187 protein-coding genes, 3 tRNA genes and 2 riboswitches (2 of these 192 running past the window's edge) are annotated in these 230,686 nt (G+C 41.2%); of the genes, 108 read left to right on the top strand and 82 right to left on the bottom strand.

Going from position 1 to position 230,686, the window contains the following annotated elements; translation table 11 throughout:
- The 3 genes in view from G509_RS0105950 to G509_RS0105935 are tightly spaced (each overlapping or abutting the next) and all read right to left on the bottom strand, a layout consistent with a single transcriptional unit that may run on beyond the window.
- Positions 1–1,174, bottom strand: partial view of an AAA family ATPase gene (locus tag G509_RS0105950; protein WP_081663243.1) — the 5' portion only. It extends 359 nt beyond the left edge of the window; 1,174 of the gene's 1,533 nt are visible here — the first part of the coding sequence; its start codon is at positions 1,172–1,174; the stop codon falls past the left edge of the window.
- Positions 1,171–2,910 (bottom strand): restriction endonuclease subunit S, encoded by a 1,740-nt coding sequence (locus tag G509_RS22760; protein ID WP_051199967.1) that lies wholly within the window; start codon positions 2,908–2,910, stop codon positions 1,171–1,173. Before G509_RS22760 ends, G509_RS0105950 begins: the two co-directional genes overlap by 4 nt.
- Positions 2,903–4,303 carry a class I SAM-dependent DNA methyltransferase gene (locus G509_RS0105935; protein ID WP_026990680.1) on the bottom strand — a complete coding sequence of 467 codons (1,401 nt, stop codon included), beginning with the start codon at positions 4,301–4,303 and terminating at the stop codon, positions 2,903–2,905. Before G509_RS0105935 ends, G509_RS22760 begins: the two co-directional genes overlap by 8 nt.
- A gap of 285 nt (positions 4,304–4,588) precedes the next feature.
- On the opposite strand from G509_RS0105935, the gene G509_RS0105930 reads away from it, so the two are divergent.
- Positions 4,589–7,828: a sacsin N-terminal ATP-binding-like domain-containing protein gene (locus G509_RS0105930; RefSeq protein WP_026990679.1), complete on the top strand. Its 3,240-nt coding sequence runs from the start codon at positions 4,589–4,591 to the stop codon at positions 7,826–7,828.
- Positions 7,829–8,746: 918 nt separating this feature from the next.
- Here G509_RS0105930 and G509_RS22755 read toward each other — a convergent pair.
- From G509_RS22755 to G509_RS0105895, 7 genes are all read right to left on the bottom strand, one after another.
- Positions 8,747–9,796 (bottom strand): matrixin family metalloprotease, encoded by a 1,050-nt coding sequence (locus G509_RS22755; protein ID WP_117590914.1) that lies wholly within the window; start codon positions 9,794–9,796, stop codon positions 8,747–8,749.
- Positions 9,797–9,815: 19 nt separating this feature from the next.
- Positions 9,816–11,096, bottom strand: a complete 1,281-nt coding sequence (locus tag G509_RS0105920) for a hypothetical protein (protein WP_131450783.1) — start codon at positions 11,094–11,096, stop codon at positions 9,816–9,818.
- 432 nt (positions 11,097–11,528) lie between these two features.
- Positions 11,529–12,293: a GTPase gene (locus G509_RS21525; RefSeq protein WP_035738518.1), complete on the bottom strand. Its 765-nt coding sequence runs from the start codon at positions 12,291–12,293 to the stop codon at positions 11,529–11,531.
- Between the two features lie 11 nt (positions 12,294–12,304).
- Positions 12,305–13,024 carry a hypothetical protein gene (locus G509_RS0105910; RefSeq protein ID WP_131450782.1) on the bottom strand — a complete coding sequence of 240 codons (720 nt, stop codon included), beginning with the start codon at positions 13,022–13,024 and terminating at the stop codon, positions 12,305–12,307.
- 14 nt (positions 13,025–13,038) lie between these two features.
- A complete protein-coding gene (locus G509_RS0105905) occupies positions 13,039–15,027 on the bottom strand; it encodes a dynamin family protein (protein WP_026990676.1) in 1,989 nt (662 codons plus the stop codon).
- Positions 15,020–16,777, bottom strand: coding sequence for a dynamin family protein (locus G509_RS0105900; RefSeq protein ID WP_026990675.1), 1,758 nt, complete (start codon positions 16,775–16,777; stop codon positions 15,020–15,022). The genes G509_RS0105905 and G509_RS0105900 overlap by 8 nt, the downstream gene beginning before the upstream one ends.
- A gap of 7 nt (positions 16,778–16,784) precedes the next feature.
- Positions 16,785–18,545, bottom strand: a complete 1,761-nt coding sequence (locus tag G509_RS0105895) for a dynamin family protein (RefSeq protein WP_026990674.1) — start codon at positions 18,543–18,545, stop codon at positions 16,785–16,787.
- A 1,094-nt stretch (positions 18,546–19,639) separates the two neighbouring features.
- Here G509_RS0105895 and G509_RS21520 point away from each other — a divergent pair.
- Genes G509_RS21520 through qatD form a run of 4 tightly spaced genes read left to right on the top strand, consistent with a single transcriptional unit; the run spans position 19,640 to position 24,385 of the window.
- Positions 19,640–21,475 (top strand): KAP family P-loop NTPase fold protein, encoded by a 1,836-nt coding sequence (locus G509_RS21520; protein ID WP_035738516.1) that lies wholly within the window; start codon positions 19,640–19,642, stop codon positions 21,473–21,475.
- Between the two features lie 3 nt (positions 21,476–21,478).
- Positions 21,479–22,321: a Qat anti-phage system associated protein QatB gene (gene qatB / locus G509_RS0105880; RefSeq protein ID WP_026990673.1), complete on the top strand. Its 843-nt coding sequence runs from the start codon at positions 21,479–21,481 to the stop codon at positions 22,319–22,321.
- Positions 22,318–23,655 carry a Qat anti-phage system QueC-like protein QatC gene (qatC, locus tag G509_RS0105875; RefSeq protein ID WP_026990672.1) on the top strand — a complete coding sequence of 446 codons (1,338 nt, stop codon included), beginning with the start codon at positions 22,318–22,320 and terminating at the stop codon, positions 23,653–23,655. The genes qatB and qatC overlap by 4 nt, the downstream gene beginning before the upstream one ends.
- A 1-nt stretch (position 23,656) precedes the next feature.
- Positions 23,657–24,385: a Qat anti-phage system TatD family nuclease QatD gene (gene qatD, locus G509_RS0105870; protein WP_035738514.1), complete on the top strand. Its 729-nt coding sequence runs from the start codon at positions 23,657–23,659 to the stop codon at positions 24,383–24,385.
- 161 nt (positions 24,386–24,546) lie between these two features.
- Here qatD and G509_RS0105865 read toward each other — a convergent pair whose 3' ends face one another.
- Positions 24,547–27,780, bottom strand: coding sequence for an SNF2-related protein (locus G509_RS0105865; RefSeq protein ID WP_131450781.1), 3,234 nt, complete (start codon positions 27,778–27,780; stop codon positions 24,547–24,549).
- Positions 27,781–28,345: 565 nt separating this feature from the next.
- Between G509_RS0105865 and G509_RS0105855 the strand changes: the two genes are divergently transcribed.
- Positions 28,346–28,579 (top strand): hypothetical protein, encoded by a 234-nt coding sequence (locus tag G509_RS0105855; RefSeq protein ID WP_131450780.1) that lies wholly within the window; start codon positions 28,346–28,348, stop codon positions 28,577–28,579.
- A gap of 75 nt (positions 28,580–28,654) precedes the next feature.
- On the opposite strand, the gene G509_RS0105850 is transcribed toward G509_RS0105855, so the two are convergent.
- The 5 genes from G509_RS0105850 to G509_RS0105825 form a co-directional block, all read right to left on the bottom strand.
- Positions 28,655–29,521, bottom strand: coding sequence for a T9SS type A sorting domain-containing protein (locus G509_RS0105850; protein WP_026990668.1), 867 nt, complete (start codon positions 29,519–29,521; stop codon positions 28,655–28,657).
- Between the two features lie 197 nt (positions 29,522–29,718).
- The gene (locus tag G509_RS0105845; protein ID WP_026990667.1) at positions 29,719–30,681 is read right to left on the bottom strand and encodes a T9SS type A sorting domain-containing protein; all 963 of its coding nucleotides are present in this window, start codon (positions 30,679–30,681) and stop codon (positions 29,719–29,721) included.
- 6 nt (positions 30,682–30,687) lie between these two features.
- Positions 30,688–31,650 (bottom strand): T9SS type A sorting domain-containing protein, encoded by a 963-nt coding sequence (locus G509_RS0105840; protein WP_026990666.1) that lies wholly within the window; start codon positions 31,648–31,650, stop codon positions 30,688–30,690.
- Between the two features lie 238 nt (positions 31,651–31,888).
- Entirely contained in the window at positions 31,889–32,725 is an 837-nt protein-coding gene (locus tag G509_RS0105830) for a ferritin-like domain-containing protein (protein WP_026990665.1), read from the bottom strand.
- A 26-nt stretch (positions 32,726–32,751) separates the two neighbouring features.
- Positions 32,752–33,504, bottom strand: coding sequence for a ferritin-like domain-containing protein (locus G509_RS0105825; RefSeq protein ID WP_026990664.1), 753 nt, complete (start codon positions 33,502–33,504; stop codon positions 32,752–32,754).
- A gap of 439 nt (positions 33,505–33,943) precedes the next feature.
- Here G509_RS0105825 and G509_RS0105820 point away from each other — a divergent pair, with 439 nt between their 5' ends.
- Positions 33,944–34,975 (top strand): LacI family DNA-binding transcriptional regulator, encoded by a 1,032-nt coding sequence (locus G509_RS0105820; protein ID WP_026990663.1) that lies wholly within the window; start codon positions 33,944–33,946, stop codon positions 34,973–34,975.
- 79 nt (positions 34,976–35,054) lie between these two features.
- Here the strand turns inward: G509_RS0105820 and G509_RS0105815 are convergent, their stop codons facing one another.
- From G509_RS0105815 to polA, 3 genes are all read right to left on the bottom strand, one after another.
- The gene (locus G509_RS0105815) at positions 35,055–36,326 is read right to left on the bottom strand and encodes an NAD(P)/FAD-dependent oxidoreductase (RefSeq protein ID WP_035738597.1); all 1,272 of its coding nucleotides are present in this window, start codon (positions 36,324–36,326) and stop codon (positions 35,055–35,057) included.
- A gap of 160 nt (positions 36,327–36,486) precedes the next feature.
- Positions 36,487–37,809 carry a serine hydrolase domain-containing protein gene (locus G509_RS0105810; protein WP_026990661.1) on the bottom strand — a complete coding sequence of 441 codons (1,323 nt, stop codon included), beginning with the start codon at positions 37,807–37,809 and terminating at the stop codon, positions 36,487–36,489.
- Between the two features lie 305 nt (positions 37,810–38,114).
- Positions 38,115–40,949, bottom strand: a complete 2,835-nt coding sequence (gene polA, locus G509_RS0105800; protein WP_026990660.1) for a DNA polymerase I — start codon at positions 40,947–40,949, stop codon at positions 38,115–38,117.
- A gap of 316 nt (positions 40,950–41,265) precedes the next feature.
- Between polA and G509_RS0105790 the strand changes: the two genes are divergently transcribed.
- The 3 genes from G509_RS0105790 (at position 41,266) to G509_RS0105780 (ending at position 43,299) form a co-directional block, all read left to right on the top strand.
- Entirely contained in the window at positions 41,266–41,628 is a 363-nt protein-coding gene (locus G509_RS0105790; protein WP_026990659.1) for a winged helix-turn-helix transcriptional regulator, read from the top strand.
- 66 nt (positions 41,629–41,694) lie between these two features.
- Positions 41,695–42,915 carry a metallophosphoesterase gene (locus G509_RS0105785; RefSeq protein WP_035738513.1) on the top strand — a complete coding sequence of 407 codons (1,221 nt, stop codon included), beginning with the start codon at positions 41,695–41,697 and terminating at the stop codon, positions 42,913–42,915.
- A gap of 87 nt (positions 42,916–43,002) precedes the next feature.
- Entirely contained in the window at positions 43,003–43,299 is a 297-nt protein-coding gene (locus tag G509_RS0105780; protein ID WP_026990657.1) for a thioredoxin family protein, read from the top strand.
- On the opposite strand, the gene G509_RS0105775 is transcribed toward G509_RS0105780, so the two are convergent.
- From G509_RS0105775 to G509_RS0105765, 3 genes are all read right to left on the bottom strand, one after another.
- Positions 43,296–43,934, bottom strand: coding sequence for a polysaccharide deacetylase family protein (locus tag G509_RS0105775; RefSeq protein ID WP_026990656.1), 639 nt, complete (start codon positions 43,932–43,934; stop codon positions 43,296–43,298). The genes G509_RS0105780 and G509_RS0105775 overlap by 4 nt on opposite strands.
- A 75-nt stretch (positions 43,935–44,009) precedes the next feature.
- Complete coding sequence (locus G509_RS0105770) at positions 44,010–47,291, bottom strand: DUF2723 domain-containing protein (RefSeq protein ID WP_026990655.1); 3,282 nt, start codon at positions 47,289–47,291, stop codon at positions 44,010–44,012.
- 166 nt (positions 47,292–47,457) lie between these two features.
- Positions 47,458–50,742 carry a glycosyltransferase family 117 protein gene (locus tag G509_RS0105765; RefSeq protein WP_026990654.1) on the bottom strand — a complete coding sequence of 1,095 codons (3,285 nt, stop codon included), beginning with the start codon at positions 50,740–50,742 and terminating at the stop codon, positions 47,458–47,460.
- A 492-nt stretch (positions 50,743–51,234) separates the two neighbouring features.
- On the opposite strand from G509_RS0105765, the gene G509_RS0105760 reads away from it, so the two are divergent.
- Positions 51,235–51,305 (top strand) — tRNA-Gln (locus G509_RS0105760).
- 480 nt (positions 51,306–51,785) lie between these two features.
- Here G509_RS0105760 and rpmA read toward each other — a convergent pair.
- The gene (gene rpmA, locus G509_RS0105745) at positions 51,786–52,046 is read right to left on the bottom strand and encodes a 50S ribosomal protein L27 (RefSeq protein ID WP_026990653.1); all 261 of its coding nucleotides are present in this window, start codon (positions 52,044–52,046) and stop codon (positions 51,786–51,788) included.
- A 26-nt stretch (positions 52,047–52,072) separates the two neighbouring features.
- A complete protein-coding gene (rplU, locus tag G509_RS0105740) occupies positions 52,073–52,438 on the bottom strand; it encodes a 50S ribosomal protein L21 (protein ID WP_026990652.1) in 366 nt (121 codons plus the stop codon).
- Between the two features lie 292 nt (positions 52,439–52,730).
- On the opposite strand from rplU, the gene G509_RS0105735 reads away from it, so the two are divergent.
- A complete protein-coding gene (locus G509_RS0105735) occupies positions 52,731–54,056 on the top strand; it encodes a M16 family metallopeptidase (RefSeq protein ID WP_026990651.1) in 1,326 nt (441 codons plus the stop codon).
- A 15-nt stretch (positions 54,057–54,071) separates the two neighbouring features.
- Complete coding sequence (locus G509_RS0105730) at positions 54,072–56,120, top strand: M16 family metallopeptidase (RefSeq protein ID WP_026990650.1); 2,049 nt, start codon at positions 54,072–54,074, stop codon at positions 56,118–56,120.
- Between the two features lie 128 nt (positions 56,121–56,248).
- Here the strand turns inward: G509_RS0105730 and G509_RS0105720 are convergent, their stop codons facing one another.
- Entirely contained in the window at positions 56,249–56,638 is a 390-nt protein-coding gene (locus tag G509_RS0105720; protein WP_026990649.1) for an SPOR domain-containing protein, read from the bottom strand.
- A gap of 214 nt (positions 56,639–56,852) precedes the next feature.
- On the opposite strand from G509_RS0105720, the gene G509_RS0105715 reads away from it, so the two are divergent.
- From G509_RS0105715 to G509_RS0105680, 8 genes are read left to right on the top strand one after another with little or no spacing between them, the layout of a single operon-like run.
- On the top strand, positions 56,853–58,202 hold the full coding sequence (locus G509_RS0105715; protein WP_026990648.1) for a c-type cytochrome: 1,350 nt from the start codon (positions 56,853–56,855) through the stop codon (positions 58,200–58,202).
- 33 nt (positions 58,203–58,235) lie between these two features.
- On the top strand, positions 58,236–61,310 hold the full coding sequence (locus G509_RS0105710; protein ID WP_026990647.1) for a TAT-variant-translocated molybdopterin oxidoreductase: 3,075 nt from the start codon (positions 58,236–58,238) through the stop codon (positions 61,308–61,310).
- 38 nt (positions 61,311–61,348) lie between these two features.
- Entirely contained in the window at positions 61,349–62,767 is a 1,419-nt protein-coding gene (gene nrfD, locus G509_RS0105705; RefSeq protein ID WP_026990646.1) for an NrfD/PsrC family molybdoenzyme membrane anchor subunit, read from the top strand.
- 5 nt (positions 62,768–62,772) lie between these two features.
- Positions 62,773–63,297, top strand: a complete 525-nt coding sequence (locus G509_RS0105700; protein WP_026990645.1) for a DUF3341 domain-containing protein — start codon at positions 62,773–62,775, stop codon at positions 63,295–63,297.
- A gap of 8 nt (positions 63,298–63,305) precedes the next feature.
- Entirely contained in the window at positions 63,306–63,851 is a 546-nt protein-coding gene (locus G509_RS0105695; RefSeq protein ID WP_026990644.1) for a c-type cytochrome, read from the top strand.
- A gap of 25 nt (positions 63,852–63,876) precedes the next feature.
- Positions 63,877–65,451: a hypothetical protein gene (locus tag G509_RS0105690; protein WP_026990643.1), complete on the top strand. Its 1,575-nt coding sequence runs from the start codon at positions 63,877–63,879 to the stop codon at positions 65,449–65,451.
- Positions 65,452–65,470: 19 nt separating this feature from the next.
- Positions 65,471–66,661, top strand: coding sequence for a cytochrome c oxidase subunit II (locus G509_RS0105685; protein WP_026990642.1), 1,191 nt, complete (start codon positions 65,471–65,473; stop codon positions 66,659–66,661).
- Between the two features lie 32 nt (positions 66,662–66,693).
- Positions 66,694–68,505: a cytochrome c oxidase subunit I gene (locus G509_RS0105680; RefSeq protein WP_026990641.1), complete on the top strand. Its 1,812-nt coding sequence runs from the start codon at positions 66,694–66,696 to the stop codon at positions 68,503–68,505.
- A 513-nt stretch (positions 68,506–69,018) separates the two neighbouring features.
- On the opposite strand, the gene G509_RS0105675 is transcribed toward G509_RS0105680, so the two are convergent.
- Entirely contained in the window at positions 69,019–70,440 is a 1,422-nt protein-coding gene (locus tag G509_RS0105675) for an APC family permease (RefSeq protein ID WP_026990640.1), read from the bottom strand.
- 315 nt (positions 70,441–70,755) lie between these two features.
- Between G509_RS0105675 and G509_RS0105665 the strand changes: the two genes are divergently transcribed.
- The 3 genes from G509_RS0105665 to queG all read left to right on the top strand — a co-directional run bounded on the left by G509_RS0105665 (position 70,756) and on the right by queG (position 73,182).
- Positions 70,756–71,049 carry a GNAT family N-acetyltransferase gene (locus tag G509_RS0105665; RefSeq protein WP_026990639.1) on the top strand — a complete coding sequence of 98 codons (294 nt, stop codon included), beginning with the start codon at positions 70,756–70,758 and terminating at the stop codon, positions 71,047–71,049.
- Positions 71,050–71,081: 32 nt separating this feature from the next.
- Positions 71,082–72,104, top strand: a complete 1,023-nt coding sequence (gene ruvB / locus G509_RS0105660) for a Holliday junction branch migration DNA helicase RuvB (protein ID WP_026990638.1) — start codon at positions 71,082–71,084, stop codon at positions 72,102–72,104.
- A 148-nt stretch (positions 72,105–72,252) separates the two neighbouring features.
- Positions 72,253–73,182 carry a tRNA epoxyqueuosine(34) reductase QueG gene (gene queG, locus G509_RS0105655; RefSeq protein ID WP_026990637.1) on the top strand — a complete coding sequence of 310 codons (930 nt, stop codon included), beginning with the start codon at positions 72,253–72,255 and terminating at the stop codon, positions 73,180–73,182.
- A 7-nt stretch (positions 73,183–73,189) separates the two neighbouring features.
- Here the strand turns inward: queG and G509_RS0105650 are convergent, their stop codons facing one another.
- Positions 73,190–73,786 (bottom strand): hypothetical protein, encoded by a 597-nt coding sequence (locus tag G509_RS0105650; protein ID WP_026990636.1) that lies wholly within the window; start codon positions 73,784–73,786, stop codon positions 73,190–73,192.
- A gap of 135 nt (positions 73,787–73,921) precedes the next feature.
- On the opposite strand from G509_RS0105650, the gene G509_RS0105645 reads away from it, so the two are divergent.
- The 15 genes from G509_RS0105645 to G509_RS0105575 all read left to right on the top strand — a co-directional run bounded on the left by G509_RS0105645 (position 73,922) and on the right by G509_RS0105575 (position 92,746).
- Positions 73,922–75,373 (top strand): sensor histidine kinase, encoded by a 1,452-nt coding sequence (locus G509_RS0105645; protein ID WP_131450702.1) that lies wholly within the window; start codon positions 73,922–73,924, stop codon positions 75,371–75,373.
- The gene (locus tag G509_RS0105640) at positions 75,370–76,053 is read left to right on the top strand and encodes a response regulator transcription factor (RefSeq protein WP_026990634.1); all 684 of its coding nucleotides are present in this window, start codon (positions 75,370–75,372) and stop codon (positions 76,051–76,053) included. The genes G509_RS0105645 and G509_RS0105640 overlap by 4 nt, the downstream gene beginning before the upstream one ends.
- A gap of 88 nt (positions 76,054–76,141) precedes the next feature.
- Positions 76,142–78,433: an NADP-dependent malic enzyme gene (locus tag G509_RS0105635; protein ID WP_026990633.1), complete on the top strand. Its 2,292-nt coding sequence runs from the start codon at positions 76,142–76,144 to the stop codon at positions 78,431–78,433.
- A gap of 49 nt (positions 78,434–78,482) precedes the next feature.
- On the top strand, positions 78,483–79,064 hold the full coding sequence (ruvA, locus tag G509_RS0105630) for a Holliday junction branch migration protein RuvA (RefSeq protein WP_026990632.1): 582 nt from the start codon (positions 78,483–78,485) through the stop codon (positions 79,062–79,064).
- 3 nt (positions 79,065–79,067) lie between these two features.
- A complete protein-coding gene (gene sov / locus G509_RS0105625; RefSeq protein ID WP_051199963.1) occupies positions 79,068–86,489 on the top strand; it encodes a T9SS outer membrane translocon Sov/SprA in 7,422 nt (2,473 codons plus the stop codon).
- Between the two features lie 58 nt (positions 86,490–86,547).
- A complete protein-coding gene (gene gcvH / locus G509_RS0105620; protein ID WP_026990630.1) occupies positions 86,548–86,928 on the top strand; it encodes a glycine cleavage system protein GcvH in 381 nt (126 codons plus the stop codon).
- Between the two features lie 61 nt (positions 86,929–86,989).
- Entirely contained in the window at positions 86,990–87,292 is a 303-nt protein-coding gene (locus G509_RS21515; protein ID WP_051199961.1) for a VanZ family protein, read from the top strand.
- Between the two features lie 346 nt (positions 87,293–87,638).
- Entirely contained in the window at positions 87,639–88,541 is a 903-nt protein-coding gene (cyoE, locus tag G509_RS0105610) for a heme o synthase (RefSeq protein ID WP_026990629.1), read from the top strand.
- Between the two features lie 2 nt (positions 88,542–88,543).
- Entirely contained in the window at positions 88,544–89,143 is a 600-nt protein-coding gene (locus G509_RS0105605) for a cytochrome c oxidase subunit 3 (RefSeq protein WP_051199959.1), read from the top strand.
- Positions 89,144–89,189: 46 nt separating this feature from the next.
- Positions 89,190–90,167 (top strand): cytochrome c oxidase subunit 3, encoded by a 978-nt coding sequence (locus tag G509_RS0105600; RefSeq protein WP_026990627.1) that lies wholly within the window; start codon positions 89,190–89,192, stop codon positions 90,165–90,167.
- Between the two features lie 19 nt (positions 90,168–90,186).
- Complete coding sequence (locus tag G509_RS0105595) at positions 90,187–90,549, top strand: cytochrome C oxidase subunit IV family protein (protein ID WP_026990626.1); 363 nt, start codon at positions 90,187–90,189, stop codon at positions 90,547–90,549.
- 75 nt (positions 90,550–90,624) lie between these two features.
- The gene (locus tag G509_RS0105590) at positions 90,625–91,287 is read left to right on the top strand and encodes a hypothetical protein (RefSeq protein WP_026990625.1); all 663 of its coding nucleotides are present in this window, start codon (positions 90,625–90,627) and stop codon (positions 91,285–91,287) included.
- A gap of 4 nt (positions 91,288–91,291) precedes the next feature.
- The gene (locus G509_RS0105585) at positions 91,292–91,918 is read left to right on the top strand and encodes an SCO family protein (RefSeq protein WP_026990624.1); all 627 of its coding nucleotides are present in this window, start codon (positions 91,292–91,294) and stop codon (positions 91,916–91,918) included.
- Positions 91,918–92,508, top strand: a complete 591-nt coding sequence (locus G509_RS0105580; RefSeq protein ID WP_026990623.1) for a DUF420 domain-containing protein — start codon at positions 91,918–91,920, stop codon at positions 92,506–92,508. Before G509_RS0105585 ends, G509_RS0105580 begins: the two co-directional genes overlap by 1 nt.
- 1 nt (position 92,509) lies before the next feature.
- Positions 92,510–92,746, top strand: coding sequence for a membrane protein (locus tag G509_RS0105575; protein ID WP_026990622.1), 237 nt, complete (start codon positions 92,510–92,512; stop codon positions 92,744–92,746).
- A 1-nt stretch (position 92,747) separates the two neighbouring features.
- On the opposite strand, the gene G509_RS0105570 is transcribed toward G509_RS0105575, so the two are convergent.
- Positions 92,748–94,139: a DUF4403 family protein gene (locus tag G509_RS0105570; protein ID WP_026990621.1), complete on the bottom strand. Its 1,392-nt coding sequence runs from the start codon at positions 94,137–94,139 to the stop codon at positions 92,748–92,750.
- A 143-nt stretch (positions 94,140–94,282) separates the two neighbouring features.
- Between G509_RS0105570 and G509_RS0105565 the strand changes: the two genes are divergently transcribed.
- From G509_RS0105565 to tsaB, 3 genes are read left to right on the top strand one after another with little or no spacing between them, the layout of a single operon-like run.
- Positions 94,283–95,728: a TolC family protein gene (locus tag G509_RS0105565; RefSeq protein WP_026990620.1), complete on the top strand. Its 1,446-nt coding sequence runs from the start codon at positions 94,283–94,285 to the stop codon at positions 95,726–95,728.
- Positions 95,729–95,730: 2 nt separating this feature from the next.
- The gene (locus G509_RS0105560) at positions 95,731–97,020 is read left to right on the top strand and encodes an efflux RND transporter periplasmic adaptor subunit (protein ID WP_026990619.1); all 1,290 of its coding nucleotides are present in this window, start codon (positions 95,731–95,733) and stop codon (positions 97,018–97,020) included.
- A 6-nt stretch (positions 97,021–97,026) separates the two neighbouring features.
- Positions 97,027–97,686, top strand: a complete 660-nt coding sequence (tsaB, locus tag G509_RS0105555) for a tRNA (adenosine(37)-N6)-threonylcarbamoyltransferase complex dimerization subunit type 1 TsaB (protein ID WP_026990618.1) — start codon at positions 97,027–97,029, stop codon at positions 97,684–97,686.
- Here tsaB and G509_RS0105550 read toward each other — a convergent pair whose 3' ends face one another.
- The 3 genes from G509_RS0105550 to G509_RS0105540 form a co-directional block, all read right to left on the bottom strand.
- Complete coding sequence (locus G509_RS0105550; protein ID WP_026990617.1) at positions 97,687–98,370, bottom strand: hypothetical protein; 684 nt, start codon at positions 98,368–98,370, stop codon at positions 97,687–97,689.
- Between the two features lie 153 nt (positions 98,371–98,523).
- Entirely contained in the window at positions 98,524–99,381 is an 858-nt protein-coding gene (locus G509_RS21510; RefSeq protein ID WP_051199957.1) for a mechanosensitive ion channel family protein, read from the bottom strand.
- A 3-nt stretch (positions 99,382–99,384) separates the two neighbouring features.
- Positions 99,385–101,403, bottom strand: coding sequence for a thioredoxin domain-containing protein (locus G509_RS0105540; RefSeq protein ID WP_026990616.1), 2,019 nt, complete (start codon positions 101,401–101,403; stop codon positions 99,385–99,387).
- A gap of 222 nt (positions 101,404–101,625) precedes the next feature.
- Between G509_RS0105540 and G509_RS0105535 the strand changes: the two genes are divergently transcribed.
- The 4 genes from G509_RS0105535 to G509_RS0105520 all read left to right on the top strand — a co-directional run bounded on the left by G509_RS0105535 (position 101,626) and on the right by G509_RS0105520 (position 105,963).
- Positions 101,626–102,756 (top strand): glycosyltransferase, encoded by a 1,131-nt coding sequence (locus G509_RS0105535; protein ID WP_051199977.1) that lies wholly within the window; start codon positions 101,626–101,628, stop codon positions 102,754–102,756.
- Positions 102,753–103,901, top strand: coding sequence for a UDP-galactopyranose mutase (glf, locus tag G509_RS21505; RefSeq protein ID WP_035738511.1), 1,149 nt, complete (start codon positions 102,753–102,755; stop codon positions 103,899–103,901). Before G509_RS0105535 ends, glf begins: the two co-directional genes overlap by 4 nt.
- A complete protein-coding gene (locus G509_RS21500) occupies positions 103,898–105,094 on the top strand; it encodes a hypothetical protein (protein WP_207382696.1) in 1,197 nt (398 codons plus the stop codon). Before glf ends, G509_RS21500 begins: the two co-directional genes overlap by 4 nt.
- Before the next feature lie 80 nt (positions 105,095–105,174).
- A complete protein-coding gene (locus G509_RS0105520) occupies positions 105,175–105,963 on the top strand; it encodes a bestrophin-like domain (RefSeq protein ID WP_161627166.1) in 789 nt (262 codons plus the stop codon).
- A 50-nt stretch (positions 105,964–106,013) separates the two neighbouring features.
- Here the strand turns inward: G509_RS0105520 and G509_RS0105515 are convergent, their stop codons facing one another.
- The gene (locus G509_RS0105515) at positions 106,014–106,463 is read right to left on the bottom strand and encodes a hypothetical protein (protein WP_026990613.1); all 450 of its coding nucleotides are present in this window, start codon (positions 106,461–106,463) and stop codon (positions 106,014–106,016) included.
- 136 nt (positions 106,464–106,599) lie between these two features.
- Here G509_RS0105515 and G509_RS0105505 point away from each other — a divergent pair, with 136 nt between their 5' ends.
- The 6 genes from G509_RS0105505 to G509_RS0105490 all read left to right on the top strand — a co-directional run bounded on the left by G509_RS0105505 (position 106,600) and on the right by G509_RS0105490 (position 114,141).
- Positions 106,600–106,923 carry a DUF6660 family protein gene (locus G509_RS0105505; protein ID WP_035738509.1) on the top strand — a complete coding sequence of 108 codons (324 nt, stop codon included), beginning with the start codon at positions 106,600–106,602 and terminating at the stop codon, positions 106,921–106,923.
- 84 nt (positions 106,924–107,007) lie between these two features.
- Positions 107,008–110,118: an efflux RND transporter permease subunit gene (locus G509_RS21495; RefSeq protein ID WP_035738507.1), complete on the top strand. Its 3,111-nt coding sequence runs from the start codon at positions 107,008–107,010 to the stop codon at positions 110,116–110,118.
- Positions 110,119–110,215: 97 nt separating this feature from the next.
- A complete protein-coding gene (locus G509_RS21490; RefSeq protein ID WP_035738505.1) occupies positions 110,216–110,581 on the top strand; it encodes a four helix bundle protein in 366 nt (121 codons plus the stop codon).
- A gap of 328 nt (positions 110,582–110,909) precedes the next feature.
- On the top strand, positions 110,910–112,022 hold the full coding sequence (locus G509_RS21485; RefSeq protein WP_242604853.1) for a TolC family protein: 1,113 nt from the start codon (positions 110,910–110,912) through the stop codon (positions 112,020–112,022).
- A gap of 6 nt (positions 112,023–112,028) precedes the next feature.
- A complete protein-coding gene (locus tag G509_RS0105495) occupies positions 112,029–113,273 on the top strand; it encodes an efflux RND transporter periplasmic adaptor subunit (RefSeq protein ID WP_026990611.1) in 1,245 nt (414 codons plus the stop codon).
- A gap of 91 nt (positions 113,274–113,364) precedes the next feature.
- Positions 113,365–114,141: an SDR family NAD(P)-dependent oxidoreductase gene (locus G509_RS0105490; RefSeq protein ID WP_026990610.1), complete on the top strand. Its 777-nt coding sequence runs from the start codon at positions 113,365–113,367 to the stop codon at positions 114,139–114,141.
- Between the two features lie 88 nt (positions 114,142–114,229).
- On the opposite strand, the gene G509_RS0105485 is transcribed toward G509_RS0105490, so the two are convergent.
- The gene (locus G509_RS0105485) at positions 114,230–114,676 is read right to left on the bottom strand and encodes a KTSC domain-containing protein (protein ID WP_026990609.1); all 447 of its coding nucleotides are present in this window, start codon (positions 114,674–114,676) and stop codon (positions 114,230–114,232) included.
- A gap of 296 nt (positions 114,677–114,972) precedes the next feature.
- Between G509_RS0105485 and G509_RS0105480 the strand changes: the two genes are divergently transcribed.
- Positions 114,973–115,935: a T9SS type A sorting domain-containing protein gene (locus G509_RS0105480; RefSeq protein ID WP_026990608.1), complete on the top strand. Its 963-nt coding sequence runs from the start codon at positions 114,973–114,975 to the stop codon at positions 115,933–115,935.
- Positions 115,936–116,000: 65 nt separating this feature from the next.
- Here G509_RS0105480 and G509_RS0105475 read toward each other — a convergent pair.
- Positions 116,001–116,073: transfer RNA gene (locus tag G509_RS0105475), tRNA-Phe, on the bottom strand.
- Between the two features lie 96 nt (positions 116,074–116,169).
- Positions 116,170–116,242, bottom strand: a tRNA-Phe gene (locus G509_RS0105470).
- A gap of 105 nt (positions 116,243–116,347) precedes the next feature.
- On the opposite strand from G509_RS0105470, the gene G509_RS0105465 reads away from it, so the two are divergent.
- The 7 genes from G509_RS0105465 to G509_RS0105435 all read left to right on the top strand — a co-directional run bounded on the left by G509_RS0105465 (position 116,348) and on the right by G509_RS0105435 (position 123,973).
- The gene (locus G509_RS0105465; protein WP_026990607.1) at positions 116,348–117,079 is read left to right on the top strand and encodes a type III pantothenate kinase; all 732 of its coding nucleotides are present in this window, start codon (positions 116,348–116,350) and stop codon (positions 117,077–117,079) included.
- On the top strand, positions 117,076–118,347 hold the full coding sequence (gene bamG / locus G509_RS0105460; protein ID WP_026990606.1) for a BamG family beta-barrel-assembly machinery protein: 1,272 nt from the start codon (positions 117,076–117,078) through the stop codon (positions 118,345–118,347). Before G509_RS0105465 ends, bamG (G509_RS0105460) begins: the two co-directional genes overlap by 4 nt.
- 20 nt (positions 118,348–118,367) lie before the next feature.
- Positions 118,368–119,735 carry a hypothetical protein gene (locus tag G509_RS0105455; protein ID WP_026990605.1) on the top strand — a complete coding sequence of 456 codons (1,368 nt, stop codon included), beginning with the start codon at positions 118,368–118,370 and terminating at the stop codon, positions 119,733–119,735.
- Positions 119,735–120,286 (top strand): LPS export ABC transporter periplasmic protein LptC, encoded by a 552-nt coding sequence (gene lptC / locus G509_RS0105450; protein ID WP_026990604.1) that lies wholly within the window; start codon positions 119,735–119,737, stop codon positions 120,284–120,286. The genes G509_RS0105455 and lptC overlap by 1 nt, the downstream gene beginning before the upstream one ends.
- 10 nt (positions 120,287–120,296) lie before the next feature.
- On the top strand, positions 120,297–120,497 hold the full coding sequence (locus G509_RS0105445) for a hypothetical protein (protein ID WP_026990603.1): 201 nt from the start codon (positions 120,297–120,299) through the stop codon (positions 120,495–120,497).
- A 5-nt stretch (positions 120,498–120,502) separates the two neighbouring features.
- Positions 120,503–121,768 carry a hemolysin family protein gene (locus G509_RS0105440; protein ID WP_026990602.1) on the top strand — a complete coding sequence of 422 codons (1,266 nt, stop codon included), beginning with the start codon at positions 120,503–120,505 and terminating at the stop codon, positions 121,766–121,768.
- Between the two features lie 99 nt (positions 121,769–121,867).
- Complete coding sequence (locus G509_RS0105435) at positions 121,868–123,973, top strand: peptidylprolyl isomerase (protein WP_026990601.1); 2,106 nt, start codon at positions 121,868–121,870, stop codon at positions 123,971–123,973.
- 101 nt (positions 123,974–124,074) lie between these two features.
- Here G509_RS0105435 and G509_RS0105430 read toward each other — a convergent pair whose 3' ends face one another.
- Together G509_RS0105430 and G509_RS0105425 are read right to left on the bottom strand one after the other, a co-directional pair.
- Complete coding sequence (locus tag G509_RS0105430; protein ID WP_026990600.1) at positions 124,075–124,986, bottom strand: GYDIA family GHMP kinase; 912 nt, start codon at positions 124,984–124,986, stop codon at positions 124,075–124,077.
- Complete coding sequence (locus G509_RS0105425) at positions 124,964–126,316, bottom strand: hydroxymethylglutaryl-CoA reductase, degradative (protein WP_026990599.1); 1,353 nt, start codon at positions 126,314–126,316, stop codon at positions 124,964–124,966. The genes G509_RS0105430 and G509_RS0105425 overlap by 23 nt, the downstream gene beginning before the upstream one ends.
- 164 nt (positions 126,317–126,480) lie before the next feature.
- On the opposite strand from G509_RS0105425, the gene G509_RS0105420 reads away from it, so the two are divergent.
- The 4 genes from G509_RS0105420 to G509_RS0105405 are packed head-to-tail and all read left to right on the top strand — an operon-like array spanning position 126,481 to position 132,590.
- The gene (locus G509_RS0105420) at positions 126,481–128,655 is read left to right on the top strand and encodes a S9 family peptidase (RefSeq protein WP_026990598.1); all 2,175 of its coding nucleotides are present in this window, start codon (positions 126,481–126,483) and stop codon (positions 128,653–128,655) included.
- A complete protein-coding gene (locus G509_RS0105415) occupies positions 128,655–130,283 on the top strand; it encodes a peptide MFS transporter (protein ID WP_026990597.1) in 1,629 nt (542 codons plus the stop codon). The genes G509_RS0105420 and G509_RS0105415 overlap by 1 nt, the downstream gene beginning before the upstream one ends.
- 26 nt (positions 130,284–130,309) lie before the next feature.
- Positions 130,310–132,079, top strand: a complete 1,770-nt coding sequence (locus tag G509_RS0105410; protein WP_026990596.1) for a peptide MFS transporter — start codon at positions 130,310–130,312, stop codon at positions 132,077–132,079.
- Positions 132,080–132,125: 46 nt separating this feature from the next.
- Complete coding sequence (locus G509_RS0105405) at positions 132,126–132,590, top strand: thioredoxin family protein (RefSeq protein ID WP_026990595.1); 465 nt, start codon at positions 132,126–132,128, stop codon at positions 132,588–132,590.
- Between the two features lie 4 nt (positions 132,591–132,594).
- Here G509_RS0105405 and G509_RS21480 read toward each other — a convergent pair whose 3' ends face one another.
- The 5 genes from G509_RS21480 to surE form a co-directional block, all read right to left on the bottom strand.
- A complete protein-coding gene (locus tag G509_RS21480; protein ID WP_051199955.1) occupies positions 132,595–134,616 on the bottom strand; it encodes a ComEC/Rec2 family competence protein in 2,022 nt (673 codons plus the stop codon).
- A gap of 30 nt (positions 134,617–134,646) precedes the next feature.
- Positions 134,647–135,399, bottom strand: coding sequence for a C40 family peptidase (locus tag G509_RS22750; protein WP_131450703.1), 753 nt, complete (start codon positions 135,397–135,399; stop codon positions 134,647–134,649).
- A 75-nt stretch (positions 135,400–135,474) separates the two neighbouring features.
- The gene (gene lpxB / locus G509_RS0105390) at positions 135,475–136,587 is read right to left on the bottom strand and encodes a lipid-A-disaccharide synthase (protein WP_026990594.1); all 1,113 of its coding nucleotides are present in this window, start codon (positions 136,585–136,587) and stop codon (positions 135,475–135,477) included.
- A 38-nt stretch (positions 136,588–136,625) separates the two neighbouring features.
- The gene (locus G509_RS0105385; RefSeq protein ID WP_026990593.1) at positions 136,626–137,156 is read right to left on the bottom strand and encodes a GNAT family N-acetyltransferase; all 531 of its coding nucleotides are present in this window, start codon (positions 137,154–137,156) and stop codon (positions 136,626–136,628) included.
- Positions 137,157–137,936: a 5'/3'-nucleotidase SurE gene (gene surE, locus G509_RS0105380; protein WP_026990592.1), complete on the bottom strand. Its 780-nt coding sequence runs from the start codon at positions 137,934–137,936 to the stop codon at positions 137,157–137,159.
- 135 nt (positions 137,937–138,071) lie between these two features.
- On the opposite strand from surE, the gene G509_RS0105375 reads away from it, so the two are divergent.
- The 4 genes from G509_RS0105375 to G509_RS0105360 are packed head-to-tail and all read left to right on the top strand — an operon-like array spanning position 138,072 to position 142,184.
- On the top strand, positions 138,072–140,321 hold the full coding sequence (locus G509_RS0105375) for a carboxy terminal-processing peptidase (RefSeq protein ID WP_026990591.1): 2,250 nt from the start codon (positions 138,072–138,074) through the stop codon (positions 140,319–140,321).
- A 7-nt stretch (positions 140,322–140,328) separates the two neighbouring features.
- Entirely contained in the window at positions 140,329–141,438 is a 1,110-nt protein-coding gene (locus tag G509_RS0105370; RefSeq protein ID WP_026990590.1) for an ABC transporter permease, read from the top strand.
- A 30-nt stretch (positions 141,439–141,468) separates the two neighbouring features.
- Complete coding sequence (locus tag G509_RS0105365) at positions 141,469–141,789, top strand: DUF6572 domain-containing protein (protein WP_026990589.1); 321 nt, start codon at positions 141,469–141,471, stop codon at positions 141,787–141,789.
- Positions 141,790–141,833: 44 nt separating this feature from the next.
- Positions 141,834–142,184: a hypothetical protein gene (locus G509_RS0105360; protein WP_026990588.1), complete on the top strand. Its 351-nt coding sequence runs from the start codon at positions 141,834–141,836 to the stop codon at positions 142,182–142,184.
- A gap of 237 nt (positions 142,185–142,421) precedes the next feature.
- Here G509_RS0105360 and rodA read toward each other — a convergent pair whose 3' ends face one another.
- From rodA to purH, 6 genes are all read right to left on the bottom strand, one after another.
- Positions 142,422–143,678, bottom strand: coding sequence for a rod shape-determining protein RodA (gene rodA, locus G509_RS0105355; protein WP_026990587.1), 1,257 nt, complete (start codon positions 143,676–143,678; stop codon positions 142,422–142,424).
- Positions 143,679–143,680: 2 nt separating this feature from the next.
- Positions 143,681–145,537 carry a penicillin-binding protein 2 gene (gene mrdA, locus G509_RS0105350; protein ID WP_026990586.1) on the bottom strand — a complete coding sequence of 619 codons (1,857 nt, stop codon included), beginning with the start codon at positions 145,535–145,537 and terminating at the stop codon, positions 143,681–143,683.
- Positions 145,534–146,043: a hypothetical protein gene (locus G509_RS0105345; protein WP_026990585.1), complete on the bottom strand. Its 510-nt coding sequence runs from the start codon at positions 146,041–146,043 to the stop codon at positions 145,534–145,536. The genes mrdA and G509_RS0105345 overlap by 4 nt, the downstream gene beginning before the upstream one ends.
- Positions 146,036–146,860 carry a rod shape-determining protein MreC gene (gene mreC / locus G509_RS0105340; RefSeq protein ID WP_026990584.1) on the bottom strand — a complete coding sequence of 275 codons (825 nt, stop codon included), beginning with the start codon at positions 146,858–146,860 and terminating at the stop codon, positions 146,036–146,038. The genes G509_RS0105345 and mreC overlap by 8 nt, the downstream gene beginning before the upstream one ends.
- A gap of 11 nt (positions 146,861–146,871) precedes the next feature.
- Entirely contained in the window at positions 146,872–147,900 is a 1,029-nt protein-coding gene (locus tag G509_RS0105335) for a rod shape-determining protein (protein ID WP_026990583.1), read from the bottom strand.
- Positions 147,901–147,962: 62 nt separating this feature from the next.
- Positions 147,963–149,489, bottom strand: a complete 1,527-nt coding sequence (gene purH / locus G509_RS0105330) for a bifunctional phosphoribosylaminoimidazolecarboxamide formyltransferase/IMP cyclohydrolase (protein ID WP_026990582.1) — start codon at positions 149,487–149,489, stop codon at positions 147,963–147,965.
- Positions 149,490–149,646: 157 nt separating this feature from the next.
- On the opposite strand from purH, the gene G509_RS0105325 reads away from it, so the two are divergent.
- Both G509_RS0105325 and G509_RS0105320 read left to right on the top strand, forming a co-directional pair.
- Entirely contained in the window at positions 149,647–150,900 is a 1,254-nt protein-coding gene (locus G509_RS0105325) for an ABC transporter permease (protein ID WP_026990581.1), read from the top strand.
- Between the two features lie 173 nt (positions 150,901–151,073).
- The gene (locus G509_RS0105320; protein WP_026990580.1) at positions 151,074–151,511 is read left to right on the top strand and encodes a hypothetical protein; all 438 of its coding nucleotides are present in this window, start codon (positions 151,074–151,076) and stop codon (positions 151,509–151,511) included.
- A 147-nt stretch (positions 151,512–151,658) separates the two neighbouring features.
- Here the strand turns inward: G509_RS0105320 and accD are convergent, their stop codons facing one another.
- The 3 genes from accD to tamL all read right to left on the bottom strand — a co-directional run bounded on the left by accD (position 151,659) and on the right by tamL (position 156,260).
- Positions 151,659–152,513 (bottom strand): acetyl-CoA carboxylase, carboxyltransferase subunit beta, encoded by an 855-nt coding sequence (gene accD / locus G509_RS0105315; protein ID WP_026990579.1) that lies wholly within the window; start codon positions 152,511–152,513, stop codon positions 151,659–151,661.
- A 72-nt stretch (positions 152,514–152,585) separates the two neighbouring features.
- On the bottom strand, positions 152,586–153,653 hold the full coding sequence (gene fbaA, locus G509_RS0105310) for a class II fructose-bisphosphate aldolase (RefSeq protein ID WP_026990578.1): 1,068 nt from the start codon (positions 153,651–153,653) through the stop codon (positions 152,586–152,588).
- Between the two features lie 45 nt (positions 153,654–153,698).
- Entirely contained in the window at positions 153,699–156,260 is a 2,562-nt protein-coding gene (gene tamL / locus G509_RS0105305; RefSeq protein WP_026990577.1) for a translocation and assembly module lipoprotein TamL, read from the bottom strand.
- A gap of 39 nt (positions 156,261–156,299) precedes the next feature.
- Between tamL and G509_RS0105300 the strand changes: the two genes are divergently transcribed.
- A complete protein-coding gene (locus G509_RS0105300; RefSeq protein WP_026990576.1) occupies positions 156,300–157,031 on the top strand; it encodes a TrmH family RNA methyltransferase in 732 nt (243 codons plus the stop codon).
- On the opposite strand, the gene porT is transcribed toward G509_RS0105300, so the two are convergent.
- The 12 genes from porT to G509_RS0105240 all read right to left on the bottom strand — a co-directional run bounded on the left by porT (position 157,028) and on the right by G509_RS0105240 (position 165,422).
- Positions 157,028–157,744: a type IX secretion/gliding motility protein PorT/SprT gene (gene porT, locus G509_RS0105295; RefSeq protein WP_026990575.1), complete on the bottom strand. Its 717-nt coding sequence runs from the start codon at positions 157,742–157,744 to the stop codon at positions 157,028–157,030. The genes G509_RS0105300 and porT overlap by 4 nt on opposite strands.
- 1 nt (position 157,745) lies before the next feature.
- Positions 157,746–158,474, bottom strand: a complete 729-nt coding sequence (gene ubiE / locus G509_RS0105290; protein WP_026990574.1) for a bifunctional demethylmenaquinone methyltransferase/2-methoxy-6-polyprenyl-1,4-benzoquinol methylase UbiE — start codon at positions 158,472–158,474, stop codon at positions 157,746–157,748.
- Positions 158,475–158,523: 49 nt separating this feature from the next.
- Positions 158,524–158,982, bottom strand: a complete 459-nt coding sequence (locus G509_RS0105285; RefSeq protein WP_026990573.1) for a PIN domain-containing protein — start codon at positions 158,980–158,982, stop codon at positions 158,524–158,526.
- On the bottom strand, positions 158,975–159,202 hold the full coding sequence (locus tag G509_RS0105280) for a UPF0175 family protein (protein ID WP_026990572.1): 228 nt from the start codon (positions 159,200–159,202) through the stop codon (positions 158,975–158,977). The genes G509_RS0105285 and G509_RS0105280 overlap by 8 nt, the downstream gene beginning before the upstream one ends.
- A gap of 67 nt (positions 159,203–159,269) precedes the next feature.
- Positions 159,270–159,758 carry a dihydrofolate reductase gene (locus tag G509_RS0105275; RefSeq protein WP_026990571.1) on the bottom strand — a complete coding sequence of 163 codons (489 nt, stop codon included), beginning with the start codon at positions 159,756–159,758 and terminating at the stop codon, positions 159,270–159,272.
- 3 nt (positions 159,759–159,761) lie between these two features.
- Positions 159,762–160,100 (bottom strand): 2TM domain-containing protein, encoded by a 339-nt coding sequence (locus G509_RS0105270; RefSeq protein WP_026990570.1) that lies wholly within the window; start codon positions 160,098–160,100, stop codon positions 159,762–159,764.
- A 55-nt stretch (positions 160,101–160,155) separates the two neighbouring features.
- Positions 160,156–160,956, bottom strand: a complete 801-nt coding sequence (locus G509_RS0105265; protein WP_026990569.1) for a hypothetical protein — start codon at positions 160,954–160,956, stop codon at positions 160,156–160,158.
- 9 nt (positions 160,957–160,965) lie between these two features.
- Positions 160,966–161,790, bottom strand: coding sequence for a thymidylate synthase (locus G509_RS0105260; protein ID WP_026990568.1), 825 nt, complete (start codon positions 161,788–161,790; stop codon positions 160,966–160,968).
- Between the two features lie 188 nt (positions 161,791–161,978).
- Complete coding sequence (locus G509_RS0105255; RefSeq protein WP_026990567.1) at positions 161,979–162,605, bottom strand: bifunctional nuclease family protein; 627 nt, start codon at positions 162,603–162,605, stop codon at positions 161,979–161,981.
- Between the two features lie 95 nt (positions 162,606–162,700).
- Positions 162,701–163,669 (bottom strand): electron transfer flavoprotein subunit alpha/FixB family protein, encoded by a 969-nt coding sequence (locus tag G509_RS0105250; protein WP_026990566.1) that lies wholly within the window; start codon positions 163,667–163,669, stop codon positions 162,701–162,703.
- Between the two features lie 109 nt (positions 163,670–163,778).
- Positions 163,779–164,525: an electron transfer flavoprotein subunit beta/FixA family protein gene (locus G509_RS0105245; RefSeq protein WP_026990565.1), complete on the bottom strand. Its 747-nt coding sequence runs from the start codon at positions 164,523–164,525 to the stop codon at positions 163,779–163,781.
- A gap of 222 nt (positions 164,526–164,747) precedes the next feature.
- A complete protein-coding gene (locus tag G509_RS0105240) occupies positions 164,748–165,422 on the bottom strand; it encodes a hypothetical protein (protein WP_026990564.1) in 675 nt (224 codons plus the stop codon).
- 263 nt (positions 165,423–165,685) lie between these two features.
- On the opposite strand from G509_RS0105240, the gene G509_RS0105235 reads away from it, so the two are divergent.
- From G509_RS0105235 to G509_RS0105200, 6 genes are all read left to right on the top strand, one after another.
- Entirely contained in the window at positions 165,686–166,666 is a 981-nt protein-coding gene (locus G509_RS0105235; protein WP_026990563.1) for a pyruvate dehydrogenase complex E1 component subunit beta, read from the top strand.
- A 109-nt stretch (positions 166,667–166,775) separates the two neighbouring features.
- Positions 166,776–169,268 carry a DUF5686 and carboxypeptidase-like regulatory domain-containing protein gene (locus G509_RS0105230; RefSeq protein ID WP_026990562.1) on the top strand — a complete coding sequence of 831 codons (2,493 nt, stop codon included), beginning with the start codon at positions 166,776–166,778 and terminating at the stop codon, positions 169,266–169,268.
- A 169-nt stretch (positions 169,269–169,437) separates the two neighbouring features.
- On the top strand, positions 169,438–169,935 hold the full coding sequence (locus tag G509_RS0105220; RefSeq protein ID WP_026990561.1) for a hypothetical protein: 498 nt from the start codon (positions 169,438–169,440) through the stop codon (positions 169,933–169,935).
- A gap of 69 nt (positions 169,936–170,004) precedes the next feature.
- Entirely contained in the window at positions 170,005–170,547 is a 543-nt protein-coding gene (locus G509_RS0105215) for a hypothetical protein (protein WP_026990560.1), read from the top strand.
- 186 nt (positions 170,548–170,733) lie between these two features.
- Entirely contained in the window at positions 170,734–171,264 is a 531-nt protein-coding gene (locus G509_RS0105205; protein ID WP_026990559.1) for an inorganic diphosphatase, read from the top strand.
- 137 nt (positions 171,265–171,401) lie between these two features.
- Complete coding sequence (locus tag G509_RS0105200) at positions 171,402–173,873, top strand: sodium-translocating pyrophosphatase (RefSeq protein WP_026990558.1); 2,472 nt, start codon at positions 171,402–171,404, stop codon at positions 173,871–173,873.
- A 151-nt stretch (positions 173,874–174,024) separates the two neighbouring features.
- Here the strand turns inward: G509_RS0105200 and G509_RS0105195 are convergent, their stop codons facing one another.
- From G509_RS0105195 to G509_RS0105155, 9 genes are all read right to left on the bottom strand, one after another.
- Positions 174,025–174,924 carry an oxidoreductase gene (locus tag G509_RS0105195; RefSeq protein ID WP_026990557.1) on the bottom strand — a complete coding sequence of 300 codons (900 nt, stop codon included), beginning with the start codon at positions 174,922–174,924 and terminating at the stop codon, positions 174,025–174,027.
- A gap of 80 nt (positions 174,925–175,004) precedes the next feature.
- On the bottom strand, positions 175,005–175,910 hold the full coding sequence (locus G509_RS0105190) for a helix-turn-helix domain-containing protein (RefSeq protein ID WP_026990556.1): 906 nt from the start codon (positions 175,908–175,910) through the stop codon (positions 175,005–175,007).
- Positions 175,911–175,957: 47 nt separating this feature from the next.
- Positions 175,958–176,572: a deoxynucleoside kinase gene (locus tag G509_RS0105185; RefSeq protein ID WP_026990555.1), complete on the bottom strand. Its 615-nt coding sequence runs from the start codon at positions 176,570–176,572 to the stop codon at positions 175,958–175,960.
- Positions 176,572–177,372 carry a hypothetical protein gene (locus G509_RS0105180; protein ID WP_026990554.1) on the bottom strand — a complete coding sequence of 267 codons (801 nt, stop codon included), beginning with the start codon at positions 177,370–177,372 and terminating at the stop codon, positions 176,572–176,574. Before G509_RS0105180 ends, G509_RS0105185 begins: the two co-directional genes overlap by 1 nt.
- A gap of 221 nt (positions 177,373–177,593) precedes the next feature.
- The gene (locus tag G509_RS0105175; protein ID WP_026990553.1) at positions 177,594–178,313 is read right to left on the bottom strand and encodes a LytR/AlgR family response regulator transcription factor; all 720 of its coding nucleotides are present in this window, start codon (positions 178,311–178,313) and stop codon (positions 177,594–177,596) included.
- Positions 178,303–179,385: a sensor histidine kinase gene (locus tag G509_RS0105170; protein ID WP_026990552.1), complete on the bottom strand. Its 1,083-nt coding sequence runs from the start codon at positions 179,383–179,385 to the stop codon at positions 178,303–178,305. Before G509_RS0105170 ends, G509_RS0105175 begins: the two co-directional genes overlap by 11 nt.
- Complete coding sequence (locus G509_RS0105165; RefSeq protein WP_026990551.1) at positions 179,379–179,717, bottom strand: DUF4907 domain-containing protein; 339 nt, start codon at positions 179,715–179,717, stop codon at positions 179,379–179,381. The genes G509_RS0105170 and G509_RS0105165 overlap by 7 nt, the downstream gene beginning before the upstream one ends.
- The gene (locus G509_RS0105160; RefSeq protein ID WP_026990550.1) at positions 179,701–180,690 is read right to left on the bottom strand and encodes a Kelch repeat-containing protein; all 990 of its coding nucleotides are present in this window, start codon (positions 180,688–180,690) and stop codon (positions 179,701–179,703) included. The genes G509_RS0105165 and G509_RS0105160 overlap by 17 nt, the downstream gene beginning before the upstream one ends.
- A gap of 6 nt (positions 180,691–180,696) precedes the next feature.
- A complete protein-coding gene (locus G509_RS0105155) occupies positions 180,697–181,560 on the bottom strand; it encodes a DUF6268 family outer membrane beta-barrel protein (protein WP_026990549.1) in 864 nt (287 codons plus the stop codon).
- Positions 181,561–181,784: 224 nt separating this feature from the next.
- Between G509_RS0105155 and G509_RS0105150 the strand changes: the two genes are divergently transcribed.
- From G509_RS0105150 to G509_RS0105125, 6 genes are all read left to right on the top strand, one after another.
- On the top strand, positions 181,785–183,101 hold the full coding sequence (locus G509_RS0105150; RefSeq protein ID WP_026990548.1) for a DUF4270 family protein: 1,317 nt from the start codon (positions 181,785–181,787) through the stop codon (positions 183,099–183,101).
- Positions 183,082–184,335: a BamG family beta-barrel-assembly machinery protein gene (gene bamG, locus G509_RS0105145; protein WP_026990547.1), complete on the top strand. Its 1,254-nt coding sequence runs from the start codon at positions 183,082–183,084 to the stop codon at positions 184,333–184,335. Before G509_RS0105150 ends, bamG (G509_RS0105145) begins: the two co-directional genes overlap by 20 nt.
- Before the next feature lie 313 nt (positions 184,336–184,648).
- Entirely contained in the window at positions 184,649–185,545 is an 897-nt protein-coding gene (locus tag G509_RS0105140) for a GLPGLI family protein (protein ID WP_026990546.1), read from the top strand.
- 43 nt (positions 185,546–185,588) lie between these two features.
- Positions 185,589–188,342 (top strand): TonB-dependent receptor, encoded by a 2,754-nt coding sequence (locus tag G509_RS0105135; protein WP_026990545.1) that lies wholly within the window; start codon positions 185,589–185,591, stop codon positions 188,340–188,342.
- A gap of 124 nt (positions 188,343–188,466) precedes the next feature.
- Entirely contained in the window at positions 188,467–188,685 is a 219-nt protein-coding gene (locus tag G509_RS0105130; protein ID WP_026990544.1) for a hypothetical protein, read from the top strand.
- A gap of 174 nt (positions 188,686–188,859) precedes the next feature.
- Entirely contained in the window at positions 188,860–189,087 is a 228-nt protein-coding gene (locus G509_RS0105125) for a hypothetical protein (RefSeq protein WP_026990543.1), read from the top strand.
- Between the two features lie 132 nt (positions 189,088–189,219).
- Here G509_RS0105125 and metK read toward each other — a convergent pair whose 3' ends face one another.
- The gene (gene metK, locus G509_RS0105120) at positions 189,220–190,470 is read right to left on the bottom strand and encodes a methionine adenosyltransferase (RefSeq protein ID WP_026990542.1); all 1,251 of its coding nucleotides are present in this window, start codon (positions 190,468–190,470) and stop codon (positions 189,220–189,222) included.
- A 673-nt stretch (positions 190,471–191,143) separates the two neighbouring features.
- Between metK and G509_RS0105115 the strand changes: the two genes are divergently transcribed.
- Both G509_RS0105115 and G509_RS22745 read left to right on the top strand, forming a co-directional pair.
- Positions 191,144–191,581, top strand: a complete 438-nt coding sequence (locus G509_RS0105115) for an OsmC family protein (RefSeq protein WP_026990541.1) — start codon at positions 191,144–191,146, stop codon at positions 191,579–191,581.
- A gap of 111 nt (positions 191,582–191,692) precedes the next feature.
- On the top strand, positions 191,693–192,214 hold the full coding sequence (locus tag G509_RS22745) for a hypothetical protein (RefSeq protein ID WP_131450704.1): 522 nt from the start codon (positions 191,693–191,695) through the stop codon (positions 192,212–192,214).
- A gap of 5 nt (positions 192,215–192,219) precedes the next feature.
- Here G509_RS22745 and G509_RS0105105 read toward each other — a convergent pair whose 3' ends face one another.
- Positions 192,220–192,675 (bottom strand): DUF6367 family protein, encoded by a 456-nt coding sequence (locus G509_RS0105105; RefSeq protein ID WP_026990539.1) that lies wholly within the window; start codon positions 192,673–192,675, stop codon positions 192,220–192,222.
- A gap of 161 nt (positions 192,676–192,836) precedes the next feature.
- A riboswitch (SAM riboswitch) is annotated at positions 192,837–192,944 on the top strand.
- A 185-nt stretch (positions 192,945–193,129) separates the two neighbouring features.
- Between G509_RS0105105 and G509_RS0105100 the strand changes: the two genes are divergently transcribed.
- The 6 genes from G509_RS0105100 (at position 193,130) to G509_RS0105070 (ending at position 200,556) form a co-directional block, all read left to right on the top strand.
- Positions 193,130–194,131, top strand: a complete 1,002-nt coding sequence (locus tag G509_RS0105100; protein WP_026990538.1) for a homocysteine S-methyltransferase family protein — start codon at positions 193,130–193,132, stop codon at positions 194,129–194,131.
- A 43-nt stretch (positions 194,132–194,174) separates the two neighbouring features.
- A complete protein-coding gene (locus G509_RS0105095) occupies positions 194,175–194,528 on the top strand; it encodes a four helix bundle protein (protein WP_026990537.1) in 354 nt (117 codons plus the stop codon).
- A 3-nt stretch (positions 194,529–194,531) separates the two neighbouring features.
- Positions 194,532–197,276, top strand: a complete 2,745-nt coding sequence (gene metH / locus G509_RS0105090; protein ID WP_026990536.1) for a methionine synthase — start codon at positions 194,532–194,534, stop codon at positions 197,274–197,276.
- A 92-nt stretch (positions 197,277–197,368) separates the two neighbouring features.
- The gene (gene metF / locus G509_RS0105085; RefSeq protein ID WP_026990535.1) at positions 197,369–198,325 is read left to right on the top strand and encodes a methylenetetrahydrofolate reductase [NAD(P)H]; all 957 of its coding nucleotides are present in this window, start codon (positions 197,369–197,371) and stop codon (positions 198,323–198,325) included.
- Positions 198,326–198,704: 379 nt separating this feature from the next.
- A complete protein-coding gene (locus tag G509_RS0105075) occupies positions 198,705–199,805 on the top strand; it encodes an acyloxyacyl hydrolase (protein ID WP_026990534.1) in 1,101 nt (366 codons plus the stop codon).
- A 4-nt stretch (positions 199,806–199,809) separates the two neighbouring features.
- Entirely contained in the window at positions 199,810–200,556 is a 747-nt protein-coding gene (locus G509_RS0105070; RefSeq protein WP_026990533.1) for a head GIN domain-containing protein, read from the top strand.
- A gap of 287 nt (positions 200,557–200,843) precedes the next feature.
- On the opposite strand, the gene gldA is transcribed toward G509_RS0105070, so the two are convergent.
- Positions 200,844–201,749 (bottom strand): gliding motility-associated ABC transporter ATP-binding subunit GldA, encoded by a 906-nt coding sequence (gene gldA, locus G509_RS0105060; protein ID WP_026990532.1) that lies wholly within the window; start codon positions 201,747–201,749, stop codon positions 200,844–200,846.
- A 308-nt stretch (positions 201,750–202,057) separates the two neighbouring features.
- Here gldA and G509_RS0105055 point away from each other — a divergent pair, with 308 nt between their 5' ends.
- The 15 genes from G509_RS0105055 (at position 202,058) to kynU (ending at position 221,621) form a co-directional block, all read left to right on the top strand.
- Positions 202,058–202,885 (top strand): prephenate dehydratase, encoded by an 828-nt coding sequence (locus G509_RS0105055; RefSeq protein ID WP_026990531.1) that lies wholly within the window; start codon positions 202,058–202,060, stop codon positions 202,883–202,885.
- Complete coding sequence (locus G509_RS0105050) at positions 202,885–204,030, top strand: pyridoxal phosphate-dependent aminotransferase (protein WP_026990530.1); 1,146 nt, start codon at positions 202,885–202,887, stop codon at positions 204,028–204,030. The genes G509_RS0105055 and G509_RS0105050 overlap by 1 nt, the downstream gene beginning before the upstream one ends.
- 126 nt (positions 204,031–204,156) lie before the next feature.
- Positions 204,157–205,005, top strand: a complete 849-nt coding sequence (locus G509_RS0105045) for a prephenate dehydrogenase (RefSeq protein ID WP_026990529.1) — start codon at positions 204,157–204,159, stop codon at positions 205,003–205,005.
- Positions 205,006–205,016: 11 nt separating this feature from the next.
- A complete protein-coding gene (locus G509_RS0105040; protein ID WP_026990528.1) occupies positions 205,017–206,102 on the top strand; it encodes a bifunctional 3-deoxy-7-phosphoheptulonate synthase/chorismate mutase type II in 1,086 nt (361 codons plus the stop codon).
- A 47-nt stretch (positions 206,103–206,149) separates the two neighbouring features.
- A complete protein-coding gene (gene rsgA / locus G509_RS0105035) occupies positions 206,150–207,121 on the top strand; it encodes a ribosome small subunit-dependent GTPase A (protein ID WP_026990527.1) in 972 nt (323 codons plus the stop codon).
- On the top strand, positions 207,121–207,573 hold the full coding sequence (dtd, locus tag G509_RS0105030; RefSeq protein ID WP_026990526.1) for a D-aminoacyl-tRNA deacylase: 453 nt from the start codon (positions 207,121–207,123) through the stop codon (positions 207,571–207,573). Before rsgA ends, dtd begins: the two co-directional genes overlap by 1 nt.
- A 53-nt stretch (positions 207,574–207,626) precedes the next feature.
- Positions 207,627–209,528 (top strand): DUF3857 domain-containing protein, encoded by a 1,902-nt coding sequence (locus G509_RS0105025; protein ID WP_026990525.1) that lies wholly within the window; start codon positions 207,627–207,629, stop codon positions 209,526–209,528.
- A gap of 1 nt (position 209,529) precedes the next feature.
- The gene (locus G509_RS0105020; protein WP_051199948.1) at positions 209,530–211,473 is read left to right on the top strand and encodes a DUF3857 domain-containing protein; all 1,944 of its coding nucleotides are present in this window, start codon (positions 209,530–209,532) and stop codon (positions 211,471–211,473) included.
- A 21-nt stretch (positions 211,474–211,494) separates the two neighbouring features.
- Positions 211,495–213,435, top strand: a complete 1,941-nt coding sequence (locus G509_RS0105015; RefSeq protein WP_026990523.1) for a DUF3857 domain-containing protein — start codon at positions 211,495–211,497, stop codon at positions 213,433–213,435.
- Positions 213,436–213,468: 33 nt separating this feature from the next.
- A complete protein-coding gene (locus G509_RS0105010) occupies positions 213,469–215,472 on the top strand; it encodes a transglutaminase family protein (RefSeq protein ID WP_026990522.1) in 2,004 nt (667 codons plus the stop codon).
- Between the two features lie 6 nt (positions 215,473–215,478).
- Positions 215,479–217,407 carry a DUF3857 domain-containing protein gene (locus tag G509_RS0105005; protein WP_026990521.1) on the top strand — a complete coding sequence of 643 codons (1,929 nt, stop codon included), beginning with the start codon at positions 215,479–215,481 and terminating at the stop codon, positions 217,405–217,407.
- 1 nt (position 217,408) lies between these two features.
- Positions 217,409–217,735 (top strand): nucleotide pyrophosphohydrolase, encoded by a 327-nt coding sequence (locus G509_RS0105000; protein WP_026990520.1) that lies wholly within the window; start codon positions 217,409–217,411, stop codon positions 217,733–217,735.
- 86 nt (positions 217,736–217,821) lie between these two features.
- Entirely contained in the window at positions 217,822–219,051 is a 1,230-nt protein-coding gene (locus G509_RS0104995; RefSeq protein ID WP_026990519.1) for a 3-phosphoshikimate 1-carboxyvinyltransferase, read from the top strand.
- Between the two features lie 95 nt (positions 219,052–219,146).
- Complete coding sequence (queA, locus tag G509_RS0104990) at positions 219,147–220,196, top strand: tRNA preQ1(34) S-adenosylmethionine ribosyltransferase-isomerase QueA (protein ID WP_026990518.1); 1,050 nt, start codon at positions 219,147–219,149, stop codon at positions 220,194–220,196.
- 141 nt (positions 220,197–220,337) lie between these two features.
- Positions 220,338–221,621, top strand: a complete 1,284-nt coding sequence (gene kynU / locus G509_RS0104985; protein WP_026990517.1) for a kynureninase — start codon at positions 220,338–220,340, stop codon at positions 221,619–221,621.
- 75 nt (positions 221,622–221,696) lie between these two features.
- Here the strand turns inward: kynU and G509_RS0104980 are convergent, their stop codons facing one another.
- On the bottom strand, positions 221,697–225,392 hold the full coding sequence (locus tag G509_RS0104980; RefSeq protein ID WP_026990516.1) for a T9SS type A sorting domain-containing protein: 3,696 nt from the start codon (positions 225,390–225,392) through the stop codon (positions 221,697–221,699).
- 231 nt (positions 225,393–225,623) lie between these two features.
- On the opposite strand from G509_RS0104980, the gene G509_RS0104975 reads away from it, so the two are divergent.
- On the top strand, positions 225,624–226,031 hold the full coding sequence (locus G509_RS0104975; RefSeq protein WP_026990515.1) for a hypothetical protein: 408 nt from the start codon (positions 225,624–225,626) through the stop codon (positions 226,029–226,031).
- Here the strand turns inward: G509_RS0104975 and G509_RS0104970 are convergent, their stop codons facing one another.
- The 6 genes from G509_RS0104970 to G509_RS22740 all read right to left on the bottom strand — a co-directional run bounded on the left by G509_RS0104970 (position 226,032) and on the right by G509_RS22740 (position 229,244).
- Positions 226,032–226,535: a DinB family protein gene (locus G509_RS0104970; protein ID WP_026990514.1), complete on the bottom strand. Its 504-nt coding sequence runs from the start codon at positions 226,533–226,535 to the stop codon at positions 226,032–226,034.
- 159 nt (positions 226,536–226,694) lie between these two features.
- A complete protein-coding gene (locus tag G509_RS0104965; protein WP_026990513.1) occupies positions 226,695–227,075 on the bottom strand; it encodes a VOC family protein in 381 nt (126 codons plus the stop codon).
- 54 nt (positions 227,076–227,129) lie between these two features.
- Entirely contained in the window at positions 227,130–227,585 is a 456-nt protein-coding gene (locus G509_RS0104960) for a VOC family protein (RefSeq protein ID WP_026990512.1), read from the bottom strand.
- A 160-nt stretch (positions 227,586–227,745) separates the two neighbouring features.
- Positions 227,746–228,273 (bottom strand): SRPBCC family protein, encoded by a 528-nt coding sequence (locus tag G509_RS0104955; protein ID WP_026990511.1) that lies wholly within the window; start codon positions 228,271–228,273, stop codon positions 227,746–227,748.
- Between the two features lie 24 nt (positions 228,274–228,297).
- A complete protein-coding gene (locus G509_RS0104950) occupies positions 228,298–228,861 on the bottom strand; it encodes a dihydrofolate reductase family protein (protein WP_026990510.1) in 564 nt (187 codons plus the stop codon).
- A complete protein-coding gene (locus tag G509_RS22740) occupies positions 228,858–229,244 on the bottom strand; it encodes a DoxX family protein (RefSeq protein WP_051199946.1) in 387 nt (128 codons plus the stop codon). The genes G509_RS0104950 and G509_RS22740 overlap by 4 nt, the downstream gene beginning before the upstream one ends.
- Before the next feature lie 160 nt (positions 229,245–229,404).
- On the opposite strand from G509_RS22740, the gene G509_RS0104935 reads away from it, so the two are divergent.
- Positions 229,405–230,370, top strand: coding sequence for a GlxA family transcriptional regulator (locus G509_RS0104935; protein WP_026990509.1), 966 nt, complete (start codon positions 229,405–229,407; stop codon positions 230,368–230,370).
- A 146-nt stretch (positions 230,371–230,516) separates the two neighbouring features.
- A riboswitch (cobalamin riboswitch) is annotated at positions 230,517–230,686 on the top strand; it runs 17 nt beyond the window's last position.

Raw genomic sequence — 230,686 nt, 5'->3', positions numbered from 1 at the left:
TTATTTTTCCTGCCTCAGAACGCGATAAAACCTTAATTTCTTCCTTCAGTAATCCAGCAACCAATAAGGGATCGTGAGTGGCAATTATTGTATGGCTGTCTTTGTTAATACCTCCAATAATTCGTAATCGCTCTAGATAATCTAATCCCCATGCAGGATTTAAATGAGTATCTGGCTCATCCAAGATATATAATGATCCTGCATCTTGTGTAAACCGCATAAGACCTAAAACAGTTAGCAATTGCTGTTCACCTTCACTAAGTTGTCGGGTATGTATTGCAGAATTGGCACCCTTTACCTTCACTCTTACCTTAAAGTCTTCTAGCAAATCGCTAAGCCTCATAGTGTCCAAAGCTTGAAAAAATGCACGTGGATCACTGCCATATTCTGCAGAAAGGTCATGCAAGGAACTAAGATCTGGAAGGTGCAAAAATGTTAATTCCCGCCTTTCACGGCGTCTAAAATCAGTATTGACAGTAACTGTCCTAGTAAATGGAGCCATGCTATGTTTAAGAATACTATTAAGCAAGTCTCCTACAGGTCCTTTTGCACCCCAAAAATCATCAGCTGTTGAACCTTTTTTTGCCCATGTCGGTTTTTTAATTGTAATAAGTGCTGAGTCAAATCCCTCAATCCTTGGGTAGCTTTCCAAAAAACTTACTATCTCTTTGTCATGAGAAAGATAGAATGAAAGCAGAGCAAACAGCCCGTGCACAGGTCTAGCTAAAATAAAAGTTCTAAAAGAAAGTTTCTCGCCTGGCTTAATTGGATGCAAGGTACTTTTTAATGCATTTTTGTCATGAATTTGAAAGAGTTCATCAAATCTATCTGATGCACCCGAATAGTATCCAACTATATATCTTGGGACCCAAGAAGCTTTTAACTCCAAAAAAGAAACTGTAACGCCATCGACTTTAGCCTTTGCTTGTTTTCCCTTTTCCGTCTCGATATTCACTTTGCATCCATTGATCGTATAAGTCATGGAGTATGCAAATGGTGACGGGTATCTAAGGTCAATGTCTCTAAATATCTTTATTATCGTTTCAAGCAAATTGCTTTTTGCAGATCCATTCTTACCTAACAATACAGCGATATCATTACTAGAATTGAATGTAACGCTAAAGCCGTCTAAATTTTTCCAGGGACTCTTAATATGCAGTTCAATAATTCTCATACAATAATTGTTTTAATAACCCCGGTATGTCCGATCGGGACCGTTATTGCATTTTGATCTCTAGCTTCTTTTAATAAGTCATAGAATAAGTCAATATCCTCTTCCAACGATGTCGCGATTAAAAGTGCTTCAGGATAAGCCTCACCGCCTAAATTTTCCAGCCGCTCGACTAATTCATTATATGTTTCAACGGGTTTACTTTTGATCATCTTGTTAGCTTCATTATTGATAATAGCTTCAGTAGCTTCGTGTTTTATATTTATTTCATTTACTACGACTTCTGTAATTTCAATCTTATTTGCGTTTTGGTCGGCCACATCTAAAAATCTTTGCTTGAGCATTGTATTATTTGTGATTTTTTTTTGTCTGTAATTGATAGAAAATTGCTTTGCTTCTTCAATTAATTGTTTTGCATCATTATGTACATCAATTTTTTCGGAAAATACACCATTAAATGCTTTTTCTAATATCATTCTTTCAGTCCGATCAATTAAATCGCAAAATCTTCTATGCTTTTCTGTAATTATATTGATTTGCTCAAGTAAGTTATTAACTTTTTTACAGATGTAATTTTGTTCATATATAGGAGGAATGGGAATAGGTATATTTGATAAGGCGGTTAAATTGATAGAAGCGAGATTTACTGTTTGGTTAGCGTTTGAAAAAAAATATTCTTTGGCAGTATCTGACTTGGTGTATATACCTATAAATTCTGGGTTGATGTAGCTCGGATTTGTACGCGCCCTAAATATATGGTTTTGATGAATGCAGTCTTCTATTTCATTATTCCATATAGTTCCACGACCTAATTTATCTCTGTCACCTCCTTCAGTAAATAGTATGTCACCCTTTTCTAACCTAAATTTTTCCAGATCACTTGTTAATGTCTCTATATATTTAATTTCCGATAAATCTAAGTATCCATCTTGAACATTAGCAACACGTAAATACGGAAGAACTATAGTTTCCCTATCCTTTAGCTTACGACCTTTAGTAACTCCTCCAATTACGTCGGCGATGTTTAATAATCGTGTCCAAACCCAAGCATCCGGCAATTTCTCTGTCGTTAAATCTAGTACGGCTTTCTCGTTCAATTTAGTTTTGGGGTTACCATCAATTCTAACTTGTTTTAATTCTTCTATTAATTCGTACCCAGTTTGCAAAGTATCCGAATTGTTTCTGCATACCTTCGATAGATCTCCCTTTACTGCGTCGTTGATAACTTTTTTTCGTATTTTCTTAACAAGCAATGGTACCAACTCTCGAATAGATTTATATGAATTGATCTTTTTTAAAGCATTAGTTACCGTATTAACTATCTGACCCTGTTCTGCAATTGATGGAATAGGAATTGTGAGATGTTTTAAATTTTGAATTGTAATCTGCGGTTGCGCTGAACCTGTGATAATATTGCTTTTATCGGCGGAATTTATAGCGAACTGTAAGTACTCATTAGTAATTTCTCTGACTAAAGACTCAATTATAATTGAATTTGCGGTCACATAAGATTTTGGAGCAGTTATATGTGTAACTCCACTCATTGATCCTCGACAAGAAATAAGTAATTTAGGTTGATCGAACATGTAATGCGAATATGCTCCAATAACGCCGTTAGCCCCATAAACGGGATAACCAGTGTCTATAAAATCCTTACTCAATAAACCTTTGCCATAAAAAATATTGCAGAAATCACCAATTTCAACTAATTCCCAGCCTTCTGGTAAAATTTTACTCATTATTATTTTCTAACATGTTAGATAACTCTTTGAGACTTTCAATTATTGCTTCGAGTTCTATTATAGCCTCGCTTGTAATGTCTTCTATTTCAAAATATTCATTTTCCAGATTTTGATTATCCGATATCCAGTTAATGTCCAAATTATAATTTCTTTTTGCTATTTGGTCAACTGTAAACTTACGAAATCTCTGTTCAGAATCCGATTCAGTCCGTTTAGCGGTTCCGTTTGGTTCATCGCCATAACTTTTAATAAAATTTTTAAAGTGATCGTGCGTTAGCGGACGCCCTTTCTTGGTTATGCTTTCTACGTTACTTCGCGCATCGTAAATCCAAATATTTTTGGTAGGGACACCTTTTTGTATAAAAATGACTACTGCTTTCACATTTGCATAAGGCAAAAATGTGCCATTGGGAAGTTTGAGAATGGTGTGGACATTACATTCAGGCATTATTACCTTCCATAACTCAACTGCTTTCTCATCCGACAAAACATTATCTGGTAGCACAATTGCAGTACGGCCCTTAAGTACTAGGCTACTTATAACATGTTGTATAAAATTCAGTTGTTTATTGCTGGTTTTGATAGAAAAATCTTTTCGTTCCGGTATTTGGTTAGATCCTTTGTTGCCAAAAGGGGGATTTGTTAAAATACAATTATATAAAACATTGTCAAAAGGCTCGTAAATGGTGTCGCCAAGTTTAATGTTAGGACTGATACCATGTAAAAAAAGATTCATTTGTGCCATTCTACGTGGTCTCGTCACAAGTTCCTGCCCAAAATAAGTGTCATTGTATAGTTTGGATAGCTTTTGTTCGGATAGCGCCTTAACTGAATTTTTCTTCTTAATCCATTCATAGCTTGAAATTATGAACCCTGCGGTACCACATGCGACATCTGACATTTTAAATATTGGAGATTCAAATGGATCAGGCCTCATAACGGTTACAATTGAATCAATTAGAGGTCTTGGAGTAAAATATTGCCCTGCCCCTTTTTTACTTTCGTTAGCCGCCTTTTCTAGTAAACCTTCAAACATAGAACCTAATACGTCTTCATCATAGGAAGACCAGTTAACTTCATCGATAAGGGTCAATAGTCGTTTTAAACTTTTGGAACTTCGTATTTTAGCCATTGGTTGGCTAAAAATATTACCAAGTATACTTTTCTCCATACTAAGCTCATTCAGAACCTTATTATATTTAATCAATAAGTCTTCCTTGTCGTGCACAATTAGATCATTCCATGAGCAACCTTCAGGGATAGCAATTCCACGTTCCTCTGCTATCTTTAAAAAGATTAAATATGTGAGTTCTTCTATGTAGTCACTGTAGTCAACGCCCTCATGACGAAGAGTGTGGCAAAAATTCCAAAATTTGTTAACTAGATCCATTGCAATGTTTATAGAATGCTAAGATACATAGTAAAATCTTATTGCTGACTTAACGCTATCAATTCGCTATCAATTTTCTTTAAATTGATTGATTATAGCAACAATTAAAATTGGTGATAGTTAATGGCTTTTATTTATATTTGCTTAGATCAAAGAACATAATTAACGTCCAAATTTAAACTCCATCAGCTAGGCAAAAATACTACTTTTTGCTGACTATTATTGGAGAGACGGCAGTAGACGATTTGTTTCACCTGTGTATAAATCTACCCAACAATTGTGAATATGAGTGAAAATTTGCAAAAAAGCGCTGTCGATATTGCATTAGATGAAGACAGAAAAAAAAGTGAGATAAAAGCTATTTTACAGGACCTTGAAAGATTAAAAACCGTGCCATTAGATCGAAGGAGACGATGGGTTTGGGAACTTCTGCAGAATGCGAAGGATTGCGCCCACAAAGAAGGGACTGTTCAAAATAGAACTGTGAATGTAAGCATCACGTTGTTTGACAATCAGATAACTTTTTCACATGATGGTGTCTCATTTACTTTAAATGACCTCTTAGCCTTAGTGAGACGGACAAGTACAAAGTCTTTTGACAATAGTGACGGCAAGACTGGCAAGTTTGGCACTGGCTTTGTTACCACGCATGCGTTGAATCACTTAGTAACAGTTTCAGGTTTATTGCAGGGTAAAAATGGTTTAGTAAATTTCACTATTCCAGTAGACCGTAGATCAGATAATTTTAACGATCTTGAAGTAGCATTAAATGAAGTATTTAATTTGATAAATTCTTTTTTTGAAGCCAATGCTGAAGATTTCACTGAAAGCATATTTACAATTTATAGTTATGAACTTGATTTAGATTCCCTTGCTTTAGCACAGACAAGTTTAAATGATTTTACTAGAAATCTACCTTTTGTACTTTTAATTAATTCTACAACCGAAAGATCTGGGATAGGTTCGTTAGCGGTAAAAACAGAACTAAACACTAGAACATATTCTTTGTCACCAGCTGAAGAAATTTATTCCGGTATTTTATTTTCAGAGTTGAAGGAAAGTTCAATTGAAGTTGAAGGTTACAGAGAGGGATTAATTCATTACAGTAATAATAACTTAACTATAGCAGTCCCGGCAAAATACAAAGATGGAAGCTGGGTGGTACAAAGGATTGAGAAGGAAATCAAATTATATAAAGAATTTCCATTAGTAGGTACCGAAACGTGGAATATTCCTTTTATGCTTCATTCAAGTGAATTTCTTCCATCTGAGCCACGGGATGGAATAAGGACCTATAAGGATAATGAAAACCGCATTGATACAACCGCTGATGCTAACAGAGACGTATTTATCTGTTATCGTGATTCTGTAATAAAATTCTTTAGTATTCTTCAAAGCGCACCTATAGGAGGTTTATATTTACTTAGTGAATGTGGACTGCCACTAGAGAAAATCGAATATACCTCTGATACATGGTACACAGAAAATATTCAAAAGCCGTTAAGAGATTTTTTTACCACACACCATTTGCTAGTTTCTGCTGCTGGACTGGCAATATCACTTCCTAAGGCAAAAATTCCAAGAATATTTGAGAAGATGGAAGATAATCTGGAATTTTATCAGCTTGCCGCAAAATATTTTCATAACCAGTTTCCTGAGGAAGCTACTTTCATAGATTGGCAGAGAATCTATTTCCAAGACTCCGAAAATTGGGAAATAAACATTTCGGTTAATGAGGAAGACTTACTTAAACATATTATTATGCCCGGTGCATTAGAAACTCTTAAGTTGAGCGAAAATGAAACTAAAACTCAATGGCTAAACCAACTTATTAACTTTCTGCATCGTATTGGCAGACATGATCTTGCTGATAGTTATCCTATCTACCCAAACACGAAAGGAGAAATTAATAAAAAAGAAGCGGTGCGTAAAGACAATATTCTCAGTAGCAGAATGAAGGACATTGGGGACACACTTGGCCAAAAGGTATATGATATTTTGGTACACCCAGATATAGAACAATTAGAAGGCATCGATGTATTGGATAGGAAAGCATATTTTACCGGAATAAATACATACGTTGGTTCGTTAACACCTTCGGCTGATAATCTTGAAAAATATAAAGCAGTTTTTACTTTGGTAAGCATGTTCCCAAATGACCTTTCCAAAGAGAGAAACAAATGGTATCTACAACTGAGACAGTTACTCCCAGAAATAGTTCCTGAAAAACAGATGGTTGACGACATGGAAGACTTCAGTTTTGGGTCTGCCGAAACTGCTTCTATTAAATACGTGTGCTGGCTGATAGAAAATGAAAAGACATTTAAGACTTTCTGCAACACTTATTTTCAAGATGATAATAGTTCGGCATATACATGGTTGAACACCATGATCGAAATTTTGTACAGGACTGCGGATTATCAAGCCCTGCTAACTACCAATGCAATAATTCCTATGCAAAATGGAAATTTTAGAAAGTTTGAGTCGACTATCTTTAGAGAAGATAAGAAAGCTAAATTCGATGATCTCCTCAAAATACTTTATACCACCTATCTAGGTAAAGGTGACGCCAAATTTTTGCTGATTGACAATGAAATTACTGTCGAGTCCCTGCCATGGACAACTGCAGATATATTAACCAAACCACTTGATGAATTGTTCATTGCCCATGATATACAAGAGAAAGTTGAAGCTGGGGCAGAACTTAACCCTCTATTTCATAGTCTCAATGATTGGTTCGGAGAAAACGAAGAAGAAAGAGGAAAACTTTTCCCCCATTTTAAAAAGGAAAGACCAATATTATATGTAAAGGCATTTGGCCCAGAAGTTAGTAAAATGGTAATAGCTCTTTCTAAGATTGATAAGACAGCAGAGGAAATTCAAGCATTAGCTGAACTAGATATGTCTGCAAAGGAAATCAATTTATTGATTAATGCATCTAAGATGGCTGGAGGAACGGCAAAACTTCTAATAGTTGCTCACGAAATAAGGCAGGCAGCGGAAGATGCAGAATGGCGAAAAGCAGTAGGAGATGCCGCAGAAAATGCCTTTAAAGCAGCAATTTCAGAAATACAGACTTTGGATATTAAAAATCCTGATGTTGGGTATGATTTTGAAATTCTTCATCCCCGAAATCAACCCTTTTATCTGGAAATTAAAAGCACTGTTGCACATAATGAAACTGTCAAGATGTCACGCACACAAGGAAAAGCGGCAAAAGATTATAAAAGTAGATATGCCTTATGTGTTTTGTTAAGAGAGCAACATGATACATTAGTGGACAAGGATTACTTTATCGCTAATGCTCGTTTTGTATTGAATATTGGCGACGTTGTAGAACAAAAAGTTTTAGCAATGGAACAGGGATTAAAAACAATTGGTACTTATAATGAAGGTACCGTCCAAACCAGGCTTGACAATGATACCTATAGTGTTAATGTCAGCCGAAGCACATGGCGAGAGTATCTTTCTTTCTCAGAGTTCATCTTATACTTAAGTCAGCAGTATTTCAATATTAGTCTATAAAGATAACACGCACTATTTGCGAAACGAGCGACCAGTTTCGCTGAAACACATATTATATATTGCCCCTGACTTCACCTATGGCATAATCATGACATTACTTTTTAAAGCCTGAAAATAGCTTTAAAGTCACGTTTTTCAAGAAGGTTTTAACCCCTCTATAGAGTTTTTTTTTAGTCAATTTTGCCTTATAATCGTCTCACTGGTTTTTATAGGTTTAATCTGCTAAAATATCACATAACAGTTTCAAATCTTCCAGCAAATGGTTCGAGTTTTGTACTATAGGGTGCACAATAAAGACAAGTGACGCCATTAGCTGCCTAATGGCGTCACTCTATTTTAAATCAATACTCTTCTACGGATTATATATTCTATTATTAGTAAATCTCTTTATTAATCTAAAATTGGTATTGGTGAGGGTGGACTACTTAATTATGTTGACCCCCTCTCCTCCAAATTCATTAAGATGATATTTAATTATAGGTCAATATAAACAGTGGTCAGTTTTAATCGGAAAAGGAGTCAATTGTGTTCGGTTTATGTACGCTAAACAATTGAATTTCTTTTAATTTCTAAGATTCTTGTGCCTAGTTTAACTCTTTTAATGAAATTAAAATATAGTTTATTAATTGACTGTGATTATTCTAATTGCAATGCTGTGTAAATTAATCTGATTGTTACCTAACAATGCGGTAGTTATAGAATTACGTTTACTATTTATCGAAAGTGAACCAAATAATAATTCATAGTTTTTTCGGCATCAAGGACTCCAAGACTTTATTATTTACTGCATTTATAAAGTCTACAGAAATAAATAATAAAATTGTTTAGGTCGGCACTTTCGAATCCCTTCTTCTCCACAAGTAAAAGGCAAAGCAGAAGAATCTGCTTTGCCTTTTTTACGTTTATTTAGTTGATAATTTAAAAGGGATATACGAGTAAAGCGCCCTTTTTGTCAAAGTCTGTTAAAAGCAATTGTGTATTGTTTACATTCAACCCACAAGGATAGTGCATTACCGAGTAGGGATCATATAATGTTTTAGCTTCGGCTCCCAATGCATCTTCAATTATTTGTTCTCCGGGGCAAGAGCCATCTTGCAGCCAGATATGTTCATGCCTGAACCCTAAGACATGTCCGATTTCATGCCTTAGAATGCCGACCCTGCTTATGGTAGTTGTGAAAAAACCTGAATCCAGCAAAAGCATTCGGTTATATTTCGGATAATGCGGGAAAAATGCCTGCGCCAAAAATTCTCCTTGAGAATTTACCTCGCGTACCATAAATAGTGCATTTTCGGGATATGCTTCCAAATCAACATATCGGTTATCTAACTGAGGCAGGTATTGGAATTTTATATTACAGACCTTAGCCCATTCTTTGGTTGCAATTTGCATAGAACGCACAGCTTCATCATATTTAGCTTTGGTACTGAATGAGCTGCGGCTTACAAAATATTTCAAAACAGTTCCAGGTTGCCAGATGGCAGCTTGCCCGGTAATTGTCGTGGCCACAGTTAATTTATCGCTTTTATTACGTTCCTGCAATTGTTCTTGTTTTGAACTTAATCTTTTATAACAATATAAAAGCAATTCATAATCATCTACTCTAATATCACCTTCAATAATATAATAGGTGCGGGTCACTTCATCTTCGCCTTTCCCAGTCTTTAAATCTATTTTTGGCAGTATTCTCATAAGTTCTCTTTGCAGTTGGCGCGCCTTATAATTTCTTTGGCTGTTTAGATTTGCATAAGAAATGGTGTCAAGCTTATAATCTGTATTTGTCTCTATATAATTTTTCATGGCTGACTCAACCATGGCCTGGCCCACACTATCAGGAGCCACAACTTCTATGTTGCTGGCTGAATCAATGACAATTGCTTCATCGTCAGCACCAATCTTGCGGTCATTACATGCTGTAAGCATACATCCCAATAAGGTGATGCTGAAAATTTTTATTAGTGAATTCATAATGTACTATTGTTTATTATTATTTTTTCTTGGTAAGGTTTAAGCCGGCAAACGAAATGGTAAAGAAGAAGCCCGGTTTTTCTTCATACTGAATAAGGTCATCAAGGTTTGATATATTAGCCGGTAGCAGGTCACCTGTCTTAACACCGCCTTTAAGGTCATCACGTGGAACCTTTGAAAATCCAAACCCAACGCCTACACGCAGAAAATTTTTATAGCTGAAAAGTGCAGACAGGTATAAATTTTCAAAATCATTTTCTTCAGCACTAAACTTGTATCCTGGCCCGATGCCTACAGCCATCTCTTTTGCAACGCCGAACCTCGCAATATTCACGTTAAGTATAATTCCTGTGTTAAACATTGTTTTGCTTCGCTCGCGTGATCTTACAACATTGTTTTCAAGATAAAACTCATTATAATAATTAGAATGTGTTATGCTTGCAACCGGCACCAACTCAAGGGTCGCCCTTTTAAAATAAGGTTCAATGAGAGCAACATTAAGTATATAGGGTGCAGCACCGTTTCCGTCACGTACAAGTGACGTATTATTTTTGTCAATCTTTTCAATTTCAATTGAAATTTGAGTAGTCTTTTCAGTTACTTTAAAAGTTTCTGTCCATACTGTTAGCGTAGTAGCAGGATTGGCTTGTTTTTTAATTTCGTTTATTTTCTCGACAAGGCTGTTATTCAAAAGCCTGAATGCTTCTTTCTCCAGAGTTCCTACTCCCGATAAATCGCTTAAAGCATTGAGATCGTTCAGGAGATTAGGATTGTTAAATTTATATTGTCCGTTAGGCATTGTACCGATGTCTCTTACGGCTTTTCGAAAACCCACATTACTATCATAAGCTTGCGCTTGAATTATAGACTCGGCAACATCCGAGTCTTTTATGTGTTTTTTCGCCAGATCTACTGCGTCTGATAATTCTTTAATTATAACGTGGTATTTTTGAAGCGGTGTCAGTGCTAGGAATGCGGCAACAGCACTATTCCCAACACGGCTACCTAAAATTGTACTGAAGGTAGACAATAAATCTGTAATTTCTTTTTCTTCTGCTTTAACTTCAATATCAGCTGTTTTTAATTTGTAACTGTACAAAGCCGGATTGGGGTTGAGTACAGTAATTGTAAAAGTCTGTCCTTCTTCCAGCCTGACGGATGGATTAACGACACTATGGTTTTGCGCATCAAAAACCTGGGTTGTACCTCCTGATCCATGATACACCAATAGATGATTTTGGCTCATAGCCACTAATGACATGAGACATGTCGCTGTGATAAATATGATTTTTAGTTTCATAAGCATGGGGTTTTTGTGAATATAAAATTATTAAAAAAATGTTAACAACAAAATAATTTATTAACTAAGTTTCTGAAAATTAGCAATTAACGGGTCGAATCCCATTGGAATTATCACAAAGCCTAGGGTTAAAACCTCAACATCTGTAACAAATCAGTTTTTTTACTATTATGATAATAGTCTGAATGAAATTTTTTTTATTGCGACAGGTCTTTCGGTATGACTGCTCGTTCGTGCAAAGATTTCATCAACCAATAAATATATTATATAACCTTCAGAGCTTATTATCAAACCAAAGTATACGAACGGAAAATCTCTGGATAATAATCTTTGAAATAATGGATTATATTATAAACACTATTGACTATTTCAAACTTCAAGCAAAAAATCTACACAAAGATTTCAAGATGCAGACTCCCTGTTGTTGGCAATTTAGGCGGTTTTCAGTACGAATTTATCTGGCTTTTCTACCTTTAGACGGGAAGCGGTAGCCATGATAAACGGTAAAGCTGCATTGGCCGAAATCCGTTCAATGATCGTTGTATATAACTCACCCAGCCATTCTTGACCGTCAGGATTGGTAATGATGGCATTATCGATCGCCACGGAAGGAATGGCCGGGGCAAGGGTTATGCTACAATGCTTACCAATTTCGTTTTGTATAGCTTCTGTTCTGCTTTCTAATTTCTTGGCAAAGTCTGCAGGTGGAAAAAAGGAATTCGAAAAGGTCAGCACGAGCACTGTTTTGTCCCAGGCAGCTTTGCCAAAAGCTTTGTGCAGCATTTTGATGGCCCTCATCTCGTCCGCCGAAACGCGCGTGTCTGCAAAAAAAGCCACAAACCACATCAAGTCAAAAGACTTCACATTTTCGATGATCTGATTCAGATAAGCTTCGTCATGACCAGCAACGGCAAAATCATCGCAAAGCCCCGGCGTATCAATGATGTCGTATTTAATATCATTGGTTTGCCCCGGATATTTGGTCACCTTCATCGTTTCCGGCTTTGAATCATTGACCTTGGCGACTTCTTTACCTAACAAGGTATCGATGCTGCTGGACTTGCCCACGCCTGTGCGCCCGACTAATAAAAGGGTAAATTTATTATTGCCCTTTTTGTTCAGATCCGCCAGGGTTTCATCCGCCATCTTTTTTCGCTGACCGGATTTGTCGTGATTTTCGAATGCTTGGTTTTCCATGGTATTGAGTGTTAACTTTTAATTTCGAGTAAATCCCAGTATTGACCGTTTTCCTGCCAGAAAACAGCGTATGATTTTTTAGCATCCACCCGGTAAGCACGCCCCGGTCGCTGACCGGTCATGACCCGTAAATATCCCGTCACCTGGCGATTGGTAAAAAACACCTCGACCGACTTTCTTGCGCGAATAATGCCAGGTATCCAATTCGCCATATCCCGGCTAACCTGGTAAACTACATCGAATGCATAATCATTTTTTACATAGAAAAGCAATTCGCGCAAAATGGCAGCTGACTGTACATATTTGGGATCTTGAAAGACGACTTCCTGGTTATCGATCGCTACATAACCCATTGGTTGGGTTGCTTGACGGTTGATCACATCCGCTAAAACCACTTTCCCATATTTTTCGAACAAGAATTTGGCGAGGTTTACAATCACTGCACCGCCACTGAAAATCGCATTGGCGGTCATTTTGAGCCCGAACTCCGTTAGGTCTGAAACGATGGCCCGGACGTATTTGTCACGATCCGGCGTAAGAGGCATCAAAAAGAAATTGCCCACATCACCATTATCAAATTTGAGGGAGAACTGACGGACCAAACCCTGGTCGTCATACCATAATTCACCGGGAAAAAACTTTAAGAATTCGGAAACTTGCCCAGTGCCATACCTGACGTTATTGAAAATAACCGTTTCCGTATTGCACCTGAGGTAAATAAGATTATTCATGGCCATCACTAGAGTTACTCAATTTTATCGGCAATCTGTTTTTTGATATTTTCGAAGATTTTTTCCAACCGGGACAGGTTCTTTTTAAACTCGTCCAATTCGGTTGCATAGGTTTTCGCCAATTCACTTTTGGAGGAAAAATTGGTTTGTAACTCTGCCAGACCTGCACTAAAAGATTCGAAATAAGCCGTGATCTCTCCTTCGAGCTGGCTGGAAAAATCATCAACCTTTTCGTGCACTTTTTCCCGTAGGGTGCTTGAAAATTCTTTTGAAACCTGTTCAAAAAGATCTGTCGCCAATTCCAATAGATTATTCCGGGTTTCTTCGCGATTGATAAAAAACCAGTAAGCACGCACTCTGGCGGCTTCCAATTGTTTTTTGATATCGGTAAAGGTCGTCAATGCGCCCTGGAGCATTTTGGTAATCGGTAAAACAGGTGTCACCAAATAGTCTTGCTTACGCCGGAATACTTCTTTGGTCTCCAAAACCAATTCCTCCTTGATTTTTTTCTGTTCCTCTTCCAGCTTCTTGAATGATTTCATGACCTCGGCCTCGCGAACGGCATTCCGCAATCGCACATACAAAATATGTTTAAATTCGTGCGCGCTGAGTTTAATCGCCTTATTTACGCCGACCTCGGTTACCCAGATCGCATATTCGGCGGCCGCATCCCGGACAACATCTTCATGCAGAGCCATGAGTTCAGCGTCGATATCTTCAAATAACTTTTCCTTCTGTTTTTCGAATCCTGCTAAAAGTTCGTCAACATTTGTTTTCACCGCTTCGATCCGCTTAATACGGGCGTTCAAGCCGTCTATACCTAATTCAGCATCATTAATCTGCGCTTCTTTTTGGGTGATCAGGATCCGCTCGCCTTCCAGTTTTGCGTTACCGATGGCCAGAATTTTAGCGGCTGCGTCACCCAACACGGCACTGCCTTTTTCGTTCATGATGTTTGTGCCGATCGCAGTAATGAATTCATCGATATAGCCCCTGGCTGCAATTAGTTCAGGTTGTATTTTCTTTTTGAAGAATCGCTCATCCTCAGTGAGCTCCATACCGTTATCGGTTTTGTCTTTAATCAATGCGGCCAGCGCCGAAAATGGATGGACCTTTTGCCCGTCCAATAAATGACGTTCCTGAAATTCGGGGTCATTTTTCATATTCAGTTCGATATGCGCTGCAATGTCTTTTGGATCTTTGACCAAATCACACTTGGACGCCGAAAAAACCAGCCGTGTGGCGGGTATATCAGATAAGTACTTGTCGATAAAGTCGTAGTCCGTCCGGTGCATGGGCGAAGTGGAGTGGAAAAGATAAAGTACGGCAGAAGATTGATTGATAAAGTCAGTCGCGACCCGCGAGCGGAGTTGGTTATTATCATTGATACCGGGTGTATCAACGATCACGACATTTCTTAAGGCCGCATTGTTCGTAAACAGTTCGATACTACTAACGAAAGGGGTGAAGACGCCTTCACCTGATACATAGCTATCCAGTGAATCCAATTTATCGGTAGTGTCAGTTCGTCCCTTTTCTGTGATATATTCGCGTGCATGAACGCCTTTTAAGGCCGACTTTTCTAGTTGCGGCCCGAGATAGGTATCATAATAATTCATCTTTTTGCCCGCTTCGTCGGTTACAGCCATTTCTTTGAGCGCCTCCCATTCCGATTTGGAAAAATAATGAATGACTGCCCCGGGTTGATCGCGGTATGTAATCTGTGTGAGTTTGGCCGTCCAGGGTGTCGGTGCAGCCGGGAGCACCGGGCGGCCCTCAAATAGCAGGTAATTCAAAAAGCTGCTTTTACCAGCTTTGATCTGACCACAGACGTTGACAATAAACTTTTGTTGTAGCAAATTCGACTTGAAACCCTGTAAGCTTTGCTCATCGTAATTGTTTTTACCTGAAGTACAAGGGACAAAACCCTGTTCTCCTAACAGGTCAAAAAATTGCAAAAGCAACTCTTGCTGTTCGCTATAATTTTGATTGATCTTATTCATCCAATAATTCGTTTATTTTTGCTTCAAATTGTGCCAGCTCCTCGTAAAAAGTAACATGTTGGTTTTTCAGTTTGATAATCACATCTCCGGCTATATAATTCAAAAATGCTATAGTAAAATCATGCATATAAGTATAAGACATGATCAGTTCCAGCTTTTCATGATAGATATTCCTGGTTTCAGCCGGGCTTATGCCAAGATGATAATCTATGGTAAGTAAAAAGTTGCCGATCACACCATAGTAAGAGGAATGTGCAAAGCGCTCTTTCAGGTGTTTTGAAAAAACTAGCCACTCGTTATCCTTCACATCCACCCCGCGCTCTTCAAGACACTCGATATAATCATCGACCAACTGATTGTAAAAAGAATCAAAGGCATTGTTAATGATATCGATTACTGCCTGTCGGCGGGATTCTGTGTTCGGTTTTTTGCGAAGCCAATACTGTTCGCTTTCCAAAAAACCACCACTTTTATAGTCAATAGTATAAAGTTCATTGAAAACAGGGTTGAGAATTTCTTCAACTAAGTCCTCGTAATATACCTCGGCTCGTTCACTGACTAATTCTTTAACAGCTTCATAGGTTGCATCGAGATGCTCCAATTCTTCCGTTTGCTCATCCATTTTCTCTCTAGCATAATAGAGCATTTCTGTCCAAAAACCATTTTCCTGGGCGGCCCATAGTGCTAATTCATCCGCAAATTGATCGGATTTGATCTGCGTTACTTCGGTACGTATCTCTTTTAACACTTCCATCAATGAATCGTAATAGACTAAGGCTTCATCTTCTTCATCGATGTCCCGGAGTGGCTCCCGGTAAATGACCTGGTCCTGTTCTTTTAAACTGATAAACCCATCACCACAATTCATACTCAAGTCTTTCCCTGCATCTAAAAAATCACTCATTTTTTTGAGCGCCTTTTTCTTGACACCAGCGTTGTAGGTGAGATCCTGTTGGTAAGTCAATACATTTAATGCGGAATAGGGAAAGACCAGGTAAAACGAAAAGTCGCCGCTAATTTTTGAAATAACTTGCGCCCGCTGGCTGGGTGCCAGGTCATCGATGCGGTTGATCACTGCAATTACCCGTTTATTTTTGATATTCCGGAGCAGGCCAAGCTCGATATCATTTACGGCGCCCTTACCAGCATCAAATGTCCAAAGCAACAAATCGGCTTGATCCAAATAATCACGCGTAATTTCATCATCCCGAGTCGACATGGATGAAAAACCGGGCGTATCAACGATCTGGAAATCCTTAATAAAAGGACAAGGATATTGGACTTCAAAATGACTGACATTGTCATCGCTTTCGCCCGCTAATGCACCCTTGTGCTGATGAGCGCCCGTCTGGATATATGCTTCATAATTGATCTCTAGGATGGTGCCATCTTTATCATGTTGAAAGATTCGGAACGTATTCCCGTCCTTGTAGGTAAGGATCGTGATCTTTCGTGTGGCACTCTTATCGGCCATGATCAGGAATTCCGAGCCGATCAAACTATTGATCAGGGACGATTTCCCGGTATTAAAACTTCCAACGATCCCAATGACCAATGGCAAATCGTTGGTCGATATTTTTATGAAATTTTGCTGAAGTTTCGCTTGCACGGCTGAGAATTGATCATATTCGGTTTGAGCGTCGTAGGCGCTGCCATCGCGGTAACCGATGCGTTCCAGAATATTCATATATTCGAAACGCAGACGCTTAAAATATTCCAGCTGCAGAAAATAGTTGGTTAGATTTTCCATAATCGGCTCAGGTGTTCTTTTTTAAATAGTCAAGGTCTGCTGCCAATAATTCCGCAGATTCACTGATGGTTTGTCGTTTTTGGCGTACCGCTTTTTCCACCCCTGCTAATAATTCTTCTTTGGCTTTAAGCGGGTCGAGAAATTGCGATTGCAGTTCTTTATTTAACTCATGGCCGATCAGATCAAAAATATGACTCACGGCGCTGCTCACTTTCCCGGTCAATGCTTTGGACAATTTAGGATTCAATAGTTGGGGTAATACCGCAGATTTTACCTTTTCCAACGGGTTAAGTTCTTTGACCATCTTTCCTACAGAGCCAGCGATTCGGCCAAATGTTTTTAGGAAACCTTTGTTAACCAGATTTTTATCGCTGTTGAATACCTGGTCAGCTTCCTGGGCGAGCAACACGCTTGTTCCAGCGATTGCTTCCCCGGTGTTGATGAAAGCTGAGGAGCCTGGAACCACCCAAGCTGTTAACGCAAAAGTAGTTGCATTGGTAACCAGGTCTGCGATCTCGCGTATGCCTGAAGTTTCTCTTTCAATCAGCGTTCTAAGAATAGAATCCATGTTAACCGAATGACCGCCCATACCCTGAAAGGTGATCGTTTTAAGATCAGCCATGCCGAGCTCTATATTTTGCCGAACCTCGTCCGTCATTCCTGAAACCAAGTCGTCGTAAGGTTCATGACGGGCCAAGCAAAAACCGATTAACCCGGTAAATTCTGTGACAATACTTCCGACTTTGCTGGTCGTATCCTGTTTGATTCGCTTAAAGCTTTTTTGAAAGTCTTCGATTTGTCTCTCCAGTAAACCAATCTCTGTTTTGTGTTGGGTAATGGTTGTATGTAGTTCTTCTTGGCTCCAGTCTAAAGCTGCCTGACGCGCTTCCAACAAACTAATCAAATGTTTTCGTTCCACATCAAGCAATGTAGCCAATCGTTTTCTTTCGATATTTTGTAAATAAAGCGGTAGCTTCTTGTCCAGGATATTCCGAAGTTCTGCGATACCGGAAGCGGCATATTGTTCTTCGTTCAATGTGTCGCCACCATGGATTGCAGCTAACGCTTCTTTGGCAGATACGGAAAGCACTTTAGGGGTTGTTATAAAGGATTGAAGCGAAACTGTAACTCTTTCCTTTACTTCTTGCAAGGCCTTACCTGGCAACTGATCGGCCCTGGAGATTACAAAATAGATCTTATCCAGTAAGTCCTGTGGAAATTGACTCAGGAAATTGATTAGCGTACGGGGAAGATCACCTGAATTGGGGTTAATCACGACAAAAGCGATATCCACTTGTGGTAAATAACCATAAGTGATATCGTCATGCGTTTCATTGATAGAGGCAATCCCAGGTGTATCAATTAGTAAGAGGTTAGGCGTGGTAAACGATAAGTCCTTTAAGCCGACAAAGACTTTCTTATTCATGTCAGTGTCTGTGATATGATCGGCCAGCGCTGCAAAACTGATCGGTGACCGACTTTCTTGGCCATTTTCACTTGTACTAATCACGAAAGCTTGGTCTTTATCCGCTTGTGCGATCTCAGTGACCAAAGCTGTTGTAGGTACGTCAAATGCCGGTAGCAATTGACGTTGTAATACGGCGTTGATGATGGTCGTTTTCCCGGCGTTGAATTCGCCCAAGAAAGCGGCGCGGATCGGGTATTGACCGCTATGTAGTTCAAGCAGCCCTTTCTCCAGTTCTGTTAGTTCGTATTTGCGGACGATCTTCAGGAGACTGTTCAGGAGTTCCTCATTTTCGATAACCATGATGTGCGAATAAGATTTAGTTTCTTTTGTGATTCCGTTAACAAGATAAGTATATACTATATCATCAGAATATTATCTATTTATGATTTTTATTGCAAAATGGATTTAGTAACTATATTTAATTAATCAGGAAGATTGTGCTTTGTTTGATAGTTTTATTTGTTATTGTCAAATTCATAAGTTGTAAAAAGGGAGCGAGCACTTGAAAGCGGCTACTACTAATACAAAACCACAAACGATAAATACTTATCAGGTTTATATGTTTGACTATGAGGCTAATATATTTTTTTTTTGTTTAACATAAAATACCTATTAATAGGTATTTTTTAGATTATTTACACTACTTGAATAAATTTGTATCTCCAAATATAATACTAGTTGTGAATAGAGGTAAATGTTGACTATTGCGGGTGAAAACCACTGGTAAGTCTTAAGAAGCGAACGTCCATTTGTTCAAATTTAAATGCAAAATATATGTCCCTTTATGATGTTAAAGTTTGGTTACACAAAACAAAAGTTGAGTAAAATGCCATTTTGCTTTGCCCATCAAATGAATCACCATTGCTTAGTAAATCTCGTCCTGAAATATTAATGCGATTAAATCGTCATTATTGATCAAGCGCAATCAAGAAAACTATTCAAAGTTTTTAAATAACAGAATGTGTAACTTTATTCCGCATATACCACCAAGATATATAGTAATAGAAGATAGTAATCGATAGTTTGAAATTTAGCTGGGAAGTTGCAAATTTGTTTCCAAATCCTCCTCAAAATAGTTCGACATTTGTTCGGGCAATGCTACCAATCTTTTCAATGACTTAGCTCAAAGTAATTAAATTATATTACAGTGTCAATCTGCATAAACATTTTGTATATAAATAATTACTTTATGCTTCGAAGTAAGTGAAGTTAAATAATTTACGGTTTTCCGTAAAATTTAATACTTTAATTATTATATGTTTATCATCTAAAATAAAATATGATAAACTTTTAAATAAGGCTTGTGTTAACATATTTTGTAATATTGTAATACACACTATATGTATTTTTCTTTTAGGAATATTTTAAGTATTAACAATCTATAAATTTAAGCTATGTGGAGTGATAATGAATCATTAGCAGATTATATTGACTATAGTCATTTAATTAAAGCAGTAACAGGTATTATCGATAATGATGATTTATTACCATGCAGCATTGGGATATATGGAGATTGGGGAAGCGGCAAGTCAAGCCTTATGCGTATGACTGAAGCGAAGTATGAAGGACAGGATGATATTTTAGTTATAAAATTTAACGGATGGTTGTTTGAGGGTTATGAAGATGCCAAAACTGTCTTGATGGGTCGAATTGTTGACGAAATAATTGCCAAAAGAAAATTTACCGATAAAGCCCTCAAATATGCTGCTAAATTATTGAAACGAATCGATTGGATTAAAGTGGCAGGATCAACTGCAAAATATGGTTTAAGCTATTTGACTTTAGGGCCTCTCGGAGCAGCCGGAGTTTCAGTTACAGATGCGCTAACGAAACTAAAGGAGTCAGATTATGAAAAATATATAAATGAAAGACAAGAAAAGCCAGAACAAGATGAGGATGAAACTTTACGAAGTAATATTCAGGAATTCCATAAAAATTTTGAAAATCTGATTGACGAAACAAAAATCAATAAGATAATAGTGTTCATTGATGATTTAGATCGATGCTCTCCTGATACGGTAATTGGTACTCTTGAGGCAATAAAGCTTTTTTTGTTTACCAAAAAAACTGCTTTTGTAATTGGTGCTGACGAGCGTTTAATAAAGTACTCTGTGAGACGTCGTTTTCCTGAAGTCCCAGGAGATAACATGGAAGTTGGAAGAGACTATCTTGAAAAGCTAATCCAATATCCAATCAGAATCCCACCTCTAAATACTGTTGAACTCACAACTTACATTAACTTGCTTTTCTCGAAATTGTATTGCCCATCGGGAAGTTTTGAGCCAGCACGACAAGGTATTATTAATGCAAAAAGAACAAAAGGCTTCGATTTCGTCTTTGATCAAAGTAATATAGGGGATTTTTTTGCAAATACAGGGGAGGAATTTAATGACGCAATTGCCCTTTGTTCTCAGATCGTCCCTGTTTTAAGCGTTGGATTAAATGGAAATCCGAGACAAGCTAAACGATTTCTTAATACGATGCTAATTCGTATCAGTATGGCGGATGCAAAAGGAATTCAATTAAAAAAGAGAATTCTTGCCAAATTAATGTTATTGGAGTATTTTAAACCTGAAACTTTTGCTCGATTTCATGATCTGCAAGCACATAATAATGGCAAACTTGATTTGTTGAAGATATTAGAGCATTCAGGTGATATTCAAAAAAACACAGAGACTGCCAATCTTTCACCTGATCAAAAGTTGTTAAGTGAAGATTCATGGATTGTTGACTGGATTAATAGTTCGCCAAAAATTTCAAGTGAAAATTTACAACCTTATTTTTATTTTTCGCGAGAAAAATTAGCATCAACAACTTTAAATCTTCAAAGGATGACGCCCGCAGCTCAGGAAGTTCTGCAAAAGCTTCTCGGAGAATCAAAATCCCTAAGATTGAGTGCAATTAAGACGGTGAAAAACCTCTCTTTAGGAGAAGTGACGTCATTGTTTGAAGTGCTCGTACAGAAAGTCAGACAAGAAGAAGATTTATCATCAGAAAATTCGCCACTAAAATTGATTTTTGACATAAGTAGAGAACAGCCAGAATTAAAATCTCAATTAATTACTTTTCTAAATGCATTTCCAGAAAGCAAATTACCGATGACTACTGCGACACTCGCTGACAGCGTCTTAAAAGATTCACATAGTGAAGCATTATCAGATTTATTAAAGAAATGGACTTTGTCTGGTAGTAAAGCATTAAAAACTGCAGCAAAACAAAAACTCAAATAATGTATGGGAACCTCTGCATCAAATGGTGGACCTCGTGGTTCTTCACCACTTTTACCCGACTGGTTTTCTTCTACTGCCCCAGCGGGAGATAATAATCCTCCTGCTGAGAACCCAATGCCAAGTAATAACCCAGTACAAGATACAGCCAATAGTCCTATAGTATTACCAGATAAATCTTCAAACTGGGGTCAGGCAAAAGGTGCATTAACAAGGCTAACGAATGGTACTGGTGGTTCGTCACGCCAAAAAGCATCCCGTAATTATGTTAAAAGTCTTGGAGGCGCGCGAGGTGCCACTAAGGCTTCAGCGCAAGGCGTACGTACAGGAGTGTTGTATAGTGGCTTTTTGGGTTCTCTAGCCTCTTCAGGTGCAACCAATACCTTTTCCAGTTACGGCCTTCAAAATTTGATAGGTAAAAGTGCAGAAGAAGTTTGCGCAGGTATTGTTAATGCAATCGCTCCAAACGGGTCAACAAATGATGAAGCAATAGCGCGTGAGGCCCTAATTGAAACTTTAGATTCGTTATACACGAAGCTATTGGAAAATGGGGATGTGAACAATACTCTTGATAACCTCACTTCTGAACTAATAAAAGAAACATTAATTGAATATGTAGGGAATTTTATCTTCACCAAATGGATGTATGAATTAGGCAGTGCAATTGAAAAAGGAAATATATCTGAGCGAGAAGCAATCAAATTAGAAAAAGAAGTAAGGGAATTTATTATAAACGAAACCGTGGAAAAATATAAGGATGTGTCTATTACAGAAAGTGTTGATAATCAAAGTACAGAAACTATAATAGAAGAAATATTTCAAACCGCATATTCAATACTAGAGTTATGAGTAAAAGACATATAATTGTAAAGCATAACAATGCAGATACGTTCCAAATAGTTCCTGGTAATAATGAAAGTGTAACAACACTATCACTTGACCCTTTAGATCTGAACAAAATGCTCAAATCCCACATTTATGATGATTTAAGGACGTTAGGTTTTACGCCTGAAAATACGGCATATGATCTTTTACATATTGCACTGGCAATTTACACTGCTGATCAAACGGTTTCAAGGCAAACTAATGGATTTCAAGGGTGGAGCAGATACCTGACTGTTTATTTTCCTGTGAACGATAAAGCTTTGTGGGATAGCGTTAAGGAGATGCTTGAGAACTATATCGGTTTTCTCAGTGGGGATAAATGGGCCTTCGAATTTAGGCAAAACGAAACTATCCGAACATTTCAGCACCAGTTGGTCCGGAATCCGGAAAATTACACAAAAGTCTCACTGTTGTCAGGGGGACTAGACTCTTTCATTGGGGCTGTTGACCTTTTAAGCGACAACGAAAAACCCTACTTTATCAGTCATTATAAAACTGGTACTGAAAGTAGCACGCAAGTAAAGATTTATAATGCTTTGGAAACAAAATTTGGAAAAGGATCATTTAAGGGGCATAAGTTTTATGTTCAACCGAATCAGCAAAACATTTTGGCTGAGAAAGAAAATTCTTCCCGAGCCCGTTCCTTACTTTTCATATGTTTAGGCTTAACTTGTGCAAATTGTTTAGGTGATACAATTGAAATGATCCTTCCCGAAAATGGTTTAATTTCTTTAAACATACCTCTAACAAAAACTCGTTTAAGTAGCCACAGTACCCGTACTACTCACCCGTATTTTGTGGATGGGTTAAATAAAATTATCAGTACACTAGGAATTCGCAACAAAATCACTAACCCTTATCGTTTTAAAACGAAAGGAGAAATGATGGTAGAGTGTAAAGATGTAGCTTTTTTGATGACACATGACCATGAAACTATATCATGCTCCCATCCTGAAAACAGTCGCTATGCCGGTATGCCTCCAGGTCTTAATTGTGGATACTGTGTGCCCTGCATAATCAGACAGGCTGCTGAAAACAGGGCAGGAAATATTAAAACCACTTATGCTATTGGTGATATTAGGCGCACACCGCCTTCACAACGAAACCGTAAAGGTTCTGACTATCGTGCTTTCAAGTTGGCTTTACAGAATTTAACAACAATTACAAAACCACATTCATTAGCTTTGCAAATAAATCGATCCGGTCAAATCCCGTATAATTCAGAAGCTGAATTATTAGAATATGTTTCTGTTTATAAACGCGGAATGGATGAAGTTAAACTTTTTTTAGATAGTTAAAATGTTATTTGACACCCATTTTCATTTAGACCTTACAGCAATGCCTGACCAAACTGCCAGGGCAATTGAAAACGAAAAAATTTATACGATTGCAGTAACCAATTTACCGCAATTGTTTCTGAATACAGAAAAGCTTTGTAAGGGTTATAAGTATATACGCCCTGCTTTGGGCTATCATCCTGAACTTGCAGCAAAATATAATAATCAACTTGCATTATTTGTTGACCTGATTGACAGAACCAGATATATTGGAGAAATCGGATTAGACAATCAAAAGAAAGGCCTTGAAGATTTTAAGCAACAAGCCAAAATTTTTGAAAAGATAATTAACGTTTGTGCCGACAATAAAAATAAAATTTTGACACTTCACTCCAGAAAGGCTGAAGAACAAGTTATATCAACAATTGGTAATAATTATCCGGGAAAAGTAATAATGCATTGGTATTCTGGGTCGCTCAAAGAGCTGGAAAGGGCACTTTCTTATGGTTTTTATTTCTCAGTGAATTATAATATGACAAAATCAGCAAACGGAAAAAAAATCATACAGAAAATCCCTATAGAAAGAATTTTGCTGGAAACGGATGGGCCTTTTACATCATTCAATAACCAACCATTTTCTCCAGCCATGTTACCATTAATTAGAGATGCTGTATGCAATATAAAAGATGTTTCTTTTACAACTTGTAACAACTTTCTTCACACTAATATAAAAAAATTACTTGGCGAATAGTATTGTTATAATATTATAAACAACATGAAGTATTAGGGTAATCTCCCATCTGGTATTGATTTAACATCTAATTGAATGATAATCGACAACTTAAATTTCCCATTGTAATTTTAATATTCTTAACCGACACATTTTGAATACATTGCTGTTTTATTAATGTTTTAAAGCATATTTGGTACGCCAATTATGCACGAAGCGACACGGTTCCACATATTAATAATCAGCGGAGCCTCATCAAGTATCTTTTGAAGTTGTATGTCAGTCAGCTCAATGGATTTGTCGCTTTTCAGATCCTGAAGGGATAACACTTTTTTGTCTTTTTTCTTTTGCTGCCGCTTTTTTTCAGCCAAAATCGGAGTAAAAATGTCTAGCCACTGCTGTGAAAAATGATAATAATCGATGTTATACTCTTCGTTAACAATTCGAGGTTCAAACATTTCCAGCACTTGCCTGATTAGTTTCCGACGGGGCAGGTTCTTATCAGCTAGTTTCAATTGTTTGCCTAAAATGACCTTAGCGACCTCGATTGCTCTTTTACGTTTGCTGGGCAGCATATTGATTTCATTATCCAGGAGTAATTTGATATAACGATTAAGTTCTTGCTGTACGGTATCCGACCAATTCATTTCCCAATGTTCGGTGCTGGTCATGTGATGCCTCAATTGTGAACACACCTCGCCGAGTTCAACAGAGATTTTTTCATCAGCATCAATAAAATACCACCGCGGTGATATAACTTTGGTTCCCTTCACCGCCAAAAAGATCCATGGACTTTGTGAACGGGCAATACTTAGTTTTACTTTTACGCTGGCATCTACATTTTTCCAGGTTTCATAGGTTTTAAGGTCAATTAGAGTGTCATCTCCTTCATAAAGTTTATGGACACTAGTAAAAGCGTCCTGAACTCCCGCCCATAAGTATTCTTGATCTTTATTTTCCTTTATCGCCTGGATCATTTCTTCTGGACGAATGACCTCGTCCAGGTGTTGTCCCATGATCTCATCGGGTATGGTGAAGTTCGATCCAATCAGACTTTCAGTATCAAAAGAAGTCTTAATGAGACGCTTGTCGGAACGCAGTGCAAATTCGGCGCTGTCCAGCGGCCAGTAAACTTTGACCTTGGCGTGCGGACTGTCAAGCCGATCAATGCGACCGATACGTTGTTCAGCAATCCGCAAAACGCTCGGCATATCAAGGAACATTAAAGCCGAGGCTTGCTGGAGGTTCACACCTTCAGCCATAGAGTCCGAACACAACGCAAGGATATTTTCACTTGAAGAACCCAAATCAAACTTTTTAAGGATACTTGTCACTGTTGTTTTAGTGGAGGCACCAGTAACCACGTAATGGTCGATGCCGTTATTAGGATAGTGAGTGCGAATCAGTTTTCCCAAAAAGTCGAGTGTTAGTACTGTGCTATCAAACGCAAGTACTAAAGCATGCTGTTTAAATAGTTTAAGGAGTTCACCGACTTTTTTTAATTCCCTTGAAAGGCTTAGCTTAATTGATAATTGCGCGATCTCCTCATATATTGCAGCCTCCTCGCGGCAAGCGCGCTGGTAGGAATCCATGTCAGTTAGCCATTCTGGACAGACCTGTTGCAGCTGGTTTTTCGGCAATGATTTGCTAATCTTGGCGATGGTGGCAATGACGTTACCCGACTTATCTTTGCCCGACTTGAATTTGTATTCTTCCAGTGCGGCATCGGTACCCTTTAGATGTTCAAGCAAAGCGGCTTTGGAAGAGCGCATTTTCGCCTGGATATTATATTTAGATAAAGCTTTGGCAGCTCGTAACCGCAAATCTATATGGTATTGCTCGTCTTGGGTTTCTAAGTCATCAGGCTTCATGATTCTTTGCAAATATATCAATCCCTTCAATTCTCCTGCAAGCCTGTTAATCCCTTGGGCTATGCGCTGATCCTCTATTGTTTCGCCTGTCTTATAGGTCTGAGGGACATTTTCAGGATAACGGCAGCGATTACCTCTCCGGTTGACGTAAAGTTCAGGCTCACGGTCTATAAGTTTATTAAGCTGTGTTTTAGTACGGCGGACAATGAATTTTTCGATATAAGCCTTAAGTGCAGCAAATTGCGGAGAATTACTATTAATGTGGCGCTGTCGTTTAAGCGCTTTAAAGTCGTCCAGTTCCTGGTCGCCCAAATTATCTACACCCAGCAGTTCAATAAGTCTCATTAAATCTTTCGGCTTTTTATTAATCGGGGTGGCAGTGGCCAAGATAATATTGTCAGAAGTATGTTCCGCTACACTCATACTCCGAAAGGAGTTCAAGTTTAGAAAATTGTGCGCTTCATCGACTACAAGAATGTTGGCATTGCGGATTTCCTTTAAATGTGTCCCATGGCTAATCCCTTTCGTATAACTTAATGCTCCCATAGATATCTGTCCGCTTTGCGAAAATTCTATATCTACAAATTCTTTATGCCAACTATCCTTGACCAAGGGCGGACAAATGGTAACTGCATAAGATTTATTACGCCGACCTGTTTCCCAAAGCCAGTGATAAAGTACTAATTGAAGTGTACTTATCATTTTTGTTTTACCCGAGCCTGTCGGATCAGCGATTAGTACACAACCCTGTGTTTGCAAAATATACATAGCCTGTCCAAGACCTAAGCGCTGGGAAGGCCATAATTTCAGGCTGTTAAGTTTATTATAAAGTTCCGGGATGTCATTCAGCCATGGTTTGTCTACAATTTCCGAAATCGCTCGTGCCAGCGCCTCTTGCCAAGTTACTAGTTTTAGTAAGTTTGTCAATAACTCAACAATGGTATCACTGTAAGGTTTGCCGAGCTGGTAATAATTTTCCGCAATTTGTTTTATATGTTGATATTGCTCATGTTCTAATTGTAACATTGGATTGTTCGCCAGTCTAATGTTAGCTTCATTTTGGAAGGTTAAACCGTTTTTGCTAAAATTAGAGGACCCTAAAATTGCATGTAGATCACCTATATAAATTTTGGCATGGAGTCCATCCGACAAACGAAAACATATCCGCTGAGCTTTGATTAGTTCAATTACCTTGATTACAACTCCGCCGTTTAACAAAGAATAATGCTGACCCGCCCAATACTCCTTAACGTCCTTATCCAGTTCCGCACTCTTCCATAACTTGCGCTCACGCAGTTCGGGCTCAAAACCTAATATGATCCGTACATCCTGCAAGCTGTCGAAATTAACCTTACCACCAAACAATTCAATAATATGTGCTAGCGAGGTAAATCCAGTTACCACCAAATAACGATTACTCACTGCGATATCTTCTAACACTACTTGCAGTACCGTTCGCTTTTCTGCCGAATCTTTTAGATTTAAAGGAAATAAATTGTTATCCGGCCAAACAAACAAAGGTTGTGGCGGATTATCGAAATCCATTATCTGCTGACTTATTGGAATACTGATCTTATGTCGAGGCACTTTATCAAGTTATGAATCATGAAGATAGTAATATTAATTAATTTAGATTGGTACTTGAATAAAATATTAAGTAAGTGCTAAAAGTGGAGATAAAGTTTTTTTTTACATAATTAGGGGCGATTGCCCTCTTTCGTTAACTTTGATATTAACAAGTGGTACTATTGTCTCACGATGGCTTTATTCGTTTGAATTATCTTTGTCGTTTAATCAATGAACTTACTTAATACGGCTGATGAAGAATATGTTTATGTAGCTGAAATATCGCTAATTAGCTTTAAATCTTCTAGCAAATGGTTCGAGTTTTGTACTATAAGGTGCACAGCAAAAGCCTCTGAGAAATCAGGGGCTTTTTGTGTTTTGTAAATTAATACATTAGCGCAATATATAATTAGCAGTATGTTTGGAATAAATAAAGCAAAACGAAGGGGCCTTGTTGTTAGTGAGAGCCAAAATTTTGTAAAGATTCTTACAGATTTAGAGCAATTGTTGGCTAAAAATAATAAAATAGCTCAAAGCTGAGATTGTGCAACAATCTCTTGAATTGCTTTTATCTGAAGATATTGACGCTTTTATCAAATCGATAAACGGAATTAATTATTGGGGCGGGTCTGGTGCTATTTGGGATGTTGTACTGATGGATGTATCTGTAAATTATACTTTTAAGATGCAGATTGTTAGGCTGATAACACTCATGCAAAAAACTAAGATTGATAATGGGAAGGTTAAAAGTATTAAGAAATTTTTACTGTCATCTTAGCGGATAACGTTAAAACCAAAAACCCCTAATTTCTCAGGGGTTTTTACATATTTGGGGCTTTCAGCTGGCTTAATGCTATAACTTTTCTATTTTGGTGTACTGCACCTTATTATCATTGCCGTTTAATTGCACAATGTACAGCCCGGTAGGTAATGGCGCTAAAGAAATGCCAGACTTTGATGCTGCTTGCTGTAACAGTTGCCTGCCATTCACATCGTAAACGGTTACATCGCCTTCAAATCCTGGGAAGTGAACTACATCTGTAGTGGGGTTAGGGTAGGCTTTAAAGCTGTCTTTAAGTGCATCAGGACTACTTAACGAGGGCTGTGTTAAATGCAGCTTATCTACAGTAAATAAAGAAGTTACATTGCCGGTAGAATACACAGCCTCATCTGGGTAGCGCCTTAGTAACGAGGGATCCAGGATTACCTTTACTGTGTCCGGAATTTCGTTGCTTGTATAGGTTACAGCTACAGTAAATTCAGTATATTCCAAGCTCTGGTCAAGCTCTAAGACCCCTGTGCCAATAGTGTCCTGTTGTGCGGTAACAGTATTATACTTAATTAGGTATATGCTAACCTGTGCCGTGTCGGGTATAGTGTCGTTGTCTTTAATAATCGTATTATCGGTGTACTTATAATGCCCTTTTAACGATGCTGGCCTGTAGTTTATGGGCACCGTTTGCGTAGCCAGGTCTTTGGTGTAATCGTACCAAATACTTAAGCGCAGGGCATAGTTGTTGCTATAGGCATCGGTAGCGGGAAGGTGATAAAGATTGGCATCAGGATTTGGTATTGCACCCGGCTGTAAGGCAGTCCACCCGGTAGGGCGGTTAACAAAAGAGTCCATTGGGTTAACCCATTGCTCAAAATCGGCGTTTATAAGTTGTGCGCTGCCCATTGCAGGCAAGGCAAGTAGTGCTAAGAGTAGTAACTTTTTCATATTGTATGTTTTATGTGTTAGAGAGTACAGCAAAGCTATACTTTGAATATTAAAAACAACTTATTAAAAACCCGCTTAGACTTATGGATTTCAGGGTATTGTGTGTTAATATAGTAACATGCCTACTTGAATTTTTAAACAAAAAGCTCCAGTAAAACTGAAGCTTTAAATGTCTTTGTATTATTAACGGAGCTTGTTTATTCTATAACTATCTTTTTTGTCTGGATGTTTTTGCCAAAAGTAATTTGTAGCAGGTAAATACCTTTTTCGAGTCCTGAAACTGAGATGCCCTCGGCAGTAACGACTTTATGGTCCCTTACCACCCTGCCCGAAACATCGAATAGCATAGCACCATCAACTACGGCTGTATTTTGTGTGTTAATGTATACAATATCCGACGCCGGATTAGGATATACAGAGATTGCGCTATTTTGATCAAAATCAGCATTGCTCAAAACACAGTTTTCAGAAAAATTAACTGTAGTGCCTAAGTCAATAATATCCCACTCAGAGTAAGGAAATTGGTTATTTTGTGCCAGCTCCTCATTATCTACCTGAACACATACCGTGTTGTAAATTACATCTGGCCCGGTAGGCTCATCAAAATAAAACCCCACATATAGCTTCATATTACTGTTGTTATTACCATTTTTAAGGTTGATCTTAGTAAGTTCCCCGATATTTGAAGCTTCAAGTATATGGATATTTGGATTGTTACTAACATCAATCTCTACAATTTCATTAATATATCCAAGATCTGAATAGTTACCACAACGTAGCTCTTCTAATAACGGGTTTTGAGATACATCAATACTTGTAAGCATGTTACCGCTACATTCTAATTTCTTTAGTTCGCTACATTGGCTAATATTGATCGAGGATAATTCTGTTTGATTTATAGTAAGTTCTTGCAGGTTGCTAAATCCTTCTAAACCGCTGAGGTTATAAATAGCAGGAGTATTTCCAAGCCAAAAATCAAGATCCAATTCTGTCACGTTTTCTAAATCGCTGGTTAAAACCTGACCGTTTACAATCCCGTCGCTATCAATATTAAGAGTTATCAATGCAGATTCAAAACCGGGATCAGGTACGGCTGTTGTTTGGGCCGCGCCTTTATAGCTTATTGCTATAAGTAATAGGGTAAATAGTGTTTTTTTCATAGTATGTTATTCTATCACAATCTTTTTTGTCTGGATGTTTTTACCAACAGTAATTTGTAGCAGGTAAATACCTTTTTGGAGGCCGGAAACTGAGATGCCCTCGGCAGTAACGACTTTATATTCCCTTACCACCCTGCCTGAAATGTCAAACAGCACAGCGCCATTAACTACGGCTGCATTTTGTGAGTTAATGTACACAATATCCGACGCCGGATTAGGATATACAGATATTGCGCTATGTTTCTCAACATCAACATTGCTCAAAACACAGTTTTCAGAAAAATTAACTGTAGTGCCTAAGTTATCTACCTCCCATTCAGAATAGGGGAATTGGTAGTTCTGAGCTAACTCCTCATTATCTACCTGAATGCACACAGTGTTATAAATTATATCTGGTCCGGTAGGCTCATCAAAGTCAAATCCCACATATAGCTTCATGTCACTGTTGTTATTACCGTTTTTAAGGTTTATTCTATCTATCGTGTTCATCGTTGAGGCATCAAGTATGCGAATATTAGGGTTATTACTAAGGTCTATATCCACAATTTCATTACTATATCCAAGATCTGAATAGTTACCACAACGTAGCTCTTCTAATAACGGGTTTTGAGATACATCAATACTTGTAAGCATGTTACCACTACATTCTAATTTCTGCAGTTGGCTACATTGGCTGATATTAATTGAGGATAATTCTGTTTGATTTATCGTAAGTTCTTGGAGATTACTAAATCCTTCTAAACCGCTGAGGTTATAAATAGCAGGAGTATTTCCAAGCCAAAAATCAAGATCCAATTCTGTTACGGTTTCTAAATCGCTGGTTAAAACCTGACCATTTACAATCCCATCGCTATCAATATTGAGATTTATTAATGCAGATTCAAAACCGGGATCAGGTATGGCTGTTGTTTGGGCCGCGCCTTTATAGCTTATTGCTATAAGTAATAGGGTAAATAGTGTTTTTTTCATGGATTTAAAATTTCATGAAATTAGATACGCAAATCTATTCAGGCAAAATATAAATGGTAAACGTAATTTTAAATTCATAATAGTAAGGTTTTAAGTTGATTGCGACTAAGCTACAAAATAAACTTGCTATTCTTACAAAGTGCTTAATTAAATACATGTTCGTTTAAATTGGGCACAAAAAAACTGCCCGCAGAAAATACATCCTGCGGGCAGCCAATAATCAACTTAATTTTTATTGTTAAGGCACAATAAACAGGCTTGCAATGGTAACAGCCTGATCGCCTGTAATAGGTTCGTCGAAAGACTCCGAACCTGCGCCTGCAGGTATAGATGGAGTTGCCGATACAGCCGATGTATTAAAGCCAGCTTGGGTAAAGTTCTCTTCGCCATCATAAACCGGTTGTGCAGCAGCCGGAAGCCCACCGCGGTCGCTGCCCACAATCCAGCCTTTCTGGCCTCTCATACGGCGTATTTGCGATGCGTGGCGTGCTTCTACCGAGTGTATTTGCAGAGCGGTAGTTAGTAATGCTTTGTCTGATATTAGGTTGCCTGCCTGGCCTTTGTAGGCGCGAACGCCGGTATCTTCAAACGCCTGGGCTAATGCAAAAAAGGTATCAAGGTCGCCAAATGGGTCAAATGGCCCGCCACCGTTTACGCTTTTAGCGCCTGTAAAGTCAAAAGTTGGTTTAGCCGGTGCATTAGCACCAAGTGCGCCTGCTAAAAGGGTAACGTGGTCAGATTCGTGCTGGCTTATCTGTGCAATAACATCTCTGTCGGTACCTGTTAATAAACCATTGGCATCCAGTGCCATTTGGTAAAATTCGTCTTCAAGGTACTCTAATGTAAGCGCAAGCTGCAATGCAGAAAGTGGGGTATCTGCAGCAGTATTTAAAAATGTAGTGGTAGCAGCGTTTGCTTTTTGTGTAAACAGCATAGAAAACGGTATTGCTGCCATGGCGGCTGTTGCGCCTACTTTACCAAACTGGTTAAAGCTGTCTCTTCTTGATCCTTTACTTTGCAGGCTTTGTATAACGCCCTCGTTAGTAAACGATTCTATAAATTTGATGATGTTCATAATTTCGTGTTTTAATTGTTAGTAGGTTACTCCAGGTAAGTGGCTGTAAACGGCGTTTGAATAAAATCTAATGCACTTACAGCAGTAATAATCTGCGAAGGTTTTTTAGCTGCGTCAAGACCTGTTGTGGCATCAACTACATCATTACCTGCAAAAGCCGCTGTATTAGGGTTTAAAAGGTCTCTAATGGCAGAGGCATGCCTTGCTTCTACAGATACAATTTTACCTGCTAACAATAAATAATCTGCACTTGTAATATACTGTCCGGCACCGTTATAAGCGGCAACCCCGGTATCTTCAAGAGCTTTGGCAGTGTTAAGTACACTTGCCCTGTTGCTAAAGTTTACGCTATCGTATTTAAACTCCAGGCTTGGCAGTACAGTACCCGCTGTGTTTGCTAAAGCACCTGTAAGGGCGGCTTTAAAAAACTCACGGTGTATAACCTCGTGCCTGTAAAGGTCTACCAATATAGCCTGTTCGTCGGTATTAAAAGTGCCACCAAAGTTGTTGGCATTTACTACCCTTGTGTAAAAATCGGCCTCAAGCTGCTCTAATGCATAAGCATAGGTAAGTATACCTGCATCTCCTGCGCCAAGGTCAAAAACGCCATCTACAACGCCCGGCAACATGTTTGGGGTAGATGGGGTATTGTTGTCGTCATCATTGCTACAACCCGCAAGAAGTAGTCCTGTACCTGCGAGCGTAAGGCCGCTGATTTTAAGAAAGCTGCGTCTGCTGGCTGTGCCAACTTGTTTGACGTCTACTTTAGTCTGTTTCATAATGTAACATTTAAGGTTAAATAATTATAGGTGGTGTGGTTGCATTCTTATTGTTAGATTTTCAAAGTTAATTTTACATACGACAGATAATTGTTAACGGTTTTTAAGAAATCGACTTATTTTTGCAGGTTTAACAAACTTTTAATAAAATATTAAAACTTATAATAAAGCTATTACGTTTGATGATTAACGAGTTACCATAATGTAAAATAATTGGCCTTAACATTTGTTTATCCACAAACTTTATTGAATAATTAACTTTTTAAAATTCAGTGTAATACGGGTTTTATCTAAATTCGTACTAATTAACTCACACGTTTGCGTTTAGTGTATTATATGGAATGATGCTTAATAGTTAAAAAAATCGCATTTCATCAAAAACTACTATAAGAATTTCGTAAAATTTTCGTTTCTTTACCATACAAAACATAATTAGGATATGAGACCAAAAGCTACCTTAAAACAAATCGCTAAAGAGCTTAATGTTTCCGTTTCAACGGTATCCAAAGCATTAAGCAACAGTCCTGAAATTAGTGAACCCACTAAGATAAAAGTGCAGGAATTTGCCAAGCTTAAAAACTATAAGCCCAACAATATTGCGGTAAACCTTAAAAGCAAACGGTCTAAAACTATTGGGGTTATAATACCTAATATTCTTAATCCGTTTTTTGCCAAAGTATTTAGCGGTATAGAAAAAACAGCTAACGAGCGTGGCTACAATGTAATTACGTGTATAACCAACGAGTCGCTTAAAAAAGAGATCCATACTATGGATATGCTTAGCAACGGCACTATAGATGGTTTTATACTTTCCATATCTCAGGAAACGCAAAAAGAACACGAAATAAAGCACTTTAAAGAGGCTATTGCCGATGATATACCTATTGTAATGTTCGACAGGATATCTACAGATGTTAACTGCGATAAAGTTATTGTAGATGATTTTGACAGCGCCGTGCATGCCGTTACCCACCTTGTTAAAACAGGCTGCAAACGCATAGCACTGGTTTCTAACATAGATAACCTTAGCGTGGGCGAATTGCGTGCAGAAGGATATCTTAAGGCGTTGGAAGACAATAATATTAAGATAGACGAATCGCTTATTTTACGTGTAAACAGCGATGAGGAATTTGACGAAAAATTCCCTGGGTTTTTTGATGTAAAAGGTAAAAAGATAGACGGTGTTTTTGCCTTAGAAGAGCATGCCTCTGTAACGGCTATGAAAGCAGTTTTAAAAGGCGGCTTTAAAATACCCGAAGACATACAGCTTATTGGCTTTGCCGATGGTGTTTGGTCGCGCAGGCTTACGCCGAGCCTTAGTACCGTTAGCCAGCACGGACCCGAAATTGGAGAGGCTGCTGCCGAATTGCTTATAGACAGGCTGGAAGACAAAAGCGAGGATGGCCCGGAATACCAGACCCGTATTATTAAAACCGAATTGCGCCAGCGCGAATCTACCAGGAAACTGTAGGTTAAATAGATATACAATAAGAAAGCCGTTTACATTAGTAAACGGCTTTTGTTTTTTATGGGGAGTAGATTGTGGGTAATCAGCTTTTATCCTGCACTACCGTTGGCCTTACAATGGTACGCATAGACTGGTCTTTAGTAAACAGGGTAACCATCCAGTTAAAAAATGTCTGCATTTTATTACGGAAGTTTATAAGCGAGAACAGGTGTACAAACAGCCACATCATCCAGGCTATAAAGCCTTTAAATTTAAGCTTGGGGCTTGGTATTTCGGCAACAGCCTTACTACGGCCAATTATTGCCATGCTGCCTTTATCAAAATACTTAAACGGTTCTAACGGCTTGCCTGTCACCATAGCCTTAAAGTTATCGGCAAGGTTTTTACCCTGCTGTATGGCTACCTGAGCCAGTTGCGGGTGGCCTTCGGCAAAGTTTTTATCGGTGGTTTGTATGCAGGTATCGCCAATGGCATACACATTTGTGGTGCTGTCTACCTTATTAAAGGCATCAACTTTTAGCCTCTTTCCACGGCCATAGATATCTTCCGGCAGGCCATCAAAAACACGCCCGGCAACACCGGCGGTCCAGATAAGCATCTTGGTTTCAATTTCCGACCCATCGGCAAAAATCACTTTATTGTCTACATAATCTTTAACCTGTTTGTTAAGCAGCACCTTAACATCAAGGTCTACAAGCGTTTTATGGGTGTACTCCTGCGATTGTTTGCTCATGGGTGCCAGTACGGTAGGCAGGGCATCAACCAGATAGATCTCGCCTTTTTGGTTGGCCAGCTCCGGATATTCTTTCCTAAAGATGTTCTTCTTCATTTCGGCAATGGTACCTGCAAGCTCTACGCCTGTAGGGCCGCCACCGGCAATTACCATAGTGGTTAACTTCTTAATCTCATCAGGATCGTTAAGGCGGGTAGCCTCTTCAATTTTTTGGAGAATGTAGTTCTTAATATTTACGGCATCGTCTATGGTTTTCATGGGCAGGCCGTGTTTGCGTATGTTCTCTATACCAAAATAGTTACTCTCGGTACCTGTGGCTAAAACAAGATAGTCATAGCTTAATTCTCCGTTAGATAAAATAGCCTTGTTGTTAACCGTATCGATACGCTGTAGCGATGCCATACGGAAACGGATATTCTTTTTACCGGCAAACAGTTTCCTGAAAGGGTAGGTTATATTGGCTACATCTAAAAAGCCGGTAGCCACCTGATAAAGCAGTGGCGGAAAGTAGTTGTAATTATTAAGGTCTACCAGTGTAACATTTACACCATTAGCATCGGCAAGTTTTTTGGCAAGGTTAACCCCGGCAAAGCCACCGCCAATTATTACGATTTGTTTCATGACAATAAATTTAAAAGCCTCCCTGATCTGCATCAAAAAGTAAGTATTTGCTATCAAATTTACGCCGCCAAATCTTAAAACACGGTTAACTTAATTAACTATGTTCTGAGTTTAACAACTATTTAGCAGTTGCTATAATACTGTTACGTTATAGTATGCGCTATTGTTTTTTGGTGAAAACCGTTTGGGTGCCGCTTTGTTTCAAGATAAAGCCTTTTGGGGTAAACTCCATAACCACACCGGCAGCATCGTGGGTAAAGGTGGTGTTGCTTATTGCAGTTACATAAAAAGTACCCTGCTCATCGGCATGAATGCGTAGTTTGCCATCTACCACTTTAACATCTATTTTAAACGGCAGTGTTGGGGTGGCATAAACGCCTTCGTAGCTTTTAAGTACGCTATCGGGCACTGCGGCCATGCTAAAGTTAGGAAAGCGGTACGGAAGCTTGTAATAGCAGCTTAGTATGCCCAGCACCATATCGTTAAAATTGTAATTCTCGCCGTTTAAAATTAAAGAAAACGCCATATTATCTTTAGCGTAGTACCCAACTACAGATGAAAACCCTTCGATATCGCCGTTGTGGCCTACAAATTTACGCTCGGCAAACGAGAAGTTAAAAAGGCCACGGCCGTAGCCTAAATCCATCTTATTCATTTCGGCTAACGATTCCGGTTTTATGATCTTACCGTTAAAAAGGGCGGTAGCAAATTTAGTAAGGTCGGTTGGGGTGCTTTGCAAACCTCCCGCAGCCCCGGCTATGGTCTCGTGCCATTCTTCGCGCAATGCCCATTGGCTATCTTTAAAAGAGTAGGAGTAGGCCTCTTTTTTCTTTGGGTTTATTTTACCGTAGTAATAAGTATTTTTAAGCCCTATTTTATTGATGATGCGCGTAGTAACGTTCTCTTTATAGGTTTTTTTAGTAATATCCTGAATAATATAGCCTAACAGCAAATAGTTTGAGTTGCTGTAGGCTGCTGTAGTACGTGGCTCAAAAGCAGGCTCATGTTTATAAATCAGGTCGGTCATGTCTTTGCGGGTGCGCAGCTTAACCGGATCGGACATAAAAACAGAGTCGCTTGTGTAATTATAGATACCGCTGTGGTGGTCCATCATATCAGCAATGGTAATTTTATCAGCATTTTTAATCTTAGGAAAAAACTCCGACAGCTTAGTATCCAGCGCTAGTTTTTTTTCTTCAATAAGCTGAAAAACAATGGCTGCCGTAAACATTTTGGTAATCGACCCAATTTTATATTTGGTTTCGGGTGTGGCAGCTACCTTGTTTTGAAGGTCGGCAAAACCGTATGCCTTCTCAAAAACAACCTTATCTTTTTCGCGTATGCTAAGCGACCCCATAAACTTATTATTTACAGATAAATAAGTCAGCAGGCTGTCTATCTTTTCAAATTTTGCCCCTTCGTGCTGCGCCATAAGCGGCAGGGTAAGGATAAAAGTAAGTAACGATAAAAATGCTTTTTTCATGTATGAAAACCAATTACGTTGAACTATATAGTAACGGATATTGTTTTGAGATATTACAGGCAGTCGATCAGATGTCGCAAATTACTGCTTGGCTTTCCCCTCCTTTGGAGGGGTGGCTGAAAGCCGGGGTGGTTTTTTTGTGATATTATAACCACCCCACCCTACGGGCACCCCTCCAAAGGAGGGGAATGCCACGATGCTACAAACTCAATATCAATAGAGATTCTTCGACTCCGCTGCGCCTGCCTGCCGGCAGGCGGGCTGTGCTCAGAATGACAGACTGTGCGTAAAACAAGCAACTAAAATTAATGCGCCTCCAGCCAATTCAAACCTTCGCCCAGATCCACCTCTAACGGAACCTCTAAGGTAAAGGCATTTTCCATTTCTTCTTTAATCATGGGTTTGATGCGCTCCAACTCAGAGTTATGCACATCAAACACAAGCTCATCGTGTACCTGCAGCAGCATTTTGCTTTTCCAGTTTTCGTTAATAAGCCTTTTATAAATATTTATCATGGCAATTTTAATAATATCTGCCGCACTGCCCTGTATAGGTGCGTTAACAGCATTACGTTCGGCACCGCCACGAACCACCTGGTTTTGCGAGTTAATGTCTTTTAAATACCTCCTGCGGCCTGATATGGTTTGCACATACCCCTGCTCGCGGGCTATTTCTACCTGCTCGCCAATATATTGCTTAAGCCTTGGGTAGGTTTTGTAATAGGCATCTATAAGGTCTTTAGATTCGCCACGGCTAAGCGATGTCTGGTTGCTTAACCCAAATGCCGAAACCCCGTACACAATACCAAAATTTACCGTTTTGGCATGGCTACGCTGCTCTCTTGTAACCTCTTCTAACGGCACATTAAATACTTTAGATGCTGTCGAGGCGTGAATATCCTCGCCGTTTTTAAACGAACGGATCATCTCCGGGTCACCGCTAAGCGCAGCAATAATGCGCAGTTCTATTTGCGAGTAATCCGCAGATACTATGGTGTAATTTTCGTCGCGCGCTACAAATGCCTTACGAATTTGCCTTCCCCTTGCAGTACGTATAGGTATGTTTTGCAGGTTGGGGTTGTTAGAACTAAGGCGGCCGGTTGCGGCTACGGTTTGCATATAATCAGTATGTACACGGCCTGTTTTGGGCTTAACCTGTAACGGCAATGCATCTACATAGGTGTTTTGCAGTTTTATTAACTGCCTCCACTCTAATATATCCTGCACTATAGGGTTTTCTAAAGCCAGGTACGATAGTACCTCTTCGCCGGTGGCATATTGGCCCGTTTTGGTTTTCTTTTGCTTGTTGCCGCCAATTTTTAGCTTGTCAAATAAAATCTCGCCCAACTGCTTGGGCGACCCAAGGTTAAAGCTTCCGCCTGCGGCTTCGTATATGCGCAGCTCCAACGCTTTAATATCGGTACCCAGTTCGCCCGAAAGCTCTTTAAGGTAGCCGGTGTCAAGGTTAATGCCTTCCTGCTCCATATAGGCCAGTACAGGCATTAGCGGAATTTCTATCTCGTCGAACAACTTGCGTGTTCCGGTGCGTTCTAATTCAGGTGCAAATACCTCTTTAAGCTGAAGCGTAACATCGGCATCTTCTACCGCATACTCCTTAACCAATTCCAGTTCTACATCGCGCATGGTTTTCTGTCCCTTGCCCTTCTTGCCAATCAGAGCCTCAATAGGCATAGGCGAATAACGCAGGTAGGTTTCGGCCAGTATATCCATACCGTGGCGCATGTCGGGGTTAATAAGGTAGTGGGCAATCATGGTGTCAAAAAATTTACCCTTAACGGTAATGCCGTAATTGCCTAATATCTCCAGGTCGTATTTAAGATTCTGACCTATCTTTTCTATAGCCTCATCTTCAAAAAACGGAATAAATTTATTTACCAGTTCCTGCGCTTCCTCACGGTCGGCCGGTACGGGTACGTAAAAGCCTTTGCCTTTTTCCCAGGAGAAAGAAAGGCCTACCAAGTCGGCTGTAAGGGCACAAATATCGGTAGTCTCGGTATCAAAGCTAACACTGGTTTGCTTCAGCAGGTCGCGCAATAAGAGGCTAACCGCCATATTGCCCTGTACGGTTTGGTAATGATGATCGGTATTTTCCAGCGTTTTATAAAAGCCCGGAGTGTCAGATGCTGTTTCGGCATCGGCAGCGCCATCATTAAACAAGTCAAATTGCTGGGTAGGCTTAAGGATGGTCTGGGTAGGCGAGTAGCCCTGCGTGGCAATGGTATCAAACTCCTCGCCATGCGAGAACAGTTTATGAAATTGCTCTGCCATACGGCGAAACTCCAGTTCATTAAACAGCTCCTCTACCTTTGGGGTGTCGGGCTTGGTTAACTCGTAATCATCTTCGTTAAAAGTAACATTACAGTCGGTTATAATGGTAGCCAGCTTTTTAGACATAATGCCTTTTTCTTTATTGGCTTCAATATTTTCGCGCAGCTTGCCTTTAAGCTCATGGGTATGGGCCAAAAGGTTCTCCATAGTGCCATAATCTTTCAGAAATTTCTTGGCCGTTTTTTCGCCCACGCCCGGCAACCCGGGAATGTTATCTACCGCATCGCCCATCATCCCCAAATAATCAATAACCTGCTCAGGGCGCTCAATCTCAAAACGGGCCAGTACCTCGGGCACACCCCAAATCTCTATGCCGTTGCCCATACGGGCAGGGCGGTACATAAACACATTCTCGCTAACCAGCTGTGCAAAATCTTTATCGGGTGTAACCATAAAAACCTGGTAGCCCTGCTTTTCGGCCTGTTTTGCAATGGTGCCAATAAGGTCGTCTGCCTCGCACCCGGCCGATTCTATTACCGGTATGTGCATGGCTTTAAGCAATGCCTGTATGTAGGGTATGGATATTTTTATGGCTTCGGGCGTTTCATCGCGATTGGCTTTATATGCCGTGTACATTTCGGTACGCACGGTGCTGCCTTCTTTATCAAAAGCTACAGCAAGGTGGTCTGGGCGTTCGCGCTTAATAACATCTAAAAGCGAGTTCATAAAACCCATAATGGCGCTGGTGTCCATTCCTTTAGAATTTATGCGCGGATTTTTTATAAACGCATAGTAGCCACGAAAAATAAGGGCATAAGCATCGAGAAGGAAAAGTCGTTTTTGTTGAGACATGAAAAAATTATTTGCTGTAAAAATAAACAAACCGTACCACAATAAGAAGCTCCGCCATGCTTTTTATAAAAGTGCAGCGCCCTGCCGTTTTTATTAAAAACCGCAGGGCGCTGTGTATATAGAGTTACGTATTTTAAAGTTTGTGCCTTTTGTGTTTATCAAAATTAGGCATCAAAATCTAAAATATATGCTAACAATATGGTAGGGATTTGCTAAATGTTACTGCCCTATTTTTAGTTTGCAATACAAAAGTAAGTATCTTTGCTATATAAAAGTAAGTACTGTACGGGTGTATAGTGCTATCATAAACTATAGTATGAAAGATATAACACACTTAGAGCATGGCCAATGCTTAGGAATGATACGGCCTGTTACCGATGCGCTTGATGTTTTAAGCGGAAAATGGAAACTGCCTATAATAATATCGCTTACATTTGGCAGCAAACGCTTTAGCGAAATGGCACGCGAAATACCCAAAATAACCGACCGTATGCTCTCTAAAGAGCTGCGCGACCTGGAAATGAATGGCCTGGTGCAGCGCGTTGTGCACGACTCTATTCCGGTAGTGGTAGAGTATAGCATGACAGAGTATGCCCACACCTTAGATAACGTAATACAAACGCTTAGAGAGTGGGGCATTAATCACCGCAAACGGTATACCGAGGCTGACAAGGTGTAATAAATTTCTGCCAATGGTTTTGTGGCATGTTTTATGATGCCTCTATGTTTCTTAATACTACACTTAATGCGTCGTTTTTTAATATTCCTGCTTATTGCGGCCCTTTTAGCCGAAGTTTACACTTTTCAGGCCGTAAAAGCTGCCACTAAAACCAAATGGGTGCACTGGGTGTACCTGGCGGTTTCCATCTTAGTAATTATTTATATTATTTATGCCTTTACTCAGTTTGACAGGAGCAAAGGGCAGAACAAGCAGTCGCTCTTTACTATGGGGCTACTACTAATTACCGTTATACCCAAGCTTATTATTGCTTTTGTAATGCTTGGCGAAGATATTATACGGGTGTTTGGCGGTTTTATACGGATGTTTATGGGCGATAGCAAACAGCCGTTTTTGCCCGAACGTCGCCGCTTTGTTAGCCTTACTGCACTTGGGTTGGCATCTATACCCTTTTTGTCGTTGCTGTATGGTATGACGAAGGGCAAGTACAACTTTAAGGTTATTAGGCAAACGGTTATGTTTCCTGACCTGCCCGATAATTTCGACGGGCTTACCATTACCCAGATATCCGACATACATAGCGGCAGCTTTGATAATAAGGAGCGCATAGAATATGCAATTGACCTTATTAACCAGCAAAAAAGCGATATCATTCTGTTTACAGGCGATATTGTAAATACCCACGCTACCGAAATGCACCCGTGGATAGAAACGTTTAAACGCATTGAGACGCCGGCGTTAGGTAAATATTCGGTATTAGGTAACCATGATTATGGCGAATACATAGAATGGCCGACCCAAAAAGAAAAAAACGACAACTTTGCTGCCATTAAAGACCTGCACCGTCAGATAGATTTTAAACTGATGCTTAACGAGCACATTAAAATTAAAAAAGGCGACCAGGAAATTGCACTCGTTGGTTTAGAGAATTGGGGCCATAATTTTAAACAGGCGGGCGATTTAGCAAAAGCATCAGTTGGCTTAACGCCGAAGGATTTTAAGATACTTATGAGCCACGACCCATCACACTGGGAGTATGAGGTTAAAAAACACCCGGGCAATTACCAGCTAACCCTTAGCGGGCATACCCACGGCCTTCAGTTTGGTATAGAGATACCAGGCTTAATTAAGTGGAGCCCTGTGCAATACGTTTACAAACAATGGGCCGGCTTGTACGAAAATCTGGGGCGTTATGTGTACGTAAACCGCGGTTTTGGGTTTCATGCGTATCCGGGCAGGGTGGGTATATGGCCAGAAATTACAGTTCTCGAACTAAAAAAAGGTTAAATACTATGCTGATTTAGTAAAAATGCTATATTTGTGTAATAATTTACCAAAATAAAGGATTTTAAGTAAGTTAAAACTACCAACTTTATGTCAAAATTCGGAGAACTTATTAGCTCCCAGGTTCCGGTACTGATCGATTTTTATACAGAATGGAACGAGCCTTCGGTATCTATGCATCCTGTAATACGCGATGTTGCAGCTGCGCTTGGAGATAAGGCCAAAGTTATAAAAATTGATGTAGATAAAAACCAGGAACTGGCCGAAGCGCTAAGGATAAAAGGTTTGCCTACATTAATGATCTATAAAGACGGGCAAATGGTTTGGAGGCAATCTGGCGAGCTGGATGCCAATACTATTATTGGCCTTGTGCAGGAACAGATCTAAGCTACCACCCCAAAACTGTACTTATTTTCTTTTAAATATTCTATGGCTTTAGGCAGGGCGTAACGCAGGTTAGCCGATGCCTTTACACTGTCGTGAAATATTATGATGCTGCCACCGGTTACTGTACTTGTAACATTGTGCAGGCATTGCTGCGGCGTAATACTCTGGTCGAAGTCGGCGCTTAAAACATCCCACATTATAATTTTATAGCCCTGTTGCCTTACCCAGGCACTCTGTGCGCGCTTTATCTTGCCGTACGGCGGCCTAAAAAGCTTTGCCAAAGGAGTAGTCCTTTTTAGGATGGAAGCCTCGCATTGGGCAAAATTGGCAGTGTAGGCTTCGTTTTGGGTATTCCAGCCGTTAAGGTGGTTAAAGGTATGGTTGCCTATGCTGTGGCCATCGGCAATAACCTGTTCAAAAACATCGGGATGCTTTTCTATATTATCGCCTATGCAAAAAAAGGTAGCCTTAATGTTGTGCTCTTTTAACGTTGCCAGTACCCAGGGTGTAACATCGGGGTGGGGGCCATCATCAAAAGTAAGGTATACGGTTTTTTGTGCAGAAGGTATATCCCACACAAAGTTAGAAAAGAGCTTTTTTATAAGCCGCCCCGTTTTTACCCAATACCATTTCATACGTTACCAATTGTATTAAATAAAAGATGCAGCGTAGTGCTGCATCTCAAAGTTAAGAATATATAGGTGTATTGCCTACTGATTTTCGCGTTTATAGTTGCCCATTTTATGGTTATAGGCATTAAACTCTTTACGTGCTTTGTTGTAAGCATCGGTATCGCCGTTCTCTTCCATAATAAGCAACAGGCTCCTGTAACGCTCAATATTGGTGGCAATATCTATTTTAAGAGACGATTTATCAGACTGCGACATACCACTAAAGAAAGTTAGCTCTTCCTGGTATTTTTTAATCAGCTTGCCCAGTAACTGCCTTGCTTTTTCTTTTTCGCCAAGCTCGTAATATCCGGCAGCAAAAGGCTCCAGCAGGGTGTAGTATTCAAAGTACTCAACCGGCATTTTAGCCATGGCAAGGTCTATTACTTTTTTAGCCTTATCGCGTTTACCCTCGTTTATAAGTGCCTCCATAAGGCGGGCAAGGTTGGTGCGGTAAGTAATGCTGTTTTTACGGGTTTCAGGATCGTGATAGATGTTAGGGCTTTCGCTGTTGCCCCAATCCCATGCCATGATAATGTTGTACATTTTCTCTGTGTCGATATGGCCCATATCCAGCGGGCTGCCGTCTTTAGGTATCGCCGTTTTAACCGGAACCAGTTTGTATACCATACCATCCAGCTGAAGGTAATCTTTCATCCACAGGTAATCATCATCGCCAAAGCTGCCACCGGTAAAGTAAATAGGCCTTTTCCAGTTGTTGTTATAAAACAGGTCGAGCATCATAAGGCGGTTTTTGTAGAGCGCGTCGCCTTTAATATCAATATCGATATACGGAACGATAGAATCGTACAATGCCGGAGACACCACTTTGTTTTTAATGATCTCTGCCTTATTAATTGGCACCCTTACCTTGTTGGTAGGGTAAAAGTTTACAAAATGGCCGTTGTTAAGCTCTTTTTTAGCCCTTGGGTCTTCAGATCCTATAAATTTAAGCAGGTCGCCAAGATCCCAACGGGCCTCAGTACCCTGAACGTACAGCATATAATCGCGTGTGCCTTGTTGGTACTGCTCGTGGGTAAAGCTTATCGGCATAGGTTCAGATGTGTAAGCTTTGGCTTTCATCTGGTCAATATACCAGTCGGTCATAAACAGGCTGGTGTTAACAATACGCACATCGGTACGGTAGCCCTCAACCTCCTGTGCATACCACAGCGGGAAGGTGTCATTGTCTCCAATAGTGAATAATATAGCATTTTGCTCGCACGACGAAAGGTACGCCTTAGCCATAGCAAGTGCTGTGTAACGGCCGCTACGGTCGTGATCGTCCCAGTTTTGAGACGCCATAAGCACCGGGGCAGCAAACATGGTAACTGCAATAACCACCGGCCCTGATATTTTATGGGCAAGGTAAGTTTTAAGTCCGTCGTAAATGGCATACACCCCAAGGGCTATCCAGATGGCAAACACGTAGAACGAACCTACAAGGGCATAATCGCGCTCACGCGGTTCAAAAGGCCTTTCGTTAAGGTATATTTTAAGGGCAAGGCCTGTAAACAGGAACAATGCCAGCACAACATAAAAGCTTTTAAGGTCTTTTTTAGCATGAAAAAGCAAGCCAACAACACCCAGTATAAACGGAAGGAAGAAGTATAAATTTCGGCCTTTGTTGTTTTCCTGGTCAGACGGCAGGTTGTCCTGAGAGCCCAGCCTTATCTGGTCTATTGGTTTAATACCGCTTATCCAGTTACCGTCAAGGTTATCATAACGGCCCTGAATGTCGTTCTGGCGGCCGGTAAAATTCCACATTAGGTAACGCCAGTACATGTAGCCAAACTGAAACTCTGCCATAAACTGCATGTTCGATGCAAATGATGGTTTTTCGATAATCAGGTAGCGGCTGTTCTGGTTCAGGAATTTGTTATAGTCGTCCATATCAACCTGGCCGCTACGGGCAGCACCCCTAAACTCGTTAACCTGTTTTTCGACATTATTCCTTACTTCGGCCATAGCCATACCAACTTCTTCCTCGCTCATTTTATCAACGGGAAAACCCATACGGTAAAGGTCTTCTACATAATCGTACGTAGGGTCAAATTTAAAGTCAAGGGGCTTGGTAAAGCTCATGTAATTAGCCGCATGGTCAGGGCTCCACATTCTTGGCATAAAGCCTTTGTGGCTGTCATCGGTATTTTGCTTGGCGTTTTTGTAATTGTTTACAATTACATATTTTCCGGTTTTATAATCACGCTGATAGTTAGGTTTTTCGTCTTCGTACGGGCGCGTTTTATCCAGACCGCTATAGGTGTCAGAAAACATTGGGCCGTAAAATAACTTTTGCTCGCCGTACTGCTCCCTGTTGTAATAGGCCAGTACTTCGGCAGCATCACTCGGGCGGTTTTCGTTAATAACCACGTTGGCGTTAGCACGTATAGGCAGCATCATCCAGGTAGAAAAACCTATTAAGATGAATAATGTACAAAGCAAAATAGTGTTGTATAATGGCAGGCCTTTCTTTTTAGTGTACTGCAAACCAAAGTAAAAGAAAGCAATAATAAGCAACATTATAAATATAGTGCCCGAGTTAAATGGCATGCCCATACTGTTAACCATAAATATTTCGGTCTTGCCGAAAAGCGCCATGGTGTAGGGTAATAAGAATTTAAAGATGAAAAGCAGAACCGCTACAATTACTATGTTGGCGATTATGAAGTTTTTAACCGTAACATCTTTATAATTTTTAAAGAAGTAAATAAACCCGATAGAAGGTATGGCAAGCAATGCCATAAAGTGTACCCCGAAAGATAAACCAATAACCAACGATATGATAAGCAGCCATTTGTTGCCGCGAGGGGTGTGCATTTCTTCTTCCCAACGTAGGCCTAACCAAAGCAGCAAGGCTATAAATAGCGATGCCATGGCGTATACCTCGGCTTCTACAGCGTTGAACCAGAAACTATCTGAAAAGGTAAAGGCCAAACTGCCTACTGCAGCGCTGCCCAAAATAGCAATAAGGTTATCTTTATTAAGCTCTGAAAATTTAGCTACTAAGTTTTTTAGTATGATGGTGGTAGACCAGAACATAAACAAAATGGTAAAGGCACTGGAAAATACCGATAGCATGTTTACCATTAGCGCAACTTTATCTGGGCTTGGGGCAAACATGGCAAAAAAGGCACCCATCATCTGGAAAAGCGGGGCTCCCGGCGGGTGGCCAACTTCTAATTTTGCAGCGGTGGGTATGTATTCGCCGCAATCCCAAAAGCTAAGGGTAGGCTCTACAGTTAGTGAGTAAACAAGGAGTGCAATGGCAAAAACGGACCACCCGAGGATGGTATTCCATTTTTTGAAATTGAATGTTATCATGTATGGTGAATTGTTCCGGGATTAATTCTTAATGCAAAGAAACTATTTTTTTGCCAAAGGAAAAGTGTAATATCATTTTTTTACTAATTACAACAATGCAAAAGCGGCAATGTTTACAATACATTGCCGCTTTTGTTAATTTATCTTTAAAAAATGATGTCTGCCTCTATTTTTCGGCCTCAAGGCCAAATTGCCTAAAGCGTTGCACATAGGTGTTAAACTGTTTTTTGTTAGAGTTGTAAAACCCGGCATCGTTATTTTCCTGCATTACAATAAGCAGGCTGCGGTACTGTTCTATATCGCGAACAATATCGCGGGCATTAATGTTTTGCATGCTTATAGGCTGCGATGCATAATAATTAAGGCTGCCTTTGTATTTGCCTATAAGCTGTGTTAATAGTTTGCGTGCGGCAGCTTTATCGCCCACTTTGTAATAGCCACCGGCAAAAGGCTCTGATATAAAATAGAAACCATAGTTGTCTACCGGCATGTTGGTAAGTGCCATATCTATTACTTTGCGTGCTTTTTGAGGCTCGTTGGCATCAATAAGTGCCTGCATAAGCCTTGCAAGCGTCATGCGGAAGGATATACTGTTTCTTCGCGATTGCGGATCAACATAAATATCCGGGCTGCCGCTGTTGCCCCAATCCCATTTAGAAACTTTGTTAAACATATCGTTGGGCTCTATATAGCCCATGTCTAAAGCCGTAGCATCTTTAGGTTGTTGTGTTTTAATGGGTACCAGCTTTAGGACCAGGCCATCCTGTTGCAGGTAGTTGTTCATCCAGGCAATTTCTGAATCATCGCTATTACCACCCGAAAAATAAATAGGTCGTTTCCAGTTGTTGTTCCTTATGATATCGAGCATCATAAGGGCATTTTTATAGATAGCGCTTTTTGGCAGGTCGATATCAATGCTTTTAACAATAGAATCATAACGCTGTGGCGAAACCACTTTGTTTTGTATAATGGCATTCCTGTCTACCGGGAAGCTTATTTTGTTAGACGGGTAAATGTTGGTTTTTTGCCCGTTATTCAATTCTATTTTAGCCCTCTCATCGTTGGTAGAAATAAACTTCATAAAATCGTTAACGCTAATGCGATCTTCGGTTCGTGGCACATACAGCATATAGTTGCGGGTACCGTCTACATACTGGTCGTGTGTAAACGATATGGGCATAGGGTCAGATTCATGCGCCTTGCGTTTCATCGAATCAATGTACCAGTCCTGGGCAAACAGGGTAGTACACACTACGCGCACATCGGTACGGTAGCCTTCTACTTCCTGGGCATACCATAGTGGGAAGGTATCATTATCGCCAATGGTAAAGAGTATGGCATTAGGATCGCACGAATCTAAATACGCCTTGGCCATAGAAAGGGCAGTATAACGGCCACTACGGTCGTGGTCATCCCAGTTTTGGGCTGCCATAAGCAACGGAGCGCCAATCATGGTGGCGGCAAGCACAACTGGTACGGCTATTTTGGGCTTTAAATAGTTTTTAAGGCCATCAAACAGCGCGTAGACCCCAAAGGCTATCCAGAGGGCAAAAACGTAAAAAGAGCCCACTAATGCATAATCACGCTCGCGGGGTTCAAAAGGCCTTTCGTTAAGGAATATCTTAAGTGCAATACCGGTAAATAAAAACAGGGCAAGCAGCACATAAAAACTCTTGGCATCTTTACGGGCGTGGTATATCATACCCACAACGCCTAAGATAAACGGAATAAAAAAGTAAGTGTTACGGGCTTTGTTGTTGCGCATATCATCTGATATATGCTCCTGCGGACCCAGATGCGCATCATCAATAAAGCCAATTCCGCTTATCCAGTTGCCGTCCTGGTAGCCATAGCGGCCCTGCTCGTCGTTCTGGCGGCCGGTAAAATTCCACATCAGGTAACGCCAGTACATATAGCCAAACTGGTATTCGAACATAAACGACATGTTTTGCCCAAAGCTCGGTTTTTCTATAAGCAGGTAATCTTTATAGCTGTTTAAAAACTTGTCGTACTCGGTATTGCCAATTTCGCCACGGGCATAAGCATTTTTAAATTCGCCTATAACCTGCTCCAGCTGGCCGCGCGCCTGAGATATGGCCATGCCGGCCTGCTCATCGCTTAGCGTTTCAAGGTCAATGCCCGATTGCATTAAGTCCTGAGAGAAATCGTAATCAGGGTCGATCTTAAATTTTGGAGGGCCAACAAAGTTCATGTAGTTGGCACCTTTATCTGTAGCACCCATGCGGGGCAAGAAACCGCTGTGCCTTTCGTCAGGGTTTTGTTCGGCGTTCTTGTAATTGTTTACAATTTCGTATTTGCCGGTTTTAAGGTTGGCTTCGTAGTTGGGTTTGCTGTCTGTGTAAGGTTTGTCTTTGTCCAGTCCGGCGTAGCCCTCGGTGTACATAGGGCCGTAAAAAGTACGCTGCTGCGGATATTGCTCACGGTTGTAATACGCCAGTACATCGGCCGCGTTGGCAGGGTTGTTCTCGTTTATAACCACATTGGCGTTAGCGCGAATGGGCAGCATAAGCCAGGTGCTAAAGCCTATAAGTATAAACAACAAGCACAGCAGTATGGTATTGTATAGTGGAAGTTCTTTTTTTTGAGTGTAGCGCAACCCAAAGTAAAAAAAGGCAGCAATAAGTAAAAAGACAAATATAGTACCCGAGTTAAATGGCAGCCCAAGGCTGTTAACCATAAAGATTTCGGTTTTCCCGAAAAGGGCAAGGGTGTAGGGTAAAAGGAACCCGAAAACAAAAAACAGTACCGCCACCATTACAATATTGGCTATGATGAAGTTTTTAACCGTAACGGTCTTGTAGTTTTTAAAGTAATAAATAAACCCGATAGACGGTATGGTAAGCAGTGCCATAAAGTGCACCCCGAATGATAACCCAATAAGCAGCGAAATTATAAGCAGCCATTTGTTGCCGCGCGGCGTATGCATTTCTTCGCCCCATTTAAGGCCGGTCCATAGCAATATGGCTATAAACAACGATGCCATGGCATACACCTCGGCCTCGGTAGCGTTAAACCAAAAGCTATCCGAAAATAAAAAAGCCAAAGAGCCTACGGCAGACGCCCCAAGAACCATTGTGGCATTATCTCTCGTAAAATCGGTAAAAGTGGCTGTAAGGCTCTTTAAAAGCAGTGTAAGCGACCAAAACATAAACAGTATTGTAAATGCGCTCGATAGTACCGATACCATATTAACCATTAGCGCTACTTTACTGGGGCTGGTAGCAAACATGGCAACTACGGCACCTGCCATCTGGAAGAGGGGCGCACCGGGTGGGTGGCCTACTTCCAGCTTTGCAGAGGTAGAAATATATTCGCCGCAATCCCAAAAACTAAGGGTTGGTTCTACAGTTAGCGTGTACACCACAAGGGCAATGGCAAAAAGAGTCCAGCCCAATAGGGTATTCCATTTTTTAAAAGAAAGGTTGTTCATGTTGATTAGCAAGGGTATATTGTCTTACAAAGAAACTATTTTATCCGGTTGCCACAACGTCCAAAAATATTTTTTAATTTTTTTTATTTTCCAGATTAAATGTATTTAACTACAAATCAAATCCTTAACTGTTGAGTAAAAAAATACTATGCTTTTATTGGCTTAAGTAGCTACCGGGCAACTTGAATGGCAAAAATCGTATGGAGGCACTGGTGCCGAAGAATTGGGCTACTTACTTGAGGTTGCCGGAGGGCGATTTGTTTTAGATAACACATGTATTAAAACCAGGATAATTGTCAAATAATTAATTAAATCAATATGCTTGCCGGTCTTTATGTTTTTTATTGTTTTATTGGGTTGTTTGTAAATATTTGATAATGATTTTGTTGTGATTTTACAGGAAATTTTGGGTGATTTTTTTTAAAATTTTTTATTTGAAAGTTTGCATTATTTAAAATATGTGTTACATTTGCACTCGCAATGAAGCACTATTGGTCTATGGTGTAATGGTAACACTACTGTTTTTGGTGCAGTCGTTCAAGGTTCGAGTCCTTGTGGACCAACGGAAAACCTCCCATTTATGGGAGGTTTTTTCATTTATATGCGTTTCTAATTTTCAAAATCTTGGATTTTTACTAACTTTATAACCGGCAGGTTTACAAAACATAAAATCAGTTTTATGTGTATTTTCTTTCAGGATTGAAAGCTTTGTCAATCTCGAAAATTTTCCACTGTTCTAAAACATCCCCTGATTAAAATCCTCTAAATTTTAAATTTCGTTCCCGGGCTTAAAATTTTCTTACATTTTTTGGCGTCAAAAACCTCAAAAAAAGGCTTAATATTTCACTTTCGGACTTTGAGATTCGCTACAAACCATCTTTCAATAAAATTATTTCGGCAAGGGTATTTTTTTGTGGTCTGTAAAAATCGGGTAGGAGCCTTTCTCTGTAAAAAACCATGCAAAAAAATAAAGGCACAAAAAAAGCACCAGGGTTACTGGTGCTTTATATTTTGTGTAACCCGCAAGGGGTTAACTGAAAGTCTTAAGCTTCAAACGGTACTATTGAAACATAGGATTTGTTGTCTCTTTTCTTCTGAAATTTAACAACACCGTCTACTTTAGCATGTAAAGTATGGTCTTTGCCCATGTAAACATTTTCACCCGGATTGTGCTTAGAACCCCTTTGTCTGATAATAATGTTACCAGCATTGGCGGCCTGGCCACCAAAAATCTTAACGCCTAAACGTTTCGACTCTGATTCCCTACCATTCTTGGAACTACCGACACCTTTCTTGTGAGCCATGATGTTTTGTTTTTAATTGTTAGTAATTATTCTGCTGCAGTTTCAGCTTCAGCTTTTTTAGTGGCTTTCTTCTTAGTACCACCAAAGTTGATTACAGAGATCTGGATCTGAGTTAAAGACTGGCGGTGACCATTCTTTTTCTTGTATCCTTTTCTTCTTTTCTTTTTGAAAACAATTACTTTGTCTCCTTTTAAGTGCTGCAGCACTTTGGCTTCGATCGAAGCACCTTCTATAGCCGGGGCGCCTAAAGTAACGGTTCCGTTGTCGTCAAGTAAAAGAACTTTCGCAAATGTAACTGCGTCGCCCTCTTTACCTTCCAAACGGTGTACGTACACTTTTTGGTCTTTGCTAACTTTAAATTGCTGCCCTGCTATCTCTACGATTGCGTACATAACAATATGGTTTAAATTAATTTTTAAGGTTGCAAATATACAATTTATTATTTATCAGTCAACATGTTGCATTAAAATATTACCGCTAATTGCTATTATGTATATTATTAAGGTTTGCTGTGCTGTTTTGGCTGTTAAGCTGCCTATGGTTTATACAAGCCGGTTTTATTTACACCTTATATATATAGGAGTGGCTGCAAAACTTCAAATTCAGAAAAAAAGATAGAATTATTGTAACAAATTACCGAAATTGCAGACCAATTAGCTAAATCAAAAATAATTATTAATTTTTATGAAAAAATCTATAATGGCTTTGGGTTCACTCCTGATGCTCGGTGCAACGGCTTCGGCCCAGAAAGTAGCATTTGAGGAATACACATTAGATAATGGCCTGCATGTAATCCTTCATCAGGATAAATCGGCCCCGGTTATTGTTACTTCTGTTATGTACCATGTAGGTGCTAAAGACGAGGCTCCGGACAGGACCGGCTTTGCACACTTTTTTGAGCACTTGTTGTTTGAAGGTACACAAAACATTAAAAGAGGCGAGTGGTTTAAAATTGTAACGGCCAACGGCGGTAACAATAACGCCAACACTACTGATGACAGAACGTACTACTACGAAGTGTTCCCATCAAACAACCTTGAGTTGGGCCTTTGGATGGAAAGCGAAAGGATGATGCACCCGGTTATTAACCAAATTGGTGTAGATACCCAAAACGAAGTTGTTAAAGAAGAAAAAAGGCTTAGGTACGACAATCAGCCGTATGGCGCAATGTTGGCCCAGGTTAAAAAAAATATGTTTAAGGTACACCCGTACCGCTGGACTACCATTGGAGACATGGCACACCTTGATGCTGCTACCCTTGCAGAGTTCCAGGCATTCAACAAAAAATTCTACATTCCTAACAATGCAGTACTTGTAGTTGCAGGAGATCTTGATGTAGACCAGACTAAAAAATGGGTTAAGCAATATTTTGGTGCTATACCAAAAGGCACGCCGGTTACCCGCCAAAAATTTGAAGAGGCTCCAATAACAAAACAGTTTACTGCTACTTATGAGGATCCTAACATTCAGCTGCCAATGGTGGTTACGGCTTACCGTACACCGGCAATGAGCACTAAAGATGCCCGTACGTTAGATATGGTTTCGTCGTTACTTAGCGATGGTAAAAGCTCAAGAATGTACAAAAAAATTGTAGACGAAAAGAAAATGGCACTGCAAATTGGCGCGTTTAACTACAGCCAGGAAGATTACGGTGTGTACTTTGTTTATGCTATACCAATGCAGCCGTTTACGGCAGAGCAGGTACTTAAAGAAGCCGATGCCGAAATTGTAAGGTTACAAACAGAGCTTATATCTGAAAAAGAGTTTACTAAACTTCAAAACCAGATAGAAAACCGTTATGTAAACAACAATTCGCGTGTGGAAGATGTTGCAGATAACCTTGCTACCTACTACCTGTTGTATGGCGATGTTAACCTTATTAATACCGAGATTGATATTTACCGTAGTATTACAAGGGAAGATATTAGAGAAGCGGCTAAAAAATACCTTAGCACTAACCAACGATTGGTATTAGATTACGTACCAGCTAAAGACAAAGCACAAAACTAAGCATTAAAACAAATCATGAAAAAAGTTATATATTTATTAGCAGGCTTGTTTTTATCTACTACAGCTATGCATGCACAAGACAGACCTATGCCCAAGCCGGGGCCATCGCCAACGGTAAACGTGGGCAAACCAGAGGCTTTTACACTTAAAAACGGCCTTAAAGTTATTGTGGTAGAAAACCACAAGCTGCCAAGGGTAACGTTTAACCTTAGCTTAGACAATGCTCCTTACACAGAGGGAGACAAAAAAGGTGTGGCCGATATGGTTAGCGCACTTATGGGCTCTGGTACTAAAAAAATGTCTAAAAACGCTTTTAATGAAGAGGTAGATTACCTTGGGGCCGATATCAGGTTTTGGGATAGCGGCGCTGCTGCCAGCGGATTATCTAAATATTCAGGCAGGATATTAGAGCTAATGGCCGATGGTGCCCTTAACCCTGTATTTACTCAGGAAGAGTTTGATAAACAAAAAGCGCAAATTCTTGAAGGTTTAAAATCTGAAGAAAAAGACGTTAAAAGTGTTGCCCGCAGGGTTACAGATGTACTTACTTACGGTAAAAACCACCCTGGTGGCGAATTTGTAAGCGAGGCTACTTTAAACAATGTTACCCTTGCCGATGTGGTGCAAAACTACGATACGTATTTTGTTCCGGGTAAAGCATACCTTGTTATAGTAGGCGATGTTAAACTAAAAGACGTTAAAAAACAGGTTACTAAATTATTTGGCGCCTGGGAGCCAGGTACTGCCCCAACGGTTGCTTACAGCGATCCTCAGGATGTACAGTACACGCAGGTAAACTTTATTGATATGCCAAACGCAGTACAGTCAGAAATTTCTGTAATCAACGTGGTTAACCTTAAAATGACGGATAAAGAATATTTTGCTACGCTTCTTGCTAACCAGATTCTTGGTGGTGGTGGCGAAGGAAGGCTTTTCCTTAACCTGCGTGAAGCTCATGGCTGGACGTATGGTGCCTACTCATCTATTGCCGGTAACAAGCATGTAGGTGCATTTACATCATCTACATCGGTTAGAAATGCAGTAACAGACAGTTCGGTTGTAGAGATACTTAACGAGCTTAAAAAAATGCGTGCTGACCTGGTTAGTGCCGAAGACCTTAAAAATGCTAAAGCAAAATACGTTGGTAACTTTGTTATGCAGATAGAAAAACCGGCTACCGTAGCCCGTTATGCATTGCTTACACAAACACAAAGCCTGCCCGAAGATTTTTACGAAAACTACATTAAAAACATTAATGCAGTAACTCCGGAAGATGTTAAGGCTGCTGCTAACAAATTCTTTTTAGCAGATAAATCAAGGATAGTAATTGTAGGTAAAGCTGCAGATGTGTTACCGGGTCTTGAAAAAAGCAAAATACCGGTTAACTACTTTGATAAATTTGGCAAGCCTACAGAAAAACCAACGGTTAACAAACCGGTTCCTGCTGGTGTAACGGCTAAAACTGTTTTAGATGGTTACATTAAGGCAGTTGGTGGAGAAAAAGCGCTTAAAGCGGTTAAAACCATCTACACTAAATCTACAGGTACTGTACAGGGCACACCACTTGAGCTTACTACAAAAGTATCTGTTGAGAACAAACAGCTTGTAGAAATGAAAGCTATGGGTATGAGCATGATGAAACAGGTAGTTAACGAAAAAGGAGGCTATATGGTACAACAAGGCCAAAAAGTTGAGCTTGAAGGCGAAGACCTTGCCGAAATGAAAGCAAGCGCTGTACCTTTCGAAGAGTTAACCCTTGCGTCTAAAAAAGACGTTAAATTGTCAGGTATAGAGTCAATTAACGGTACCGATGCTTATGCTGTTAAAAACGGAACCACTACTTTTTACTATGATGTAAAAACAGGTTACAAAATTGCCGAAGCTCACGAGGCTGAAGGCCCGGACGGTAAAAAAGCTACCCAAACTACTTACTATAGCGATTATAAAGATGTAAAAGGCATTAAAGTGCCGCACAAAGTAAGCATGAATGTTGGTATAGAGTTAGATCTTACCGTGGTTGAAGCTAAGATAAACGAAGGTGTTACACCGGCTGATTTTCAATAATAGTTAATAAGACTATAACATACAGTAAAGGCTGCCTTAACGGGTAGCCTTTCGTTTTTATTGCTGCAAAAATAATATACATAAAAAAAGTCCCGCAATTGCGGGACTTTTTGTGTTATAAAGCGCTCTTATTTGTTGGGTTTAACCAACAGGGCGTTAGGATATTTTTTTCTAACTTCAGATAGTTTACGCTCGGCATCCATGCGCGAGCTAAAGCTGCCAACCCATACTTTATAGGTAGGGCTTTCAAATACAATAGTGCCGTCCAGGTCTTTAAAATCGCGTTTAAAATCCTGCAAAGCCTTGCGCGCTTTATCGTTTGCACCATAAAAAATCTGTAGTTTATAACGGTCATTTACCGTTATAGACGAGTTAATTTTGCGCTTTTCGTTTAAAAGCTCTTCAAATTTGGCATCCTGAGATACCGTAACCGTGTTAGTTTGTGCCATGGCGCTACCACCCATAACAGTACAGAAAAGTACTGCAAAATGTAGCGGCGTGATTCTTAAAATTCTCATTATTAAGTAAGTTTAATACAAATGTACAACTATTTATTTTACGTGTAATAACGCGATTTATTTAGAATTGTTATAAATTATGGTTTAAGATTTAATTAAGGTTTGAGAATAATTCTTAAGTCGTATTTTTGTGGAAGTTTTTAAAAAAGTATAGTATTTACATAGTATACTCCAATAAAAATCATACCAAAATATGTCGATAATCATTTTTAATATGAAAAAAGTGGGTAACCATACTTCGATTTCAAGAATCTTATTGTTTTGCGTGGCGCTCTCGCTATGCTTTTCTGTTTCTACATTTGCCCAGGAAGCTGCGGCTCCGGCAGCAGCAGCTGCCCCTGCAGCAGACGCAGCAGCGGCCCCGGCCGGTGCAGGCGATCCTGTAAAGGGTAAAGAATTATTTAATGCCAATTGTGCTTCTTGTCACAAGCTTGATGCTAAATCTACGGGCCCTGCCTTAAGGGGTGTGGCAGATAAGCATGACAAAGCATGGCTTTACAGGTGGATTCATAATAGTAGCGAGATGATCAAATCGGGCGATGCTGAGGCTGTAAAGCTTTTTGCAGACAACGGTGGGGTTACCATGACTGCGTTCCCTCAGCTTGCTGAAGCGGATATTGATAACATCATGGCGTATACGTCGCAGCCTAAAGAGGTTGCTGCTGCTCCTGCTGGAGGTGGAACTACTGCTCAGGCGGGTGGCGAAGGTAATGGTGGTTCTTCAAACACTTTAATATTGGGTGCGCTTGTATTGGTGCTTGTAGTATTAATTGTAATGCTTGTTTTGGTAAACAAAACACTTAGAAGGGTTGCTGCTGCAAACGGTGTTGTAGTTGTAGAAAACGAACCTACATTACCATTATGGAAAGCGTATGCTAAAAACCAGTTCCTTGTATTGGTAACGGTTATATTGCTAATGCTGTCTGGGGCTTACTTCCTTTATGGTTATACCATGCAAATAGGTGTAGATCAAAACTACCAGCCGGTACAGCCAATTCACTTCTCGCACAAAATTCACGCCGGCGATAACGGTATTGATTGTAAATACTGTCACTCTGCTGCAAGGGTAAGTAAAAATTCGGGTATTCCATCACTTAATGTGTGTATGAACTGCCATAAGAATATTGCTGAATTTGCAGGCGATAAAGATTCATTATACGTAGATCATTCTAAAGAATTCTACACTGGCGAAATACAAAAACTGTATGACGCTGTAGGGTGGGATAAAGCTGCGCAAAAATATACCGGAAAACAAAAACCTGTTAAATGGGTTAGGATACACAACCTTCCGGACTTCGTTTACTTTAACCACTCTCAACACGTATCTGTTGCAGGTGTAGAATGCCAGACTTGCCACGGCCCTGTTGAAACTTTCGAGGTTATGAAGCAAAATGCACCACTTACAATGGGCTGGTGTATTAACTGCCACCGCGAGACTGATGTTAAAGTAGAAGGCAATGACTACTACAAGAAAATCCACGACGAACTTGCCAAGAAATATGGAGTTCAAAAACTTACTGCTGCCAATATGGGTGGTACTGAGTGTGGTAAATGTCACTATTAATCAATTTATAAGAAGCTAATATTTATATACAACATGGCATCAAACAAAAAATACTGGCAAAGTGTTGAAGAGCTAAATGAAAACAGCTCTATTGTTGAGACGCTGAGAAACAATGAGTTTGTTGAAGAAATTCCAACTGAGGACTTTCTTGGCGACAAAGAAGCTTTGTCATCATCATCTACAAGCCGTCGTGACTTTTTAAAATATGTAGGGTTTAGTACTGCTGCTGCATCTTTGGCAGCCTGCGAAGGCCCGGTTATTAAATCAATACCTTATGTGGTACAACCGGAAGAAATAATCCCGGGTGTTGCTGATTACTATGCTACTACAATGGCAGATGGTTTTGATTTTGCCAACATACTTATTAAAACCCGTGAGGGGCGCCCCATAAAAGTTGAAAATAATACCCTTGCAGGCTCTAAAGTGGCTGCAAACGGTAGGGTTCATGCATCGGTACTTTCTTTATACGACAGCATGCGCTTAAAACAGCCTTTGGTATCTGGCAAACCTGCTTCTTGGCAGGAGGTAGATGCTAAAGTTGCGGCAGGCCTTTCTCAGGCTGCTGCAGGTGCAGGTTCGGTTGTTGTACTTACAGGTACACTTGCCAGCCCGTCTACAGATAAAATTATAGCCGAGTTTGGTGCTAAATACCCGGGCTTTAAGCATGTAGTTTACGATTCTGTTTCTTCATCAGAGGCTTTGGATGCTTTCCAACAGGTCTATGGCGAAAGAGCACTTGCTGATTACGATTTCTTAAAAGCAGACGTTATTGTTTCTGTTGGCGCTGATTTTCTTGGCGACTGGCAGGGTGGTGGCTACGATTCTGGTTACACCCAGGGCCGTATACCTAATAAAAACGGTAAAATGTCTAAGCACATCCAGATAGAGTCTAACATGTCTCTTACAGGTGCTAATGCTGATAAGCGTATTCCTTTGACTGTTACTGAGCAAAAATATGCTCTTGTAAAAATATATAACATTGTTACAGGCTCTTCTGTAGCGGTGCCCGATGTAAACAAAACGTATGCAAAAGCGGTGGAGCAGGCTGCAAGCCAGCTTAAAGCTGCCGGATCTAAAGGTGTATTTGTTACAGGTTTGGATGATGTTAATGCACAGCTTCTTGCTATTGCAATTAACAATGCCCTTGCTTCTGCAGCATTTAACCCTGCCGGTGCACGTTATGTTAGAAAAGGCGATGCTAAAGCAGTTGCACAGTTAGTGAAAGATATGAAAGCCGGTACGGTACATACGCTTATCATGAACAATGTTAACCCTGTATACACCCTGCCAAACAGTGCAGATTTTGTTGAAGGGCTTAAAAAAGTAAAACTATCGGTTTCTTTCTCTCTTAAAGAAGATGAAACTGCTTCTAAAACAACTGTAGCTGCTGCTGCCCCTCATTACCTTGAGTCTTGGGGAGATGTAAGCATTGCTAAAGGATATTATGCTGTTACGCAGCCAACTATCCGTCCGTTGTTTAATACAAAACAATTCCAGGATGCGTTACTTGCATGGTCTGGAAACCCACAAGCCTATTACGATTACCTTAAAACAGTTGCTCCGGCTTATACAGGTGGCAAAACCTGGAACCAGTTGGTTCATGATGGTGTTGCTTTAACCGGTGTTGCTACAACAACAACTGCTGCATTGGGTGCTAACTACAGCGGTGCCGCATCGGCCCTTGCTGCTGCCAAGCCTGCTGCGGGTATGTTAGAGCTTGTGCTTTATACTAAAACAGGTCTTGGAGATGGCCAACAGGCTAACAACCCTTGGTTACAAGAGTTTCCGGATCCTATTACAAGAACATCTTGGGATAACTATGTTACTGTTGCCAAAGCCGATGCCGATGCATTAGGCCTTGAAAATTGGAATGTGGCTAACGGTGGCCTTAACGGTAGCTTGGTTACTGTAGAGGTTAACGGTGTAAAACTTCAAAATGTTCCGGTAATAATCCAGCCGGGCCAGGCAAAAGGTACTGTAGGTATCGCACTTGGTTACGGTCGCGAAGCGGCAATGAAAAAAGAGATGATAGTGGGTGTAAATGCATACACGCTTTACAGCAACTTTAACTCTTTCCAAAATGCCAAGCTTACAAAAACGGATGGCGAGCATGAATTTGCCTGCGTTCAGCTTCAAAAAACATTAATGGGTAGGGGAGATATCGTAAAAGAAGCTACCTTAGCCGACTTTAATAATAAACCGGTTGAAGAGTGGAACATCATGCCGGTAGTATCTTACGATCATAAAGAAGTACCAGCTGCGTCTATCGACCTTTGGGAATCTTTTGACAGGACTACAGGACACCACTTTAACCTATCGATAGACCTTAACGCCTGTACAGGTTGCGGTGCTTGTGTAATTGCATGCCACGCAGAAAATAACGTACCGGTTGTTGGTAAATCTGAAATAAGGAGAAGCCGCGATATGCACTGGTTGCGTATTGACAGGTATTACTCATCTCAGGATACTTTTGCAGGCGATGTAGAGCTTAAAGAAGGTACTACAGGCCTAATGAATACTATTGAAACATTTGGTAACATGGAAGACCCTGCGGATAACCCTCAGGTAGTATTCCAGCCGGTAATGTGCCAGCACTGTAACCACGCTCCTTGCGAAACTGTTTGCCCTGTGGCAGCAACATCGCACGGTCGTCAGGGCCAGAACCACATGGCTTACAACCGTTGTGTGGGTACCCGTTACTGCGCTAACAACTGTCCGTATAAAGTACGTCGTTTCAACTGGTTCCTGTACAACAAAAACAACGACTTCGATTATCATATGAATGACGATCTTGGCCGTATGGTACTTAACCCGGATGTAAACGTTCGTTCAAGGGGTGTTATGGAAAAATGTTCTTTCTGTATACAGTCTACACAAGCGGTTATCCTTAAGGCTAAACGCGAAGGGAGAGTAGTTGCCAAAGGCGAGTTTAACGATGCTTGTGCATGTTCTGCAGCATGTAGTACCGGAGCTATGGTATTTGGCGATGTTAACGAGAAGGAAGATCCTATCGTAAGACTAAAAGAAGATGAAAGGGCTTACCACCTGCTTAGCCACATTGGCACGCAGCCTAATGTATTCTACCACGTTAAAGTAAGGAATACATAGTAGTATAAAATAAATTAATAGAAACAAATAAAAGGAATATGTCGTCTCATTACGAAGCACCCATTAGAAAACCTTTAATTATAGGTGACAAAAATTATCACGATGTAACAGTTGATGTTGCACGTCCGGTAGAAGGCAGAGCCAATAAACAATGGTGGATAGCCTTTGCTATTGCACTTGCTGCATTTCTATGGGGCGTAGCGTGTGTAGCCTATACGGTAGGTACAGGTATTGGTACATGGGGATCAAACAAAACAGTAGGCTGGGCCTGGGATATTACCAACTTTGTTTGGTGGGTAGGTATTGGCCACGCTGGTACGCTTATCTCTGCGGTGCTACTATTGTTCCGCCAAAAATGGAGAATGGCCATTAACCGCTCTGCGGAAGCAATGACCATCTTCTCGGTAATACAGGCAGCAATGTTCCCTGTATTCCACATGGGCCGCCCTTGGTTAGCCTATTGGGTTATGCCTATACCCAACCAATTTGGTTCGTTATGGGTTAACTTTAACTCGCCGCTACTTTGGGACGTATTTGCAATTTCAACCTACCTTTCGGTATCACTGGTTTTCTGGTGGACAGGTTTGCTCCCCGATTTTGCAATGCTTCGAGACAGGGCAATTACACCTTTTACAAAACAGGTTTACGGAATATTAAGCTTTGGATGGAGCGGCCGTGCTAAAGACTGGCAGCGTTTTGAGGAAGTATCTTTGGTACTTGCAGGTCTTGCAACCCCTCTTGTACTTTCGGTACACACCATCGTATCTTTTGACTTTGCTACCTCGGTTATACCGGGATGGCACACAACTATCCTTCCGCCATACTTCGTAGCGGGAGCAATTTTCTCCGGATTTGCAATGGTTAACACCCTTCTTATCATCATGAGAAAATTATCAAACCTGGAAGCTTACATTACAGTACAGCACATCGAGCTAATGAACATTGTAATCATGATTACAGGATCTATAGTAGGTGTGGCTTATATTACTGAGTTGTTTATTGCATGGTACTCTGGAGTAGAGTATGAGCAGTATGCATTTATCAACAGGGCTACAGGACCTTACTGGTGGTCGTACTGGTTGATGATGACATGTAACGTTATCTCTCCGCAGGTAATGTGGTTTAAAAAGATCAGAACCAGCATCATGGTATCTTTTATCATCTCAATTGTGGTAAACATAGGTATGTGGTTTGAGCGTTTTGTAATTATCGTTACATCACTACACAGAGATTACCTTCCATCATCATGGACCATGTTCCAGCCTACATTTGTAGATGCCGGATTCTATATAGGTACAATTGGTTTCTTCTTCGTGTTATTCCTTCTTTACTCAAGGAGTTTCCCTGTAATTGCACAGGCAGAGGTTAAATCGATCATGAAAACATCCAGCGAAAAATACAAAAAGCTGCATGAAGCACACGACAATCATTCACATTCAGAACATAATCATCACTAAGAATCATGAGCAATAAAGTTTTACATGTATTGTACAATGACGATGATATCCTAATGGATGCAGTAAGGAAAACCCGCGCTGCACATCATCACATTGAAGAAGTTTTTACACCTTTCCCGGTGCACGGCCTTGATAAAGCTATGGGTCTTGCCCCAACAAGGTTAGCTATTGCCTCGTTCTTATATGGTTTGGTGGGATTATCTGTTGCTACGGCAATGATGCGTTTTATTATGATTGCCGACTGGCCACAGGATATTGGTGGTAAACCAAGTTTTAGCTACATCCAGAACATGCCTGCCTTTGTGCCGGTTATGTTTGAGTTAACCGTGTTTTTTGCGGCTCACTTAATGGTAATTACATTTTACATGAGGAGTAGGCTATGGCCTTTTAAACAGGCAGAAAACCCTGATGTAAGAACAACGGATGACCACTTTTTGATGGAAATTGTTGTTAATGGAAACGAGAACGAATTGATTGCATTTTTTCAGGAAACCGGAGCTGTAGAAGTAAAAGTAATTGAAAAGCATTAATAAGAAGTATGAAAGCATTATATAAAATAGCATTATTGGTAACTGCATTTGCAGGGCTCACTTCGTGCCATGATAATTCGGCGCCAAACTACCAGTATTTCCCAAATATGTACGAGTCTGTTGGTTACGAAACTTATTCGGAGTCGGCTTCTTTTGCTAATGGCAAAGAAGGCCAGTTACCGGCTAAGGGTTCTATACCAAGAGGATTCACTCCTTACGAATACGAAAACTCTACCGCAGGATATGATCTTGCCAAGGCTAACCTAAAATCGCCGCTTGCTCCAGAGGAAGTAGACGAGGCTAAAGGGCAGCAGTTGTTTACAATATACTGCGCTATTTGCCACGGCGATAAAGGAGACGGTAAAGGTAACCTTTCTAAAAGAGAAAAATTTGCCGGTGTACCTAACTATAAAGACAGGGTTATTACCGAAGGTAGTATTTTTCACGTAGTAACCTACGGCCTTAACATGATGGGCTCTCACGCCAACCAGCTTTCTCAGGAAGAGCGCTGGCAGGTTGCCCACTATGTAATGAAACTTAAGAGTGAATTATAATTGTAGAACACTGAAAGCATAAAATATGTATACATTTTCTAGTAGATTAAAAACTTTTGCCTTCATACTGATGGTGTTAGGCGCCCTTGGGGTTGGCTATAGTTTTTTTACTGCACCCTCAACTGTTGAAGAAGCAGAGGCTATTGTAGCTGCACAGCACCATGGTGGCCACGGCGAAGCCGCACACCACGAAGCTGCTGCCGAAGGACACGAGCATAGTACTGAAGAAGCTCATGCACACGCTGAGCCTGCTACCGATTCTGTAGTGGTAGAACACACAGAAAGCGAAGTAGCACATACAGCTCCAGACAGCGTATCTCCGGTTGCTATTGAAGAGCACCAGGATACTATTGCTGTTACTGCTGAGGCAGAGCACGATAAAGCTTCTCCTACAGGAGATGCCGCCGAAGCTGGCCACGAAGGTCATGAAGCACACTCTGAAGTTGCTGCCGCCCATGAGGGCCATGATGCTCATGCCGATCATGATGCGCACAAAGAGCACGCAGAGCATGTTTTCCACCAATTGCAAAACAAGCCTTGGGCTGCTGTATATGTTGCTGCATTATTCTTTATGCTAATTTCGCTTGGTGCCCTTGCTTTTTACGGTATCCAGAATGCTGCACAGGCAGGTTGGTCTCCGGTATTGTTCAGGGTTATGGAAGGTATTACAAGCTACCTTATCCCGGGCTGTATAATTGTATTTATATTACTTGTTGCAGGTGTATTGCATTTTCACCACTTATTTATATGGTTAGATCCTGCAGTAGTTGCCGAAGATCACCTTATCCAGGGTAAATCAGGTTACCTAAACGGTCCGTTCTTCCTTATAAGAGCTGCAATATTTATGGCTGGCTGGATTTTTTACCGTCAGTATTCAAGAAAAAATTCATTACTACAAGACGAAGCTACAGACAATTCTTACTACAAGAAAAACTTTAAAGCTGCTGCTGCATTCCTTGTATTCTTTATAGTTACAGAATCGATTATGTCTTGGGACTGGATCATGTCGGTAGACCCGCACTGGTACAGCACCCTGTTTGGATGGTATGTATTTGCCAGCTTCTTTGTAAGCGGTATTACTACTATCGCGCTTATTACCCTTTACCTAAAATCAAGAGGTTACCTGGAATATGTTAACACAAGCCACATCCATGACCTTGCTAAATTTATGTTTGGTATTAGCGTTTTCTGGACGTATCTTTGGTTCTCGCAATTTATGCTTATGTGGTATGCAGATATACCAGAAGAGGTTGTTTATTTTAAAATGCGTATAGAAAATTATAACCTGCCGTTCTTTGGTATGGTGGTTATGAACTTTGTGCTGCCAATACTGATACTTATTAATACCGACTTTAAACGTCTTTCGTGGATTGTTGTTTTAGCCGGAACTATCATACTTTGCGGACACTATGTAGATTTCTATAACATGATCATGCCTGCTACCGTAGGAGACCAATGGTTTATAGGTGCTGGCGAAATAGGTGCTGTATTGTTCTTCTTAGGTTTGTTTATACTGGTAGTATTTACCACGTTAACCAAACAGCCGCTACTTGCTAAACGCAACCCGCTGATTGAAGAAAGTAAGCATTTTCAATATTAATATTTAAAGAAATAAACAAATGACAAGTTTATTGGTAATTGCAGTTTTAGTTTTATTAGGCATTGCGATATGGCAGTTAACTAAAATATTCCACCTTACCCAAATAGGGGCGGCTACTTACAATGAAAATTCTGAGGTTGCTACCGACAGGGATAATAGTGTTAATGGTTACCTGATGTTTGGCTTCTTAGGCTTCATCTACGTTTTTACTATTTATGCTTTAATAGAATGGGGTCATTTTGCACTGGGCACTCCGGCTTCGGCTCACGGTCCTCAGTACGATAGCCTTATGGCTACATCTATGTGGCTTATATTTATTACTCAGACAATAACCCAGTTTTTGCTTCACTATTTTGCTTTTAAATACAGAGGTAAAAAAGGTAAAGTTGCATTTTACTATGCAGATAACGATAAACTTGAGTTTATCTGGACTATTATACCGGTTATAGTTCTTGCGGGCCTTATCCTTTACGGATTGTATGCCTGGACTAACATTATGTTTATAGACGAAGAAGCTAAAGAAGATGCTATTTATGTAGAAGTATACGCCAAGCAGTTTAGCTGGGAGGTTCGTTATGCCGGTAAAGATGGCAAGCTTGGTAAAGCTAACGTACGTTATATAGAAGGTGTTAACACTATGGGTGTTGATATGGGCGATGCCAATGCTCAGGATGATATCCCGGCTGGCGAGCTACACTTACCAAAAGGTAAACAAATTATCTTTAAATTCCGTTCTCAGGATGTATTGCACTCTGCTTACATGCCACACTTTAGGGCTCAGATGAATGTCGTGCCGGGTATGGTTACGCAATTTGGCTTTGTACCAACGGTTACTACCGATGATATGCGCCAGGATGCTGCCATCATGAAAAAAGTAGCAAACATCAACGAGATCAGGTCTAAGAAAAGTGCCGAGCTTGTAGCTAAAGGCGAAAGCCCGCTTGAGCCTTACACATTTGACTACCTGTTACTATGTAATAAAATTTGTGGTGCTTCTCACTACAACATGCAAATGAAAATTGTTGTTGAAGATGAGGCTACATTTAATAAATGGTTAAGCGAAAAGAAAACACTTGCTGCTACAGTTAAGGAGTCTAAAGAAAAACCTGCTGCTCCTGCAGAAGGCGAAGCTGCTCCAGCTGCCAAGCCAGCTGATTCAGCCGCAGTAAAAACCGATTCTACCATGGTAGCACAGGTAATTAAAAAATAATTCTTTTAAAAATTATATCAAATTAAAGAGATATGTCAGCAGTAGGACACGAAGTACACGCCCACGACGAACACGGACATGATGCCCACGATCATCACCATAAGCAGACTTTTATTGAAAAGTACATTTTTAGCTTAGACCACAAGATGATTGCCAAGCAGTACCTGCTTACAGGTACCTTAATGGGTATTATTGGTATCATTATGTCTTTGTTATTCCGTATGCAGATTGCATGGCCGGAAGAGTCGTTTACTATCTTTAAAGTACTTTTAGGCGATAAATTTGCACCGGATGGTGTAATGAAAAATGATATTTACCTTGCCCTGGTTACCATTCACGGTACCATCATGGTATTCTTTGTACTTACCGCAGGTTTAAGTGGTACGTTTAGTAACTTACTTATTCCGTTACAAATTGGTGCAAGGGATATGGCCTCAGGATTCATGAACATGGTATCTTACTGGTTATTCTTCCTTTCTTCAGTAATAATGGTTTGTTCTCTTTTTGTTGAAGCTGGCCCTGCATCTGCCGGTTGGACGATATATCCACCCCTAAGTGCATTGCCTCAGGCAATACCGGGTTCTGGTACGGGTATGACGCTTTGGTTGGTTGCAATGGCAATCTTCATCGCATCGTCGCTAATGGGATCGCTTAATTACGTGGTTACCGTTATCAACCTTAGAACAAAAGGTATGTCGATGACAAGGCTTCCACTAACAATCTGGGCATTATTTATTACTGCTGTTATTGGTATCCTTTCATTCCCTGTACTACTTTCTGCAGCGTTATTACTTATCATGGACAGGAGTTTTGGTACTTCATTCTTCCTTTCTGATATCTTTATTGCCGGCGACGTGCTACACTACCAGGGAGGTTCTCCGGTATTGTTCGAACACTTGTTCTGGTTCTTAGGCCACCCGGAGGTTTACATCGTAATCCTTCCTGCAATGGGTCTTGTTTCTGAAATTATGACATCTAACTCTCGTAAGCCAATCTTTGGTTACAGGGCGATGATCGCATCTATACTTGCTATTGCATTCCTTTCAACAATTGTTTGGGGTCACCACATGTTTATCTCGGGTATGAACCCGTTCCTTGGATCTGTGTTTACCTTTACAACGTTGCTAATTGCAATACCATCGGCAGTAAAAGCGTTCAACTGGATTACAACTCTTTGGAGGGGTAACCTGCAAATGAACCCTGCAATGCTATTCTCTATCGGTTTTGTATCTACATTCATTACAGGTGGCCTTACAGGTATCATCTTAGGTGATAGTACGCTGGATATTAACGTTCACGATACGTATTTTGTAATTGCCCACTTCCACTTAGTAATGGGTATATCTGCACTATATGGTATGTTTGCAGGTATCTACCACTGGTACCCTAAAATGTACGGTAGGATGTTAAACAAAAACCTTGGTTACATTCACTTCTGGGTAACAGCAGTATGTGCTTACGGTGTGTTCTTCCCAATGCACTTTATAGGTATGGCCGGTTTACCAAGGCGTTACTACACTAACTCAGCTTTCCCATTATTTGATGAGCTTGCCGATGTTAACGTAATCATTACAATATTTGCTATTGTAGGTGCAGCGTTCCAGTTAGTATTCCTTTGGAACTTCTTCTACAGCATGTTTAAAGGCAAAAGAGCGGTTCAGAACCCATGGAGGTCTAACACTCTTGAGTGGACTACCCCAGTTGAGCATATTCACGGTAACTGGCCGGGCGAAATACCTGAAGTTTACAGGTGGCCGTACGATTACAGCAAACCGGGTCATGATGACGACTTTGTTCCTCAAACCGTTCCGATGAAGGAAGGCGAAGAAGAACTACATCACTAAGATCTTTTAAAATACATACAAAGAGGCTATCCAAACGGGTAGCCTCTTTTGTTATATGATATTTTCAATGGCATCTGTATGACTTTTTTAAATACAATATATTGAATCAAGGCAATCGTGTCATTCTGAGCGAAGAGCAACAGAGTCGAAGAATCTCACGTAAAAAATTATGCTATCCTATGACCAATGCTCGTATTATCCTGAACGAAGTGAAATTGAGTCGAAGTATCTTTTCAATATTGTATTTGATATCATTATTTACTAAGTGTAGTGTAGTTGAAGGATCGCGTATTACATCTTTATATGCTGTAATTTACATATGCTGTTATTCTGAGCTAAGTGCAACGGAGTCGAAGAATCTCACATAAAAGTTTTATTGTCCGATAAGCAACACCCATGTCTTACAGAACGTAGCGCGGTCGAAGAATCTCGCTAACAATGTCTCCCATCATATAAGACAACAAAAAAAGACAGGCGTAAACCTGTCTTTCCATATCATATTTAGTATCATGCTTATTCTGTCTGTGTTTTTTTCTTGCTTAAATAATAAACCGGTATTCCGGCCAGCATAATCAGTACACCCCAACCGCACGTACTTGCCCTGTCTTTAAGTAAGGCAAAGCAAAAGGCCGATGCCAGGATAATATAAATTAATGGCAGCACAGGGTAGCCAAATGCTTTGTAGGGCCTCTCGGCATTGGGCATTTTCTTTCTTAATATAAAGATGCCATAAATGGTAAGTATGTAAAATATTACCACAATAATCATAACATAATCCAACAGGTCGCCATATTTACCGGTAAGGCATAATGCCGATGCCCAAAAGCACTGGAACCATAAACCCCAACCCGGTACACTGGCCTTGTTCAGGCTACCCGCTTTTTTAAAGAAAAGCCCATCCTTTGCCATTGTATAATACACGCGGGCACCGGCTAATATTAGTCCGTTATTACATCCGAAAGTCGAAATCATAATCATAACGGCAATAATATAGGTGCCTGTTGTGCCAAAAATGTATTGCGAAGCCTCTACCGCTACACGTTCAGATGGGGCGTAGGCAATAGCGTCAAGCGGCATTACGGCCACGTACATAAGGTTGGCCGATATGTAAATGACGGTAACTATTAACGTGCCAAAAAACAGGCTTAGCCCCACATTGCGTTGCGGGTTCTTGATTTCGCCCGATATAAACGTAACCCCATTCCAGGCGTCGCTCGAAAACAACGACCCTACCATAGAGGCTGCCACTGCCGAAAACAAGATACTGCCACCTATTGCCACCCATGTATCGCTCTCTTTAACGTACTGCTTGGCACCCCAAGCATCGGCCCAGTTGGCGTTCCAAATATCTGCCTTGGCAGCCAGTATAAAACCAAATACAATAAGCCCGAAAAGCGATGCTATCTTGGCAACCGTAAAAATAGTCTGTATATATTTAGCGTTTTTAACCCCGCGGCTATTAATATAGGTAAGTATTATAATGGTTACGATCGATAATAATTGTGCCGCATTGAGCTTGAAGGAACCAATCTCATACAAAATATTCTGGTCGCTAACAGGTGGGTACAGGTAGGCGGTAAACTTGGCAAAAGCCACACCCACGGCGGCAATGGTGCCGGTTTGTATTACGGCAAAAAAGCTCCATCCGTATAAAAAGCCTACCAGTTCGTTATAAGCTTCTTTAAGGTAAACGTACTGCCCGCCCGCCTTAGGGAACATAGCACTCAATTCGCCGTAGCTAACGGCAGCAATCATGGTCATAAGCCCGGATATAACCCAGATAAGTGTAAGCCATCCGGCGCTGCCCACCTGCTGCATAATACCGGCACTTACTATAAAAATACCCGATCCTATCATAGATCCTACTACCAGCATGGTGCCGTCCAGCAGGCCCAGTTCGCGCTTTAAGTGTTTGTCTTCGTGTTGTTCTTGCATAATTGGTTTGGTTAATTTTGCTAAAGATATTTAAAAAAGCGATTAGTTGCGGCGCGTCTCTAAATTTGGGGTTGTTATGCTGTAAACGGGTTATAAAAAAAAACCTTTTGAAGCGAAGGGCATGCGTACATTAGCCAGCGTATTTCCTGCTATCGCCTTTATCTGCCTCCCGCTGGTCGGCAGGATACCGGCTCTATCAGGGCTAATAAGGTTTTGTATTGCATCCTGGCTGATAAAAGAAAATCTGCACATTCAATACGTGTCATCATTGTTGCATTAAAATAATTTGCAATACCTTTATAAAAACATCACACTATGGAAAAAACAACCTTTAAAGTAAACGAAGACGAAAAACAATTCGAACTTCACACAAAAAGCGGTATCTCGTTTTTGGAATTTCATCGCGAAGGCGAAAAAATATACCTAACCCATACCGAAACTCCCCACGAACTTCGGGGCAAAGGCTACGCTGCCGAACTGGTAAAGCAAACCCTGCAATGCGCTAAAGATAATGGCTTAACAGTGGTGCCGTCGTGCTCGTATGTGGCGCATTATGTTAATGAGCACCCGGAGTGGAACGACATACTTTCTGCGGGTTATCAAATGTAATAAGCTAACCGAAATTCAGTTATCTTTGCGCCATGAATGAGAATTTAGACCCTACCAACAATAGTTACAACCCCGAAGAGCTCGACCTCGAAAAAAAGCTGCGGCCCTTATCCTTCGACGATTTTACCGGCCAGGAGCAGGTGCTCGAAAACCTGCAGATATTTGTGCAGGCAGCCAATATGCGTAACGAGGCGTTAGACCATACGCTGTTTCATGGCCCTCCGGGATTGGGTAAAACAACGCTTGCCAATATTTTGGCGAGTGAGTTGGGTGTGGGCATTAAAATAACATCGGGCCCGGTGCTGGATAAGCCCGGCGACCTTGCCGGATTGCTTACCAACCTGGAGGAGCGCGACATTTTGTTTATAGACGAAATTCACCGCCTTAGCCCCATAGTAGAAGAGTACCTGTATTCGGCTATGGAAGATTTTAAGATCGACATCATGATCGAGTCGGGTCCAAACGCCCGGTCGGTACAGATAGGGTTAAACCCCTTTACGCTGGTAGGCGCCACAACGCGTAGCGGTTTGCTAACGGCACCTATGCGTGCCCGTTTTGGTATTGCCAGCAGGCTTCAATACTATACAACCGAATTGTTAACTACTATTGTGCAGCGTAGCTCGGGCATTTTAAAAATGCCCATAACTATGGAGGCTGCCATAGAAATTGCCGGCCGTAGCCGCGGTACACCCCGTATTGCCAACGCGCTGTTGCGCCGTGTGCGCGACTTTGCACAAATTAAGGGTAACGGTAAGATTGATATTGAGATAGCCCGCTATTCGCTTAAGGCGCTGCATGTAGATGCACACGGTCTCGACGAAATGGACAATAAGATACTTACCACTATTATAGATAAGTTTAAAGGTGGCCCGGTAGGTTTGTCTACACTCGCTACCGCAGTATCTGAAAGTGGCGAAACGATAGAAGAGGTGTACGAACCTTTCCTAATACAGGAAGGCTTTATTATGCGTACCCCACGTGGCCGGGAGGTTACCGAAAAAGCATATAAGCACTTAGGGAAGATAAAACAGGGAATACAGGGAGGGCTTTTCTAAAGAAATTAAGATTTTAGAATTCAGATTGAGTTCTCCACACGGCTGTCATTGCGAGGGAGGTACGACCGCGGCAATCTTTATTATTTTATGAGATGCAGTGCTTCGTAAAAAATAGCTTGGCAGCGAGAACAGGAAGGTGTAGCAGGAGATGATCGATAACAAGCAAAAATACAGTGATTTCATCAAATCCGAAGCTAAACGTTTGGGCTTTATGTCGTGCGGAATATCTAAAGCGGGTTTTCTGGAAGAAGAAGCACCCCGCCTGGAGGCCTGGCTTAACCAGAACCGCCACGGCAAGATGCAGTACATGGAAAATCATTTTGATAAACGCCTGGACCCGACACTGCTTGTGGATGGCGCTAAAAGTGTTATCTCGTTATTGCTGAATTATTACCCCGAAGAAACCCAGACTGAGGGCAGTTACAAAATATCTAAATATGCCTACGGGCAGGATTACCACTTTGTAATTAAAGAAAAGCTTAAAGAGCTGCTACATTTTATACAAGAAAATATTGGCGAAGTAGGGGGCAGGGCGTTTGTAGATTCGGCACCTGTGCTCGACAAGGCGTGGGCTGCCAAAAGTGGCCTTGGCTGGATTGGCAAAAACAGTAACCTCTTGTCTAAAAAAACAGGCTCGTTCTTTTTTATTGCCGAACTGGTTGTCGATATCGATCTGGAATACGATTATGCGGTGACTGACCATTGCGGCTCCTGCACTGCCTGCCTGGATGCCTGCCCTACGCAGGCTATTATAGCACCCTATGTGGTAGACGGCAGCAAATGCATATCGTACTTTACCATAGAGCTTAAAGAAAACATACCTGCCGAAATGCGCGGCAGCTTTAACGACTGGGCTTTTGGCTGCGATGTATGCCAGGACGTTTGCCCCTGGAACCGCTTTAGCAAACCCCATCGTGAACCGCTTTTTAACCCGCACCCCGATTTACTTTCCCTCACAAAAAAGGATTGGGAAGAAATTACCGAAGACACTTTTAGGGCGGTGTTTAAAAATTCTGCTGTAAAGCGTACTAAGTATGATGGCTTAAAACGCAACATCAATTTTTTAAAGGAACTGTAATTACAGATTAGTCGAAAAACTGCATTTCGAACAAAATATAGTGTTCAAGGCCAAACTCAGTACCCCATTTTTCTATATCCTTGCCACTACTTTCTACAGCGCACCAGGAGCTGCTGCCATCCTTATTGCGTTGGGGTAATATATAGGCAAAGGCATAAAAAGACTTATAAGTTTCAATAGGTAGCTGGGTTCCAAAATCGCGAAGGCTGTAATCGTTATGCTTCGTGCTTTTATACTCGCGGGTTAAAGAAAATCTCCCAAAATCAAACTGTATTTTTAGTGTTTTTGCAGCCGACTTGGTTGCCGTTACTGTAAACTTTAAAGAATCGCCTTGGGTAGTGGGTATCGGTAAACTGGCCGACGTAAACACGGTATCGATATTCTTGATTTTGCCTTTCCATAGTTCTTTTGCAACTATATAGTAGTTTTTACCTTTTATGGCGGGGCCACTAAATTTTGTATGGTACATGTCTATATTCTCAAAGCGCAATAGTTGGTCAACTTCCCGGTTTTGGGGTAAGGTGGTTGTCATTTTAAGGGTGTTGTTTTGTGCAAAACACAGGCTGGCAGTAAGTAGTAGTAAAAGGTGCAAACATTTTATCATGATGTTATTATTTATGGTTATGGGGCAAATGTAACGGGCTTACAAAATGGTTTGGGTTAACCAGCCTTTATTAGGGTTAATTAGTGTTAACAAAATTAGTTGGGCTTACAGCAAACATTTATTTTTGACAGGTATATGAAAAAGAACCTGCTAATAGTGTTTGTATTAATGGCTGTTTGCGTTACCGGCGTAACGGCTTTGCAGCTGTATTTTAGCTACCGGACTTACCAGACTGAAGCAAAGGTTTTTGAACGCAACATAAACGAAGCGCTGGATGAAGCAGTAGATACGGCTTTTGAAAAACACAGGCTAAATGTTATACGCCAGCTTAAAGGCTGGCTTGCCGACACCACTATTATAGATATTAGCTGTAAATGGAATGCCGAACAAAAGCTAACTGTTTTTACTATAAAGGAAGTAGAAGCACCGGTTACCGACAGAACCACTATAAGCCTTAGCATAGAGCAGTTTCCGCAAAAACTGGAACATATAACACCACAGGCAAAAGCGGTGCTTATAAACCAAATGGCAGATATGGTTAATGCCGATCTTAAAAAGGGTTCTATCTATTTTTATACGCAAAGGCTTGGTGCACGCCTGGACAAAGCCTACGATAAAACCCCTATCGGCATAGCCGACCTGGAGCCTCTATACAAAGCAGCGTTGCAAAAAAGGAACATTAGCGAGCCATTTGCTTTTAATACAAAGAGCAAAAACAAGTATGTTTTTTATACCAAAAAAGTAAACATAGCCATTAGGCGGCCTTATAAAGAAAAATGGCTGCATGCATCATTTACAAATACGGGCATGTATTTGCTGAGTCAGCTTAAATGGGTACTGTTAGGGGCGTTACTACTGGTTATTGTTACTGTTGTGTGCTTTTGGTATACCGTAAGGGTGTTGCTTAGCCAGCAAAAGCTTAATGCTATAAAAGACGATTTTATAAGCAACATGACCCACGAAATAAATACACCACTAACCTCTATTACCATAACGGCCCAAGCCTTAAAACAATTTGGGCATGATGCCGATGCACAAGATAGTTACCTGGATATTATTTTGTACCAAAGCAATAAGCTATCGGCTCTTGCAGACGAAATTCTTACCGGGGCAAGGTTAGATAAAACAGGAATTGTGCTGTCTGACACTATCGATGTAAATACTTTTTTGGAAGGAATTGTACAATGCATCCCATCCGTAAATGCCAAAGTAAAGTATATTCCGCTCACAAAAAACATCATCATTAAAGGCAATAAAACACATTTAGAAAGAGCTATTAGCAACCTTGTAGATAATGCCATTAAGTACAATACCGGCAACAATGCTACAGTTGTGATAGAATGCCACGTTGTAAAAAATCAGCTTACTATTGCAGTAACAGACAATGGCCCCGGTATACGGGATGCCTTTAAAGAAAAGGTATTCGAGCAGTTTTACCGTATACCATCGGGCAATATTCATAATGTAAAAGGCTATGGATTGGGACTAAGTTATGTGCGCAAGGTTGTAGTAGCACACAGGGGCACTGTTACAATAAAAGATGTACAACCCAATGGCAGCAGCTTTTTAATAACCTTACCATTATGAGCACTTACAAAATACTTTTAGCCGAAGACGAACCCTTTTTAGGCAAGGTGGTAAAAGAAAGCCTTGAGAAAAAAGGCTACGCAGTAACCCTTGCGCAGGATGGCAGGCAGGCATGGCAGGAGTATAATGCCACTGCTTTTGATTTGTGTGTGCTTGATGTTATGATGCCTTATAAGGATGGATTTACCCTTGCGGCACAAATAAGGGAGGCGAACCCTAAAATCCCGATGATGTTTCTTACTGCTAAGGCTGATATTAAAGATGTGACTGCCGGATACGCCAGTGGTGGTAACGATTATCTTAAAAAACCCTTTAGCCTCGATGAGCTTTTTTTAAGGGTGGCCGAATTGCTAAAACGCAGCCAGTTTGAAAGCCAGAATACAGAAGAGTTAGCTATAGGCAGCTATACCTTTTCGCCTAAAAGGCAGGAAATAAAGTCGGCAGACGCTACGGTGGTAAAGCTATCTCATAAGGAAAGCCAGCTTTTGCTAATGCTCCTTCAAAACAAAAATGTAGTGTTAGACCGTAAAACTGCGCTCTTAAAATTGTGGGGAGACGATAACTTTTTCAACACACGTACTATGGATGTCTACATTACCAAACTTCGTAAAAAACTGCACAAAGATTCAACGGTAGAAATCGTTAATATCCGTGGTTTTGGATACAAGCTCATCTGCTGATTTTTACCCCAAAAAGAATAGTGTTAAATATTTCCCATTTCAAACCATAGCTTTACCTTTGCGAGTTCTATAACAATAGCGCAAACGAATGACTCAATACAGCAAAAGAAGGGAAGCACTGCTATATCACGCAAAGCCCCACCCCGGAAAAATACAGGTAGTACCCACTAAACCTTATGCCACCCAAAGAGACCTTTCTCTGGCCTATTCGCCGGGTGTTGCAGAGCCCTGCCTGGAAATTGCAAAAGATGTAAATAAAGTATACAAATACACCGCAAAAGGTAATTTAGTGGCCGTAATATCTAACGGTACTGCCGTGTTAGGCCTTGGTGATATTGGCCCGGAGGCTTCTAAACCGGTAATGGAAGGCAAAGGTCTTTTATTTAAGATATTTGCCGATATTGATGTTTTTGATATTGAAGTGGATACCAAAGATGTTGAAAAATTTATTGAGACCGTAAAAAATATAGCTCCCACTTTTGGGGGTATTAACCTTGAAGATATTAAAGCACCGGAGTCGTTCGAAATAGAAAGACGTTTGGTAGAAGAGCTTAATATCCCGGTAATGCACGACGACCAGCATGGTACCGCCATTATCTCATCGGCGGCGCTTATTAATGCAGTCGATCTTGCCGGTAAAAAACTGGAAGACCTTAAAATTGTAGTTTCTGGTGCGGGTTCTGCCGCTTTGGCCTGTGCTGCATTGTACCTTTTGTTAGGTGTTAAGGCAGAGAATATCACTATGTTTGATATTGACGGCATGATTGTTAAAAGCAGGCAAAACCTTTTGCCAATGCATTTAAAATATGCCCAGGATAAAGAGCCGGTTAGCTTAGCCGAAGCTGTTAAAGGCGCAGATATGTTCCTTGGGCTATCGGTTGGTAATGTGCTTTCGCCCGAAATGCTGCTTACCATGGCTAACGACCCTATTGTGTTTGCTATGGCCAACCCAATTCCGGAGATAGATTACAACGTTGCCATTGCAACCCGACCTGATGTTATTATGGCAACCGGAAGGAGTGACCATCCTAACCAGGTAAATAATGTGTTGGGCTTTCCGTACATTTTTAGGGGTGCGTTAGATGTTAGGGCTACTAAAATAAACGAGGCCATGAAAATGGCGGCTGTAACTGCCCTGGCCGAACTTGCAAAAGCCAGCGTGCCGGAACAGGTTAATATTGCCTATGGCGAAACTAAACTTAATTTTGGCCGCGATTATATTATACCAAAACCTTTCGACCCGAGGCTTATTGCTGTTGTAGCACCTGCCGTAGCCCGTGCGGCCATGGAAAGCGGCGTGGCACAACACCCTATAACCGACTGGGATAAGTATACCGAAGGCCTTTTAGACCGTTTGGGTAACGATAATAAAATGGTGCGCCTGTTAACCAACAGGGCTAAAAGCGATCCTAAGCGTATTGTATTTGCCGAGGCCGACCAGCTTGATGTGCTTAAGGCTGCGCAAATTGTTATGGAAGAGGGTATAGGTACACCGATACTTTTGGGTACCCGCGAAACCATTTTGGAGCTTAAAGAAGAAATAGGTTTTGATAACGATGTGCTTATTGTAGATCCTAAAACGGATGTAGAATTAGAAAGGCTGCAACGCTATGCCGATGTTTTTTGGAGCGGCCGACAACGTAGGGGGGTAAACTATCTTGATGCAGAAAAAATGATGCGCCAACGTAATTATTTTGCTGCCATGATGGTAAATACCGGCGATGCCGATGCTATGCTAACAGGCTATTCGCGTAACTATCCGTCATCGGTAAAGCCAATTTTACAGTTGATAGACAGGTCATCGGGTGTAAACCGTGTGGCTACCACCAACATGATGCTTACCAAGCGTGGCCCTATATTTTTATCAGATACTGCCATAAACCCTAACCCAACGGCCGAAGAACTGGCTAACATTGCTTTGATGACGGCACGTACAGCCCGTATATTTGGTATGGAGCCGGTTATTGCTATGGTGTCGTTCTCTAACTTTGGCTCATCGTCAGACCCAAGTGCTGTAAAAGTACGTCAGGCGGTAGCTATACTTCATAAAAATTACCCCGACCTTATTGTTGATGGCGAGCTTCAGGCCGATTTTGCCCTGAATGCCGAAATGCACGAGGCTAAATTTCCGTTCTCTAAACTTGTAGGTAAAAAAGTTAATGTGCTTATTTTTCCTAACTTAGAGTCGGCTAACATAACTTATAAACTTTTAAAAGAGTTAGATAAGGTGGTTTCTATTGGCCCAATTATGATGGGAATGGACAAACCCGTGCACATTGTACAGTTTGGCGCCAGTGTTGAAGAGATGGTAAATATGGCGGCTGTGGCTGTTGTAGACGCACAGGAAAAAGAAAAACGCCTTAAAATGGCAAAAAAATAAGAATAGCACAAATATTTTGCTATTTTTGGTAATTGCTTAACAAAGAAATATGATAGCACATCTTGAGGGAAGGCTGGTGGAAAAAACTCCCACCGACGTGGTAATAGATTGCCACGGTGTGGGTTACCATGTTAATATTTCGCTGCACACATTTTCGCTGCTGCCGGATTCTGAAAACATAAAATTATACACCTTTTTGCAAATTAAAGAAGATGCCCACACGCTCTTTGGTTTTGTAGAAAAGGCCGAACGCGAGCTTTTTAAACAGCTTATTACCGTATCGGGTGTTGGGGCGGGCATTGCCAGGACAATGCTGTCATCATTAGAGCCCCGCCAAATTATACAGGCCATTGGATCTGGCAACGTTGCGGTGGTACAATCTATTAAGGGTATTGGCACAAAAACGGCACAGCGCGTTATACTCGATCTAAAAGACAAAGTGTTAAAACTGTACGATTTGGAAGAAGTTTCGGGTGCAGGTTACAATACAAACAGAGATGAAGCGTTATCAGCCTTGGAGGTTTTAGGCTTTAACAAGAAATTGGCAGAAAAAGCCATCGAAAAAATTGTTAGGGAGAATCCTTCCGCCGGAGTTGAAACTATTATAAAACAAGCTTTAAAAAATTTATAGTCCTTGAAAACAAAGTACTCTAAAGACTTTTATACCCACATAAAATATACGTTTTCTGTAGTTTTTTTATTCTTCAGTGTTCTGGCGCAAGCCCAGGTTACCGAAGAAGAGGAAGATCCTATAAAGGAACAGGATACTGTAAAAGGATATAATACCGGTAATGTAGCATTAGATAATCCTAAGAGCATTGTGGGTGCTTATACATACGATCCGGTTACAAACCGCTATATTTATACCAATAAATTTGAGGGTTTTAACATAAACTATCCTATAATACTAACGCCAGAGCAGTACGAAGAACTTGTATTGCGCGAATCGATGCGTGAGTATTACAAGCAAAAATCTAAAACTATAGATGGTAAAGGCAGTGCCGAAGAGCAAAAAGACCTTTTGCCACGCTACTACGTAAACTCCAGCTTTTTCGAAACTATTTTTGGTAGTAATACCATAGATGTTAAACCGCAGGGATCTGTAGAGATGGACCTTGGTATACGGTATACCAAACAGGATAACCCATCGTTATCGCCCCGAAACCGTAAAACTTTTACTTTTGATTTCGACCAGCGTATAAGCATGAGCCTTCAGGGTAAGGTGGGTACAAGGCTTGGTGTTACAGCCAATTATGATACCGAGAGTACTTTTGCTTTCCAGAACCTTATAAAATTAGAATACACCCCAACCGAAGATGATATCATTCAGAAAATAGAGGTGGGTAACGTTAGTTTTCCATTGTCAAATTCGTTGGTAAGGGGTGCTCAAAGCCTTTTTGGTGTTAAGGCACAATTCCAGTTTGGTAAAACAACCATTACCGGTATATTTTCCGAACAAAAATCGCAAACCAAAACCGTAACAGCGCAAGGTGGCGGTACCGTTCAGGATTTCGAGATCTTTGGACTTGATTACGATGCCGACAGGCACTTCTTCCTTTCTCAATATTTCAGGAACCGTTATGATGCGGCTTTAAAATCGTACCCGCTTATAGACAGCCGTGTGCAAATTACCCGTGTAGAGGTTTGGGTTACTAACAGGCAAAACCGTGTTAGTACAACCGATAACAGTGTAAGAAATATTGTGGCACTACAGGATTTAGGTGAATCTAAGCTTACAAAAAGAAATACAATTACCGGTGCTAATGCCGGCGATATTACTACGCAGGCTGTAGGTTTTTATGCAGCTACTAATAACGATAACTTTTTTAACAACACCCAGTTTAACCTTTACCCGGATAACTCCAATAATAAACTCGACCCGGAAACTATTGGCACAACAGGGTGGCTTAACTCATCGATCAGGGAAATTGTAACTACATCTTCTTCGAGTTTTTCTAATGTTTCAGCATCTGAAGGAAGAGATTATTCTAAACTAGAAAATGCCCGTAAACTAACCAGTAGCGAGTATACCTTTCATACGCAGTTAGGGTATATATCGTTAAACCAAAAACTTAATAACGACGAGGTTCTTGCCGTTGCCTACCAATATACTGTTGGTGGCGATGTATACCAGGTTGGAGAGTTTGGTACCGATGGTGTAGATGCTACCATTGTGGGCAGTACTACCAATTCTTCAGGTACAGATCAAACCACGGTTTCTACCCAGAGCCTTGTGTTAAAAATGCTAAAAAGTAACCTGGTAAATACTGCTCAGCCGGTTTGGGATTTGATGATGAAAAACATCTACCAAATACCAAGTGCCTACCAGATTACCCAGGAAGACTTTAAGATGAACGTAATGTACACCGATCCGTCTCCGCTTAACTACATTACACCTGCGGGTACTGTTACGCCACTGCCTAATGTAGCCGATTATTCGGATACTCCGGTGGCCGACACCCCATTATTGCGAGTGTTTAATGTAGACAGGTTAAATTACACCAACGACCCTCAGGACGGGGGAGATGGTTTTTTTGACTTTGTAGACGGTTTAACTGTAGATGCACAAAACGGTAGGGTAATATTTACCACCGTTGAGCCTTTTGGAGAATACCTTTTTGATAAACTGGGGCAAAATACACAGCCTAATGTTGATTACCATACAGGGGTAGAGTCAACGTTTAACGAAAACCAAAAGAAATATGTATTCAGGAGGATGTATAAAAGCACCCAGGCCGATGCATTACAGGAGGCGCAAAAAAACAAGTTCCAGTTAAAAGGGCGCTACAAATCTACCGGCAGCGATGGTATTTCGCTTGGCGCGTTTAACGTTCCGCAAGGATCTGTAGTGGTTACAGCCGGGGGCCGCACACTTGTAGAAGGCCAGGATTATACCGTAAACTACCAGGCAGGCCGCGTGCAGATATTAGATACATCATTATCTAACACGCCTATAGAAGTGTCTATAGAAAACAACTCTACCTTTGGCCAGCAAACAAGGCGTTTTTCGGGTGTAAACGTAGAGCACAAATTCAGCGATAAATTTTTAATTGGCGGTACATTGCTAAACATGTCCGAGAGGCCGTTTACCAACAAGACCAATTACGGCCAGGAATCGGTAAACAATACCATTTATGGCTTAAATACAACTTTTTCTACAGAGGTGCCTTTCTTTACCCGTATGGTAAACAAATTGCCTAACCTTGATACTGATGTGGCTTCTAACTTCTCATTTAGAGGAGAGATTGCTTATCTTAAACCGGGCGCTTCTAAAGCCGACCAGTTTAATGGCGAGGCTACCACTTATGTAGACGATTTTGAGGGTTCTCAAACCACTATAGATATGCGTGGTGCAAGTGGCTGGTACCTGTCGAGCGTGCCGCAACGAATTGTTAGCAGTGCCGGCGATGTAGAGCTAAACCCGCTACAAGACGATTTGAGTGCGGGCTTCCGCAGGGCAAAAATGGCATGGTATAGTATAGACCCTACATTTTATACATCGAGCCAAAGGCCGGATGGTATATCAGACGATGATGTATCCACCAACAAAACAAGGCGTATTTATTATGAAGAGTTATATCCGGTAACCGACGTTGTGCCCGGACAAACTACTGTTGTAAGCACGTTAGACCTTAGTTACTTTCCGCAGGAAAGGGGCCCGTACAACTTTAGCCCTGATGGCGTAAGCGGAACCTTTACAGAAACACGCGCTGCAGAAAACTGGGCCGGTATAATGCGCCCTATTACCTCTACCAACTTTGAGCAGACAAATGTAGAGTACATACAGTTCTGGATGATGGACCCGTATTATGGCACCCTTGCGGGAGACCAGTTGGATAGCGATAACACAGGTACTGTTGAGATTAACCTTGGAGAGATATCTGAAGACATCTTAAAAGATAACAGAAAACAATATGAGAACGGTTTGCCGGGTACAGATAATGTTGCCACAACGTTTACAACCGTTTGGGGAGATTTACCGGTGTCGCAATCGCTTATTTATGCTTTTGATACCGATGGAGGTAACCGTGCGCTGCAGGATGTAGGTTTTGATGGTCTTACCGATGCCGAAGAGGCAGCTAAATTTCCAACATTCTCCGGACTACAGGATCCATCTGCAGATAACTACCAGTTTTTTTTAAGTGCAACCGGAGATATAATTAACAGGTATAAAAATTACAATGGTACTGATGGTAACTCGCCTGTAGATGTTGGCGATACCAACAGGGGTAATACAACCCTGCCGGATACTGAAGATATTAATAGGGATAACACCATGAATACTATAGATGCTTACTACAGGTATACTGTGCCGGTAGGGCCAAATGCTATAGTAGGTACAGGTTATCTTGTAGACGAAAGAACATCTACCATAACTTTGGCAAACGGAGACGAAACATCGGCAAGATGGTTATTGTACAAAGTGCCTATTACTGCTGCAACAACCAGCACAGACCCTTCGGTTGTAGTGGGTGGTATTAGCAGCATTCGTTCTATACGTTTTATGAGGATGCTTGTTAGTGGCTTTAAAAGAGACGTTACATTGCGTTTTGGTGCTTTAGACCTTGTTAGGGGAGAGTGGAGAAGGTACACTACAGCTTTTGATGAATTAACAGATAATGATGACGACGATCTTGTAGACCAGACCGGTTTTGATGTAGTATCTCTTAACATACAGGAAAATGGACAAAGGCAGCCAATAGGCTACGTATCGCCGCCGGGTGTAAACCGCGAGCAGCTATACAGCAACAATGCGGTTATTAACCAAAATGAGCAGGCACTGTCTTTAAGGGTATTCTCCACAAGCGGATCTACATCTAACGATAGCGGACTGGAGCCGGGCGATTCGCGTGCGGTTTTCAAAAACGTAAATGTAGACATGCGCCAGTATAAAAAACTAAGGATGTTTTTACATGCCGAGGCGTTACCATCTGATGCAGACTCTGACCTGCCGGAAAATAATGCCCTTGTTAATGATGAGATAAAAGGTTTCCTTCGTTTTGGTAACGACTTTACCGATAACTTTTACCAGATAGAAAAAAGGTTACAGGTATCTGCATTTAACTCCAGTACCGAAGAGCAGGTGTGGCCGGAGGATAATGAGATACTGGTTTCATTGGCGGCGCTTACCAAACTTAAATTAATGGTAATAAACGGCACTGTGCCGGTAGAGCCAGATGCTAACGGGGTATATTTTGTAAATGCACACGATGTATTAGATTCGACTTTAAGCGAAGATATGGTTATTGGTATAAAAGGTAACCCTAACTTTGGATATGTGCGCACGCTAATGGTGGGTGTTAAAAACGGCACCGGCGAGGCTGGGGCTCCTGCCGCAAGGCATATTAGGGGAGAGGTATGGTTTAACGAACTTCGCTTGTCTGATATGGATAATAAAGGTGGTATGGCGGCTGTTGCCAGTATGGACACTAACTTTGCCGATTTTGCAACACTATCTGCCGCCGGTAACTTTAGCACTATAGGTTTTGGTACCATAGAGCAAAGCCCTAACGAACGTAGTAGAGAAGATACCCAGCAATACAGTATTGTTACCAATGTAAGCCTTGGTAAACTATTACCTAAAGACTGGCATATTAACCTGCCGTTTAACTACAGCGTGGGCGAAACAACTATTACACCGGAGTACGACCCATTCTATCAGGATGTAACGTTAGACCAAGTTATAGCTGAGGCTACAACCCAACAAGAAAAAGACAATGTTAAAAACAGAGCTATAGATTATACCAAGACAAAGAGTATCAACTTTATCGGGGTTAAAAAAGACAGGGCTCCTGAGCAAAAACAACACGTTTACGATCCGGAAAACATAACGCTTTCCTATTCATACAACCAGACAGATCACCACGATTACGAGATAGAAAGCCTGCTCGACCAACAGGTTAGGGTTGCTGCCGATTATAACTATGTTTTCCAGAGCAAGCCAATAGAGCCATTTAAAACTACTGCCTTTATGAAAAAAAGCCAGTACTGGAAAATGCTTAGCGATTTTAACTTTAACTACCTGCCGTCTAACGTATCGTTTAGTACCAATATAGTTAGGCAGTTTAACAGGCAGCAGTATCGTAATGTAGATGTAGAGGGTATACCTATTAACCCGCTATACCGTCGTAATTATTTCTTTAACTACCAGTACGGTTTTAACTATAATATTACTAAGTCACTTAAGTTTAACTATTCGGTTGCAACAAGTAATATCGTAAGAAATTACCTTAACGATCCTGATGCTACAGACGACACCGTATGGCAGGATTTTTGGAGCACGGGCGAGGCTAACACCCACACCCAGCAGTTTGTAATAAACTACGATTTGCCAATTAACAAGTTGCCAATGTTTAGCTTTGTAAAATCTACGTATAGCTATACCGGTAATTATAACTGGCTGCGTTCTACCGATGCATTGTCTCAGGCAACTGTTACAGATGATGATGGTAATGTTACGGGTATATACAATTTGGGTAATACCATACAAAATGCCAACTCGCATAAGCTTAATACATCACTTAACATGGACCTGTTCTATAAATATATAGGACTTGGCCCTAAAAAGAAACCAACCGCTAAAAACGCACCGCCGGCAGCTCCGCCTAAACCGGGTGAAAAAGTTACCGCTGCGCCTAAGGTTCAGGAAACGGGTAACCCGTTTGTTAATAGTCTTGTTGGAGTACTAACCAGTGTTAAGAATATCCAGATAAATTATACCGAGACTAACGGTACGGTATTACCGGGCTTCTTACCATCGGTAGGGTTCTTGGGTACATCTAAACCATCTGTAGGCTTTATATTTGGTAGCCAGGCCGATGTTAGGTACGAGGCCGCTAAGGCAGGTTATCTTACAAATTACGATCAGTACAACCAGAACTTTACACAGGTAAACACCAAGCAGTTAAACCTTACTGCCTCGATGGATCTTTTACCTGATTTTAAAATAGACCTTACGGCCGACAGAACATCGTCTGACAATTTCTCTGAGCAGTATGATGTTAGTGCAGATGGTACTTACAATCCGCGTTCGCCTTACAGCTATGGTAACTTCCAGATATCAACCATCCTTATAAAAACATCATTTAGCCAGAGTGATGTTAACGGGTCGGAGGCTTTTGACCAGATGCGTGAAAACAGGCTTGTAATAGCCAACAGGCTTGCAGAGCAATATTATGGTGTGCCGGCTGCATCACTGCCAAGGTATACGGCCGATTCTGATGCAAGTTCTTTTGCCAGTGCAAATGCAGGATATCCTATAGGCTTTGGTAAAAACAGCCAGTCAGTATTATTGCCATCGTTCCTTGCCGCTTATTCCGGCCAGGATGCATCAAGTGCTAAAACAAGCGCCTTTAGAGATGTGCCATTGCCAAACTGGGTAATTAAATACACCGGGTTAATGCGCCTTAAATTCTTTAAAGACAGGTTTAAGCGTTTCTCTTTACAGCACGGTTACAGGTCGTCATACAACATCAATTCTTACAGGTCTAACCTGGAGTACGATGCCGATGTTGCACAGCAGGATAATAACGGTGTGGGTAACTTTTACACCAAAAATATCATATCTAACGTAAACCTTACAGAGCAGTTTAATCCGCTTATGCGAATTGATTTTGAGATGAAAAACTCAATTAAAATTCTTGCCGAGGTACGTAAAGACCGTACGCTTAACATGAGTTTTGACAACAACCTGCTTACAGAGGTTAAGGGTAACGATTATGTATTGGGCCTTGGTTACCGTATTAAAGATGTTATTATCAACTCGAGCCTTGCAGATAACGTTAGTAATATTATTAAGAGTGATATTAACCTTAAGGCTGATTTTACACTTAGAAAGAACGAAACGATAGTGCGTTACCTGGATTATGATAACAACCAATTGGGTGGCGGACAGAACATCTGGTCGCTTAAATTTACTGCCGATTATTCGTTTAGTAAAAACCTGACTGCCATTTTCTATTACGACCATTCGTTCTCTAAAGCGGTTATATCTACGGCATATCCGTTAACTACAATTAGGTCGGGCTTTACGCTTAGGTATAATTTTGGTAATTAATTAAAAAACATTTTATAGTTATTTTTATAAAACATACATTTGCGAAAAACAAACTAACATGAATATACCTGCAGAATTAAAGTATACTAAAGACCACGAGTGGGTTAAAATTGAAGGCGACACAGCTACAGTTGGCATTACCGATTTTGCCCAGAAAGAACTTGGCGATATTGTTTATGTAGAGGTTGAAACATTAGACCAGACACTTGCTAAAGATGAAGTTTTTGGAACAGTAGAGGCTGTTAAAACAGTATCTGACTTATTTTTGCCCCTATCTGGCGAGATTGTAGCATTTAACGATGCGCTTGAGTCGAGCCCTGAAACTGTAAATTCTGATCCTTACGGAGCAGGTTGGATGGTTAAGGTTAAGATTTCTGACGAGTCTGAAGTTGCCGATCTTTTAAGCAGCGAACAATATAAAGAGCTTATAGGTGCGTAACAAATACTTTTGGGCGGCACTTTGCTGGACCGCAGGAATTGCGGTAAGCTGCCTGATTAGTATGAAAAATTTTCAGGACGAAAATTTAGACCTTGAGCATAAAGATAAATTTATACACGGCTCGTTTTACTTTGGTTTTACGGTGTTGTGGTATCTTTCGGCAAGAGCCAAAAATATAAGTGGTTTTAAAGCACGCGCTCTTGTTTTTACAGCGGCAGTTACTTACGGTATTCTTATAGAGGTTTGCCAGGAGCTGTTTACAAAAGACAGAAGTGCCGATGTACAGGATGCAATAGCAAACAGTACGGGTAGTGCCTTTGCCATTTTAGTTATCTGGCTTTTTGAGAAGATAAGAAATAAATAAACTAAGAATCCCACGCCAGTCGTGGGATTTTTGTTTTATACGATTTTAGGGTGTAGGGTGTTGAATACAACATCTATAAAACAAAAAACCTTCCCTGTTGGGGGAAGGCTTCTTTTTCATAGCAAATTTCGTAAAGGGCTTTTCTTTTTCATAGCAATTAAAAAATAAAACGGCCTTTATTTAAGTATTATATATAATAGACGTATGAAACCCCAAAAGGTTGCGTAAGGAGTGTAAAAAAAATAAGAACATTTTTTAACTGGCTTTTTTTAAATACCAAATGCTTTTGATAGTAAGCTTTTTGGCCTATCTTTGCGCCAGTTTTTGAAAACCAATGAAGATTATTTTGAACGTTTCAGACAACGAGGTTTCCCTCCGCTCGCTTTTTGCCGATTTTGTAGCCATTACTAAAGCAAGGCTCGCAATAAGTGTTGTATTCTCTTCGGTAGCAGGCTATTTATTAGGTGTGTCAGACGATTACCTATTTAACTGGGCTACGCTAATTATGCTAACCATTGGCGGCTACTGCATGGTAGGCGCATCTAATGTGTTTAATCAAATTATAGAAAAAGACCTGGATGCCCTTATGGACAGGACAAAAAACCGCCCTGTGCCTACTGGCAAAATATCGGTTAGAAATGCCTTTATCCTTGGGTCGGTACTTACCATTGCCGGTATTGGTATACTATATAGTATCAATCCTAAAACGGCAATGTTTGGTGCTATCTCTATATTTTTATATACCAGTATTTACACGCCACTTAAAACAGTTACACCACTTGCTGTATTTGTGGGTGCATTTCCCGGAGCCATACCCTTTATGCTGGGCTGGGTAGCTGCCACTAACGATTTTGGTATAGAGGCAGGTACACTTTTCCTGGTGCAATTTTTCTGGCAATTTCCGCACTTTTGGGCTATTGGCTGGTTTTTGTTTGATGATTATAAAAAAGGAGGCTTTTTTATGCTGCCTACGGGTAAAAAAGATAAAAAGACTGCACTGCAAATTATACTGTATACATCATGGCTTATTCTGGCATCGCTATTGCCGGCTACCGGTTATACGGGCGAACTTAAGCTTAGTATAGTATCTGCGGTAATTGTATTCCTGTTAGGAATATGGATGCTGGTATATGCGGTTAAGCTTTATAAAAAAATGGATGCAGTTACTGCAAAAAAACTTATGCTGGTTAGCGTGTCTTACATTTCGCTATTACAGGTAATATATGTATTAGATAAATTTATCAGGTAATTATGAAGTTTGAACAAGTAGGGGTAAGGATGACTGCCGAAGAATATAGCGAAAGAAACGCAAAATCTAAAAAGATGCTGTTGTGGTTTGCCATGGCAAGTATGTTTATGATGTTTGCCGGTTTAACAAGTGCCTATGTGGTTAGTACCTCCAGGCCAGACTGGCTAAACGATTTTGTATTGCCGCAGGCTTTTATGATAAGCACTGCTGTAATAGTGTTGAGTAGTGTTACATTCCACATGGCCAAAAATGCTGCTAAAAATAACAACCATTCCGGCGCAACAATGTGGCTTATGGCTACCCTTGCATTGGGTATTGGCTTTGTTGCGGCGCAGTTTTACGGGTTCTCTCAGGTAGTGGCATCGGGCTATTATTTTACCGGCCCGGAGAGTACGGTTACCACATCGTTTCTGTACATTGTGTCGCTTGTGCACATTGCCCACCTATTTGCAGGGCTTATTGTGCTTTTGGTGGTAATTTATAATCATTTTAAACAAAAATACAATTCTTCTCAAACCCTTGGTATAGAGTTGGGTGCAATGTTTTGGCACTTTCTCGATATTTTATGGGTATATTTGTTTTTATTTTTCTATTTCTACTAATAGAAAAAAAATGTAAATTTGAAAACTTTTTAACCTAATAACGTTTATGGCAGCGACAGTTACTTCTACAGCCACTACAGGCAAAACATGGGACGGCGGAAACGAGCCTATGGGTGCGAGCTATGGCAAATTAATGATGTGGTTTTTCATCATGTCAGATGCTCTTACCTTTTCAGGATTTCTTGCCGCTTATGGCTTCTCAAGATTTAAATTCATAGGTACATGGCCTATTGCCGACGAGGTGTTTACTCACTTTCCGTTTATGCATGGTGTAGAGGCACCAATGTATTACGTGGCCTTAATGACATTTATCCTAATCTTTTCATCGGTTACTATGGTTCTTGCAGTAGATGCAGGTCATCACCTTAAAAAAACAAAAGTGGCCGTTTACATGGCGCTAACTATTGTTGGTGGTTTTATATTTGTTGGGTCTCAGGCCTGGGAATGGAAAAACTTTATTGGTGGTGAATTTGGTGCTGTAGAAACTAAAGGTGGTGCTATACTACAATTTGTTAACAAAGAAGGCGAAAGAGTTGCTGTAGCGGATTTTGCTGCACACCTGCCTACATCAAGAGTTGATAAAACAAGAGCTAACGGTATTTGGTTTGAAGATGCTCCGGCACTTCCGGAATTTACTGTGCAGGAAGTTGCAGAAGGCTTAAAAGCAAATCCTGATGTATTGATCAGGACTGAGCATATTAATGCTAAAAAACAGAAAATCGTACTTAGCAGAGAAGAGTCGTTAGAGGCTATTAAAGGTGGTGCTTTATATGTAAAAGGTGCAAATCTTGAGCACAATGAATATGGCCACAAACTATTTGCTGATTTCTTCTTCTTTATTACCGGTTTCCACGGTTTCCACGTATTCTCGGGTGTTATCATTAACATCATTATTTTCCTTAATGTAATTTACGGAACTTACGAGAAAAGAAAGAGCTACGAAATGGTAGAAAAAGTTGGACTTTACTGGCACTTTGTAGATTTAGTTTGGGTGTTTGTATTTACATTCTTCTACTTAGTTTAATCAATAAATTTAAAAAGACATGTCACACGATACTCACGGTCATCACGAATCAAATCTTAAAAGGATCTGGACGGTTTTCGGAATACTTTCAGTTATAACTATAGTAGAGGTTATCTTTGGTATAGTTAAGCCGGATGCGTTGTTTTTAAACAGCCTTTTCCGCTTAAACCTTTTAAACTGGTTATTTATTATCCTTACGGTAGTAAAAGCATATTATATTATGTGGGCGTTTATGCACATTGAAGGCGAAAAAAGCAGCCTAAAATGGTCGATAGTTGCTCCATTAGTGTTCTTAATTATCTATTTAGTGTTCATCTTACTTATAGAAGGTAATTATATTTTTGATGTGTTTCATGAATCCCAATATAAATGGATTTTCTAAAACATATATCATAAAAAAGGCGGTTATTTCAACCGCCTTTTTTAATTTTGTACCGGTACATTTTCACCACACAGTATGAAAAAAAAAATAGTTCTTCTTTGCCTTCTGGCGCTACCCTTAATGCTCTATATTTATTTTTCGCTGGTTAAGCATAACTCACTTTTTTTACCGGTAATTAATAAACAACTGGCAGAACTGCCCGAGGGTAAAACCCTGGATTCTTCTGCAGTTGTACTTAAAGGCAAAATAACCATTATTGGCTTTTTAGGCAATAATATAAAAGCCCGCGAAGAAAGCATCTTTAATATTAACCAAAAGGTTAATGCCAAATACAAAGACTTTAATGATTTCCAGATCGTGATGTTGGTGCCCGAGGGTACCGAAGATCAGGTAAAATCGGTAGCATTGGGACTTAAAACCATGGCCGATATTAGCAACTGGAAGTTTTTGTTTGCAAAACCTGCCGATATTAAAACATTTTATGCGTCTTTAAAAGCTACTGAGCCAATGGATGCCAGCGGCGGTAATTCAAGTATTTTTATTATAGATAAAGACGGTAACCTTAGAGGGCGCAACGGGCAATCTAAAACCGGTAAAGACGAATTTAAGAACAGCTACAATGCTTTCTCTGCATCAGAGCTTAGTAATGAGCTTACAGATGATGTAAAGATCGTTTTGAGGGAATACCGCCTTGCCCTCAGAAAAAACCTGCCTAAAGGCGTTAAAAGGGAAATTTAGTTACATGAAAAATAAATCATACATAGGTATATCTTTTATAGTATTGATATTTGGCATTTGGGCTGTGCCTAAAATTGTGGCCCGCTTTCAAAAATCTGATTTGGTAGAAATTGGCCCGGTTCCGCATTTTGAGCTGACCGACCAGGATGGCAAAAAAATATCAGATAAAGATTATTTGGGTAAAGTATATGTGGTGGAGTTTTTTTTTAGCACCTGCCCGTCTATTTGCCCGATCATGAACCAAAGCATGCTTAAACTTCAGGACGAATATTACGGTAACCCGCAATTCGGGTTGGCCTCTATTACTATAGACCCCGTGCACGATACGCCACAGGTTTTAAAAGCCCATGCAGAAGAATTAGGTGCTAAACATTATAACTGGCATTTTTTAACCGGAGATAAAGAATATACGTTTAACCTTGCACAAAAAGGGTTTAACCTTTATGCAGGAGAGAATAGTAAAGTGGCAGGTGGTTTTGAGCATTCGGGTCAGTTTGCACTTGTAGATAAAGATGGTAACATCCGTAGCCGTAAAGATGCTTATGGCAACCCAATTACCTATTACGACGGGTTGGAAGAAGCCGGTGTAAAAGCAATTAAAGAAGACATTAAAAAATTATTAGCAGAATAATGGACAATACAATTAATAACGCAGAAACCAAATATAACAAGTGGATAACTGCAGTATCTATAATTATACCTATTGCAGTGGCAGCACTATTTGGAGTTAATTTAAGAAAACTGGGTTTTAATGTGCAGCCACTCTCTTTTCTACCTCCTATTTATGCTACAATAAATGGCCTTACAGCTATAGTATTGTTTATGGCGGTCTCGGCTATTAAAAAGGGTAACCGTGTGTTACACGAGCGCCTTGTAAAGGTAGCGATAGCTTTTTCTATTAGCTTTTTGGTTATGTATGTGGCCTACCACATGACGGCTGATAGTACTGCCTTTGGAGATACTAATCATAACGGGGTAATAGACGAGGCTGAAAAAATTGCAGTTGGGCCTATAAGGTTCCTTTACTATTTTATACTGCTTACGCACATTGCATTATCAGTAATAATAATACCCTTTGTACTTATTACCTATGTACGGGGGCTTGCAGGTAATTTTGAGAGGCACAAAAAAATATCGCGTATTACCTACCCAATGTGGATGTATGTTGCTGTTACAGGTGTAATTGTTTATTTAATGATCTCTCCTTATTACAATCATTAATATGAAAGCCTCTCAAAAAATAATAGCAGTAATGGCACTGTTTGCTTTTTCGGCTACAGCCAATGCACAATGTGCCATGTGCCGTGCAGCCTTAGAGAGTAGCGACCAGGGCATTAAACCGGAGTCGGTTAACGATGGTATTGTGTACTTAATGATATTTCCGTACCTGTTGGCGGCCCTGTTGGGTTACGCTATTTACAGGTTACGGAAACAAAAAAAGCAGAAGCAGGCTGCATAGCCTACTTCATGCCATCTATCTTTAAGTCTATCTTGCCCGATCCTTTTATAAAGGCTATGATAGCGTTGTTGGTTAGTTCGAGCTTATCAAAAACAAAATCGTCTAAAGTGCCGTTTACAAATATTCCCGGCATAGGCGAATAGTTGTTTAAATACGGTTGTAGGTTTTTCTTGCCTTCTTCTAAATTTTCTTTTATTGAGTAACGGCAGCTTTCCTGTATCTTTTTTAGGATGATGCCTTCGGCAAGCCAGTTGGCGGTTTTTAGCAGTACACTTTTGGTGTTAAGCACATAATCCATCTGGTCAAAGTAAATTTCTTTGGTAACGGCATTATAGTTAGGATATCCAGAAAGGTAAATTGTTCCGTTAATACTGCCTGTCATATCCAGGGCAATAATCATTTTGCTGTCTTTGCTCCACATGTCTACTTTCTGAACGGTAACTTTTCGTTTTCCCGATCCAAATTCCTGACCCTGAAAGTTCTTGGTAACAATACGCGAAGCGCTCTCGTAAGTAGAGACTGCTGCCACAACCGCGCTTACTTTCTCCGGCATTTTACTTACCGCTTTAAGGGTAACATTCTCTTTCTTAAAGTTAGATTTTGGTTGCTGACCAACTGTGGTTTCCATGGTGCACTTAAGTCCCATTTCCATGGTAATTTGCTTTTTAGAAAGTACAGCATCGGTAACATATAATTCTACCGGAACCATTTTAAACCACGTTTCGTACTGCTCGCTGGTTAAAAATGGAGTACTTAATTTTTCTAAAGCATCCAAAACCTGTGGCTTAAAATCTACCGATTTAATAATGGCAGCATCCAGCTTATCTTCTATTTTAGATTTAAATAGTTTAACAGCAGGGTTTATCAGGTAAGTAATGGCAACTTTTTGCCCGGCTATAGTTACTGTAGGGCTTTCTTTCCACTCCAGTGACTGTAGTTGGGTATCGGTATTCATTTTCCAGTTGGTAAGGCCCACTTTACTTACAAAAGTAACAACGCCATCAAGGTTAAACTCGCGGGTATCGTGCAGGTCCATGCCCAGGGCAGATGTGCCGTAACGTACATTCGCGATAATTTTTATAGGCACTACAGATTGTAATTTACCATTTTGCTCGGTAAATTTAATAGGTGCCGTTTTAACAACCTTCATGGCAATATTATCGTCTTCCAATACTTTATCTTCGTAAATAACGCCGGTAAATAGCTTGTTAAGCTGGGTCTCAATATCAGCAAGGCCAATGGTAACGGGCAGGTTGATGAATGATGTAGACGACTGGTATACAACATCGGTAGTGTTGCCGGGCTCGGGCTTTAACGCATCAATACGTTTTGTGGCTGAGCAGCCGGTTAGCAAAAGTGCTAAAAATAGCGCAGATAGCAGTTGGGGTTTCATAAAGAGGTGATTGAAAATAATTTTGCAAAATTAACGTTTATTTGTAACAAAAACATCAGAGGGTAGTCTAATGAAATGATAATCTCCATGGGGGAGTTGTTATTATTTAATAAATTTGTCAACCTTTTGGGTAATCATAGCTTATGAATAACAAATTTTACGCTGCATTTATTATTGTTTTAATGCTTTTTAGCACCTCTATCCGTGCCCAGGACAAGAAAAAATGGACATTGGAGGAGTGTGTAGATTATGCAATTAAAAACAATATTTCTATAAAGCTGTCGGGCCTTGATGCACGCTTAGCTAACGTAAGCACTAAAGATGCCCGCGGTGCTTTTTTGCCTACGCTAAACGCACAGGGGTCGCACTCCTGGAATATTGGTCTTAACCAGAACATAACCACCGGTTTGCTCGAAAACCAGACTACTCAGTTTACCTCTATAGGATTAAATATGGGTATTGATATTTACAACGGCCTGCAGAATATTAACAGACTGAGCAGGGCAAGGCTGGCATCGGTATCGGCACAATACCAGTTGGTAAAAATGCAGGAAGATGTAGCGCTTAACGTAGCCAATGCGTATCTGCAAATACTTTTTAATAAAGAAAACCTAAAAGTGCAGCAACAACAGTTGGCTTACGATACCCAGCAAATGGACCGTACACAACAACTTGTAGATGCCGGTGTGGTACCACAGGGCGATTTGTTAGATGTTAAGGCTACCGTTGCTACCGATAATCAGAAATTTATTGCTGCCCAAAATGCGCTTTTATTATCTAAGCTTAGCCTGGCGCAGTTAATGCAACTGGAAAATTTTCAGGATTTTGATACCGACGATAAAGATTATCCGGCGGACGATAGCGGTGTTTTACTGCAACAGGCTGCTGATATTTACAAAAAAGCAAGGGAGCAGCGTACCGAATTAAAAGTAGCTAAAGCCAACGTGGCTGTAGCCGAAAAAGATGTTAAGATTGCTAAAGGCGTTTACCACCCAAGGCTACAGGGGTTCTACAGCTTTACAACACGTGCTGCGTACTCTGACAGGGTTATTGGGTCGCAGGTTAACGTTGCTAACCCTACATCGGTTATAGGATATATAGAGGGTAGCGACCAGTTGGTGGTTACTAATAACTACCAGCCTATTCTGGGCAGGAGGGCACCTATTTTCGACCAGTTTTCAGATAATAAAGGACACTCGTTCGGCTTGTCTTTAAACGTGCCCATACTTAACGGTTTTACGGCAAGAAATGGGGTAGAGCGTGCCAAGATAGAACTGGAACGGTCTAACTTTACGTTGCAGCAAACAGAGCTGGAACTGGAAACTAATGTATATACCGCTTATACCGACGCCCAGGGAGCTCTAAACTCTTACGAGGCCGCCAAAGTTACCATGCAGGCCCGCGAAGGCTCTTTTAATTATGCCAAAGAAAGGTATGAGGTGGGTTTAATAAATGTTTTCGACTTTAACCAGGCGCAAACTTTATTTGTTAACTCACAGTCTGAAGTTTTACGAACCAAATACGATTTTATATTCCGAATTAAAATTCTTGAATTTTATTTTGGAGTGCCAATATATAATAAACCATAACCATGTCTAAAAAAACTATTTACTATTTGTTAGGTGCTGTTGCGATTGTAATTGTGTTGCTTGTTGTGCTTAAACAAACGGGCTCTATTGGCAATAACGACAAAGGCAAAGAGGTAGAAACAGCTGTTGTAAAGCAAATAACATTAACCGAGACAGTGTCGGCTACGGGTAAGGTACAGCCCGAAATTGAGGTGAAAATATCATCGGAAGTTTCCGGCGAAATTATTGAGCTTCCTATAAAAGAAGGTCAGGCTATTAAAAAAGGCCAGTTACTGGTACGTGTAAACCCAGATCTTTACGAGAGTGGCTACAGCAGGAGTACAGCATCATTATCTACAGCCAAAGCAGGGTTAAGCCAGGCAGATGCACAACTTAAAGAAGCCAAAGCCAATTACGACCGTAATAAAAAACTATTGGATAAAGGTGTTATCTCAAAATCTGAATGGGATAAGATAGTATCTGCTTACGAAGTTGCCCAGGCAGGTAAGCAATCAGCCTATTATAACGTGCAGAGTGCCGGCGCTACGGTTACTGAAGCTCAGGATAACCTTAACCGTACAACCATTTACTCTCCGGTAGACGGTACTATTTCTAAACTGGATACCGAACTTGGCGAGCGTGTTTTGGGTACGCAGCAAAATATTGGTACAGAAATTCTTCGCGTTGCAAACCTTAATAACATGGAGGTTGAAGTAGATGTAAACGAAAATGATATTGTAAAGGTAGAGATAGGTGATGATGCCGAAATTGAAGTGGATGCTTATCTTAAACGTAAATTTAAAGGTACGGTTACCAGTATATCCAATTCGGCGAGCAGCGACCTTACGGCCGACCAGGTTACTAACTTTAAAGTAAAAGTGCGTATTCTTAAAGAGTCGTATGAAGATATGCTTAAGGGTAAACCGGTTAATTTTTCGCCGTTCAGGCCGGGAATGACGGCTACTGTAGATATTATTACAGAGCGTAAAGAAAATATTATTGCGGTGCCTATTAGTGCTGTGGTAGTTAAAAGTGATACTACTTCGGTTAAACGCGATGTGGTAAAAGAACTTGAAGAAAAAGAACAGGAAAAGAAAACAGGCGAAGCCGGTAAAAAATATGAATGCGTATTTGTAAAAGTAGGCGATAAGGCTGTGCTTAGGCCTATTACCACAGGTGTTCAGGATGATACGAATATAGAGGTAATAACCGGCCTTAAAAAGGGAGATGAGGTTATTATTGGTCCGTATACACTGGTTACCAAAGAGCTTAATGCCAATGATAAAGTTGTGGTTAAGCCCAAAACTCCATAATATAAAATGACTTATATTTTAAATATAGAAACGGCTACCAAAAACTGTTCTGTAGCGTTGGCTAAAGACGGTGCCGTAGTTGCTCTTAAAGAATTTGCAGGCGAGGGCTATGCGCATGCCGAAAAACTGCATGTTTTTATTGAAGATGTGCTTACTCAGGGTAATATTACCTTTAAAGACCTTAGTGCTATTGCTGTTAGTATGGGGCCTGGCTCTTATACCGGATTGCGTATAGGGGTTTCGGCGGCAAAGGGGCTGTGCTACGCCCTTAATATCCCCTTAATAGCAATAGATACCTTAGAGCTGCTTGCGCTTAAAATAAAGGTAAATGAGGGTGCTATTATACCCATGATAGATGCCCGCCGTATGGAGGCTTATACTGCCATTTTTGATAAAGACTACAACAAGGTTAGGGAAACCAAAGCCGAAATAATATCTGAAAACTTTTTTGATGCTATAGCCGGTATTATTCACCTTATTGGCGATGGTGCTGCTAAATATGCCCAGGTGCTGCCTGCTGGCAAATTTGTGTATCACGAAGATGTGCTGTATCCATCGGCTAACGAAATGGCACAACCGTCGTTTAACAAATACAAAATAAGCGACACCGTAGATGTCGCTTATTTTGAACCTTTTTATCTAAAAGATTTTATTGCCGGAAAGTAATTACAGTATTGTTTCTACGTAGTTAGAAAGTTTTACTAAGTCGCCTTCTTTTTCTAAATCAATGCTGTTTTTCTTAATAAATTCAAGAACTTCTTTGTTTTTGCCGGGTACTAATTTTGCAAACTCCTTTTTGTTAGAAAAGAATACAGGCTCTTTGCCTTCAAGCTTTATATAAAACTCGTCGTCTGCTTTTTTGTAGTTGGCAGGTTTGTAAACCTGGTAGCTGTTAGACGGGAAAAACTCCTGTGTCATGGTAACACGCTCTCTTTTGAATATAGACGCTTTAGGGCTCTCTTTAACCACTACAAGGTAGCCGTTTGATGATTTGCCATCTTCGGTAGTGTAATCTACCAATACGTATTTTTTATCTTCAGATACAAATGTAATGGTAGCATTAGGATCTTTAGGAACCGATTGTGCGGCACCACCATCTTTAGGGTTATTCATCTCGAAATAATCGCCATAAGCGTTATAACGTAGTAGTGTAGTTGTTTGAGATCCTGAAATTTTAGCAGGCATAAACTTGTCGTTAACAAACATAGAGCCTGTTGCAGCCTCACTCTTTTCTCTTGAGGTAGTTACAGACCTTCCATCAGAATTTCCGGGTCTTGAACTTACCTGTGCGCTTGCCGTTATGGTTGCAAATGCAGCAAATACTGTAAGGATAAAAGTTAATTTTTTCATTGTCATGGGGTGATAAACAGTAATAATAAATTTAAAAGGCCAAATATACTTTATATAATCGTTTAAGAAAAAAGTATCGAGTTACTAATTAGTAATTTTAACAAAAAACATGCCATTTAAACGGTATCAGTACGGTTATATTGTGCCAATAAATTATTTTTTATCCGGATTCTTTACCAAAATATCACGTTGGGGGTATGGTATCTCAATGCCTGCCTGGTCAAACGCTGATTTTATATTCTCGTAAAAATCAGATACCATAGCGCCATATTTTGGCCTTTCTGCCCATAAAAATACCACAAGGTCTACAGAGTTTTCGGCAAGGGCCTTAATTTCTATCCCCGGAGCCGGCTCTGTTAATATCTTCGAATCTGATTTTATAGTAGCCTTAATAACATCTTTAACCTGTTTAAGGTCGCTGCCGTAGCCCACGCTTAAAACCACTTCGGCACGGCGCAATTCTTCCTGGCTAAAGTTTTTAATAGTATTGTTAGATAGTGTACCGTTAGGCAAATACACCACCTGGTTGTTAGACGTTATAAGCTTGGTACTAAATATCTGGATACTGTTTACTGTGCCGCCCTGGCCCTGCGCCTCTATATAATCGCCTACCCTAAAAGGTTTAAACAATATAATAAGTAGCCCACCCGCAAAGTTGGATAACGAACCCTGTAACGATAAACCAATGGCAATACCGGCAGCACCTATAGCCGCAGCAAAAGTGGTGGTTTCTACACCCAGTGCACCAATAACAGCCACAAAAATAAAGGCACGCAATATCCAGGTGGCAACATCGAGCACAAATTTAAGCAGGGTAGGGTCGTGGTCTGCCGCTTTGGTCATAAGCCCGGTTATTACCCTCCTGAAAATTTTGATGATTATAATACCCGCAATTAAAATTAGTATAGCCTTTAATACATTGGGTATGTAGCTTATAATGGCATCTGTAAACTGGTGTATGTATTGCTGTACCTGGGTTTCTTCTGCTTTTACTTTTGTTTCCTGAAACATATATTATAACTTTAAATCGTTTAGTGTGGTATTTATATTGGTTGTTGGTGCATTGCATGCCCTGTTTTGGCAAACATAAAACATTAGGCTATTATTTACAAAACGGTTTTGTAAAAATGGCAGCGTAGAGTCTGCTGTGGCACCTGCAATGAGTACGTGCGGCAGGTAATGGCTGTTGATTTCTTTGATGGCTGTGGAGGCCTCTTCGCCGCATACTGCAAGCTCTTTATTATCGGTCGAGAGGTCTAACCACAAATTAAGCCAATTGGAATACGCCGAAGCGTAATCCATATTAGGGGTTACAAGATAAAGCATCTGTAAAGCTACTTTCTCATAATAGCCATTATCAAACAAAAGGCTCAGCTTATAGAGTACATTGGCTAAAACCGAATTGGATGCCGGTATTACGTTATCCTCAGTCTCATAATGCGGGGCAACCAACTGTTCTCCATCCGCCGATGCAAAGGTAAAGAATTGCTTTTCGGGGTCGTAAAAATGCTCCAGGCAATAATCCGTCAGTTGTTTGGCGTAGGTAAGCCATTTTTCTTCGAGCGTGGCCTGATAGAGTGCAATAAAAGCATCGGCGGTATGGGCGTAGTCTTCTAAAAAGCCATTTATTTTAGCAGTACCATTTTTATAGGTACGCCACAGGTGTCCATCGGGGTGCCATAAGGTATCTATAATAAAGGCGGCATTTCTTCTGGCGGCTGCCAGATATTGTTCATCGCCTAAGGCTTTATACGCATCGGCATAGCCTTTAAGCATAATCGCATTCCACGATGTTAGTATCTTATCATCAAGCCTTGGCTTGGCGCGAAGCTCGCGCACTGCATACAGTTGCTTCTCCCAATCCCATTTTTTTTGCTGTAGTGCTTCCGCAGAAATGCCTGCTTCGGTTGCGATAGCTTCCAGCGCCTGCCCTTGTATCAATACAAATTTGCCATCTTCCCAAAACCCGAATTCGTTAATATTAAAAATTTCCGAAAACAGGTCAAAGTCGGCGCCAAGTAAATCTTTAAGCTCCTGTTTTTCCCAGGCATAAAAAGCACCTTCTTCAAGATGGCCTACCGTGTTAAGGCTATCGGCATCAAGTGCGCTGTAAAAAGCACCGTTTTCATCGGTTAGTTCGGTCTCAATAAAAAAGTGCGTCTTTTCTATTACTTCTTTATAGAGCGGGTTTTTATCGCGCTTATACGCATCGGCATACAGGCTCATAAGCTGGCCGTTATCGTACAGCATTTTCTCAAAATGGGGCACATGCCACTCCATATCTACAGAGTAGCGCGAAAAACCACCACCCACGGTATCAAACAAACCGCCCCAGGCCATGCGCTTCAGGGTAAGATCGGTAAAATCCAGTAACTCCTGTGTTTTGGTCTGAAAGCCATAACGCTGTAAAAACAGGTAATTGTTGGGCAGCATAAACTTGGGTGCGCGTGCATAGCCGCCATAATCCCAGTCAAAGCTTTTAGCCCACTTTTCTACCAACGGCTTAATATTGGCAGGGTGCGGAATTTCGCCCTGTGTGGTTGGGGTAACCAAGCCAATGTGTTGTATGCCCTCCAATAATTTTTCAGCATAGTCTTCCATTTTAGCGGGTTCGGTAGCAAACAATTCCTGCAATTGGTTGAGGGCTTCCATCCATGCATTTTTCCTGAAATAGGTACCACCCCAAACCGGGCGTCCGTCCGGCAATAATATCACATTCATGGGCCAGCCTCCCTGTCCCGTCATAAGCTGTACAGCTTTCATATAAGTGGCATCTACATCGGGGCGTTCTTCACGATCTACTTTTATAGATATAAAATGGCTGTTCATAACTTCGGCCACCTCGTTGTCTTCAAAACTTTCGTGCTCCATAACGTGGCACCAATGGCACGCCGAATAGCCCACACTTACAATTATAAGTTTGTTTTCGGTTCGTGCCTGCGCAAGCGAATCCTGGTTCCAGGCTTTCCAGTGTATTGGGTTGCCGGCGTGTTGCAACAGGTAAGGGCTTGTTTCGAGGTGGAGTAAATTCATGGTTGTGTTTTAAAGCCTTAAAATTACTAAAACCATAAGGGGCGGCAAAGTTTTTAAGAAAACAAAAACGGCATGCCCTAATTAAATTAAACAAGTCATAAATGTTTCTTAATCAGCATGATTCCGTAATTCGGCTGTATAATTATATAAAACGTATGAGTGGTAAAGCGCGGATATTTGTTAGCTAATGTAAGATTATTAAGTAAAAAACAGAAAAAAACTATGCAAACCACAACCACCAAAAACAATGCCGTGACACCCAGACAACCTGTTGCTACTAATGCTACTAACCAATACGATCTGGTGGTTTTTTGCCACCTTCGTTGGGATTTTGTGTACCAAAGGCCGCAACACATTATCAGCCGTATGGCTAAAGATCAAAAAGTTTTATTGATAGAAGAACCCTGGTTCAGGGAGCACGAAGCCACAAGCAGGCTTACCGCCATAAACCCTAACCTGCATATTTTACAGCCCAACGTTAAGAGTATTGAAGATATAGCAGCCATACTGCCCAACTATGTGGGTAAAAATGTTGCCACGGGCTGGTTTTATTCGGCATCGTTTGTGCCGCTTTTAAGCTATTTTGAATTTGATACCATTATTTACGACTGTATGGACGAGCTGTCTTTATTTAAAGGCGCCCCCGAAAAGCTTATTGAGCAGGAACAGTTTTTAATGGCTAATGCCGATGTGATGTTTACGGGTGGAAAATCGTTATACGAATCTAAGATGATGCACCATGATAATGTACATTGCTTTCCAAGCTCTGTAGATTACGATCATTTTGCACAGGCACAAAACGGTATTGCGCTTCCGCAGGATATTGCCAATATAAAAGGGCCCATAGCCGGTTATTTTGGCGTGATAGACGAGCGTATTAATCTGGACATGCTTAACGATGTAGCCCTGCTTAAACCCGATGTAAGTTTTGTTATGATAGGCCCGCTTGCCAAAATTGGCGAGCACGATTTACCACGACAGGCCAACATACATTACCTGGGTATGAAAGATTATAAAGAGCTGCCGGGATACCTTAAAGCATTTTCAGTAGCGCTTATGCCCTTTGCCCTAAACGATGCCACCAAATACATAAGCCCAACCAAATCGTTAGAATATATGGCGGCAGGCAAGCCAATAATTTCTACTGCTATTAAAGATGTGGTGCGCGATTACAGCACCTGTATAATGATTGTAGAATCGGCTGATGAATTTGCCACGGCTATAGATGCTGCCTTTTCGGTAGCGCACAATGCTATAATTGAGCAGGAGTACAGCAACATTTTAAAGAAAACATCATGGAATGCCACAGTAGAAAAAATGAGAGCCTTAATTAAAACCGCAGCAAGATCATGATAAACGCTAACATAGTAATTATTGGGGCAGGCATATCGGGCGCGGTGCTGGCCGAACGTTATGCACGTTTAGGCAAGAAAGTGCTTATAATAGAAAAACGCGACCACATTGCAGGCAACTGCTACGATTATATAGACCATAACGGCATATTGGTTTCTAAATACGGGGCGCATCTTTTTCATACCAACGAAGAGGATGTGTGGCAATATGTAAACAAATTTACCCAATGGTACCCTTGGGAACACAAGGTAATTGCCGATGTAGAAGGTCAGTTGGTACCCATACCGGTAAACATTACTACGGTTAATACATTATTTGGCACCACCATTACCAACGAAACCGAGATGAAAGAGTGGCTCGATGTTAACCGCCTTGCCATACACGAACCTAAAGACGGCCGCGAGGCAGCTCTTAATAAAGTGGGCCCGGTGCTGTACGAAAAAATGTTTAGGCACTACACCAAAAAGCAATGGGATAAATATCCCGAAGAACTGGATGCATCGGTTTTGGACCGTATACCGGTACGTACTAATTATGACGATCGTTATTTTTCTGATAAATACCAGGCATTGCCTGTGGGCGGTTATACAAAATTGTTCAAGGGTATATTAGACCATCCTAATATTGAGGTACTTTTAAATACCGACTTTTTCGATATTAAAGATACCGTTACCGGATATGAGAAATTGTTTTACACCGGCCCGGTAGACCGCTACTTTGAGTTTAAGCACAGCCTTATAGACAAGCTGGAATACCGCTCTATAAACTTTGTAAGCGAAACTGTTGATGCCGAATATTTTCAGGAAAATTCGGTGGTTAACTATCCGGGCGAGGAAGTAGATTTTACGCGTATTATAGAGTACAAGCATTTTGGTAACCAGCAATCGGCTAAAACTACTATTGTAAAAGAATTTACTACCGATGAAGGTGATCCATACTACCCGGTGCCCAACGCTAAAAACCAGCTGATCTACGAGAAGTACAAGGCCGAAGCCGATGCCCTTACCGACGTGTATTTTGTAGGCAGGCTGGCCAATTACAAGTACTTCAACATGGATCAGGCATTTAAAAATGCACTTGAATTATTTAATGAATTAGAAGTAAATTCTTTGGAAGAGCAAAACTTAAACCAGGCGGCGGTATGAGTACCTTCAGCTCCTTTTTTATGGGAGGCTATGAGTGTGCCGACCATATAAACCGTTCCGGCGAGCGCATTAATTTATTGGAAGATACCCAACATGATACCCGCGCCGCACAGGATTATAAAGACCTTGTAAGTATTGGCATAACAGTAGCCCGCGAGGGTATTTGCTGGAGCGCGGTAGAAACAGCGCCGTATACGTTTGATTTTACTGAGGTTGAGAACCGTATTAAAGCTGCCGAGGCCGCAGGTGTACAGCTAATTTGGGATATGTGCCATTTTGGCTACCCCGATGGCATTTACCCCACACACCCACATTTTTGTAACAGGTTCGCAGCATTGTGCGGTGCCTTCGCTACCTTTTATAAATCGGTTACCAGCGGGCCGCTTTTTGTAGTGCCCATAAACGAGATAAGCTTTTTGTCGTGGCATTCCGGCGATGTGCGCGGTACTGTTCCCTTTGCCGTAAACTGTGGGTGGGATATTAAATACCACCTGTGCAGGGCGGCTATTATTGGCATACGGATGCTAAAGGAAGCCGACCCCGATTGCCGTATTGTGCTGGTGGAGCCACTGATAAAGATTCACCCACGGGAGGAAGATGATCTGGAGCATATCTTTAATCTTAACGAACACCAGTTCCAGGCAATGGATATTATTGCAGGGAGGATGTGTCCGGAACTTGGAGGTAGCGAAGACTACCTGGACATACTGGGCTTTAATTACTACTGGAACAGCCAGTGGGAAAACGGCGTTGGCACCCTGCCGTGGCCGGAGACAGAGCCGAGAAGGGCATCTGTAGCGGCGTTACTTCAAATGGCGCACAATCGTTACAACAGGCCGTTGTTTTTATCGGAAACCGGGCATTTTGGCTCGGGCCGCGCCCTATGGATAGAAGAAATTACCGATGAGTGCATTACCGCAATAAACAATGGCGTGCAATTGTTGGGCATGTGTATTTATCCGGTTATAGACCGCCCTGATTGGGATGATTTAACCGTGTATCACGACTGTGGTATCTGGGATATGGACGAATATAAAAACCGTATTCCGCACATCGATTCTATAGAAGCCATATTAGATTGCCAGAAGCAGATTACTACCTGCTTAAATAACTATGCTGATGCAGAAATATTGAGTTTAACTTCTGCGGAAGCACTCTATGATAACACACGCACCATTCAAATTATTGACTAAATATCTATTTTTTTTTGTCTGTGGCTAATAGCATTGTATTAAAAAACTGACTATATTAGTTGTGTAATAACATGCTGATTATGAATACATCTGTACTTTACCAAACCCCCACTTTTGTAATTGTAGCAATCCTTTTTGTTTTAATGCTGTTGTTTAACCGCATTGGCTTTAGTATTCATAAAAGGCAAATTGCTAAAAATCCGGAAAGCGCCTCTGATGGTTTGGGCCCGGTAGAAGGCTCGCTACTGGGGTTATTAGCCTTGCTACTGTCGTTTACCTTTGGCATGTCGGCCTCGCGATCTGATGCGCGCAGGCAGGCAATTGTACAGGAAGCAAATGATATTGGTACTGCTGTGCTGCGTGCCGACCTGTATCCGGATAGTATAAGAACAGCATTAAGGGCTGATTTTAAACAGTATGTCGAGGCGCGCATTGCGTATTATCAGTCGGGTACAGATGCGGATAAGAATCAGGAGGCTATTAAAAAGGCAGTAAAATATTCTGATAAAATATGGGTAGCCGTAGTGCAGCAGTCTCAGGATAAAGAAAACACACTCAGGTCGCAACAAATGATCCCTGCCCTTAACAGTATGATAGATATAGTAAGCACCGGCGATGCGACTAAAAATGCCACGGTGCCCGATTCCATCTTTTGGTTTTTATTTCTTTTAATAATTACTGCCAGCCTTATAGTGGGCTACAGCAACAACGGTAAAAAAATAAACCATTTTATAGTAAGCGGCTTTGCATTGATGACGGTGCTTACCGTTTTCCTGATAATGGACCTGGACAGGCCCCGCCGCGGTATTATTAATACCGATGCATCGGTCCAAAATATTATAAGCCTAAGGGATATGTTTAAAGAATAAAAAACAAACCCCGCCTGTAGGGCGGGTTAGTGTCTAATGGTTGCAGTAAATTATTTTTTCTTGCCAAATAATTTATCTAACTGTTTTTTTGTAATAAACTGTGTACGACCTGCTACCGATCCGCTTTTAGTAACATCGTGAGATATTTGTACATTAACAATACCTAAACTCTTTACTGTTTTAATGTAGATGGTGTTCATTTGTAATTCAACTTTAATTTCGCCCTCTTTTTTATCTTCAAAACTTTTAGCAATTAAAGCATAAAGATCTTCAAATTCAGTGTTAAGGATTATAAATGATTTATATTCATCAATGTTAGGGTAGTCCATATCGCGGTAAAGAAATAAGTAGTTATCCGGATACTGGCTAATTAAAATTTGTGTTTTACCCATAGGGGCTACTTTGCCGATTTCTACAGGGTCTTTAACTTCAGATGTTTTTAATTGTGCAGATGCTAAAGAGGTTACAAACAGTACTAATAGTAAAGTAAATTTTTTCATTTTATAGTGTCTTTAAATTGGTGCAGCAAATATAAACGAATAATTATATAATTTATAAAATAAAATTGGCGGTTTTCCGCTTGCATATTATAAAATTTATGCTACTGTTGTATGTTTTTTTGCTATTTTTACACCAATGAAAAAGGCAAAGCACATTATAACCGCATTACTATCAGTTTATTTACTGGTACTTATGGTTATGCCATGCAGCGATGCCCATACCCAAATGGGGAGAGACACCACTGCACACTTTTCTAAAGCAGATAGCCACCACGACCATACCGACCTTTGCACTCCTTTTTGTGTATGCTCAGGTTGTATTGCAGCCATAGTGCTTCAACCTGCCTTAGAATTCAGCCTACTGAATTTTGATGTACCTGCTAAAGAGCCGGTTAATTTTTACGAGTCGGTTGCTTCTTCCTTTTACGGCTCCATCTGGCAGCCGCCCCAAATAGTATAATGATGATCCCTGCCTGAGTGCGGGGTGTATTTACAATTAGTTTAGCCAGCCTGGCTAAGCAGCTATCATTATATATTATAATCCATGTTAGATAAGATTATTCATTTCAGCATCCATAATAAGTTTATTATAGGGCTGTTTACCCTGGCATTAATTGCCGTGGGCAGCTATTCGGCATACAACCTGCCCATAGATGCCCTGCCCGATATTACCAATAACCAGGTACAAATTATAACCAGTTCGCCCACACTTGCAACGCAGGAGGTAGAGCAGTTTATTACCTACCCCATAGAACAGGCTGTTAAGCCCATACCCAATGTAATAGAGCTGCGTTCCATCAGCCGCTTTGGGCTAAGCGTAGTTACTGTAGTTTTTAAAGAAGACGTAGATATTTACTGGGCGCGTGCTCAGATATCCGAACGTATTAAAGAAGCCGAAGAGGTAATGCCCAAAGGCCTGGGTACGCCCGAAATGGCACCTATAAGCACCGGCCTTGGCGAGATATACCAGTATGTGGTATTCCCCAAAAAAGGCTATGAAAGCAAATTTAACGCTACCGAACTGCGTACCATACAGGACTGGATAATCAAGCCGCAACTTATAGGTACACCCGGTGTTGCAGAGGTTAATACCCTTGGCGGCAATTTAAAGCAGTACGAAATTGCCGTGCAGCCCGACCGCCTAAAGAGCATGAATATTACCATTGCCGAGATATTTGCAGCCCTTGAGGCCAATAACGAAAATACCGGTGGTGCCTACATCGACAAAAAGCCATACGCTTATTTTATAAGAGGTATTGGTATGGTTAGCGGTATAGACGATATTAATAAGATAGTCATCAAAAACCAAAACGGCATCCCAATACTTGTGCGCGATGTTGCCAAAGTGCACATTGGCAGCGGCATTAGGTATGGCGCAGTTACTAAAGATGGTAAAGGCGAAGAGGTTAGCGGTATGGTTATGATGCTTAAGGGAGAGAACAGCGGCCAGGTAGTAACCCGCGTTAAAGAAAAAATGGAGCAGATTAAAAAATCGCTGCCCAAAGGTGTTACCATAGAGCCGTTTATGGACCGTAGCAAGCTGGTAAATAATGCCATTAGCACGGTGCAGACCAACCTTATAGAAGGTGCACTTATTGTGATTTTTATATTAGTGTTGCTATTGGGCAACTGGCGCGCCGGTTTGGTGGTAGCATCGGTAATTCCGTTGGCGTTGCTGTTTGCCATAAGCATGATGAAACTCTTTGGCGTAAGCGGTAACCTTATGAGCCTGGGAGCCATAGACTTTGGTATTATTGTAGATGGTGCCGTGATTATTGTAGAAGCCATCATCCACAGGCTACAGATACGAAAGGCCGGAGCCCTTACCACCCAGGAAATGAACGATGAGGTGTACGAGGCGTCGTCTAAAATACGTAGCAGTGCCGCCTTTGGCGAGATTATTATCTTAATAGTATACCTGCCTATTTTGGCGTTGGTAGGCATAGAAGGCAAAATGTTTGGGCCTATGGCACAAACGGTGTCCTTCGCGGTGCTGGGGGCGTTTATACTATCCCTTACCTATGTACCCATGATGAGCTCTCTGGTGCTTAAAAAAGAGGCCGGGCACAAACCCAATATAAGCGACCGTATTATTAACGCCATCTATAGAGTGTACCGCTCAATGCTTAATAAAGCGTTGGAAATCAAAGGTATTGTAGTGGGTGCGTCGGTTGCTTTGTTTATAGTGTCATTAATACTATTCAATTCCCTTGGCGGGGAATTTATCCCAACTTTAGATGAAGGCGACATTGCCACCCACCTTATTATAGCGTCGGGCAGTTCGCTTTCGCAGGAAATTGAGGCCACAACCAAGGCTGAGAAGATCCTTAAAGAGAAATTTCCCGAGGTTAAGATGGTGGTTACCAAGATAGGTAGCGCCGAAATACCTACCGACCCGATGCCTATTGAAGCCGGCGATATGATCATCCTCTTAAAAGACAAAAGCGAGTGGACATCGGCGTCGACAAAAGAAGAGCTGATGGAAAAAATGGAGGAAGCACTGGAAGATATTCCCGGTGCCAGTACAGAGTTTTCGCAGCCTATACAGATGCGTTTCAACGAGTTGATGACGGGTGTGCGCAGCGATGTGGCCATCAAGATATTTGGAGAGGATATAGATTTGTTAGTCAGCAAAGGCGATGAGGTTATGCAACTCATTAAAAATGTGGAGGGTGTAAGCGATGCCAAGGCTGAACGTGTTGCAGGCCTGCCACAAATTACCGTACGCTATAATAAAGACAAGCTGGCATTGTACGGATTGAATATTGGCGACCTTAACCGCGTGATACGCATGGGGTTTGCAGGTGCCTCAGCAGGAGTGATATACGAGGGCGAGAAACGCTTTGACCTCGTTGTACGCCTGGATGCCGACAGCCGTAACGATATTTCGAGCCTGACATCGTTATACGTAACCTTACCCTCTGGTAACCAGATACCTTTAGAGCAGGTAGCCACTATAAGGTATGAAGATGGGCCTATGCAAATTAGCCGCGAAGACGGTAAACGCCGTATAGTGGTGGGCTTTAATGTAAAAGGCAAAGACATACAGGGGGTAGTGGAGCAAATTCAGGAAAAACTGGATGCCAGCCTTAACCTGCCCGAAGGATATTACGTTACTTATGGAGGCCAGTTTGAGAATTTGATACAGGCCAACCAACGATTATTAATTGCCGTGCCAATTGCACTTGCGCTCATATTTATCCTCTTATATTTCACTTTTGGATCTCTAAAACAGTCGTTATTGATATTTACTGCGATACCCTTATCGGCCATCGGCGGAATTTTTGCTTTATGGTTCCGAGGGATGCCGTTTAGTATTTCGGCGGGGGTTGGTTTTATCGCACTGTTTGGGGTAGCCGTACTAAACGGCATTGTATTGATAGCTTATTTTAACCAGTTAAAAAAAGAAGGTATGGACAGCATTTACGAACGCATTAAAGAAGGCACCAAAGTAAGGTTGCGCCCGGTTATCTTAACGGCATCGGTAGCCTCATTAGGATTTTTACCTATGGCATTAAGCAGCACGGCAGGTGCCGAGGTTCAGAAACCACTGGCTACTGTAGTTATTGGAGGTTTAATTACAGCAACGCTATTAACATTAATTGTTCTTCCTATACTTTACTATTACTTCGAAAGAGGTTTTAAGAAAAAATAAGCAATAAGCAATTGACAATAAGCAATGAGTGACTATATGGAATTTAGCAATAAGCAATTGATAATTAGTAATTAATAAAATTTTTATACACTAAATAATGGGGGTTATAAATTTTAAAGAAACAACAATATATAAAAAAGCATTTTCATTAGCAATGGAAATTTTTGGGTTGAGTAAATCATTCCCTAAAGAAGAAAGATATGCTTTGATTGATCAGATGAGAAGAAGTTCAAGAAGCGTATGTGCTAATATGGCAGAGGCGTACAGGAAAAAGCAGTATCCGGCGCATTTTGTATCAAAGCTTTCTGATTGTGATCTGGAAAATTCAGAAACTTCAGTTTGGATTGATTTTGCTTTTGCATGTGGCTATATAAATGAATCTACTAAAGATTATTTATTATCTCAAAATGCAGAAATAGGAAGAATGTTACATCATATGATTAATAATCCTGAAAAGTATTAAAATGAAAAACATATCTAATAGTAACATTAACAGTCAATTAGCAATAAGTATAAGCAAAAGGCGAAAGGCAAGGTACAGTTCGCGATTTTTAATCAGGAATAAACAAAAACCTCATAGTAGCGTTCTACAGAGGTGGACTGCTCATTGCCCATTGCTCATTGCCCATTGCCAATTTGCAATAATGAGTTTTAAGCAACGTATAGTTTGCCAATTGCCCATTGTTTATTGCCTATTACTCCTAATCTTAACAAATAGTGCCCAAGCGCAGGCTCCTAAAGCTCTAACGCTTTCAAGTGCACTCCAAACAGGCCTCAAAAACAACCAGTCCATGCAATCGTCTCAATTAGATACCCAGATGCAGGGGCAGCTGTTGGGCACCGGTTACGATATTGCCAAAACACAGATAAACGGCACCTTTGGGCAAATAAACACCCGTGCGCAGGATAAGAACTTTAACGTGTCGCAAACCTTTAGCCCGTTTGTGTATGGAGCCACCCGTAAGCTGCTGAAAGAGAACGTGGCAGGCAGCCAGTTGCGTTTGCAAAGCACCAAACAGGATATTACCTATAGCATCCGCCAGTCGTGGAATGCCATTTTGTACTATGCCGAGCTGAATAAGATGCTGCAAAAGCAAAATGCCCTTATGGAACGTTTTGTGCGTTCGGCTACGCTTAAGTTTCAGACAGGCGAGTCCAACTCCCTCGAAAAAATAACAGCCGTATCCAAGCAACAGGAATTGGAACAGCAGATAAAACAAAACGAAGCCCTGCTAAGAGTAGAGAAATCGAAAATAAAGACGCTGCTGCACCTTGACGGCGATTTTGCTGTGGCTGATACCGCTTTTGTGGCACTGCCCGCCATAACCGTTGCCGATACCGCCCTTGTAAAGCAAAACGCTACCATTCAGCTGGCATCGCAGGATGTTAAGGTGGCCGAGGCCAACCGCAAAGTGGCATCGTCTACTTTGTGGCCCGATGTTACTGCCGGCTACTTTATACAGTCGTTTACCGGCAACCAGGAGGTTAACGGGCAAACCGTGTACTACGATGGTTCACCACGTTTTCAGGGGTTTAGTGTGGGCCTGTCGCTGCCCATTTTTGTAGGGAGTGCTTCAGCTAAAATAAAGGCGGCCAAAACCAATGTGGCCATCCAAAAAACCAATGCCGATTACCTAAAGCTGCAAATGCAGAGCCAGTTTCAGCAGGAAATGGAGCAGCTAACTACGTATGAGGAAGTGCTGAGGTACTACAAAACCACCGCACTGCCCAATGCCGAAACTATTGCTAAAAATGCCAGTAAAGCCTATCAAAACGGCGATATATCGTATGTAGAGTATGTACAGGTGTTGGAAACCGCGCTTGATATACGAACCAATTACATACAGGCATTAAATAACTATAACACCACGGTAATCAACCTGCAATACCTGGTTAATCAATAAAAAATCATGAAGAGATCTAATCTATATATCCTACTCGCCGTAGCCGCCCTTATTGGGGCTGTGCTATACTTTGCCCTGCGTAGCCCAAACAAAACGGCTGTAGCGGTAGCTAAACCCGTAACCGAAGATGCCCACGGGCACGTTGCCATTAAAGAAGTTGAGCTTAACGAGGCGCAGTACACGGCATCGGGCATTGCGCTGGGCGGTTTTACCATGAAAAACCTTAGCGATGTGGTTAACGCCAACGGCTATACCGAATTGCCGCCGCAAAACCAGGCCGATGTATCGGTACATTTACAGGGGGTGGTACAATCTATTAATGTTATCGAGGGTCAGTTGGTAAAAAAAGGGCAGCTGCTGGCAACCATCGAGAGCCCGGAGTTTGCCAAGCTTCAGGAAGCCTACCTTACGTCTAAAAGTAATTTAGAGTACCTGACTTTGGAATACGACCGACAAAAAACATTAAGCGACGAAAATGTAAACTCCAAAAAAGTGTACCAACGCACCAAATCAGATTTCGAGATCGAAAAGGCGCGTTTCAATTCGCTGCAAAAGCAATTGTCGCTGCTTAATATCAGCAAGGCGGGGGCAACATCTACCATGCCCATTATTTCTCCCATTGCAGGCTATATAACGCAGGTCAATATCAAAATAGGCAGCAATGCCGAGGTTGGCAAACCGCTGTTCAGTGTAATAGACAACTCCAAGCTGCATGTAGACCTACTGGTGTATGAAAAGGATTTGCAGAAGGTAAAACACGGGCAAAACATACGCTTTACGCTAACCAACCAGGATAATTTAGAAATTAACGGCAAAGTGTTTAACGTAAGCAAGGCTTTCGAGAACGAAACCAAATCGGTTGCCGTACATGCCGATATTGCCAACAACAACCAGGCACTAATACCTGGCATGTATGTAAATGCGCTTATAGATGTGGGTGTAAAACAAGTTGAGGCACTACCTGTAGACGCTGTAGTTAGGGCAGAGGGGCGCGAATTTATTTTTGTTTTGGAAGAAGGCCATGAAGAAGAAGAGGCAGGCCACGACCACGAAGCAGAAGAGCATGAGCACGAGGGTAAGATGTTCCATTTTCAACGCATAGAAGTAAAAACAGGCACTACTCAATTGGGCTATGTGCAGGTAACACTGCTTCAAAAAATAGATGCCGATGCGCAAATAGTGCTTAAGGGTGCTTATTACATACAAAGCCACCTTGTTAAGAGTGAAGGCGGCGGGGGTCACGAGCATTAAGCCTAAAATTGCATTAACGGTATGCTAATGTATGTTAAGTGGTTTTGCCCCTATGTTTAAACGCTTTAATTTAGGGGTAAAACAACGTATAATGAAAAAATTAGAAGGAAAAGTTGCCATAGTAACCGGATCTGATTCCGGTATTGGGGCCGCCATTGCTATAGAATTTGCAAAACAGGGAGCCAATGTTACGGTTACCTATCATACTGATGAAGAAGGTGCCCAAAAAACCGTGGCAGCTATAGAAGCCGAAGGCCAAAAAGCCATAATGCTTAAAATAGATGTTACGCTGGAGCCGCAAATTACCTACCTGTTCTCTAAAACCATAGAAACCTTTGGCACGGTAGACATACTGGTTAACAATGCCGGTATTAAAGGCGCCTCTAAACCTGTGGTAGAAATGACAACCGAAGAGTTTGATGCTACCATAAAATCTGACCTTTACGGGCCATTTTACACCTGCCGTAGTTTTGCACAATACCGCAAAGAGCAGGGGGGTAAGGGCAAGATTATCAACATAACGTCGATTCACGAAGATGTAATGGCTAAAAATACGGCCGACTATAATGCTGCCAAGGGTGGGTTAAAAAACTTTACGCGCACCCTTGCGCTGGAGCTTGCCGAATTGCAGATAAACGTAAACAACCTGGGGCCGGGCATGATAGTAACCCCTATGAACGAAGATATTTTGGAGGATAAGGAAGCACTTAAAGAAAAAGCCAGTAAAATTCCGTTTAAGCGTGCGGGTTACCCCGAAGACATTGCCAGGCTGGCCTTGTTTTTAGCGTCGGCCGACTCAGATTACGTTACCGGGTCTACTTATTTTATGGACGGCGGGCTTATGCAGCAAATGGGAGCAGAGGTGTAGCGTTCCATCAATTTACTATAAAAGCAAAACCCCATTAGCGTGCTAATGGGGTTTTTATGTTTTCGGCTACAGCCGTAAATTGCAATAGTTATTCGGCAGCTACAAGCTTAACGGCACTACGGTATAAAAATACACCATGAATGTTTCTGCGGGCAAAACGCGCAGACGACTCGGCATTTACCATTTTAATGTAAAGTGCTTTAGGCACGCCAAAATACTCATAACTGCTACCATCAACAAAGTTAATGTAAAGCACCATGTTGTCAAAATAAAAATCGGCAATGGCAACACTGCTGGTAGTTTTAGTATATTCTGCTTTGTTTTTTTCGGCAGTTTCTGGAGCCACGCTAACTAAAAAGTGGTACGCCTCAATAATGGCAGTACTTCTTTCTTCGGCAGCAAGCCTTTCAGCATCATCAGCAATAGTATCAGGGTGATGATCCTTCATACTGTTTCTGTAAATGGTTTTTAACTCTTTAAGTGTAGCAGCTTTGGTAACGTCGAGTAATTTTCTGTACTCAACAATTTTTTTCATATTCATAACTCTGTCTTTTCAATGGGGTAAAACCACTACTATTGGTGGCGTCAAAATGCGTGCAAAGGTAATACTATATGTTTAAAAATCAAATGATTTAATTTTTTGGTTGCAAAAAATAGCGATCGGGTAATATAAATTTAATTTAGAAGGTAGATTCTGGATTTAAGGGTGGTAATTTTAGTATGCACATCACTCATAAAATAGCCGGTAAAAATTAAAATACAAGTTGTAAAATTTGTAAGATTTATTGCAGATAAAAGTTGTAGTTTCGTAAGAGCCAAAACCTTACTCCTATGAAAAAATTACTACTCTTACTCTTTCTTATAACCATAGGTTACACCGCAACTGCACAGGTAACATTAATTCCGGATGCTATTTTTGAGGAGGGGTTAATAAATTTGAATATAGACACCGATGGTATAGTAAACGGGCAGGTTTTAACAAGTGATGTAGTAGCTGTAACAAATCTTGATCTTAATTGGGCAGGTATATCCACTTATATGATTCAGAGTCTTACAGGAATAGAAGATTTTGCCAGCTTAGAAATGCTCGCAATCAATTACTCAGAATTATCTTCACTTAATGTTAGCCAGAACAGCCAGTTAAAAGTATTGGAATGTTACGGCAACATGCTTACAAGTATTAACCTGTCACAAAACCCTTTGCTGGAAGAGCTTTACATTGGAAATGGTACAGATCTTGGGTTTATTAATGAAATTGCGGAGATTGACCTAAGTAATAATCCCAGCATCCGTATAATTGTAGCTACAAACATAGGGGAACTTAGTAAAGTAAATCTCAAAAACGGTAATAATAATGCAAATATTACGCTCTATTTAGGGTTTGATTTTGATAGTCCGCCGATTTCGAACGAAATTTTAAACACGGTATGTGTTCAGGTTGATGATGAAGAATTGGCACAAAATAATCAGTTCCCTTATTCAGAGTGGGAAATTTATGATTTTCTTACGCAAATCAACTTTTCTGAAAACTGTGTATTAGGTACCTCAAAATTTAATAAAGGCAACACCATTACAGTATATCCTAACCCAGCTTCAGATGTTTTACACATAAATAATAAAACAGGTGTGGCAATAGAAAAAGCGGTACTGTTTGATATTTCCGGAAGGGTGGTAAGGCAGTATGAGGGTGTTTCTGCCGAAAGGCTATCGGTAAACGGGCTCGAAAAAGGTATGTACCTGCTTACAATGTTTCAGGGTAAAACCACGCAGACCCAAAAAGTAATTATAGAATAATAACTTTAAAGTGTAAATGCTGCAAAATAAAAAAAGCCTGAAAAATTACTTTTCAGGCTTTTTTGTGGTACCTCCAGGAATCGAACCAGGGACACATGGATTTTCAGTCCATTGCTCTACCAACTGAGCTAAGGTACCGGTAATAGTGGCAATTGTTTATACATTATTGCAAAATGTAAGCTTGTTAAGGGCTCAAAAATAAAATCCCCGAATGAAAATCTTCAGGGATTTAAGTGGTACCTCCAGGAATCGAACCAGGGACACATGGATTTTCAGTCCATTGCTCTACCAACTGAGCTAAGGTACCATGCTCATTCGCATTGCGGGTGCAAATATAGAACCTTTTTTAACTTATCCAAAACAAAAATTAAAAAAAATCAATTGCTATCTTTGCCGCATCAAATAACAAGAAATGCTGCTAACGGTAGATATTGGCAATACAAAAATTAAAGCTGCTGTATTTGAGGGTACTGCCCTTTTAGAAAAGTTTGTTTTTAGCAGCGACGATGCCCTGGTAGAGGTTAAAAAAATAATGCAAAAATTTCCTGCCACACACCACAGTATTACGAGCGTGGTAGGGAAAGACGACCATAAACTGTTATTATGGCTTTCTGAAAACACACAGTTAACGGCTGTAAACCACAATTTGGGCTTTCCGTTTATAAACAAGTATGCCACACCGGCTACTTTGGGTATCGACAGGATGGTGCTTGCGGCGGGGGCGGTGCTGCAATATCCAAATAAGCACCGGTTGGTTATAGATGCCGGTACCTGCATAACGTACGATTTTACAGACAACAATAATAATTACCTTGGGGGCGCAATTTCGCCCGGATTACAGTTAAGGTATAACGCTATGCATAATTTTACGGCAAAACTTCCGTTGTTATATCCACAAATGCCGCAAAGTTACGTGGGTAACACCACAAAAGAGTCTATGCACTCGGGCGTTGTAAACGGCCTTTTGCACGAAGTAGATGGTTTTGTGCGCCAGTATGAGCAACAGTATCAGGATGTAACGGTAATATTGACGGGGGGAGATGCTGAATTTTTGGCTAAACGATTAAAAAACACCATATTTGCCAATTCAAATTTCCTGCTGGAAAGTTTGAACCTTTTATACCTATATACGAATCAAAAATGATTAAAAAAATTATTGCAGGCCTGTGCCTTCTTTTGTCAACAGTTGCTTTTGCACAGGAAAATAATGCCTCTCCCTATTCATTTTATGGTATTGGCGATGTAAAGTTTAGAGGTACTGCCGAAAACAGGTCTATGGGAGGTATTGGCGTACTGCCGGATAGTATTCACTTAAACCTGCAAAACCCCGCAACATACAGCTCGCTTAAGTTTACAACCTTTACGGTTGGTGCAACATCGGGCAGCACAAAGTTTAAAACCGAAACAGAGAATATGAAAGCCGGCCGTACTACAGTAGATTATATTGCTGTGGCCCTGCCTTTTAATAAATTTGGCGTTGCTTTTGGCCTAATGCCGTACACTGCGGTTGGCTACAGGATTAAAAACACCGTTACAGGAACGGATGGTTTAACGCTGGACAGGCAGTTTGACGGTAGCGGCGGTATTAACCGTGTGTTTGGGGGTATGTCGTACCAAATTACACCAAAATTTAGCATCGGTGCCGATTTTCAATACTTTTTTGGCGATATAGAAACTACATCATTAACCGGCCTGCCATTAGGTGCTTTGCAGTATGCAACCCGCGAAAAAAATGCGTCAGACTACAGTGGCGTGGGTGCTAACATAGGTGCAACTTATAAAACCAGGATAAATAATAAATGGGAATATTATGCCAGTGCTACCTATACTACAGAGGCTTCTTTAACAAGTACAAGCAATCGTGAGATAGCTACAGTATCGGTTACATCATCAGGATCTCAGGTGGTTGTAGATCAGATAGACCTTGTGGTTTCTAATAAAGATTACAAGCTTCCTGCTAAATTTACTATTGGTACGGGCTTTGGCCAGGCCAGAAAATGGTTTGTAGGAGCAGAATATACCAACCAGCAGGCTAACGAGCTTGGCGGCCGTTTTGATGGTACTACTACCAATGCACAATTCGAAAATTCAAGTATATATGCTGTTGGCGGATATTTTATTCCAAAATATATGTCGTATAACAGCTATCTTAGCAGGATAACTTACCGCGCAGGCTTAAAGTACGAAAAAACCGGACTGGTACTGGCGGGCGAGTCTATAAACGATTATGGTGTTAGCCTTGGGCTTAGCCTTCCGCTAAGCGGCAACATTGGTGGTTCTAACCTTAATATTGGTGCAGAGTATGGCCAGAGGGGTACAACCAATGCAGGGTTAATACAGGAAAATTACTTTAACGTGTTTATTGGCCTTTCTATTAGCGACAAATGGTTTGTTAAGAGAAAATACGAATAAACGTAAACTATATTTGATGCATGAAAACTAAACAGGCCCTGTTATTATTATTTGCTTCGCTTAGTGCCTTAACGGCAACGGCGCAGGATTTTAAATGCGAAGACAATTTTAAGATCCTTGAAGATAAAGTAATTGCAAAATCGTATGATGATGCGGTAACATTGCTGCCTGCTTTAAGAAAATCGTGCCCTAAATTTAGCGATAAGCTCTATGTTTATGGCGAAACCATACTAAAATATAAGGCGGAGGCTGCCCGCAAGCCCGAAGACCAGAAGCTTTTTAACCAAAGCCTGGCCGATTTATATGCTGAGCAGGAAAAAAACTTTCCGAACACAGGTGGCAATGTAAAAAAAGCGGTTTTGCTACACGAGCAAAAACTGGCTACCGATGATGAGGTGTATAAACTACTGGATGCCTCTTTTGCGGCCAACCCGCAGGGCTTTACTGATTATAGTGCTATCGAATTGTATTTTAACCTGTATGTTAAAAAATACGAGGCCGGCGATAAAGGTATTACCCAGGATGAATTTATCCAGAAATACAGCAACATAGCTGGGCAGGTGGCTTTTTCTAAAAACTATATTGCCCAAAAAAGCGATGAGTTATTAAAAAAGCAAAAAACCGAAACCTTAGAGCCAGCCGAAAGCCTGTTTATTAAAGAAGCAGCAACTACGCAAAAATCGTTAGATGCAGTAGGTGAGAATATATCTAACAAAGCCGCTAAGTATTTTAATTGCGAAAAGCTGGATGCCTTTTATAGCGGTAGCTACGAGAAAAATAAGAATAACATAGCCTGGCTTCAGGCAATGGTTACGGCATTGTACGATAACAAATGCCAAAAATCAGAAACGTTATATACCGGAGCTATGGCGCTTCATAAAAACAAGCCTACCTACAGTACTGCTTATATGCTGGGCAATTTATCACTGCGTAAAAATGATAGGAAAGCTGCGGTTGTGTACTTTAACCAGGCTGCCGATTTACAGCAGGACGACGCTAAAAAAGCCGAAACCTACAATGCTATTGCTTCAGTTTACCGAAATCTTGATAAGGCCGAAGCTAAAAAGTATTCGCTTAAGGCGGCTGAGCTTAATCCAAAATCGGGTAAGGCCTATTTGTTTTTGGCAGAGCTGTATATGTCGGCTTCTAAAGAATGTAACCTGAGCAATTTCGATAAAAAGGCGCTAACATGGCTGGCTATAGAAACTGCTAAAAAAGCTGAGGTTGCAGAGCCACGCTATAAAACTACCGTTGCAGCCCTTATAAGTAAAAACTACAGCAAAGCATTGCCTACTGCGGCCGAACTTAAGGCTTCGGGTAAAAAGAAAGGCGATACAATAACCTACGGCTGCTGGATTAACGAAACTCTTACTATACCTGCACTTTAATGAAATTGTTGCGTAAAAATATCCTTTTTATACTGCCGTTTTTTGTTTTGGCACTGGCATCGTGCGAAAGCAATTTTAGAGATGTACAGCGCATTAACAGCGTAGCTTTTAGTCCCGTTGGCCGGTCAGAGAATATTAACCTTAAATATACCGATAGCGGAAAGGTAAAAGCCATACTGGTTAGCCCGCTTATGCTGGATTATTCTAATTTAGAATACGGTTTTAACGAGTTTCCAAGGGGAGTGAATGTAACGCTTATAGACGACCAGCAAAAAAATAGCTACATAGTGTCTGATTACGCCATTACGTATGCCGATACCGATATTATCGATTTGCAGGGCAATGTAAAGATAACATCTAATGATGGTAGCGTGCTGGCAACCCAGCAATTGTATTACGACCAAAAGAACGAATGGTTTTATACCGAAAAAAGGTTTAAATTTACAGATGGCAAAGGCGGTATGCTGGAAGGGCCGGGTATAGATTTTAATAAAGACTTTACCATAATGAACACCCAGCGCAACACCGGCCAGATTAACAATGTAGAATAATTTTTAGAGAATGACTTATTTAAAATACGTATCGTACTTATATCTTGTAATGGCTGCCTTTTTTGTGTACAGCGGCATTATGAGTATTATAGAAAAAGAATCTGTAGGTAAAATAATTATATGTTTTGCCTTTGCAGGTGCTGCTGTATTTATGTTTTTCTTCAGAAGAAATTTCCAGAAAAAGTTTGAGCAGGGCAATCCCAAAAAATAAATAACATGGAGGCGGCAATAATTATAGGATGTCTATTATTTTCCGCTTTTTTTTCGGGCATGGAAATAGCCTATGTTTCATCTAACAAAGTATACCTTGGTGTAGAAAAGAAACAGCTTACCCTTATTTCTAAAATCCTTACCCGCCTTACCGAAAATCCCACACAATTTGTAACCTCAATGCTTGTTGGCAACAGTATAGCACTGGTTATCTATGGCTATTATATGGGTAACGCCGTACTGCGGTGGTTTGGCCTGCCGGATAGCGGTATGCTTATGGTGTACCAGTTGCTTATACAAATTGCAGTAACTACAGGTATTATATTGCTTACGGCAGAGTTTGTGCCTAAAGTGTTTTTTCAGGTGTATGCCAATACGCTAATAAAGGCTTTGGCTATTCCTGCCTATATTTTCTATGTGCTTTTTAACCGGGTTTCTAAGGTGGTTATGGCGGTGTCAGATTTTATACTGGTGCGCCTGTTGCATACCAAAGCCGATATAAAACAGGTCAATTTTAGTAGGGGAGAGCTGGGTACATACATTACAGAACAGCTTACCGGTGCTAACGATCAGGAAGAGGTAGACTCCGAAATACAAATCTTTCAGAATGCGTTAGAGTTTTCCGGACTAAAGGCGCGCGATATCATGACGCCCCGTACCGAACTGGCTGCGGTTGAATTAAACGATCCGGTAGCTGAACTTAAACAGCTTTTTATAGATACCGATTATAGTAAGATCGTGGTATACCGCGAAAACATCGACGATATTATTGGCTACATACACTCGTTCGAACTGTTTAAAAAGCCGCAAACCATTCAGCAGGTAATGGTGGGTATAGAATATGTGCCCGAAACCATTTATATAAAAGAGCTGTTGGGCCTGCTTACGCGAAGGCGCAAAAGCATGGCTGTGGTGCTGGATGAGTACGGAGGTACATCGGGCATTATTACGGTAGAAGATATTATAGAAGAGCTTTTTGGCGAGATAGAAGACGAGCATGACGATGCCGAAGAGCTAACCGAAGAACAGTTGCCGGACGGCTCCTATTTATTCTCGGCACGGCTGGATGTAGAGTATGTTAACGAACAGTACGGGCTAAACATAGCCGAAACCGACTCTTATGCTACTTTAGGAGGGTTTATAGTGCATCATGCAAAAGAAATTCCGCAAGCCGGCGAACAGCTTGAAATGGCCGGTTTTACAGTAATTATAGAGCAGTCTTCGGGAAAAAAAATCGAGCTTATAAAATTGATTCCGCTAAAGAATAAATAAAAAAATAAAACTTATTCAAAAAATAAGCTCACTATTTTTATTATTAAGCATATAATTGTATTTTCGCCCACTGAATTCAAATTTTAACAACAAATACTCATGGCGGTTTTATCTAAAATAAGGCAGCGTTCAATTTTACTGATAGGTGTTATCGGTTTCTGTTTATTAGCTTTTATAATAGGTGATATTATAAACAGCGGCGGATTTGGCGTTACAAAAAATGTAGGGAGCGTAAACGGGACAGACATCCCGGCCCAGGAATTTATGCAAAGCGTAAACAACATGCAAACGCGCCAGCAGGGCATTAGTGCTACTCAGGCTGCTAACAATGTATGGGATTACGAAGTGCAAAAAGTGCTTTTTGAAGAAAGGTTTGATAAAGCCGGTTTACGAGTAGGCAGAGACCACGTTCTTGATATATATGCACAGGTTTATGGCCAGTACCCTCAGTTTATGAATGCGCTTGGCAAGTTTGACAAAGCAAAATTCAATGAGTTTCTTGTTAATCTTAAAACTACAAACCCGCAACAGTACCAGGCTATAGAAAAAGAAAGGCCAAGTGTAGAAACTTCTGCTAAAAGGCAGTTGTATGCTACTATGCTAAAAGCAGGTTTTTTTACTACTAACGTAGAAGGCCAGGCTAACTACCAGCTTGAAAATGATAAAGCATCGTTTGATTATGTTTTTGTTCCTTACAACAGCATTAACGACGACCAGGTTAAAGTTTCTGACGAAGAGCTTACTGCTTTTATGAAGAAAAACGAGAAAAAATACAAAGCTGAAGCATCTCGCGATATCGAGTTTGTATACATAGAGAACAAGCCATCTGCTACAGATGAGTCTGAGATGAAAAAAAGCATCGATGGGCTACTTGTTCCAAGTGTTAAATACAACGACGAGACTAAAGCTACAGACACTATTCCAAGCTTTGCGAATGCAACTAACAACGAAGAGTTTGTTAACGTAATTGCAGGTTCTGAAATGAAGTATGATACTACTTTCGTTTCTAAAAAGCAATTACCATTAGACCACGCAGAGCAAATATTTAATTTAGCTCCGGGCCAGGTTTATGGTCCTTACACACAAAACGGTTACTATATGGCTACTAAAATGGTAGCAAGAAAACCGGGTACAAGTGTTAAGGCAAGCCACATACTTATTGGTTACAAAGGCAGCCAGACTCCGGATCCAACTATTACAATGACTAAAGAAGAGGCTAAGGCTAAAGCTGATGAGTTACTTGCTCAGGTTAATGCTAACCCTGCATCGTTCTCTCAATTGGTTGCTCAAAACTCTGTAGATAAAGGTTCTGTTGCAAATGGTGGTGTTTACGATAACATTACACCAAACCAGATGGTTAAGCCATTTAACGATTTTATCTTTAACAAGCCGGTAGGTACTACAGGTGTTGTTGAGACAGATTTTGGTTTCCACGTTATTAAAGTATTGGATAAATATGATGGTGTTCGTATTGCTACTATAGCGCAAAAAATACAACCGTCTGAAGCTACTACCGATGCTAACTTTACAAAAGCTACCAAGCTTGAAATGGACTCAAGAGAAAAACCTCTTGCAGATCTTGCTAAAGAATTAGGTTATACACTTACACCTGTAAACGGTCTTGGTGCTAACGATGAGAACATACAAGGCGTAGGTCCGCAAAGGGCTATCGTTCGTTGGGCTTATAATAAAGATACCAATATTGGCGATGTTAAGAAATTTGACACCCCACAAGGTCATGTTGTTGCAAGGCTTAAAAATATTAACGAAAAAGGCTTACTTCCATTAGAGCAGGCAAAAGTATCTGTACTTCCACTTGTTCGTAACGAGAAGAAAGCAGCACTTATAAAAGCTAAAATGGTTGGTGCTACGTTAGAGGCTGTTTCTCAAAAAACAGGTTCGGCTATTGCACTGGCACAAAGCTTAAGCATGGCTAACCCAATGATAAGCGGTATAGGCCCTGAAATTAAAGTTGTAGGTAAAGCGTTTGGCCTTGCTGCAGGTAAAACTTCAGGTCTTATTGATGGCGAAGCCGGTGTATTTATAATAAGGACTAAAGCTGTTGAAAAAGCGGCTGCATTGCCTAACTACAGCTCAATTACTGCAAGGGTTAACGCCCAAGGCAGGGGTGGTGTAGAAACAAGGCTTGCTACAGCACTTAAAGATGATGCAAAAATTGAAGATAACAGGTTTGAGTTTAACTAAGACATAATCTCTTTTAGATACAAAAACGTCCCGCACATTGTGCGGGACGTTTTGTTTTATAATAATTCGTGATATTTATATTAGGTGTGGAGGGGGTATTGCTATAATATCATATCGCTATATGCTATAATTGTAGTATAGCCTTTATCTGTAAAGTGGGCTGTTGGATTTTCTTCGGCTACAGCCATAACAAAATCGCCACCCCAGGCACCAAGGCTTTTTACTACGCCTTTAAAGTCAGGGAAAAGCTTTTCCTGAACGGGGGCTATCCCTAATACGCCGGCCATAAGTGCCTCGTGCTTTTCTAACGCCGATGCAAAGGCCTGTAGGTCGCCCGCAAGCAACGCATCGTTAGTAAGAGCATCAATACGTGTAATTATGGGCGCAATGTCTTTACGGTGCTCCCTGTAGGCGGCAATGGCCTCGCGGCTGTTTTGCTTTTGGTTAAGATACACAAACCAAATGTTACTTATAAATGCCGGGTTAAAACTAACAGGGCTAACAACCGGCAGGCTGTCTTTTATTTGATAAATAACCGGGGTGTTATGCTGTGCACAGGCAATGTCATATCCACTGCCGCCAAAACTTTCGGCAAGCAGGGTATACGCATTAATACCGAACCATTGCGCAATATTATTAATGAGTGTAGACGATGTGCCCAAACCCCAATGCCTCGGGAAGGTAAGATGCGTGCTAACCGTTAAGCCTTCTTTATTTTGAAGCAGGGCAGGGTTAGCCAAATGTGCCTTGTGCAGTATGTTTATAAGGGTAATAACTTCGGGTTTATCTGTGTGTGGCTGATTTAAAATGATGGCTTCAATGGGCAATGCCTCATCGAACCAAACAGAGCCATCGGCATCATAGCTTGTCCAGTTTATAGTGTTGCTATCGTTCGGCTCAACCGCTAACGACTGCCCGAATTTTGTGGGCAATGCCAGTGCCTTCGCGCCATCCAGCACGGTATATTCTGCGGTAATAAGCAGTTTGCCGTTACTGTAAAAAGTCTTCTTCAATGCGGGTAGGGTCTATGGTTCGCAAATGGTTTACAAAATCGGCTGCAGCCGAATGGCTCACTGTGTTTTTCTCAAAATGCTTAACGGCCTGTTGCTTCTCGTTATCGGTAGCTTCAAGCTGGTTAAGGATGTTCATAAGGTGCATTTTCATGTGGCCCTGCTGTATGCCTGTAGTGGTAAGCGATCGTAATGCCGCAAAATTTTGCGCCAGTCCGGCCACGGCTACAATCTGCATCAGTTCCTGCGCAGATGGATAGCCCAGCATCTCTAAAGAAAATTTAACCAGCGGGTGAAGCGTTGTTAGTCCGCCTACAGTGCCTAAAGCCAATGGCACATCTAACCAAAAGGTAAAAATGCCATGCTCTATTTTAGCGTGCGAAAGGCTACTGTACTGCCCGTTGCGGGCAGCGTATGCATGCACGCCGGCTTCCACGGCCCTAAAGTCGTTACCGGTAGCTACTACAACAGAGTCGATGCCATTCATAATACCTTTATTGTGCGTAACGGCACGATACGGCTCAACTTCGGCAATTTTAACCGCATTTATAAATTTGTTGGCAAACTCTTCGGGGCTAATATTTTTGTCTTCGTTAAGGTCTTCAATAGGGCATGATACCTCAGCGCGTACCACACAATTGGGTACATAGTTAGAGAGTATGCTCATAACCACATGTATGTTTTTCTCGTCTTCGGTAAAGGCATTGTACAAAAGCGCTTCTTCCCGTAAGGTTTTAGAAAACTGCTCCAGGCACGAGTTTATAAAGTTGGCACCCATACTGTCTACGGTTTCAAAAGTAGCGTGCAGCTGGTAGTAATTGGGTATAAGGGCGGTCTTGTCTCTAAGTTCGATATTTAAAATACCGCCGCCACGCTTTTGCATGTTTTTGGTAATAGTCTCGGTATCGGTAAAAAATTCCTGTTTGGTAGCTTCAAAAAAAGTAGTCAGTTTTTCGGCATCGCCGGTATACATAAAATGCACCTGGCCAATTTTTTCGGTATCAAGCACGGTAGCTTTAAAGCCACCACGTGTAGCCCAGAACTTAGCCGATTTAGAAGCTGCTGCTACCACAGAGCTTTCTTCGATAGCCATAGGTATGGTATATTCGCGGCCATTAATAGTAAAATTTGGGGCAATGCCCAACGGAAGGTAAAAATTAGAGATGGTATTTTCTATAAACTCGTCGTGCAGTTTTTGCAGCACATCATCGGTATTCCAGTATTTTCTTAATAAAGCCGAAGTCTCCTCCGGACTTTTAAAATATTCGTTAGCCAGCCAATCTATTTTTTGTTCTTTGCTAAGTTTACTAAACCCCGCTATTGCTCTACTCATTTCCAGTGCCTTAAAATAATAGTGAGCTGCAAAGATAGGCTATACATGCGGCATTTGCCAATAATTATATACCGCCCTAAAAATAGTGCGACGCATTTAACGAAAAAAACCGTGCTTAATTCATAAAAATTTACTAAAATTGGGAGTTTTTTACGAACTGCAAAATGAAATACATCAAAAAGTCGATTTTATTGTTTTTATTGGCTGCAATGCCCGCTGTGGCACAGCAAAAAATAACGCTTCAGGAAATTTGGAGCGGCGCATTCCGCGCAAAAGGCATGGACGATCTTCAGTCTATGGCAAACACCAACCAATATACGGTGCTAAATACCAACCGGGCATCAAGATCCAACCAGGTAGACCTGTACGATTTTGCCACCCTTAATAAGGTAGGTACGCTGATAGATACCAAAAACTTTAAAGAACTGGCACAGGGAATCGACAGTTATACCTTTAGCCCCGACGAAAAGAAACTTCTTATAGCATCCAATTCAGATCGCATATTCAGGCATTCGTTCCTGGCCGATTTTTATATTTATGATATTGCTGCCAAAACCCTTGTAAAATTATCGGAAGATAAGGTGCAAGAACCCACATTTTCTGCCGATGGCACCAAAGTGGCTTACGGTAAAGGCAATAACTTATATGTGTATGATATTGCCACTAAAGCTACTAAACAGTTTACAAAGGATGGTAAAAAGAATAGTGTTATTAATGGTATTACCGACTGGGTTTACGAAGAGGAGTTTGCTTTTGTAAGGGCTTACGACTGGAATGCTGCCGGAGATAAAATTGCCTTCATCAGGTTTGATGAAACTGCCGTGCCGGAATTTACCATGGAGGTGTACAACAATGGCTTGTACCCCGACCCGCAAACTTTTAAATATCCTAAAGCAGGTGAGAAAAACTCAACCGTATCGTTACATATATATGATGTAAAGGCCGGTACTACTAAAGAGATCAAACTGGGCAATTATTCAGATTTCTACATCCCAAGGATAAAATGGACCAACGATGCCCAGGCATTGAGCGTTCAGGTACTAAACCGCCACCAGAATAACCTCGACCTTATTTTTGTTGATGCTAACAGCGGCGTTGCAAAAGTGGTGCTTAACGAGCAGGATAAGGCTTATGTTGATATTACTGATAACCTTACTTTTTTAAATGATAACAGTTTTATCTGGACGAGCGAAAAAGACGGTTATAACCATATTTATCACTACAGTAAAGCAGGCAAGCTGCTGGACCAGATTACAAAAGGCAACTGGGAAGTAACGGCTTACTACGGTTTTGACGATAAAACAGGCAATATTTTTTACCAGTCGGTAGAAAACGGTTCAATAAACCGCGATGTATACCGTATTAACCTTAACGGAAAAAATAAGGTAAGGCTAACCAATCAGGTTGGTACAAGCAACGCTACGTTTAGCCCCAATTTCGATTTGTTTATCAATGCGTTTTCGAGTGCAAAGCAGCCAACTACTTATACTTTAAATAGTGCTAAAGATGGCAACCAGGTTAAAGAAATTGCTAATAACAACGACCTTAAAACCAAACTGGCTAATTATGCAATTCCCGTTAAGGAATTTACCACCATTACTACAGAAAAAGGTAACGAACTGAATGCATGGTTTATTAAGCCAGCCAATTTTGATCCTTCTAAAAAATATCCGGTTTTAATGTACCAATACAGTGGGCCTGGCTCGCAGCAGGTAACTAACTCATGGAATGATACCGATGATTACTGGTTTTACATGCTATCTCAGGAGGGTTATATTATTGCCTGTGTAGATGGGCGCGGTACCGGTTTTAAAGGTGCTGCCTTTAAAAAAGTAACTTATAAAGAACTTGGTAAATTTGAGGTGGAAGACCAGATAGATGCTGCTAAAGTTATTGGCAAATATGCTTACGTAGACCCTGCCCGTATTGGCATCTGGGGCTGGAGCTATGGTGGTTTTATGAGCAGCAACTGCATTTTAAAAGGTGCCGATGTGTTTAAAATGGCAATTGCTGTGGCACCGGTTACCAACTGGCGTTTTTACGATTCGGTTTATACCGAAAGATACATGCAAACCCCACAGGAAAATGCATCGGGCTATGATGAAAACTCGCCTATAAACCACGCATCTAAACTTAAGGGCTCGTATTTATTGGTACACGGCAGTGCCGATGATAACGTACACGTGCAAAACACCATGCTAATGGTTGAAGCACTTGTACAGGCCAACAAACAGTTTGACTGGGCTATTTACCCCGACAAGAACCACGGTATTTATGGCGGTGCCACAAGGCTGCAGCTATACACAAAAATGACCAACTTTATTAAAGATAAACTATAATGAGCAAAACTACTGCGGTAACCTTAGAGGATATACAAAATTTCGAGGGCAAGTATCCTAAACAATTATGGGGATTGTTTTTCTCTGAAATGTGGGAGCGTTTTTGTTTTTACGGCATGAGGGGGGTACTTACCTACTTTATGATAACACACCTTATATTAGAGGTTGGCGGACACATGAGCGAAAGCCAGGCCAACCTTCAGTATGGTGCTACGCAAGCCTTTGTATATGCCTTTACGTTTATAGGCGGTTTGTTTGCCGATAAGATATTAGGTTTCAGGAAATCGCTTTTTTGGGGTGGTTTTTTAATGATAATTGGTAGCGCCATATTGGCGTTCGACCCGTTTCCGGAAAGTAATTTCTTTTTAGGGATAAGTTTTACGGTAATTGGTACCGGTTTCTTTAAACCAAATATTTCTACCATGGTGGGCTCTTTATACAAAAGGGGCGATGCCAGGAGAGATGCCGGTTTCTCACTTTTTTACTCGGGTATTAACATTGGTGCCCTTTTAGGAGGCTATGCCTGTATTGCCATAGGTAAAGGGCAGTTGTTTACAAGCTTTATTCCGGAGCAATATACCTGGAATGTTGCTTTTGGGCTTGCCGGCCTGGTAATGACCATTAGCCTTGTTACGTTTATCTTCACACAAAAAACATTAGGCCCAATTGGCTTATCGCCATTTAAAAGCGAAGACGGCAACGTTAAGAGCGTTATAGAAACGGACAGTTTTGGAACCGTTAAGCCGGAAGCACCGGGTAAAGTGGTAGTAACCGTAAACAGCGGTAAAAGTTGGTACGAATATGCTGTATATGCGCTTACTTTAGCATTAATACCCGTTATTATGGCTATGGTTGCCAAAACAGAGTATACGGATTATTTTATGTACACCATAGGTCCGCTTACGCTTGTATATCTGGGTTACGAAATGACCAAGCACACTTGGGAAGAAAGCAAGAAACTTATTGCAGCCCTTATATTTATAGTGTTCTCTATTGTATTTTGGGCGTTTTTTGAGCAGAGCGGTGGTTCACTGAGCATTTTTGCTGCAAAAAACCTTGACAATATTGTTGCAGGAGCAGTTACCTTAGACCCTAACGGGGTTAACAATGCAGCCAACTCGGTATTTGTAATTATTTTTGCACCTATTGTTGGCCTTGTATGGCTGGCTATGGCTAAAAAGAAAATAGAGCCTAATACGGTAATTAAATTCGGCTTAGGTTTTATATTTCTTGCCGGAGGTTTTTACACGTTTTACACCACACGTTTTTTCGAAGTGGCATCGGGCATTGCAAGCCTTGATGTTTTTGTGGTTGCTTATTTTATAATTACATTTGGCGAGCTTTGCCTTTCGCCAATTGGCTTATCGATCATGACAAAACTTTCGCCGCAAAGGCTACAGGGCGTTATGATGGGTATGTGGTTTTTGGCAAGTGCCTACGGGCAGTACGTTGCGGGTATATTAGGGGCAGGATTGTCTACTAATGGCAGCGAGGGCGATTCGCTTCAGCAAAAGCTTATAACGTATACCGATGGGTATTATCAACTGGCCATTTACGCCCTTATTGCAGGTGTGGTGCTAATTGTAATTTCTCCGCTGGTGCGCAAGCTAATGCAGGAAGTTAAGTAAATTTAAAAATACAACTAATTTTATATATGTCTACAACTACAGCGTCTAACAACGACTTCTTTAAATCGAATGTTTTAGGGCATCCGGCCGGATTGTTCGTTTTGTTTTTTACCGAGATGTGGGAGCGTTTTTCGTACTACGGGATGCGTGCCTTATTGGTGCTTTTTTTAACATCATCTTTAATTGGCGATAACCCCGGTTGGGGATGGCCACGTGAACATGCCCTTGCTATTTATGGTTCTTATACTTCTCTGGCTTATTTAACGCCTATTTTAGGTGGCTATATTGCTGACAGGATTATTGGCTACCGTTGGGCTGTGGTTGTGGGTGCGGTGTTAATGACGCTGGGCCACCTTAGTATGGCCATTGAGGTACACCACTTTTTTATGTACCTTGGTTTGGTACTGCTTGTTATTGGTAATGGTTTCTTTAAACCTAACATGACATCTATTGTTGCACACATGTACAAAAACCACCCTGAGAAAAAAGATGGTGCTTATACCATTTTTTACATGGGCGTAAATGCAGGTGCCTTTTTAGGGATGCTACTTTGCGGTTACATTGGCGAAAGCCCGGATTGGGGCTGGAGCTATGGTTTTGGTTTAGCTGGCATCTTTATGTTTGTAGGTATGCTACAGTTTTACTTTACCCAGAATATTTTTGGCGATATAGGCCTAAAGCCTGTTGAAGATAAAGTAGATGTTGACGAGAAGCCGGAAGAGGCTACAAGAAATCCGTTCTCTAAATTTGACCTGTTTATAATAGGTTTGGTATCGATTATTGGGTTAACGTGGATTATAAACGACCCTCTTGAGGCAATTTCTAATGGCGAGTACAATGCGTTTCCGTTTACGGTAGGCAGCCTTAGCGGTTCTAACTTTGCTATTATAACTGCACTCGTTTTGTTTCTATTCATCTTAATAAAAAGGATATCGCAATATACTTCGATACTTAAAGACAGGATGGTTGCCATTATTATACTGGCGGTTATAACCATGTTCTTTTGGGCAGCGTTTGAGCAGGCCGGTGGCTCTATGACCATTTTTGCAAAAGATTATACTGCAAGGGTGTTAGAAGGCAATGCTAAACTTATCTTTAATGTTGTAAATACATTAATTACCATAATCCCGCTTGGGCTTATAACCTATGTGCTTTTCAGGTTGTTTTCTCAAACATTCAAAAAATATGCGTTAGGTAATATTATATTGGCCCTTGGGTTTGTTATTATTTGGATAATTGTAATTTATATGCTTAAAGCGCAGTATTATGAAGAAAAATCAGAAGTTCCGGCTACATGGTTTGGGGTGTTAAACTCGCTTTTCATTATTACTTTTGCGCCATTGGTGTCTAAGGTTTGGGAAAGTAAATACAACCCGTTCGCTACCTTTAAAAACGGTTATGGCATGATATTGCTTGGTATTGGTTTTGCTGTGTTAGCTTATGGGGCAAGCTCCATACCTGCGGGTGCCAAAGTAGCATCGGTTAGTATGATATGGTTGGTACTGGCTTATTTCTTCCATACAATGGGTGAGCTTTGTATCTCTCCTGTGGGTTTATCTTACGTAAGTAAGCTGGTTCCGGGCAGAATGATAGCCATTATGTTTGGTATCTGGTACCTGGCTATTGCAATTGGTAACAAAATTGCCGGTACTATGGGCGGTAAGATCGACGAAATTACGGCGCAGTATTCTATGAGCACGTTTTTCCTTATATTTGCTATTATACCTATAGCATTAGGTTTAATAATTATGGCGTTAACACCATTGCTTAAACGACTAATGCACGGCGTACACTAATATTCGGCACTGTTTTTGGTTTACCGTTTTTAAATTTATTACGATTATGAAGAAAGCTATTTTAATTTTGTTTGTTGCCTTTAGCGCACTTAGCATGCAGGCGCAGCAACTGGAGTGGCATACAGATATTGCCAAAGCCGTTAGTCTCTCTGAAACGTCTAAAAAGCCTATCCTGATGTTTTTTACGGGCAGCGATTGGTGTGGCTGGTGCATGAAGCTGCAAAAAGAGGTGCTGCAAACTCCTGAGTTTGCTAAATGGGCCAAAGAAAATGTAATTCTGGTTGAATTGGATTTCCCAAGAAGGGCAGCGCAAACACCGGAGATTAAAAACCAGAACGCGCAGCTTAATGCTTTCTTTAAAGTAAAAGGCTATCCAACGGTTTGGTTTGCCAAAGGCTCTAAAAATGCCGATGGCAAAATAGCATTCGATGCTATGGGCAGTACCGGTTATGTTGCAGGCGGGCCATCGGCCTGGCTGGATGGTGCCAACAAGATTATCAAAAAAAGCTAAGACTTTATCTCAAAATATAAGATCCCTTTTTGTGCGTTGCATAAAAAGGGATTTTTTGTTTTTGGCAGGTAGCCTCCCAACGGGCAATGTAGGTTTTGTAGTTGGTGGCATCGGCAATTACTTGTTTGGGCTGCAGTTGCTGTAATACGCGCTCCAGGTTAAGTTTAGGCGATTGCGTAAGCAACAACACTTCGGGTTTTACATTTGGCAAGTAGGCTGCCGAACTGTCTATAATTAAAATGGTATGCCCTTTGTACCAAAGTAGATTCTGCAACGGCATTGTTTTTATTGCCGGATTAAAGCTGCCTTTGCTGTAGGCTTTTATGGCAGGGCTGATGGTAGCAAGGCTATCATTACTCATAACAGTCACCGTATTGGCGTTTTTTTGAGCTACAAGTGTGTTGTTGTAATTATGAAAGACAACCAACTCTTCGCGGTGCTTTGCCTGCCATGCCGTAGCCATATAAGTCAGCTGAAATAGCAATACGGTGCACAACAACGCCGCGGTGCGCTTGTAGCTTTGCTTATAAAGCCATAATACGGCCATTACAAGCGTTAAATACAAGGCGAGATTTAGGAGTAGGGTAAAGGGAATATCTTTTAATAGAAGGCTCTGAAATGAGGCAACCCATTTTATAAAGCCATTCATCATCACGATTAGTAATTCTAACAGTTTGCCGACCCATATAGCGAGGGGTGGAAAAATAAAGTTGAGTAATAGGGTAAGTATCCCCAAACCTAAAATTATGTTGGATAGGGGAATCACAATTACATTCGCCACTAAAAATAATAATGGAAACTGGTTGAAATAATACAGGCTAAGTGGCAGCACACCAATTTGCGCTATAAGCGATATGGCTACGGTATCGCGCCCAAAGTTCACGATCCAATATTTAGAACGCCCAAGTTTATTGTATATGTTTTGTAGCCACACTATAGCAAACACCGCGATGTAGCTAAGCTGAAAACCGGCATCGAACAAAAAGTTGGGCTTTGCTAACAGTAATACCAGCATAGATACGGCGAGTGAATTGTAAATGTTTGCCTTTCGGTTTATCAGTGTTCCTGTTAGCACAAAACTGAACATTACCACCGCACGCACTACCGATGCCGATAAGCCTGTAATAAGCGCAAAAAACCACATGAGCGCAACGATTATTGTAAAGTGCAGTATATAGCAGTGCCTGAGCCTTTTTAGCGGACCCAACATCCAATTAAGGGCGAAGAAAAGCAGGCTAAAATGCAGCCCCGATATTGCCAGTATGTGTACTACGCCTGCATTGGTGTAGCTATCGGCGGTTTCTTTATCCATGTCCTGCCGCTGCCCAAACAGCAGGGCATTGATGATATTCATGGTCTGTGCGCTGTAGTTGTGTATGGCAAAACTACTAATTAGCCTAGCGCGGAAGTTTTGTATGTGGTGGTTAAAATCTGCCCGGATTCCAGCCTTTACATAATTATTTTTCAGCTTAAGCTGATGAAAAACATCCTGCTTTTGCATGTAAACGGCATAATCAAACTGATAGGGGTTTAGTGCCGGAGTTATGGGTTGGGGTTCATCGGCAATAAAAAGTACATCGCCGGCATGCAGCAGTTTATTAACGGAGTCTTTTGGTACTGTAATTAACAATCTGCCTGTGGCCAATTGCTTATCAATAGCCTCAACCTCAAAATAATACTTTTCAGAAAATTCGTTGGGTTTTAAGCGCTCTGTTATTACGCCCTTAATAACGGGAGTAGCATCCGGCTTTAAAAAATGCGAATAATGCGTTATGTAATTGGGGCTGTAGTGCAATTGCTGTAACCCCATGCCGGCAATAAAAGCGAACAGAATTGCGGCAAAGCCAAAATATGGCTTAGGGATAAGTGTTTTATTGGCCTTAAAATAAGTTGCTGCAAGTAGCAGTAGCGCAATAAAACATATACTGTATAACAGGGGTAAGCCGGGCTGTAAATAATAACCGGCAAGAATGCCCAGTGCAATAAAAAGTGTGAAGGGAATAACAGGATATTTCAATACCGTCATGCTACATCAGGATATCGAAATAGTTGTGATTTAGTCTTCTATAACCCTGTTTGCCTGAATAAATGTGCGTGAGTTATAAGGCTCGCTCATAGACGATACCATTACACCCTGGCTTGTAGAGGCATGGATAAATTTTATCTCGCCATCTTCGGTAACTTCTGTTACAAGGCCAACATGGTTTATTCTTTTTCTGCGTGGGTTATTGTCAAAAAACAGCAGGTCGCCTTTTTTAACGTCTTTAAGCTCTACTTCTCGGCCGGCATTGGCAGCCATATCGGCAGAACTTCTTGGAAGTGTAACATCAAAAATCTGAAAAGTGGCATAAACCATACCGCTGCAATCCATGCCGGCAGGTGTTGTGCCTCCGCCTCTGTACCTAACGCCTTCAAACTGCATGGCATTATTTACTATTTGTGTGGCAAAATAATTTTCAAACGGGGTAGGAACGTAGTCGGGATCTGGGGTATCGCTAACAACAAAACGTTTTTTCTTGCTTTTTGCAGTAACCGGAGCTTCGGTTTTGTTTGGGCCTCCTTTACTTTTTGTGCTTTTTGCTTTCGCAGGCTGATCATCATTAACAACTACAACATCGTTGTCTAAAAATAAAACTTTGGTTTCTGCTTTTTGGGCTGCAACAGCTTGTGCCGGAGTTGAAACTTTGTTTTCTGCGTAAGTGTAAGTCCCTTGTTTTTGAGCCTCTTTTTTTGAGGTTACTATTTGCGCCGAGACCGAAAAAGTGGTAAAGGCAATCAGTATAAAGGGTAGTATATGGAGTTTTCTCAAAACGTTTTCTTTTATCAAATTCGACAGTGTGTTTTGACAAATATAACGAATTACTTTTATATAAATTTTAAGAAACTATGTTAAATGTTTGATTATTAACGCTGCGGTTTTCTCGCTGGCCCCTTTTCCGCCTAATTTTTTTTCCAGTAAATCGTACTGTTTCAGGAGGTTTTCGCGATATTGGGGTGTTAAAATTTTTGTGAGTTCTGTTTTGATATTTTTTTTGTTCAGCTCTTCCTGAATAAGCTCTTTTACCACCTCTTTGTCCATAATCAGGTTAACCAAAGAGATGTATTTTAGCGTAATTATGCGTTTAGCTATCTGGTAGGATATCCATCCGCCTTTGTAGCAAACCACCTCCGGAACTTTAAAAAGTGCGGTCTCTAAAGTGGCTGTGCCCGAAGTTACCAAAGCAGCATGGGCAATGCTTAAAAGGTCGTAGGTTTGGTTAGAAATAAAGTGAACACGCTCGTTAGTTAAAAACTGTTTGTAAAACGAATAATCCTGAGAGGGTGCCCCTGCAATTACAAACTGGTAATCAGCAAAATCGTCTACCACCGATAGCATAAGGCTAAGCATTTTTGCAATTTCCTGTTTGCGGCTGCCGGGCAGCAGGGCAATAACAGGCCTGTCATCCAAATTATTATCCTTTCTAAACTGCTCTTTATCGGCAGCCTTGCGGTTATGGATGGCATCAATTAATGGGTGGCCTACAAACTCTACGGCAAAATTGTGTTTTTGCTCGTAAAACTCCTTTTCAAACGGCAGTATAATGTACATGTGGTCTACATCGCGCTTAATGGCTTTAATGCGGCTTTCTTTCCACGCCCAAATTTGCGGCGATATATAATAGTGCATTTTAAAGCCAAGCGGCTTAGCCCATTTTGCAATGCGCATATTAAAGCCGGGGTAATCTATAAAAATAAGCACATCGGGCTTAAAAGCCAAAATGTCTTCTTTGCAAATCTTAATGTTGTTAAGTATGGTCTTAAGGTTTTGTACCACTTCGGCAAAGCCCATAAAAGCCAGGTCGCGGTAATGCTTAACCAGTGTGCCGCCAGTTTGCTGCATCAGGTCGCCGCCCCAAAAGCGAATCTCTGCCATTGGGTCTTTCTTAAAAAGTTCCTTCATAAGGTTAGCGCCGTGCAGGTCGCCGCTGGCTTCGCCTGCAATAATGTAGTATTTCATGTACGATACTTTATAGGGCAAAAATAAGGTTTTTAATTTTAGGATAAACTTTTGCCTGCTAAGTACATCTTAAAATCAAATCCCCAAACATTTACATCTTCCGTATAGATCATGCCAACGCTTTGGGCTACTTTTTCTGAAGCTGTATTGTCAGGGCGTATAAGCGAGCAGATTTCTGTAAGCTTTAAAGCATCTAAAGCATAATCTTTCAGAGCTTCTAAAGCTTCGGAGGCATAACCCTGGCCGCGATACTGTTTAAGTAAAGCGTAGGAAAGCTCAGTCTTATCAATTTCGTCAATATAAAAACTACCCACGTAGCCAATAACGGCATTAGTGGCTTTTTCTACAAGCAGCCATTTGCCACGCGAATTAGTGGTTTCAGAATACATGGTATTATATAGCTCTATCCCTTTTAACAGTTGCTCTTTAGATTTTGGCTTGCCATCGGTAGTGGTGTATTTAATAATGTCGGCATCCTGATAAATAGCATGCATCTCATCAAGCCTTTCTACAGAATACCTGATGGCTTTAAGGCGGTTGGTTTCAAAAAGGGGTGTATCGGTCATCATCTACTCCTCATTCATTCCCCAGCCATTTAAACCCTGTATGGCATGGTGGGCGGTAAGGTCAAACTGAACGGGTACTACAGATACATAACCGTTGGCCAGTGCCCATTCGTCGGTATCTTCGCCCTTATCCATATTCACAAATTTGCCGGTAAGCCAGTAGTAGTCGCGGCCCATTGGGTTGGTGCGCTTATCAAACTTTTCCTGCCACATAGCTTTGGCCTGCCGGCACACCTTAATGCCCTTAATCTCCTTTTGTGGAAGTTTGGGTATATTTACATTCAGTATAACACCATCTGGCAGGCCGTTGGCTAAAACCTCTTCGGTAATTTTTTTTATAAACGGCTTGGCGGGTTCAAAATCGGCATCCCAGTTGTAATCCAAAAGTGAAAAACCAATGGCGGGTATGCCCTCTATACCGGCCTCGACCGCTGCGCTCATGGTGCCGCTGTAAATTACATTAATAGAACTATTAGAGCCGTGGTTAACACCGCTAACGCACAAAACGGGCTTGCGGTGCAGTATCTCGTTAACGGCAAACTTTACGCAGTCTACGGGCGTACCGCTGCAACTGTATTCGGTTTCAATATCCGGGTCTATGTCTATCTTGTTAATATAGAGTGTGTTGTTTATAGTTATAGCGTGTCCGGTGGCACTTTGCGGGCTATCGGGCGCTACTACAACTACGTCTCCCAACTGTTTCATAACGGCAATAAGCGCCCTGATTCCGGGGGCTGTAACGCCATCGTCGTTGGTTACAAGTATTAAGGGTTTTTTCTTCATTGTTTAGCAAAATCAAAATAAGTATTGTACTTTTACGTTTGCTAAAATACACATTTTTGCTGTGCCGGAGGGAAAGATACCTGAAGATGAAATTTTGGCACGCTTTTTAATGTGTAATGTTATACAAGAAGATAAATGAATGCCTTTTTAAGTTTTATGAAGAGAAATTATAAAATAGTAGCGATTGTTGTCCTGTTGGCCGGCGCGCTGTTTAGCTTTACCTTATTACCGGCAAAGCAAAAAGAAAACGATCCGGAAAAAGACCAGCTTTTAATTGAGCTGATTACATTTGTTATAGAAAAGGGGCATTACAGCCCTGCTGCTATAGACGATACTTTTTCTAAAGGCGTATATAAAAGTTACCTGGAAAACCTGGACCCGTCTAAAAGGTTCTTTACACAGGCTGACATAACCGAATTTTCTAAATACGAAACCCAGCTTGACGACCAGATAAACAAGCGCGACCTTAGTTTCTTCGATCTTACCTACAACAGGTTGGTTATGAGAATTAAAGAATCGGAAGGGTTTTATAAAGAGATACTTGCCAAACCTTTTGACTTTACTAAAGATGAGAAGTTTAACGTAGACTACGAGCACCAGCCGTATGCCAAGAACGATGCCGAACTACACACCCGTTGGGAAAAACAGCTTAAGCTATCGGTTTTGTCTTCGGTTACCGATAAGCAAAAACTTCAGGATACTCCTGTAGACAAGCTTAAAGCCGATGGCGATAAAGCCGTGGAGACTACCCCTAAAGTAGACGATAAAAAAGCCGATGGTACAAAGAAAACCTTTGCAGAACTTGAAAAAGAATCGCGTGAGGCTACTTTAAAATCGCTTGATGAATATTTTGAGTTTGTAGAAGAACTTAAACGTGAAGAGTGGTTTAGCATTTACCTTAATGCTATTGCCGAGCGTTTTGACCCGCACACGTTCTATTTTGCTCCGGATGATAAAGAGAAATTTGATGCCAGCATGAGGGGGTCCATTGAAGGTATTGGAGCAAGGCTTCAGAAAAAAAATGATTTAATTGAAATATCTGAACTTATACCGGGCGGACCTGCCTGGAGGGGTAAAGACCTTGAACAGGGCGACCTTATTATGAAAGTGGCCCAGGGCAACGGCGACGCTATAGATATTGCCGGTATGCGGTTGGACGATGTTGTTAAAAAAATAAAAGGCCCTAAAGGCACTGAGGTTAGGCTTACCGTTAAAAAGGTAGACGGTTCTATTAAAGTTATCCCCATTACAAGGGAAGTGGTAGAGTTTGAGGAGACTTATGCGAAATCGAGCGTTGTTAAAAAAGACGGTAAATTATACGGCATTATTAACCTGCCTAAGTTTTACATTGATTTTGATAACCAGGACAGCCGCGATGCTGCTAAAGACGTGGCATTGGAAGTGGAAAGACTTAAAAAACAGGGTGTAGAAGGCCTTATTATCGACCTTAGAGATAATGGTGGTGGCTCGCTTAAAACTGTTGTAGATATTACAGGTTTATTTATAGATAAAGGCCCTGTGGTTCAGGTACGTTCTCGTGCTGCCGATGGCAGTGCAGGCGGTACTACAGAGGTGCTTAGCGATAACGACCCTAAAGTACAGTGGGATGGCCCACTTGTAGTAATGGTTAACAACTTCTCGGCTTCGGCTTCAGAAATTTTTGCAGCGGCCATACAAGATTATAACCGTGGTGTTATTATTGGTAGTAAACATACTTATGGTAAAGGTACAGTGCAGAATATAATCGACCTTAACCGTTTTGTGCGCAACAACAGCTTTGGCGACCTTGGTGCCCTTAAAACTACTACCCAGAAATTCTACAGGATTAACGGTGGTTCTACACAAAGAGAAGGTGTATCAAGCGATATTAATATGCCGGACAAATATTCTTACATAGATATGGGCGAGCGCGATAACGACAATGCATTGCCTTATGATAAGATTGCTGCGGCCGATTACAAAGCCTTTAAAAATAACTTTGCTCCAATTGTAGAGAAAAGTAAAAAGCGTATGGCAGCTAATGCCCAGTTTAAACTGATGGACGAAAACGCTCATTGGATCTTTGAGAAAAAAGACGATAACACCTTCGACCTTAACATTGATAAGTTTAAAGCAGAGCTTGCCAAGACCGAAGAGATAACTAAAAAATTCAAGGCACTTAACGGTTACAAAAACAACCTTAAGTTTGAGGCATTGCCTTATGAGCAGGAAATATTTAAAAAAGACCCTGCCCTTGCCGAGAAAAAAGAAAGATGGTACGAAAGCCTTTCTAAAGATATTTATGTAGAAGAAGCCCTTAATGTACTGGATGATATGCAGCCAAAAGGCACTACAAAAAGTGCGGTAAGCATAAATAAAAAAGATACTAAGATTAAAACAAGATAATAAGCGAATGGCTAAAACCGGTAAATCGCTTACAGGCTTAGCGCTCCAAAAGTTCAGCAGGAACTTTTGGGGCGTTTTAAGTTTAGGGCTTATTGTAGTATTGGTGCTCATAGCACTTTTTGCTTATGTACTGGCACCCGAAAAATCGCAGAATGCCAACTGGGGCGACCTTGCGATACACAGCAAATCGCCGGGATTTACGGTTAACATGCTGCATTTCTCTTCGCCGGGAACGGCCAAATTTAAATTCAGCCACTACTTTACGGGCAACCCTAACCCGGAGGTAAAGATCCCTGTCTTAAAATATACCGTTAAGGGCGATAGCCTTACATATTACGAATATACCGATGAGCCCAGCCTTGCCATTAGCAAAACCATTCCGCTAACCGAATTTGGTTCGGCTGCTAACGCAGCAACTGTAGAGAAAGACTTCATCAAACAACAAAAATTTATACTGGGCACCGATAGCCAGGGGCGCGACCTGCTTAGCCGGCTAATAGTGGGATCACGTGTTTCCATAGCCATCGGTTTTGTGGCGGTGTTTATAAGTTTGGTAGTAGGCATTTTTTTTGGTGCCATTGCCGGTTACTATGGCGGTAAGGTAGATGCCTTTGTAATGTGGCTTGTAAACATCATCTGGAGTATACCTACGCTGCTGTTAGTAATAGCCATTACTTTGGCGCTTGGTAAGGGCTTCTGGCAGGTTTTTGTGGCCGTTGGGCTTACTATGTGGGTAGAAGTTGCCCGTGTGGTCAGGGGGCAGGTAATGAGCATTAAGCAAATGCAGTTTGTAACTGCAGCCCGTGCTTTGGGTTACAGCAATCGGCGCATAATCTTTAACCATATTTTGCCCAACAGTATGGCACCGGTAATTGTAATATCGGCAGCTAATTTTGCATCGGCCATATTGGTGGAGAGCGGGCTTAGCTTTCTGGGCCTTGGCGCACAGCCACCCGTACCCAGCTGGGGCGGCATGATAAAAGACCACTATAATTATATAATACTCGGTAAGCCGTACCTTGCCCTTGCCCCAGGTATAGCCATGCTTTTATTGGTTCTTGCCTTTATGATGGTGGGCAATGCCCTTAGGGATGCGCTGGATGTAAAGAGCGAGTAATGCTTAAATAATAATTCTCATATTGATAATATGGCAGTAGATAATAAAAACGTTATTGATGCGATAAGCACAGATTTTGAGGGTGTTGTAGTGCTTACAATAAGCGATCACTTAGAATGGGATGATGACAATAAGCATCTTTTAATTTTGCAGAATAAAATTAATGTATACTTGGATGTTTTGCAAAACGGGCAGATATACGAAAGTTATCCGGATTCAGTTGGGAAAGCATTTAGAATACAAATAGCACTTAAATATTCTCCAAATAAAATAGGGTTTGATTTTTTAAATCAGATTCAGATTGTTTTAAGGGATAATGGCTACGACTTCAAATATTATCATTTACAATAATAAAGTGAAAGGCTAACTTTCTTTTATAAATCAGAATAGTTTACATGACAGAATACCAAATTGATGCCTGGAAAAAAGAGATATACAATGCACTTGCAGCGATATCAGATATTGAAACTCAAAAGTTAGAGTGGGTTGGTCCTGCGGCATCGGGTGCTAAAGTAATCAGCAGGTTGTACGACCTGGAATACAATCTGTTTATCTCGTACTTGATAGAGAACGAAGAGGGCAGCAGGAAAATGCTTGCCGAAATGCTAAGGCTGGATAAAATGTTGGAAGATTATTCGCGGATTAAAATATCCGGTGAAAAAATGCTGCTCGACCCTGATTGGCATGCCATCGCTTATACTGCTGCACAAATAGTTATCCTCTGGGATGCTACTATGGAGGAGTAATAGTTTACTCGTACTGCATTAAAGTGTTATACGGGCAATATTTGTCATTCTGATCATAGCCTGTCTGTCGGTAGGCAGGCGCAGCGGAGTCGAAGAATCTCTATATTTTATAAGGGATCTCCTATCGTCAAATTGATCAACGGTATATAAGCCGTCATTGCCTATAATGGAGTATGGTAATTGAAAAATCAGTGTAAATCCGCGCTTGCAAATCCGTTTTATCCGCGTTTCATACTACTACCACTCATTCACTTTATTGGCATCCATTTTAATAAAAATGAAGAGCAATAATGTAAATGCCCACAAACTCGATCCGCCATAGCTAAAAAACGGCAACGGAACCCCCACAGTTGGGAAAAGCTTGATGAGCATGGTAATATTCACAAAAAAATGCATGAATAATATAGAGGCTACGCAATAGCCATACACACGGCTAAACTTTGATTTTTGCCTTTCGGCGAGGTAAATAATACGCAGTAGCAGTGTTATAAATACGGCTATAACTGCAATGCCGCCTACAAAGCCCCACTCTTCGCCCACGGTGGTAAAAATATAATCGGTATGCTGCTCGGGTACAAAGCCGCCTTTGGTTTGCGTGCCTTCCAGATAGCCTTTACCAAACCAACCACCCGATCCAATAGCAATCTGGGCCTGGTTAAGGTTATAGCCTTCGGCCTGCATGTTTACATCTTTACCAAAAAGCACGTTAATACGGTCTTTCTGGTGGCTTTCCAATACATTATCGTAAACGTAGCTAACTGAGAGCACAAACGCCGTCATAGCCACGAATATTAAGCTGCTAAGTATAGGGTTTCGCATGGCGCGGCGTGTAACAAAATACTGCGCCAGTATTACCAATGCGCCAAATAATATTACAAACTGAGGCCGAACCAGCAATGCCGCCAAAAACAATACTATGGCAATAGCGCCGGTGCCCAGGTACCAGCCGGGCAGGCCTTCGCGGTACAATACAAGGCTTAACGACACAAATATCATGGCGCTACCGGCATCGGGCTGCATCATAATAAGTAGTACAGGCAGGGCTATTATAGCAAATGCCAGTAATTGATGGTTCGTGTTCTTGAGGTTTATTTGTACATCACTCAAAAATTTAGCGAGTACTAATGATGTAGCTATCTTAGCAAATTCAGACGGTTGCAGGCTGAAACCGCCAAAAGAATACCAGTTGGTTTGCCCTTTAATGGTTTTACCCAATACAAAAAGCCCGGCAAGGAGCAGGAGCCCAAAGCCGTAGAATATAAAAGCGTATTTGTCGTAAATTTTGGCATCTGCGGTAAGTGTTACAATAATCAGCGGTATGCTGGTCATTATAAACATTATCTGCTTGCCGTAGGCCTGGCTAATATCAAAAATAGAAGTCTCCTCGTTGGGTAGCGATGCCGAATAAATAGTCATCCAGCCCAACCCTACCAACACCGCATACAGCAGGATGGTTATCCAGTCTATATTATTGGTAACACTCTGGTTCTTCATTGCTAATTATTAATGCTAAATGGAAGCCCGCTATATGGTTTTTCGTATTCTGCTTTAAGGCCCTGTGTCATCATTTTAGTTTCTAATGCCTCTCGGGTGGTGCTGCCTTTAAGGTATTTTTCTATCATCAGGGTGGCAATTGGGCCGGCCCATCGGGCACCCCAGTAACCGTTTTCTACAAACACGGCTATGGCAATAGTAGGGTTTTCGCGCGGTGCGAAAGCCACAAATATAGAGTGGTCGCTAAGCTGGGTATTTACACCGTTTATTTTGGTGTAATTCTCTGCCGTACCGGTTTTACCGCAAATTTCTATACCTTCAACCCTTAAATGGTGCGCCGTACCCAGGTTAAATACATCAAACAAACCATCTATAACAGGCTTGTAATATTGCTTGTCTATAGAGGTATAATGCCTGGTTGTAAATTTTTTATCGATAGGTTTACCCTTAATCTTTTTGATTACGTGAGGCGTATAGTAATACCCCTGATTGGCAACGGTAGCCATCATGTTAGCCAACTGAATAGGCGTCATTAGCACCTCGCCCTGGCCAATAGAGTTGGATATAATGGTAGAGCTTCTCCAGCCGCCGTTAGGGTAGTAGCGTTTGTAGAATTTTGGGGTAGGTACAAGGCCCTTTCTACCAGGCGGCAGGTCGTAGCCCAAAAAGTCGCCCAGGCCAAAACTTTTAAGGTGGCTGCTCCAAGCATTAACACCATATTCCGGTTTAGGATATTTATCTATTGTAAGTTTAAACGTATTAGCAAAATAAGTGTTGCACGATTTGTAAATACCCTCGTGCAGCCTGTTATTACCGCTGTCGTGGCAGCGCATAAAAGCGCCACGCCCATAGCTAAATCCGTGGTTGCACACAAAGCTGGTGTTCTCGTCTATAACTTCTTCCTGCAGGCCAATAAGCCCTGTAAGTATCTTAAATGGCGATCCCGGTGGGTACTCAGCTAACAGTCCACGGTCGTATAACGGTTTAGATATAGAGTCGTTAAATAGGGCAGTATAGTTTTTAGAACGGTCGCGACCCACAAGTAGCGAAGGATCGTAAGATGGTGCCGTAACCAAAGCCAGTATCTCGCCGGTTTTGGGCTCTATTGCCACAATACCACCGCGTTTTTCGAACATTAGCGATTCGCCGTATTTTTGAAGCTCGGCGTCCAGCGAAAGCGTAATATCGCTGCCCTGTACGGCAACGGTGTCGTAAATACCCTCTTTAAAAGAGCCTATTTCGCGGTTAAAACGGTCTTTTTGTACATACTTAACGCCTTTAACACCACGTAGTATGTCTTCGTACATTTCTTCTACACCCTGGCGGCCAATAAGGTCGCCGCTCTTGTAGTATGGGTCTTTTTTTATGGTGGCATCGCCCACCTGCTGTATGTAGCCAAACACGTTAGAGGCTGCATGCACCTGATAATCGCGCAGCGAACGCTTTACAATATCAAAGCCTTTAAAACGGCGGATGCGCTCCTGGAAACCTGCAAACTCTTTTTTGCTAAGCTGCGGTAAAAATACAGAGGGTAGCCTTGGGCTGTACACCTTGGCTTTTTCCAGGCGCTGGTTAAAATATTCGCGGGTAATATTAAGAAGGCCGCACAGTGCAAGTGTGTCGGTGTTCTTCATTTCGTTAGGGGTGACCATAATATCATACGATGGCTGGTTGGCAACCATAAGCACGCCGTTACGGTCGTAAATATAACCGCGTTCGGGGTAATCGTATTTTATTTTGATGGCATTATTGTCCGACTTTTTAATGTACGAGTCGTCCAGTATCTGCAAGTAAAAAAGCCTTGCTATTATAAGCAGGGTACCGGCAATAATAAGGGTTGGCAACAGTATTTTTCTCATAATTGTTTGGCCGGCTTAATAAGGTAAATAGTAATTACACAAATAATTAGCGTAAATATGGTGGTGTACAGTGTGTGTAGCAGTGCATCCAAAATTAGGCTAAAGCGGAACATTTCTAACAAAAATAAGATTAAATGGTGGAGCACCACGCATATAAATATAAAAGAAAGCCTTTCGGGCGAAAGCCTGTCGTTGATTTTAATAGTTTGGTATTCATAACTTACACCAAAGGAGAATTTAAAGAAGGTAGGCCGCATGTAAGCCAATACCACGCAGGCAACCGAATGCGGCCCCCCGGTATTAAGGTACATATCTATAAAAAGGCCCAGGAAAAATGCTGATATAAGTAATACAGCCTTGTTGCCGTTTACCGGATATAACAGTATGTACAATATATACGGATACGGAACCAGGAAGCCGAACAGGCTTATTTTGTTGCAAACAACAACCTGTACCGCAAGCAGGGCCAAAAACCTAAGGATATTTATTAAAACGGTACTATTCATTAGTGGTGGCCTGCTGTAGTTGTTCTATTTCTTTTTTGTCTTTGTTCTCAATTACGTATATGTAGCCAAGGCTTGTCATATCATTAAATAGCCTTATATCCAGCGTATAGTAATTGGTTTTTTTGTCTATGTACACTTTTTCTATGGTGCCAATAGGAATGTTTTCAGGAAAAATGGTACTTTCGGCCCCCGTAACAATGGTATCGCCTTTAATAACGGTGGCAAGCCTTGGTACATCTACCAATTGCGCAAAGCCCGTGTTTTTACCATTCCATGTAAGGGTACCAAAGTGGTTGTTTTTTTTGATCTTGGCACCAAGCCTGAATTTAGAATTGAGTACACTGATTACCGTGGCGTAACCCGCCGATGTGTTTTCTATATACCCAATAACGCCCTGGCTGCTAACCACACCCATATCTGGCTTAATGCCATCTTTGGCGCCGCTGCTTATGGTAAGGTAGTTATCCTGTTTGCTGTACGAGTTTATAATAACCTTGCTTTGTATAACCTTATACGTGCCAAGCTCTGTAGGTAGTGTAACCGGCGGGCGGTTGGTACTATCCTGCGTGTTATATAACAATCTTTTTAGCTGGGCATTCTCGGCGGCAAGCTGCTCATTTTGTTCTCTAAGGCCAAAATAAGCCTCTACGTTATTAATTTGTTCGGAAGTGTAACCCGTTACCGCATTGGCAGATGAAACCGCCTGGCTCCTGTGGTAAGCATGCGATTGTATGGTAAAAGTTAACGAAATGCCCAAAAGCAGCAAAAACAGTAGTGTGATACTGTTTTTAAATAAAAAATTTACTATTTGCTGCATTTCCTAATCGGTTATTTTATAAGTATGCTTCTGTATTTTGGTATGTTTTTAAGGGTCATCCCTGTGCCTCTTACTACAGCCCTTAAAGGGTCTTCGGCAATGTAAACAGGCAGGTCGGTTTTTTGGGATATCCTTTTGTCCAGCCCCCTTAACATCGATCCTCCACCTGCAAGGTAAATACCGGTGTTATAAATATCGGCAGCTAATTCCGGAGGTGTTTGCGATAGGGTTTCCATAACGGCATCCTCTATACGTTGTATCGACTTATCCAGTGCCTTGGCAATTTCGCGGTACGATACATCTACCTGTTTAGGCTTACCCGTTAAAAGGTCACGGCCCTGTACACTCATATCTTCGGGTGCGCTTTCAAGGTCTTCAAGAGCGGCACCAATAGTAATCTTAATTTTCTCTGCCGTGCTTTCTCCAACAAAAAGGTTGTGCTGGGTGCGCATGTAATAAACAATATCGTTAGTAAAAACGTCGCCCGCAATTTTTACAGATTTATCGCAAACAATACCACCAAGTGCTATAACCGCAATCTCTGTAGTACCACCGCCTATATCAACAATCATGTTACCTTTAGGCTGCATAATATCTATACCAATACCAATAGCAGCTGCCATAGGCTCGTGTATAAGGTAAACTTCTTTACCATTTACCCTTTCGGCCGATTCTTTTACCGCACGCATCTCTACTTCGGTAATACCGCTTGGTATGCATATAACCATGCGAAGCGCAGGCTGGAACAATTTCTTTTTAAGTGCCGGAATGCTTTTAATAAACATTGTAAGCATTTTTTCAGACGCATCAAAATCAGCTATAACCCCATCTTTTAACGGACGTATGGTTTTGATGTTTTCATGCGTTTTACCCTGCATCATATTAGCCTCTTTACCCACGGCTATTATTTTACCGCTTACGCGGTCGCGGGCCACAATAGATGGGCTGTCTATAACTACTTTATCATTATGTATTATAAGGGTATTCGCAGTGCCAAGGTCAATGGCTATATCCTCGGTCATGAAATCAAAAAATCCCATACTTATATTAGAGGTTAGGTATTTATATTTAGTTTGTGTGTAAGCCTACAAAAGTAATAAAATTAATGTTTAAAATGACGGGTGCCGGTAAATACCATAGCCACGTTGTTTTCATTACAATAGTTAATGCTTAATTCGTCTTTAATAGAACCTCCGGGCTGTATAACTGCTGTAATGCCTGCTTCTTTAGCAATTTCCACGCAATCCGGGAAAGGGAAGAAAGCATCGCTGGCCATAACGGCGCCGTTAAGGTTAAAGTTAAAAGATACTGCTTTTTCTATGGCGTGCCTTAACGCGTCTACGCGAGAGGTTTGCCCGGTGCCCGATGCAAAAAGTTGCTTGTTTTTAGCAAACACTATTGTGTTACTTTTAGTGTGCTTGCAAATTTTAGAGGCAAAAAGCAGGTCTTCCACTTCTTGTTCAGTAGGTGATGTAACCGTAACGGTGGTAAGGTGCTCTTTATTGTCTGTAATATTATCTTTATCTTGAACCAATAAACCGTTAAGGCATGTACGTACTTGTTTTTCAGGCAATGCCACCTCGTGCTGTACTAAAATAATCCTGTTCTTTTTTTCCTGAAGTATGGCGGCAGCCTCATCATCGTAAGACGGGGCAATAACCACTTCGCAAAACAGTTTGTTTATTTCTTCGGCAGCAGCCTTATCTATAGCAACGTTAGAAATTAATACACCACCAAAGGCCGATGTCGGGTCGCCCGCAAGAGCATCTAAGTAAGCGTCTTTAACGGTTTCCCTTGTAGCAATACCGCAGGCATTGTTGTGTTTAAGGATGGCAAAAGTGGGTCCGTCGGCTTTAAATTCGCCAATCAGGTTTACGGCAGCATCTACATCAAGAAGGTTGTTGTAAGATAGCTCTTTTCCGTGAAGTTTGGTAAACATTTTTTCGAAATCCCCAAAAAAGAAACCTTTCTGGTGCGGATTCTCGCCGTAACGCAATACCTGGCCGTTGCTAACGCTCTCTTTAAAGAATGTTTCGTCGGTATTAAAGTAGTTAAAAATGGCAGTATCGTAATGAGAAGAGGTGTGAAATGCCCTTGTGGCAAACAGTTTGCGCTCTTCTATAGTAGTTGCGCCGTTGTTGTTGGTATAGGTTTCTAAAAACAGGGCATAATCATCTACAGATGCTACTATAACCGTGTCTTTAAAGTTTTTGGCCGCTGCACGAATTAACGATATGCCGCCTATATCTATTTTTTCTATAATATCTGCCTCAGAAGCTCCAGAAGCTACCGTTTTTTCGAAAGGGTAAAGGTCTACAATAACCAGGTCTATCTGTGGTATGTCAAACTCCTTCATTTGCTGTACGTCCTGCTCGTTGTCCTGGCGGTTTAAGATGCCACCAAATACTTTAGGGTGAAGTGTTTTTACCCTGCCACCCAGTATAGATGGGTAAGAGGTTACATCTTCTACAGGTACTACCGGTATGCCCAGGTCTTTAATAAACGTTTCGGTACCGCCCGTAGAATAAAGGGTTACACCTTGCGCGTGAAGCGCTTTAACAATTGGCTCAAGGCCATCTTTGCTGAATACGGATATTAATGCTGATGTTATGGTTTTTGTACTGCTCATTTGTTGTGTGTTTAATAAAGGTGCAAAAGTAATTATTGTATAGCTAACATTCAAAAGCAGAAGACGCTATTTTTAAATTATTTAAAATTTTTATGCCATAAGGTTTCAGTATTTTAAAAAAATGCTCAATTTTACGGTTACCAATACCAATTTAGCCATGCTGTTATACCTGCGCCTGCTTAAAGAAAGTTTTACTTTTGCCATGAGTGCCCTTATTAATAATAAGTTGCGCACGTTTTTATCGCTGTTAGGGGTTACTATTGGTATCTTTTCTATTATTGCGGTGCTGGCTGCGGTAGACTCGTTGGATAGAAAAATTCGCGAAGACCTTAATAAGGTAGATAAAAACACCATGTACCTTAAACGGTTTTCTTTCGCACCAAGCGAAATTCCGCGCTGGAAAATGGAGCAGTTTCCTGATGTTACATTTGATGAATACCAGGCGCTGAAAAATTCGGTTAGCACATCGCAGTATATGGCGTTCCAGATATTTACAAAAAGCGAGGTGATACGCTACGAAAATAAATCGGCCAGCGATGTAAATATGGTTCCGGTGTCGTATGAATTTGCCGATATACAGGCTGTAAAAATTGCCCAGGGCAGGTTTTACAACGAATCTGAATCGAACGCCGGTACCGCAGTTGTGGTTTTAGGCTACGAAATTGCTCAGACGCTTTTTGGCGATGATAACGCGCTGGAGAAAAAAGTACGCATCTACGGCCAGCGTTTTACCGTTATTGGCGTGTTAGAAAAGCAGGGATCGGCCTCTATGGGTATGCCAAGCAACGATACATCGGCCATGGTACCCGTTAATTTTATACGCAGGGTGTACGGCGACCATAACGATTTTATGACGCCCATTATCATCATCAAGCCTTTTACAGGTGGCGATGCCGAGGAGACCAAAGCCGAGGTAACCCAGAAATTGCGCCAAATTCGTGGTATTAAGGCCGGGCAGGGCGATAATTTTATGATTGACATTATATCATCTTTTACCGAATTTATAGACGAAATTGTTGGTGTTATGAATTTAGTAGGGTGGATTATTGCCGGGTTTTCGCTTCTGGTGGGTGGGTTTGGTATTGCCAATATTATGTTTGTGTCGGTTAAAGAACGTACCGGCCTTATTGGTATACAAAAATCGTTAGGGGCTAAGAACAGGTTTATACTTATGCAGTTTTTGTTCGAGGCTGTTATACTCTCGCTTTTTGGTGGTGCTATAGGCATTTTAATGGTTTGGGGCATTGCCGCCATTGCCACTGCCGCGCTTGACTTCGAATTTATACTGAGCTTTAGCAACATTATGCTGGGCACCAGCCTTTCTATTGGCATTGGTATTATTGCGGGTATATTGCCGGCAATATCGGCTGCTAAATTAGATCCGGTTGAGGCGATAAGGAGCGGGATGTAAACTCCAAGTTTGCAGTATTCAGTCGCAGTTGGCAGTTGTTTGACAGTAGCCGCGTTGGATGCATCTGATGTAATGTGTTTCCATACTGTAATCGTTCGCGTCATTGCGGTCGAAGTGCGGCAATCTGATGTAATACTACATTGTCATGAGTCGATTATTAATAACAAATTGATATGGAAAAAATACATCTTGTAATTTTAATTGTACTGTTTTTGCCCTTTTACTTTAGCTTTAAAAAGGATAAAGCAGTTGATTCGAGGGCTATTCAGCAGATAGATATTACTGGATCTTGGGGAATGTGCAAAAGAAAGTCAGGAGATAGTTTTATAACCGGTAATATTTGCAATACATTTAATTTTAAGGCAGATGGTACCGGAGCATTATTTTTAGGAGATCTGCATGGTACACTAATTTGTAACTTCAAATGGAAAAGTGATGGTACGATAATATGGTTTTCGTTCGCATCAAAAAAAGAAGAAGAATCATCGATTATGAATAGCAAGACAGAGTATAGTTTACTTAGATATTATACCGAAGATGGAGAGTATTTAGAAATTACATCTAATAATGGTGAAAATGTAATGTATTTAGCCCGCAACAGACCTGAGTAAATTATAATCCGTATCAACAACAAAACATAGTTTTATTCTAAAAATTACCGTTTCTCCGGAGCTTGCTCAATAATATAATCCATTAGCGAAAATTGGTGTAATTTGGAAGGTAAAACAAAAAAATCCCGCTATTGCGGGATCTCTATATTATCGTACAGGTTGATTTAAAATTAAATCCAGGTAAAGGTTAACCTTATCCTTAAGCTCTTTACGCGGTGTTATAAAATCAAGAAAACCATGCTCCATAACAAACTCTGCGGTCTGGAAACCTTCAGGCAGTTCTTTACCGGTAGTGTCTTTAACAACACGCGGGCCGGCAAAGCCAATTAGTGCTCCCGGCTCTGATATGTTAATATCGCCAAGCATAGCATACGATGCCGTTGTACCACCCGTTGTAGGGTCTGTACACAACGATATGTACGGTATTTTAGCATCGGCAAGCTGTGCCAGTTTAGCCGATGTTTTAGCCAGCTGCATTAGCGAGTAGGCTGCCTCCATCATACGGGCGCCACCTGATTTTGATATCATTAAAAACGGAACCTTGTTTTTAATAGAATAATCTATACCTCGGGCAATTTTTTCGCCTACCACAGCCCCCATAGAACCGCCAATAAAGGCAAAGTCCATACAGGCAATAACAAGTTCCTTACCTTTAGATTTGCCCACAGCGGTGCGCACGGCATCTTTAAGTTTGGTTTTTTCCATGGCATCTTTAAGCCTGTCGTCGTACTTTTTAGTATCAACAAACTTAAGGGTATCCTTAGATGTAATGTTAGGGTTAAGCTCGGTATACTCGTTGTCGTCAAAAAGTATTTTAAAGTACTCTTTGCTGCCAATCCTTACGTGGTAGCCATCTTCGGGACTAACATAAAAATTTCTGGCAAGCTCTTCTGCATCAACAATTTTACCTGTAGGAGATTTGTACCAAAGGCCTTTAGGTACATCTTTTTTATCTTCGGTTGGTGTTTGTATCCCTTTTTCTGTTCTTTTAAACCAAGCCATATTTTTTCTGATTAAAAAGTTGTTGGTTGTTAGTTGTTGGAAATCCATTAACTAACAACCAATAACCAATAACTATAAAGTGTTAACGTTGTTAAGGTCGGCAAATGCCTGCTCAAGCCTTGTATTAAAGGTAACCTCGCCTTCGCGAACCCATTTACGCGGGTCGTAGTGTTTTTTGTTTGGAGATTCAGCACCGTCCGGGCTGCCAATCTGAGTTCTTAGGTACTCAATATTGTTAACCATATAATCGCGGATACCTTCGGTAAATGCAAACTGTAAGTCGGTATCAATGTTCATTTTAACCACACCATAAGAAATAGCTTCTTTAATTTCTTCCGGAGTTGAACCCGATCCACCGTGGAAAACAAAATCTACAGGGTTAGGACCCGTGTTGAATTTTTGCTGAACGTACTCCTGAGAGTTTTTAAGGATTTTTGGTGTAAGTTTTACGTTACCCGGTTTGTATACACCGTGTACGTTACCAAAAGCAGCAGCAATAGTAAATTTATCAGATACTGCGCTTAGTGCCTCATAAAATTCGGCAACTTCTTCCGGCTGTGTGTATAGTTTAGAGCTGTCAACATCGCTGTTATCAACACCATCTTCTTCACCACCTGTAATACCAAGCTCGATCTCAAGGGTCATGCCCAGTTTGCTCATCCTTTTAAGGTACTCAACACAAATTTCGATGTTTTCGTGAAGAGGCTCTTCAGAAAGGTCAAGCATGTGCGAGCTGAATAAAGATTTACCTGTTTCGGCAAAATGTTTTTCGCTTGCATCTAATAAACCATCTACCCAGGGTAAAAGTTTTTTAGCGCAATGGTCTGTATGTAATATAACAGTAGCTCCATAAGCTTCTGCAAGTGTGTGTATGTGTTTAGCTCCGGCAATAGCTCCAAGAATTGCTGCGCGCTGGCCATCGTTATTCAGGCTTTTACCAGCATTAAAAATAGAACCACCGTTAGAGAACTGGATAATAACAGGTGCGTTAAGTTTTGCAGCAGTTTCTAAAACACCGTTAATAGTGTTAGAACCGGTTACATTTACTGCAGGAAGTGCAAAGCCTTTTTCTTTGGCATAATTAAATATTTCCTGTACCTGGTCTCCGGTTGCTACACCGGGCTTAATATTATGAGCCATTAGTTAATGTTTTAAAAATTAATTCACAAAAATAGTATTTTAAATTTAGAACGGATAATTAATACCAACATTTAAAACACTGTTAGAAAAATTATACTCCCTAAACCATCTGTTACCCTCCGGATTGCCCGGATTGTAAGTCTTAAAGCCCACATCAAAACGAACCACAAAAAAGTTAAAATCGTACCTAAAACCTATACCGGTACCAAAGGCAAGATCTTCGAAAGAGCTAAAGCCGTTAAAGGTGTAAGCGGGATCGGTTTCCTGGTCGAACACGTTCCAGATGTTGCCTAAATCGCCAAAAATAGCACCATTAAGCTTGCCGAATATATTAAAGCGCAACTCTGCGCTATAGGCCATTTTTAAGTTGGCCTCGTTAAAATCGTTTAGGCCACCGCTGCGGCCCGGGCCAAGGCTGTACGATTGCCACGCCCTGTTATCGTTACTACCGCCGCCAAAATAACTACGTGTAAACGGTATAGAGTTAGAGTTGCCATACGGTACGGCAAGGCCAAAAAAGGCACGCATGGCCAGTACCTTCTGGCGGCCAAGGTCAAAGTGCTTAATAAAATCAAGCTCTCCTTTTATGTATTGCGAATACTGCACGTTAAAAACGCTGCGGGCGCCCACGTCTATACCTTTGTTCTCTTTTAAAGATCCACCTAATAACGATAATAGCGCACCGGCACTTTCTACTTTAGTTTTAAAGATAAAGAAAGTGTTATCGGTTAAATTTTCGCGCGTGGTGGTGGTGTAGGTAAAGTTAGAGGCAAAAATAAGGTTGTTCTCTGTAAGGCGTTGGCGTCGCTCTTCTATACGCGCAATGGCCTGCTTGTCGTCGGCAGTAATGGGGCTTGGCAGGGCATTGTTGGCAACATCGGTAATAAACGATGTTGTGCCTTGCTCTATAATTAATTCTTGTGGATTTTCCGGTTCAAAATACTGCGCCGGGGCGTTGTATTTAATGGCAAATTCGTTAAGCGCATTGTAAGACGATGTATATACATTAAAATAATTACCCGCATTTACGTTACGAATGTACTGTATGTTTAAAAGGTCCAGCTTAGCGGTGTGGCGGTTACGCAGCGGGGTCCAGTTATAGCTAAGGATACCGGTAAAATTTTCTTTATCCAAACCAATGTTTCGCTGCCTGCCCAAGCCCACACTTAATATGGTAGAGGGTATCATGTTCTTGGGGATAACCCGCTCTGTATTGAAGGGGAAGAATATCCTTGGGAAGGTAATCTTGGCATCGGCACCGTACTCAAGGATGTTGAAAAAGGCGTTGTCTTTTATGGCCACGTCGCGAGACGAACCTATGTTGCCACGCGTGGATATTTCTAAAATCTCGGCTCCCCTGAAGATATTCCGGATGGAAACCCCAAGGCTACCCTGAATACCGAAATCCTGAATATTGGAGTGCAAAAAATCTGCCGATACGTTGAATCGGAACTTTTTACGCGGGTTAAGATAAATGTTGGTTATAAGCGACTGCCCCGATACATCGGTACTGTCTTCTACATACTGTATGGTAGGGTAGTTAAATACTTTTAAGTTGGTTAAGCCACGCGATGTTAATACACGCCTAAAATCGGCGTAAGTACTTCCGGGGGCTATAAAAACGGCATCGGTAAGGGCTTTTGGCCTGTAGTTAAGCTTGCCGGTGCTAAATAGCCTGAACCCGTTGTAGCTAACGCTGTCTATACTTTGGTCGGCACTGGTGGGGTTTTGGGTATAGATGTTTACCTGGCTAATTTTATACAGCTTAAACGGACGTATAAAGGTGGAATCGCCCTGGCGCACCGACTCGTTATCGATTACAATATCTACATTGGCTTTGTAGTCGGTATTAACTGTATCTACCACATAGCTTACGTTATTCTGCTGAAAGGTATAGGCACCACGATTCCTGAAGTAGGTGGTTATCCTGTCGCGCTCGCCGGTAAAATCGGCCTCGTTATATTGTTTGCCTTTCTTAATCATGGCATCGGCCTTAGAGGTATTGTAAAGGCTGTCTAAAACCGGGGTTTCTATAGAGGTGCTAATGCTGTCTACAATATACGGCTTACCGGTATCTACAGTATAATGCACTATAGCCCTTTTGTTTTCTAAAGTATCTACGGTGTAGGCTGTTTTAGCCCTGAAATAGCCTTTTTTGTAGTAGTAGGCATACAGGCGGTTACGGCTCTTTTTTACACGGGCAAGGTCTACCAGCACGGGTGGTTCGCCGGTTTTTTTTAAAAAGTTGCTAAATCCGCTTACTATAAAAGAGTTGCCAAGGCGCTGCACCTGCTTTTCAGATAAAAGGCTTTGCATAAACTCGTGCCTGCCCGGTTTGCGCTCAAGCCACGCGTGATACGAGGAATCGGCATTTGGGGTGGCAAGGTTAAACAAATGCAGCCTAACGTGGTAGCCCAGTATATTGGTATTGGGCAGCTGGTACATTTGCGCGTTGTGGTCGTCGTCGTTTTTATCTTCGCCGTTTACCGTAATATCATTCTTTTCTAACAGGTGTTTGTTTTCCGGCACCCTTTTTACAAGGGAGCAGGAATAGAAAACCAGGCCTAATAGTAAAATTAGTGCTATTTTTGTTGTTATATTTCTCAAAACGGTGATGCCGGATAGTAATTCAAAAATACATTTTTTATGGTTAGCAAAAACCAAATTAAAACAATAACGGGCCTACAGCAAAAAAAATACAGAAAGCAGCACAAATTGTTTTTTGCCGAAGGGATAAAGGTAGTACAGGAATTACTGAATTCCAATTTTGAATTACACCATTTATATGCCACAACGGCCAACCTGTTTGCCGGCCTGCCCAACCATAAAGTTAGCATAATTACCGATGATGAGCTAAAAAAAATCAGTGCATTAACAACTCCGCAATCGTGCCTGGCGCTTTTTACCATGCCCGATGAAAAACCGCTAACCACAACGGGACTAATTGTTGCCCTTGATGATGTGCGCGACCCCGGTAACCTGGGTACTATTATAAGGCTGTGCGACTGGTTTGGTGTCGATCAGTTGGTGTGTTCTGCAGAATGTGTAGATGTGTATAATCCTAAAGTGGTACAGGCTACTATGGGGTCTTTAACCCGTGTTAATGTGGTGTATACTAACCTGAAAGAGTATTTGGCTACAGCCGAAACCCCTGTTTTTGGTACTTTTATGGACGGACAAAACATTTACAAACAAGAACTTCCGCAAAACGGAATTATAGTTTTAGGAAACGAGGCTAATGGTATTAGTGCCGAAATTGAGGCGCTATCTACCAACCGAATTGCCATACCGCGCTTTGGTAATTTGCAGCAAACCGAGAGCCTTAATGTAGCCACAGCTGCTGCTATTATACTAAGCGAGTTCCGTAGAAATTTTTAATGGAAAGTAAAGTTTATAAAAACCGCACGGGTTTTCATAGCGTCGATATTGCTGGTATAAGGGCTGGCTGCGCTGTTATCGCGAATTAGCTCATCGTCTAAACCAAATACCCCACGAATGGATGGCGAGAATTTAAAATACTCAAAGTAAAGGTCGATACCCACACCCAACTCGTAGTTGTTGGTCCAGGTTTTCATCCTGAAACGCTGGCCGGTCATGTTATCATCTTTAACCTTCTCGTTACTGTCCAAATTCCATGAACGCGAAACACCTGCCAATAGGTACGGCTTAATGTTGCCGGTACGCTTAGCTGAAAATTTTAGCAATAACGGAAAATGGATATAAGTAGATTTTACTTCTCTCAGGTATTCAGACTCCCTTATAAGGGTAGGGTCGTTAAAGGTAAGGTTTCGCTGCGTGTAGTACAGGCCCGGCTCAAAACGCAGGTCTAAAAACTCGAACAGGCGCAGGTTACCCACAAGGCCCACGTTAAAGCCGGTTACGGTTTTGGCAACAATATCGGCAGTAGGGTTGGTTTTATAATCAAACTTAAAGTCGTAGCTGTTAAAACCAAGGTAGTAACCCCAGTGTACACGCTGCTTATCAAAGTTTTCCATATTAATAATAGGGTCCTTTCCAAAAACGTTGGTGCCAAACTGAGCATGGCTGCAAAGTCCTGAAAACAGGAATATAAATAAAAGCAATTTCTTCATCTTATTGTTTTGAAGCTGAGTAAATAGTGGCTGCACCAAAAGTTTGGGGCATATCTTTAACCTCTATAAACCCAATTTTGCGCAAAATATTGTTTAGTTTTTCGCCATAAGGAAAAATAGAAGCCGATTCGCTAAGATAAACATAGGCTTCGCGGTCTTTAGAGAACAATCTGCCAATTAAAGGCAGCAGGTAACTGTGTAATTTATAACCTTGCTTAAAAGGGAATTTTGTAGGTACCGATGTTTCTAAAATTACAAAAATACCGCCCGGTTTAAGCACACGCAGTATTTCGGCAAGGCCTTTTTCCAGGGTTTCAAAATTACGTATGCCAAATGCAACAGTAATGGCATCAAAGTAGCTGTCGGCAAAAGGCAGCTTCTCGCTATCGCCATATACAAGTTGAACGCGGCCATCCAAACCTTTATCCATAACTTTTTTGCGGCCAACTTCCATCATGCCTTCGCTAATATCGGCACCAATAATTTCGCGTGCGTTGGTGGCCGACATTAATATGGCAAGGTCTCCGGTGCCGGTAGCAATATCTAATATGGTATCGGGGTTTTTTGCAGCAACAAGCTTAAGTACTTTTTTGCGCCATTTAATATCTATACCAAAGGTCATTACGCGGTTTAAGCCATCGTAATTGCCAGATATATTATCAAACATTTGGGCTACCTGCTCTTTTTTGCCTAAGCCAGAATCTTTATAAGGGGTTATATTTTGCGACATTACACTAATTTACGCAACAAAGATAAAATAAGTTTTTGTTAATAGCGCGTTATAATTCGTTGGCTTGTTTTAAAGCCTGCAATTCGAGTTCAGGAGATATTCTGAAATTTGTACTCTTAATACTATTTAATATAGGCTTAATGCTTGGTAGTATTCCGTTTAATTTAGCCTTGATGATAATTCCTATTGTACCCATTATTGTGAGCCCTAAACGCAATGCTACCTTACGAGCTTTAAAATCATCAAGTATTATTGTACTATCCTTAATTTCTAAAGCTAATGCAATAGCGCTGGATTCTCCTTTGTCAATTTGAAGCTCAAGTATTTGTTGGCGAAGTTTATCGAAAACTGTTTCAATAATTAACCATTCAGGAAGTGGTTCTCCAAATTCATCAGCTATTTCCTGGGTGGTAATAACTCGTTTATATAATTTTTCTAACAAATCGAGCTCGCCAATTTTTGAGAGTATAATAAGGCAACTTGTGTCAGATATAATGGTTTTATGCATTTGCTATATCACTTGCTAAGTCTGTAGCAGGAAAATTAAAAACAGAAACATCGTATTTTTCGAGCAATTCTGTAAAAGCACGCTTAGTTAGGCCAGCAAGCTGAGCGGCCTGGCCTAACGATAATTTACCCTGCTCGTACATTTTAGATGCGGCAGTCATTATAAACTCATTATTGTCTATATCTAAATTATCGGGTATGTTAACTGTAATTGTTTTCATAAAATCAAATATACAAAAAAGATATTACTCCCCTCCATCAAAAATATTTCGCTTTTGCCTATAGTGCCTACTCCCGCTCCCAGGTTTCAAATATAAACTCATACGCATGCTTTTCATCTTTATCATGAAAAACACTTTCGGTAAGGTTCCATTCGTCAGAATCAATTTCAGGGAAATAAGCATCTGCCTCCGGGCTTATGCCCAGCACGCGGGTAAGCTCTATTTTATCGGCCATGTTGATAGATTGTTTGTAAATTTCGCCACCGCCAATAATAAAAACCTCCTGGTTTTGTGGGCAGGCAGCAAGGGCTTCGTTTAAACTGTTTACAATAGTGCAGCCCTCGTAAGTATAATCGGGCTGGCGCGTAATAACCACGTTGGTGCGGTTGGGCAGCGGCCCATTCATGCTCTCTAACGTTTTGCGGCCCATAATTATATGGTGGCCGGTGGTTAGCTGTTTAAAGCGTTTAAAATCGTCGGGCAGGCGCCATATCATCTGGTTGTCTTTGCCAAGGGCATTGTTTTCTGCGGCGGCAGCAATAAGGGTAAGGGTCATTATTTATACGGCTTGGGAATTATCGTTCTCTAATTTTTTTTCGAGCTGCTCTATACGGCGTTCCTGGCGGGCTACCAGCATGGCTATCTGGTCGCGTTCCCAGGTTTTGTTTATAAAGCTCTCTATTACAAATATTTTAATAAAGTGAAGTATAAATACAAACGCCCATGCGGTTATAGCCCAAAGGTACCAGTCGTCTTGCGGGTCTACGTCTAAGATCTTATTTATAATGTAAAAAAAGACACTGCTTACAAAGAACAATATAAAATGAAGGTAAACGCGTTTTTTTTGCTTTACCCTTTTACGAGCATATTCATAAAGTTCCTGTTGATTTTTTTCCATACTACTATTATTGCGGAAATAAAGTTATGAAAAAATAACGATGCTTTAAAAACTTTTACTTTACATTAATAGTTATAGGCAGTTTATAGGCGATAGTGATAGGTATGCCTTTAATCCTGGTAGGTGTAAGCCGGGGTAGCTTGGTCATGGCAGTTAGTATCCCTTTATGAAACTTTTCTTCTCCACCCTCTATATTCTCTACCTGTACTTTGCCTGTGGTATCTATGTAAAAATTAACAATCATTCGAAATTGCAGGGGGCCATCTACTTCAGGCATCCTGTAATTTTTCATGATCAAATTATACATTTTTTCTGTAGAGCAGCTAACACCATCGGTGTGGTCTGATTTTTCGCATCCGGGATAGATGGATTCCTCATCGGGCTTTATATAGTCTGGTTTAATGTTGCGCTCTTTGAGGTCTAAATTATCGGCTACGTAATAGTTTTTAGAAATAGTATCGCGCAATAAAGTAACATTAATAAAAAATGCATTTCGCCTTTTTTCGACAGGACTATCTTTTTGGGTAAATGCCGGCAGGTTGTCTATATAATTCTGAATACGCTTGGTTAGCAGATAGCTTGGCGTTTTTATTTGTGTATGTTCTTTAATTACAACACCATTGGCATCAAGTATAAATACCGCAGATACACTAAAATAAGGTTTGGAAGTTTCCAGCAGTGTGCTAATAACATCTTCGTCTATTAAATCGAGTACAGCATTTTCTAATGCGTTGTTAGTGCATTGGTAAGGGGTCTCGTTTGTGGCACATTCTGCAAATATATTATTTGGTAATTTATTTTGGGCAAAAGCCGATAGCTGTACACAAAGGCACAGTAATAGAAGGGTAAATTTCATAGATAGGTTTTAAACCGCTACTGCGCCTTTTATGTGTGGGTGCGGATCGTAATTTTCTAATGTAAAATCTTCAAATTTAAAGTCGAAGATGTTTTTAACTTCGGGGTTTAAAATCATTTTAGGCAGTGGGCGTGGCTCGCGGCTTAGTTGCAGTTCCAACTGCTCCATGTGGTTGTTGTAAATGTGTGCATCGCCAAAGGTGTGAATAAAATCTCCGGCCTCGTAACCGCATACCTGTGCTATCATTAAAGTAAGCAGGGCATAAGATGCAATGTTAAACGGAACGCCCAAAAATATATCGGCACTGCGCTGGTACAGCTGGCACGATAGTTTGCCGTTTGCTACATAAAACTGAAAGAATGCATGGCATGGGGGCAGGGCAACGTTACCTTCGGCCACGTTATCGGCAAAAGATTTAGAGTTGTCCGGCAGTACGCGCGGATTCCAGGCGCTAACCAGCATACGGCGGCTGTTGGGGTTGGTTTTAAGGGTTTCTATAAGCTCTGTAATCTGGTCGATCTCGCGGCTGTCCCAGTTGCGCCACTGCGCACCGTAAACCGGACCCAGGTTGCCGTTTTCATCGGCCCACTCGTCCCATATCTTAACACCATTATCGTTAAGGTATTTAATATTGGTGTCGCCGTTTAAAAACCAAAGCAGCTCGTATATAATAGACTTTAAGTGCAATTTTTTAGTGGTAACCATTGGGAAACCCTCGCTTAAATCAAAACGCATCTGGTAGCCAAACACACTTTTAGTACCGGTGCCGGTACGGTCGCCTTTTTGGTTGCCGTGCTCTAATACATGTTTAACGAGGTCTAAATACTGCTTCATTTTTTATATTGAAAAATTGAAAAATTGAAAAATTGAAAATTTCCTGCAAGGTATAAAATTACAAAAATTATAGATGTGTTGTTAGATACGTTTTATCCGCAAGTTATCCACATAAAAAAAGCCACACCTTTTAGCAAGGTATGGCTCATCTTTAAATATTTAAATTTTCAATTTTTAAATTGGAGGAATTAACTTTCTCGTTTCGATATTTCGTCGCGAATTTTTGCTGCTTTTTCGTAGTCTTCGTTTTGCACGGCGCCTTCCAGCAGTTCGTGCAGCTCCTGAAGGCTGTACTGCGTGTACCCTTCTCCGGAAACGGTAGTCTCGGTATCGGCATCAAAGGTTTGGGTTGGCCCAAGTACATCGTCATGGTTAATACCTTCTTCGCCTTGTTCGGGGTTTATTTTAAGGTAAATGCCGGCTTTGTCCAGTATATTTTTATAGGTAAAAATTGGGGCGTTAAAGCGCAGGGCAAGTGCAATAGCATCGCTGGTGCGTGCATCTATAATTTCCTCAATGCGGTCGCGTTCGCAAATAATGCTCGAAAAAAACACGCCATCAACCAGCTTGTGGATAATAACCTGCTTAACCACAATATCAAAGCGGTCGGCAAAATTTTTAAATAGGTCGTGCGTAAGCGGCCTGGGAGGTTTTATTTCTTTCTCCAGGGCAATGGCAATGGACTGGGCTTCAAAAGCACCAATAACAATGGGTAGTTTTCGTTCACCGTCCACTTCATTAAGTATCAGGGCATAGGCTCCGTTTTGCGTCTGGCTGTACGAAATGCCCTTAATATTAAGTTTTACTAAGCTCATGTTTGGTCTTTCCTGTGTACAAAAAAAAGGCTATCGGGCAAAGATATAACTATCCTTATCCGATAGCCCTTAGATGGGCACAATTTAAAATAAAATTATGAGTTTTGAGCCTTAAACGCTTTAATTTTTTCAGTCAGTTTAGGAACAATATCAAACGCATCGCCAACAACACCATAGTCGGCCACTTTAAAGAACGGCGCTTCGGGGTCGGCATTAATAACCACTTTTACTTTGCTTGAGTTAATACCGGCAATGTGCTGTATGGCTCCGGATATACCCACGGCAATATACAGGTTAGCAGCAACCGGTTTACCCGTTTGGCCAACGTGTTCGCTATGAGGTCTCCAGCCAAGGTCGGACACCGGTTTAGAGCAGGCCGTTGCAGCGCCAAAGGCAGCAGCAAGGTCTTCTATAATACCCCAGTTTTCAGGGCCTTTAAGTCCGCGGCCGCCGGATACTACCACTTCGGCATCGGCAATGGTAACTTTGCCTGTAACTTTTTCAGACGATTCTACCTTAATAGTAAAGTCGCTGTCGTTTAAAGACGGTGCAAAATCTTCCTGAGAAAGGCTTGAAGCCGATTCTACCAATCCGAATGAGTTTTTGCCAATGGCAAGCACTTTTACATCGCTGCTAATCTCGGTAACCACAAACGCCTTGTTAGAGAACGCATGCCTTTTTACCTGGAATGGTGAAAGGCTTTGCGGCAGCCCAACCACGTTACTTGCGTAGCCGGCCTCAAGGCCTACGGCTACAAGCGGTGCAATGTAAAGGCTATCGGTATTAGAAGAGAATAATATAATTTTAGCCGACTCTTTAGCGGCTGCCTGCTTAATAACATCGGCGTATGCCTTAGCGTTGAACGACTTTAATTTATCTGTAGTAACGTTAAGTGCCTTGTCTACACCATAAGCGGCAAGGGCAGAAGCATCTGCAACGTTAATAGTTACCGCAGTAACCGTTGTGCCGTTTTGTTCGGCTATTTTTTTAGCGTAAGAAGCAAGCTCAAACGCTGTCTTTTTAAATTTACCTTCTGCTGATTCAGCATATATTAGGATTGACATTTTTCTGATTTTTTAATTTACCAATTGAACAATTTTTAAATGTACCAATTAGAGCTTCCGCTATGCAATTGTTACATTAATCAATTAATGTATTGCTACATTAAAAGCATTATATAACTTTCGCTTCGTTATGCAACAGGTTAACAAGCTCGTCTAAGTTATCAGGGCTAATAAGCTTAACCGCGCTTTTAGGGGCAGGTTTTTCAAATTTAACCGATTTAGTACTGCTTTCTGCACCAACGGGCTCTACTATAGTAAGTGCCTTAGTCCTGGCCTGCATAATACCGCGCATGTTAGGTATCCTTAAATCTTTTTCTTCAACAAGGCCTTTTTGGCCGGCAATAACCAAAGGCAGTTTAGTGCTAAGGGTTTCTTTACCACCATCAATTTCCCTAACCGCTTTGGCATCGGTTCCGGTAACATCAAGCGTAATACAGCCGTTTACAAAATCATATCCTAATAAGCCTGCAAGCATACCCGGCACCATAGCGCCGTTATAGTCTAACGATTCTTTACCGGCAATAACCAGGTCGTAACCGCCGTTTTTAACCACTTCGGCCAATTGTTTAGCAACAAAAAAACCATCGGTAGGGGCAGCGTTTACACGAATAGCTTCGTCTGCACCAATAGCAAGTGCTTTGCGCAGTGTAGCTTCGGCATCGGTACCGCCTACGTTTACTACCGTTACGGTAGCACCCGCCTGCTCTTTAAACCAGATAGCGCGTGTAAGGCCAAATTCATCATTAGGGTTAATTACAAACTGAACACCGTTAGCGTCAAACTCGCTGTCGCCATTGGTAAAGTTAATTTTTGCAGTAGTATCAGGCACATGGCTGATGCAGACTAATATTTTCATTATTTATAGAGATTATAACGTTTGAATTATTTTAATACAACGAAGTTAACAAATAATTTTAAATAAAAAACTATGCATGCATATTAAATATCATTTTTATGAAAAAAAGTATTTAAAAATGCATGTATCATAATTAAATCATTCAATTATGGCTGTTTGATGTATTATTAACAGTAAATTTATAAAAATATAAAGTTTGCATTACCCGGCTGATATAGTATGTTATTCGGCTTTAATTTCCTGTCCGCCTTTAAGGGTGTTGTAAGCCTGGGCAAGCTCATACATCTGTTCGCTTTTAAAATCGCCGTTTTCAATCCGCGCCACAAGAGTGGGTTCATCGTTAAAATAACGCCTGGCAAATTTTTTAAACCGCTTCTCGGTACCCAGCACCGTTGCCCCAAATGCCATCGAGGTAATAATGGTAGCAAAGTCTTCGTTGGGGCGTTTAAATAATAATGGTATCTCTGCCCAGGTGCCGCCTGTGCTTCCTGCGTCCAAAATCATATCGCCATCTTTATTAATAGAATAGCTTAAGGCCTTATTAAGGTATTTAATAGATGATGTTTGGTATTTAACAAACATCCATAGTTTTTTCTCATATACTTTTTCACCATCATCGCCCCTAAATTCCCTGAATGTACTTCGCTCAAACAAAAACTGATTGCCATTTTTAGTGGTATAAACAATTTGATAGATATCATCATTTTTATGGTTGGTTGCTTTTCCTTTTTGGCCTGCCTTAATTCTTACGCTACTGTTTAAAGTAGTGTTTTTGGGAAGCTCTGCATAACCTTCGGTAGTCTTGCCGTTGGTAAATACAACTTTTGCCGGATAAAATGTTTGAGAGTAAGCGGTAAGTGCAATAAAAAATGTTAGCAGTGTTAGCAAATGTTTCATGGTTACGGTGTTTGTTAATTAAATGGTAATTGTAAACTTAATAATTTGATTTTAAATTCAGTAAAAATGTTAATTTTTTTTAAAATATTAATTCAGGAAGCCTGCGTGTGGATAAATATATAGGTGTAAGTGTTACGAAATTGTTTGCGTAACCCAAAAAATGTGTAGTACGCATTAATTTTAGTTTTGCTATATAAAAAATAGGTTATAATGATTTTAAATTTTTATTTTTGCCATTCATTTAATACGCGAAATACAATTACATGAGAACTATACAATTTAGGGAAGCTGTTTGCGAAGCCATGAGCGAAGAAATGCGCCGTGACGAAGCTATATATTTAATGGGCGAAGAAGTTGCCGAGTACAACGGAGCCTACAAAGCCTCTAAAGGCATGCTGGACGAGTTTGGTGCAAAAAGGGTTATAGATACTCCAATTGCCGAGCTTGGTTTTGCAGGTATTGCAGTAGGTAGTGCCATGAACGGCAACAGGCCTATTGTTGAATTTATGACATTTAACTTTGCCCTTGTGGGTATAGACCAAATAATAAACAATGCAGCTAAAATTCGCCAGATGTCTGCCGGCCAGTTTAACTGCCCAATCGTTTTCCGTGGCCCAACGGCTTCTGCCGGCCAGTTAGGTGCAACGCACTCTCAGGCTTTCGAAAACTGGTATGCCAACATACCGGGCCTTAAAGTAGTGGTACCGTCTAACGTGTACGACTGTAAAGGTTTATTAAAATCGGCTATTAGAGATAACGACCCGGTTATCTTTATGGAATCTGAGCAAATGTATGGCGACAAAGGCGAGGTGCCTGAAGGAGAATACACTATTCCGCTTGGTGTTGCCGATGTTAAACGCGAAGGTAAAGATGTTACCATTGTATCTTTTGGTAAAATTCTTAAAGAAGCGTTTATTGCTGCCGATGAATTAGAGAAAGAAGGCATTAGCTGCGAGATTATAGATTTAAGAACTATACGCCCAATGGATCACGATACCATCTTAAACTCGGTTAAAAAAACGAACAGGCTGGTAATATTAGAAGAGGCATGGCCTTTTGGCAGTATCTCGTCTGAAATTACTTATATAGTACAGGAAAGGGCTTTTGATTACCTTGATGCACCTATACAAAGAATTACAACTGCAGATACCCCGGCTCCTTATTCTCCGGCGCTGTTAAAAGAATGGTTGCCAAATGCAGGCGACGTTGTTAAAGCAGTAAAAAAAGTTTTATATAAAGCATAATTTGTTAATTGTCTCTAAGGCAAATAACAATATGTACAAATAAAAAAATATTGAACTATATTTGAAACTTCATCATACTAAATGATGAAGTTTTTTGTTTAAGGCTATTATGACAAGAAGATTACTGTTGCTTATCGGGTTCTTTTTTATCCTGGTAGGATCCGCTTTTGCACAAACTAAGGTGAGTGGCGTTGTATTGGATGACACTAAAGCACCCATACCTTACGTAAATGTGTATTTTAAGGGTACTAACGAAGGTGTTATAACCGATGAAAACGGTAAATTTTACCTGGAGTCGCAAACCACTTATACAGACCTTACCATATCTTTTGTTGGCTTTGCCCCAAAAGAACTTCACTTAGATAAACCGGTTACGTATGATATTAAAGTTACCCTCTCTGAAGCGAACGAACTTAAAGAGGTAGTGCTGTATTCCGGTAAAACATCAAAAAAAAATAACCCTGCTATAGATATACTGCGCAAAATATGGGAACGCCGCCGCAAAAACGGCCTTAACATGTTTAAGCAATATGAGTACGATAAATACGAAAAGGTAGAATTTGACCTTAATACCATAGACAGCACCATGATTAAAAGCAAGCTGTTTAAGGGTATGGAGTTTATATTCGACCAGGTAGATACCAGCAACGTTACCGGTAAAACCTACCTGCCCATATTTATTAACGAGGCGCTAAGCAACGTATATGGCGATAATGTGGCCAGCCGCAAAAAAGAGGTTACCAAAGCCAATAAATCATCAGGGTTTGATAACAACCAGCAAATTATTGCCTTTATAAAAGACTTGTATGTTGAGTATAATATTTACGACAACTACCTTAAGTTTTTTGATAAAGATTTTGTTAGTCCGCTGTCGCGCACGGGTATCAATGTGTATAACTATGTGCTTACTGATAGTTCGTACATAGACAATAAGTGGTGCTACAACATAGTATTCTATCCTCGCCGTAAGGCAGAGCTTACCTTTAAGGGTAACTTTTGGGTTAACGATACTACCTGGGCCATTAAAAAGATAGCAATGTCGGCCAGTAAGAGTGCCAACATTAACTGGGTTAAAGATATTTACATAGAGCAGGAGTTTGATGTGCTTAACGATTCGGTTTTCTTACTGAAGCGCGACCACATGATGACCGACTTTGCCCTTAAGAAAAAAGAAGACTCTAAAGGGGTGTACGGTAAGCGTACTACCTTGTTCAGGGATTATAAATTCGATAAGCCTAAGCCTGCCGAATTTTATACCGCCGACGTTAACTTTAATGATGAGGCCATTTACCAAAAGTCGGAAGAGTATTGGGAAGAGAACCGCTTTGAGTCGCTTAATAAAGATGAGCGGGGTGTGTATAAAATGCTCGACACCCTAAAAACGGTACCGCGCTTCAGGCATTTGTACGACCTTGTGGCAACGCTGGGCAGTGGCTATTACCAAATGGATCATTTTGATTATGGTCCTATATTTTCCACCTTTGGCTATAACCCTGTAGAGGGGCTAAGGCTGCGTACCGGTGGGCGTACTTACTTTGGGCAAAACGACCCCTGGAGGCTGGAAGGCTACACGGCCTACGGCTTTAAAGACAACCAGTTTAAGTACGGTATATCGGGTAAGTGGATGGTTAATAAAAAAAACCGTATAATACTACAGGGCGGTAACCGTCGCGATATAGAGCAAATTGGCGTAAGCCTTACCGCCACCAGCGATGTGTTGGGGCGTAGCTTTGCATCGTCATCGTTATTTTCCAGTGGTAGTAACAATAAGCTAACGAGCATTAACTTTAGTACCTTCTCGGCAGAAATAGAGCCGGTAAAAAACCTTGTGTTCCGTACCAGTTTTAACTACCGTACGCTAAAGGCGGCATCGCCCTTGTTTAGTTTAGACTATTACTTAGACCCGGCCGACCATTCTAAAGGTGTTAACGGCTTTATAAAGCAGTATGAGTACGGCTTTATGATAGACTACACACCCAAACGCCGCACCATTGGCTATGGCGTAGAGCGCAGCGATGTTGATTATAATTACACCCGCCTGTTCTTAAACTTCTCGCAAGGGGTAAAAGGTATATTTGGCAGCGATTTTGATTATGAGAAACTTCAGTTCTATTACCGCCAACCTGTGCTTGTAGGGGGCTTTGGCCGCCTGTTTGCTACCTTTGAGGCGGGTAAGATATTTGGCGCCGTACCGCTTGGGCTAATGGGTGTTATACCGGGTAACCAGAGTTACTTTTCTATAGAGAACACTTATAATCTATTAGACTACTACGAATTTGTGGCCGACCAATACGTGTCGCTTCACCTGGAGCATAATTTTAACGGCAGGCTATTCTCGCGCATACCGGGGGTTAGAAACCTAAACCTGCGCGAAATTATAGGTATAAAAGGGGTTATGGGTAATGTATCTAACGCTAACATTAACCTTAATGCCTCTAACCTTGTATACCGCTCTCCCGAAGATTTATATTGGGAGTACCATGCCGGTATAGGTAATATCTTTAAGGTATTCAGGATCGATTTTGCCTGGAGGGGCAGCTATCTTGATGTTCCGGGAGCCAATAAGTTTGCGGTAAAAGGCTCTTTCGGGTTTTATTTTTAACAGTACTAACATTTTTTACATAACTTTACTACTGCTTGCTGTACAACAGTATAGCCTGTGTTTTAATGCAGATAAGGTAAGTATAATTTTGTAAATCTGCATGCTAAAAAAATAAAAAATCTTACATTTAAAAAATGTATTTTCGTACAAATATTCTCAAGCACCTTTTATGAAAAGCAAATTTGTATTCGTTTTTTTTGTGTTACTGCTTATAGCCTGTAAAAAGGAGGCACCGGCAGGGCATAGCGGCAAATATCCGGAAATTGTGGTTGCTACAGCTAATGGCGATGCTTTTGCCGTGGCCAACGATAGTATTATAAAACCGGAGTGGGAAAAAGTGCTTAATAAAAACAGTACCGGTAAAACCATCATGGTTTTAGAGGTTGTAAAGGGCAAAACCGAGGGTGGCGCAAAAGACTTTTATATGCTTATTGCAAAATGTAATGATGGGCAAACTTCTATAGCGGCATTACTGGAAAAACAAGGCAACGAATTATACTTTGATAAAAGTAATCCTCAAACTATAATTTGCTCCGGAAATTGCAGCGGCGGATGCCTTCCGGTTGCTAAAAATGATGAGACGGGTACCTATCTTGTGTGCTCTGCCTGTGATAATTGCACTAAAACTGAGCATTCATTAAATTTTTCAGGCCACTCAAATAATTAACATTTTGTTTGCGTGTTTTTTGTAAGGCTTGCCTTAATTTAGTATCATAATCATCTAACAAAAAATATTATGAAAAAAACTATCCTTAAAAGCCTTGCCGGCTTGTTTACCATCTTACTAATGGTAAGCTGCAGCACAGAAGAAACATCTGTAATGCCGGACGAAAACGCGGCGGTAACAACATCGGCAGCCCCATCATCTAATCAATTAACAGCGCGTGGTAGTTTTTGGAGCGGAAAAATTGCAGAGATCGATGCTAATGGCAATGCCCAGTTTGTAATCAATCCACAGCTTATAATAGACGATTTTGAGGCGCAGCTACGTGATAAGGGTGCCTTTACAGATCTTACATCTGTAGTTATAGAAAAGCAGGCAGCTGATAACGATCCGTCTGATGTAGGTTATATTGTTATAGCAACCGATGGCAATGGTTTTTCTATGGGTACCATTTTAGAGCGTACCGGCTATAGCCTGAGCGATGGCGACGGAACTACAGTGGGCTGCAGGGGCTGTGTAGATGGCTGCAACCTGCGTTACCTTTTGGTAGACGGCCATAAATTTCCGTATTGCCGCGAAGGTAATTGCGGAGCCGACTGTGTAAGAGAGGATTAAACTGCTGAATAAAAGATATTTACTAAAGCCTTCTTATAAAGAAGGCTTTTTTATTTGCTGTTGGCGCAACCGTTTTCGTAGTTATATTTATGTAAACTCCCTGTTTTACTGCTGTTTTTAATGTGGCAAACTTTTGCATGGCATTTTTTTTATACTATTTTTGCACGATAACAAAAAACTATTAAAATGTCTGCAGCAAAACTAAAAACTTTTGATGTACTTATAGAGATACCCAAAGGTAGCAGGAATAAATACGAATACGATTTTAAGCTTAAAAAAATACGTTACGACAGGATGCTTTTCTCGTCTATGATGTACCCTGCCGATTATGGTTTTATACCTGAAACTCTTGCACTTGACGGCGACCCGTTAGATGTACTTGTTTTGGTTACAGAGCCTACTTTTCCTGGTTGCGTTATGGAGGTAAAGCCAATTGGTGTTTTCCACATGGCAGATGAAAAAGGCCCGGATGAAAAAGTGGTTTGCGTACCGGTTTCAGATCCTATCTGGAACAAGTTAAACAACCTTGACGAGCTTAACCCACACCTTTTAAAAGAAATTGAGCACTTTTTCCAGGTGTACAAAGATCTTGAGAACAAAAAAGTTGATGTTGGCGGATGGGGCGATGTTACCGAGGCTCGTGCTATTATAGACGAGTGCGTAGATCGTTTTGAAGCGCTTACTGATAAGCCAGAAGAACTTTTCAGCATCAGATAAGAAAACACTGTTTTCCATAAAATATAAAAAAAGCAATATTCTGTAAAGGGTATTGCTTTTTTTGGTTGCATTTTTTATTATATTTACAATAGGTTCATAATCAAACCTGTAAATCACAACCAAACCAACCTCATTTTATGGAATCGATAATTATTTATGTTCCGGCCGTTATGGCCGTGCTGGGGCTGCTCTTTATGGCAGTTAAACGATCTTGGGTGTTAAAACAGGATGCCGGAGACGGTAAGATGAAAGAAATTTCAGATTACATATACGAAGGTGCCCTTGCCTTTTTAAAGGCAGAATATAAATTGCTTGCCATTTTTGTTGTTATAGCCAGTATTGCCCTTGCAATAATTGCTTATTTAGTGCCTACCACACACATGCTTATTGTTGTTGCCTTTATTTGTGGTGCCTTTTTCTCGGCACTGGCAGGCAACATGGGCATGAAGATAGCTACCAAAACAAACGTGCGCACCACTCAGGCTGCGCGTACCAGCCTTCCGCAGGCCTTAAAAGTATCTTTTAGCGGCGGCACGGTAATGGGCCTTGGCGTTGCCGGCCTTGCCGTTTTGGGGCTTACGGCCTTTTTTATATTTTTCTTTCACTATTTTATGAATGGCCAATGGGCTGCCGCCGAATTTGAAGGTGTTTTAAAAACGCCGGGCGAACTGATGACAATTGTGCTGGAAACCCTGGCGGGCTTTTCGCTGGGGGCAGAGTCTATCGCACTTTTTGCCCGTGTGGGTGGCGGTATTTATACCAAAGCTGCCGATGTTGGGGCCGACTTAGTGGGTAAGGTGGAAGCCGGTATACCGGAAGACGACCCACGCAACCCCGCCACCATTGCCGATAACGTAGGCGATAATGTGGGGGATGTTGCAGGTATGGGTGCCGACCTGTTTGGGTCGTACGTGGCTACCGTTCTTGCGGCTATGGTACTGGGCAATTATGTGCTTAGGGATATTATTGCCGATAACCCCAATTTTACCGATAAGTTTGGAGGCATAGGCCCCATATTACTTCCAATGGCAATTGCCGGTTTCGGGATACTGTTCTCTATAATAGGTACTTTTTTAGTGAGTATTAAAGACAATAACGCTAAGGAGAACGAAGTTCAGGCCGCGCTAAACCGTGGCAACTGGGTGTCGATTATCCTTGTGGCAATATCATCGTACTTTTTGGTTACGCACCTACTGCCGGAAAGCATGAAAATGCAGTTTTATGGTGAAGCGGTTAAAGATATATCATCGTTACGCGTATTCTATGCCTCGCTTGTGGGCCTGGTAGTGGGTGGAGTTATCTCATCGGTAACCGAATATTATACCGGGCTGGGTAAAAAACCTATCCTGGCCATCGTACAAAAATCAAGCACCGGGGCGGGTACCAATATTATTGCAGGCCTTGCTACGGGCATGGTGTCTACGTTTCCAACAATACTGCTGTTTGCAGCAGCTATATGGTCGTCTTACGCTTTTGCAGGCTTTTATGGCGTGGCAATGGCGGCAAGTGCCATGATGGCTACTACGGCTATGCAATTGGCTATAGATGCCTTTGGACCCATATCTGACAATGCCGGCGGTATTGCCGAAATGAGCGAACTGCCTAAAGAGGTGCGCACCCGTACCGATATTTTAGATTCGGTTGGTAACACCACGGCGGCAACAGGCAAGGGCTTTGCTATAGCATCGGCGGCGTTAACATCGCTTGCCCTATTCGCGGCGTATGTAACTTTTACAGGTATCGACGGTATCAACATATTTAAGGCACCCGTACTTGCCATGCTGTTTGTAGGGGGTATGGTGCCTGTGGTGTTCTCGGCCTTAGCCATGAACTCTGTTGGTAAAGCAGCTATGGATATGGTGTATGAGGTTAGGAGGCAGTTTAGGGAAATACCCGGCATTATGGAGGGTACCGGCAAGCCGGAATACGGCAAGTGCGTAGAGATATCTACCAAGGCCGCCCTGCGCGAAATGATGCTTCCGGGGTTATTGACTATTGGTTTCCCTATAGCTATTGTGTTGCTGGGTATGCTTATTTATTCTGACAACCATGCGCTGGTAGCCGAAATGCTGGGTGGCTATATGGCGGGTGTAACGGTATCTGGCGTGTTGTGGGCTATTTTCCAGAACAATGCCGGTGGTGCGTGGGATAACGCTAAGAAATCGTTCGAAGCCGGGGTGATGATAAACGGCGAGATGACCTATAAGGGGTCTGACGCGCACAAGGCTGCCGTTACCGGCGATACGGTTGGCGATCCGTTTAAAGATACCTCGGGCCCGTCTATGAATATCCTTATCAAGCTAACCTGCCTTATAGGGCTGGTAATTGCGCCTATACTGGGCGGCCATACCGAAGGTGCTGTTAGCGAAGCAGGAACTACTACACAACAGCAGGAGCAAACCATTACCCGCGAGCCGGTTTTGGTAGGCCAGGAAGAAACTGAAGACATTAGTGTAGACAAGCAGGTTGATGCCAACGGTAACGTTACGGCAACGGTTACAATTTCGACCAAGACAAGTTCTGAAGAAGTAAAGACCGAAGAGAAAATTTTTAAAGGATCGGCTACCGAAGTCGACGCCCAAATTGAAGCTCTAAAAACTAAAAAATAAATGACGCTGACGGATTTTAATTTTTGACAGATAAAAATGGTCAAAACTTAACGAATCTCGAAGTCCAAAAGTGAAATATTAAGGCAAAAAACGTCGCTTTCTTATGTTAGAAAGCGACGTTTTTTTTATTTATCAGATGATGAATTTATAATTACGGATATGTAATTCCGGTTACCTCTTCGGCAAGCTGCCATAGCTTTTTGGCAACTGTTTCATCCATTCCTGCAGCAGATATTGGGTCTTCGCCTGGATAACCGCGGTAGCCGCCATCCTGGTCAGGGCCATAAAACCTACCGCTTTGTGCTTCAGGGTCTACCGCTGCAAATAACGATGGCAATGCCCCCTGCCAGGGCTCCATCAATTCGCCAACACGCTCTAAAGCAGTATTATAGGCGTCGGGGCTCATGTGTCGGGACAGGTTGGTTTTATTAGCGCCGGGCTGTACAGCTATAGAGGCAACATTGTCTTTGGTGGCTTCAATTCTTCGTTGTAGTTGTTTAGAAAACAATATGTTAGCCAGTTTGCTTTGGGCGTACTCGCGAAAAGCATCGTAAGAATGCTCTGATTTTAGGTTATCAAAATCGATGGCACCACTCAGGTAGGCATTGCTGCTAACGGTAACCACGCGCGAGTTTGATGTGGCTTTAAGCAGCGGGTATAAATACCCTGTTAAAGCATAGTGTCCCAGAAAGTTAACGCCAAATTGAAGCTCAAAACCATTAGCAGTTTTAGAAGCGGGTGTAAGCATTACCCCGGCATTGTTTATAAGTACATCAAGCTTAGTGTGTTGCGATACAAAAGCATCGGTAAATTGCTTAACGGAATCAAGGTTGGTAAGGTCTAGGTGGGAGGCTTCAAGCACCCCTTTGCCGTTGTGCTGCTGTAAGCGGGCAATAGCCTCGTTAGCTTTGCCTAAATCGCGGCAGGCCAATATAATATGAGCTCCGGCGTTGTAAAGTGCAAGGGCGGTTTCGTAGCCAATACCGGTGTTAGCCCCAGTGATAATCACCGTTTTACCGGTTTGGTCTGTAATGTTTTTTGTTGTCCACATAATGTAATTGTTTATGAGGTACAAAGTTCTGATATACAGCAACCGCATCTATACCAATAAGAAAGTATAAAGTGCAAAAATCAATCAATTTGAGACTGGCGGTATTTTAAAGCGGCAGTTTTAACCCTGCTTTTAAAGAAGTTCGAAAAATGGTTCGATTCTTTAAAGCCCAGGCACCAGCCAATTTCAGCAATATTCCAGTTAGTGCTCTTTAGCAGTATTTTAGCTTCCTGTAAAATGCGTTCGTTTATTAACTGGGTGGTGGTTTTGCCGGTAATTTCTTTAAGCGCTTTATTTAAATGATTAACGTGGATGTTGAGCTGCGCCGCAAAGGCCGAAGCCGAATTGATCTTTATCGCCTGGTTGTTAAGCTCTATGGGGAACTGCCTTTCCAGTAATTCGACAAATAATGAGGTTATGCGCTCGGCGGCATTGTGTGTAAATGTCTGGGTGCCAATGGCGGGCTGCATTTTTTGTGCACCGTGTATAACCTCCATAAGCAGGTTGCGCAGCAAATCGTACTTATAGGTGTAGTTACTTTGCAGTTCTTCAAACATCCTGGCAAATAAGGTGTTGAAAATTTCGGCCTTATCATCAGATAGCGGAATTATAGCTGTATCAGCACCCTGAAAAACAGGGTATTGGTTAATACTGCCAAAGCGGCTAAAAAAATCTTCGGTAAAAACGCACAGGTAGCCGGTATGTTTTTCGCTAATGCGTTCCCAAAAATAAGGCACCATAGGGTTGGTAAAAACCAGGGTGTGGCCCTTTATTTCGATACATTGGTCGGCATAATGAATTTTGCTATGCCCCTCTATAAGGCTAACCTTATAAAAGCTGCGGCGGCTGTAGGTAACCTGCTTGCTTTTAGGCGCAAGTATACCGGCAATATCAAAAATATTAAAGTGCCCAATTTCGTTAGGTATCGTTTTGGGGTCCTGGTCAGGAAAATAATTGTAAAATGTTTTGAGTTGTACTACTGCCATAAGGCAAAGGTATAAAAATCAAATGAAGACAGGTTTTCGAAATCTGGCTAAAACAAGCCGTTTAGCTCCGCATTAATACGGTTGATGATCTCTCCCAGGTCTTCGGGGTTATCTACAAAGTTATTCTTATCAACATCAACAATCAGCAGCTTGCCTTTATCGTAGTTCTGGATCCATCCCTCATAACGCTCGTTAAGGCGGCTAAGGTATTCTATAGAGATAGAATTTTCGTAGTCGCGGCCACGTTTATGTATGTGTTTCACTAAGTTAGGTATCGAGCTGCGAAGGTAAATAAGCAAATCAGGAGCGCCCACAAAGCCCTCCATTAGCTCAAATAACGACTTATAGTTGTTAAAATCGCGGTTGCTCATAAGGCCCATTGAGTGCAGGTTGGGTGCAAATATGTGCGAATCTTCGTATATAGTACGGTCCTGGATGATTTTCTTGCCACTCTCGCGAAATTGCAGTATTTGGCTAAAGCGGGTGTTTAAAAAGTAGATCTGCAGGTTGAAGGACCAACGCTCCATCTGGTGGTAAAAGTCGTCCAGGTAAGGGTTGTCTACTACATCTTCGTAATGTGCTTCCCATTTAAACTGCTTGGCTAACAGTTCTGTAAGTGTGGTTTTTCCGGCGCCTATGTTGCCTGCAACAGCTATATGCATTATTTTGAAAGGGTAATTTTATATTGGATGATTTCGGTGTCAGTAAAAATAGATAAAATTTGTGCTGAATAATAGAAAGACCTAAAGGTTTTTTCAACGATTTCTATTCGTTTGCTGCTTTGCACCGCTAAATTGTACAGGTAAAGCACGTTGCCTTTGCTAAGTAAAACCTCTGTGGGCGATACCAGCTGCACGGCATCAAACGCGGGCACGTTGCCTAAAAAGCTTACGCTACCAAACAGGTTGACAGCGAAGCATTTGCCGGTTACATCTATCCAGTAAAAGTAATTATAATCGCTTTGGTAGTACTTAATACCATCGTTAAATGGGGGGGTAAGTGTGCGAAAAGTGCCCCTTGCGGTATCGTAAAGCCCTATTTGCTGGGTGGTTACATCATACAGCCACAGGCGGTTTTGCGATGCCAGTCCTGCGGCCTCTACAATAAGTTCCTGCTCGGGCAGGGTAGAAAAATTGTACGATGAGGTTTCGTTTAACTGGTTGTCTAACAGTACTACCGTGTTGAATTTTCGGTAAAACAGTACTATCTGTAAGGGGTTTTGAAGGTCTACCCTGTAAATTTCGCCCAATGCCACGTTTTTGCATTTAAGGGTGCGGCCATCTTTCTGTTTACGGAACTCGTTCTCTAAAATGGTATACTCCCAGCCAAAAGCATCAATGCCCACGTAGCGCTCGGGCCCGGACTTGGCATTGCTTAGCAATTTTACAGGCAGGGTAAGCTCCTGAGCCTTGGCAGGTAACAGGTTAGAGATAAGGAGCAATAGGAACAGCAGTTGTTTCATACACGGTAAAGTTACCCTTTTAGTTGTAAAAATAGTAATAAATGTGCCTGGTTGATAAGTGCCTGATTTTAAAATTTGGCTAAAGCCCTATACTTTCGCTATCTAAACCCACGGCTAAAGCCGTGGGCAACTCATCTCATCCATAAACAATTATGAGTTGCCCCTGACTTTAGTCAGGGGGATAGTGTAGTAATCAGCTCTTGGCTTTAGCCAAATATGGGCTATATCTTTATCCGTTCGAAAAACTGCTTTTTGTACGATTCGCTTATAGGTATACGTGTAGCATCTATAACAACCCTGTTGCGCTGTACAGAGTTAACGTAGTTAAGGTTAACAATATAAGAGTTGTGTACCCTGATAAACGTTTTTTCGGGCAGCCGTTCCATAAGGTTTTTAAAGTTGGAAAGGGTAAGCACGTGCTTGCCATTGGTAAGGTTTATTTTAAGGTAGTCTTTAAGGCCCTCGATAAATTTAATGTCGGTAATAAAAATTTTAAGGTTCTCGCTATCAGACTTTACAAATAAAAAATTGTCTTCGGTAGTTGTGGTAACAACGGTTTGCTGCTGAATAACAGTGGGTTTATCGCTCTCCGGAAGTTTTACTTTATTAACCGATTTTAAAAACCGTATGTACGAAATGGGTTTTATAAGATAGTCTACAGCCTCCATTTCAAAGCCGTTTATGGCAAACTGCGGATAGGCTGTGGTAAAGATAAACTGGGGCTTGTATTTTAGGGTATCTATAAATTCGAGCCCGCTAAGTAGTGGCATTTCAATATCTAAAAAAATAAGGTCTACGCTGTTGGCGTTAATAAAATTCATGGCCTCTACCGGATTGGTAAAGCATTGCAGCACCTCTATATGGGCAACGGTATCGCAGTAGTTTTTTATAATATCTACGGCAAGTGGCTCATCATCAATAATGACCGTTTTAAGCTTCATTGAGTTTTAGTGTTAGGTCTACATAAAATTTATCATTCTCGGCGTAGGTTTTCAGGATATTCTTATCTGGGAAGTAAAGGTTAATCCGTTTAACAGTATTCTCTATACCCAGTCCGCTCGATTCGTCCTTTTTTAGCTGCATATTAATATCATTAACCACAAGCATATTAATTTCATTGTGCGATATGGTGAATTTTACCAGTATCTCATTGGTAGTAGCCGGGTTAACACCATGTTTAAAAGCATTTTCTATAAAACAAATAAACAATAGAGGTGGAATAAATATGCCTGTAGGCGAACCAATTACCTCCAGCTTAATGCGGTTATTCTCGGTTAGCCGAAGTTTTTGCAGCTCTATATAATTTTCGATGTAGAGAATTTCTTCCTGAAGCTGCACCTTGGCCTTATCGGTCTCATAGAGCATATAGCGCATAAGGTCGGATAGGTTGAGTACTGCAACCGAGGTCTGGTCTGACTTTTTTATAGCCAGCGAGAAGATGGTATTGAGCGAGTTAAAGAAAAAGTGGGGGTTAAGCTGCGCCTTTAAAAAGTTAAGCTCGGATATTTTTTTCTCGGTCTCGGCCTCTTTCTGGCGTTTAAAGGTGCTGTTCCACTCTACATACATCTTAAACATAGTACTGAAGGATATGTGCAGTATGATCATGACAAAGCTGGGAAAGTACCTAAAAAAGTGCCTGTATTCCGGCGGCCTTTGCATGCCTTCCGGCGGATGCCCGGCAAAGTGCGCATTTACCGCTATAGTGCGCCTGATAAACTGGGGCGTTGGCTCTAAAAAAGAAATTAAGTAAGTAAAAATAAGTGTAATAGCAAGGGCAGAAAGTATGTACCACGCCATTTTATTTTGAAGTAACAGCTTGGGCACCAGCCAAAAATAATTAAAGTAAAATATAGACATGCACAAAACCGTGCGAATTAAAAACTCTATAGGAAACTCGTTGTGCTCTATAATAAAATTACCCACAGGTATAAACAAAAACAGCAGCCAGAAAAATACATGGAGCAGTACAAACCTAATGTTGAACGGTAAATTACTATAAGCTTTTTTTAGCATTTTGTTTTTATTTTTAACGAATCCAGGTCCTGTTGGGTAATGCCGGGCATTTGTTTGTGCTTAATTTTATCTATTACGCAGTTGCTTACTTTTACAGCATCGAGGCTGTCGCAAAAAGCGGTGTTGCCCTCTATGCCCGGTATAAAATCCTGCTTAATAAGTAATTTGCCCTTAATGCTAATACTATATCCAAAACCGCTGCCCGCGCGGTACACAGTACTTTGCGGGGCATTGGTTTGTTTTGTATTGCAAGAACTGGTAAGTAAAAGCAAAACGGCAATTGTGCTATAAAGTTTTATGCAACGGTAATAATTATTAATCTTCGTCGTCATAATCATCAAAAGGTTTAAACTCAAACATATCATCATAATAGTAGTTGCCATATTTGCCTAACAGTACAAAGCCTCTTGTGCTTGTATTAAGGGCAACGGCATCCTGCCTTGTGGCACCTTCAAAATCAGTTTTCTTGTCCCACTCGTCTGTAGCAGGGCTGTACTCCCAAACGGTGTTGCTGTCGCCACCGCAAATGTAGCCGTAGCTGCCCATAGAAAACCCGGTACCGCCAGAGCGAACAATAGTATAGGCATCGTCATCATCAAGGTCTTTAAGTCTTGTCCATACTTCGGTTGTTGTATCAAACACCCAGAAATCTACCTGGTTAATAAGGTTAGAAGCACCTGTGCCAAAGTATACCTTAGTACCAATGGTAAACGTTACGCCTTCGCGCCTTTTGTTACCGCCAAAACCAAACTGTTCTTCCCAGGTATCGGTATCAGGGTTGTATTTGTAAAAATCTTTACGGTCGCCATCGCCATCAAAGCCAGAACCTACATAGCCGCTGGTAGTAGAGTTAAACCCTACGGCAGCGCGCCTTGCAGTACCGCCATAATTGGCTATCTGTGTCCAGGTATTGGCACCGGTATCGTATTTGTAAAAATCGCCCAGCTCATCTGTACCGTCATAACCGGTACCAATGTAGCCATTGCTGTTAATGGCAAATGCCACGGCAGAGCTTCGGCCCACACCCGGGAAAGCCGCCTTTTGTACCCAGTAGCCGCCATCTATATTGTATTGCCAAAAATCGGTAAGGTAATCGTCTCCGTCGTATCCCGTGCCCACATAGCCAAAGTTGTCTATAACAAAAGATACTGCGCCGCTGCGTGGAGAACCGTCAAACACGGTACTGGTAATCCAGTTGCCAAGATCGTCGGCATCATCATCGCTGGAGCAGCCCGTTAAAAGCGAGGCCGTTAGGGCAAGGCCCCATAATAGTTTGTTATTTTTACGTAAGAAGGGATTTTTCATGTGCATTTAAAAATTTAAATTGTATTTAAAACCTATTGATATATATAAGCTGTTATTAAAATTTATGTTGGTATTATTAAACTCAAGGTTGTTGTAAAAGCTATAGCCGGTTTTAAGGGTGCCAATCCACCCGTCTGCAGATAGGTAGTTGTATTCCAGACCCGCATTAACGGTTAGCATTTCTAAGGTGTTTATTTTGGCGGCATTGTTGCCTTGCAGGCCATCGTTTACATAATTGTCTCCCCCAATCTTAGTATAGATGGCATCTGCAAAAACAACCGATTTTAGTGTGTGCCGTGTACCTAACTTATAAGCAAACTCTGTGGCCGGTATGCCAAGGTTATACGATATTTTTTCGTTAACCTTTTTATAGTAATTAATAATGGGCATAAACCTGTACTTACCAAAATAGCCCTTATAGCCCACACCCATAGTCAATGTAGAGGGGCGGTTGCCGGTTGTGGTTTTGGTTACGCCCACAAAAAAGCCGGGGTAAATATCTTTAATACCTGCACCCTCAAAATTGGTGTTAAGCTCTGGTGTTAAAGAGGCGACACCCTCCCAAGTGCCGCCAATCTTAAACAAATAACTAACACCTACCTTTAAAGATGTTATGCCTTCTATAGTGCTGCCATTAAATGGTGTAGTAAGCCTGTTGCTCTCTACGTTGTATAAAGACACCCCTGCCGTGTACAACAATTTGCTTTCGGCAAAATGCTGCGTATAATTAAACTGCGCAAAATGCCGCGTAAACGACGTAGACCCGCTATTATGCTGGGTGGTATAATCGTATTTAAAAGAATTTGTTATTTCCTGCGAGTAACCTGCACCTGTAACTAACAACAATAAGGCAGCAAACAATCTATACATGGTAGCAAAAGTTTAGGCAAACATATTTTTATTTTGATACACCAAAAACTATAATATATTGATGGGCATATTGTTTCTACAATTACCCGTTTTTTGTCTACCAATGCCCATAATGCCATCCGTAGGTAAAATAGGCCTGTTTGTAGTTGCTTTTTGGGGTATTATATATATGTTTTTTTAGATGGTTAGGTAGTAACCTATTTTTGGCTACCTAATTAATAATTATGCGAATTTTATATAGCACCCTGCTTTTTTTTGCTACCCTTTTGCTGCTGTCCTGCGATAATGATACCGATGCTTTCGAGTCGGGACAGGATTTTACCCAAAGCAATATTAAGGTGGTACAAATAGATACCTTTGGTTTAAACATGTCTACCTTTAGGTACGATAGTATTACAACATCCGGCTACGACAGGATAATGGTGGGCCGGTATGCAGACCCCTATTTTGGAAAGGTAAAGGCAACCGGATTTATCGATTTTTTACCTGAAACCTATTATATAGACGATGCCGCAGTTTTAGACAGCGTGGTGCTAAACATGCCTTACGATGGTTTTTATTATAACGATACGCTACAGCCTAAAACCATAAAAATACAGGAGCTTACTAAAGAGATTCGCTTTAAGAACGATCAGTCGTATTTCTACAATACATCCGATGTTGCTGCAAGTAGCACTATTATTGGGCAAAAAACATTTAAGCCCCGCATAAGCCGCGATTCGCTTACGGTAACACTCGATTATAATTTTGGGCAAAACCTGTTTTCTAAAATACAAAACAGTATTATTAACGATGCCGAGCAGTTTACCGATTATTTTAAAGGCTTTAAAATTAGTGCCGATGATGCAGAGGATGCCGCTATAATGGGCTTTACAGCTTCTACAAGTTATGTGCGTATGTATTATAAAATACCCGGCGAAGAAAGCACCGCTGTACAATATGTAGACATGGTTTATAACAGTGGCACAAACCCCAAGCATTTTAGCCGGGTAGAGAGCGACAGGGCCGGTACGCTGCTCCAAAGCTTAACAGGGCAGGAAAACGAGGCCACAACATCATCCTTAAACAATTATGCCTTTATACAGGCGGGCATTGGTATAACTACAAAATTCACTTTTCCCAGCATACGCGAAATTGCTACGGTAAACAGCGGCAATGGCAACGGCGATATTTTTAAGGCCAACTTAAAAATTAAGATCCAGAATGCCAATTACAGCAAAAACCTGTATACCAGCGATTCGCTCTATATGTATGTAATAGACCAGAATAACGATTACGTTAGCCGCCTTACTGATAGTGCCGATAACCCTATTATGGCTTATGTAGACAAGCAGGATGTAGAAAATAACGAGGTATATCTTGTAGCCCCTGTAGAAGTTTTTCTTACCAACGCCATTAATAACGCCGATTATGCCAAGTACGGCATTATACTGGTGCCCGTAAACTTTAATTCTACTACAGAGCGCCTTATACTTAACGGCGAAAAAAATACCAATTACAAATCCAGATTAGAACTTACCTATGTTATATACGATAAATAGGCTGGCATTGCTATGCCTTTTGCTAACGGCAACGGTTGCTTTTGGCCAGTCTGAGACTAATAACCTAACCAGCTCTCCGTATTCGTTATTTGGTTTAGGCAGTCTCAATTCATCAAATGCCGGCAAAACAAATGCCCTGGGTAGGAGTGGTATAGCCCTTTCGGGCGAAACGGCTATTAACAACCTTAACCCAGCGGCATACGCCGGCATCCTTAAAAATTCTTTTATGACCGATATCGGCCTAAAAGCAGAGCAAAACTACTTTACCAACAACGCCGACGAGAGTACTAAGAAAACCTACAACTTTTCTAACATAAGTGTGGCACTGGCCATTTCAGAGAGGTCGGGTATTGGTATCAGTATGCTGCCGTATTCAGATGTTGGCTATTATCTGCAGGGTGTAACCGGGGTTATAGAAGGGTCAGACCAAACCTTTAGCAGCAATATAGAGGGCAGTGGTGGGCTTAACAACGTTGCTATTAACTACGGCTACAAGTTAACCCCCAAATTAAATGTGGGTCTTAATGCATCGTACTATTTTGGTAATATTACCGAAAGTGAGTATGTTACTCTCGACGGCGATTACCTTAGCGTATCTGAAGTTAACCACTATGGTGGCGTGCGCTTTGGGGTGGGCTTTCAATACATGCCCAATACTAAATTTACTTTTGCAGGTGTAGTTACCCTGCCGGCCACCCTTGGTGGTACTCAGGACAGGGAGGTGTATAAAATTGTAAACTTATTGGAAAGCGACGTTGAAGATGTTAACAGGACCATACCTAATTTTAAACTGCCTGCCGAATTTACCGTGGGTATTAAATACACCTTTGCCGATGTCCTTACGCTTAACGCCGATTATAAGCACTCTTTTTGGAACGCTACCGATATGGAAGATAACATTGGTGCCTTTACCGACCAGGATTTAATAGGCGTAGGTTTAGAGTATTATCGCATTAAATCGCGCCCAACTTATTTAGAGCGCATGAAATACAGGCTGGGCACCAATATGGATAACGGCTACCTTGAGGTAAACGGCACCCGTATTAAAAACCTGGCACTAACATCGGGTCTTGCGTTACCGTTAAGCCAAAGGGGCAACTCCTTCTTAAACATATCGTACAGCTACGGCCAAAGGGGGCAAATATCTAACACCCTTGTAAAAGAAAAATACCACCTAATTACCGTAAACTTAAGCCTTGACGATATTTGGTTTGTAAAACGCAAGTTTGAGTAACCTCACCCTAGCCCCTCTCCTTTGGAGAGGGGAGCAGCTTCACTCATGTATAACTTATCCGACCAGTGTAACCTTTTCACGCTCCCCTCTCCAAAGGAGAGGGGCTGGGGATGAGGCCAAATAAGCAACCCCAATGCTACATTCTACGCTTTAGTTATAGCCATAAATGCCCCATTTACCGCTTGTTTTGCCCTATTTGTATATATTTTTTCGGGCATTGTAGTTAAAGTTCTATTTTAGTATAAAATTTAAGACAAGTCTGTGTAACTAAACGGGCTTTTAATAGTCTAAACTAAAAAATACTAAGATCAGCATGAAAAAAATAACCTATATACTACTTGCCGTATTTAGCGCACTAACGGTTAACGCACAAGATTTTCAGGGAATGGCGGTGTACGAATCTAAAACCACCCTGCCCGATATGTCTAAAATGGGTGCACCCGGTGGCCGCGATATTACGCCCGAAATGCGCAAACAAATAGAGGAGCGTATGAAAAAAGCCCTCGAAAAAACATTTACACTCCGTTTTGATAAAACGGCTTCGGTTTACGAAGAAGAAGAAAAACTCGATGCTCCCGGTCAGGATGGCGGCGGCATGCGCATGATGGCCAGTTTTATGGGCGGTGGCGGCAAGCACTTTAAAAACGTAAAAGAAAAACGCTACGTTATAGAAAAAGAAGTTTTTGGCAAAGAGTTTTTAATAGATGATACCCTGCCTAAGCTTACCTGGAAAATGGAAAGCGAAACCAAAAAAATAGGCAACTATACCTGCTATAAAGCTACGGCTGTTATACCGGCAAGTAAATCGGACTTCAGGAATTTGAGAATGAAGAAGGATGATGCCAAAAAAGACGATACCAAAAAGGCTGATGAGCCTAAATCTACCAATTTTATGGACCAGATGGAAATACCTAAAGATGTTACCATAACAGCATGGTATTCTCCGGAGATACCCATTAACCAGGGACCTGAAAATTACTGGGGCCTGCCGGGACTTATTTTAGAGGTTACCGATGGCCGCACTATATTGCTTTGCAGTAAAATAGTGCTTAACACTAAAGAAAAAGCCGAGATTAAAGCGCCAACCAAAGGCAAAAAAGTTACCCAGGCAGAGTTTGACGACCTTGTGGTTAAAAAAATGGAAGAAATGCGCCAGATGTACCAGGGGCAGGGAGGTCCAGGTGGCATGAGGCCACCGCGCATGAACTAAGCTTTTCGCACTCAGCATTCTCACACAATTACATTTCCCTAAAATGGTTAAAATACTACTGGGGCTTGCCCTGTTTTTTTCTGTTGCCACCTTTGCACAAAACGTGCGGTTAGAAGGTACCATTAAAGATTCTACCGGTGTTGCGTTAGAAATGGCCAATATAATGGCGGTTAACAAAGTAACCAATACAATGGATTCGTATGCCATTACCGATGATACCGGGCGTTTTCAGCTACAGCTTAAAGCTAATACTACCTATACCATAAAGGCCAGTTACATTGGCTATTCCAGCTTTGAAGAAGAGGTTAAAATGGGGGCTGCCAACTCCGTTAAAAGTATCGTACTCAAGGCGGGAGTTGAACTTAAAGAGCTGGAAATTGTGCAGGAAATGCCGGTTACCATAAAAGGCGATACTATTGTGTATAACTCTGACTCGTTTACCAACGGTACAGAACGCAAGCTGGAAGACGTGCTTAAAAAACTGCCGGGTGTAGAGGTAGATGCCGATGGAGGCGTTAAGGTAGAGGGCAAGACTGTTACCAAATTAATGGTAGAGGGCAAAGATTTTTTTGATGGCGACACCAAACTGGGGGTAAAGAACATTCCTGCCGATGCTCTGGATAAAATTGAGGTGCTTCGAAATTATAACGAGGTGGGTCAGCTTAAAGGACTTGAGAATAACGAAGAAAATGTTGCCATGAACATTAAGCTTAAAGATGGCAAAAAGAATTTTATGTTTGGCGATGTTTCGGCAGGAGCTAGTATTGGCGAAGGCGAACGCTACATTGTTAACCCTAAGTTGTTTTACTACAGCCCTAAATATAGCATAAACCTTATCGGCAATTTTAATAATACGGGTGAGCTGCCGCTTACCATGCAGGATTATTTTAAAATGAGTGGCGGTTTTAAGAACATGATGAAAAAGGGCGGTACTAACTTTAGTGTAGGCTCTAACGATCTTGGCCTAACGTTACTTAGAAACAACAGGGCTAAAGAAATTGAAACTAAATTTGGTGCGGCTAACTTTAGCTACAACCCTATAGAAACGTGGACAATTAGTGGCTTTGCCATTATAAATTCGAGTAAGAACGGACTGGAAACGCACAGTCGTAACCAGGTGTTAGACCCTGTTACGGGCGACCCCGAAACAACGCAGGATACTGATGAGACTTCTTTGCAACGCAGCGATTTTGCTTTGTTTAAACTTAGCTCCACCTACAAGCCCAACAAGAATTTCCAGATGGATTATGATGCGTTTTTTAAAACATCAAAACAATCTGAAGATAATGCCTTGTTCTCTTCGGTTTACCCGGAAACATCGCAAAGCCAGGATATTTACACCTTGAAGAAACAGAATCCTTTCTCTGTAAACCAAAACTTTAACCTGTACTATACGTTAGACGACAAAAATGTATTTGCATTCGAGTTGCAGCATTTGTACCAGGAAGAAGACCCGTTTTATAACGCTAATCTTGCCAACAATCCCTTTCCGGATGCTGCCATTGGTGATGCGTCGTTAAACCTTGGGCTATTGCCTGCTACGCGCTACGATATTAACCAGACCCGTTTTGTAACCACCAATAAGGTAGATGCCAAAGCCGATTATTACTACATGCTTACACCAAAAAGCAACATAAACCTTACGTTAGGCAATACCTATTCGTACCAGGGGTTTAACAGTGCTATTTTCCAGGTTCTGGATAGTGGTACAGAAACCGACCTTAACGAGAATACCAAGAACAACGTAAACTACAGCTTTAACGATGTATTTTTAGGCGCACACTATAAGTTTATTGTTGGCAAGTTTACGGTTAATCCGGGGGTAAGTGTACACAGTTACAGCTCTTTTAACGAGCAATTAGGCACTAAGGTAGATAACAATTTTATGAGGGTACTGCCCGATGTTTACGCCGTATACCAGCTTAAAAAATCGGAAAGGTTGCAATACACTTATAACATGACGACCGATTTTACCGATGTTGCCAAATTTGCACAGGGGCTGCTTTTAAACAATTATAACTCGTTGTTTAGGGGTAACCGTAATTTAGAGAATGCCCTGTATCAAACGCATAACCTAAATTACGCTAAGTACAACATGTTTAATTTTACGCAGATATTTGCCAACGTTAATTACAGCCACCGTATGGATGCTATAAAAAACCTTTCGGCATTTAGCGGTATTAACCAGGTAAGCACGGTAGACAACTCTAATTTTGCCGATCAGGTAGTGTCGGGCTCCATTGGCTACACCCGCAGCTTTGCACGCCATTATAAGGCATCGGCAGGGGGCAGCCTTTCGTGGAGTAAGTTTAATAACTTTAGGTTCGACCAGACCGGAGGCAGTACCGATGTTACTATAGAAAATTCGTTAAGGCAGGTAAGCGAGCAATTTACACAAAACTACAACGCAAGTTTTAGCACCAATTATAAAAGCTGGCCTAATTTAGAGGTGGGGTATACGTTAACCATTAACGATTATGCCAACAATAAATTCTATACCCACAGCCCGTATGCCCGTATGGATTACCTGTTTTGGGAAGCGTTTACCGTAACCGCCGATTATACTTACAGCCACTATTATAACGATGTTAAAACATCCGATAACGAATATGATTTTTTAAGTGCCTATGTAATGTACCGCCAGCCGGGTAGCAAGTGGGAGTTTAAAGTGGGAGGCACCAACCTGCTAAATACCACATCTTTAAACGATGACAGCTTTAACCAGTTCAGCACCCGTACATCGCGCTACAGGGTGCAGCCGCGCTATTTATTGCTAACGGTTAGGTATAATATATAAGTGCTGAATTTTAGCGAATTAACGCCGTCTGATAAAACTGATTATTATAAAGTATATCTATAATAAATAGCTATTGCAATAGATAAACATTATATTTGTTGAGAATCAATTCAATAAGAATATTATGGCTACAGATTTTCAGCTAAAAAGAGAACAATTTAGTTCGCTTGCTTTTAAAATAAGGGTAGAGAACCTTGACTTTTTTAGAGGCAAAACACTTGCTAAAGTATACAGCATAGGCAAGAACGAAGATAATGTGCCAACACTTATTTTTGCAAAAAAAGATACTCCGAAAAATATTACGGATAAACTTACCGAAGCATTTAAAACGGTGTTCTTGTAGAAACCGTTTTTAGAGATAGTACAAAATGGCCACTTAGTAGTAAGTGGCCATTTTATTTTTGATAAATTAATTGCTTTTATGATATTTTTAACTTGCTATAGACTAAGCTTATATTTGCGTAAATAATCCATAGAAAAAGGCTATATTTGCAGTATTATAAATTATACACTCATTATGGCAACAGATTTTCAGCAAAAGAGAGAGCATTTCAGTTCACTTACACTCCAGATTCGCGACAATAACGTAGAGTTTTTTAGGGGTAAAACACTTTCTAAAGTTTTTATTATAGGTAAATCTGCTAATGACCTGCCTGCTTTACTTTTTCCAAGAAAAGATGTGCCAGAAGATATAAAAGGCCAGCTTAACGATGCATTTAAATCGGTTTTTTTAGATGCTGAATAAGTACTGAAGCTTTTAAAAAAAAAAGGGATCGTTTACAATAACGATCCCTTTTTTTTATGCCCGTTGGCTAAATGCACAAACAAAAAAAGAGATGCCGTAGCATCTCCTTTTCAATATCATAACATCCGAAAATTATAATCCAAAAGTAGCTTTTACTTTCTCTACGTAGTCCAGTTTTTCCCAGGTAAATAATTCTACCTCAAGTGTTTTAGTGTCGCCGTTAGGGGCAGTAAACGTTTTGGTAACAACCTCTGGCTTGCGGCCCATGTGTCCGTAAGCAGCAGTTTCGCTATAAATAGGGTTACGCAGTTTAAGGCGCTGCTCTATAAAGTAAGGGCGCATATCAAAAAGCACCTCTACTTTTTTAGCAATTTCGCCATCGGTAAGGTTAAGTTTGCTTGTACCGTAAGTATTAATGTAAATACCCATTGGCTTGGCAACTCCAATAGCATACGATACCTGTACCAAAATTTCTTCAGACACACCCGCAGCAACAAGGTTTTTTGCAATGTGGCGTGTAGCATAAGCCGCACTACGGTCTACCTTACTTGGGTCTTTGCCCGAAAATGCACCACCGCCGTGGGCACCCTTGCCACCATACGTATCTACAATAATTTTACGGCCGGTAAGGCCGGTATCGCCATGTGGCCCACCAATAACAAACTTACCGGTTGGGTTAATGTGGTACTCAATTTTATCGTTAAATAAATGGGCATAGGCAGGGTTGCTTTTAACTACCCTTGGTATTAGTATCTCTATAATATCTTTCTTGATTTTGGCCAGCATAGCAGGCTCATCATCAAAATCGTCGTGTTGTGTAGAAACCACAATAGCATCAATGCGCACAGGCTTGTTGTTATCATCGTACTCTAAAGTTACCTGGCTCTTAGCATCCGGGCGAAGATAGGTAATCTCGTTATTTTCGCGCCTAAGGGCAGCCAGCTCCTGTAACAGTTTATGAGACAGGGCAAGTGCCAATGGCATATACTCTTCGGTTTCGTTAGTGGCATAACCAAACATCATACCCTGGTCGCCTGCGCCCTGGTCTTCTTTGTTCTGGCGGTCTACGCCCTGGTTAATATCCTGAGACTGCTCGTGTATGGCGCTAAGCACACCACAAGAGTTGGCCTCAAACATATATTCGCTTTTAGTGTAGCCAATTTTTCTAATAACATCGCGTGCAATAGTTTGCACATCAAGGTAGGTTTTAGATTTAACTTCGCCTGCAAGTATTACCTGTCCGGTAGTTACCAAGGTTTCGCAAGCTACTTTAGATTCAGGATCAAATGCTAAAAAGTTGTCAATCAGTGCATCCGAGATCTGGTCAGCTATTTTGTCAGGGTGTCCTTCGCTTACTGACTCTGACGTAAATAAATATGCCATAGTTATAGTCTATAATTTTAGTAGAGAAAAGAGGTTGCAACGCAGCTAAAGGGAGGGAAGTCCTGCTTTAGCATTTTTTTTTGAGGTTGCAATCAGTACAAATCTTTCCTCTAATATATTTTGGGCAAAGGTATAAAACCTTATTGGAATAAAAAATGCGCTATCATTTTTTTTTACTTAACCATTTGTATACAATTCCTTTATTCTCAAAATGGGGATATTATGCATGGGTAAAATAAAAGCCGAAAAATAAATTAAAATAATTTTGGCTATGTAAAAAATAGTTCCGAAGTTTGTTATTCAAAATAAGTCAGTTATGAATTTTAATATTTGTCAGTGCGTCCTTTCGATGTGGAAACCTTCCGCAGGGGCTGCTATTGCATGATTTTAAAAATTACCAAAATATAAAATCAAAGCCCCTGCAATAAACGCAGGGGCTTTTTTGTTACTATAAAAAGAGATAATTAAAAAATGAGAATTTCAACCGTAAATAATTGCTGTAAACAGGTCATTTGTTCATCATCGTGGATGATGCAGATGCTGTATATGCAATTACCAAAACGGGCAACGTAATCTTAGTTTATATTTTAGATACAAAGGTCTTTTGGTAACATACTAAAAGGCCTTTTTTGTTTACAGCCAGTTCTATCATCAACCAAAAAAAATGCACATCATGAAATCTCAAAACATCAATGTACTTGGCTACACCGGCAACAACAGCCAGTTTGTAGTAAAAACACTCAACACCGATTTGCGGATAAACCAGAACTCAAAATTCCCGGAGTTGGGTGGGCCCAATCCGTACGAATATATACTGGCAGGCTTTGCAGGCTGTATCAATGCCCTTGGGCAGCTGGTAGCCGCAGAGCTGGGTATTAAGCTACGGTCTTTGCAAATAGAAATTACCGGCAGCCTTAATACGGTATCTGCAACACAAAGGCCGGGCTTTAATAGTATCGAAATTACTCTTAAGCCAGCCGCCGCCGCACCGTTAGAAGCCCTGCAACGATGGATAAAAGAGGTGCAGTTTAGGAGCCCTGTTTACGATAATCTGGTTAACAGCACCCCCGTAAACCTTAATTTATATAAAGATTATAGTGCCGTAAATTAAAGATAGTTTATAGTTTGTTCTAGTTTGTTTGTTTGGTTAGAGCTGCCTTTGTCTCGGCAACAAAGGCAGTTTCTTTTAAAAAGTTTAAAATTTAAAAAAAAACAAGAAAATATGCCCCAGATAATTAATATAGTGCTGTTTGGTATAGGTAATACCGGCAGTGCCCTGATAAATAAAGTAGTAAAAGGCAGCAAAAAGGCACTGCCCAATGCAGTACAACTGCGCTTTCCGGTAATAACCAACAGCACGGTTGCCTTTTTTGAGAAGGAGGGAGCCGATTATGCCTGGGAGGCCAACTTTATACAATTTGCTATACCCTTTAAGCTCGACGATGTGTTGGAATATGTAATAGATAACGATTTGCAGAACCTTATAGCGGTAGATGCCACCCCGAGTGCCGCCCTTGCGGCCGAGTATCCGGAGCTGTTGCGTACCGGCTTTAGCATTGTATCTATAAACGAGAGCCTGCCGTTTTTACCCGACAGTTTTGAGAAGGGTATAAAGTTTCTGGCAGACAGCCGTGGCCTTGCCCACCGCTTTATACGCACCGGCTTTCAGGATAAAGAGGCTGCCGCCGATGCTGTATACGATGCTATTTTAGACGTTGCCGGAAAGATTAAGGAATTGGTGTAGGCTAACTAAGCTGCGCTATCTGTAATTTTAAAAACAAATATTTTGCATTTGTTGGGCAGGTAGTCTACACCGGCTAAAAGTGCAGGGGCATTTTCGTTAGGTACAAGTTCCAGCGCTTTATCGGCAGGCAAATTTAAAACAGCTTTGGCAGTAGTGCGGGCGGTTTCTACACCATTAAGGTTGTTGTTAAAAGCCAGCTTATCGTGTTTAAAGCCGTTAACGTGCCACGATATCTTTCTTAATATGGTGTTTACGTGCTTTTTTCTTGCCATGTGCACATGCAGTAAATCGCTGTCGGCGTTTGGTTTTTCAACCCTTTTCCAGTAATCTTTAATGCCGCTGGTAACCCATGTGCTTTCGTCAGTATTCTCTATTTGAGTTGCATCACCTAACACAATTATATGAAACTGGTTACGGTCTTCGGCTAAAGAGGCATTAAGGTATGATTTAAATGTTTTCATTTTTTTTGGATAGGATTGATTAATCAGCAGTTATGTAATGGTAATGCCCGTTACATTTAGGTGCAAGTTTACGAATTAACCGCCACACAATTGCCTTTAAAAACAAATTTGCATTCTTGCAAATTATTGCATAAATTTGCAACGTTCTTTTACACAATGATATGTTATCACGAAAGGCAGAGGGAATAGACCCTATGAAGCCTTAGCAACCCTTTAAACTTTAAAGAAGGTGCTAAATTCTACTACGCACACGCGCAGATAGATAACTCAAGAAATAGTTCTCGCTATTTCTCTCCTAATTTTCATGATGACATACATACAATAGAACAGAACCGTTCAATCTTAGCTCGTCGGGCTCATAACCCGAAGGTCAGTTTTTTGGCTATAGCTTTTTTGTCCGTGTAATTTACGGTTTGGGGTAACCTGAAACCTGAAACTTTAAACCTGACTTGCTATGTCTAAAATATACAACGCGCTTAATAACCGTATACTCGTGCTCGATGGGGCAATGGGTACCATGCTGCAGCGCTACAATTTTTCTGAAGAAGATTTTCGAGGCGAACGCTTTAAAGATTTTCCGCATTCGTTAAAGGGTAATAACGATTTACTTACCCTAACCCAACCCGAAGCTATTAAAGATGTGCACCGCCAGTATTTTGCAGCCGGTGCCGATATTGTTGAGACCAACACTTTTTCTGGCACTACCATTGGTATGGCCGATTATCACCTTGAAGATATAGTTTACGAGTTAAATTACGAGTCGGCTAAAATTGCCCGCGAAGTAGCCGATGAGTTTGAAGCGCAAGACCCATCGCGCCCGCGCTTCGTAGCCGGATCTATAGGCCCCACCAACAGAACAGCCAGCATGAGCCCCGATGTTAATGACCCCGGGTACCGTGCCGTCACGTTCGACGATTTGCTTGTAGCCTACAAACAGCAGGTAAAAGCGCTGATTGATGGCGGTTGCGATGTACTGCTCGTAGAAACTATTTTTGATACCCTTAATGCCAAAGCGGCTCTTTATGCTATAGAGGAAGTAAAAGACGAATTAGGTATCGATATCCCTATTATGGTTAGTGGTACAATTACCGATGCTTCTGGCCGAACCCTTAGTGGGCAAACGGTAGAGGCTTTCCTTATATCAATATCGCATATTCCGCTATTAAGTGTAGGCTTTAACTGTGCCCTGGGGGCAGATCAGCTTAAACCGTACCTTAAAAGGCTGGCACACAATACATCGTTTAGTGTTTCGGCACACCCAAATGCAGGGCTTCCCAACGCTTTTGGGCACTACGACCAAACCCCCGAAGAAATGCAGGTGCTTATTAAAGAGTACTTGGATGATAACCTTATCAATATAATTGGTGGCTGCTGCGGCACAACGCCAGAGCACATAAGGCTTATAGCCGAAGTAGCTGAACAATACCAACCAAGGCAGTTGCCGGTTGTTAGTTGATGGTTGTCAGATTAGTTTGTGCATAAATAGTTTTCGGTTTAAAATGGATTATACAAAATTAGATGTTTGGCTTGAAGCCAGGAGGTTGACAAATATGATATACGAGTTTTCAAAATATTTTCCCAAAGAAGAAATATACGGTTTAACAAATCAGATCAGGCGTTGTGCCGTATCTGTACCTTCCAATATTGCCGAAGGTTGTGGTAGGCAGACCTCTAAAGACACTATAAATTTTCTCCACATTTCACGTGGTTCGTTATATGAATTAGAAACTCAAAGCTTTATAGCTTTAGATCAAAAATATTTAAACGAAATTCAATTCAATTCAATTTTCGAATTGATACAATCATGTAAAAGGTTACTGAATGGATTTATCAATTATTATAAAAAGCTGTAGAGAATGCCGATAGATGATTTTTTAGATCCAACAACCAACAACCAATCAGGAAAGGGAGTGTCTGGCAACCAACAACCAACAACCAACAACCGTTACCTAAAATTATCAGGCCTTGAGCCATTGATAGTAACCCCTGAGACTAATTTCGTTAATATTGGAGAGCGTACCAATGTAACAGGCTCGCGTAAATTTCTTCGTCTTATAAAGGAAGAAAAATATGAAGAAGCCCTGGATATTGCGCGTGCGCAGGTAGATGGTGGCGCCCAGATTATTGATATTAATATGGACGAGGGGATGCTGGATGGCGTGCATGCCATGACTACCTTCCTTAATCTTATAGCCTCTGAGCCCGATATTGCCCGTGTGCCGTTAATGATAGACAGCTCTAAGTGGGAAATTATAGAGGCCGGCCTTAAAGTGGCCCAGGGCAAGAGCATTGTTAACTCAATTAGCCTTAAAGAGGGCGAAGAGAATTTTATTGCCCACGCCAAAAAAGTTAAGCGCTACGGTGCTGCCGTTATTGTTATGGCTTTTGACGAATCCGGGCAAGCCGACACCTACCAAAGGCGTATTGATATTTGTAAAAGAAGTTATGATGTTCTTGTAGATAAGGTGGGCTTTCCGCCCGAGGACATTATTTTCGACCCTAATATATTTCCCGTGGCAACGGGTATGGAAGAACACCGCCAAAATGCAGTCGACTTTTTCCGTGCCACAAAATGGATTCGCGAAAACCTGCCCTATGCCCACGTAAGTGGTGGGGTAAGCAACGTGTCGTTCTCCTTCAGGGGTAACGATAAGGTACGCGAGGCCATGCACTCATCGTTTTTATACCACGCCATTCAGCACGGTATGGATATGGGTATTGTAAACCCTGAGATGATTGAGGTGTACGATGACATTGACAAAGAATTATTGGAGCACGTAGAAGATGTACTGCTCGACAGGCGCGACGATGCTACCGAACGCCTGCTTACATTTGCCGAAAATGTAAAAGGCGGGCCAAAAGTTACCGAAAAACAAGCCCAGGAATGGCGTGCCTTATCGATACAGGAAAGGCTTACGCATGCCCTTGTACGCGGTATAGACGAATTTATAGAAGTGGATATAGAGGAAGCACGCCTTGCAGCCTCTAAACCTATTGAGGTTATAGAAATTAACCTTATGACGGGTATGAATGTAGTGGGCGACCTTTTCGGTAGCGGTAAAATGTTTTTGCCACAAGTGGTTAAGTCAGCTCGTGTAATGAAAAAAGCGGTGGCTTACCTGTTGCCTTTTATAGAAGAGGGTAAGGGCAAAGGCTCATCGGCCGGTAAGGTGCTTATGGCAACCGTAAAAGGCGATGTGCACGATATTGGTAAAAACATTGTGGCTGTGGTGCTGGGCTGTAATAACTTCGAGATCATCGATCTTGGTGTTATGGTGCCACCCGAAAGAATTATAGAAGTTGCTGTTAGAGAGCAGGTAGATATTATAGGGCTTAGCGGACTTATAACGCCGTCGCTCGACGAAATGGTGTACCTGGCCAAAGAAATGGATAAGCTTAATATTAGCATCCCTATTATGATAGGTGGGGCAACCACCAGCCGTGCACACACTGCTGTTAAAATAGCGCCACAATACCGCGAAACCGTTGTGCATGTTAATGATGCAAGCCGTGCGGTAACCGTAGCGGGTAACCTGCTTAATAGGGCTACCAAAGGCGATTATACCAAAACAATACGCGCCGAATATGATACGCTTCGAGAAGGTTACCTTAACCGCTCGCGCGATAAGAATTTCCTTAATATAGAAGATGCCCGCCGTAATAAGTTAAAGCTCGATTGGGATGCTTTTACGCCTGTTACGCCAAATACAATCGGCATACAAACCATATATCCTAAACCGGCGGAGTTGGTTGAGTTTATCGACTGGACGCCATTTTTTCAAACATGGGACCTGCATGGTAAATATCCTGCCATTTTAACCGATGAGGTGGTAGGCGAGCAGGCCACGATTTTATTTGCCGATGCCCAAAAAATGCTGGTGCAGATGCTGGAAGAAAACTGGCTCGAAGCGCGGGGTATTTATGGTGTTTTTCCTGCATCGCAAATTAATGATGATGATATAGAATTGTACGACGAGAATGGTAAAAAGAAGGTAACGTTCTTAACGCTTCGCCAGCAGTCGCAAAAAACAAAAGGCGCACCCAACATTGCCCTGGCCGATTTTATTGCCCCTAAAGATACCGGCAAAACCGATTATATGGGCGCATTTTGTGTTACCACAGGTTTTGGTGTAGACGAAAAGGCTGCCGAGTTTGAGAAAGAGCACGACGACTACAATTCTATTATGGTTAAGGCTTTGGGCGACCGCCTTGCAGAGGCTTTTGCCGAATACCTGCACTTAAAAATCCGTAAAGAAATTTGGGGTTATGCTGCCGATGAGCACCTTAGCAACGAGCACCTTATTAAAGAAGAATACGCAGGTATACGTCCGGCTCCCGGATATCCGGCATGCCCCGATCACCTCGAAAAAAACACCATCTGGCAATTGCTGGATGTAGAAAAACAAATAGGTGTAACCCTAACCGAAAGCCTTGCCATGTGGCCGGCATCATCGGTATCGGGGTATTATTTCGGTAATCCGCAAAGTAAGTACTTTGGCCTCGGAAAAATAAAAGAAGACCAGGTTATAGACTACGCCAAAAGACGCAGCATATCAACAGAAATGGCCACAAAATGGCTTAACCCTAATATAGCAGATTAATTGGTTGTTAGTTGTTGGTTAACAGTTGCTGGACTTCCTCAGTCAGTAATTCTTAACCAACAACCAACAACCGGCAACCAACAACTAACGAAATGAAGGTAACCGAACATATAGAAAACGCCAACGGCAAAACACAGTTTACTTTTGAGATACTGCCTCCGTTAAAGGGGCAAAATATACAGTCTATTTTTGATAGTATCGATCCGCTTATGGAGTTCGATCCGCCGTTTATAGATGTTACCTATCACCGCGAAGAGTACGAATATAAAGAGCTGCCAAATGGCCTGCTGGAAAAAAAGGTAGTTAAAAAACGCCCGGGTACGGTGGGTATCTGTTCGGCTATACAGAATAAGTACCAGGTAGATGCTATTCCGCACATACTTTGCGGGGGCTTTACCAAAGAAGATACTGAGAACTTTTTGATAGACCTTGACTTTTTAGGCATCCAGAATGTAGTAGCCTTAAGGGGAGATGCCGTTAAAAGCGAGATGTATTTTAAGCCGGAGCGCGAAGGCAATAATTTTGCGACCGAGCTGGTTACACAGGTGGCTAACCTTAACAAGGGTATTTATCTGGACGATCATTTGCAAAATACATCGGCTACTAACTTTTGTATTGGTGTAGCCGGTTATCCGGAAAAGCACATGGAGGCGCCAAGTATGGATAGCGACATTTATTTCCTTAAACAAAAAATAAAAAATGGCGCCGAATATATTGTTACACAGCTGTTTTACGATAACCAGAAGTTTTTTGATTTTGTGGCAAAATGCCGTAAAGAGGGTATAACGGTGCCAATAATACCGGGACTTAAGCCAATAGCTACTAAAAAGCAGTTAAACCTTATTCCGCACCGTTTTAAGGTAGATATTCCTGACGACCTTATTATGGATGTGGTTCGTGCCAAAGACAACGATGCCGTTAAACAGGTGGGTATAGAATGGTGTATTGCCCAGAGTAAAGAGTTGGTTAAGGCCGGCATACCGGTACTGCACTACTACAGCATGGGTAAGCCCGACAACATCAAAGCTATAGCCAAAGAGATATTTTAATCGGATTTTCTATATTATAACAAAAGCCCTAATAGCGTAACTATTGGGGCTTTTGTTATAATTCTAAGCTATTAATATTTCTTTCAATTCCTTGTCAGAAATGTTGTGCTAATAAAATCTTCTGCATATTTTAATTCTAACTTCCTTACTTATGCAGGCGTACTTCGTTAGCAGAATCGGCTAAATCTTCCATTATTTTAGCTTTATCAGGGCTTGCTGTTTTGTTTTAACAAACGCAGCGAACTCATTCCGTAATTCCATGATAAATTTTGCCTTATTGTCTTTAATATCTAAAATAACTTTCATTCTGTAAGCTTTTTACAAATATACGAATTGTTTAAAATTCATTTCTTTTATATTTGCCGCTTCAAACCGTAAAATGAGGCACTTTTACTTTCTATTACTCCTTTTTCCCGCATTGCTTTTTGCCCAGGATAAACCTGAAGGCAGTTACACTGTAGATGTCAATTATTTTTACGGTAATATAATTCCGCACCGTAAATCTATCCAGCACCTTATTACAGAGCATCCGGAGGGAACAATAATAAGTTTTAACCGTAAAACGTTTGGTGCCGCCAAGTGCGAATCAGTATTCAATTTTCCTGATTATGGGGTGTCTTTTCACTATCAGGATATGAAAAACCAGGCTTTGGGCGAAATGTACGGCCTTTACGGGCATTACAGCTTTTACTTTTTAAACCGCAATATAATGTTTAGGGTAGGGCAGGGTATTGCCTACAATACCAACCCGTACGATAAGCAAACCAACTTTAGAAACTATGCCTATGGTGTGCACTTTATGCCGTCTACGTATTTTATGCTAAACTACAACAAGCAGGATATTTGGCAGGGTTTAGGGGTGCAGGCGGGCTTTATGATGGTGCACCACTCTAATGCCAGCATGCGTGCGCCAAACACCAGCACCAATACATTAGCCATAAACCTTGGGGTTAATTATACCTTTAACAGGAAAGAAACCAATATTTACGAAACCGCATTAGATGCAGCCGATTCAACCTATACAGAGCCTGTAAAATTCAACGCGGTATTTAGGGGTGGCTTTAACGAGAGCGATGTTATTGGCAGTGGTCAGAAAGCCTACTACGCTTTAGGTTTGTACGCAGATAAGCGTATTAGCAAGCACAGTACGTATCAGTTGGGGGTAGATGTGTTTTGGGCGCGTTACCTTAAAGAATACATTCGTTACCAGTCTATAGCTTACCCTGAACTGAATGTAGATGGCAGTAAAGATTACCGTAAAATAGGTCTTTTTGCGGGCTACGAATTGCGAATGGACAGGCTTGCGCCCGAAGCCCAGGTGGGTTATTATGTGTATTCGCCTTTTAATTCTACCGGAAGGCTTTACGAGCGTATTGGCTTAAAATATTATATTGCAGATTATGTGTTTGCATCGGTAGGGTTAAAAACACACGGCGCTAAGGCAGAGGTAATGGAGTTTGGACTGGGTATTAGACTATAATAATATGAATAAATTACGACTGATACTATTGATGATATTCCTGCAGCTTTTTACAGGCTGTAATAGCGAGAGTGCAAACGAGTGTATACGTACTGCGGGAGCAACTACCGTGTATGATGTACCGGTAACCGATTTTACTACCATATATTTATCTGTAGGTATAGAATTGGTAATAACCGAAGGGCCTGAACAAAAAGTTACCGTAAAAACCGGCGATAATATAATGGAGTATATTAGCGCTGAGGTTATAGGTACAGAGCTGCACCTAACCAACGCTAACAATTGCAACTGGGTGCACGATTATAACACCACAACGGTATATGTAACTACTCCGCATTTAGAAAAAATATACTCTGCATCGCAGTTTGCTGTAAAGTCAGATGGGGTGCTGACATTTCCAACGCTATCATTGCAATCGGGTATTTTTAACGAAACGGCGTCGGGTACTTTTGAACTGGAAGTAAACTGCGAAAACCTGACTATAGAAGATAACCAGTCGGCTTATTATGTAATTTCAGGCGCCGTAGAAAACCTGAATATTAATTTTTATGCCGGCGATGCCCGTTTTGAAGGATTGGATCTGATAGCCCAAAAACTGACTATTTTTCATAGAAGCAGTAACGATATTATTGCACGGCCACAGCAGGAAGTAACAGGCAAGCTTTTATCTACCGGTAACTTAGTACTAAAAAGCAATCCGCCAATAGTAGATGTAGAAAAGGTTTATACGGGTAGTGTGGTTTATGAGTAGTTTTGTTATGTTTTAGTAGTTGAGATTCCTCAACTCCGCTGCGCTTCATTCGGAATGACATGCGGTATATCATTTCGATGACAGGAGAAATCTTTTTCAGGATGGAGATTAATAATTATGAGATTGCTTCGTGCCTCGCAATGATGGTATGTAAAAAGTGCATAATCTTTACCCGCAACTATCGTTACTTTCCTTGGTAGGAATGTCGTCTTCGGGTTTTTTATCAGTGCTCTCTTTATCCTTGTCAAATTCTTCTTTCCACCAGGGTAACGCTCCTCCGCACATAATTATTTCTTTTTAGTCATTTCCCTAAACACACTTTCCAGGTTCTTGTTTTTCAGGCTAAGCTGTAAAGTTTTAAGTCCGTTATCGTGGGCAAAGTCAAATAAGGCAGGGCGCATATCAGTTTCTGTATCAAAAGTAAGCTCCCAGTTATTGGCGCGTGTATTTTTAACAGCAGTTAAATTAGGTATAGTAAGCAGTAACGCTTCGGCCACAGCCTTATCAAATTCAACCTCAATAATTTGTTCCAGTTTGGTATCCTTAACCAGGTTTTTAAGTTTCTTGTCGGTCACTATCTTTCCGTGATTGATAATGATAACACGGTCGCAAATAGCCTCAACCTCTTGCATAATGTGTGTAGAAAGAAAAACCGTTTTGTCTTTACCAATGTTTTTAATCAGCTCGCGTATTTCAACCAGTTGGTTAGGGTCAAGGCCGGTGGTAGGCTCATCTAAAATAAGAACTTCGGGGTCGTGCAGCAAAGCAGAGGCCAATCCCACACGCTGACGGTATCCTTTAGAGAGTGCGCCAATTTTTTTATGAGCTTCTGGTGTAAGTCCCGTAAGCTGTATAACCTCTTCTATACGGTCTTTTTTCACCTTATATACATCGGCATTAAAGGCAAGGTATTCGCGCACATACAGGTCTAAATAAAGCGGATTATGCTCCGGAAGGTACCCAACCGATTTTTGCACGGCCTTTTGCTGCGCATTTACATCGTTGCCATTAACCAGGGCTTCGCCGGTATCGGCATTAATATAAGTGGTCAGGATTTTCATCAGTGTCGATTTACCGGCACCGTTTGGCCCCAGGAAACCCACAATTTCGCCCCTTTTTATAGAAAACGAAACAGCATCTAAGGCTTTTTGCTCGCCATAACTTTTAGAAATATCCTTAACCTCTATTGACATAGTAACTTATTTTAAGCAAAAATACTAAGAAAAAACACGATGCACACAATCGTGCATTTAAAACGCACTAAAAAATATTTTAGCATGGCTTGTTAAAAATAATCGTACAATATTAGGTTGAATTAAAAAAATTACTACTTTAGCCAAATAGCAATACGCAAAATGAACACGACAGTATTTTTTAACACCTATTTTTATTTCTTCTGGAACGAGGACAGGGGTTGTATTGTTGTATAAGAACTTTAAAAGAAATTAAAACAATAGATATAATCCCGATGTAAATCGGGATTTTTTTTTGCCTAAAACGTATGGAAACAAAAATTGCAATACAGGGAATTAAGGGGTCGTTTCACCATCAGGTAGCAGGCGAATATTTTGGTGATGATGTAACGCTGGAAGAGTGTATGTCATTTCCCGTGCTGGTGCAAAGCCTTGTGCAAAGCCGTACAGGCCTTGGCATTATGGCGCTCGAAAACAGCATAGCAGGATCTATTATCCCTAACTATGCCCTTATAGACCACAACAACCTGCACATAATAGGCGAGCATATTTTAAACATCCACATGAATCTTATGGCTCTGGAAGGCCAAACGGTAGCCGATATAAAAGAGATACACTCGCACCCTATGGCCCTGTTGCAATGTAGTGAGTTTTTTGCAAAATACCCCGATATTAAACTGGTGGAAAGCGCCGATACCGCCGAAAGTGCCCGCCTTATCCGCGAAGGCAATCTTAAAGGTATAGCCGCAGTGGGTAGCCCTATTGCAGCGCAAATGTTTGGGCTAAGCATACTGGCAGCGGGCATCCATAACATAAAAAATAACCAGACGCGCTTTGTAATTATCAAGACCCAAAACAAGGCCATACCTAAAGAAGAGATCAATAAAGCATCGATTAAATTTGAGCTGGATGATACCCCCGGCAGCCTGGCAACAGTGCTTAATGTAATGAACAACTGCAAGCTGAATCTTACTAAGATACAGAGTATGCCTATTGCCGAGACACCGTTTAAATATTCTTTTTTTGTGGATGTTACTTTTGAGAAGTATAAGCATTACGAAAAAGCAAAGGCGATAGTAGAATTAATGACTACCCACTTTAAAGTGCTGGGCGAATACAAAAAAGGAAAAGCATAATGATAGCACCTGCAAAAAGGCTTGATGAAGTAAAAGAATACTACTTTTCAGGTAAATTACGTGAAGTGCGCCAAATGGTAGCCGACGGTAAAAAAGTAATTAATATGGGCATTGGCAGCCCCGATTTGCCACCATCTGAGGCGGTTATAGCGGCTATTAGCAGCGCTATGGCCGATGCCAAAGCCCACGAATACCAAAGCTACCAGGGCCTGCCCGAACTGCGCGAGGCAATTGCAGCATTCTACAGCAATCACTTCGGCGTAAGCCTTAGCCCGGCTAACGAGATTTTGCCGCTTATGGGCAGTAAAGAAGGCATAATGCACATATCTATGGCGTTTTTAAACGAGGGCGATAAAGTGCTTATCCCCAACCCGGGATACCCAACCTATACCTCGGCTACTAAATTAGTGGGTGCTGAACCGGTGTTTTATAACCTGTCAGAAACCAACAACTGGGAGCCTGATTTTGAGGCTTTAGAAGCGCAGGATCTTTCAGGGGTAACGATAATGTGGGTCAACTACCCGCACATGCCTACGGGTGCTAAGGGCAGCAGGGCAATGTTTCAAAAACTGGTGGACTTTGCAATACAACATAATATACTGTTGGTTAACGATAACCCATACAGCTTTGTGCTTAACGATGCACAACTGTCGCTTTTTCAGATAGAGGGTGCTAAAGAGGTGGCGCTGGAACTCAACTCGCTTAGCAAAACCTTTAATATGGCCGGTTGGCGTGTGGGTATGGTTATGGGTAACGCGCAACTTATTGATGCCGTGCTAAAAGTAAAGAGCAATATGGATAGCGGCATGTTTTACGGCATACAAAAAGGGGCTATTGCCGCCCTGCAAAGCGGAGCTGAATGGTTTACTGAGCTTAACAAAGTGTACGCCCGCCGCCGCGACCTTATTTTTAAGCTGGCCGATTTGTTGGGCTGTACGTATAATAAAGAGACGGCCGGTTTGTTTGTGTGGGCCAAGCTTCCGGCAGGGATTGATAATGCCGAGGCTTATGTAGATACCATTTTGTACGATAAACATATTTTTTTAACGCCGGGTACGGTGTTTGGCACTGCCGGCGAGGGCTACATACGCTTTTCGCTTTGCGCTGATGAAACAGTAATAACGGAGGCAATTAATCGGTTTTGAAAGTAGCAAAGTTACAGAGTAGCAGAGTACCAAAGTAACAAAGTAGCAAAGTCATAAGTTATAGTGGTGAGGCCGGCAACCAACAACTATCAATCAACAACCAAAAGGGCAACCAAGAACAACAAAATGAAAGTATACGTAATAGGATTAGGATTAATAGGCGGGTCGTTGGCGCTGGATATTAAGAAGGCATACCCTGAGGCGGTACTTTGCGGTATGGATGCCAATGAGAAGCACGTGGAAGAGGCCCTGCTCATGGGGCTTATAAGTCACGCCGCAGTTTTAGACGACCTAAAAGATGCCGACTGGGTAATTGTTGCGGTGCCGGTTAATACATTATCTGAAATTTTGCCGGATATCCTTAACTATATAGGCGAGAATACCATAGTTTTTGATGCCGGTTCTACTAAAGTCGCCATTTGCAAATCGGTAGAAAATCATCTGCGAAGGCGTAATTTTATCGCTACGCACCCTATTGCGGGTACCGAGTTTTCGGGGCCATCGGCAGCCATACACGGGTTGTTTAGCGGCAAGACCAACATTATTTGCGAGGTAGAAAAAACAGCCTTTAAGCTTCAGGAAAAAGCGCTGGAACTGTTTAAAGCACTGGGAATGCGCATCAGGTACATGGATCCCGTTTCGCACGATACGCACATTGCTTACGTATCGCACCTGTCGCACATCAGCTCGTTTATGCTGGGTAAAACAGTTATTGAAAAAGAAAAAGACGAGCGCGATATTTTTGATATGGCCGGTAGTGGTTTTGCAAGTACCGTAAGGCTTGCCAAGAGCTCTCCTACCACATGGGCATCGATATTTAAAGAAAATAAAAGTAATGTAAGCCAGGCATTGCAGCAGTACATAGCCAATTTACAGAATTTTCAGCAGCTGCTTGAAAATGATGACTACAACGGCATGTTTGAAGAAATGGAAAACACCAACAGGATAAAAAATATTTTAAACGGAATAAATTAAAAAGAAGAATTATGGAAAACAATATAGCACTCCGCACCTGGTTAGACGAATTTAAGTTAGACCACCCTTTGGTAATTGCCGGCCCATGCAGTGCCGAGACCGAAGAGCAGGTTTTAAAAATAGCCCACGAGCTTAAAGACAGCGATGTAAGCATTTACCGCGCCGGTATCTGGAAACCGCGCACCCGCCCGGGTGGGTTTGAAGGGGTTGGCGCCATAGGCCTAAAATGGCTGCAAAAGGCTAAAGCCGAAACCGGCCTGCTTATGGCTACAGAGGTGGCTAATGCTACCCACGTTAAACTGGCTTTAGAGCACGATATAGATGTATTGTGGATTGGCGCACGTACTACCGTTAACCCGTTTGCGGTTCAGGAAATTGCCGATGCCCTTGCCGGAACCGATAAAATTGTATTGGTTAAAAACCCTGTAAACCCGGATTTAGCCCTTTGGCTGGGTGGGGTAGAGCGTTTGTACAATGCAGGTATTAAAAAACTGGGAGTAATTCATCGTGGGTTTTCTACGTACGAAAAAACCAAGTACAGAAACATTCCGGAGTGGCAGCTGGCCATTGAATTGCAGAATAAATTCCCTGATCTGCCGCTTATCTGCGACCCGAGCCACATTACCGGTCGTAGAGATATGATTCAGGAAGTAAGCCAGCAGGCATTAGACCTTAATTACGACGGACTGATTATTGAAACGCATACCGATCCTGATAATGCATGGAGCGATGCCGCACAGCAGGTAACGCCAACCACGCTTAAAAAGATATTTGAAGACCTTAGGGTGCGTAAAGAAACCGGCCAGGGGCATGATTACGACAGCAAAATGGCTACCCTGCGTATTAATATAGACGATTTTGATAATAAAATAATCGAGATATTAGGTAAAAGAATGGCTGTTGCCGGGCAAATAGGTTCGCTTAAAAAAGAGTTTAACGTTGCCGTTTTACAAAACAGGCGCTGGAACGAGATACTGGATAAAATGACGGCACAGGGCGCAGAAAAAGGCCTGAGCCAGGATTTTATTGTAGATATTTTTAAGGCCATACACCAGGAAAGCATCAGCCACCAGGAAAAGATCATTAACACTAAGTAAGGTATTTTGGTGCTTGATACATTGGTTAAACTGCTTATCTTTGCCGTATGACAGGATTGGTGTATAAATCTACAGGAAGCTGGTATACCGTAAAAACGGAAGAAGGCACTACATACGAATGCCGTATAAAGGGCAAATTGCGCATAAAAGGCATTAAAAGTACCAATCCGGTTGCGGTAGGCGATGTTGTTGACTTTGATCTGGAGGAAACAACCGATACCGTAACCGGAATTATTACCAACATACAGGAGCGCGAAAATTATATTGTGCGTAAATCGGTTAACCTGTCTAAGCAAATGCACATTATTGCCAGTAATATAGATAAGCTATTTTTACTGGTTACCATAAACAATCCGCCAACTACAACCAGTTTTATAGACCGTTTTTTGGTTACGGCAGAGGCGTATGGTATTACGGCCATTATCGTATTCAATAAAATAGATACGTTTGATGAGGCAACAAGCGATGAGCAATTGTACCTTCAGTTTGTGTACGAACGTATTGGCTATAAGTGCTTAAGGGTATCATCGGAATCTTTAGAGGGTATCGAAGAACTTAAAGCCGAGATGAAGGATAACGTAAGTATGTTCTCGGGCCATTCGGGTGTGGGTAAAAGCACACTGGTAAACACCATTCAGCCGGAGTTTAACCTCAAAACCAAAAAAATATCGGTACAACACAGCCAGGGGCAGCACACCACCACCTTTGCAGAGATGTTCGACCTTGATTTTGGTGCCAAAATTATCGATACCCCGGGTATCCGCGGTTTTGGCATGGTAGATATGGAAAAGCCAGAGATCGGGCATTACTTTCCGGAGTTTTTTGCCATTAAAGACCAATGCAAATACCACAACTGCCTGCATAAAGACGAGCCGCATTGCGCTATAAAAGCCGCGTTAGATACCGATGAAATTGCCTGGTCGCGCTACCGTTCGTACCTGCAAATGCTGGAAGGCGAAGACGAGCATTACCGTACTGATATTTACGGCGAAGGCAAAAACCTTGATATGGAAGAATAATGAAGGCGGTATTACAACGTGTAACCGAAGCATCGGTAACTATAGAAGGCCAGAAGGTTGCCGATATTAACGGCGGGCTTTTAATATTGGTGGGTATAGAAGATGCCGATACTCAGGAAGATATCAACTGGCTTACGGCCAAGATTGCGAAACTCAGGATTTTTGGCGATGCCGATGGTGTTATGAATCTCTCGGTTCAGGAAACCGGCGGCGATATTATTGTGGTTAGCCAGTTTACACTGCATGCACTTACCAAAAAAGGCAATCGGCCATCATATATTAAAGCCGGAAGGCCAGAAGTTGCCATACCTCTTTATGAGGCATTTGTGCAACAAATGGAGGCAGAACTGGGCAAAAAAATACAAACCGGGCAGTTTGGTGCCGATATGAAGGTAGCACTTTTAAACGATGGACCTGTAACCCTGATAATTGATACTAAAAACAGGGAATAAAATTTTGACTTCTAATTAAATGGACTATTTTTGACCAAAATAGAAAATTTAACATGTTTTTAAGAATCTCCCTCTTTTTGCTGTTATTCTGTACGTTGCCTCTTGTTGCGCAAGACAATTATTCGGCCACCGGAATAAGCGATGTACTAAAAGAAAACGCCAATGCGGTAATACGCCTTGACCAGACCGATATTGTAATTTCGTCACGAAATTCGATGAACATAAAAACAACGCGTGTTGTAACCATTTTAAATGAGTTAGGCCTGACTTATATGAAAGCATCTGAGACTTTTAGCAAGCCCGGAGATATCAAATCTATTGAAGCACTTGTCTACAATTCTGAGGGGACACAGATAAAAAAGATAAAAAGAAAAGAGTTTAAAGAGCATTCGCTTTCAGAAGGGTCTGAAGTTTTAGATTACAAGATATTATACCTCGATTATACCCCCGTACAGTATCCTTTTACTTTAGTGTACACCAGCGAGGTGCAAACACCTAACACTGCATTTTTACCCACCTGGTCGCCTATGGAAGGACCGTTTGCAAGCATGCAAAAATCGGTTATAAACATTACTTACCCGGCCGGTTTGGGCTTTAAATATAAAGATTACAATTTTGGCGAAGTAGTACTTAATAAATCAGAGGCAGGCAACACCCTTAGCCTTAGTGCCGAAAATGTATCGGCTATACGGTCTGAAGAATATTCGCCATCATTATATAAAATAAGGCCGCACGTGCTTTTTGGATTAGAGAAATTTCATTTAGAAGGTGTAGATGGCGAGGCCTCAAGTTGGGAAGCCCTTGGTACCTGGATGAATAACAGCCTGCTAACGGGTACCGATATACTGCCTGTAGAAACGCAAAACAAAATCAAAGCCCTTGTGGGTAATGAAACAGACGATTTTCAGAAAGCTAAAATTGTATATAAATATGTGCAGGGCAAGACCCGCTATATAAGTATACAGTTAGGTATTGGCGGCTGGAAACCTATGGCCGCCAAAGATGTAGACAGGCTGGGCTATGGCGACTGTAAGGCACTTAGCAACTACACCCGCGCTTTGCTTAAAGTGGTTGGGGTAGAATCATACTACGCTGTTATTTATGGCGATAGGAACAGGCGCGATATTCGCGAAGATTTTGTTAGCATGCAGGGCAACCACGTTGTCTTGGCTATACCTTATAAAGGCGACTTAGTTTGGCTGGAGTGTACCAGCCAGATACACCCGTTTGGGTTTCAGGGCGATTTTACCGATAACCGTATGGCACTTATTGTAAAAAATGGCGAAGGCCATATAGTGCGTACCCATGTGTACGAGGGCAAAGGCAATACGCAGCTAAGTAAAGGCACCTACAATATTACCGATGCAGGTACCATAAACGGGTCGGTGCAAATAGTGTCTAAGGGCCTACAATATGATGATAAGTTTGTTTTCGAGACGCAGTCTCCGGACGAGTTGGATAAGATTTATAAAAGCCGCTTTAAGAACATTAACAACTTAAAGCTTAAAAAAATGGCACTGCAAAATAACGACAGCAGCCAGGAGTTTACCGAAGACCTTTCTATCGAGGCCGAGGGCTATTGCAATAAAAGTGGCAATAAGGTAATGTTTGCCGTTAATGCATTTAATCAGAGTTTTACCATTCCGCAAAGGTACCGCAGCCGCAAAATGCCGTTTGAAATTGCTAAAGGCTTTTTTGACCAGGACGAGATTACCATTAATCTGCCGGAAGGCTTTACTATGGAAGCAAGGCCAGAAAACATTATCATTACCGATAAGTTTGGCGAGTATACAACCGAATACCAGATGCTTGCCCCAAATAAAATGCTTTACAAGCGTACCCTTACTATTAACGAGGGCTACTATGCCAGCAGCGAATACGAGAATTACAGGCTTTTTAAAGAAAAAATAGCCCGTAATGATAATGCAAAAGTGGTACTGGTAAAAAGTAATTAAAATGCATAAACATTTACAGTTGCTAATTATGCTGTTGGTGGGGTATATGGGTTTTTCGCAAGCCACTATCCCACCCATACCGGCTGTAAGTGTAAACGAACTTTTGGAGAACGTGCACCCGCAAGACAGTTCGGCGGCAGCGGCTTACCTATATTACACCGGCAAAACACATTACGAATTAAAAAACACCTACCTCTGGAGCCAGGTAACAGAGGTGTATGTTCGCGTTAAGATCTATAAAAAAGAAGGCCTTGAAAAGGCAAATGCTTCAATTGCATATTATTCGGGCAGCAATACGGGCAAAGGTGTATTTTTAGAGGCCAACACCTATAACCTTGTTAATGGCGTTATAGAAAAAACGGCCTTAAAAAGCGATGGCGAATTTATTGAGCATCTTCATAAAGATTTTACCCTAAAAAAAATTACGCTGCCCAATGTAAAGCAGGGCAGTATAATAGAATACAGGTACCAGATAACTACACCTGATTTTTTAAATCTCCAAAACTGGCATTTTCAGTACGACATTCCGGTAAAAAACATGCGTTATGATGTTTATGTGCCGCTTGCCTTTACTTACAATACGTATGTAACGGGCTATACAGATGTAGATATTGGCCCTCAAAAGCTTATTTTTAATAAGCAGAATGACATGGTAGATAAATACAATTGTTACACGGCCCAAAACGTAAAAGCTTTTAGAAATGAAGAGTATGTAAACAATATAGATAATTATATAAGTACCTTAAAACATGAGCTTACATCGTTACAGTTTTTAACCAATACGAAACAATTTTCTCTGGATTGGGAAACTGTGGTAAAAAAAATATTTGAGAACGACGATTTTGGTTGGGAGCTTAGGCGTACCTCCTATTTTAATAACGAAATTGCCCCTTTAATAAAACCTCTTACTACAGATAAAGAAAAAGCAAACGCCATATTTAGCTTTGTAAAGAACAGGATGGCCTGGAATGAGCAAGAAGGTTACTATTGTAACGATGGTGTTAAAAAAGCATATGACACAGGCGGCGGCAATGCTGCCGAAATTAACCTTATGCTGGTTGCAATGCTAAGGTATGCCAAGTTAGATGCCAACCCTGTGCTTGTAAGCACAAGAGATAATGGTATTGCTGTTTTTCCTACCTATAAGGCTTATAATTATGTAATAGCAGCGGCAGAAATAGAGGGTAAAACAGTTTTAATGGATGCTACAAGCAAATTTGCCGAGCCTGATATTTTACCGTTAAGAGATTTAAACTGGCAGGGCAGGCTTATTAAAAAAGATGGTACCGGCAAGGCAATAGACCTTATGCCTAAGGCAACTAATAAAGAACTGATAAGTGTGCTTGCAACCATTAGCCCTGACGGAACTGTGCAGGGCAAAACCAGGAGCCAGTATGTTAACCACGGTGCCTATGTTATGCGCGAGGTTTTTGCAAAGGCAGGGCAGGCTGATTATCTTGAAATGCTCGAAGGGCAGTTTAAAGGTATTGCTATAAACGACTATAAAATGAGCAATGCCCAAGATACAGAAAATCCTTTGGTAGAAGAGTATACATTTACCAACAGCCTAATTGCCGATGTAATGGGCGAAAAGATTTATTTTAACCCCATGCTTTACTTTTCTATAGCACAAACTTTTAAGCAGGAAACGCGGGAGTATCCGGTAGATTTTACTTTCCCCAGGCAAAATAAGTTTCTTATCACTATAACTATACCAAAGGGATATGTGATAGAGTCGTTGCCAAAAACTATGGATATTACTATGGAAAATAAAATAGGTGCGTTTAAGTATAACATTGTACTTAGCGGAAACAACATTCAGCTGGCAGCTACTTTAGAGATATTTAACCACACGGTAATGCCGGAACACTATCAGACTTTAAAAGAATTTTTTAAAATAATAATAGCAAAACAAAACGAAAAAATAGTGCTTAAAAAAGCATAATATTTTTCCTTAAATCACCGTATGACAACAAAATTATTTACAGCATTAAGTTTTGTTTTACTTATAAGCTATAGTGCAGTTGCACAGGAATTTAAATTAGGTAAAGTAACCAAAGAAGAACTTCTTGAAAAGCAGCACCCCACAGATACATCGGCGGTAGCTGCAATTTTACACAAAAGAGGTAAAACTTTTTTTGCAACCAACGATGGTTACTGGGAAATGGTAACCGAGGTTGAGGTAAGGGTTAAGATATACAAAAAAGAAGGCTACAAGTATGCATCAGATAAAATAACCTATTACTCGGGCGGCCGAACGCTTAAAGTATATTTTACAGATGCTTATACCTACAACCTTGTTGGGGGCAACATAGAAAAAACCAAGCTTAAAAGCGAAGGCGAGTTTGAAGAAAAACTAAACGCCGACTATACTGTAGAAAAAATAACAATGCCTAACGTTAAAGAGGGCAGTGTAATAGAATATAAGTATATTTTAAAAACGCCTTATTTTATGGCGTTTCGCGATTGGCATTTTCAATATCCCATACCCGTTAATAACATAACGTATGAGGTGGCCATACCGGGCTCTTTTGATTATAACCGCTATATGTCTGGCTTTGCAGATGTAAAAATATCCGAACCCAGAGTGCGCACCAACTTTGGCTATAACGAACTTGTTACTAACTACACGGCCAAAAATGTACCTGCGTTAAAAGACGAGTCGTATGTAAATAACGTAGAAAATTACCTGTCTATTTTAAAGCACGACCTATCGTCGTACACGCAGCAGGACGGCACCGTTAAAAAATATTCTTTAGACTGGGAGTCTGTAGCTAAAAAAGTATACGAGATGGATTCATTTGGCAACGAACTTAAGCTAAGCTCGTATTATGATGCCGATCTTAAGGCGCTGTTAACCCCGGGTATGTCTCAGGAGGCTAAAATGGCAGCTATATTTGGCCATGTGCAAAGCCGTATGGCCTGGAACGAGCATAACGAATATTTGTGCGACAAGGGCGTTAAAAAAGCCTATGCTGATAAAACCGGCAATACGGCCGAAATTAATCTTATGCTTGTGTCTATGCTTCGTAGCGCGGGCTTTACAGCAAACCCTGTGCTGGTTAGCACGCGTGCTAATGGCGTGGCTTTGTTTCCGTCGTTAACGGCCTATAACTATGTTATAGCGGCGGTGTTTTTAAATGATAATTTTATTTTGTTCGATGCTACCAGCAAATATACCACAGTAGGCCAGCTGCCTGTAAGGGCGCTTAACTGGCAGGGGCGTTTAATTAGAGAAAACGGCAATACGGCAGAGGTTAACTTAATGCCAAAAGGGGTGTCTAAAGAGGTTGTTTATGTGTCGTCTGAATTAAGTAAAGACGGTATCTTAACAGGTAAAGTGCGCGACCAGTATTTTGATATGTACGCGTATAATTTTAGAGATAAATACGTGGCCCTTTCTGCCGAAACCTGTATGGAAAAACTCGAAAAACTTCATCCGGGCATGGAGGTCTCTGATTATAAAACGGTTAACGATAAAGATCTCACTAAGCCGGTATCGGCAGAGTTTGCCTTTAAACATACGGGTGCTATAGATGTTATTGGCAATAAAGTATATATTAACCCAATGCTGTTTTTTGCCGAGCACGAAAACCCTTTTAAGCAGGAAAAAAGAGAGTATCCGGTAGATTTTGTATATCCGCATCAGGATAAATACATGATAAACATTAAACTGCCCGAAGGCTATGTGGTAGAATCTGTTCCGGCACCGGTTTCGTTGGTTATGGAAGAAAATATTGGTAGTTTTAAATACAATATTGTAGTGCAAAATAACCAAATGCAGCTTAGTGTTGTGTTTGATATTAACTATGCCAACGTGTCTCAGGATTACTATCCTACGCTAAAAGATTTCTACAGGAAGATGATAGAAAAGCAAAACGAAAAAATAGTGCTTAAAAAAGCATAACAAAAGCCACCTACAAATACCAATCTCCCAATTATGAAACTATTTAAAATACTACTGCTATTAGTGCTTACAGGCCTTAACGCCCAGGCACAAAATTACGACCTTGGCGAAGTTACCAAAGAAGAGCTGGAGGAGAAAAAGCATCCAAAAGACCCATCGGCACCGGCGGCTGTATTGTTTAGCAAAGGCCAGACGTACATGATGTATAACGAAACCAAAGGGTTTAGCCTTATTACAGAGGTACAGGTAAAAATTAAGATATATACTAAAGACGGCTACAGCTGGGCCAACAAAAACATACCGTTTTACAGTTATGAGTCTACCAAAGAAAGTGTAGATATTTCCAGGGCGGCAACGTACAACCTTGAGGCTGGCGTAATTAAAAAGACCAAACTAAAAAGCGAAGGCGAATTTAGTGAGCAGGTTAATAAATGGTGGAAGCAAAAAAAGATAATGATGCCCGATGTTAAAGAGGGCAGTATTGTAGAGTATAAGTATACAATAACATCGCCAATTATAAATGTGCTTAATGAATGGAAGTTTCAGGAAAGCATACCGGTAAACCACTCTGAATTTACAACCAAAATTCCGGAATATTACGTCTTTAATCCAAACTTTAGAGGATATTATACACCTAAGGTTACTAAAGAAAAGAACACGAGGGCTATTAACTATGTAGAAAAAGAGCGGGATGGACAGAGCCCTACCAGGATGACCAACAGTAAGATAGATTATATAGAAGAAGCTACTACGTATGTTCTTAACGACCTGCCGGGTATGAAAGAAGAAAAATATTCGGGCAACGTAGAAAATTATACGGCAAGCATAGAGCATGAGCTTTCTATGGTAAAATATCCGCACGAACCTACTAAAACTTACTCGTCTAACTGGGAAGATGTAGCTACCACCATTTATAAAAACGACGATTTTGGCCCGGAACTTAAAAGAACCGGTTATTTTGAAGAAGATGTAAAAGCATTATTAGCAGGGCTTAATTCGCCTACCGAGAAAACAGCGGCTATATTTTCTTACGTTAAAAACAGAATGAACTGGAACAGTTATGCAAGTATATTTTGCGATCAGGGCGTTAAAAAAGCCTATGCTGCTAAAGTAGGCAATGCTGCCGAAATTAATCTTATGCTTACCGGTATGCTTCGCTATGCAGGTGTTGATGCCAATCCGGTTTTAATAAGCACCCGCTCTAACAAAATAGCGCTGTTTCCTAACAGGTCGGCATTTAACTATGTAATCTGTGCGGTATCTATAGATGATAAGTTGTTTTTGCTGGATGCCACATCTAAATCGGCAGTGCCTAACATATTGCCCACAAGGGCACTAAACTGGTCGGGCAGGCTAATAAGAAACGATGGCACCAGCCTGGCAATAGACCTTACCCCGCAAATGATATCTAAAGAAGTGGTTAACATGACTGCAAAAATGGATGCTGAAGGAAAAATAACCGGTAAAATTCGCGACCAGCATTTTGATCATATTGCTTTTGGTTTCAGGGAGCAGTACCTGGGCATAAGCCAGGAAAGTTATTTAGAAAAACTGGAAGGCAATTTTAAAGGATTAGAGGTTAGCCAGTATAAAGTGCTTAACGATAAAGACCTTAGCAAGCCTGTTATAGAAGAATATGATTTTATACACAATGCATCGGCCGATGTTATAGCCGATAAAATGTACATAAATCCTATGTTGTTTTTAACCCAGGCAGAGAACCCTTTTAAGCAGGAAAAAAGAGAGTATCCGATAGACTTTGTATACCCGCACCAGGATAAGTACATGATTAATATTTCTATACCCGATGGGTATGTTGTAGAATCGCTACCAAATTCGATAGCCATATCTATGGAAGATAATATTGGTACCTTTAAATACAATATTGCCAATGGTGCTGCCAATCAAATACAAATTGCGGTAACTATGGATATTAATTTTGCCTCGGTTCCGCAGGATTATTACGCTACACTAAAAGACTTTTACCAAAAGGTTATAGAAAAGCAAAACGAAAAGATAGTACTTAAAAAACAATAATTTTTAATGCGCAGGTTTTTACTGTTTTTTGTTTTGTTAGCTTCCTGTGCTTTATATGCGCAGGATTTTGCGCTGGGCGGCGTTACTGTTAAAGAACTCCAGGAAAGCATCCATCCGGCAGATAGCAGTGCCCCGGCAGCTATTTTATATCGTAAAGGCAAAACCTACTTTGAGTTAAGAGGCCTAACCTGGACTTTGGTTACCGAGGTAGAGAGCCGTATTAAGATCTACAAAAAGTCAGGCTACGAATATGCTAACGAAGAAATTTATTATTACACAGGTAGCAACGTTAAAGATTGCGGTTTTTCGGAGGCATTTACTTATAACCTGGAAAACGGCAGTATAATAAAAACCGAACTTAATGCATCTGACCAGTATACCGATACTATAAATAAATATGTACTGGGCAAAAAAATTAAAATGCCCAATGTAAAAGAGGGTAGCGTTATAGAATATAAGTATAAGATAGCTATGCCTAATTTCTGGAACTTTAGCGATTGGTATTTTCAGGATAAGGTACCGGTTAACTATATGCAGTATGAAATTAGCATACCCACTTATTTTACCTTTAATAGTTATTTAAGCGGCGATGTTATTAAAAGCCTGCCAATGGTTGTAAAACGCAACTATTTTTCTGAGAACAGGATAGTATATACGGCAAAAAATATGCCTGCCCTTAAAGATGAGGCTTATGTAAATAATATCAGAAATTACATGGCATCGGTAAAGCATGAGCTCTCGGCGGTAGATTACCATGCCGGAGAAGAGGTGCAAAAACTCTCCACCACCTGGACCGCAGTTGCCAAGAGTATTTACGAAGACGAAGATTTTGGCAAGCAGCTTACTCAAACCTCGTATTTTAGAAAAGATGTTGATGCCCTTTTACTGCCGGGCATGACCTTTAGGCAAAAAGCAGATGCTATTTTTAAGCATGTGCAACAGCGTATGAACTGGAATGAATATGTGGGTTATTACAGCCGGCAGGGAGTAAAAGAGGCTTATAAAAAAAAGGTGGGCAATGTGGCCGAAATTAACCTTATGCTTACCGCTATGTTGCAGTATGCGGGTTTAAAAGCCAATCCGGTTTTGGTAAGCACCCGCTCTCATGGGGTGTCGCTGTATCCAAGCCATAGTGCTTTTAATTATGTTATTGCCAGTGTAAAAACAGAACAAGGCCTGCTGTTGTTAGACGCTACCAGTAAAAACACTATGGCGGGCATATTGCCTGTAAGGGCTTTAAACTGGGATGGCCGAATGATTATGGATTATGGGCAGGCTATAGAGGTAGACTTAATGCCTAAAGTGTCATCTCAAAAAAATACAAACGTATCGGCGCAGTTAGATGGCGGCGGAAAAATTACGGGTAAAGTCAGGCGCCAGTTTTTTGATTATTATGCCTATACTTTTAGAGATGATATAACGGGGCTGGATAACGAAGCCACTATTCAGAAATTAGAAAAAGAATACTATGGCCTTGAGGTTACAGAGCATGCTATTGTTAATAAAGAAGTTGCAGAAAAACCGGTTGTGCAGGAGTTTACTTTTACAAACAGTGCTGTTTGCGATGAAATAAAAGATAAATTGTATTTTAGCCCCATGTTGTTTTTTGCTGTAGCCGAAAATCCTTTTAAACAGGACCAAAGGCTGTATCCTATAGATTTTAAATATCCGTTTAAAAATAAATACATGGTTACCGTTGGGCTTCCTGACGGGTATGTGGTAGAATCGGTACCAACTTCGGGTAGTTTTGTGTTGCCCGATGGTTTGGGTAGTTTTAAATACACTATTGGTGTACAGGATAAACAATTGCAGCTTACGGCTATATACGAAATTACAGAGGCAATAATAAGCGAGGAGTATTACACCGCGCTTAAAAGTTTTTTTACCCAGATGATAGAAAAGCAAAACGAAAAGATAGTACTTAAAAAACAATAGCATGAACATACAAAACGCACAGTTAGATGTAGATAACTGGATAAAAGAGCATGGTGTACGCTACTTTAACGAGCTTACCAATATGGCCCAGCTTACCGAAGAGGTAGGCGAGGTTGCCCGCATTATTGCCCGCCGCTATGGCGAGCAAAGCGAAAAAGAAAGCGATAAGAACAAAGACCTGGGCGAAGAGCTTGCCGATGTGGTTTTTGTGGTGCTTTGCCTGGCCAACCAAACGGGGGTAAACCTGCAGGAGGCTTTTGATAAAAAAATGGGCCTAAAATCTAAGCGCGACCACGACCGCCACCATAACAACCAAAAGCTAAAGTAATTTTAGTATTTTTGTTGTAATACGTCACTTATGCCTTGTCCGTTAAACAGACAAGGCATACTTTTATCAGGCAACAGCCAAATATTATGGATATTAAATTAAACTTGAATACATCGGTACACTCTACCGCTATAAAAATTACAGGAAGTAAATCTGAAACTAACAGGCTGTTACTGTTGCAGGCACTATATCCCGGCATTACTATAAACAACATTTCAGAATCTGACGATAGCACCGTTATGCAGCAGGCATTAGCGGGTAGCGAGGCTATTGTCGATATTCATCATGCGGGCACGGCTATGCGCTTCTTAACGGCCTATTTTGCCCTTCAGGAAGGTAAGGAGGTGGTGCTTACAGGCTCGCAACGCATGAAAGAGCGCCCCATTGCCGTTTTGGTAGATGCCCTGCGCAGCCTTGGCGCACAAATAGAATACACAGAAAATGAGGGCTATCCTCCCATAAAAATAACAGGTAAAAAGCTAACCCAGAGTAAAGTGGCAATGAAAGCCAATGTAAGCAGCCAATATATAACAGCGTTATTACTTGTAGCCGGCCGTTTAGAAAACGGACTCGAACTTACCCTGGAGGGCGAACTAACCTCAATACCTTACATAAACATGACCCTTAGCCTTTTGAAAGAAGTAGGCATAGCAACCACTTTTAAGGGGAATGTTATTACCGTGAAACCAGCAACCAACAACCAACAACCGGCAACTATCACTGTTGAGAGCGATTGGAGCAGTGCCTCTTACTTTTATTCGATAGTAGCTTTGGCAGATGTTGGTACAGCAATAGTGTTATCATCGTACAAGCAAAACAGCCTTCAGGGCGATAGTGCTTTATCCGAAATTTATGCCGAAATGGGTGTAGAGACTACTTTTAAAAATAATAGTATTGTTTTAAAGAAGCTAAACCATCAGCTGTCAGCCCTTAGCTTCGAGCTAAACAATACGCCCGATATTGCCCAAACTATTGCCGTAACCTGCTTTGGCTTAGGTATTGGCTGCTATTTAACGGGGCTTCATACCCTTAAAATTAAAGAAACTGATCGCCTTGAGGCTTTAAAAACCGAATTAAGTAAGTTTGGGGCTAAAATATCGGTCACAGATGATAGTTTAGCACTTGAGGCTGGGTTTAATCCTCCCGCAAGTCCCGTAGCTGTAGCAACTTATAACGACCATCGTATGGCAATGGCCTTTGCGCCGCTGGCCATTAAAACCCCAGTTATTATTAACGATGCGGGTGTGGTATCTAAATCGTACCCTACATTCTGGCACGATATGCAGGCGCTTGGCTTTGTTGTAAACGAGCTGTAAATGCCTGTATTTCAAAAGATATTATAAATATATTACAAAACACTTGACAACGCCTGTTATACAATAGTATATTTGCACTCAATTAAAGATATATAATGAAATTATCAAACTTCAATTTCAATTTACCAAAAGAGCTTCTTGCTGAGCACCCAACTGAAAACAGGGACGAGTCTAAACTAATGGTTATTAACCGTAAAACCAAGACAATAGAGCACAGGCTATTTAAAGATGTTATAGAATATTTTGAAGAAGGCGATGTAATGGTGCTTAACAACACTAAGGTGTTTCCTGCCCGCCTTTATGGCAATAAAGAAAAAACAGGTGCGCGTATAGAGGTGTTCCTTTTAAGGGAGCTTAACTCTGAGCAGCGCCTTTGGGACGTGTTGGTAGACCCGGCACGTAAAATACGTATTGGTAACAAACTGTACTTTGGCGACGACGACAGCCTTGTGGCTGAGGTTATTGACAATACCACGTCTCGTGGGCGTACGCTTCGTTTTCTTTACGATGGATCTTACGAAGAGTTTAGAAACAAGCTTACAGAACTTGGCGAAACCCCTATACCTAAGTACATTAACCGTGAGGTAGAGCCGGAAGATGCCGAGCGTTACCAAACCATATATGCTAAAGAAGAAGGTGCTGTTGCAGCACCAACTGCCGGTCTTCACTTTTCTAAGCACCTTTTAAAAAGGCTGGAAATTAAAGGTATAGACTTTGCAGAAATTACCCTGCACGTTGGCCTTGGTACTTTTAACCCGGTTGAGGTAGAAGACCTTTCTAAACATAAAATGGACTCTGAAGAGTTGATAATCAGTCAGGAAGCTTGCGATATCGTGAATAAGGCTAAGGTTAACAAGCATAAAATATGCGCTGTTGGTACTACCAGTATGAGGGCTATGGAAAGTTCTGTGTCAAGTGCCAGAACGCTAAACCCTTACGTAGGCTGGACTAACAAGTTTATCTTCCCTCCGTACGATTTTAGCGTGGCAGATTGTATGATAACTAACTTTCATACACCAAAATCTACGCTGCTAATGATGATCTCTGCCTTTATGGGCCACGATTTGATGCGTAAAGCGTATGACGAAGCTATTAAAGAAGGCTACCGTTTTTACACTTACGGAGATGCCATGCTGATTTTATAATCGGTAAAAAATATATAAATCAAAGCGGTCTTAGGGCCGCTTTTTTTGTGCAAAAAACGCTTGATTTTTCACAATCGGATTCTGAGATTCAGAAATCTCAAATTAAAATCCTTATTTTTACCGCTCGACAAACTAACTATAATGGAATTTTTAAATACGCGCGAATTCGCACAGCAGCTTGATGCCAAAGACAAGCTGGCAAAATACAGAGATGAATTTTTGTTTCCGCATGTAAACGGCAAACAGGTAATCTATTTTACAGGCAACTCGCTTGGGTTGCAGCCCAAACGCACCAAGGCCTATGTAGATGAGGTTATGGACGACTGGGCCAAACTGGCGGTAGAAGGCCACTTTTATGCCGATAAGCCGTGGTGGGACTACCAGGAGCGCTTTGCAGCACCGCTTAGTAAAATAGTGGGTGCTTTGCCATCTGAAGTTACGGTTATGAATACCCTTACCGTTAACCTGCACCTAATGATGGTTAGCTTTTACCAGCCAACTGCCAAGAGGTTTAAGATTATTTGCGAAGAGAAGGCTTTCCCCAGCGACCAGTACATGATTAAGAGCCAGGTGCGCTTTCATGGGCTGGAGCCCGAAGATGCCATTGTAGAGATTAAACGCAGGCCGGGAGAGCACAATATTAGATTAGAAGATATTTTAGATACCATTAAGCAGGTAGGCGAGGAGCTTGCCCTTGTGCTAATTGGCGGTGTAAACTACTATACAGGTCAGGTTTTTGATATGAAAACCATTACCAAGGCAGGCCAGGATGCCGGTGCTTACGTTGGGTGGGACCTTGCCCACGGCGCAGGCAACATTCATTTAGAGTTGCACGAGTGGAATGTAGACTTTGCCGCATGGTGCAGCTACAAGTACATGAACTCGGGCCCGGGTAACGCATCGGGGCTTTTTGTACACGAAATGCACCATAACGATCTCGACCTGCCTCGTTTCTCCGGTTGGTGGGGCCATAATAAAGAGCGCCGCTTTTTAATGGAGCCTAACTTCGACCCGGTTCGTGGGGCAGAGGGCTGGCAGATAAGCAACCTGCCAATACTATCTTTGGCGCCGTACCTGGCATCGGTAGAAATGTTTGACGAGATTGGTATGCCGGCACTTATCCAGAAAAGGGATAACATAACAGCCTACCTTGAATTTATATTGCACGAAATTGACCGCGAGGTTAACGGCCATTTTGAGATAATAACCCCCTCTGAACCCAAAGAAAGGGCATGCCAGCTATCGGTATTCCTGCATGGCGAAGGCAGGCAGTTGTTTGACTACCTTATGAAAAACGGCGTAATAACCGACTGGCGCGAACCTAACGTTATTCGCCTTGCACCGGTGCCGCTATACTGCTCTTATGAGGATATGTACCAGTTTGGCCAGGTTTTAAAAGCCGGTATTTTATCGCATAAAAAATAATAGTACTATATAAAGCAAAACAGGCTGCCCAATAAAGGTAGCCTGTTTGTTTTTGTATTATAAGGTATAGTTGCCTTATTGCAGGATAATTTTTGCAGTTTCGGTTTTGTTGCCGGCAGTAACTTTTGCAAGATAAACGCCTTTACTTAGCCCTGAAAGGTTAATTTGGACGTTACTATCATGGGCGATTTTTTCTACAACTTTCTGACCGGTAATGGTATACACAGCTACATTATTAATAGGTGTTGCAGCATGCAGGTTTAGCACATCGTTTACCGGGTTAGGATAGTAGGTAAACAAAGAATTTTTAGACATTTCTTTTACAGCAAGTTCCTCATCTACACCAATTTTAAAATTCTTTATCCTTAATCCGTTAGCATGCTCATCACTATTTTGAGCTTTGCTGCAATATTTATACCTAAATACAACATCTGGCTGCCCTGCTAAAAATGCAAGGCTACAAGATGCCTGTACATATACCGGTTGCGAATGGTGCCACCCATTGGTGTCTAAATTATCAATTATAAAATCGTCGAAAAAATGCCAATAAAAAGTATGGGCAGGATCTTCTAAAACATTCCAGGTAGTACCTCCATCAATAGAATATTGCATAGTACCTCCATCGCTATTAGTGCCAATTTCGTCTGAGCCACCACGCCCCATACAGTAAAATTCAAAAGATACGAATAATGGATTGCTGGTATTGGCTGTAGTAAAGTTAAAGCTTGGGCTTTCCAGATAAAATGCCTGCGCATCGTTAGAAAAGTACGGAGGGTTTATTCTTTCGGTAGCAAAAATTCCGTTTTCAGGATAATAGTTATCATATACAGACGAAAGGTATTCATTTGGAGCCCTCGTATTACGCATACGATAATTGTTGTTAAGCGTAGTACTGTTTACGGTAGCGGTGCAATACTGGTGCCATCCGTTTACCACAATATCATCAAATTCATTAGTGTACGGATAGGTCTCCTGGCTGTTTAATGCCAGGGGCCATGCACCAATATTGTTGGTTTTGTTGGTTTCTATGTTAGCATTGTTGGCATCAAGCTCGTAAATAAGATATTGGTAGTCGTCCAGGTTATCAGGAGCACTAAATGCCGTATTTATATACGCACTGTTATCTGGCCTGACGGGGTTTAACAGGGTTTCTCCTAAATAGTAATCGCTGGCATCAAGAGTTGTATCTGTAGAAACATAAAACTTTGCATTAGTAAGGTTAGTAGCACTGTTGCCCTGGTTGCTAACATGCATAAAGAATTTTATTTTTTGCGAAAGCGCACTTATCTGCAATTCTTTGCTATACTTTACCGTAAGGTCTTTAGTAGATTCTGCAATCGAGAAGTTATCTACAAGTACTGTACATTCGGTATTGCCTGTAAGGTCGGGCTCGGTAGTATTATTTTTTAAACCTATATTAAATCTAAACCTTACATTATCATATTGCTTAAAATCAGACAGATTGGCTACATAATGCGTTGTACGGTCGCAGTCGCGGCCATTGTAGGCATTGCTTGGCTTTAATTGCAGGTTAGAGTTGTAGTGCAGGGTGCTGTTTTCATAACGTTGGTGTTCATCAAGGCCGTTTTCTCTGTTGTAATTTGTATATCTAAGCCACATGTTAGATGTAGCGAGTTCGTTATAAATGTCAAACCAGCTTTGTCCGCCATCTGTAGAGCAGCTTACACTTACACCACCATCTTCTTCAAGAAGCGAACTGCCCGAAATATTCATAATGTAATGCATATCAAATTCCATAACAGGGTTATCTGTAGCGGTGAGGTCAAAAATAGGTGAGTAATAATGCATGCGGCTCATGGGTGTAATCCTGCCATTGCTGTTTGCAGCTATTAATGCTTTGCTGCCGCTAAATGCCGTTGAGTTTACTGTAGCGCCACTTGCAGTGCCCCAATGCCAGTCGTCGGCAGTTAAGGTACTGCTATGTTCCCAATTGTTTGCCTCGGTTTCAAAATCATTAAAGTATGGAAAAGAAGCTAGTTGCTGCTGGTTTACTTTAAAGCGAACAACGTTATTATCTTCCTGTCGCTCATCATGTTCGTTATTAGCATCCATTTTGCAAAACAGGTAATAGGTTCCTGGTGCAGTAGTGGGTTTTGTAAACGTATAGGTAGTTAAAAATTCAAGTGTCTGGTTAGGGTCAGCCTCCTGCTTTGTGCCTAGTAAAGGGTCGTTAGTATCTAAAACATCATCTGCAGACCAGTAAAATTTGGTATGGCTTGTAAACTCATCATAATAATTATTAGTTGAATTTAACAGGCTATAACTAAACGACATTTCAGGATCTGATGATAGTGTAAAACGGTCGTTATTTATGCCCGATATAACCACATCGGGCTTATCCGGGCCAATGTAAACATCATCAAAAGCTACGCCTTCTGGCAGGGTGTATACCATTTGGTACTGAATCCTGAAACGCACACTTGGCAGGGTTGCAATGGCGTCGGGCAGATTAATAACTATAGGATACCATTCATGAGCGCCACCGCCCGTTGTTGCAAGGTCTGTCCATGTAGAAGAGCAGTCTGTATTGTACTGAATTGTAAAAGTATGGTCTCCGCTTGCCCAAAGGCTTATTATTTGCGGGCCTGTACTTTGGCTAAGGTCTAAAAATGGCGACTCTACCCATTGTGGTTGTATAAAACTTGTATCGTAATAAAAAGTATTGCTGGTATGCCAGGCATGTGTGCCGCTGTGTGCCCCGGTATAATGATGCCGCCATGCTTGGCCAAGATCCCACAATAAATCGTCGTTAGCGTATTGAGATATGTAAGCATCCCAGGAGTTGGGGCCCGGAGTTTCAAAATTTTCAAAATAAGGCGTGCTTAATACAGGTTTAACGGTAAGCTGCGCCATGCCTGTATTATCCTCCTCATTAGATTCGGCTACGGCATTATCATTGTCATGTTTATATAATATATAGTAATTGCCGGGTTGCGTGCTTGCAGGCAGGCTAAGCTCTTTATCCCATTGTTGCGCACCTCCGCCTGTCATCCCTGTTTTGGTTCCTAATTCCAGATCTAAAGGATCTAATGTAGTATTTGCAGAGAGAAAGTATTTTGTGGTAAGTGATGCTGCTTGGTTAAAAGTATTAGTAAAAATTACATTTGCAGATACTGTAAATGTAGCACATGTAACTGCTGTAGTAATATTTAAGGCGGGTTGTGCTGTAAAATTAATTATTTTAGGGCCAAGGTAAATATCGTTAAGTACCCAGCCAAAACCAGTACTAAAGTTTGTTAAGCACCTGAAACGAAATTTAACCGACGCCGGATTGTTTAAAAAAGTAAGGCTTATTGATGATTTTGTTGCAGCAGTGTAGCCTGTAAAAAAACCGCTTGCACCCTGCCAGTTTAATTTGGTAGCAGCAGTATTATCCAAAATAAGCCATGTGGTGCCATTATCTATAGAATACTCCAGCTTAAAATAATCGCCGTTTGATGCACTCGTTCTATGATTAAAAGTAAATACAGGGTCTATGACACCAGTAAGGTTAAAAGCTGGGGTTTCTAATACCCTTTCGCCTGGCTGCTGCACATCAGAATAGCCGGTTTTCCACGCTTCGGTATAGCTGCCATAAGCTTGGGTAAAGGTCCAGTCGTCGTTACCACTTATAGCATAGTGTGTCCAGTCGGCACCATCAAGCGGATTATCAAATGTGTTATAGTACGGTACTGTGGTTTGGGCTTTTGTAATTACGCCGGTAATAAAAAAAAACGCAGCCAAAACAAATTTAAAGTAGTGTTTATACATATACTTGGTTTTGAAAGGCAATATTACTACTATTTTGTTAAACAAAAAGCTTTACCTTTTTTATAACTGGTGAATTTGCTGAGTTTTAAGTAAAAAGTTGTATTGAGATAGAGGTGTTTTTTATCTGTTTGAAAATGTTACGATTAAAAATCGCAAAATCGTTATAAAAATGTTAATTCGGTTTTTGAGGATAAAAATTTTGTAGATATTTGGGCATCAACCTTACATGCTATGAAACGAACAATTACCTACATAACCCTGTTGTTATTTGCTGTTTTGCCCGCCACAGTATCCTGCAGCCACGGCGACGAAAGCGAAGACGATGATAATGTTTTTATACAATACCGTATTAATGTTGCCGAGCCTGTTATAGCAGGCGTAATTTATCGGGATGCCACCGGTAACCTGATTACCGAAGAAGGTACGTCGGTTGCTGCTCTGGAAGAATGGTACGAGTTTGAGCACGTGGAGCCACCTTTTAATGCCCACAAGCAGGTGCGTTTTGTAAACAATGGCGCACAGCCGGTGCCTTATACACTAAGTATTTTTGTGGAAGGCGAGCTTATAAAAACAGAAGAAGGCCACGTTGCACCCCAGGCTGAAGAAGTGGCTCTGATTGAGTACAATGTATCGCAATAGTTACTGCACTATTTCTTTTATCTTATTTATCTGATGGTTGTGCCGCATGGTGTGGTAGGTTATAAAATGCACTACCTCCAGCTTGGTGCTGCCTTGTAATGGGTTGCCGTCTTCTAACGGGGCAATATCCGTAAGGTCGGTTCCGGATACGGCTTTCAGCATCTTATCGTTAGCTTCAGCTAATGATGTAATCAACCGTGCCTTATCAAACTCCATATCTTCGGGAATAATAAAGTCGGGTGATTTCATTTTGGTGCTATAGTCCAGAAGGATTTGCTTTAAACCCTCGGCCCTTTCATCAGGCTGCCTGCCTGCGGGTTGGGCAGGGGCGTAGAATAACTGGTCTATATCGGCCTCTGATTTATACAGGTGCCTGCCTACCTGCGCGGCTGTCCAGCTACCCTCAAACGGAATTTTATTTATCTGCTCCTCATTAAACGAAGACAAAAGTGCAACGGTTTCGCCCAGAGCGCTTTCTAACTGATTGATGATTTGTATCGACATACTTAAGATTTTAGATTTTAGAATTGAGATTTTAGATTTTAGAATTGAGAATTGAGAATTGAGAATTGAGAATGCGATTATAATCTGCGTGCACGAACTGCAAACTGCGACTGCGACTGCAAACTATCTGAATACTGAATACTGAACACTGCCTATCGGTTACTCTTCCTGCAATACCGATAGTATATTGCCCGCCGGATCTTTAAACCAGGCAATTAGCGGGCCACCGCCGCGAAATATATTATCATCATCAGTCTTAAAGTTAGGCAGGTTATAGCTTTCAAAACTAACGCCACGGCCTTTTAAATCGGCTACAGCCTTTTCTACATCCGGCACGGGGAAGTTAAGCACGGTAAATGTGGCGGGTTCGTGGTTGTCTTTCGGGTAGATAATAACCGGGGTGCTGCCGGCAATGTACAGTTCTAAAATTCCTTCTATACCGTCTTTAACTTCAAGTCCTAAAACATCGGTATAAAACTTTTTAACCGCCGGCGTATTGTTGGCCGAATATCCGCTGAATGCTTTTACATCTTTAAACATAGCTGTTGTATTTATAGGTTTAGATTGTATAATGGGTAGCAGGAACATAGGCTTTTATTGATAGTTTTTATCGAAGCTAACCATCCAGTCAATACCAAATTTATCGGTTGCCATACCAAAGTAAGCACCCCAAAACATATCGCCCATAGGCATCATGATCTTGCCACCTTCAGACAGGCCTGCAAAAACACGGTCGGCATCCTCGCGGCTTTCGGCACTAAAAGATATCGATACACTGTTGCCAAAATTAACCTTCCCCATAGCCGATGGTACATCGCAGCCCATTAGGGCACTATCACCAATCATTAGCGAAATGTGCATAATGTAGTTTTCTTCCTCTTTCGGAATTTCCTGGTCCTGCATATCAACACAGCCATCCATTACTTCGCCCTTAGGGATATCCTTATAGCGCATAACCATTTGGAATTCGCCACCAAAAACACTTTTATAATGGTTAAAAGCCTCTTCGGTAGTACCATTAAAATTTAAATACGGGTTTAATGCTCTCATAATTATATAGTTTAAATTAAGTGTAAAGTCGTAAAGTCATCAGGTCGAAAGTCATAAAGTCGAAAGTTGGATGTCCGAAGTCTATTATATCCCGTCTATCATCTTCCGCCTATTATCTCCTCTAAAAATCCAATCATCCAAAAATCTAATAATCTATTAGCTATCTCTCCAAAATAATCTTCAGGTAATTAAGGCTCGTATCCATATCGTTACCTAATGTGCCCTTCATCATGGCAGTCATTAAATTCATTGGGTACTTGCTGTTGCCGCTCATGCCCCAGGTAACTTTAGTGCTGTGTTCGGTAAGGGGCTGCGTAGCCATATAAATGTGGGCGGTGTTTTTAAATGGCTTTACAAACCTGATTGTTATAGTAATGCGTTCGTTAGGTGCAATACCGGTAATTTCCTGTTCGCCTTCGCCGGCTTTTTTGCCAACCCACGCCTGTTTAAAGCCCACGGTGCCATCTATGCCGGTGTTGGTAACCCTTTTGTCTGGGTCGCGCATAACCCACTTGCTGTAATGCTCCTGATTGTTTAGCAGCTTAACATAATCAAACACCGTGTGTACGGGTTTGTCTATAACAATGCTGCGCTCAATAACATAATCTTTAGGGATAAACAGTGCAATAAACAGCGCCGTTATGATAATTGAAAGAAGGGTTATAAGTAGGATGGAAAGTACTGTCATGGTTTGTTGTTTTTCTAATAATGGTTATGCTTTGGTGTAATGCAATACGGCTATGCCGCAATTAAACGCTTTGGCCTCTTTAAGCTGTAAATTAAGCGTGCCGGTTATTTCCTGAAAAATAGGCAGGCCTTTGCCCAAAGCAGCAGGGTTTACAAACAGGTAGTAGTCGTCAATAAGGCCGGCTTTTATAAGCGATGATACAAAAGTTGCGCCGCCATAAGCAATAATGTCGCCGCCATTTCGGTTTTTCAGGTTGTTTATTTCTCCAATATACTCTCCTGTGGCCAGCGTGGTATTCACCCAGTCGGAAGATTTTAGCGTCTTTGTAAAAACTATTTTGGGCGTGGCCGTCATAAGCTCAGAGCCGGCATCGGCAGTTTCGGGGTTGGCCTGCATTTGCTCCCAGTGCGGAATAAACCCTTCTGCCAGCTTTCGGCCCAGGAGTATCGTATCTATATCATTACAAAGCTCGGTAACATAAGCATTAATATCATCGCCCCAATCCCAGCGCATCCAGTCCATTTCGCTTTCGGGGCCGGCAATAAATCCGTCAACCGACATCTGTACCTGCAGTTTTAACTTTCTCATTCTATGGTTTGTTTTTTAGTAAACAATATATAATCCAGGCTGTATTTTCCGCCACCGGCAACAAATAGGGGCAGGCACATAATCAGGAAAATAAAAGCATGGACCTTGGCATCAAAAGGGGCAATAATGTAGAGCACTACCATAGTTATAAAAGCGGGTACAATGGCAAAGCGGGTAAACAAACCCAATGCTATAAGGATGCCGCAAAAAAACTCTGCAAAAATTACAAGGTTGCCAATAATATCACCAAACATGGGCACTATAGTGTCGTAATTGGCAAGCATACCATAACCGATATAAGTAAACATACCGCCAAACAACAGCCTTAACAGCAGTGCTCCCAAATCGGGGTTAAGCGACAGGGGACTTAATAATCTTTTCATACGTTAAGTTTTTATTAAATTTTTTATGAATTTAATAATTTATGCTTGCTATTGCAAATTTAAATGAAATGTTTAGTTTTGTTACTGTGCTTAAAAGTCAACATAAGGGGGCATTTGAGACAAAAGCATGTTTTTAATAAAAACGCCAAGCCAAACCATTATGCAAGTAGCCATTATTCTTACCCACGACCATCGCCTTTTAAGCGCCGCCGCGGTGCTCGATGTATTTGAAACCGCCAATCGTTTTTATACCGAAGACGGCCTCGACCAGCCTTTTACCCTCTCGCTTTTGCACCAGTCCAATCACGCGGCAAGCGCTTATGATAAGCATTTGCGCAGGCCGGTTGAGGCCGGATCGTATTACGATTTAATATTGGTACCCTCTTTTAAACACGATGGTATTGGCGAGGCCATAAACGCAAATTTGGCATGGATACCCTGGCTGCAAAACCAGTATGCCGAAGGCGCTGCCGTTGCCAGTTTTTGCACGGGTGCCTTTTTGCTTGCCGCTGCCGGATTGTTAGATAATAAGCCTGCAACCACCCATATTAATGCCGAGGCTGCCTTTGCAAGGCTCTTTCCGTTGGTGCAATTACAGGCCGAAGCGGTGGTGACCGAGAAAGACCGTGTGTACACCAGTGGCGGGGCAACCAATACCTTCCATTTACTAATGCTATTGCTTGAGGTGTATTGCAGTAAAGAGGTGGCGGTGCGTGCTGCCAAGGTTTTTTCGATTGACCTGGACCGTAACCGGCAAACCTATTTTGGCACCTTTGCGCCGGCTCACGATCATGGCGATGCCCTGGTTAAGCAAACGCAGGACCAGATTAAAAAACACTTTAGCAAGGCCAATACCATAGAAGAAATTATTATAGATGTGCCCGCCAGCCGCCGCAACCTGGTGCGCCGCTTTAAGTTGGTTACCGGCATTACCCCAATAGAATACCTGCAAAAAACACGTATTGAGGCCGCCAAGCAATTGCTGGAGCAATCGCGACACAGCATACTGGAAGTGATGCTGGAGAGCGGCTACAACGACCTGAAGACTTTTCGCTCCCTCTTTAAAAAAACCGTAGGCATGACCCCCAAAATGTACAGGGATAAGTTTAGCGGGCAGATGGTTTAAAAGGATTGTTAGACTTTTAGATATTTAGATTTAAGAATACGATTTAAAGCCTGACAGAGTAACGATCTAATAATCTAACTATCTAAAAAAATCCAACAATCTAAAAAAGATTGTTCCTATATTTGCCGCCTAAGTTCTTTACTTAATTTCTTTCAAACGGAAATGGTTATCGGCGAAAGCCGGTATTAAAAGGGAATCGTGTGCAAATCACGAACTGTCGCGCAACTGTAAGTAACGCAAAAGTTTTTACCCATGTTGTCCACTGCCTGTACAGGTGGGAAGGACGGTAAAAATGTTACAAGTCAGGAGACCTGCC

The sequence above is a fragment of the Flavobacterium subsaxonicum WB 4.1-42 = DSM 21790 genome (assembly GCF_000422725.1).
GTDB lineage: Bacteria > Bacteroidota > Bacteroidia > Flavobacteriales > Flavobacteriaceae > Flavobacterium > Flavobacterium subsaxonicum.
The sequence above is the reverse complement of the archived record's forward strand: the minus strand, read 5'-3'. Positions and strand labels throughout refer to the sequence as shown.

Coding starts and splice junctions, on each gene's coding strand:
- G509_RS0105240 (WP_026990564.1), bottom strand. CDS start 165,422: ATGAAACATTTGCTAACACTGCTAACATTTTTTATTGCACTTACCGCT.
- G509_RS0105595 (WP_026990626.1), top strand. CDS start 90,187: ATGTCACACGATACTCACGGTCATCACGAATCAAATCTTAAAAGGATC.
- G509_RS22755 (WP_117590914.1), bottom strand. CDS start 9,796: ATGAATTCACTAATAAAAATTTTCAGCATCACCTTATTGGGATGTATG.
- G509_RS0105715 (WP_026990648.1), top strand. CDS start 56,853: ATGAAAAAAGTGGGTAACCATACTTCGATTTCAAGAATCTTATTGTTT.
- qatB (WP_026990673.1), top strand. CDS start 21,479: ATGGGAACCTCTGCATCAAATGGTGGACCTCGTGGTTCTTCACCACTT.
- G509_RS0105645 (WP_131450702.1), top strand. CDS start 73,922: ATGAAAAAGAACCTGCTAATAGTGTTTGTATTAATGGCTGTTTGCGTT.
- metF (WP_026990535.1), top strand. CDS start 197,369: ATGAAGGTAACCGAACATATAGAAAACGCCAACGGCAAAACACAGTTT.
- G509_RS0105150 (WP_026990548.1), top strand. CDS start 181,785: ATGCGAATTTTATATAGCACCCTGCTTTTTTTTGCTACCCTTTTGCTG.
- G509_RS0104960 (WP_026990512.1), bottom strand. CDS start 227,585: ATGAGAGCATTAAACCCGTATTTAAATTTTAATGGTACTACCGAAGAG.
- rpmA (WP_026990653.1), bottom strand. CDS start 52,046: ATGGCTCACAAGAAAGGTGTCGGTAGTTCCAAGAATGGTAGGGAATCA.
- metH (WP_026990536.1), top strand. CDS start 194,532: ATGCCGATAGATGATTTTTTAGATCCAACAACCAACAACCAATCAGGA.
- G509_RS0105635 (WP_026990633.1), top strand. CDS start 76,142: ATGACTCAATACAGCAAAAGAAGGGAAGCACTGCTATATCACGCAAAG.
- gcvH (WP_026990630.1), top strand. CDS start 86,548: ATGAATATACCTGCAGAATTAAAGTATACTAAAGACCACGAGTGGGTT.
- G509_RS0105070 (WP_026990533.1), top strand. CDS start 199,810: ATGAATAAATTACGACTGATACTATTGATGATATTCCTGCAGCTTTTT.
- G509_RS0105300 (WP_026990576.1), top strand. CDS start 156,300: ATGGTTAGCAAAAACCAAATTAAAACAATAACGGGCCTACAGCAAAAA.
- G509_RS0105570 (WP_026990621.1), bottom strand. CDS start 94,139: ATGAAACCCCAACTGCTATCTGCGCTATTTTTAGCACTTTTGCTAACC.
- bamG (WP_026990606.1), top strand. CDS start 117,076: ATGATTAAAAAAATTATTGCAGGCCTGTGCCTTCTTTTGTCAACAGTT.
- G509_RS0105050 (WP_026990530.1), top strand. CDS start 202,885: ATGATAGCACCTGCAAAAAGGCTTGATGAAGTAAAAGAATACTACTTT.
- bamG (WP_026990547.1), top strand. CDS start 183,082: ATGTTATATACGATAAATAGGCTGGCATTGCTATGCCTTTTGCTAACG.
- G509_RS0105370 (WP_026990590.1), top strand. CDS start 140,329: ATGGCTAAAACCGGTAAATCGCTTACAGGCTTAGCGCTCCAAAAGTTC.
- G509_RS22760 (WP_051199967.1), bottom strand. CDS start 2,910: ATGAGTAAAATTTTACCAGAAGGCTGGGAATTAGTTGAAATTGGTGAT.
- G509_RS0105495 (WP_026990611.1), top strand. CDS start 112,029: ATGAAGAGATCTAATCTATATATCCTACTCGCCGTAGCCGCCCTTATT.
- G509_RS0105195 (WP_026990557.1), bottom strand. CDS start 174,924: ATGTGGACAACAAAAAACATTACAGACCAAACCGGTAAAACGGTGATT.
- G509_RS22740 (WP_051199946.1), bottom strand. CDS start 229,244: ATGAAAAGATTATTAAGTCCCCTGTCGCTTAACCCCGATTTGGGAGCA.
- G509_RS0105560 (WP_026990619.1), top strand. CDS start 95,731: ATGTCTAAAAAAACTATTTACTATTTGTTAGGTGCTGTTGCGATTGTA.
- G509_RS0105245 (WP_026990565.1), bottom strand. CDS start 164,525: ATGAAAATATTAGTCTGCATCAGCCATGTGCCTGATACTACTGCAAAA.
- G509_RS0105665 (WP_026990639.1), top strand. CDS start 70,756: ATGGAAAAAACAACCTTTAAAGTAAACGAAGACGAAAAACAATTCGAA.
- G509_RS0105850 (WP_026990668.1), bottom strand. CDS start 29,521: ATGAAAAAGTTACTACTCTTAGCACTACTTGCCTTGCCTGCAATGGGC.
- G509_RS0105690 (WP_026990643.1), top strand. CDS start 63,877: ATGTATACATTTTCTAGTAGATTAAAAACTTTTGCCTTCATACTGATG.
- G509_RS0105550 (WP_026990617.1), bottom strand. CDS start 98,370: ATGAAAAAATTAACTTTTATCCTTACAGTATTTGCTGCATTTGCAACC.
- G509_RS0105910 (WP_131450782.1), bottom strand. CDS start 13,024: ATGAATAATCTTATTTACCTCAGGTGCAATACGGAAACGGTTATTTTC.
- G509_RS0105075 (WP_026990534.1), top strand. CDS start 198,705: ATGAGGCACTTTTACTTTCTATTACTCCTTTTTCCCGCATTGCTTTTT.
- G509_RS0105285 (WP_026990573.1), bottom strand. CDS start 158,982: ATGCATAAAACCATTATATCTGACACAAGTTGCCTTATTATACTCTCA.
- rsgA (WP_026990527.1), top strand. CDS start 206,150: ATGACAGGATTGGTGTATAAATCTACAGGAAGCTGGTATACCGTAAAA.
- G509_RS0105320 (WP_026990580.1), top strand. CDS start 151,074: ATGGAAAAAATACATCTTGTAATTTTAATTGTACTGTTTTTGCCCTTT.
- G509_RS0105185 (WP_026990555.1), bottom strand. CDS start 176,572: ATGCATATAGCTGTTGCAGGCAACATAGGCGCCGGAAAAACCACACTT.
- ubiE (WP_026990574.1), bottom strand. CDS start 158,474: ATGTCGCAAAATATAACCCCTTATAAAGATTCTGGCTTAGGCAAAAAA.
- G509_RS0105410 (WP_026990596.1), top strand. CDS start 130,310: ATGTCTACAACTACAGCGTCTAACAACGACTTCTTTAAATCGAATGTT.
- G509_RS0105420 (WP_026990598.1), top strand. CDS start 126,481: ATGAAATACATCAAAAAGTCGATTTTATTGTTTTTATTGGCTGCAATG.
- G509_RS0105825 (WP_026990664.1), bottom strand. CDS start 33,504: ATGAAACAGACTAAAGTAGACGTCAAACAAGTTGGCACAGCCAGCAGA.
- G509_RS0105005 (WP_026990521.1), top strand. CDS start 215,479: ATGCGCAGGTTTTTACTGTTTTTTGTTTTGTTAGCTTCCTGTGCTTTA.
- G509_RS0105465 (WP_026990607.1), top strand. CDS start 116,348: ATGCTGCTAACGGTAGATATTGGCAATACAAAAATTAAAGCTGCTGTA.
- tsaB (WP_026990618.1), top strand. CDS start 97,027: ATGACTTATATTTTAAATATAGAAACGGCTACCAAAAACTGTTCTGTA.
- fbaA (WP_026990578.1), bottom strand. CDS start 153,653: ATGGCTCATAATATTAAGCCCGGTGTAGCAACCGGAGACCAGGTACAG.
- G509_RS0105895 (WP_026990674.1), bottom strand. CDS start 18,545: ATGGTTATCGAAAATGAGGAACTCCTGAACAGTCTCCTGAAGATCGTC.
- ruvB (WP_026990638.1), top strand. CDS start 71,082: ATGAATGAGAATTTAGACCCTACCAACAATAGTTACAACCCCGAAGAG.
- G509_RS0105375 (WP_026990591.1), top strand. CDS start 138,072: ATGAATGCCTTTTTAAGTTTTATGAAGAGAAATTATAAAATAGTAGCG.
- G509_RS0105255 (WP_026990567.1), bottom strand. CDS start 162,605: ATGAGCTTAGTAAAACTTAATATTAAGGGCATTTCGTACAGCCAGACG.
- G509_RS0105785 (WP_035738513.1), top strand. CDS start 41,695: ATGCGTCGTTTTTTAATATTCCTGCTTATTGCGGCCCTTTTAGCCGAA.
- G509_RS0105325 (WP_026990581.1), top strand. CDS start 149,647: ATGCTGTTATACCTGCGCCTGCTTAAAGAAAGTTTTACTTTTGCCATG.
- G509_RS0105335 (WP_026990583.1), bottom strand. CDS start 147,900: ATGGGATTTTTTGATTTCATGACCGAGGATATAGCCATTGACCTTGGC.
- G509_RS0105415 (WP_026990597.1), top strand. CDS start 128,655: ATGAGCAAAACTACTGCGGTAACCTTAGAGGATATACAAAATTTCGAG.
- G509_RS0105435 (WP_026990601.1), top strand. CDS start 121,868: ATGGCGGTTTTATCTAAAATAAGGCAGCGTTCAATTTTACTGATAGGT.
- G509_RS0105360 (WP_026990588.1), top strand. CDS start 141,834: ATGACAGAATACCAAATTGATGCCTGGAAAAAAGAGATATACAATGCA.
- G509_RS0105270 (WP_026990570.1), bottom strand. CDS start 160,100: ATGGAAAAAAATCAACAGGAACTTTATGAATATGCTCGTAAAAGGGTA.
- G509_RS0105710 (WP_026990647.1), top strand. CDS start 58,236: ATGGCATCAAACAAAAAATACTGGCAAAGTGTTGAAGAGCTAAATGAA.
- G509_RS0105780 (WP_026990657.1), top strand. CDS start 43,003: ATGTCAAAATTCGGAGAACTTATTAGCTCCCAGGTTCCGGTACTGATC.
- G509_RS0104970 (WP_026990514.1), bottom strand. CDS start 226,535: ATGTCGATACAAATCATCAATCAGTTAGAAAGCGCTCTGGGCGAAACC.
- G509_RS0105010 (WP_026990522.1), top strand. CDS start 213,469: ATGAAACTATTTAAAATACTACTGCTATTAGTGCTTACAGGCCTTAAC.
- G509_RS0105480 (WP_026990608.1), top strand. CDS start 114,973: ATGAAAAAATTACTACTCTTACTCTTTCTTATAACCATAGGTTACACC.
- G509_RS0105505 (WP_035738509.1), top strand. CDS start 106,600: ATGAAAAAGGCAAAGCACATTATAACCGCATTACTATCAGTTTATTTA.
- G509_RS0105935 (WP_026990680.1), bottom strand. CDS start 4,303: ATGGATCTAGTTAACAAATTTTGGAATTTTTGCCACACTCTTCGTCAT.
- G509_RS21485 (WP_242604853.1), top strand. CDS start 110,910: ATGCAATCGTCTCAATTAGATACCCAGATGCAGGGGCAGCTGTTGGGC.
- gldA (WP_026990532.1), bottom strand. CDS start 201,749: ATGTCAATAGAGGTTAAGGATATTTCTAAAAGTTATGGCGAGCAAAAA.
- glf (WP_035738511.1), top strand. CDS start 102,753: ATGATAAACGCTAACATAGTAATTATTGGGGCAGGCATATCGGGCGCG.
- G509_RS0105105 (WP_026990539.1), bottom strand. CDS start 192,675: ATGAAAACATTTAAATCATACCTTAATGCCTCTTTAGCCGAAGACCGT.
- G509_RS0105205 (WP_026990559.1), top strand. CDS start 170,734: ATGTCTGCAGCAAAACTAAAAACTTTTGATGTACTTATAGAGATACCC.
- G509_RS0105730 (WP_026990650.1), top strand. CDS start 54,072: ATGAAAAAAGTTATATATTTATTAGCAGGCTTGTTTTTATCTACTACA.
- rodA (WP_026990587.1), bottom strand. CDS start 143,678: ATGAAGAACCAGAGTGTTACCAATAATATAGACTGGATAACCATCCTG.
- rplU (WP_026990652.1), bottom strand. CDS start 52,438: ATGTACGCAATCGTAGAGATAGCAGGGCAGCAATTTAAAGTTAGCAAA.
- polA (WP_026990660.1), bottom strand. CDS start 40,949: ATGTCTCAACAAAAACGACTTTTCCTTCTCGATGCTTATGCCCTTATT.
- G509_RS0105230 (WP_026990562.1), top strand. CDS start 166,776: ATGACAAGAAGATTACTGTTGCTTATCGGGTTCTTTTTTATCCTGGTA.
- G509_RS0105585 (WP_026990624.1), top strand. CDS start 91,292: ATGAAAAATAAATCATACATAGGTATATCTTTTATAGTATTGATATTT.
- G509_RS0105900 (WP_026990675.1), bottom strand. CDS start 16,777: ATGGAAAATCTAACCAACTATTTTCTGCAGCTGGAATATTTTAAGCGT.
- porT (WP_026990575.1), bottom strand. CDS start 157,744: ATGAAGAAATTGCTTTTATTTATATTCCTGTTTTCAGGACTTTGCAGC.
- G509_RS0105695 (WP_026990644.1), top strand. CDS start 63,306: ATGAAAGCATTATATAAAATAGCATTATTGGTAACTGCATTTGCAGGG.
- accD (WP_026990579.1), bottom strand. CDS start 152,513: ATGGCTTGGTTTAAAAGAACAGAAAAAGGGATACAAACACCAACCGAA.
- G509_RS0105160 (WP_026990550.1), bottom strand. CDS start 180,690: ATGAAAAATCCCTTCTTACGTAAAAATAACAAACTATTATGGGGCCTT.
- purH (WP_026990582.1), bottom strand. CDS start 149,489: ATGAGCAGTACAAAAACCATAACATCAGCATTAATATCCGTATTCAGC.
- queG (WP_026990637.1), top strand. CDS start 72,253: ATGATCGATAACAAGCAAAAATACAGTGATTTCATCAAATCCGAAGCT.
- G509_RS0105565 (WP_026990620.1), top strand. CDS start 94,283: ATGAATAACAAATTTTACGCTGCATTTATTATTGTTTTAATGCTTTTT.
- G509_RS0105425 (WP_026990599.1), bottom strand. CDS start 126,316: ATGAGTAGAGCAATAGCGGGGTTTAGTAAACTTAGCAAAGAACAAAAA.
- G509_RS0105775 (WP_026990656.1), bottom strand. CDS start 43,934: ATGAAATGGTATTGGGTAAAAACGGGGCGGCTTATAAAAAAGCTCTTT.
- G509_RS21490 (WP_035738505.1), top strand. CDS start 110,216: ATGGGGGTTATAAATTTTAAAGAAACAACAATATATAAAAAAGCATTT.
- G509_RS0105235 (WP_026990563.1), top strand. CDS start 165,686: ATGAGAACTATACAATTTAGGGAAGCTGTTTGCGAAGCCATGAGCGAA.
- G509_RS0105605 (WP_051199959.1), top strand. CDS start 88,544: ATGAAGTTTGAACAAGTAGGGGTAAGGATGACTGCCGAAGAATATAGC.
- G509_RS0104935 (WP_026990509.1), top strand. CDS start 229,405: ATGCAAGTAGCCATTATTCTTACCCACGACCATCGCCTTTTAAGCGCC.
- qatC (WP_026990672.1), top strand. CDS start 22,318: ATGAGTAAAAGACATATAATTGTAAAGCATAACAATGCAGATACGTTC.
- G509_RS0104955 (WP_026990511.1), bottom strand. CDS start 228,273: ATGACAGTACTTTCCATCCTACTTATAACCCTTCTTTCAATTATCATA.
- G509_RS0105260 (WP_026990568.1), bottom strand. CDS start 161,790: ATGAAGCAGTATTTAGACCTCGTTAAACATGTATTAGAGCACGGCAAC.
- G509_RS0105170 (WP_026990552.1), bottom strand. CDS start 179,385: ATGCTAAAAAAAGCTTATAGTAATTTACCGTTCAACATTAGGTTTGTA.
- G509_RS0105815 (WP_035738597.1), bottom strand. CDS start 36,326: ATGAAACAAATCGTAATAATTGGCGGTGGCTTTGCCGGGGTTAACCTT.
- G509_RS0105155 (WP_026990549.1), bottom strand. CDS start 181,560: ATGTATAGATTGTTTGCTGCCTTATTGTTGTTAGTTACAGGTGCAGGT.
- G509_RS0105165 (WP_026990551.1), bottom strand. CDS start 179,717: ATGACGACGAAGATTAATAATTATTACCGTTGCATAAAACTTTATAGC.
- G509_RS0105135 (WP_026990545.1), top strand. CDS start 185,589: ATGGTTAAAATACTACTGGGGCTTGCCCTGTTTTTTTCTGTTGCCACC.
- G509_RS21480 (WP_051199955.1), bottom strand. CDS start 134,616: ATGACGGTATTGAAATATCCTGTTATTCCCTTCACACTTTTTATTGCA.
- G509_RS0104975 (WP_026990515.1), top strand. CDS start 225,624: ATGAAACGAACAATTACCTACATAACCCTGTTGTTATTTGCTGTTTTG.
- dtd (WP_026990526.1), top strand. CDS start 207,121: ATGAAGGCGGTATTACAACGTGTAACCGAAGCATCGGTAACTATAGAA.
- G509_RS0105025 (WP_026990525.1), top strand. CDS start 207,627: ATGTTTTTAAGAATCTCCCTCTTTTTGCTGTTATTCTGTACGTTGCCT.
- G509_RS0105575 (WP_026990622.1), top strand. CDS start 92,510: ATGAAAGCCTCTCAAAAAATAATAGCAGTAATGGCACTGTTTGCTTTT.
- G509_RS21500 (WP_207382696.1), top strand. CDS start 103,898: ATGAGTACCTTCAGCTCCTTTTTTATGGGAGGCTATGAGTGTGCCGAC.
- G509_RS0105685 (WP_026990642.1), top strand. CDS start 65,471: ATGACAAGTTTATTGGTAATTGCAGTTTTAGTTTTATTAGGCATTGCG.
- G509_RS22745 (WP_131450704.1), top strand. CDS start 191,693: ATGCCCCAGATAATTAATATAGTGCTGTTTGGTATAGGTAATACCGGC.
- G509_RS0105000 (WP_026990520.1), top strand. CDS start 217,409: ATGAACATACAAAACGCACAGTTAGATGTAGATAACTGGATAAAAGAG.
- G509_RS0105590 (WP_026990625.1), top strand. CDS start 90,625: ATGAAAAAAAAAATAGTTCTTCTTTGCCTTCTGGCGCTACCCTTAATG.
- G509_RS21495 (WP_035738507.1), top strand. CDS start 107,008: ATGTTAGATAAGATTATTCATTTCAGCATCCATAATAAGTTTATTATA.
- G509_RS0105015 (WP_026990523.1), top strand. CDS start 211,495: ATGACAACAAAATTATTTACAGCATTAAGTTTTGTTTTACTTATAAGC.
- G509_RS0105040 (WP_026990528.1), top strand. CDS start 205,017: ATGGAAAACAATATAGCACTCCGCACCTGGTTAGACGAATTTAAGTTA.
- G509_RS0105650 (WP_026990636.1), bottom strand. CDS start 73,786: ATGATAAAATGTTTGCACCTTTTACTACTACTTACTGCCAGCCTGTGT.
- G509_RS0105810 (WP_026990661.1), bottom strand. CDS start 37,809: ATGAAAAAAGCATTTTTATCGTTACTTACTTTTATCCTTACCCTGCCG.
- mreC (WP_026990584.1), bottom strand. CDS start 146,860: ATGCAGCAAATAGTAAATTTTTTATTTAAAAACAGTATCACACTACTG.
- G509_RS0105580 (WP_026990623.1), top strand. CDS start 91,918: ATGGACAATACAATTAATAACGCAGAAACCAAATATAACAAGTGGATA.
- G509_RS0105830 (WP_026990665.1), bottom strand. CDS start 32,725: ATGAACATCATCAAATTTATAGAATCGTTTACTAACGAGGGCGTTATA.
- G509_RS0105770 (WP_026990655.1), bottom strand. CDS start 47,291: ATGATAACATTCAATTTCAAAAAATGGAATACCATCCTCGGGTGGTCC.
- G509_RS0105930 (WP_026990679.1), top strand. CDS start 4,589: ATGAGTGAAAATTTGCAAAAAAGCGCTGTCGATATTGCATTAGATGAA.
- G509_RS0105490 (WP_026990610.1), top strand. CDS start 113,365: ATGAAAAAATTAGAAGGAAAAGTTGCCATAGTAACCGGATCTGATTCC.
- G509_RS0105765 (WP_026990654.1), bottom strand. CDS start 50,742: ATGAACAACCTTTCTTTTAAAAAATGGAATACCCTATTGGGCTGGACT.
- G509_RS0105175 (WP_026990553.1), bottom strand. CDS start 178,313: ATGAAGCTTAAAACGGTCATTATTGATGATGAGCCACTTGCCGTAGAT.
- G509_RS0104965 (WP_026990513.1), bottom strand. CDS start 227,075: ATGTTTAAAGATGTAAAAGCATTCAGCGGATATTCGGCCAACAATACG.
- G509_RS0105520 (WP_161627166.1), top strand. CDS start 105,175: ATGAATACATCTGTACTTTACCAAACCCCCACTTTTGTAATTGTAGCA.
- G509_RS0105515 (WP_026990613.1), bottom strand. CDS start 106,463: ATGAAAAAATTTACTTTACTATTAGTACTGTTTGTAACCTCTTTAGCA.
- G509_RS0105200 (WP_026990558.1), top strand. CDS start 171,402: ATGGAATCGATAATTATTTATGTTCCGGCCGTTATGGCCGTGCTGGGG.
- G509_RS0105535 (WP_051199977.1), top strand. CDS start 101,626: ATGCAAACCACAACCACCAAAAACAATGCCGTGACACCCAGACAACCT.
- G509_RS0105125 (WP_026990543.1), top strand. CDS start 188,860: ATGGCAACAGATTTTCAGCAAAAGAGAGAGCATTTCAGTTCACTTACA.
- G509_RS0105130 (WP_026990544.1), top strand. CDS start 188,467: ATGGCTACAGATTTTCAGCTAAAAAGAGAACAATTTAGTTCGCTTGCT.
- G509_RS0105675 (WP_026990640.1), bottom strand. CDS start 70,440: ATGCAAGAACAACACGAAGACAAACACTTAAAGCGCGAACTGGGCCTG.
- nrfD (WP_026990646.1), top strand. CDS start 61,349: ATGTCGTCTCATTACGAAGCACCCATTAGAAAACCTTTAATTATAGGT.
- mrdA (WP_026990586.1), bottom strand. CDS start 145,537: ATGAGAAAAATACTGTTGCCAACCCTTATTATTGCCGGTACCCTGCTT.
- G509_RS0105720 (WP_026990649.1), bottom strand. CDS start 56,638: ATGAGAATTTTAAGAATCACGCCGCTACATTTTGCAGTACTTTTCTGT.
- G509_RS0105140 (WP_026990546.1), top strand. CDS start 184,649: ATGAAAAAAATAACCTATATACTACTTGCCGTATTTAGCGCACTAACG.
- G509_RS0105840 (WP_026990666.1), bottom strand. CDS start 31,650: ATGAAAAAAACACTATTTACCCTATTACTTATAGCAATAAGCTATAAA.
- kynU (WP_026990517.1), top strand. CDS start 220,338: ATGGAATTTTTAAATACGCGCGAATTCGCACAGCAGCTTGATGCCAAA.
- G509_RS0105920 (WP_131450783.1), bottom strand. CDS start 11,096: ATGAAACTAAAAATCATATTTATCACAGCGACATGTCTCATGTCATTA.
- G509_RS0105455 (WP_026990605.1), top strand. CDS start 118,368: ATGAAAACTAAACAGGCCCTGTTATTATTATTTGCTTCGCTTAGTGCC.
- G509_RS0105485 (WP_026990609.1), bottom strand. CDS start 114,676: ATGAAAAAAATTGTTGAGTACAGAAAATTACTCGACGTTACCAAAGCT.
- G509_RS0105600 (WP_026990627.1), top strand. CDS start 89,190: ATGGCAGCGACAGTTACTTCTACAGCCACTACAGGCAAAACATGGGAC.
- queA (WP_026990518.1), top strand. CDS start 219,147: ATGAAATTATCAAACTTCAATTTCAATTTACCAAAAGAGCTTCTTGCT.
- G509_RS0104980 (WP_026990516.1), bottom strand. CDS start 225,392: ATGTATAAACACTACTTTAAATTTGTTTTGGCTGCGTTTTTTTTTATT.
- G509_RS0105095 (WP_026990537.1), top strand. CDS start 194,175: ATGGATTATACAAAATTAGATGTTTGGCTTGAAGCCAGGAGGTTGACA.
- G509_RS0105250 (WP_026990566.1), bottom strand. CDS start 163,669: ATGTCAATCCTAATATATGCTGAATCAGCAGAAGGTAAATTTAAAAAG.
- G509_RS0105640 (WP_026990634.1), top strand. CDS start 75,370: ATGAGCACTTACAAAATACTTTTAGCCGAAGACGAACCCTTTTTAGGC.
- G509_RS0105540 (WP_026990616.1), bottom strand. CDS start 101,403: ATGAATTTACTCCACCTCGAAACAAGCCCTTACCTGTTGCAACACGCC.
- G509_RS0104950 (WP_026990510.1), bottom strand. CDS start 228,861: ATGAGAAAGTTAAAACTGCAGGTACAGATGTCGGTTGACGGATTTATT.
- G509_RS21520 (WP_035738516.1), top strand. CDS start 19,640: ATGTGGAGTGATAATGAATCATTAGCAGATTATATTGACTATAGTCAT.
- G509_RS0105055 (WP_026990531.1), top strand. CDS start 202,058: ATGGAAACAAAAATTGCAATACAGGGAATTAAGGGGTCGTTTCACCAT.
- G509_RS0105280 (WP_026990572.1), bottom strand. CDS start 159,202: ATGAAAACAATTACAGTTAACATACCCGATAATTTAGATATAGACAAT.
- lptC (WP_026990604.1), top strand. CDS start 119,735: ATGAAATTGTTGCGTAAAAATATCCTTTTTATACTGCCGTTTTTTGTT.
- G509_RS0105265 (WP_026990569.1), bottom strand. CDS start 160,956: ATGAAATTTACCCTTCTATTACTGTGCCTTTGTGTACAGCTATCGGCT.
- G509_RS21515 (WP_051199961.1), top strand. CDS start 86,990: ATGAAAAATTTTCAGGACGAAAATTTAGACCTTGAGCATAAAGATAAA.
- G509_RS0104995 (WP_026990519.1), top strand. CDS start 217,822: ATGGATATTAAATTAAACTTGAATACATCGGTACACTCTACCGCTATA.
- G509_RS0105905 (WP_026990676.1), bottom strand. CDS start 15,027: ATGAATAAGATCAATCAAAATTATAGCGAACAGCAAGAGTTGCTTTTG.
- G509_RS0105190 (WP_026990556.1), bottom strand. CDS start 175,910: ATGGCAGTAGTACAACTCAAAACATTTTACAATTATTTTCCTGACCAG.
- G509_RS0105735 (WP_026990651.1), top strand. CDS start 52,731: ATGAAAAAATCTATAATGGCTTTGGGTTCACTCCTGATGCTCGGTGCA.
- G509_RS0105345 (WP_026990585.1), bottom strand. CDS start 146,043: ATGAATAGTACCGTTTTAATAAATATCCTTAGGTTTTTGGCCCTGCTT.
- G509_RS0105845 (WP_026990667.1), bottom strand. CDS start 30,681: ATGAAAAAAACACTATTTACCCTATTACTTATAGCAATAAGCTATAAA.
- G509_RS0105100 (WP_026990538.1), top strand. CDS start 193,130: ATGTCTAAAATATACAACGCGCTTAATAACCGTATACTCGTGCTCGAT.
- G509_RS0105020 (WP_051199948.1), top strand. CDS start 209,530: ATGCATAAACATTTACAGTTGCTAATTATGCTGTTGGTGGGGTATATG.
- G509_RS0105440 (WP_026990602.1), top strand. CDS start 120,503: ATGGAGGCGGCAATAATTATAGGATGTCTATTATTTTCCGCTTTTTTT.
- ruvA (WP_026990632.1), top strand. CDS start 78,483: ATGATAGCACATCTTGAGGGAAGGCTGGTGGAAAAAACTCCCACCGAC.
- G509_RS0105865 (WP_131450781.1), bottom strand. CDS start 27,780: ATGGATTTCGATAATCCGCCACAACCTTTGTTTGTTTGGCCGGATAAC.
- G509_RS0105215 (WP_026990560.1), top strand. CDS start 170,005: ATGAAAAAAACTATCCTTAAAAGCCTTGCCGGCTTGTTTACCATCTTA.
- G509_RS0105445 (WP_026990603.1), top strand. CDS start 120,297: ATGACTTATTTAAAATACGTATCGTACTTATATCTTGTAATGGCTGCC.
- G509_RS0105680 (WP_026990641.1), top strand. CDS start 66,694: ATGTCAGCAGTAGGACACGAAGTACACGCCCACGACGAACACGGACAT.
- G509_RS0105275 (WP_026990571.1), bottom strand. CDS start 159,758: ATGACCCTTACCCTTATTGCTGCCGCCGCAGAAAACAATGCCCTTGGC.
- G509_RS0105790 (WP_026990659.1), top strand. CDS start 41,266: ATGAAAGATATAACACACTTAGAGCATGGCCAATGCTTAGGAATGATA.
- G509_RS21510 (WP_051199957.1), bottom strand. CDS start 99,381: ATGTTTCAGGAAACAAAAGTAAAAGCAGAAGAAACCCAGGTACAGCAA.
- lpxB (WP_026990594.1), bottom strand. CDS start 136,587: ATGAAATACTACATTATTGCAGGCGAAGCCAGCGGCGACCTGCACGGC.
- G509_RS0105385 (WP_026990593.1), bottom strand. CDS start 137,156: ATGATGACCGATACACCCCTTTTTGAAACCAACCGCCTTAAAGCCATC.
- G509_RS0105365 (WP_026990589.1), top strand. CDS start 141,469: ATGGCAGTAGATAATAAAAACGTTATTGATGCGATAAGCACAGATTTT.
- G509_RS0105820 (WP_026990663.1), top strand. CDS start 33,944: ATGAGACCAAAAGCTACCTTAAAACAAATCGCTAAAGAGCTTAATGTT.
- G509_RS0105045 (WP_026990529.1), top strand. CDS start 204,157: ATGAAAGTATACGTAATAGGATTAGGATTAATAGGCGGGTCGTTGGCG.
- metK (WP_026990542.1), bottom strand. CDS start 190,470: ATGGCATATTTATTTACGTCAGAGTCAGTAAGCGAAGGACACCCTGAC.
- G509_RS21525 (WP_035738518.1), bottom strand. CDS start 12,293: ATGGAAAACCAAGCATTCGAAAATCACGACAAATCCGGTCAGCGAAAA.
- G509_RS0105220 (WP_026990561.1), top strand. CDS start 169,438: ATGAAAAGCAAATTTGTATTCGTTTTTTTTGTGTTACTGCTTATAGCC.
- G509_RS0105405 (WP_026990595.1), top strand. CDS start 132,126: ATGAAGAAAGCTATTTTAATTTTGTTTGTTGCCTTTAGCGCACTTAGC.
- G509_RS0105115 (WP_026990541.1), top strand. CDS start 191,144: ATGAAATCTCAAAACATCAATGTACTTGGCTACACCGGCAACAACAGC.
- G509_RS0105180 (WP_026990554.1), bottom strand. CDS start 177,372: ATGAAACAACTGCTGTTCCTATTGCTCCTTATCTCTAACCTGTTACCT.
- qatD (WP_035738514.1), top strand. CDS start 23,657: ATGTTATTTGACACCCATTTTCATTTAGACCTTACAGCAATGCCTGAC.
- G509_RS0105700 (WP_026990645.1), top strand. CDS start 62,773: ATGAGCAATAAAGTTTTACATGTATTGTACAATGACGATGATATCCTA.
- surE (WP_026990592.1), bottom strand. CDS start 137,936: ATGAAGAAAAAACCCTTAATACTTGTAACCAACGACGATGGCGTTACA.